Origin of the sequence: Marinicella sediminis (genome assembly GCF_002000055.1) — a bacterium.
GTDB lineage: Bacteria > Pseudomonadota > Gammaproteobacteria > Xanthomonadales > Marinicellaceae > Marinicella > Marinicella sediminis.
In genome coordinates this window covers 1-226,162 of record NZ_MVBD01000008.1, presented here as the reverse complement: position 1 = coordinate 226,162, position 226,162 = coordinate 1, and the positions used below count along the sequence as shown (strand labels likewise).

General features: G+C 47.7%; 179 protein-coding genes, 1 tRNA gene and 2 pseudogenes. 87 read left to right on the top strand and 95 right to left on the bottom strand.

Annotated features, from left to right (window positions below):
* The 5 genes from B0475_RS12560 to B0475_RS12540 form a co-directional block, all read right to left on the bottom strand.
* A partial coding sequence (locus B0475_RS12560) for an Ig-like domain-containing protein (RefSeq protein WP_157892933.1) occupies positions 1 to 4,430 on the bottom strand: 4,430 nt, incomplete at its 3' end.
* Positions 4,431 to 4,568: 138 nt separating this feature from the next.
* A complete protein-coding gene (hemF, locus tag B0475_RS12555; protein WP_077412221.1) occupies positions 4,569 to 5,489 on the bottom strand; it encodes an oxygen-dependent coproporphyrinogen oxidase in 921 nt (306 codons plus the stop codon).
* 79 nt (positions 5,490 to 5,568) lie between these two features.
* The gene (locus tag B0475_RS12550; protein ID WP_198538247.1) at positions 5,569 to 9,543 is read right to left on the bottom strand and encodes an ATP-binding protein; all 3,975 of its coding nucleotides are present in this window, start codon (positions 9,541 to 9,543) and stop codon (positions 5,569 to 5,571) included.
* 85 nt (positions 9,544 to 9,628) lie between these two features.
* Complete coding sequence (locus B0475_RS12545; protein ID WP_077412205.1) at positions 9,629 to 9,886, bottom strand: hypothetical protein; 258 nt, start codon at positions 9,884 to 9,886, stop codon at positions 9,629 to 9,631.
* 86 nt (positions 9,887 to 9,972) lie between these two features.
* On the bottom strand, positions 9,973 to 10,338 hold the full coding sequence (locus B0475_RS12540; protein ID WP_157892932.1) for a hypothetical protein: 366 nt from the start codon (positions 10,336 to 10,338) through the stop codon (positions 9,973 to 9,975).
* 279 nt (positions 10,339 to 10,617) lie between these two features.
* On the opposite strand from B0475_RS12540, the gene B0475_RS12535 reads away from it, so the two are divergent.
* The 7 genes from B0475_RS12535 (at position 10,618) to B0475_RS12505 (ending at position 19,885) form a co-directional block, all read left to right on the top strand.
* Complete coding sequence (locus B0475_RS12535) at positions 10,618 to 13,629, top strand: type 2 lanthipeptide synthetase LanM family protein (protein WP_157892931.1); 3,012 nt, start codon at positions 10,618 to 10,620, stop codon at positions 13,627 to 13,629.
* 80 nt (positions 13,630 to 13,709) lie between these two features.
* Positions 13,710 to 13,907, top strand: coding sequence for a mersacidin/lichenicidin family type 2 lantibiotic (locus B0475_RS12530; protein WP_077412202.1), 198 nt, complete (start codon positions 13,710 to 13,712; stop codon positions 13,905 to 13,907).
* Positions 13,908 to 13,948: 41 nt separating this feature from the next.
* On the top strand, positions 13,949 to 16,129 hold the full coding sequence (locus B0475_RS12525; protein ID WP_077412220.1) for a peptidase domain-containing ABC transporter: 2,181 nt from the start codon (positions 13,949 to 13,951) through the stop codon (positions 16,127 to 16,129).
* The gene (locus tag B0475_RS12520; protein ID WP_077412201.1) at positions 16,126 to 17,403 is read left to right on the top strand and encodes an HlyD family efflux transporter periplasmic adaptor subunit; all 1,278 of its coding nucleotides are present in this window, start codon (positions 16,126 to 16,128) and stop codon (positions 17,401 to 17,403) included. The genes B0475_RS12525 and B0475_RS12520 overlap by 4 nt, the downstream gene beginning before the upstream one ends.
* 167 nt (positions 17,404 to 17,570) lie before the next feature.
* Positions 17,571 to 18,335: a 5'/3'-nucleotidase SurE gene (surE, locus tag B0475_RS12515; RefSeq protein WP_077412200.1), complete on the top strand. Its 765-nt coding sequence runs from the start codon at positions 17,571 to 17,573 to the stop codon at positions 18,333 to 18,335.
* The gene (locus tag B0475_RS12510; protein ID WP_232781880.1) at positions 18,332 to 18,988 is read left to right on the top strand and encodes a protein-L-isoaspartate(D-aspartate) O-methyltransferase; all 657 of its coding nucleotides are present in this window, start codon (positions 18,332 to 18,334) and stop codon (positions 18,986 to 18,988) included. Before surE ends, B0475_RS12510 begins: the two co-directional genes overlap by 4 nt.
* Entirely contained in the window at positions 18,989 to 19,885 is an 897-nt protein-coding gene (locus tag B0475_RS12505; RefSeq protein WP_077412198.1) for a peptidoglycan DD-metalloendopeptidase family protein, read from the top strand.
* Here B0475_RS12505 and B0475_RS12500 read toward each other — a convergent pair whose 3' ends face one another.
* From B0475_RS12500 to B0475_RS12485, 4 genes are all read right to left on the bottom strand, one after another.
* Entirely contained in the window at positions 19,886 to 20,236 is a 351-nt protein-coding gene (locus B0475_RS12500) for a hypothetical protein (protein WP_077412197.1), read from the bottom strand.
* Complete coding sequence (locus tag B0475_RS12495; RefSeq protein WP_077412196.1) at positions 20,236 to 21,378, bottom strand: M14 family metallopeptidase; 1,143 nt, start codon at positions 21,376 to 21,378, stop codon at positions 20,236 to 20,238. Before B0475_RS12495 ends, B0475_RS12500 begins: the two co-directional genes overlap by 1 nt.
* Before the next feature lie 74 nt (positions 21,379 to 21,452).
* Positions 21,453 to 22,412: a M28 family peptidase gene (locus tag B0475_RS12490; protein WP_109862396.1), complete on the bottom strand. Its 960-nt coding sequence runs from the start codon at positions 22,410 to 22,412 to the stop codon at positions 21,453 to 21,455.
* Between the two features lie 85 nt (positions 22,413 to 22,497).
* Entirely contained in the window at positions 22,498 to 23,778 is a 1,281-nt protein-coding gene (locus B0475_RS12485) for an NAD(P)/FAD-dependent oxidoreductase (protein ID WP_077412195.1), read from the bottom strand.
* A 162-nt stretch (positions 23,779 to 23,940) separates the two neighbouring features.
* On the opposite strand from B0475_RS12485, the gene B0475_RS12480 reads away from it, so the two are divergent.
* The 3 genes from B0475_RS12480 (at position 23,941) to B0475_RS12465 (ending at position 27,281) form a co-directional block, all read left to right on the top strand.
* A complete protein-coding gene (locus B0475_RS12480) occupies positions 23,941 to 24,579 on the top strand; it encodes a peroxiredoxin-like family protein (RefSeq protein WP_157892930.1) in 639 nt (212 codons plus the stop codon).
* Positions 24,580 to 24,790: 211 nt separating this feature from the next.
* Entirely contained in the window at positions 24,791 to 26,158 is a 1,368-nt protein-coding gene (purB, locus tag B0475_RS12470) for an adenylosuccinate lyase (protein WP_077412192.1), read from the top strand.
* Positions 26,130 to 27,281, top strand: coding sequence for a cupin domain-containing protein (locus tag B0475_RS12465; protein ID WP_077412191.1), 1,152 nt, complete (start codon positions 26,130 to 26,132; stop codon positions 27,279 to 27,281). Before purB ends, B0475_RS12465 begins: the two co-directional genes overlap by 29 nt.
* A 24-nt stretch (positions 27,282 to 27,305) precedes the next feature.
* Here the strand turns inward: B0475_RS12465 and B0475_RS12460 are convergent, their stop codons facing one another.
* Positions 27,306 to 29,027 carry a GGDEF domain-containing protein gene (locus tag B0475_RS12460; RefSeq protein WP_157892929.1) on the bottom strand — a complete coding sequence of 574 codons (1,722 nt, stop codon included), beginning with the start codon at positions 29,025 to 29,027 and terminating at the stop codon, positions 27,306 to 27,308.
* A gap of 123 nt (positions 29,028 to 29,150) precedes the next feature.
* Here B0475_RS12460 and B0475_RS12455 point away from each other — a divergent pair, with 123 nt between their 5' ends.
* From B0475_RS12455 to B0475_RS17810, 8 genes are all read left to right on the top strand, one after another.
* The gene (locus B0475_RS12455) at positions 29,151 to 31,982 is read left to right on the top strand and encodes a 2-oxoglutarate dehydrogenase E1 component (RefSeq protein WP_077412189.1); all 2,832 of its coding nucleotides are present in this window, start codon (positions 29,151 to 29,153) and stop codon (positions 31,980 to 31,982) included.
* Between the two features lie 6 nt (positions 31,983 to 31,988).
* Positions 31,989 to 33,161, top strand: a complete 1,173-nt coding sequence (gene odhB, locus B0475_RS12450) for a 2-oxoglutarate dehydrogenase complex dihydrolipoyllysine-residue succinyltransferase (RefSeq protein ID WP_077412188.1) — start codon at positions 31,989 to 31,991, stop codon at positions 33,159 to 33,161.
* Positions 33,162 to 33,171: 10 nt separating this feature from the next.
* On the top strand, positions 33,172 to 34,593 hold the full coding sequence (gene lpdA / locus B0475_RS12445; RefSeq protein WP_077412187.1) for a dihydrolipoyl dehydrogenase: 1,422 nt from the start codon (positions 33,172 to 33,174) through the stop codon (positions 34,591 to 34,593).
* A 265-nt stretch (positions 34,594 to 34,858) separates the two neighbouring features.
* Positions 34,859 to 35,479: a hypothetical protein gene (locus B0475_RS12440; RefSeq protein WP_077412186.1), complete on the top strand. Its 621-nt coding sequence runs from the start codon at positions 34,859 to 34,861 to the stop codon at positions 35,477 to 35,479.
* A gap of 55 nt (positions 35,480 to 35,534) precedes the next feature.
* A complete protein-coding gene (locus B0475_RS12435; protein ID WP_077412185.1) occupies positions 35,535 to 36,080 on the top strand; it encodes a hypothetical protein in 546 nt (181 codons plus the stop codon).
* Positions 36,077 to 36,826 (top strand): hypothetical protein, encoded by a 750-nt coding sequence (locus tag B0475_RS12430; protein WP_077412184.1) that lies wholly within the window; start codon positions 36,077 to 36,079, stop codon positions 36,824 to 36,826. The genes B0475_RS12435 and B0475_RS12430 overlap by 4 nt, the downstream gene beginning before the upstream one ends.
* Complete coding sequence (locus B0475_RS12425; protein WP_077412183.1) at positions 36,786 to 37,220, top strand: hypothetical protein; 435 nt, start codon at positions 36,786 to 36,788, stop codon at positions 37,218 to 37,220. The genes B0475_RS12430 and B0475_RS12425 overlap by 41 nt, the downstream gene beginning before the upstream one ends.
* Positions 37,221 to 37,268: 48 nt before the next feature.
* Positions 37,269 to 37,526: a hypothetical protein gene (locus tag B0475_RS17810; protein ID WP_077412182.1), complete on the top strand. Its 258-nt coding sequence runs from the start codon at positions 37,269 to 37,271 to the stop codon at positions 37,524 to 37,526.
* A gap of 13 nt (positions 37,527 to 37,539) precedes the next feature.
* Here the strand turns inward: B0475_RS17810 and B0475_RS12415 are convergent, their stop codons facing one another.
* Positions 37,540 to 38,073: a CIA30 family protein gene (locus B0475_RS12415; protein WP_077412181.1), complete on the bottom strand. Its 534-nt coding sequence runs from the start codon at positions 38,071 to 38,073 to the stop codon at positions 37,540 to 37,542.
* Positions 38,074 to 38,420: 347 nt separating this feature from the next.
* Here B0475_RS12415 and B0475_RS12410 point away from each other — a divergent pair, with 347 nt between their 5' ends.
* A complete protein-coding gene (locus tag B0475_RS12410; RefSeq protein WP_077412218.1) occupies positions 38,421 to 38,927 on the top strand; it encodes a fasciclin domain-containing protein in 507 nt (168 codons plus the stop codon).
* Positions 38,928 to 38,999: 72 nt separating this feature from the next.
* Here the strand turns inward: B0475_RS12410 and B0475_RS12405 are convergent, their stop codons facing one another.
* Positions 39,000 to 39,701, bottom strand: coding sequence for a CsgG/HfaB family protein (locus tag B0475_RS12405; protein WP_077412180.1), 702 nt, complete (start codon positions 39,699 to 39,701; stop codon positions 39,000 to 39,002).
* Between the two features lie 80 nt (positions 39,702 to 39,781).
* Here B0475_RS12405 and B0475_RS12400 point away from each other — a divergent pair, with 80 nt between their 5' ends.
* The 4 genes from B0475_RS12400 to B0475_RS12385 all read left to right on the top strand — a co-directional run bounded on the left by B0475_RS12400 (position 39,782) and on the right by B0475_RS12385 (position 42,621).
* Positions 39,782 to 40,879, top strand: coding sequence for a bifunctional chorismate mutase/prephenate dehydrogenase (locus B0475_RS12400; protein ID WP_077412179.1), 1,098 nt, complete (start codon positions 39,782 to 39,784; stop codon positions 40,877 to 40,879).
* A 152-nt stretch (positions 40,880 to 41,031) separates the two neighbouring features.
* On the top strand, positions 41,032 to 41,808 hold the full coding sequence (locus B0475_RS12395; RefSeq protein ID WP_198538243.1) for a Bax inhibitor-1/YccA family protein: 777 nt from the start codon (positions 41,032 to 41,034) through the stop codon (positions 41,806 to 41,808).
* A 10-nt stretch (positions 41,809 to 41,818) separates the two neighbouring features.
* Positions 41,819 to 42,301, top strand: a complete 483-nt coding sequence (locus B0475_RS12390) for a GNAT family N-acetyltransferase (protein WP_077412178.1) — start codon at positions 41,819 to 41,821, stop codon at positions 42,299 to 42,301.
* Positions 42,298 to 42,621: a hypothetical protein gene (locus B0475_RS12385; protein ID WP_077412177.1), complete on the top strand. Its 324-nt coding sequence runs from the start codon at positions 42,298 to 42,300 to the stop codon at positions 42,619 to 42,621. The genes B0475_RS12390 and B0475_RS12385 overlap by 4 nt, the downstream gene beginning before the upstream one ends.
* On the opposite strand, the gene B0475_RS12380 is transcribed toward B0475_RS12385, so the two are convergent.
* Complete coding sequence (locus B0475_RS12380; protein WP_157892927.1) at positions 42,607 to 43,668, bottom strand: ribonuclease D; 1,062 nt, start codon at positions 43,666 to 43,668, stop codon at positions 42,607 to 42,609. The genes B0475_RS12385 and B0475_RS12380 overlap by 15 nt on opposite strands.
* Before the next feature lie 109 nt (positions 43,669 to 43,777).
* Between B0475_RS12380 and B0475_RS12375 the strand changes: the two genes are divergently transcribed.
* The 3 genes from B0475_RS12375 (at position 43,778) to B0475_RS12365 (ending at position 47,757) form a co-directional block, all read left to right on the top strand.
* Positions 43,778 to 45,274 carry a bifunctional metallophosphatase/5'-nucleotidase gene (locus tag B0475_RS12375; RefSeq protein WP_198538241.1) on the top strand — a complete coding sequence of 499 codons (1,497 nt, stop codon included), beginning with the start codon at positions 43,778 to 43,780 and terminating at the stop codon, positions 45,272 to 45,274.
* Positions 45,271 to 47,151: a formylglycine-generating enzyme family protein gene (locus B0475_RS12370; protein WP_077412174.1), complete on the top strand. Its 1,881-nt coding sequence runs from the start codon at positions 45,271 to 45,273 to the stop codon at positions 47,149 to 47,151. Before B0475_RS12375 ends, B0475_RS12370 begins: the two co-directional genes overlap by 4 nt.
* A 138-nt stretch (positions 47,152 to 47,289) precedes the next feature.
* Complete coding sequence (locus B0475_RS12365; protein WP_077412173.1) at positions 47,290 to 47,757, top strand: Dps family protein; 468 nt, start codon at positions 47,290 to 47,292, stop codon at positions 47,755 to 47,757.
* 60 nt (positions 47,758 to 47,817) lie between these two features.
* Here B0475_RS12365 and B0475_RS12360 read toward each other — a convergent pair whose 3' ends face one another.
* Positions 47,818 to 48,129, bottom strand: coding sequence for an HPF/RaiA family ribosome-associated protein (locus tag B0475_RS12360; protein ID WP_077412172.1), 312 nt, complete (start codon positions 48,127 to 48,129; stop codon positions 47,818 to 47,820).
* Positions 48,130 to 48,341: 212 nt separating this feature from the next.
* Here B0475_RS12360 and B0475_RS12355 point away from each other — a divergent pair.
* Positions 48,342 to 48,428: transfer RNA gene (locus B0475_RS12355), tRNA-Leu, on the top strand.
* Between the two features lie 355 nt (positions 48,429 to 48,783).
* Here the strand turns inward: B0475_RS12355 and B0475_RS12350 are convergent.
* Genes B0475_RS12350 through B0475_RS12330 form a run of 5 tightly spaced genes read right to left on the bottom strand, consistent with a single transcriptional unit; the run spans position 48,784 to position 54,240 of the window.
* A complete protein-coding gene (locus B0475_RS12350; protein WP_198538240.1) occupies positions 48,784 to 49,584 on the bottom strand; it encodes a DUF4097 family beta strand repeat-containing protein in 801 nt (266 codons plus the stop codon).
* Positions 49,585 to 49,619: 35 nt separating this feature from the next.
* Entirely contained in the window at positions 49,620 to 50,522 is a 903-nt protein-coding gene (locus B0475_RS12345) for a DUF4097 family beta strand repeat-containing protein (RefSeq protein WP_077412170.1), read from the bottom strand.
* 24 nt (positions 50,523 to 50,546) lie between these two features.
* The gene (locus B0475_RS12340) at positions 50,547 to 51,392 is read right to left on the bottom strand and encodes a HEAT repeat domain-containing protein (RefSeq protein ID WP_157892924.1); all 846 of its coding nucleotides are present in this window, start codon (positions 51,390 to 51,392) and stop codon (positions 50,547 to 50,549) included.
* A complete protein-coding gene (locus B0475_RS12335; protein WP_077412168.1) occupies positions 51,370 to 52,098 on the bottom strand; it encodes an RNA polymerase sigma factor in 729 nt (242 codons plus the stop codon). Before B0475_RS12335 ends, B0475_RS12340 begins: the two co-directional genes overlap by 23 nt.
* A 9-nt stretch (positions 52,099 to 52,107) precedes the next feature.
* On the bottom strand, positions 52,108 to 54,240 hold the full coding sequence (locus B0475_RS12330) for a pilin (RefSeq protein WP_077412167.1): 2,133 nt from the start codon (positions 54,238 to 54,240) through the stop codon (positions 52,108 to 52,110).
* 230 nt (positions 54,241 to 54,470) lie between these two features.
* Here B0475_RS12330 and B0475_RS12325 point away from each other — a divergent pair, with 230 nt between their 5' ends.
* From B0475_RS12325 to B0475_RS12310, 4 genes are all read left to right on the top strand, one after another.
* Entirely contained in the window at positions 54,471 to 55,013 is a 543-nt protein-coding gene (locus B0475_RS12325; RefSeq protein ID WP_077412166.1) for a hypothetical protein, read from the top strand.
* A 140-nt stretch (positions 55,014 to 55,153) separates the two neighbouring features.
* A complete protein-coding gene (locus B0475_RS12320; RefSeq protein WP_232781879.1) occupies positions 55,154 to 57,094 on the top strand; it encodes an acetoacetate--CoA ligase in 1,941 nt (646 codons plus the stop codon).
* Positions 57,094 to 58,041 carry a helix-turn-helix transcriptional regulator gene (locus tag B0475_RS12315; protein ID WP_077412164.1) on the top strand — a complete coding sequence of 316 codons (948 nt, stop codon included), beginning with the start codon at positions 57,094 to 57,096 and terminating at the stop codon, positions 58,039 to 58,041. The genes B0475_RS12320 and B0475_RS12315 overlap by 1 nt, the downstream gene beginning before the upstream one ends.
* 17 nt (positions 58,042 to 58,058) lie before the next feature.
* On the top strand, positions 58,059 to 60,779 hold the full coding sequence (locus B0475_RS12310; protein ID WP_077412163.1) for a DUF748 domain-containing protein: 2,721 nt from the start codon (positions 58,059 to 58,061) through the stop codon (positions 60,777 to 60,779).
* 76 nt (positions 60,780 to 60,855) lie between these two features.
* Here the strand turns inward: B0475_RS12310 and ppnN are convergent, their stop codons facing one another.
* The gene (ppnN, locus tag B0475_RS12305; protein ID WP_109862392.1) at positions 60,856 to 62,238 is read right to left on the bottom strand and encodes a nucleotide 5'-monophosphate nucleosidase PpnN; all 1,383 of its coding nucleotides are present in this window, start codon (positions 62,236 to 62,238) and stop codon (positions 60,856 to 60,858) included.
* A 426-nt stretch (positions 62,239 to 62,664) separates the two neighbouring features.
* On the opposite strand from ppnN, the gene B0475_RS12300 reads away from it, so the two are divergent.
* Both B0475_RS12300 and B0475_RS12295 read left to right on the top strand, forming a co-directional pair.
* Entirely contained in the window at positions 62,665 to 62,973 is a 309-nt protein-coding gene (locus tag B0475_RS12300; protein WP_198538239.1) for a DUF3301 domain-containing protein, read from the top strand.
* A gap of 9 nt (positions 62,974 to 62,982) precedes the next feature.
* The gene (locus tag B0475_RS12295; RefSeq protein ID WP_077412161.1) at positions 62,983 to 64,737 is read left to right on the top strand and encodes an ABC transporter ATP-binding protein; all 1,755 of its coding nucleotides are present in this window, start codon (positions 62,983 to 62,985) and stop codon (positions 64,735 to 64,737) included.
* A 5-nt stretch (positions 64,738 to 64,742) separates the two neighbouring features.
* Here B0475_RS12295 and B0475_RS12290 read toward each other — a convergent pair whose 3' ends face one another.
* The 6 genes from B0475_RS12290 to dksA all read right to left on the bottom strand — a co-directional run bounded on the left by B0475_RS12290 (position 64,743) and on the right by dksA (position 69,410).
* On the bottom strand, positions 64,743 to 65,345 hold the full coding sequence (locus B0475_RS12290; RefSeq protein WP_157892922.1) for a hypothetical protein: 603 nt from the start codon (positions 65,343 to 65,345) through the stop codon (positions 64,743 to 64,745).
* A 5-nt stretch (positions 65,346 to 65,350) separates the two neighbouring features.
* Positions 65,351 to 65,935, bottom strand: coding sequence for a LysE family translocator (locus B0475_RS12285; protein ID WP_157892921.1), 585 nt, complete (start codon positions 65,933 to 65,935; stop codon positions 65,351 to 65,353).
* A 49-nt stretch (positions 65,936 to 65,984) separates the two neighbouring features.
* On the bottom strand, positions 65,985 to 66,335 hold the full coding sequence (locus tag B0475_RS12280; RefSeq protein WP_077412158.1) for a hypothetical protein: 351 nt from the start codon (positions 66,333 to 66,335) through the stop codon (positions 65,985 to 65,987).
* Positions 66,336 to 66,341: 6 nt separating this feature from the next.
* On the bottom strand, positions 66,342 to 67,820 hold the full coding sequence (gene lysS, locus B0475_RS12275) for a lysine--tRNA ligase (protein ID WP_077412157.1): 1,479 nt from the start codon (positions 67,818 to 67,820) through the stop codon (positions 66,342 to 66,344).
* A 31-nt stretch (positions 67,821 to 67,851) separates the two neighbouring features.
* Positions 67,852 to 68,947, bottom strand: a protein-coding gene (gene prfB, locus B0475_RS12270) for a peptide chain release factor 2 (RefSeq protein WP_109862391.1) whose coding sequence is annotated in 2 segments (ribosomal slippage) — positions 67,852 to 68,874 and positions 68,876 to 68,947 — 1,095 coding nt in all. Because the reading frame shifts where the segments join, the coding sequence is not laid out codon by codon here.
* Positions 68,948 to 68,951: 4 nt separating this feature from the next.
* A complete protein-coding gene (gene dksA, locus B0475_RS12265; RefSeq protein ID WP_077412155.1) occupies positions 68,952 to 69,410 on the bottom strand; it encodes an RNA polymerase-binding protein DksA in 459 nt (152 codons plus the stop codon).
* Between the two features lie 152 nt (positions 69,411 to 69,562).
* Here dksA and yidD point away from each other — a divergent pair, with 152 nt between their 5' ends.
* Positions 69,563 to 69,826, top strand: coding sequence for a membrane protein insertion efficiency factor YidD (gene yidD / locus B0475_RS12260; RefSeq protein WP_077412154.1), 264 nt, complete (start codon positions 69,563 to 69,565; stop codon positions 69,824 to 69,826).
* A gap of 558 nt (positions 69,827 to 70,384) precedes the next feature.
* Here yidD and B0475_RS12250 read toward each other — a convergent pair.
* From B0475_RS12250 to B0475_RS12225, 6 genes are all read right to left on the bottom strand, one after another.
* Positions 70,385 to 70,924 carry a DUF7010 family protein gene (locus tag B0475_RS12250; protein WP_198538237.1) on the bottom strand — a complete coding sequence of 180 codons (540 nt, stop codon included), beginning with the start codon at positions 70,922 to 70,924 and terminating at the stop codon, positions 70,385 to 70,387.
* Positions 70,925 to 71,044: 120 nt separating this feature from the next.
* On the bottom strand, positions 71,045 to 71,707 hold the full coding sequence (locus B0475_RS12245) for a tetratricopeptide repeat protein (protein WP_077412151.1): 663 nt from the start codon (positions 71,705 to 71,707) through the stop codon (positions 71,045 to 71,047).
* Entirely contained in the window at positions 71,704 to 72,510 is an 807-nt protein-coding gene (locus B0475_RS12240; protein WP_077412150.1) for an SDR family oxidoreductase, read from the bottom strand. The genes B0475_RS12245 and B0475_RS12240 overlap by 4 nt, the downstream gene beginning before the upstream one ends.
* Positions 72,507 to 73,181, bottom strand: a complete 675-nt coding sequence (locus B0475_RS12235; RefSeq protein WP_077412149.1) for a TenA family transcriptional regulator — start codon at positions 73,179 to 73,181, stop codon at positions 72,507 to 72,509. Before B0475_RS12235 ends, B0475_RS12240 begins: the two co-directional genes overlap by 4 nt.
* Entirely contained in the window at positions 73,141 to 74,559 is a 1,419-nt protein-coding gene (locus tag B0475_RS12230) for an AMP-binding protein (RefSeq protein ID WP_157892920.1), read from the bottom strand. The genes B0475_RS12235 and B0475_RS12230 overlap by 41 nt, the downstream gene beginning before the upstream one ends.
* Positions 74,560 to 74,563: 4 nt before the next feature.
* Positions 74,564 to 75,247: a thermostable hemolysin gene (locus B0475_RS12225; protein ID WP_077412147.1), complete on the bottom strand. Its 684-nt coding sequence runs from the start codon at positions 75,245 to 75,247 to the stop codon at positions 74,564 to 74,566.
* Between the two features lie 205 nt (positions 75,248 to 75,452).
* Between B0475_RS12225 and B0475_RS12220 the strand changes: the two genes are divergently transcribed.
* The 3 genes from B0475_RS12220 to B0475_RS12210 are packed head-to-tail and all read left to right on the top strand — an operon-like array spanning position 75,453 to position 79,573.
* Positions 75,453 to 76,088, top strand: coding sequence for an RNA polymerase sigma factor (locus tag B0475_RS12220; protein WP_077412146.1), 636 nt, complete (start codon positions 75,453 to 75,455; stop codon positions 76,086 to 76,088).
* The gene (locus tag B0475_RS12215; RefSeq protein WP_077412145.1) at positions 76,081 to 77,076 is read left to right on the top strand and encodes a FecR family protein; all 996 of its coding nucleotides are present in this window, start codon (positions 76,081 to 76,083) and stop codon (positions 77,074 to 77,076) included. Before B0475_RS12220 ends, B0475_RS12215 begins: the two co-directional genes overlap by 8 nt.
* Before the next feature lie 31 nt (positions 77,077 to 77,107).
* Complete coding sequence (locus B0475_RS12210) at positions 77,108 to 79,573, top strand: TonB-dependent receptor plug domain-containing protein (protein ID WP_077412144.1); 2,466 nt, start codon at positions 77,108 to 77,110, stop codon at positions 79,571 to 79,573.
* Between the two features lie 16 nt (positions 79,574 to 79,589).
* Here B0475_RS12210 and gdhA read toward each other — a convergent pair whose 3' ends face one another.
* The 9 genes from gdhA to B0475_RS12165 form a co-directional block, all read right to left on the bottom strand.
* The gene (gene gdhA, locus B0475_RS12205; protein WP_077412143.1) at positions 79,590 to 80,927 is read right to left on the bottom strand and encodes an NADP-specific glutamate dehydrogenase; all 1,338 of its coding nucleotides are present in this window, start codon (positions 80,925 to 80,927) and stop codon (positions 79,590 to 79,592) included.
* A 74-nt stretch (positions 80,928 to 81,001) separates the two neighbouring features.
* Positions 81,002 to 81,394, bottom strand: a complete 393-nt coding sequence (locus B0475_RS12200) for a DUF3224 domain-containing protein (protein ID WP_077412142.1) — start codon at positions 81,392 to 81,394, stop codon at positions 81,002 to 81,004.
* Positions 81,395 to 81,419: 25 nt separating this feature from the next.
* Positions 81,420 to 83,069, bottom strand: coding sequence for an AMP-binding protein (locus tag B0475_RS12195; RefSeq protein ID WP_077412141.1), 1,650 nt, complete (start codon positions 83,067 to 83,069; stop codon positions 81,420 to 81,422).
* A gap of 37 nt (positions 83,070 to 83,106) precedes the next feature.
* Positions 83,107 to 84,336 (bottom strand): BaiN/RdsA family NAD(P)/FAD-dependent oxidoreductase, encoded by a 1,230-nt coding sequence (locus B0475_RS12190; RefSeq protein ID WP_077412215.1) that lies wholly within the window; start codon positions 84,334 to 84,336, stop codon positions 83,107 to 83,109.
* 36 nt (positions 84,337 to 84,372) lie between these two features.
* Positions 84,373 to 84,825 carry a GNAT family N-acetyltransferase gene (locus B0475_RS12185; RefSeq protein WP_157892919.1) on the bottom strand — a complete coding sequence of 151 codons (453 nt, stop codon included), beginning with the start codon at positions 84,823 to 84,825 and terminating at the stop codon, positions 84,373 to 84,375.
* Positions 84,818 to 85,462: a maleylacetoacetate isomerase gene (gene maiA / locus B0475_RS12180; RefSeq protein ID WP_077412139.1), complete on the bottom strand. Its 645-nt coding sequence runs from the start codon at positions 85,460 to 85,462 to the stop codon at positions 84,818 to 84,820. Before maiA ends, B0475_RS12185 begins: the two co-directional genes overlap by 8 nt.
* Positions 85,455 to 86,165 (bottom strand): hypothetical protein, encoded by a 711-nt coding sequence (locus tag B0475_RS12175; protein WP_157892918.1) that lies wholly within the window; start codon positions 86,163 to 86,165, stop codon positions 85,455 to 85,457. The genes maiA and B0475_RS12175 overlap by 8 nt, the downstream gene beginning before the upstream one ends.
* Positions 86,166 to 86,272: 107 nt before the next feature.
* Complete coding sequence (locus tag B0475_RS12170; RefSeq protein ID WP_077412137.1) at positions 86,273 to 86,938, bottom strand: sterol desaturase family protein; 666 nt, start codon at positions 86,936 to 86,938, stop codon at positions 86,273 to 86,275.
* Positions 86,939 to 86,955: 17 nt separating this feature from the next.
* A complete protein-coding gene (locus tag B0475_RS12165; RefSeq protein WP_077412136.1) occupies positions 86,956 to 90,186 on the bottom strand; it encodes an amidohydrolase family protein in 3,231 nt (1,076 codons plus the stop codon).
* A gap of 224 nt (positions 90,187 to 90,410) precedes the next feature.
* Here B0475_RS12165 and B0475_RS12160 point away from each other — a divergent pair, with 224 nt between their 5' ends.
* The 9 genes from B0475_RS12160 to B0475_RS12120 all read left to right on the top strand — a co-directional run bounded on the left by B0475_RS12160 (position 90,411) and on the right by B0475_RS12120 (position 104,551).
* Entirely contained in the window at positions 90,411 to 91,298 is an 888-nt protein-coding gene (locus B0475_RS12160; protein WP_077412135.1) for a DMT family transporter, read from the top strand.
* Positions 91,299 to 91,474: 176 nt separating this feature from the next.
* Entirely contained in the window at positions 91,475 to 92,257 is a 783-nt protein-coding gene (locus B0475_RS12155) for a hypothetical protein (protein ID WP_077412134.1), read from the top strand.
* A gap of 55 nt (positions 92,258 to 92,312) precedes the next feature.
* Positions 92,313 to 93,209, top strand: a complete 897-nt coding sequence (locus B0475_RS12150) for a TIGR01777 family oxidoreductase (protein ID WP_077412133.1) — start codon at positions 92,313 to 92,315, stop codon at positions 93,207 to 93,209.
* Positions 93,206 to 93,934, top strand: a complete 729-nt coding sequence (locus B0475_RS12145; protein WP_077412132.1) for an SDR family NAD(P)-dependent oxidoreductase — start codon at positions 93,206 to 93,208, stop codon at positions 93,932 to 93,934. Before B0475_RS12150 ends, B0475_RS12145 begins: the two co-directional genes overlap by 4 nt.
* 56 nt (positions 93,935 to 93,990) lie before the next feature.
* On the top strand, positions 93,991 to 95,628 hold the full coding sequence (locus B0475_RS17805; protein ID WP_198538235.1) for a DUF2891 domain-containing protein: 1,638 nt from the start codon (positions 93,991 to 93,993) through the stop codon (positions 95,626 to 95,628).
* Positions 95,629 to 95,735: 107 nt separating this feature from the next.
* The gene (locus B0475_RS12135) at positions 95,736 to 98,711 is read left to right on the top strand and encodes a ligand-binding sensor domain-containing diguanylate cyclase (protein ID WP_157892917.1); all 2,976 of its coding nucleotides are present in this window, start codon (positions 95,736 to 95,738) and stop codon (positions 98,709 to 98,711) included.
* A gap of 92 nt (positions 98,712 to 98,803) precedes the next feature.
* Positions 98,804 to 100,024 (top strand): pyridoxal phosphate-dependent aminotransferase, encoded by a 1,221-nt coding sequence (locus tag B0475_RS12130; RefSeq protein WP_077412130.1) that lies wholly within the window; start codon positions 98,804 to 98,806, stop codon positions 100,022 to 100,024.
* A gap of 459 nt (positions 100,025 to 100,483) precedes the next feature.
* Complete coding sequence (locus tag B0475_RS12125; protein WP_232781878.1) at positions 100,484 to 102,079, top strand: SulP family inorganic anion transporter; 1,596 nt, start codon at positions 100,484 to 100,486, stop codon at positions 102,077 to 102,079.
* A 408-nt stretch (positions 102,080 to 102,487) separates the two neighbouring features.
* A complete protein-coding gene (locus B0475_RS12120; protein ID WP_198538234.1) occupies positions 102,488 to 104,551 on the top strand; it encodes a S8 family serine peptidase in 2,064 nt (687 codons plus the stop codon).
* A gap of 68 nt (positions 104,552 to 104,619) precedes the next feature.
* On the opposite strand, the gene B0475_RS12115 is transcribed toward B0475_RS12120, so the two are convergent.
* Positions 104,620 to 105,474 carry an alpha/beta fold hydrolase gene (locus tag B0475_RS12115; protein ID WP_157892916.1) on the bottom strand — a complete coding sequence of 285 codons (855 nt, stop codon included), beginning with the start codon at positions 105,472 to 105,474 and terminating at the stop codon, positions 104,620 to 104,622.
* Between the two features lie 67 nt (positions 105,475 to 105,541).
* On the opposite strand from B0475_RS12115, the gene B0475_RS12110 reads away from it, so the two are divergent.
* Positions 105,542 to 106,447 (top strand): ATP-grasp domain-containing protein, encoded by a 906-nt coding sequence (locus tag B0475_RS12110; protein WP_077412128.1) that lies wholly within the window; start codon positions 105,542 to 105,544, stop codon positions 106,445 to 106,447.
* On the opposite strand, the gene B0475_RS12105 is transcribed toward B0475_RS12110, so the two are convergent.
* Positions 106,405 to 107,217, bottom strand: a complete 813-nt coding sequence (locus tag B0475_RS12105) for a DUF2189 domain-containing protein (protein ID WP_157892915.1) — start codon at positions 107,215 to 107,217, stop codon at positions 106,405 to 106,407. The two genes, B0475_RS12110 and B0475_RS12105, sit on opposite strands and share 43 nt — an antisense overlap.
* Before the next feature lie 204 nt (positions 107,218 to 107,421).
* Here B0475_RS12105 and B0475_RS12100 point away from each other — a divergent pair, with 204 nt between their 5' ends.
* Positions 107,422 to 109,260, top strand: coding sequence for a DUF4397 domain-containing protein (locus B0475_RS12100; protein ID WP_077412126.1), 1,839 nt, complete (start codon positions 107,422 to 107,424; stop codon positions 109,258 to 109,260).
* A 35-nt stretch (positions 109,261 to 109,295) separates the two neighbouring features.
* Here B0475_RS12100 and B0475_RS12095 read toward each other — a convergent pair whose 3' ends face one another.
* On the bottom strand, positions 109,296 to 109,613 hold the full coding sequence (locus B0475_RS12095; RefSeq protein ID WP_077412125.1) for a YciI family protein: 318 nt from the start codon (positions 109,611 to 109,613) through the stop codon (positions 109,296 to 109,298).
* Between the two features lie 57 nt (positions 109,614 to 109,670).
* Here B0475_RS12095 and B0475_RS12090 point away from each other — a divergent pair, with 57 nt between their 5' ends.
* Positions 109,671 to 109,865: a YwbE family protein gene (locus B0475_RS12090; protein ID WP_077412124.1), complete on the top strand. Its 195-nt coding sequence runs from the start codon at positions 109,671 to 109,673 to the stop codon at positions 109,863 to 109,865.
* The gene (locus B0475_RS12085; protein WP_077412123.1) at positions 109,858 to 110,520 is read left to right on the top strand and encodes a glutathione S-transferase; all 663 of its coding nucleotides are present in this window, start codon (positions 109,858 to 109,860) and stop codon (positions 110,518 to 110,520) included. Before B0475_RS12090 ends, B0475_RS12085 begins: the two co-directional genes overlap by 8 nt.
* On the opposite strand, the gene B0475_RS12080 is transcribed toward B0475_RS12085, so the two are convergent.
* Positions 110,511 to 113,459 carry a ligand-binding sensor domain-containing protein gene (locus B0475_RS12080; RefSeq protein ID WP_198538232.1) on the bottom strand — a complete coding sequence of 983 codons (2,949 nt, stop codon included), beginning with the start codon at positions 113,457 to 113,459 and terminating at the stop codon, positions 110,511 to 110,513. The two genes, B0475_RS12085 and B0475_RS12080, sit on opposite strands and share 10 nt — an antisense overlap.
* Before the next feature lie 245 nt (positions 113,460 to 113,704).
* Complete coding sequence (locus tag B0475_RS12075; RefSeq protein ID WP_077412121.1) at positions 113,705 to 113,935, bottom strand: hypothetical protein; 231 nt, start codon at positions 113,933 to 113,935, stop codon at positions 113,705 to 113,707.
* Between the two features lie 322 nt (positions 113,936 to 114,257).
* Between B0475_RS12075 and tmpT the strand changes: the two genes are divergently transcribed.
* Both tmpT and B0475_RS12065 read left to right on the top strand, forming a co-directional pair.
* Positions 114,258 to 114,911 carry a thiopurine S-methyltransferase gene (gene tmpT / locus B0475_RS12070; protein ID WP_077412211.1) on the top strand — a complete coding sequence of 218 codons (654 nt, stop codon included), beginning with the start codon at positions 114,258 to 114,260 and terminating at the stop codon, positions 114,909 to 114,911.
* Between the two features lie 96 nt (positions 114,912 to 115,007).
* Complete coding sequence (locus B0475_RS12065) at positions 115,008 to 115,970, top strand: Tll0287-like domain-containing protein (protein ID WP_077412120.1); 963 nt, start codon at positions 115,008 to 115,010, stop codon at positions 115,968 to 115,970.
* Here the strand turns inward: B0475_RS12065 and B0475_RS12060 are convergent.
* Positions 115,948 to 118,041, bottom strand: coding sequence for a TonB-dependent receptor (locus tag B0475_RS12060; RefSeq protein WP_198538230.1), 2,094 nt, complete (start codon positions 118,039 to 118,041; stop codon positions 115,948 to 115,950). The two genes, B0475_RS12065 and B0475_RS12060, sit on opposite strands and share 23 nt — an antisense overlap.
* 181 nt (positions 118,042 to 118,222) lie before the next feature.
* Here B0475_RS12060 and B0475_RS12055 point away from each other — a divergent pair, with 181 nt between their 5' ends.
* Together B0475_RS12055 and B0475_RS12050 are read left to right on the top strand one after the other, a co-directional pair.
* The gene (locus tag B0475_RS12055) at positions 118,223 to 120,406 is read left to right on the top strand and encodes an HzsA-related protein (RefSeq protein ID WP_077412118.1); all 2,184 of its coding nucleotides are present in this window, start codon (positions 118,223 to 118,225) and stop codon (positions 120,404 to 120,406) included.
* Between the two features lie 186 nt (positions 120,407 to 120,592).
* On the top strand, positions 120,593 to 121,171 hold the full coding sequence (locus tag B0475_RS12050; RefSeq protein WP_077412117.1) for a hypothetical protein: 579 nt from the start codon (positions 120,593 to 120,595) through the stop codon (positions 121,169 to 121,171).
* Positions 121,172 to 121,225: 54 nt separating this feature from the next.
* Here the strand turns inward: B0475_RS12050 and B0475_RS12045 are convergent, their stop codons facing one another.
* Positions 121,226 to 123,118 (bottom strand): cytochrome c3 family protein, encoded by a 1,893-nt coding sequence (locus B0475_RS12045; RefSeq protein WP_077412116.1) that lies wholly within the window; start codon positions 123,116 to 123,118, stop codon positions 121,226 to 121,228.
* A gap of 208 nt (positions 123,119 to 123,326) precedes the next feature.
* Here B0475_RS12045 and B0475_RS12040 point away from each other — a divergent pair, with 208 nt between their 5' ends.
* On the top strand, positions 123,327 to 126,404 hold the full coding sequence (locus B0475_RS12040; protein WP_077412115.1) for a hypothetical protein: 3,078 nt from the start codon (positions 123,327 to 123,329) through the stop codon (positions 126,402 to 126,404).
* A 156-nt stretch (positions 126,405 to 126,560) separates the two neighbouring features.
* Positions 126,561 to 127,628, top strand: a complete 1,068-nt coding sequence (locus B0475_RS12035; protein WP_077412114.1) for a hypothetical protein — start codon at positions 126,561 to 126,563, stop codon at positions 127,626 to 127,628.
* A 44-nt stretch (positions 127,629 to 127,672) separates the two neighbouring features.
* Here B0475_RS12035 and B0475_RS12030 read toward each other — a convergent pair whose 3' ends face one another.
* Together B0475_RS12030 and B0475_RS12025 are read right to left on the bottom strand one after the other, a co-directional pair.
* Positions 127,673 to 129,433, bottom strand: coding sequence for a M28 family metallopeptidase (locus B0475_RS12030; protein WP_077412113.1), 1,761 nt, complete (start codon positions 129,431 to 129,433; stop codon positions 127,673 to 127,675).
* Between the two features lie 77 nt (positions 129,434 to 129,510).
* Positions 129,511 to 130,008, bottom strand: coding sequence for a TspO/MBR family protein (locus B0475_RS12025; protein ID WP_077412112.1), 498 nt, complete (start codon positions 130,006 to 130,008; stop codon positions 129,511 to 129,513).
* Between the two features lie 130 nt (positions 130,009 to 130,138).
* Between B0475_RS12025 and B0475_RS12020 the strand changes: the two genes are divergently transcribed.
* The gene (locus B0475_RS12020; RefSeq protein WP_077412111.1) at positions 130,139 to 131,572 is read left to right on the top strand and encodes a right-handed parallel beta-helix repeat-containing protein; all 1,434 of its coding nucleotides are present in this window, start codon (positions 130,139 to 130,141) and stop codon (positions 131,570 to 131,572) included.
* A gap of 19 nt (positions 131,573 to 131,591) precedes the next feature.
* Here the strand turns inward: B0475_RS12020 and B0475_RS12015 are convergent, their stop codons facing one another.
* From B0475_RS12015 to B0475_RS12005, 3 genes are all read right to left on the bottom strand, one after another.
* The gene (locus B0475_RS12015; protein ID WP_157892913.1) at positions 131,592 to 131,888 is read right to left on the bottom strand and encodes a hypothetical protein; all 297 of its coding nucleotides are present in this window, start codon (positions 131,886 to 131,888) and stop codon (positions 131,592 to 131,594) included.
* A 10-nt stretch (positions 131,889 to 131,898) separates the two neighbouring features.
* Positions 131,899 to 132,384 (bottom strand): ribonuclease E activity regulator RraA, encoded by a 486-nt coding sequence (rraA, locus tag B0475_RS12010; protein ID WP_077412210.1) that lies wholly within the window; start codon positions 132,382 to 132,384, stop codon positions 131,899 to 131,901.
* Between the two features lie 143 nt (positions 132,385 to 132,527).
* Positions 132,528 to 137,006, bottom strand: a complete 4,479-nt coding sequence (locus tag B0475_RS12005; RefSeq protein WP_077412109.1) for a beta strand repeat-containing protein — start codon at positions 137,004 to 137,006, stop codon at positions 132,528 to 132,530.
* 245 nt (positions 137,007 to 137,251) lie between these two features.
* Between B0475_RS12005 and B0475_RS12000 the strand changes: the two genes are divergently transcribed.
* Positions 137,252 to 139,027: a fibronectin type III domain-containing protein gene (locus B0475_RS12000; protein WP_077412108.1), complete on the top strand. Its 1,776-nt coding sequence runs from the start codon at positions 137,252 to 137,254 to the stop codon at positions 139,025 to 139,027.
* Positions 139,028 to 139,131: 104 nt separating this feature from the next.
* On the opposite strand, the gene B0475_RS11995 is transcribed toward B0475_RS12000, so the two are convergent.
* Positions 139,132 to 139,653 carry a BLUF domain-containing protein gene (locus tag B0475_RS11995; RefSeq protein ID WP_077412107.1) on the bottom strand — a complete coding sequence of 174 codons (522 nt, stop codon included), beginning with the start codon at positions 139,651 to 139,653 and terminating at the stop codon, positions 139,132 to 139,134.
* 184 nt (positions 139,654 to 139,837) lie between these two features.
* On the opposite strand from B0475_RS11995, the gene B0475_RS11990 reads away from it, so the two are divergent.
* Positions 139,838 to 140,878 carry an acyltransferase family protein gene (locus B0475_RS11990; protein ID WP_077412106.1) on the top strand — a complete coding sequence of 347 codons (1,041 nt, stop codon included), beginning with the start codon at positions 139,838 to 139,840 and terminating at the stop codon, positions 140,876 to 140,878.
* Between the two features lie 255 nt (positions 140,879 to 141,133).
* Here the strand turns inward: B0475_RS11990 and B0475_RS11985 are convergent, their stop codons facing one another.
* The 4 genes from B0475_RS11985 to B0475_RS11970 all read right to left on the bottom strand — a co-directional run bounded on the left by B0475_RS11985 (position 141,134) and on the right by B0475_RS11970 (position 144,830).
* Positions 141,134 to 141,376, bottom strand: a complete 243-nt coding sequence (locus B0475_RS11985) for a hypothetical protein (RefSeq protein WP_077412105.1) — start codon at positions 141,374 to 141,376, stop codon at positions 141,134 to 141,136.
* Positions 141,377 to 141,379: 3 nt separating this feature from the next.
* Entirely contained in the window at positions 141,380 to 143,182 is a 1,803-nt protein-coding gene (locus B0475_RS11980) for a sulfatase-like hydrolase/transferase (protein ID WP_077412104.1), read from the bottom strand.
* A gap of 434 nt (positions 143,183 to 143,616) precedes the next feature.
* The gene (locus tag B0475_RS11975) at positions 143,617 to 144,204 is read right to left on the bottom strand and encodes a hypothetical protein (protein WP_077412103.1); all 588 of its coding nucleotides are present in this window, start codon (positions 144,202 to 144,204) and stop codon (positions 143,617 to 143,619) included.
* Between the two features lie 8 nt (positions 144,205 to 144,212).
* On the bottom strand, positions 144,213 to 144,830 hold the full coding sequence (locus tag B0475_RS11970) for a hypothetical protein (protein ID WP_077412102.1): 618 nt from the start codon (positions 144,828 to 144,830) through the stop codon (positions 144,213 to 144,215).
* 214 nt (positions 144,831 to 145,044) lie between these two features.
* Here B0475_RS11970 and B0475_RS11965 point away from each other — a divergent pair, with 214 nt between their 5' ends.
* A complete protein-coding gene (locus tag B0475_RS11965) occupies positions 145,045 to 146,103 on the top strand; it encodes a helix-turn-helix domain-containing protein (RefSeq protein WP_077412101.1) in 1,059 nt (352 codons plus the stop codon).
* Here B0475_RS11965 and B0475_RS11960 read toward each other — a convergent pair.
* From B0475_RS11960 to B0475_RS11940, 5 genes are all read right to left on the bottom strand, one after another.
* Positions 146,066 to 146,680, bottom strand: a complete 615-nt coding sequence (locus B0475_RS11960; RefSeq protein ID WP_077412100.1) for a DUF2306 domain-containing protein — start codon at positions 146,678 to 146,680, stop codon at positions 146,066 to 146,068. The two genes, B0475_RS11965 and B0475_RS11960, sit on opposite strands and share 38 nt — an antisense overlap.
* A gap of 136 nt (positions 146,681 to 146,816) precedes the next feature.
* Entirely contained in the window at positions 146,817 to 147,857 is a 1,041-nt protein-coding gene (gene pyrC / locus B0475_RS11955) for a dihydroorotase (RefSeq protein ID WP_077412099.1), read from the bottom strand.
* 142 nt (positions 147,858 to 147,999) lie between these two features.
* On the bottom strand, positions 148,000 to 148,905 hold the full coding sequence (locus B0475_RS11950) for a hypothetical protein (protein ID WP_077412098.1): 906 nt from the start codon (positions 148,903 to 148,905) through the stop codon (positions 148,000 to 148,002).
* A gap of 206 nt (positions 148,906 to 149,111) precedes the next feature.
* Positions 149,112 to 151,118, bottom strand: coding sequence for a tetratricopeptide repeat-containing sulfotransferase family protein (locus B0475_RS11945; protein ID WP_077412097.1), 2,007 nt, complete (start codon positions 151,116 to 151,118; stop codon positions 149,112 to 149,114).
* Positions 151,119 to 151,269: 151 nt separating this feature from the next.
* Positions 151,270 to 151,563: a hypothetical protein gene (locus B0475_RS11940; protein WP_157892912.1), complete on the bottom strand. Its 294-nt coding sequence runs from the start codon at positions 151,561 to 151,563 to the stop codon at positions 151,270 to 151,272.
* Between the two features lie 204 nt (positions 151,564 to 151,767).
* On the opposite strand from B0475_RS11940, the gene B0475_RS11935 reads away from it, so the two are divergent.
* The 5 genes from B0475_RS11935 (at position 151,768) to B0475_RS11910 (ending at position 156,822) form a co-directional block, all read left to right on the top strand.
* On the top strand, positions 151,768 to 153,042 hold the full coding sequence (locus B0475_RS11935; protein ID WP_077412095.1) for a DUF885 family protein: 1,275 nt from the start codon (positions 151,768 to 151,770) through the stop codon (positions 153,040 to 153,042).
* Positions 153,039 to 154,397 (top strand): alpha/beta fold hydrolase, encoded by a 1,359-nt coding sequence (locus B0475_RS11930; RefSeq protein WP_077412094.1) that lies wholly within the window; start codon positions 153,039 to 153,041, stop codon positions 154,395 to 154,397. The genes B0475_RS11935 and B0475_RS11930 overlap by 4 nt, the downstream gene beginning before the upstream one ends.
* A 166-nt stretch (positions 154,398 to 154,563) precedes the next feature.
* Complete coding sequence (locus tag B0475_RS11925) at positions 154,564 to 155,175, top strand: DUF6445 family protein (protein WP_077412093.1); 612 nt, start codon at positions 154,564 to 154,566, stop codon at positions 155,173 to 155,175.
* 513 nt (positions 155,176 to 155,688) lie between these two features.
* Positions 155,689 to 156,405 carry a TIGR04219 family outer membrane beta-barrel protein gene (locus tag B0475_RS11920; RefSeq protein WP_157892911.1) on the top strand — a complete coding sequence of 239 codons (717 nt, stop codon included), beginning with the start codon at positions 155,689 to 155,691 and terminating at the stop codon, positions 156,403 to 156,405.
* A 231-nt stretch (positions 156,406 to 156,636) separates the two neighbouring features.
* Positions 156,637 to 156,822, top strand: coding sequence for a hypothetical protein (locus B0475_RS11910; protein WP_077412090.1), 186 nt, complete (start codon positions 156,637 to 156,639; stop codon positions 156,820 to 156,822).
* A gap of 85 nt (positions 156,823 to 156,907) precedes the next feature.
* Here B0475_RS11910 and B0475_RS11905 read toward each other — a convergent pair whose 3' ends face one another.
* Positions 156,908 to 157,282: a hypothetical protein gene (locus tag B0475_RS11905; protein ID WP_077412089.1), complete on the bottom strand. Its 375-nt coding sequence runs from the start codon at positions 157,280 to 157,282 to the stop codon at positions 156,908 to 156,910.
* A gap of 225 nt (positions 157,283 to 157,507) precedes the next feature.
* On the opposite strand from B0475_RS11905, the gene B0475_RS11900 reads away from it, so the two are divergent.
* Positions 157,508 to 159,541, top strand: coding sequence for a protein-disulfide reductase DsbD family protein (locus B0475_RS11900; protein ID WP_157892907.1), 2,034 nt, complete (start codon positions 157,508 to 157,510; stop codon positions 159,539 to 159,541).
* Between the two features lie 14 nt (positions 159,542 to 159,555).
* Positions 159,556 to 160,164: a redoxin domain-containing protein gene (locus B0475_RS11895; protein ID WP_077412209.1), complete on the top strand. Its 609-nt coding sequence runs from the start codon at positions 159,556 to 159,558 to the stop codon at positions 160,162 to 160,164.
* 175 nt (positions 160,165 to 160,339) lie between these two features.
* On the opposite strand, the gene B0475_RS11890 is transcribed toward B0475_RS11895, so the two are convergent.
* The 3 genes from B0475_RS11890 to B0475_RS11880 form a co-directional block, all read right to left on the bottom strand.
* A complete protein-coding gene (locus tag B0475_RS11890) occupies positions 160,340 to 161,521 on the bottom strand; it encodes an energy transducer TonB (RefSeq protein WP_077412087.1) in 1,182 nt (393 codons plus the stop codon).
* Between the two features lie 179 nt (positions 161,522 to 161,700).
* Entirely contained in the window at positions 161,701 to 162,156 is a 456-nt protein-coding gene (locus B0475_RS11885; protein ID WP_157892906.1) for a hypothetical protein, read from the bottom strand.
* 124 nt (positions 162,157 to 162,280) lie between these two features.
* Positions 162,281 to 162,802 carry a DUF6265 family protein gene (locus B0475_RS11880; protein ID WP_077412085.1) on the bottom strand — a complete coding sequence of 174 codons (522 nt, stop codon included), beginning with the start codon at positions 162,800 to 162,802 and terminating at the stop codon, positions 162,281 to 162,283.
* A 77-nt stretch (positions 162,803 to 162,879) separates the two neighbouring features.
* Between B0475_RS11880 and B0475_RS17695 the strand changes: the two genes are divergently transcribed.
* Positions 162,880 to 163,056, top strand: a complete 177-nt coding sequence (locus B0475_RS17695) for a hypothetical protein (RefSeq protein ID WP_157892905.1) — start codon at positions 162,880 to 162,882, stop codon at positions 163,054 to 163,056.
* Positions 163,057 to 163,099: 43 nt separating this feature from the next.
* On the opposite strand, the gene B0475_RS11875 is transcribed toward B0475_RS17695, so the two are convergent.
* Complete coding sequence (locus tag B0475_RS11875; protein WP_198538229.1) at positions 163,100 to 163,762, bottom strand: SOUL family heme-binding protein; 663 nt, start codon at positions 163,760 to 163,762, stop codon at positions 163,100 to 163,102.
* Positions 163,763 to 163,856: 94 nt separating this feature from the next.
* Complete coding sequence (locus B0475_RS11870) at positions 163,857 to 164,729, bottom strand: SdiA-regulated domain-containing protein (RefSeq protein WP_232781881.1); 873 nt, start codon at positions 164,727 to 164,729, stop codon at positions 163,857 to 163,859.
* A 386-nt stretch (positions 164,730 to 165,115) separates the two neighbouring features.
* On the opposite strand from B0475_RS11870, the gene B0475_RS11865 reads away from it, so the two are divergent.
* Positions 165,116 to 165,772 carry a class I SAM-dependent methyltransferase gene (locus B0475_RS11865; protein ID WP_077412083.1) on the top strand — a complete coding sequence of 219 codons (657 nt, stop codon included), beginning with the start codon at positions 165,116 to 165,118 and terminating at the stop codon, positions 165,770 to 165,772.
* 117 nt (positions 165,773 to 165,889) lie between these two features.
* On the opposite strand, the gene B0475_RS11860 is transcribed toward B0475_RS11865, so the two are convergent.
* Together B0475_RS11860 and B0475_RS11855 are read right to left on the bottom strand one after the other, a co-directional pair.
* Positions 165,890 to 166,894 carry an acyltransferase family protein gene (locus B0475_RS11860; RefSeq protein ID WP_077412082.1) on the bottom strand — a complete coding sequence of 335 codons (1,005 nt, stop codon included), beginning with the start codon at positions 166,892 to 166,894 and terminating at the stop codon, positions 165,890 to 165,892.
* 354 nt (positions 166,895 to 167,248) lie between these two features.
* Positions 167,249 to 172,924 carry an RHS repeat-associated core domain-containing protein gene (locus B0475_RS11855; protein WP_198538227.1) on the bottom strand — a complete coding sequence of 1,892 codons (5,676 nt, stop codon included), beginning with the start codon at positions 172,922 to 172,924 and terminating at the stop codon, positions 167,249 to 167,251.
* 171 nt (positions 172,925 to 173,095) lie between these two features.
* Between B0475_RS11855 and B0475_RS11850 the strand changes: the two genes are divergently transcribed.
* From B0475_RS11850 to B0475_RS11835, 5 genes and pseudogenes are all read left to right on the top strand, one after another.
* Entirely contained in the window at positions 173,096 to 174,124 is a 1,029-nt protein-coding gene (locus B0475_RS11850) for a hypothetical protein (protein ID WP_077412080.1), read from the top strand.
* A gap of 136 nt (positions 174,125 to 174,260) precedes the next feature.
* Complete coding sequence (locus tag B0475_RS11845) at positions 174,261 to 174,554, top strand: integrin alpha (RefSeq protein ID WP_077412079.1); 294 nt, start codon at positions 174,261 to 174,263, stop codon at positions 174,552 to 174,554.
* Positions 174,551 to 175,405 carry an integrin alpha gene (locus B0475_RS11840; RefSeq protein WP_077412078.1) on the top strand — a complete coding sequence of 285 codons (855 nt, stop codon included), beginning with the start codon at positions 174,551 to 174,553 and terminating at the stop codon, positions 175,403 to 175,405. Before B0475_RS11845 ends, B0475_RS11840 begins: the two co-directional genes overlap by 4 nt.
* Positions 175,402 to 175,533, top strand: a pseudogene (locus B0475_RS18055) (integrin alpha); the annotation flags it as partial. The gene B0475_RS11840 and the pseudogene B0475_RS18055, both read left to right, overlap by 4 nt.
* Before the next feature lie 9 nt (positions 175,534 to 175,542).
* On the top strand, positions 175,543 to 175,800 hold the full coding sequence (locus B0475_RS11835; protein WP_157892903.1) for an integrin alpha: 258 nt from the start codon (positions 175,543 to 175,545) through the stop codon (positions 175,798 to 175,800).
* A 141-nt stretch (positions 175,801 to 175,941) separates the two neighbouring features.
* Here B0475_RS11835 and B0475_RS17690 read toward each other — a convergent pair whose 3' ends face one another.
* Entirely contained in the window at positions 175,942 to 176,106 is a 165-nt protein-coding gene (locus B0475_RS17690) for a hypothetical protein (RefSeq protein ID WP_157892902.1), read from the bottom strand.
* Positions 176,107 to 176,331: 225 nt separating this feature from the next.
* On the bottom strand, positions 176,332 to 176,838 hold the full coding sequence (locus tag B0475_RS11830) for a hypothetical protein (protein ID WP_198538225.1): 507 nt from the start codon (positions 176,836 to 176,838) through the stop codon (positions 176,332 to 176,334).
* A gap of 571 nt (positions 176,839 to 177,409) precedes the next feature.
* Between B0475_RS11830 and B0475_RS17685 the strand changes: the two genes are divergently transcribed.
* Both B0475_RS17685 and B0475_RS11820 read left to right on the top strand, forming a co-directional pair.
* A complete protein-coding gene (locus tag B0475_RS17685) occupies positions 177,410 to 177,736 on the top strand; it encodes a hypothetical protein (RefSeq protein ID WP_157892901.1) in 327 nt (108 codons plus the stop codon).
* Positions 177,737 to 177,893: 157 nt separating this feature from the next.
* Complete coding sequence (locus B0475_RS11820; RefSeq protein WP_077412074.1) at positions 177,894 to 178,379, top strand: hypothetical protein; 486 nt, start codon at positions 177,894 to 177,896, stop codon at positions 178,377 to 178,379.
* Positions 178,380 to 178,574: 195 nt separating this feature from the next.
* Here the strand turns inward: B0475_RS11820 and B0475_RS11815 are convergent, their stop codons facing one another.
* The 3 genes from B0475_RS11815 to B0475_RS11805 form a co-directional block, all read right to left on the bottom strand.
* Entirely contained in the window at positions 178,575 to 179,672 is a 1,098-nt protein-coding gene (locus B0475_RS11815) for a ligand-binding sensor domain-containing protein (protein WP_077412073.1), read from the bottom strand.
* A 274-nt stretch (positions 179,673 to 179,946) separates the two neighbouring features.
* Positions 179,947 to 181,461, bottom strand: coding sequence for a hypothetical protein (locus B0475_RS11810; RefSeq protein ID WP_077412072.1), 1,515 nt, complete (start codon positions 181,459 to 181,461; stop codon positions 179,947 to 179,949).
* Between the two features lie 209 nt (positions 181,462 to 181,670).
* On the bottom strand, positions 181,671 to 182,546 hold the full coding sequence (locus B0475_RS11805) for a hypothetical protein (RefSeq protein ID WP_077412071.1): 876 nt from the start codon (positions 182,544 to 182,546) through the stop codon (positions 181,671 to 181,673).
* 240 nt (positions 182,547 to 182,786) lie between these two features.
* Between B0475_RS11805 and B0475_RS11800 the strand changes: the two genes are divergently transcribed.
* The 5 genes from B0475_RS11800 to B0475_RS11780 all read left to right on the top strand — a co-directional run bounded on the left by B0475_RS11800 (position 182,787) and on the right by B0475_RS11780 (position 190,620).
* Entirely contained in the window at positions 182,787 to 185,828 is a 3,042-nt protein-coding gene (locus tag B0475_RS11800; RefSeq protein WP_077412070.1) for a S8 family peptidase, read from the top strand.
* 831 nt (positions 185,829 to 186,659) lie between these two features.
* Positions 186,660 to 187,400 carry a class I SAM-dependent methyltransferase gene (locus B0475_RS11795; RefSeq protein WP_157892900.1) on the top strand — a complete coding sequence of 247 codons (741 nt, stop codon included), beginning with the start codon at positions 186,660 to 186,662 and terminating at the stop codon, positions 187,398 to 187,400.
* 75 nt (positions 187,401 to 187,475) lie between these two features.
* The gene (locus B0475_RS11790; protein WP_157892899.1) at positions 187,476 to 188,186 is read left to right on the top strand and encodes a hypothetical protein; all 711 of its coding nucleotides are present in this window, start codon (positions 187,476 to 187,478) and stop codon (positions 188,184 to 188,186) included.
* 7 nt (positions 188,187 to 188,193) lie between these two features.
* Entirely contained in the window at positions 188,194 to 189,432 is a 1,239-nt protein-coding gene (locus tag B0475_RS11785; protein WP_077412067.1) for an aKG-HExxH-type peptide beta-hydroxylase, read from the top strand.
* A gap of 3 nt (positions 189,433 to 189,435) precedes the next feature.
* On the top strand, positions 189,436 to 190,620 hold the full coding sequence (locus B0475_RS11780; protein ID WP_077412066.1) for a YcaO-like family protein: 1,185 nt from the start codon (positions 189,436 to 189,438) through the stop codon (positions 190,618 to 190,620).
* An 8-nt stretch (positions 190,621 to 190,628) separates the two neighbouring features.
* Here the strand turns inward: B0475_RS11780 and B0475_RS11775 are convergent, their stop codons facing one another.
* From B0475_RS11775 to B0475_RS11760, 4 genes are all read right to left on the bottom strand, one after another.
* A complete protein-coding gene (locus B0475_RS11775) occupies positions 190,629 to 191,591 on the bottom strand; it encodes an aldo/keto reductase (protein ID WP_077412065.1) in 963 nt (320 codons plus the stop codon).
* A gap of 3 nt (positions 191,592 to 191,594) precedes the next feature.
* The gene (locus tag B0475_RS11770) at positions 191,595 to 192,353 is read right to left on the bottom strand and encodes a hypothetical protein (RefSeq protein WP_077412064.1); all 759 of its coding nucleotides are present in this window, start codon (positions 192,351 to 192,353) and stop codon (positions 191,595 to 191,597) included.
* 46 nt (positions 192,354 to 192,399) lie between these two features.
* A complete protein-coding gene (locus tag B0475_RS11765) occupies positions 192,400 to 192,990 on the bottom strand; it encodes a class I SAM-dependent methyltransferase (RefSeq protein WP_077412063.1) in 591 nt (196 codons plus the stop codon).
* Between the two features lie 282 nt (positions 192,991 to 193,272).
* A complete protein-coding gene (locus tag B0475_RS11760; RefSeq protein ID WP_077412062.1) occupies positions 193,273 to 193,743 on the bottom strand; it encodes a proprotein convertase P-domain-containing protein in 471 nt (156 codons plus the stop codon).
* A gap of 233 nt (positions 193,744 to 193,976) precedes the next feature.
* Here B0475_RS11760 and B0475_RS11755 point away from each other — a divergent pair, with 233 nt between their 5' ends.
* The 3 genes from B0475_RS11755 to B0475_RS11745 all read left to right on the top strand — a co-directional run bounded on the left by B0475_RS11755 (position 193,977) and on the right by B0475_RS11745 (position 202,476).
* Positions 193,977 to 196,475, top strand: coding sequence for a hypothetical protein (locus B0475_RS11755; protein WP_077412061.1), 2,499 nt, complete (start codon positions 193,977 to 193,979; stop codon positions 196,473 to 196,475).
* Positions 196,476 to 196,555: 80 nt separating this feature from the next.
* Entirely contained in the window at positions 196,556 to 201,451 is a 4,896-nt protein-coding gene (locus B0475_RS11750; RefSeq protein WP_157892896.1) for a hypothetical protein, read from the top strand.
* 395 nt (positions 201,452 to 201,846) lie between these two features.
* The gene (locus B0475_RS11745) at positions 201,847 to 202,476 is read left to right on the top strand and encodes a hypothetical protein (protein WP_077412059.1); all 630 of its coding nucleotides are present in this window, start codon (positions 201,847 to 201,849) and stop codon (positions 202,474 to 202,476) included.
* A 295-nt stretch (positions 202,477 to 202,771) separates the two neighbouring features.
* Here the strand turns inward: B0475_RS11745 and B0475_RS17680 are convergent, their stop codons facing one another.
* From B0475_RS17680 to B0475_RS11715, 6 genes are all read right to left on the bottom strand, one after another.
* A complete protein-coding gene (locus B0475_RS17680) occupies positions 202,772 to 202,963 on the bottom strand; it encodes a hypothetical protein (protein WP_157892895.1) in 192 nt (63 codons plus the stop codon).
* Between the two features lie 257 nt (positions 202,964 to 203,220).
* Positions 203,221 to 203,982: a hypothetical protein gene (locus tag B0475_RS11735; RefSeq protein ID WP_077412057.1), complete on the bottom strand. Its 762-nt coding sequence runs from the start codon at positions 203,980 to 203,982 to the stop codon at positions 203,221 to 203,223.
* Positions 203,972 to 205,342, bottom strand: a complete 1,371-nt coding sequence (locus tag B0475_RS11730; RefSeq protein WP_077412056.1) for a DUF3999 family protein — start codon at positions 205,340 to 205,342, stop codon at positions 203,972 to 203,974. The genes B0475_RS11735 and B0475_RS11730 overlap by 11 nt, the downstream gene beginning before the upstream one ends.
* Positions 205,335 to 209,048, bottom strand: coding sequence for a DUF2339 domain-containing protein (locus tag B0475_RS11725; protein ID WP_077412055.1), 3,714 nt, complete (start codon positions 209,046 to 209,048; stop codon positions 205,335 to 205,337). The genes B0475_RS11730 and B0475_RS11725 overlap by 8 nt, the downstream gene beginning before the upstream one ends.
* A 166-nt stretch (positions 209,049 to 209,214) precedes the next feature.
* Positions 209,215 to 209,823, bottom strand: coding sequence for a hypothetical protein (locus B0475_RS11720; protein WP_077412054.1), 609 nt, complete (start codon positions 209,821 to 209,823; stop codon positions 209,215 to 209,217).
* Positions 209,813 to 211,159 carry a hypothetical protein gene (locus B0475_RS11715; RefSeq protein ID WP_157892893.1) on the bottom strand — a complete coding sequence of 449 codons (1,347 nt, stop codon included), beginning with the start codon at positions 211,157 to 211,159 and terminating at the stop codon, positions 209,813 to 209,815. The genes B0475_RS11720 and B0475_RS11715 overlap by 11 nt, the downstream gene beginning before the upstream one ends.
* A gap of 70 nt (positions 211,160 to 211,229) precedes the next feature.
* Between B0475_RS11715 and B0475_RS11710 the strand changes: the two genes are divergently transcribed.
* Positions 211,230 to 213,008, top strand: a complete 1,779-nt coding sequence (locus B0475_RS11710) for a CPBP family glutamic-type intramembrane protease (protein WP_077412052.1) — start codon at positions 211,230 to 211,232, stop codon at positions 213,006 to 213,008.
* Positions 213,009 to 213,088: 80 nt separating this feature from the next.
* Here the strand turns inward: B0475_RS11710 and B0475_RS11705 are convergent, their stop codons facing one another.
* The 8 genes and pseudogenes from B0475_RS11705 to B0475_RS17675 form a co-directional block, all read right to left on the bottom strand.
* Positions 213,089 to 213,418 carry a hypothetical protein gene (locus B0475_RS11705; RefSeq protein WP_077412051.1) on the bottom strand — a complete coding sequence of 110 codons (330 nt, stop codon included), beginning with the start codon at positions 213,416 to 213,418 and terminating at the stop codon, positions 213,089 to 213,091.
* 44 nt (positions 213,419 to 213,462) lie between these two features.
* Entirely contained in the window at positions 213,463 to 215,883 is a 2,421-nt protein-coding gene (locus tag B0475_RS11700; protein WP_077412050.1) for a tetratricopeptide repeat protein, read from the bottom strand.
* 115 nt (positions 215,884 to 215,998) lie between these two features.
* On the bottom strand, positions 215,999 to 217,090 hold the full coding sequence (locus tag B0475_RS11695; RefSeq protein ID WP_077412049.1) for a hypothetical protein: 1,092 nt from the start codon (positions 217,088 to 217,090) through the stop codon (positions 215,999 to 216,001).
* On the bottom strand, positions 217,091 to 219,700 hold the full coding sequence (locus B0475_RS11690) for an FAD-binding protein (RefSeq protein WP_077412207.1): 2,610 nt from the start codon (positions 219,698 to 219,700) through the stop codon (positions 217,091 to 217,093). It lies immediately after the preceding gene.
* A gap of 441 nt (positions 219,701 to 220,141) precedes the next feature.
* Complete coding sequence (locus B0475_RS11680; protein WP_077412047.1) at positions 220,142 to 221,416, bottom strand: tetratricopeptide repeat protein; 1,275 nt, start codon at positions 221,414 to 221,416, stop codon at positions 220,142 to 220,144.
* A 590-nt stretch (positions 221,417 to 222,006) separates the two neighbouring features.
* Complete coding sequence (locus B0475_RS11670; RefSeq protein WP_077412045.1) at positions 222,007 to 222,963, bottom strand: ankyrin repeat domain-containing protein; 957 nt, start codon at positions 222,961 to 222,963, stop codon at positions 222,007 to 222,009.
* Between the two features lie 43 nt (positions 222,964 to 223,006).
* Positions 223,007 to 223,249: pseudogene (locus B0475_RS11665) on the bottom strand (transposase); the annotation flags it as partial.
* 519 nt (positions 223,250 to 223,768) lie between these two features.
* Complete coding sequence (locus B0475_RS17675; protein ID WP_157892892.1) at positions 223,769 to 224,020, bottom strand: hypothetical protein; 252 nt, start codon at positions 224,018 to 224,020, stop codon at positions 223,769 to 223,771.
* Between the two features lie 250 nt (positions 224,021 to 224,270).
* Between B0475_RS17675 and B0475_RS11655 the strand changes: the two genes are divergently transcribed.
* Positions 224,271 to 225,206, top strand: coding sequence for a transposase (locus B0475_RS11655; protein WP_077412042.1), 936 nt, complete (start codon positions 224,271 to 224,273; stop codon positions 225,204 to 225,206).
* A gap of 115 nt (positions 225,207 to 225,321) precedes the next feature.
* Here the strand turns inward: B0475_RS11655 and B0475_RS11650 are convergent, their stop codons facing one another.
* Positions 225,322 to 225,828, bottom strand: a complete 507-nt coding sequence (locus B0475_RS11650; RefSeq protein ID WP_077412041.1) for a hypothetical protein — start codon at positions 225,826 to 225,828, stop codon at positions 225,322 to 225,324.
* A gap of 145 nt (positions 225,829 to 225,973) precedes the next feature.
* Here B0475_RS11650 and B0475_RS18050 point away from each other — a divergent pair.
* A partial coding sequence (locus B0475_RS18050; RefSeq protein WP_157892934.1) for an FG-GAP repeat domain-containing protein occupies positions 225,974 to 226,162 on the top strand: 189 nt, incomplete at its 3' end.

The window sequence follows — 226,162 nt, the reverse complement described above, 5'->3', positions numbered from 1 at the left end:
CCTGGTTGAGTCACCGAATCAATGGTGATCGGCCCACCATCGGCATTGCTGTCATTGGCCAGCACATCCACCGTGGTTGCCGGATCATCTTCGGTTACCGTGGCCGCATCGTTGTTAGCCGTAGGCGCATCATCCACACAGTTGACCGTAACAGCCACGGTACCCACTGAACCACCGTTCAATGTGTAGGTGAAGTCATCAGTGGTCACCCCATCATTACAGTAGTCCGCCACCGGCGCATAAGTCAGATCAGCCCCACCGTTGGTGATCACCACCAGACCATTGCCTGGTTGAGTCACCGAATCAATGGTGATCGGCCCACCATCGGCATTGTTGTCATTGGCCAGCACATCAAAGGTGGTGGCCGGATCATCCTCTGTGATGGTGGCGGTGTCATTCACCGCGGTAGGTGTGTCATCGACGCACGTGACGGTAACAGCCACATTGCCCGCAGAACCACCGTTCAGGGTGTACGTAAAGTCATCTGTCGGTGTACCATCATTACAGTAATCAGCATCCGGCTGATAACTCAGGTCAGCACCGGCATTGGTGATCACCACGGTACCGTTGACAGGTTGAGTGACCGATTGAACGGTGTTGCTGCCACCATCCACATCGGTGTCATTACTGATCACATCAATGGTGGTCGCCGGATCGTCCTCGGTCACTGTGGCGGTGTCATCCACCGCGTTTGGATCATCATCCACACAGGTTACGGTCACGGCCACAGTGCCCACCGAACCGCCATTGAGGGTATAAGTGAAATCATCAGTCGGGGTACCGTCATTACAGAAATCGGCATCCGGCTGATAGGTCAGATCCGCACCGGCATTGGTGATCACCACGGTACCGTCAGCCGGTTGGGTGACCGATTGGATGGTGTTGCTGCCACCATCCACATCGGTGTCATTACTGATCACATCAATGGTGGTTGCCGGGTCATCTTCAGTTACAGTCACTGAATCATTCACAGCAACCGGGTCATCGTCCACACAATTGACAGTAACTGCCACCGTGCCCACCGAACCACCGTTGAGGGTATAAGTGAAATCATCAGTCGGGGTACCGTCATTACAGAAATCGGCATCCGGCTGATAGGTCAGATCCGCACCACCGTTGGTGATCACCACCGCCCCATTGGCCGGTTGAGTCACCGATTGTATGGTGTTAATTCCACCGTCAGGATCGGTGTCATTGGCCTGAACATCTATGGTGGTGGCAGGATCGTCTTCGTCAACCGTGGCACTGTCATCAACTGCCGTGGGGTCAATATTGGTGGCAGGACATTGATCACCCGGGTCACTGAAGGCCTGGAAGCTCAGCCCCCAACCGTCCAATGATCCACCATCTGAATTAAACGAATCAATGACTGTCAATGTCCAGGTACCATCGGCATCCTCGCCATCAAAAGCCGCCAAAGGGTTGGATGGTTGAAAAGTGCCTCCCTGACCAACAGGTGCCGGGTTGCAGGACCAGGTTCCGGGGGTTGCCTCATCGTCCAGTGTCACCAGTACGTCATCGCGATTGGTACAACCCACGTTCATAATACGCACTGTGGTACCTTGTGGGGAGGTCAGGTCAATGGTTAAATCACTGACCCAGGTGTGGGTAATGTCCAGGGTATTGACATTCACATCATTGATGACTCCCACCCCGGCAATGGTGAGGTCTGAAGTGATGGTGGCTATAACGGCCGGTATGGTTACCGGTACATCAGTACTGGGAAAGTTGGCCGTATTGAGGGTAGCTCCGGTATAAAAAGTGGAGGCCGAAGAACTGATACCGTTACCACACAAGTTATCTGGCGTGACCCTCCACCAATAACAGGTTGATTCATTGAGGGTGCTTGTGGTGGCGCTTAAACCACCGGTACCTGTAGAAAATACGATGTTGCTGAAATCATCAGAATCAGCCACTTCGAGCAAATAGTTCTGTTGGTCACTGACCGCTCCCCAGGACAATTCAGGCGTGAGCGTTGCCTGAAAAGCCCCGTCTGCAGGAGAAAACAGCACTGGAGTTCCCGGCGTACCGTCAAACAAAGTCAGCAGCAAATCTGCATCTGCAGTCTTACTGTTATCAACACTGTCGGTCGCGGTGACTGTGATGGGGTAAGTCCCGCCACCTGCACTGTTCAGTGAAGTCAGATTCAAAGTGGCGTCCTTCACCGGATCAACCACCGGGTTGGGGCTGAATGAACAATTGGCTCCTGCTGGACACCCCACCTGAGTCAGATTCGTGGTGGCATCGAAATCAGGCGTCAGGGTCAAATCGAAACTGGCCGAACCAACGGTTTTACATACTTGAATCTCGCTGTCATCTGGCAGCACATCATAATACTCACAGCTGGGTACCTTAAAAGACCCTATCTGGGTTTGCCAACTGGCACCACTGGTTACCGGTATATATTCATGGGTAAACCAGAAAGTACAACCATCAACAGGGTCTACATCCATGGATGCATAGTCGCCCCAACGACCGGCACTCCCAGTCTGCGAACCGGTACCTGCCACCATGGTTACTTCAGGTTCCATAAACCCGAGTGGATCCACCGCACTGTCATGAACTGTGTAGCGGATTGAAGGAAATGTGGTGGTTGAAGTGACGGTATACCCCAGTCCGATGTTACCAGAGGCATCCATCGAAATAGATGGCGAAAAGCGGTGATCCGTATCAGGGGTAAAGGTGCCTTCCTGACGATAAGTCCAGTTTGGATCGGCGGTGTTCTTTCTCAATTCAAACCAACGAATGGCTGATCGTTTGGCTGGCTGTGGCACGGCATTAACGCCCCAGGCACCCACCAGAGTCTGATACGTTCCAAAATTTCTGAATTGCAGGCGTTGTTGCGGCCACCAGGAGTTGCTGTCAATCAAAACAGCTGTACCTGGTTGTTCTAAACAATTGGACACAAAAAATCCACACACAGTCCAGTTAAAATCTGTCAATCCATCGGCATTGGTGATCACCTGTGCCAAGGTGAAAGTGGTGTTGGCCGGTGTATCCCAATCCACAACAAACTCATAGATATCGATGCTGTCATTGGGCGGTGATCCAAAGTATGGTTCACCACCATCGCGGATGGTATAAAAGTACCCAGGAGTATTCGCAGCCGGCGATGCCCCATCACTGTCAGCTGGCATCAACAAATTGGGATAGTTTTGAAAAAACTGCGATGGATTGGCTGGTAACCCCTGGCGCATGTTTTCATAATCGATGGCATACACATCGTATTGATTCTGCTGGCCTGAGTTGGTGCCCATAAAGATGGCGGTGTTACCAGGGACATTCCACAGTCCCAATTTGTAGTAATCCGGGAATCGTTGGGCAATCACTTCATAAAGATAATAATCACCAGTGGGGTCACCGGTTTGTGAAACTGCGAAACAGACAGAGCGAGGCAAGGTGCTGACCGAAAATTGAGTCAGAATCCACCGATCATGCATTTCGTCGTATAAAGCAATGGGGTCACCATCATTGTTATTTTGACAGCCTCCACCAAACCCACTCCATAAGGTGTTGTTGGTGAATGGACCAGCTACACTGGCGCCCGTGATCTTATCAAAAATCTGATAAGTTGAATTCACCATCTGCACATAATGATCAGGTCCCACTGCACCTTCAATATCAGGTGGATAAAAGCCAGAAATATTTGGCATTCCCGGGAAGTTAGCACTCGGTGATGGGGTCAGAAAACCTCCCGGATTCTGTGCTGATTTAGGGGCCAGTGGATCATCCTGCTGGGGCGAAACGGTACCAAATAAATTGCCTTCTTTGTCATAGAGCGATTCATGCCTCAGGCTATTGATTTCCTGCTCTTGAAAAGCTTTGGATACTGCCACTGGAAAGCTTTTCATTGGTTTTGACATTTTGGGGCCAATGACTTCAAGGGTGTATGGACTCCGGGCAATTATTTGCTCATTGCCTGTCAGTTTATCGATGCCAAGCGTAACTTGTTGCACAGTAGAGTGTGTTGATTTTGCCTGATAGCCTTTCCAGTGTAATTGATCCTCCGTTGATTTCACGCCTGCCAATATCGCCATAGACTCAATGGAATGCCCGGCAGGCTTGACTCCGACGTATGGTTTCAGTGCTTGTTTATCAATGGTAATGGCCACCCTGAATTCAGGGTGGTTCGCAGCCAGGGCCTGTACCGATGAATAATCGCCTTCGATGAAACGGCCCTTGCCCAGTTTGATGGCCAACTGATGATCATCCACCTGTACTGCGGTGAATAGTTCCCGATACAGCTGCCGGCTGGCGCTGGCGTCATAATAACTCAGCTCAACCAGTGACCCCTGCGGATTGATGTTCAGCTGTTCAGGTAGTGAGACGGAGAAGGGAATGTGCTCAGGAAATGAGTCTTGCTCAATGACTTCATTGCCGTAAACCGGCAACCAAACTGCCATCAATAGTAGCATCCAGCGAAATTTCATGCTTAACCTCTTTTTATTATATCAATTGGATATTCAGCCCCGAATCAGGACCAACCCCATTGACTTAATATATTAGCGGTTACTGATGGTTCACACAAGTGTTACAAGCACCAAGGAATGATCCAGAGGATCATTTAATTACCGACCTTTGCTTTTCAGCCAATCCTGCGGTTTCAGGTATTCATACAATCTGGCTTCCTGGGTCCCGGACTCTGGTTGATAGTTATAGCGGTAAGAAACTTCAGGTGGCAACGACATGAGGATCGATTCAGTGCGCCCACCGGATTGCAAACCAAACAAGGTACCCCGGTCATAAACCAGATTAAATTCCACATAGCGGCCACGACGGTATTTCTGGAATTGTTTGTGCTCATCATCGAACAAACTGTTTTTGTGTTTGTTGACGATGGGGATGTAAGCTTCACAATAGGCCTGCCCGATGGCTTTGATAAAAGCAAAGCAGGTATCGAAATCCCATCGATTAAGGTCATCAAAGAACAAGCCGCCAACGCCGCGGGTTTCCTGACGGTGACGCAAATAAAAATATTCATCACACCAGGCTTTGAATTCTTCATAAACACCGTCACCAAAAGGAGCACATGCATCATGTGCCACCTGATGCCAGTGAATGATGTCCTCGTCAAAGGGGTAATACGGAGTCAGATCAAAGCCTCCACCGAACCACCAGTGCGCCTGTTCGCCCTGTTTGGGGATGGTGCGAAACACCCGCACATTGGCATGTGATGTTGGCACAAATGGATTGTCAGGATGCACCACCAATGACACTCCTGAGGCTTCAAACCCCTGACCAGCCATTGCCGGCCTTTTGGCTGTTGCAGCGGCAGGCAAAGCATCGCCTTTGACATAAGAAAAATTAACCCCGGCCTGTTCAAAAACCTCACCTTTCATCACCCGGGTCCGGCCACCACCGCCATTGTCGTGCTGCCAGGCATCTTCTATGAACCTGCTGCCAGTATCTGCGCTTTCCAATCGTTCACAAATGTCGTCCTGCAAGAATTGCAGAAAAGTGATCACATCATTCATTTGCTCATCATTCATCAACATCACACCCGGATAAAATGTTCATTTTAACACCAAAAACCTCTGTCACAATGATCGCTTCACCGATCGGACCGGATTACTCATCAGCAGGCTTTGGTTTATTCAGTTGCTGATACTTTTTAGGGGTGACTCCATAACGTTTTTTGAAACAACTGGCAAAGTATGAAACCGTATTGAACCCGCAATTGTCACTGACAATACCCACCTGATTGCCATCTTTGAGTTGCATGGCGGCTTGTTGTAAGCGGTATTCGCGCAACATGTCCAAAGCACCCTGACCGGTTAATGCTTTGATTTTTCGCTGTAGCTGACTTTCACTCATTGCCATCAAGGAAGCCATTTCGGACCGGTTTAATGAGGGCGTGTTGTGATGTTGACTGATGAGTTGCTTGAATTTTTTCAAAAACCGGACGTCCTGTTTGGGCAAATCAAGGTTGTCCAGGGATTGCCGGCGATTAAACTGAATGGTGGTTTTATGCTGCAAAATGGCACGGATGTTAATCACTGATTGAATTTTATAACGCAACTCCAAGGCATCAAATGGCTTGGTTACGTAGTGATCAATGTTCTCCCGCCATCCTTTTATGCGACTTTCTTTACTGTCCAGGGCCGTCAGCAGAATAATGGGAATGTGTGAAGTACGCTCATCATGGCGTAAAACACGGCAAACCTGATAGCCATCCATTTCCGGCATCATCACATCACAAATGACAATGTCCGGAACAGCTTCCAAGGCCTGAGCCACACCAGTCTTGCCATCCCCTGCAAGCTGTGTATTGCAGACCCCAGACAACACCCTGCTGATGTGGGCCTGCATATCAAGGTTGTCTTCAATGATCAAAACATTCAAACCGTGAGCTGTTAAGTTTGCTGACCTGGTTACTTGCGGCGCGGTCAATTCCTGCGCCAGATTTGCTGACAGTTGATTTGCCAATTCACCTGAAGTCACTGCATTTCCGGCATCAATGACCAACGGAAAAGTCACAGTAAATGTCGTTCCCTGCCCCCACTGACTGCTTAAATTGACGGTTCCGCCATTGGCCTCAGTTAACTCTTTAACCACGGCCAGACCAATCCCGGTGCCCGGTACATGAGATTGATGACCGAGTCTTGTGAAGCGTTGAAAAACACGTGACTTATCCTGTTCTTTGATGCCACTGCCAGTGTCTTCAACGAAGATACTGACTTGTTGCCCGCTGACGGCCGAACCAATACTCACCTCATCACCTGATTGACTGAATTTGAGCGCATTGGACAGCAGATTGCCCACCACCATTTCCAGACAATCACTGGTTGCCAGCACAGTGGCCTGATCAACTTCAGTAACACGTAATGAGACGCCTTGTCTGTCGGCGATGGGTTTGAAGGCTTCAAACAACATCAAAACCATGGCCCGCACATCTTGTAATTCACGGTTATCAGCCGTTTGATTCTCTGCTTCAGACAGCTTAAGAATCTGCCCCACCATCATCAACAGCCGCTTGGCATTTTTTCTGATCAGCTGAACATGCTGTTGTTCTGTCTCGGTCTGCGCAGTTTGCGCCAGTTCCTCTACCGGACCAAGAATCAGTGACAAGGGAGTTTTGAATTCATGGGTCACATTAGCGAAGACTTCATTTTTGTGTTGTAACAAGGATTCAACCATTTGTTTCTGTGACTGAACCTCCCGTGTGCGTTCATCCACAGTGGCCTCCAACATCAACGCCCGCTTACGGGATCTGGCGGTATTAACCCTGACATATGCAAACACCATCACAATGAAAGTGAATAAATAAGTCGCGAAAGCCCATGCCGATAACCAGGGTGCGGGCACCACCGTTAATTTCAATGACTTTGGCCGGGTACTCCAAACCCCGTCTTTATCAGCTGCTTTGACCTGAAACGTATAATTGCCGGGCTTTAGATTGGTGTAACTGGCTTTCCGCTCAGTCGCCTCAACCAAATTCCATGCCGGGTCAAAGCCCAACAAGCGATAAGCATATTGATTGCGCGAAGCATCGGCAAAATTCATCGCGGCAAATTCAAACTCTATTGCCAGGTCCTGATGACCCAAACGCAGGTTGTGCAACTCATTCACTGGTTTGCTCAGCTGTTCACCACCCAGTGTCCTGTCGCCAGGCATCACTGGCTTGTTCAGCTGTGACAATTGAGTGATCACCACTTGTGGAGCCACCTGATTCAGTTGAATGTCAGCCGGATCAAATCCATTCAATCCCTGCCTGCCACCAAAATACAACCGCCCAGATTGTCCCAGGTGACTGGAAATTTTCAAAAAATCATTGCTTTGTAAGCCATCTGATTCTTTGAACAAATGGACATCTGCCTTGTGCAGGTTAACCCTGAACAAGCCCTGATCACTGGACATCCAATACCATCCATCATTGACATGGTGGATATCATAAATGGAGACTTGCGGATACAAGCGATGTATGATCAGGCTGTGATCGGTGACTTCAGCGCTGGCACTGCGGGATAACAAATATCGCTGATCTGCGGCAATCAACAAACCACCGCGACCATCAGTCGCCAGACCGGTGATATTGACGATGGGCGACTGCTCATCGCTTTTAATGGTTTCAGGTACCAGCGTTTCATTGTGCCAACGGAACATCCCCTGGGTTGAGCCAAACCAATGTTGACCTGATGCATCCCTGACATGATGGTAAAACATAGGTTGTTGCTGAAAGTCATCAGTCAGCCGGACCGCAGAACGCTGTTTGGTATCAGCCAGAAACAAGCCATCATTGGTTCCCAGGAAAAATTGGTCTGGCAGCACCTCCGCCATGAAAAACACCCCCATGGAAGGCAGAAAAGACTGACGTTCAAAAATTGGCCGATCAGCCGTCCAACGGTCCACACCCCGGGAAGTGGTAATCCAGCTTTGCTGCTGGCTGTCAACCAGAAAGGAATACACAAAATTAGCCGAAAGAGAGTTCGGTTCCTGCGCATTGTGCTGAAACAGATGGCAAACACCCGTATTGGCATCATTGAACACCAGGCCACGGTCAGTGCCCAGCCACAAAATCCCGGCATCCTGTTCATGTACATCAAACACCACATCGCCTGGCATGCATCCGGCGGGCAGATCAATGCCCCTCAGGCGACCAAACTGCAAGGCGGAAAGGGGCATGAAATTGACGCCTTTGTTAAAGGTGCCTGCCCAGAGAATGTCGTTTCTTCCAGTGTACAAACTGATGACACTGTTGTCATTGAGTCCATCTGGACGGTTTTTGGATTGACTGAACCGTTGCACAGTCCCGCTTTCCATTTCATATTGGATCAGCCCCTGTCTGGCAGTTCCCAGCCACAAGTAACGTTCATCAGATGCCAGGCTGTATATCTCAGTTCCTTTGATTTTATCAATGGCAGGCACAAAACAACCACATGATTCATTGAGTTGATAAACACCATCACTGCGGCCCAACCAAACAGAACCATCCAGACTTCGGTGCAGGACTTGCAGTTTCCGGTTTAGCTGTGCTGCATTGATTGGCACCTGCTCAACACTGTGATCATTCAGATTAAGCCGCAAAACGTCCTGTCCGGTGGCCAACCAAATGAAATCCTTTCCGGCACCAAGCACTGAAGTGATGGTTGCTTTGATTGGGTGATCAAAAGAATGCCTGATGCGGTCTTTGGCGATGGCCATGATTTGCTTGTCATACACCAGCCACACCAGGCCATTGTGAACCACCACACCACGCAGCTGACCGGTTTGTTCTACACCTGGCAAGTCCAGCCGGCTGACTTGCTCTGATTCAATGTAAAAAACTCCAGACTCAAGTGTGCCTACCCACAACACGCCATCAGTTGACCATAAATGCCTGACTCGCTGAAATGGTTTGTTGTCAGGGGTGAAAAATTCCTTCAACTGATATCCATCAAACCGTGACAATCCTTGATAGGTACCAATCCACACAAATCCTTCGCGGTCTTCAGCAAAGCTCCTGACAATCGGATGGGTCAACCCATCACTCGTTGTGAGGTGTTGGAAGCTGCCAGCCTGCACCAACGGACTGACAGCCAGAAACAGCATCCACCCCATGATCATGCGAAAAAACAACCCATGCATTACGCGACAACCAGCATCAATCAAAATCACCGTATCATGCCATGTTTATCACACACCTGACCAATCAATTAAACGGTTCAGAAGTGATGCAATCTTCGACACTGTGATCACTTTTGGATGAATAAGTTGGATTCGTGGTCAGGAAATGAGCCACACAGGACGCATGATCGGGCTGCAGCGCATAGGCACTGTTGTGGTGTTTGCACACCATCCCACCGGGGGTTGGTTCACCAGGTTCACCCGGACCCGAATGAGAACGGTAACTGAAGCCAATGGCCAAACATACAAACATCATCAGCAAGATCAATTTGGGGGGGTTCATACTTATCTCCAATGGTTGAAGGCTCATTTGTTTATGTGGGGTTGATTGCCGGACCTGACGACCGGCATATCAACAAACTCTGTGAGTCAATTCCAGGGTTCGGAAGTCACACAATCTTCTACACTGTGATCAGTCTGGGTCAAATATGTCGTGGCATAAACCAACTGACCGTTGGTGGAGGTCAAATCCAAATTTTGCCCCCCTTGCACAACGGCCGACGACGGCCCATGACCACCAATTCCCTGAACACCTGTGTTTGGATAACCCGGGTTATCCGCCAAAAATTTAGCCACGCAATACGCATGGGTTGCTCTGATGGCAAATATATCGTTGTGGTACCTACATACCACTCCGCTGGGTTCCGGCTCACCGGGTTCAGAATTGGCAGGTAAGCTGAAACCAGTGGCCAGGAAAGCCATTGTTGCTATTTTCATCATTCTTTGATGGTTCATATGTACTCCTTTAACTGTTATATCAATCTATATTACGCACTTCATCCTAACCGAATGCTCAGCTGGATTCCTGAATGTGCTTCACATCCCAGTGATGCTTGACTCAACAGCATATTTATTCACAAAGAGATTGCAACACAATGATCGGAAAATGATGTTTTTTTCCCGGAATGTGTGTTTTTTTTGACCATTTTTTAAGATTTTTTGCCCGATTTTTGATCACTGGCTTCTGACAACCGGCTCTACAATTTGCCTCACTGAATGAAACCAAGAAGGCTCATGCAAAAGGACAACATGGCTGAGAAGCAGCCGTTTAACACTTATCAATACAACAAATACAAAAGCCTGTACCCTTTTAATGATGAACAGGCGTTTGGTGAGTGGCTGAGCATCAACCAATTGTCCCTGACAGATTTTGAGTCGATGTTCCTCAATGACAATCACCAACACAGTCAAACTGCTCAGCACTGGTTGCGTTTTCTGCACAATGATTATCGGGCAGAAGACGCGCGTACATTTGACAACCCTTTTTGTCAGTTGGTTGACTTCATACTGGTCAACGCCCAAAGGCAATTGAGCAAAGCCTGTGAGCCGATCTTCTCTATGCCGGTTGATTGTGTTCAATTGACGGATTACCTGCCATTGTTTGAACAGGAATTAACCGAATTGCTGATTGATCTCATTACCCCCACCCTCACCCTTGAATTGAACGTGGCCAGGGTCAGTAACAAACTGCAGGGAACATGCAGTGAAGAACGATTTCAATGGTTCATTGAACAACTGAAAAACCCCGCCATCATACAGTCAGTTTTCGATGAATACCCTCTGTTACTGGAACAGTTGGTTTGCCTGACTGAACAATCTATTGAACAGCACACTGAGTTTCTGGCCCGCCTGAGCCGCGACCACAAAGCACTGTGTGTGCAGTTTGGCAAGCCAGGTCAATTCAGGCGCTTTGGCGCCCAACAAGGTGACGCACACAACCAGGGAAGATCAGTCAGAATTTGCCACTTTGAAAACCTGACACTGGTCTATAAACCAAGATCATTGTCGGTGGATCAATGGTTTGGCAAATTGCTCACGGACCTGAACGCCGCAAGCCATGTTCAGCTGAAGTCACCGCAACTGCTCAACCTTCACAGTCATGGCTGGACTGAATACATCACCGAAGTGGCCACTGAAAACGACCAGCAGGCAGGCCGCTATTACCACAGAATGGGACATTACCTGGCTTTACTGTATGTTTTGAATTCAGGGGATTTTCACCATGAAAACATCATAGCCCATGGTGAACACCCGGTGCTGGTGGATTTGGAGTCCATATTTCATGTCAACTTTAAACACGGAACTGAACAGCAATGTGACGACCCAAGCCTGGAACAATCATTTCACACGGTATTGGACTCCATGATGTTGCCACAAAAAACCATGTTTGCCGGTCAAAAACAGGGCATGGATGTCAGTGCCCTCGGCTTCAGGGCCAATCAGCGCATTGATCTACCAATGGGCCAACTGGTCAATCAACGCCGTGATGACATGCGATACACTGCCAGTGACATCACCACATCAGTCACTCATTTGCAGAGTCATGACTTGAGTGTCGGTGAGATCACAGCACATCTGATCAATGGATTTGATGTGCTGTATGATTTTTTTCTGACTCATCCAGACTGGTTGTCTGACAACCTGGCTTTTATGGAGCTGAGTCAAATGAAGTACCGCTGTATCTTGCGACCTACCGACACCTATCACCAATTGGTCAAATGCCTGCAACATCCTGATTTCCTCAGAAACCAGACTGAAAGAGACCTTTTTATTGAGGAAAAATTATGGGTCATGACACAAAGCATGGGTCACCTCAGGCAAGTCATCAGGTATGAGTCAGCTTGCCTCAAATCCGCCAACATTCCAATTTTCTACTTTCAGCCAAACAGTCAACAATTATTCACCGGTAACGGTCAGGTCATCAATCACTACTTCCATCACCCTGCCCTGGCAAGAATCGACCACACCTTGCACCGCCTGAGTGAGCAGGACCGCCGTGCCCAACACTGGTTAATACGGGCCAGTATGCACACCAGCGAAGCATTGCAACACAGTCAACCGATTGACTGTCCAGACATCCAGTCCGCCGATGACTTTTGTCACCACATTACCAGTGAACTGTTGGCCTGTGCCCACCAGTCCGGACACATTTTACATTGGAAAAACCTGGAAATGATCAATGAAACCCAGTGGACCATCAACAGTAAAAAGGAGTTTGAATTGTTCAATGGCAACCTCGGATCACTGCTGTATTTGCTGGCCTATGCACAGGTCTATCAGGATGCTGACCTGTTACGCAAAGTGCAGCTGACCGCTGAATACCTGGGCGATAAATTACCAGCCATTCGCTTTCAGCACATTGGCGGTTTTGTGGGTATGGGAGGCGTACTGTACAGTTTGTCTCAGATTCAGCATGCCACCGGCAGTCAACGTTTATTGAGACACCTCTCTGATTTTTCCAGAATCATTGAAATGCACATTGACCAGGACCCGCATTTTGATGTCATGCATGGTGCAGCTGGCTGCCTGTTGGCGGCATTGACCGCTCACAGGCTGACAAGCAATCCGGCTTTTTTATCGGTGGCAGGGCATTGTGCCCGGCACCTCAGAGCCCATGCAGTCATTCATACAAGTGGTGTAGGCTGGCCCAATCCGATTGCTGACGGAAACATGTTGGGTGGTTTTTCGCATGGCGTAACTGGCATTGCTTTTGCCCTGGGTCAATACGATCAGTATCTGCACTTGAATACCCACACCGACATCATCCGGCGGGCATGGTCATTTGAGTCCAGCCTGTTTGACCCTGAAACACTGCATTTCCGCGACCTGCGGGTCAGCCACGATTGTTGTGATGGGATGTTTGCCTGGTGTAATGGCGGTCTGGGCGTGGCCATGGCCAGTCATGACCTTCAGCAGCAAGCTTCTTTAAACGAGTTACCCCATGCACGCCTGGCTCAAAAGGCCGTTGATGCATTGGGTCACAACCAATCATTGTGCCACGGAGACGCCAGTATATTGCACTACCTGAATATGTTGACCAGCTGCCCTGAGGCTGATTTCAACAAGGCGCATTTACATCAACGATTGGACCAGGTTATTCAACAGATCAGCCGAACCGGACTCAAAAACGGCATGCCATTTAATCAATTCGATCCTGGCTTGATGGTTGGGTCACCCGGTCTGGCATATCAGATACTGCACATCAAAAATCCACAGTTGGTACCCAATGTACTGCTGTTGAACTGAATTCAGGTTGTTGCTGGTTACCTGAATGCATTTGTTAAAACCAGCCTGTTATTAATATTTTATTTATAGAGGAATTTATTATGAAAATCGATTTAATCAAAGCATGGAAAGACGAAGCCTACCGTTCTACACTGACTGCTGAGCAACTGGAAGCGGCCAAAAACCCAGCCGGTTCAATCAACTTGTCAGCGGAAGAAATGCAGAACGTCAATGGCGGCACTTTCAGCTCTTCTTTTCCTGATCAAAACACGTCAATGATTTGCTGTGTATTGAAATAAGGCACTCAAGGGTGCAGGTTCTGCCTGTACCCTTTTCTGACATGACACATTTCAAACTGATCAAACAAACTGACATGATGAGTTGTGGCCCGACCTGTCTGGCCATGATCAGTCAGCATTATGGACGCCATTTTCGGCAAGACTTCATTGAGACCTTGTGCGCCATTGGTAAACATGGTGTTTCCCTGTTTAATCTGAGCCAGGCGGCGGAAAAACTGGGTTTTCGCACGCTGGGTGTAAAACTCACCACCAAACAACTGGCAGAGCATGGGGACAAACCGTGCATCCTGCATTGGGACGATCAACATTTTGTTGTCGCCTATAAAACCAAAAAGAACACCTTCTCAATTGCTGATCCACAATACGGCAAATCCCGCATCAATCAACAACAACTTGAACAACATTGGGTGAAAAACCAGGATCGACAGGGATTTGCCCTTTTGCTTGAACCCACTGATCATTTTTACACCGCCGATTCTGAAACCGCAGAGGAATCAGTTGCAGCACAGCCTTTGGGTATCTGGGCCAAACTGAAACAACATAAAAAACTGTTGATTCAACTGGTGATTGGCGTGTTGGCCATCACCCTGATCAATCTGATCATTCCATTCCTGTCACAATCGCTGATCGATCAGGGCGTGGCCCTCAAAGATCATAAGTTCATCTATCTGATCCTCATAGCACAATTGGTTTTCATCATCAGCAGGACCAGCATCGAGTTCATCCGAAGCTGGATACTGCTACACATATCCACCCGCATCAACATCAGCATTCTTGCCGATTTCCTGTTGAAAATGATGCGTCTGTCGCTGTCCTATTTTGACCGCAAAAACACCGGCGACATCTTACAAAGAATCGCTGATCACGAACGGATTGAACAGCTGTTGACTTCACACAGCCTGAACACCTTTTTCTCCCTGATCAATCTTTTGGTATTCGGGGTGGTGTTGTGGATCTACAGTGGCCAGATTTTTCTGGCCTTTGTGATTGGCAGCACCTTGTCTTTGACTTGGCCACTGCTTTTTTTACATCGCCGAAAACACCTGGATAATGAGAAATTTGTGCACGCAAGCAAACACCAGAACCACATGTTGCACATCATCCATGGTATGCCGGAAATAAAAATCAATCAGGCTGAAACCAAAAAAAAATGGCAGTGGGAAAAAATTCAGGTCAACTTATTCAACATCAAAAGCCGCCTGTTGATGCTTGAGCAGGGTCAACAGGCGGGTACCATCCTGATCAACGAGATCAAGAACATTGTGATTATTTTTTTCAGTGCTCAACTGGTCATTTCAGGAGACATCACCCTGGGTATGCTGGTTGCAATCAGCTTCATCCTGGGTCAACTCAATGCCCCGATTGATCAGCTACTGAGCTTTATACCAATACTTCAGGATGCCAAGCTGAGTTTTCGCCGACTGACTGAAATCCAAAATGAACCTGATGAATCCACCCAGAACCCTTATCAGGTTAAACAGCTCACCGGTGACATCAGCATCAGCAACCTGACTTTTGCTTACCCCGGATTCTCGCCAGTCCTGAAAGACATCACGCTGCGCATCCCTGCCCAAAAAACCACCGCCATCGTTGGAGAAAGCGGCAGTGGTAAAACCACCCTGCTGAAATTGCTGTTGAAATTCTATGCTCCTGATTCAGGTGTCATTGAGTATGGGGGTATGGATGTTGAACACCTTCCGGCTGAATTGATCAGAAACCAGTCTGGCGTGGTGTTTCAGGACGGACATGTTTTTGATGATACCATTGCCGCCAACGTGGCCTTGTCTGGCGCCACCATTGATCAGCAAAAACTGATGCACGCCCTGACCATGGCAAACCTGTTGGATGACATCAACAAACTGCCCCTTAAATGGCAAACAGTGATTGGTCAGAATGGTCAGATCAACCTCAGCAAAGGTCAGCAGCAAAGGCTGATGATTGCCCGCTCCATTTATCAGGACCCGGCCTATTTGTTCTATGACGAAGCCACCTCGGCATTGGATGCCAACAATGAAAAAATGATTCAGAACAACCTTGATGTATTCGTCAAAAACCGCACAGCAGTGATCATCGCTCATCGCCTGAGCACCGTCAGGAATGCCGATCAGATCGTGGTACTGAAACACGGAGCGGTGGTTGAATCCGGGAACCACGACACCCTGATCAGCCAACGTGGTGACTATTATTACTTGGTCAAAAACCAATTGGAACTGGGCACATGAATCAGCAACCAGCAGACACTCCGGACTTCATTGACGAATACATTGGCCAACCGCCCAAAGCCCTGATTCGCTGGGGCATCAGTCTGATCATGGGGTTTGTGTTGATGATCCTAACGTTCAGCTGGTTCATTGATTATTCCGACACCATCAACACACGGGTGGTCATCAATTCCGTACATCCCGCGAGTTCCCGTAACGCTGATCAACTGGGTGTCGTTGACAAAGTGCTGGTGAGTGATGGGGAATCGGTGGAGAAAGGACAACCCATCATTGTCCTGCAATCAGATGTCGACCTGATAACCCTGCAGGCTTTAAAGTCGGTGCTGTTGAAGACTGAGCTGGACATCGCAGATTTGTCTCCCTTTCTGAATCAACACCTGGGTCCGATGCGGGTTGAATTTCAGACCCTCACAGAACACCTGCACAAGATCAGTCAGCACCTGTCCAGTGACAAAACAACCATTCAGACCAGGCAACAACACAATCACTTACAAACTGCCGAACAGCGGCTGTATGCACTGGACCAGCGGCTCATGTTGTTGCAACAAAAAGTGACCATGGAACAAGAAAACCACAAAAAGTCGAGGCAATTACATACCGAAGGTTTGCTGTCCAAAGGTGAAGTCGAACAGTTACATAAAAAACTGCTGGAAGCGAAGATTCTGATCAGACAATTGACTGATGAGCGGTTGCAGGTTAACAGCCAGATGAAGCATGCCAGAGAAGAATTGAACTGGCTGGAATCCAATGACCAGGAAGGACTCGCAGATTTGTTGCTGTATCAAAAATTAGCTCAGCAAAAGTTACTTGACCAGGTATTGGGCTGGGAAAAACAGCACATTTTCAAATCCACCATGGCAGGTACCATTGCCTTACCCAATGGCACTGCTGCCAATCAAAACATCACCGCAGGTCAGGAACTGTTTACCATCATCCCACATTCTGAGCATTTACGCGGACAGATTAAGGTCGCTGAAAACGGTACCGGCAAAGTCTCTGTGGGTCAACGGGCATTGATTCAATTGATGAGCTATCCGGCGACAGAGTTTGGCGAAATCAGTGCCAGGGTGGTGAATCAATCACCATCCGTACACCAGCAACAAATCAACATTGATGTGGAAATCGAAGGCTTCGATGCCAGCACCAATCAAATCACCACCAGTTATGGAAAAACCATCAGTTATATCCCTCACATGCAGGGCAGAATTGAAATCATTACGGGGAAAAAAAACTTACTCAATCGTATCTTTGAGCAATTGATTGGCCTGTTCTGATCTTCACAAATGAGTGACCAGGCTGATATACAGCAAGAGCCAAAGGGGTAATAAAAAGTTCATTGCGATGCCTGATGTGGGTTTTATTCACTGAATTTCACCCCCGGTATTTATTTTTAAAGTCACAACTCTTTATAATGGGGTATTACTCTGTAGATCCTTATCCCATGAAATTTTTGGTCAGCAATGACGACGGTGTCAATGCCAAAGGCATCAAAATTCTGGCAGACATGCTCAAAGAGCTTGGTGAAGTGGTGGTGTTTGCTCCCAACCGCGACCGTTCAGGAGCCAGCAATTCACTCACCCTGGACCGCCCAATTCGGGTGGAAAAAGTCACCGACGACGTTTTCAGTGTGTATGGCACACCCACCGATTGTGTACACCTTGCTGTCACCGGGGTTCTTGACGAAGAACCGGATATGGTGATATCCGGCATCAACAACGCCGCTAATCTGGGTGATGATGTCCTGTACTCTGGAACAGTGGCTGCGGCCATTGAGGGCCGCTATCTGGGTTTGCCAGCCATCGCGGTATCCATTGTGCTGGACTCAGTCAAAGAAAACCGCCGGCCGAGGGACTTTCATACCGTGACTCATTTTTTGAAAAAAATCATCCAGCATGTGATCTATCACCCCTTACCCACGGACACCATATTGAACGTCAATGTGCCCAATTTACCTATTGAGGAAATTAAGGGCGTCAAAATCACCCGACTCGGGTACCGTCACAAAGCAGAAAATGCCATTCCCATCCGTGATCCCAGGGGCTTCAAAATGTATTGGATCGGACCGGCGGGACCAGAGGCCGATGCCGGAGAAGGCACTGATTTTCATGCCGTTAAGAATGGCTATGTTTCAATTTCTCCACTGCAAACAGACATGACCAAACACGGCTTTATTGACGACCTGGATCAATGGGCCAGCCATCTATGAATTCACTGGGCATTGGCATGACCTCTGAACGCACCCGGCAGCGAATGATAGACCGCCTGCGAGTCAGGGGCATTGGCGATGAACGGGTGTTGATGGCCATGGCCAAGATTCCACGACATGTATTCGTGGATGAAGCCCTTTCTCACCGTGCCTATGAAGATGTGGCCCTGCCAATAAAATACGGCCAGACCATTTCACAACCCTTTGTGGTGGCCCGAATGACCGAAGAAGTCATCCGCCATGACCACCCGGTAAAGGTCTTGGAATTGGGCACAGGATCGGGGTACCAGGCTGCAGTACTTTCTCAACTGGTAGATGAAGTATTCAGCATCGAACGGATTGACAAACTCACCCGCCAGGCCCGCAGAAGATTCATTAAACTCGGCTATCGCAATGTGCGATGCAAAACCGGTGACGGATTCGCCGGCTGGGCCAGTGAAGCACCGTTTGACATCATCATAGTCACTGCAGCACCAGAACAAGTGCCCTATGCACTGCTCGATCAATTACGCGTAGGCGGGAAAATGATATTACCTGTTGGCGATCATCTGAAACAAAAGCTGATGGCCATTGTCAAAACCGAACATGGCCACCAGGAACAATACCTTGGAGATGTTATTTTCGTCCCTCTGCTTGAAGGAGTGGTGCGGTAAATGAAGCTTCTGCTGATCATTTCCCTTTTGGTCGGTTTAACCGCTTGTGCACCCAGGCGTCCGGCTCAGGTGGACGAAGTCAACCCCAAACCTCAGAGAAGTCATACCCGTTTGAATTCAAGGCACACTGAACGCAAGAATAAAACCACCCAACAATACAAAGTTAAAAAGGGCGATAGCCTGTATTCCATTGGTTTTCGCTATCAGGTGGATTACAAGAAGCTGGCCGCTCTCAACGACATCAAACCACCTTACCGGATTTACCCGGGACAAATCATTCGACTAAAAGGTTCCATACCTGCAGCAACACCCAAACAACCCGCCAAAACCCAGCCTCTGACTTCTGGACCCAAGGTTTCCTCCGGCAAAGAGAAAACCCAACCTCAGGTTACTCAAGCTCCGGCAACGAACCGACCCAAAACCAGTACAACAGCAAAAAGCAGCCAGCCAGAAAAGCCAAAACCAGAGGTTAAACCCGCTGTCAAACCGACCAGAAAACCAGTTGTGACGGCCACCCCAAACAACTCCAACCTCAAATGGCTGTGGCCAACCGATGGAAAAATCCGCTCTACGTTTCTGGCCAGCAACCCAGCCCGTAAAGGCATCTCCATAGGTGGCCGGGAAGGCCAGCCAGTCAAGGCAGCCGAAGCCGGCGTCGTGGTCTACAGCGGTAATGGCCTGCTGGGTTACGGTGAGCTGGTGATCATTAAACACAATGACCAATACCTCAGTGCCTATGGTCACAACAAAGCCCTGAAAGTCAAAGAAGGTGAAATGGTTAAACGGGGTCAGGTGATTGCCGAGTTAGGTTCTTCGGGTACCAACGTTAACAACCTCCATTTTGAAATCAGAAAAAACGGCAAACCTGTCAACCCACTGGATTACGTTAAACCCTGATCAGCCCAGTAAGCGATACTCAGTCATCAGCCAGTAACCTGCAACCGAACTGAGCAACACCCCCATCACCGGTAAATAGACACCGGCTTTGCGCCAGTGCCGCAGCCACACCCATATCATGAACACCAGGCACAGCACGCCTGCCAGGTATTTCAACCAGGTGGCAAAGACCAGCCATTGCGGAAAAGCGGCAATGAAAGCCACCAACAAACTGGCAAACACCCCCACCAAGGCGATGCGTTTGTCATCAAACACAGCTTTCAGTAACAAGATCGTCCAACTGATGACCCCAACACTCACTGCCAGGGCAATTAACCAGCCATTGGCCAACAGAAATTCAGTTTGATTCATCAGGCATTCTTGATCACCGGTACGGTGTTATTGATGGCAATGATCACATCTTCGCCAAACTTTTTACAACGCTCAGGAGACCAACCATAGTGCTCATCAGGTAAATCATGATTATCCTTGAACGGCATTTCCACTGTGTATGCCAAACAATTGAACGTTTGGCCAACGTAATTGGTACCGATCCGTAAATCACCTTTACCCGGTTCGTCATCATCATATTTATAAACGTCCTGAAAATCCGGACTGGCAGCAGCCCAGGCTGCCTTAAAAGTGTCTTCCAGATGTTTCAATCGCTCGTTGTAATTTGGATTACCTTCACAACCTGCGACGAAGTTATAGGGAATCGCTTCATCTCCATGAATGTCAAGAAACAGATCAACACCGCGGGCGTGCATTTGTTCCCGTACCAAATAAACCTCAGGGCTTCTGTCCATGTTTGGTTCCTGCCATTCGCGGTTTAGGTTGGCCCCTGCTGCGTTGGTTCTGAGGTTTCCACGATAGCTGCCGTCTGGGTTCATATTTGGCACCACATGAAATCGACAATGCTGCAACAACGATCGCGATGATGGATTGTCCTGATCCAGCAGTGACTCCAAAAAGCCTTCTACGAACCACTCAGCCATGGTCTCACCCGGGTGTTGTCGGGCAATCATCCAAACATTAAGCTTTTCTGCCAGGTCTACTTCCTGATCTTCGATGATCAGCATGTCAAAGTCCCGGCCATCGACCGTTTCACCCAAAGAATGCAGTTCACACAGATCAGATTGCTGAGCGAATGCCAGTAAATTCAGATGCCGCTCAAAAGAGTATGGGGCAAAATACGCCAGATAAATGTCATCGGTGTCGGTATTGAATTCGACGGTCAATTTTTTACCATCAAATTCAGTGGGTAGGCGAAACCATTCCTGACGGTCTGTTGATGCACACACATCATAGTCTTTCCAGCCTTCCACATACGAAGTCTCGCTGGCATTCAGAAAGGTCAGTACACAATCCTGGTTTTTGATGCCCTGAATTCTGAAATGGAACCACTGTCTGAATTCTGAATTGGAATCATGATCGATGTTGACCTGAATATCGGATACATCGTCTGCCTTGACCACTGCAATGCGGCCGCCGTCGAAATGACTGCTGATTTTCATGCTGTTTAACCGGTTTTGTTAATAGAGGAGGTATCTTGACACAACAGGTTATTTCAAATCAATGATCGGTTGATTCAATCCAGGCCATGTTGCAGAAAAATCAGCAACCCATCAATGACCTGTGCCATTTTCTGATAATTCAAACGTTCCCAGGTGTCATTTTCAGTGTGATAATAGTGATTGCGGTAAAACGCAGTGTCCGTGATCATCACCGCCGGTATGTTCTGCGCCCAATAATTGCGGTGATCAGAAAAGTCCACCCCTACCAATGAGGCCGGTGCATTGATTGAATGCGCCGCCAATGAGGTATGCTGGTTATAGACTTGCTTGATGCTTTGTGCCTCTGATGAAAACAACTGATCCACCACCGCAATGAAATCTCCGGTGGTGGGGTACAGCCAGCTGAGTACCGCCAGAGGATATTTTTGAGAGTCCGGCTGATCAGAAAAATAGCCGATCATCTCCAATGAAACCATTAATCGCACAGGCTCTTTCAGTGCCTGTGCATGATGGGCACTGCCCATGTTTTGACTGGCAAAATATGGCGGCTCCTCCAGGGTGAATGCCACCAGTTCTATGGGCATTTCCGGAGGATCTGCAGCCAGTAAACGTCCAAGCTCTAACAACCCGGCCACCCCACTGGCGTTGTCATCAGCTCCGGGCAGCAGATCAAATGTATCATAATGGGCACCGACCACCACCAGTTCGCCCTGTTGTGGACCCAAACGGGCGATGACATTGTGGTATTGAGTGCCATCAATCACGAATGATTGCCGACTGACCTGCAAGCCGTGAGATTGCCAGTTTTGGCTGATGTATTCAGCTGCCTGATTGAGGGTCGACAAATGAGAATGATTGCGGTTTGTCAGCTCTTCGCTGAGAAACCGGACGTGACTTTTGAGTACTTCTGAAGATGCACCTTCTGGTAAAAGCACCACTTCACCCCAGCTCAGCGATGGTCTTTTCACCAGGTATACAACAGCCAACATGGCCAGCAGAGTAAACAGCAAAAAGCGAATGATGGTTTTTTTCATGCCCCCTATTGTAACCTGACATCCAACAAAGCCATCACTCATCCATATCCTCTGCCAGAAAATCCAGCATCAATTCATCAATTCATCAATTGTCTGGTTTTTTCAAGCGTTCAACTCCAATTGATTTGAGAATGAATTTTTCCCAGAATGGTTCACTTTTGCCTTTCCTGACCTTGTATAAAAAGTATTTTTCAAAAGCCACCTTGGCCAGATGAACCCATTTGCCACTGCCTGACCAATTGAGGTTTCTCGGAGGTATTTGTGGTTTGGCGATGAACGCCACACCGCCATTCCCAAAATCAGCCAGACAAAATGCATTCAATGTCGGCTTACGGGACGGTTCTTCACCCATGATCAATGATTGAATGTTATGGGCAGTGGCTGTTACCATTGACTCAATCATGTATCCGGTTTTCGGAACCCCAACAGGCACAGGTGTTTTACCCAATGGTGGAATCGCCACACAGACACCGACAGAAAACACGTTGGGATATGTTGGATTCTGTTGGTATTCATTGGTCACAACAAACCCTCTGGGATTAACCAGTCCTTCAATACCCGCTATGGCATCAATCCCTTTAAAAGCAGGCAATACCATGGCATGTTTGAAAGGAATGGGGTCATGCACAGTTTCAGTTCCGTTGGCAAAACATTCAGTCACATTGATTTCATCAGGGCCGATGTCGTTGATTTTGGCATTGGTTATCCATTTGATGTTGGCATCACGTAATTTGGATTCCAAAAGACTTTTGGTATCACCCACACCATCCAGTCCCAGATGGCCGATGTATGGTTCTGACGTCACAAAGGTCATGGGCACCTGATCCCTGATTTTATGTTTACGCAAATCGCTGTCCAGAATCAAGGCGTATTCATATGCAGGGCCAAAACAAGAGGCACCTTGAGCAGCACCAACCACAATGGGTCCGGGGTTTTTCAGGAAATTTTGCCATTTTTCACCAGCAATGGCCGCATGGTTTGTCATACAAATCGATGCCGTATGCGCTTCCGGCCCAAGCCCTTTGATTTCATCAAAAGCCAGTTTGGGTCCGGTGGCAATCACCAGATAATCATAATCGATGACCTCTCCATCCACCGTAATCACTTGGTTTTCAGACGGTTTAACCTGTTCAGCTGCTGCAGCGACAAAACCTATGCCTTTCTTTCTGAACACAGGGGCTAACTCAACTTTGATTTGTTCAGGTTTACGCCAATTAACCGCCACCCAAGGGTTGGATGGGGTAAACTCAAACCAGTCTTTGTCACTGATGACCGTAACCTGATGATCTTTACCCAATAACTGTTTGGCTTCCAAAGCCATAGGAATGCCTCCAATACCCGCACCCAGCACCACCACTTTCGCCATTTGTTTTGTCCTCTTTTATTATTTAAGTTTTATCTAATTTAGATAATACTAATTCATATATCTTCACAATGCAACCAACTGAAATTGAAAAAATCAAAAAAAATGTAATTTATTGTTCTATTGCCTGTCTTTATGTATTCACATGAAAGAGCGACATTAACCATGAAATCATTACCCATATTGCTGGCAGGCTTGTTTTTGAGTACCAACCTCTATGGCAAAGACTATTTTGACCAACCAGATCAGGTCACTCCATTGCTACCTGGTATGAGTATTCCAGCCTTCACCGCCAAACGACCAAATGGCGAAACAGTGACCTTCAACCCGCAGCAATTAAACAAACCTTTTGTGCTCACCTTTTACCGGGGTGGCTGGTGTCCTTATTGCAACACCCACCTGGGTGAAATGCGGCTGGCAGAACAACAACTCACTGATATGGGCTTTGAGGTATTTTTCATCAGCCCTGATCAACCCTCGTTCCTGATTGAAAGCCTGAAAGACCAGGAGCTGAAGGACAACATCACCTATCAACTGCTTTCTGATGCCACTATGGAGGTAGCCAAAGCTTTTAACATTGCCTTTAAGGTACCGGCTGAAACCGTCGAAAAATACAAACAATGGAACATTGATCTGGAAAAAGCATCAGGCCATGATCATCATTTGTTACCGGCTCCAGCTACTTTTTTGGTTGGTAAAAACGGAATTATTCAGTTTCAATATGTCAATCCGGACTATAAAATCCGTCTGGCACCGGAAATATTACTCGCTGCAGCCAAAGATTATTTGAAAAGAACACAATGATGCCCATATAATAGAGCTATGGTCAGTGGCGCCTTCCCCCTTTATGTCACTGACCAGCGACGGAACTTCATTCGTGAATGGAGTTCCGTTTTTTTTTGGAAAGAAATTGATCTCTTCAACAACCTAAAGATTCAACGCCATTTCAAGGCAAAAGGCATGAACAGCCACACACATTCAGGTATAATGCCGGCTTTCAAATCAAGCTGACAGCATGCAACTTTCAGAATTGACTGCCATTACTTCCGTTGATGGCCGATACCACAGCAAAACCAAACACATGGGCCATATTTTCAGTGAATATGGTTTGATCAAAAACCGTTTATTGGTAGAACTCAAATGGCTGATCCACCTCAGTCAGACTCCTGGCGTCGATGAAGTCAGTCAACTGAGCGCCAAAGATGTGGACTGGGTAATGTCCATTTATGACAACTTCACCCCAGAAGAAGCCCAAAAAGTCAAAGACATTGAGGCCACCACTAACCACGATGTCAAAGCGGTTGAATACTACATCAAAGATAAATTGTCAGCCCATGCAGAATTAAACAAGATCAAAGAGTTTGTGCACTTTGCCTGTACCTCAGAAGACATCAACAACCTCAGTAATGCCCTGATGCTCAAAGAGGCCAGGGACACGGTGTTTATCCCCACCATTCAACACATCATCAACCAATTATCAGACATGGCCATGACTTATGCCGATGTCCCCATGATGGCTAAGACCCATGGCCAACCCGCCTCGCCCACCACCATGGGCAAAGAGATGGCCAATGTGGTTTACCGACTTAAATATCAGTTGGATCAACTCAGTCACATCACCTTATTCGGAAAGCTCAATGGTGCCGTAGGTAATTTCAATGCCCATTACAGTGCCTATCCGGAATTAGATTGGCCGGCCATTTCCAAAGACTTCATCACTGGCCTTGGACTGACTTTTCACCCGTTCACCACACAAATTGAACCCCATGATTTTGTCGCAGAACTGTGCCACAACATGATTCGCTTGAACACCATTCAGCTCGACCTGGCCCGTGATGTATGGGGTTACATCTCAAATGGTTACTTCACTCAAAAAACCGTGGCAGGTGAAATTGGTTCATCAACCATGCCCCACAAAGTCAACCCCATCGATTTTGAGAATGCCGAAGGCAACCTGGGACTTTCCAGCGCCACCTTGAATCACCTGGCTGAAAAATTACCTGTCTCCAGATGGCAGCGGGATCTGACTGACTCAACTGTCTTGCGGGCACTGGGAACTGCTTTTGGGCACTGTGCCATTGCCTGGGCTTCCCTGCAAAAAGGACTGGGCAAACTGGCCATCAATGAATCTGTGCTGACCGAAGACCTGGACAACAACTGGGAACTGCTGGCCGAACCCATTCAGACAGTGATGCGTCGATACGGAGTGGCTAACCCATATGAAAAACTGAAGGAGCTGACCAGGGGTCAAAAAGTAGATCAGCAACAAATGCAGTCCTTCATTCAATCGCTGGACATTCCCCAGGCCGCCAAAGAACGACTCATGAACATGACACCAGCCAACTACCTCGGCAATGCCAAAGACCAAGCCAAACGTCTTTGATGACCAGGACATCACTGCCAGTGAGTTTTTCAGCACTCACTGGCAAAGTTCGCCTTATTTATTCCGCAACACCTCAGTAAACCTGGACTGCTTACCTGATGCCACTGACCTGTTTGCCCTGGCCGAACAGGAAGGCGTTCAGTCACGCATTGTTTTCAGCGAAGACCAACACAGTTACCAGGCCATCTATGATGAACCTGAAGCCTGGAATGATGTGGCAGCCTGCCACCCCACCCTGTTGGTCTCGGACATAGAAAAATGGTTCCCTTCAGCCAGCCAGTTATTGCAATGGTTTCCCTTTATCAAAAGCTGGCGATTTGATGACCTGATGATGTCTTTTGCCCCCAAAGGAGCTTCAGTCGGTGCACATACTGATCACTATGATGTGTTCCTGGTGCAAGTCAAAGGTACCCGTCGATGGTCCTGGGATGACCGCCCACTGCCTGATTCAGAGCTGGTCAGCGACAGTGAACTGGCGGTTATTGCAGATTACCATCCGCAGCACACAGCGGAACTTAAACCAGGTGACATTCTGTACCTGCCACCAGAAATACCCCACCACGGGATTTCCACCTCTGATGACTGCCTGACCTGCTCCATTGGCCTGAGGGCGCCAGCAGATGAGGAAATGCTGAATGCAGTGGTTGAACTGATCACCCTGCACTCAGCGCCCAGTGAACGCTTCAAAGACGGTGTTCAGTCGCTGCAATCAAATGCCTCAATCGGACGTCATGAGGTCAACTATTTACGCCAGCATCTGACTGACATGAGCCAGATGGAAGACAGCGCATTGGCAGAACTATTTGGTCAGGTGGTAACCAGTTATCGGTTATTTGACGAACTCCCACAAGAAGAAGATTCTCCTCAGTCCCTGGATGGTTGCTGGCAAAAAAGTCCTTTTTCAATCTTCGCTTACCACATCCACGAGCCTGAAGCTGATGCGTTAACCGCTGAATTATTTGTCAATGGGGAGGTTTTTGTGGTTTCAGCATTTTTGCCACCCCTGATTTGTGACCAGCAGACATTTACCTTGCAAGCAGTCAAGCAGCAATCTCCCAAACCCATGAATGATTTGCGGGTGATTCGTGACTTGATTGATATGCAAGCGCTGATCAGAACCTAAAGATAAAAAACAAAGTCAGTATGATCAGGCTTTTAGCACTTGATTGCGGCCGTTTGTTTTGGCCTGATATAAGGCTTTATCTGCCAGATCAAACAACCCACTGAGGTCATGCTCAGGATGATGGGACCAACCAATACTGACCGTCATTTGATGCCCTTCAGGTAACATGCTCCATTCGTACTCACTGACCAACAGCAATAATTCATCGAGCTTGGCTGCCACTTGTTCAGGTTCGTGGTGAATGACAACCGCGGCAAACTCTTCACCGCCATAGCGGACCAAAACGGTGTCTTCACATGCCCAGCTGCGCATGATCCGGGCAATGTTTTTCAACACCTCATCTCCCCGGTCATGTCCATGGGAGTCATTGATGGTTTTGAAATGGTCAATGTCAATCACCGCCAATGATAAGCGCTCAGGCTGGTTCTTTTGGTGATACCTGATCAGCGAGTCAAAATACCGCCGGTTATATAATCCGGTCAGGGCATCTGAATTGGAAATTTTCTTCAATTTGCTCACCAATCGGCTTTTTTCTTTATTCACCGCTTGCAGTTGCCGGGTCCTTGCATCCACTTTTTCCTCCAGATTATCCTTGTATTCGGAGAGTTTCTCGAAAGTAATGGCGTAAGACAGGCCTGCCCGGTAGCGCTGGACAAACAAACGCAACAGATTGAGGTCACCGTGGGTGTATGGCACCTGATTAATGCGTACCAGCATCATTTGTGCAAACACCCCTTTGTGGTCACTGAATCTGGCCACCATGAAAAATACGGTATGGCCCTGAATCATTTGTGAACCACGTTCAACGGCATGATCCGTGATGAACCGAGCCGCAAAATGTTCCAGGTCCGGTAATTTTGTGGCGTTGTGTTTGAGGTAAAAATGTGTTTCGTTTGCAGGCTGATCCGTTTCCACCAGGAACATGGCCTGACAATCAAACAACTGATCACAACGAGATCTGATGGCAGTGGTGACATGCTCGACATTCAGATAACTGACTGGAAATTCTGTGCCCTGATGCAATGAACCTGAATCATCGGAGGGATGACGGTTATTCAGCGCATAAAAACTTAACAGCAAAACCACCATAAAAAAACCAAACAAATAAAACAAAGTCGGATCTGACTGCTGCCATAACAATGCTGACAAAACGCCTACCGGAACAAATACAAAATCAGCAAATAAATAGGCCGGCGTCAACAAGCGGGAAATCTTTTTTTTATCCACAGTGAAATACAAGACAATCATGCCTATATTGATCACCTGCATCACCACTGCTGCCAGGGCGATGATGGCGACAGCTTCCCAATTCAGGTCCATCAATGGCAATGACAGTCCGGCTTGCAGCACCAGATAGCCAGACAACATCATGATCGCATTCATCGCCAGGTTATTGGCTGCCCGTAACACAGCCACCCGATATGAATTCATTCGGTAAGCTTTGTTTATGAATGGCATGATCAAAGTGGCCACTGTGGTGATCAGTAGAATTTCCGAAATGGGCAAAGTCAACAACAAATGAAACTGCACCAGACGTTCCATCGAAATCATCCCCAGATAGGGCATTTTCAAACCACATTGCCAGACCAGCAACAAAGCCATCACTCCCAACGCCCAGGTCAGAGAACCCGGCCATGTCGCAGTGGCGTTCAGCACCCCATACATGTATAAGCCTGCCACCAATATCATGGCCATGACATACAGGTGAATGGGCTTGGTAAATAACTGCCTGATCTGATCGCTCATGACCTTGATTATAAACCAATGGGTCCCTGGCTCCATTTTTTTTCGCTTTATCGGGTATTCACCTTTTACCCTGCAATGGTTCAGGTATAATACGCGTTTTCAAAGAAAAATCAGAGAAATCCCTTGGGAAGCTGGATCAAAGAAAAACAGCAGTCAGCAGCCTTTTTTGGCAGCAATTCAAGCTGGCTGGAAGAATATTACGACCTCTATCTGGAGGACCCACAGTCAGTCACCCCGGAACTTCAGGCCCTGTTTAAGGAATTTGACCAGGACGAACCGGATGTCAGACACTTACCGATCATTGAAAAATTCGAAATGGCCGGTCGTTTACCAGCCAGTGGTGGTTCGGTCAGCGGTGATGCAGCACATGCACAAAAACAAGCTGCGGTCCTCAGGCTGATCAATTCCTACCGCCTGCGGGGACACCAGAAAGCTGACCTCGATCCGATCAAGTATTCCAAACGCCCGGATACCCCTGATCTGAACCTTGAATTTCATGGCCTGAGTGATGCCGATCTGGACACTTCTTTCAACACCGGATCTCTGGTGGCGTCAGATGAGTTAAAACTGCGCGAAATCATTGGTCTGTTGGAAAACATCTATTGTCAACACATCGGTGCTGAATACATGCACATCACCGACATTAAAAAACGTGAGTGGCTGCAACAACGCCTGGAAAAACCAGCCGGCCAGTTTCCGTTCAATGACGCTGACAAAAAACGCTTGCTCAAAGAGTTAACCCACGCTGAAGGCATGGAACGTTATTTGCACAACAAATACGTGGGTCAAAAGCGATTCTCACTGGAAGGTGGTGATGCCCTGATTCCTCAAATGTCATTCCTCATTCAACATCTGGGTGCTCAAAAAACCAAGGAACTGGTCATTGGTATGGCTCACCGTGGCCGGCTGAATATGCTGGTCAACATCCTCGGCAAATCACCTGCTGAACTGTTTGATGAATTTGATGGAGTGAAAGCCGACGAACTGGACAATGTCAATTCTGGCGACGTGAAATACCACAAGGGCTATTCATCAGATGTACCTACTCCGGGCGGAGATGTGCATTTGGCCATGGCATTCAATCCATCACACCTGGAAATCATCAACCCGGTGGTTCTGGGCTCTGTCCGGGCCCGTCAGGTCAGACGCAAAGACAGCAACAAAAATGTGGTGGTCCCGGTCTTGATCCATGGCGACGCGGCCTTTGAAGGCCAGGGTGTCAACATGGAATTGTTCAACATGGCCATGGTTGAAGGCTATGATGTGGGCGGCACCATTCACGTGGTGGTCAACAACCAAATTGGTTTCACCACCACTCATGCACTGGATAAGAAAGCCGGGCTATATTGTACGGAATTGGCCAAAATGGTTCAGGCGCCCATTTTCCATGTCAATGGTGATGACCCGGAGGCCGTGGTGTTTGCCACCCAGCTGGCTGCTGATTACCGCTTGCAATATGGCATGGACGTGGTCATTGACCTTGTGTGTTACCGCAAACATGGCCACAATGAAGCCGATGAACCTTCCGCGACCCAACCCCACATGTATAAACTGATCAAAGCTCACCGGTCTCCCCGGGAGATTTATGCTGAGCAATTGATCAGCCAGAATGTTATTACTGCTGATGATGCCAAGCAGTGGGTCGATGAGTACCGGGACCGACTGGACAATAAAGAAGACATCGTCGCGTTTGGTCCTACACACAACAACGATAAATTCGCGGTTGACTGGACCCCATACATTGAAGGTGAACTGACTGAACAGGTCACCACCAGCATCAGTGATGAGCGATTCAGCAAATATGCCAACATCATCACCACCCTGCCCTCAGACCTGAAACCCCACCCAAGGGTTAATAAAATCAATCAGGACCGCATTAAGATGATGAACGGCGACATCAAAATGGATTGGGGTTTTGCCGAAACCATGGCTTATGCCAGCATACTTGATGAAGGGTATCAGATCCGCATTGATGGCCAGGACTCTCAGCGAGGCACTTTTTTCCACCGCCATGCAGTGGTCCACAATGTGGATGTGAATGAAAATTTCACCCCATTGGATGAATTGGAAAGCGAAGACAACAAAATTGACATCATCAATTCAGTCCTGTCTGAAGAGGCCGTATTGGCCTTTGAATACGGTTATGCCACCACAGAACCCCGCTCACTGGTGATATGGGAAGCACAATTTGGTGATTTTGCCAACGGTGCTCAGGTGGTTATTGACCAATTCATTTCGTCGGGCGAGGCCAAATGGGGACGCCTGAGTGGACTGGTGATGTTTTTGCCTCATGGCTTTGAAGGCCAGGGTCCGGAACATTCATCTGCCCGGTTGGAACGCTACCTGCAATTATGTGCGGTGAACAACATGCAGGTCTGCATGCCGTCCACCCCGGCACAAACTTTCCATATGATCCGCCGTCAGATGTTGCGCAAGGCACGCAAGCCACTGATTGTGATGACCCCCAAAAGCCTGTTGCGCCACAAACTGGCCACATCGACCAAGGAACAACTGACGGAAGGTCGTTTCCAAACGGTGATCCCTGATCGCAGGGTGACCAAAAAAGACGTTAAACGCATCATTTTCTGTTCCGGCAAAGTCTATTATGACCTGCTGAAACAAGTCACTGATGAGGAAGTAAACACCGTGGCTTTGGTCCGGGTGGAACAGTTATACCCCTTCCCCCGCAAAGCCCTGACCAAACAAACCGACGTGTACCCCAACGCCAAAGAAGTCGTCTGGTGTCAGGAAGAACCCATCAATCAGGGTGCCTGGTTCCAGATCAGACATCACCTGCAGCATTGTATTGCTGACCGGTTCCCGCTGTATTTTGCAGGCCGTAAAGCCTCACCTTCACCAGCGGTTGGCGCCTTGAAGGTACACTTAAAAGAACAACAACAATTGACTAATGATGCCATTCATGGAGAGCATGGATCGGCCATAGACGCGGAGTAATGAACTATGAGCATTGATGTAAAAGTGCCCGTTTTACCAGAATCAGTCACCGACGCCACCGTCGCCACCTGGTACAAAAAGCCTGGCGATTTTGTCAAGCGTGACGAGAACCTGGTTGACCTGGAAACCGACAAAGTGGTGCTTGAAGTACCTGCACCTGCCGATGGTGTGCTGGAATCCATCACTGTAGAGAGTGGAGAAGTGGTCGAAGCCAATCAAATCCTTGGGGTGGTGAAAGAAGGTGAGATTCCAGCTGAAAAAGCCGAAGAATCCGTGGCCCCAAAAGCCGCAGCCCCTAAAGCTGACAAAACGACTGACCAAAGCAGTGCATCGGAACCTGTTGAATCGATTGACACCGGTTCTGCCGGTCCTGCTGCCCGCAAGATGATGCATGAAAACAACATTGATGCATCTCAGGTGACCGGTTCGGGACGCGGCGGTCGGATCACCAAACCCGACGTCCTGTCAGTGGCCAACACCCCAATGGAAGAACGGGTTCCCATGAGCAGACTCAGGCAGAAAATTGCCGATCGCATGGTTGAAGCACAATCCACTGCAGCCATGCTTACTTCATTCAATGAAGTTGACCTCAAGGCGGTGATGGATATCCGTAAAAAATACAAAGAGGAATTCATCAACAAACACGGCATCAAACTGGGCCTGATGTCATTTTTCGTAAAAGCCGCCACCGAAGCACTGAAACAATTCCCCGTTATCAATGCGTCGGTTGAAGGCAGTGACGTGGTTTATCATCGTCAACAAAACATTGGTATCGCCGTCGCCACAGAGCGTGGCCTGGTCGTTCCGGTATTGAAAAACACCGATGCCATGGGACTGGCTGACATTGATGGCAACATTCGTGATTTTGCGATTGCCGGCAATGAAGGCAAGCTGACCATGGATGACCTCACCGGAGGTACATTCACCATCACCAACGGTGGCACATTTGGGTCACTGATGTCTACACCGATTCTGAACATGCCACAAAGTGCCATTTTAGGCATGCACACCATTAAAGACCGTCCTGTGGTGGTCAATGGCGACATCGTGGTGCGGCCAATGATGTATCTGGCACTGACCTACGATCACCGCATCATTGATGGTAAAGATGCTGTGCAGTTCCTGGTGGCGGTCAAAGAAATGCTTGAAGACCCGGCCAGAATGTTGCTGAACCTGTAAGGAGTAATACATGACTGACAAATATGACGTGATTTTAATCGGCGGAGGTCCCGCTGGATATGTCGGAGCCATCAGAGCGGCTCAGATGGGCTTTAAAACCTTGTGTATTGACCGCTTTAAAGGAAAGAACGGCCAGTACTCATTGGGTGGCACTTGTCTGAATGTGGGTTGTATCCCATCCAAAGCTTTGCTGGACTCATCCAAACACTTTGAACAAATGACCAAGCACTATGATGTGCATGGCATCTCGTTTGAAAACCCGGCCATTGATGTACCTACCATGATTGGGCGCAAGGACAAAATTGTTAAGCAACTGACTGGTGGTATTGCACAGTTGTTCAAGGCCAATAAAGTCAACTACAAAGCCGGTAGCGGCAAACTATTAAAAGACCGGCAGGTTGAGATCACCACCGATGAAGGCACAGAGATTGTGCAGGGCGAGCACATCGTTTTGGCCACTGGTTCAGTGCCCATCAGCATTCCCAATGTTGACATCGACAATGAATACATTCTGGATAACGCCGGTGGCCTCGATGTTGCTGCTGTTCCGGAAAAACTGGGCGTTATTGGCGCCGGAGTGATTGGTCTCGAGCTGGGCAGTGTCTGGAGTCGCCTGGGGTCAGAAGTCACTGTGTTTGAAGCCATGGATACATTCCTGGCAGCCTGTGACCAAACCATTGCCAAAATGGCGGCACGAGAATTCAAAAAACAGGGCCTGGACATTCATTTATCCACCTTTGTTAAATCTGCCACGGTGAAAGATGGCAAGGTTGAAGTGGTTTATGAGAAAAACGGCGAACAAACCACTGCAGTTTATGACAAGTTACTGGTCGCTGTTGGCCGCAAAGCCGAAACTTCAGGTTTACTGAGCGATGACTGCGGAGTCACACTCACTGATCGTGGACAAATAGATGTCGATGATGAATGTCGCACCGCCGTCCCGAATGTCTGGGCCGTGGGTGACGTTGTCAGAGGCCCCATGCTGGCACACAAAGGTTCAGAAGAGTGTTCAGCAGTGATTGAGCGTATCGCTGGTCAACATGGACACATTGATTTCAACACCATCCCATGGGTGATATATACCGAACCGGAAATTGCCTGGGTTGGTCAAACCGAAGAACAATTGAAAGCAGCTGGTGTTGAGTACAAGGTCGGGACTTTTCCTTTTGCTGCCAATGGCCGCGCCCTGGCTATGAACGAGCCCACTGGAATGGTTAAACTGATCGCAGACAAAGAAACTGATGAATTGTTGGGGGCTCATATTTATGCAGCCAATGCCGCCGATCTGCTTTCTGAATGTGTGGTGGCCATGGAATTCAAAGGCTGTGCTGAAGACCTGGCACGCATTGTTCACGCCCATCCCACCCTGTCTGAAGCGGTATTTGAAGCGGCCATGAATGTCGACAAACGCGCGATTCACAAAGCCAATTGAAGCCTTTAAGCCCACCTGAAGACGTGATGTTTCAGGTGGGCTTGACTGGCATTAATTGCTACCTCCGACTCAAGAGAGCCGACAAAATCCAGATAATGCACTTTTTTTGTACCACCAATGGTGGCAAAAGCCTTCTTTTTGGGTTGAAAACACATTTTTTTATTCCCCTTGATCACCTGATGTGTCTGAATAATTAGGTAACTGCTTTAAATTGTTGTGTTTTTTTTAATTTATGGCTTTACTTTAAACCGAACCGGAGAAATACATGACAACCCAAAAATACCTGTCATCCCTGTTGGTGTTGCTGATGTTACCATTCATGGGTCAGGACCAGATTGATGTTGACGTCGACATCGATGTGGGTGCCATCACCATCCTTTACGCCTTCTCTGACATTGATATAGAAATCGATGCCACTGCCCTCGCTGTCTTGTACGCCACAGGCTGCGTGTCAGGTACCTTGTCTGAGGAATGTGACCTGGGGGGTGATGACCTCAATGCATCTGTCACTGCCGTAGAAAACGCCGGCGACCTGGAGGCCACTTTTGACATTGGCACAGAAATTGGTGCTTTGACGTTTGATCCCAGTTCAGTTGATTTGATTCTGGAAAATGTTTGGGCTGTCAGAGCCATTGGCGGCACCGCCACCACTGAAGTGACAGCGACACTGGTCGATGGAACACTGAGTGATGGTGCCACTTCAGTGATCACCATCAACACCGCAACCGCAACACCGGCTTCATTCACAGATCCAGGCCTGGGCACACCAGAAATTGGTGATGTGACCTTAAACCTGGACCTGACTGGTGTGGATGATGACAGCAATCACATCGATACCGGTGACACCACTGATGTGGTTTATAAAATTGAAGTCACTGCCAACTGATTAAGAATGACAACACAGGGTCTGTTCATCAGGCCCTGTACTCTGGAGGGGTGTGATGTCAGTGTTGGGGTTTATTTTGGCATATCTTGTTGTCTCACAGGTCAGCGAATTCAGCCATGACCTACTCAATACGCCCTCAACCAATTCCTCCAAACCCACCCTCACCTACCTGAATAAGGGCCAATGGCACACAGAGTTGCATTTGAGCCTGCAGGATCTGGTTGATTCTGATTCACTGCAATTAAGGCAAAACCAGGTATTACAAGCCCGCTATACTGGCTCTGGATTGAGGGCCCGTAATCAGGTCGCTTTCCCTGGTATCAGGCAACATATTTTCAAATCAATTCCTGATTTATGGCGGGTACATGTTCCACATGACTGGCCAGCTGGCACATCTCCGGTCACTGTGAATAGCTTGATACAACCTGTCATACTGCGAGATCTGCAACCTTGGGTACAGCGCTCAGAACAACTCAAAGATGGATCAACCATCATCGAAGGCGGTGTCAGGCTGAGCATAGACCCAGCCCTGATTCATACCGATGGCATATCAACACTACAAATCACTTTTGACCTGACAAACCACTTGGAATCCCAATGAAACGTACCTGCCTACACATTCTGTCACTGATCAGTCTGCTGCTTTTCTTCAGCGACTCACTTGCCCAAATTGGCATCTCTCCACGGTTACTCGAGTTGGATCAGGAACAAATCAATAAGGGACAGTCATTCAGGCTGTTTAATTTCACAGGTAAAGATGTGGAAGTTGAAGTTGAAATCAGTCACTGGACCATGAGTCAGGACAATACAATCAAACTGCTTCCATCAGAACCACATTCCCTTGATCAGTGTACGATCATTAACCCGTTGAATTTCCATTTGAAATCAAAATCTTCACAAACCATCAGGCTGGCATTCAGACCACCGGCTGATATTCAACAAGGTGAATACATGGCCATGGTTTATTTCAATCAGGTGATCACAGATGATCAACCAGAAAAAAAACAAGTCAGAGCTAAATTCAGAATGGGTGCCGGCACATCGGAGTTCATTGGGTTGAGCCGGGTAACCACCACACCCATTGCTGTTCACAACAGCAAAACCACAGCAGCGGATGACGTGGTCACAGAATCGATTGACTTGCTGACCGGTGAAACGGTTTTTGAATACATCGATTATACCGGTACCGGTGTGGTCACTGAATACCACAGAACCACCGGGACGCTGGGTGGCAGCACAGTGACCCGGATTGGCGGAGTGGTTCATGCCTATTTCTCAAGTACAGATGACCTGGTCAATAACAACAGTGATCAGAATTCTGAAATTTACCAAGCGAGGATCCAATGAAACCAGTGATCTTAATGGCCGCGACATCAGTTACACCAGCGACCCGTTTGGCTACCGGCCATCGGCCACATGTGCTGTGAACTACCTGAACATCGATGCCCAGGCCACCGTCTTGACATTGCAGGCTGCTGGCAGTGATGCCGCCAGTGATGAAGGTGCTGCATTGTTGCATTTGCCAATGCCATACACTTATTACAACCAACAACTGAATGATGTGGTGATTTCCAGCAATGGCTATTTGGCTTTCGCTGCAGATTTAAGCGTTGAAAATGGTGCCGACTTCAGCAATGACTGCCTGTTTCCTTCTATTCCTGACAATCAGCCACAATCTCAGACACGAATCATGCCATTTCATGATGACCTGCAGGCTGGTGATAACGGCCGGATTCAGTAGGCCCATTTCGCGACTTGTCCGTATTCAGCCAATCAGACGGCATGTACGGTGATTGAGTGGCAGAACTGGCGGCTGATTTCAGATCCTCAGGCATTCAGTTTTCAGGTCATCCTGATCTATCAGCCATCCTCTGTCGTGATCCAATTCGATCACCGCACCCCAACTCCCTCATCAGCAAGTGTTGGCTTCCAGAATACGGGTTTATTCAGCGGCCAGATTTTGGCCTGTAATCAACCAGCCAGACAATTGGCTGGTACGTCCCACTGTTTTACCAACTCATACCTGTTTGACATTGGTTTTGAATGACAAGATCGTTGGCTCATTGCACGCTGATGGCATGCAGTGTGATGTTGAATGATCCGGTTTGTTTATCAGCAATCAATAATCCCATCTGCTGAACATCATCCAGACTGAGCACTGGCATATCCTGCAGAACCCGACCCCTGAATGTGGGTACAAATTCAGCCACCGGTAAATAAATGGTTTGCCTGGTTTGATTCAGACTCGAAAATGACTGGGTATAAGCCGCTCCATCAAAACCCCTGTTCGTTCTGAGCCTGAATTGATAACTTGAGCCATCACCGGTAACCGTCAACACCACCATTTCTGCCTGCTGTGTTTGGACCTTATTGAATGGCCAGATCATTCGGGCACTGGCAAACCCACCGTTGTTCTCCAATGAAACAGAACCACTGAATTTCAAACCGTTCTGAACGCGGCTCAAGGTGCTCGATGAACGACCTCCCATCACACCGTCATTAACGATCATTGTTTGATTGTTCTGTAATGCGGTGAAATCGAAAGTGTTTGAGTCTTGTTGAGTCATGGCCAGTAAAAAAATGAGTAAACGCATGGTACGGTCCAATAATACATGAAGTTATTGAAACACCTGACATGGAAAATCACGTGAAATCCAGGGTGTGACCTTTTACAAAGCGACTTTGACGCTGATGAATTCAACTGGTCAGTGAACATACAAACACTTCCACACACAAAATGTTCTGCAATTGTTATTCCGCTATTCTGAACAAACAAACAATCACTGTGGTTTTGAATCGTGAATTTCCTGTGAACCATTTCAGGGCTTTTCATCACACAATCCAGACAAGACCGTGCTTATGATGGACACTGTTTTTAAGAAACAATTAAAAAAACAACGACTTTTTATCCACACATTTAATGAGAATACATATGAAAACCATGAACAAAGCAATGCAAACCCTGGCCGTACTGATCCTGGCCATGTTCACAGTCTCAGCCATGGCTGGTGGCAGTTACAAAAAGCAGAAAGACATCGTTGACACCGCCGTGTCTGCAGGATCTTTCAACACCCTGGTGGCCGCAGTTAAAGCAGCCGGTCTGGTAGATACCTTGAAAGGCGATGGTCCTTTTACTGTATTTGCACCGACTGATGAAGCGTTTGCCAAATTACCTGCTGGCACTGTAGAAAACCTGTTGAAACCTGAAAATAAAGATCAGCTGGCAGCCATCCTCACCTATCATGTCGTATCTGGTAAAGTAAAAGCCAAAGATGTGGTTAAGCTGAATTCAGCCACCACAGTACAAGGTGGTGACGTTAACATCATGATCAAAGACGGTGGTGTGGTACTCAACGGAAACAGCAACGTTGTGAAAACTGACATTGGAACCAGCAATGGTGTGATTCACGTGATTGACACTGTGATCCTGCCACCAGCTACTCCCTGATTAAAACGGCTACATAATTTTGACCAAAAAAAAGACCGGAATGTCCGGTCTTTTTTTGTCCAGGGTCGATCCTTAATCCAGGGACAAGGATGATTTGGATTTTTCGCGACGCTTGCGTTCTTTGTCACGGTATTCTTTCATGCAGCTGTCCTGATCATACATCACACAAGCCAGGTAATCTGTCGCTTCAATCAGAGCCGCACGTATGGCTTTGCCTGCTGGGGTCTTCTTGTGTCCGCCCAACGAACCTCCGAACCCACTTCTTGAAAAGCCCAGGCTCATCCCACCGCCCTTGGAATGACCTTCCACGGTTCGGACATATTCAACTTCGCCGGTATTGGCATTGACCACCCGCAGGTCAATGGCCAGATAAGCCTTGTTCTTCTTGCCACCCACTGAAATACCTTTGAAGCTGATACCACCACCACCGCCAGAGGTATTCTCTTCATAGGCAGCCACTTTACCAGTGATCAGGTATTGAGCACCTGTAACCTGGCCCATTTTAGCTGCTGTGGATTTGGAAACCCGCCCTGAAGCACCCAGGTCTTGTTCACCCAACACACTGTCCAGTCGCTCACGCTCCACCACTTTAAAAGCACCCGTTGAAACCAGTTCATTGGCCAGCATGCCGCCCAATTCCCGGCCCACATCGGTTTGCCACCAATGAGCACGCGTTTCATTGGTGAAATCCAGAACGGCTACCACAGCACGATCCTTCGCCATCACGCTCCCGGAAATGACCATTGCGACCACTATTAAACACACCTTTTTCATGATTTTTCTCCCATATAAATTGTTTGATTAATGTTGCATATACTGTAACAATCTACTCCTATTTTTGCTGACATTCAATCATGGATAATAAAAAACTTGACCAATTGCGCAGAAAACTGGATGAAATTGATGAGCACATTATATCGCTGATCGCTGAACGTCAGTTTAATGTGGAACAAATCGGAAATGTGAAGTTGAGCACGAATTCGCCCACCAGGGATTATCAGCGCGAAAAACAGGTCATTGATAAAATTCGTGATCATGCCACGGGCCAGGGGCTGGATCCAGAAGTTGCCCAACACATTTTTGAACTGATCATTGAAACGTCACTGAGTAAGCAGGAAATTCAGAAAGTCCGGCAGTCAGGATATGGCGCCAACAAGTCAGCACTGATCATAGGCGGAAACGGCAAAATGGGACAATGGTTTGCTCAATTCCTGTCATCTCAACATTTCGACGTCTTCATCAATGACCTTGAACCATTCAGCAATCAGGATAATTTTATCGCAGACATCAGTCAGATTGAACTGAGTCATGATTACATCATCGTTGCCACCCCCATTCAAAAAAGTGCCGAAATCCTGATTGAACTGTGTGACTTGCAGCCCAGTGGGATTGTACTCGACATCAGCTCCATCAAAAGTCCACTGCGTCTGCCACTGAGACAACTGGCCGATAGTGGCTGCCGCGTTGTTTCGATTCATCCTATGTTTGGCCCTGACATTCAATTGATGTCAGGCAAACATGTGGTGTTCATTGATATGGGCAATGAAGAAGCGGTCAATCAGGTCAAACAGCTGTTTCAACCGACCATGGCAGAACGGATTGACATGAAATTTGAAGATCATGACCGCCTCATTGCTTATGTGCTTGGCTTATCGCATGTGGTCAACATTGCATTTATGACGGTGTTGTCCGAATCCGGTGAAGCCGCCGATGCGTTGGCACAGCTTTCAAGTACCACCTTTGATGCCCAACTGAATATCGCCGGCAATGTATCTGCAGAGAACCCCAATTTGTATTTTGAGATTCAAAAACTGAACCATTACAGCCCTTCCACATTGAACGCTTTATCTGATGCCGTTCAGCGCATCATTCAGATGGTTCATCAAAACAACCAAACAGCCTTTGTCAACATCATGACTCAGGCCAGAAAGTACATGAATCAAAGGACTTAATACCTGATAAACGAAGCGTCCGGCAAACAGTTACAATCAACTTGAAAAAAAATCACGGACCCCCACTATTCATTCGTATCGGTTCAGTTTTCCTTGAGGGTCAAGCTGAATCATTGTTATAATCATTGAATCAATTAAACTGAGGAATACCCATGAATTTTAAGGACATGAAAACATCCAATCCGGCAATGAGTAAATTTGAATCACAGGCCATGAGCCTGGGACCGGTGGATGAATTTATTGTTGACGACTCACAACGCATGACGGTTAACGGCACGATCAACAAAACCGGCATCCTGCTGGCCATTGTGATCGCTGTCAGCGCTTTCTCCTGGAACACCATTTTAACCAACCCCTCATTGGGTTATGGTTTGGCCATCACGGGTGTGATCGGTGCTTTAATTGCCAGCCTGGTGGTTTCTTTTAAACCCACCACTGCCCCAATTGGCGCCCCCATAGTCGCCGGATTTGAAGGCTTGTTCGTCGGCGCCATTTCGGCTGTTTTTGAAATGCGTTATCCGGGTCTGGTTGTTCAGGCTTTGGGCCTGACTGTGGCGGTGATGTTTGCCATGTTATTTTGTTACCGCACCGGCATCATTAAAGTCACCGGCACCTTTAAGAAAATCATGACCTTTGCCATTATGGGTATCGGGGTGTTCTATCTGGTGAGTTTCATAGCCAGCTTTTTTGGTGCGGCTCCAAGTTACTTCGAAATGGGCAATAACAGTCTGTTTAACATTGGCCTGAATCTGGTCATCGTTGGTGTCGCGGCTCTGAGCCTGGTGATGGATTTTGATTTTATCGAACGTGCTGCAGAACAAAACACCCCTAAACACATGGAATGGTATGGTGCATTTGGCCTCATGGTGACTCTGGTATGGCTGTATATCGAGTTACTGCGCTTACTGGCCAGGTTCCAGCAAGACTGAGGATCCGCGGGTGTCAGTTGAAGTCATACAAATTGATTACCATGATGCTGAACATGCCAAGCACATGATCGAATTGCTTGATTGCTACGCCACCGACCCAATGGGCGGTGGTGTGGCTTTGAGCGACTTCACCGCACAAAACCTGGTCCCTGAGCTGGCCAAAAGAACTGATGCCTTCAGCCTGATTGCATATGTTGATGGCCAGCCTGCTGGATTGACCAATTGCTTTGAAGGCTTTTCTACTTTCGCCTGCAGACCATTGATCAACATCCATGATGTGGTTGTGGCCAGCGAATATCGCCGCATGGGTGTGAGCCGTAAAATGTTTGATCTGGTGGAAGACATCGCCAATCAAAGGGGTTGTTGCAAGCTGACCCTGGAAGTTTTGGAAGGCAACTCCATTGCCCAGTCGGCTTATGAACAATATGGCTTCAGGCAATATCAGCTGGATGATGCCAACGGGGCTGCCATGTTCTGGGAAAAATCACTGTGAAAACATGTCTGCTGTTGATTTTCTGCGGTCTCATCACAGCTTGTCAGCCAGTCAATCAGCACAATGAATCCGCTCAATCACAGTCTGAAACATGTGCCAACGATCTGAAAACCTGTGAAAACGGACAACAGGTTGGCAGAGATCCGGAAAACCAATGCGCATTTTACCCCTGTGATGGACCTGACCTTGAGTCCTCACAGGAACCCATGATGTGTACACAGGAAGTCAAGCGTTGTCCTGATGGCAGTTATGTTGGCCGGGATCCATACAACAACTGTGCTTTTAACGCCTGCCCTGAAGGCGATTCAGACACCCACTAAAGCCTGCCAGGTCGGCAATGACTCCAGATCTCCACCTGAGGCAGCCAGTTTTTTCAGGGCCTGGGTGTTGATGATGATGGCCGGGTCGATGTCTTTCCGCTCACAAACCTCCACAAGACGTTGCTTCATGTCTTTCATGTGACTGCCTTGCTGGCCGCTCAGCACCAATTTCTGTGGTAATGGATTTGCTGCCAGGGGCGAATCATCAGCCATGGCCTTGATCAGCGACTGACCATTGAGCTTAACGAATTTAGGATGCAGACCCAAATGATACAAGTCACTGTAATGGTTAACTTTACGAACCACTGCTGCTAGCTGCCTCGGATTGAGTATCCAGTTTCTGGGTTTGTTGCGTTGCTTGGCCAATTGATCACGCCACAGCAAAATCAACCACAACTTGTGAGCCTGTTCCTTGTTAAGACGCTCTGCCTTGACCAACTTCTGATACATCTTGTCATTGTGATGGTCCTGATCAATTTGAGCAATCAACTGATCCATCAGGACTGTGAATAAAGGCAGCATGCCTCGCTGCTCCATGGTTTGGCTCAATTGGTCTTTCAAAGCATCCAGATAGGCGATGTCTTCTACTGCATAGGTCAACTGAGCGTTGCTCAATGGTCTGGCCAGCCAATCTGATCTGCTTTGCCCTTTGTCCAGCTCCACATCCATCAAAGCTTTGACCAGGTTCAGATAAGAAGTGTGCAGGGAGAATCCACACAAAGCCGCAGCCACTTGGGTATCAAATACCCGCGCTGGCTTTTTACCAGTCACCTGATACCACAACTCCAGGTCTTCAGAACCGGAATGCAAGACCAACCCTTTGATCGCTGGCAACAACAATTCAGCCAGCTCAGCAATGGCGATGTCCACCAGATAACAGTTGTCAGCACAACTGATTTGCAACAATGCCGGATTAAGGTAGAACGTTCTGCTGCGTTCAAATTCTGTGTCAACAGCATAATCATTATCGGCTGATAACTGATCCAGTAAATTTAATACCGCATCTTTGTCATCTACCCAAATAAAATTTGATAAAATCTTGGTCATGAATCTTCGTTTTTTAAGCCTTGCTACCATAGCCCTTGTGTGTTCAGCCTGTCAACAGGCAAACACAATCAAATCATCCATCAAACAACCACAGTCAACGCTGGCCATCATGTCAATCAATGATGTCTACCGGATTGCCGGCATCGATGAAGGCCGCACGGGCGGCCTGGCCCGCGTCAGGGCCTTAAGGACTCAACTGATGGATCAGTATGACCACGTGTTGTTTTTGCATGCCGGGGACTTCCTGCATCCGTCATTCATCAGTAAACAAGACAACGGAACAGCCATGATTCAAACCCTCAACATGATGGATGGACTGGCGGATGTATTTGATGAACAAATGGTGGTGACCTGGGGCAATCATGAATTTGATAAAGGCGGCATGAAACATGTGCCCCTGATGAATCAATTACTGGACCAGTCAGAATTTGTCTGGCTGGGCAGCAACATCAACTGGAAACCCGGAAGCTTATCTTCAGCAAGAATGCGCAATCAACTGCTGCTTCAATTTGGTGACATTAAGGTGGGTATATTTTCTCACACCACAGGCATGGCGCACCCTGAATACATCGACTCATTCGGTGACTACCCAGCAACTGCCCGTCAATTTGTCCCGCAGCTGAGGTCACAAGGCGCAGACCTGGTCATCGGCTTGACCCATCAATGGCTGCAGGATGATCTGGCCATGATGAAGTTGCCTGATGAACACCGGCCTGACATGATATTTGGTGGGCACGAACACTACGTACAAACAGAACAGGTGGATGGCCATTGGGTACTGAAAGCCGATGCAGATGCCGCTTCAGCCATTGTCGCAGAAGTGGTCTTCAGTGAAGCTGGATTCAGTGTGACTCCCGCAGTTGTGGAATTGGGTGCAGCCTTTCCTGAAGATCCGCCAACAGCTCAATTAATCCAACAACTGGTCCGGCAGACTGACCGTTCATACTGCCAACAACGGCAGTTACCTGATGATTGTCTGTATCAGACCCTGGGGATGACCCAAACCCAATTGATTGCAGAAGAAACTGAAATCCGTCGCTTCGAAACCAATTTGGGCAACGTACTGGCTGATCTGGTCATGACAACATTCGCCAGCTGCCAGGCTGATGTGGTATTGCTGAATTCAGGATCAATCCGCCTGAACCAAAACATCCCGGCCGGAGCCAGCATCACGGTCAAGCACCTTGAAGAAATGTTCCCCTATCCCAGCGACCTGCGATTGATTGAATTTGACAGCGGCTTGTTTCAGAGCATTTTGAATCACAGCATCTCCAGCTGGACAGCCAATGGACATTGGTTGCAAATCGCAGGATTTGCCTATATTCACAATCCTGTTGAACAAACTGCCAGTCATGTGCATCTCAAAAAGCATGACTCAACCACCCTCCCGGACACCATCAGGGCGGTGGTACCTTACTACCTGATTGCTGAAGGTGGTGACCAGGATGGCTACACCATGCTCAATGAATCCATGCAACAGGCATGCTCATCAAATGGCACTGAACTGAAGCAACTGATGAGCGATTATTTGCCGCTGTTACCCAATGGCTTGAATGCCAGGCGTGATTTTCGTATCTGCAATACCAGCAGGGATGACTGCATGTGATCAGCTTTAAAGAATCATTTATGTTGTTGCTGGGTGGTTTGTTGATATACGGCCTGTATTACCTGAAAACCCATGACAACCTGTTTGTCCAACCAGGAGCAGACAACTCCAGTTCCAGTAATGTCACAGCTGTCATTTCCGAAACCACCATCGAAGAAAACCCAAAGACCTTACCTCAGGCTGTGATTGAACAGGTGAAAATACCTGACTGGCTGGACAACAAAGGCGATTTTGATGATGCCAATCTGACCCTGGATGATTTGCTGGAACTGGCCAGGTTGTCTCATGAGCAGGACCATGATTTTTTTCCGGATAATCAGAACACCTTATTCTATTTGCTCAAAGCCCGTGAACTGGGTGTTGAATCTGCAGAAATTGATGAATTGATGACCACCGTTCACGCCTCATTGTATGACCAGGCCGATCAGGCGATCCGTGATTATGATGCCCAGACCCTCACTGCATTGACCGCCAGACTCAAGTCCATCGATGCCGGTGACAGCAAAATCCCGGTTTATACCGATCAGATCAGTGTCATGTATACCCTACAACGATTACAGGATGAAATTGTTGCACACATCAGTAATAACCGCCTGTATGAGGATGATCAAAAAGATGCTTTGCACACCCTGATTGTGGCCAAAAACCTGGATCCATTTTACCCGCCACTCCAAGATTTGGAGTTACAGATTCTCAGCAACTTACAGGATCAGGCCTTGTTGGCTGCCAACGAGCAGGATTTCATCATTGCTGACCTGCAGTGGCAAAGAATGGCTGAGTTAAATGAGACCCACCCACTGACCATCAACGTCAGCCAGGAGATTCAACAACTCAAACAAAAACGCTTTGCTTACCTCGATGAACAGTTCTACCGGGCCATTAACAACCTCAACCTGCTGCGAGCCGCTGACATGATGGATGAGTTGAGTGAACTGGAAATTGCCAGGCCGCAAATGAATGGTTATCGCCTTGTTTTTGAGAGAACCAGGCTGTACGGTCCTTATCAGATCGCAGATGAGTTCAACGACTTATTGGGCAATGGAACCAGTGGTCCGACCATGGTGGTGATGCCCACCGGTTCTTTTAACATGGGCAGCCAAACCGGTCCCAAACACCAGCGCCCAAGACATCAGGTCAACATCAGTTATGGCCTGGCCATCAGTAAATTTGAAGTCACCGTTGAGGCATTTGGCAAATTCGTCGAAAACACGGGATATCAGACCACCGCAGAACGCAACAACCGGGCTAAGATTTACGATGAGAAAACCGGTCGTTTTAAGGACAAATTCAACATCAATTGGCGGCATGATTACCTGGGCAAAGCCGCTGACCCTGCTGCACCGGTGATTCATGTTTCCTGGGAAGATGCACAGGCCTATGCCAATTGGCTCAGCAGCAGTACCCAACAACCATATCGTTTGCTCAGTGAAAGCGAATTTGAATATGTGCTGGGAGCTGGCAATGAAACCCTTTATCCCTGGGGCAATGATGCGCCCAGTCAGGTTTTGGGCAACTATTCAGGGGCCAAAGATAAATTCAAGCGCAGCCGGATTCGGTGGCGCGAAGGTTTTCCTGATTACGAAGATGGGTTCTGGGGACCTGCACCGGTTGGTACATTCGTGGCTAACCTTTATGGCTTGCATGACCTCAGTGGGAATGTCATGGAATGGGTTGATGATTGCTGGCATGATTCTTATACCCGAGCCCCCACAGATGGCAGTGCATGGGTTAACCGCGGTTGTGAAAACCGGGTGATTAGGGGCGGCAACTGGGGCAGCTCACAAGAGGAATACCGCACCGTACATCGCATCAGCGCCAGCACCACCCTCACTGATCCACGGCTGGGTTTCAGGGTGGCAAAAACGATGCAATATTGACCGGCCATCAATCGATATTAATGATCACAATTAAACCTTCATTCTATTCTGTCGATTGATGTGATCAATTAACTCAAATGTACATCTGCCCCGCCTATGGTTAAAATATAAGCTCTTAATCAATATGAGTACATCATTATGAGCATCAACATAGGAATCAACACTGAAAATCGTTCAACCATCGTCGATGGATTGAGTCGTCTGCTGGCAGATACCTATACCCTCTATCTGAAAACCCATAATTACCATTGGAACGTCACCGGCCCCCAGTTCACCTCACTGCATGCGTTGTTCGAACAGCAATACACAGAACTGGCGACTGCTGTAGACATCATTGCTGAACGCATCCGTGCTTTGGGTGAATTCGCCCCGGGTTCGTATCAGGCATTTGCAAAACTGACTGAAATCAAAGAAGAGACAGACGTACCCAATGCAGAGAACATGCTTAAAAACCTGCTCGAATCACACGAAGTGATCATCAGACACGCCAGAGAATTGTTGCAGAGTGAAGCCATTGATACCGATGAAGTCAGTGGAGATTTGTTGACCCAACGCATGGAATTTCATGAAAAAAATGCCTGGATGATCAGATCTTTATTGGGCTAATCACCAACTCTAAGACCAAAAAAAACCAGCCCTGGTGGCTGGTTTTTTTGTTGCGTCGATTTAACCCCGCCGCTTTTCAACGGTTTTGCGTACCGACCTGATGATCCGTTCTGCAGCACCATCGATGGCGGTATGGATGTTGTCAGAATGGTGAGTCACTACCAACGGTTTCAATCCTCTGATGCGTGCTTCCATGGTGCAACGCAAATCATCATCACCACCTTTGTGGCCATTTTCATCGGCAATGAACACTTCAACCCGGGTCACTTCATCTTTGAAATTATTCAAAGCATCATTCAGCAGGGTTTCCACATGTTGGGTTAAGGCGTCTCCACCCTGGATGTGATGATCGGTATTGACTTGTATTTGCATATCTGAGCTCCTCAGGATTGGTTGTTTTGATGCGTATATTCTGTGGTCAATGATTCACTTTTCAAACAAAATCGAACGCTATTTACACAATCAGCAGGGTCATCTGTCCGTTCACTGTGCAATACTGGCCGCCTAAGGATACCCATCAGCCAGGATTATCTTAAAAAATCACTTGCCATCAAGCCAAAATCTTATATACTTGTCAACCCTGTGCCGGGGTGGCGGAACTGGTAGACGCGCCGGATTCAAAATCCGGTTCCTTTACGGGAGTGCGAGTTCGATTCTCGCCCTCGGCACCATCTTTTTTTTACCTGAACCCAATCTGAACAAAACCCAAAGAAAATCCTTATTGGGTGTTTTACTCTAGTCTTATCCTTAAAATATGTGGCATCTAAATAACCATCTGGTGATTTATGCATACAGAACAAAAACCAACCCATACCACCATTGACGAAAGCTTAGAAGCATTCACTCCTTACCCTGCTTACCACCCTTTGTCAGGTGATCGTCACAGCCATTGGTGCCAACAATTAATGAACTGGTTGAAGACCAGGCACTGACCGCAGGTTTCCGGGAACAGCTTTCCGGTTCGATAATCAAAAAAGCCGCTGATCGAAGCGGCTTTTTTATGCTTTCTTGACTCAACTGAAAACATCACTCATCGGTGCGGATGATCAGATCGCCAGAATGGCTTTTCAGTACAATCCCTGCCCCACCACCATTGGCTTGACCGGACACCCATTTCTCCAGTTTGACTTTATAACTGCCGCTGCCCTTTTCTCGTTTAATCTGCGGTGCTGTGGCTGAAAAATCAATGTCAAATCCTGTGTAAATTTCACCATACTCAGTCTGTAACTTGAAATCTGCCTTCACTTCAGCCGGCAAGGTAATGTCAACATCTTCATTGAAACTGGTGAATGCCAGTTGGTTGTCACTGCTGACTTCATTGAACACCGCCTTGATGGTGCCATTGATGCTGTCGACCACTGCTGATCCGGAAACATCCATCAAAATGATGTCATGATTGATGTTACTGATTTCCAAATCACCCCTGACTTGTTCAACATGGGTTGCTCCGTCATTGATGTTTTTCAATTTGAGGTTAAAGTTCCGTGGCACCTGCACTTCCAGATTAAGCACCGCGCGGCCATCGCTGCCCCAGTTTTTCGACACCACTTCGACATGGTTGTCAGCCTCTTCAACTTCCAATGCCATGCTGTTATTCTGAATTCGCCGCAGACCATTTTTCATGGGCTCAGTGCGATGCATTTTTTTCTGGCGGGCCACAATGATCACCTCATTGCCATCATACCCAGTCACGGTAATTCCACCATAAATCTGATTGACCTCCAAGATTCCTGGCTTACCAGGCTGACTCAATGGGATGACCAGCTCTTCAACCATCTCCTCGTCCAACTGGGCCCACAACTGCGGGCTCAATATCAATAAATACATTACATATCTCATTTTTTTCATCATTGGCTCCTTGTTCATTGTAATCTGATGTCACCATTGAGGGTTTTGAACCGGTATACAGCACCACCGGCCCCCAATTGCAGGCGACTGTCTGCGTTGAGTTGATATTTGATACCACGGTTGCGTTGTTTATTTTGCACCTCAACCTGTGGCTTCATGGGGGTTACGTCATAAGCCGTATACAAATCCCCATGCATGGTCTGATAGATGACTTCTGCATCCGGTGTGCCAGCGAAGCTGATGTTCAGATCACCATTGATGGTTTCAAAACTGGATTCTGCCGGGGGATTGCTGCGGTAAGCAATGTGGACGTCTTTGTTGATTGCATTCACGCGTGTTTGACCAGCCACATCCACCAACTCAATGGCTCCATTGATGTTTGACACATTCAAAAAATCCGCATCAATACCATTGACTGTAATGGCTCCGTCGTTGATCGCCGACAGCTTCAGACTGGTGTGCCTGGGAATTCTGATGGTAATGTCCAGCAGATGTCGATAACCCGTATGCCGGTGCTTGTCTCGTTGCCAGTAGCCCTCATAACTGATCTCGCCAGTGGTGGCATTGAATGATACCAGCGGCAAGTCAAGGAACACATAAAGTTGATTGCCCAGGTTTTCAACCCGCAATTCCACTTCTTCCATGCCCTGCTTTAGATCAGCACGGTTCTCCGCATAAATGGATTTGCTGGCCACTATCTGAATGTCATCACCGGCATGACCCTGCACATCAATGGCACCAAAAATATTGTGCACTATCAGTGTATTTTGTCCTTGCGGATCAGCAAATGAGTCTTGTCGTTTGATGACAGCACGCTCTGATAATGCGACTTCACCAGCATGGATGGAAGTGGTGCTGAACAGTGTCAGCACCGCCATCCCCAGCAAACTGGTGTAGATGGAATGGATGTAATTCATGTTAATTTCCTGTTGTTGGTTTGATTAAATCAATTGATCGACTGCAGCTGTGAGTTTTTCTCTCACTGGTTCGATCAACGGTTCTTGTTCAAGCAGTTTCTGTAAGGGTTTCACTGCCTGAGGCTCTCCAATTCTTTGCATCAGGTCAGCCATGGCGATTTGCACCATGGGCGACTGCTGATGATCAATGGCACTGACCAGTCCATTTCTGAGGAAGCTGTTGCTGTTATCATTGTTGATCCAGGTGGTCAGGGTATCCAATGCCTGCAGCCTCACGTTGACGTTGTTGTCTTGTTTCAGCGTGATCAACAAAGCCTCTATCAAGGACTCACCTGGTTGTTGTGTCATGGCCGCTAAATTGAGGGCCATCATACGTTTATTGGCAGAAGGCATATCCAACATGGCGAGCACAGTGAGGGCTTGAATCTGCTGTTGTTGCTGATCAACCTGGTTGGCCTGCCAGTGTTGCTGCTCTTCTTTTAATTGTCGGTTTTGCCCGATTAACACCCCGACTGCCAGCATGCTGAAAGCAAAGCCGATCGGTTTCAATGATTGCCAGCTGAACCATTGTCTAATTCGCTGGTGCCACTGTGAAACTGAAGTTGCAGGTTGGACTTGTTGCTGATGAATGTGCTCATGCAACATACCGTAAAACCGGTCATCCATCGCGCTTGAAGGCTTAGGTACCGGTTGTTGTTGATGCTGATCAAACACAAGCAACATGTGTTCTAATTCGAGCAATTCCTGGCTGTGTTCAGGATGTGATGCAAGCAAGCACTGAAACTGCTGTTGCTCACTGGCAGACATTTTGCCCGACAGGTAATCCATCATCAGCAACTCCAGCTGCTCACTGTTTTTTTGACGTGACATGTATGCCTCCGTTTTGTAACTCATTAAACCGATCCCGCAATTCAATCAAGGTGCGACGCATTTTCATTTTGACCGCACCCTCAGTACTGCCGGTGATGGTGGCTATTTCTTTGTATTTCAGGTGTTGAAAGCGGCTCATTACAAGTAATTCCTTTTTATCAACGCTCAACAAATCGATCGCTGAAAACAACTGGCTGATGGTTTGTTCACTGTCATATTTGGCAGCCACATCAGCACTTCCTGCCACCGAGTCTGGCCCTGATTCAAGTAATTCGAGGTGATTGTTTTTTTGTTTGCGGTAGTGATCATGCAAAGCATTTCTGGCGATGTGGAACATCCAGGTGATGAATTGGCCATGTCCCATAAAGCCTTCTTTTCCATGCAGTATCTTGATGAAAACTGTTTGCACCAAATCTTCACTGACAGTGGTCGAACGACACATTTTGTAGAAGAAACCAAACAACGCCTTTTTGTGCCTCTCATACAACAGCCCCAACATGGCTGTCTGCCCTGCTTTGACCTGCATCATGATTTGGTTGTCTGAAACGATGATTCTGCTCCGGTTGTTTGACTGTGTGTCAATCTCTATCTTATGGCCGGAAACGTGGACTGGCAAAAAAAGTAACGCCAGTGAAGTAAAAAAACTGCAATCGCTTAATAAAAAAGCACCCGGCCAAAAAATGATGACCAGGTGCAGTGATGTCATGAATAATCTTTAGCGGCAGGCAGCTGGTAGTAAATTTTGCTGAATGTCACTGTAACAAACCCACTCAATGACAAACGACTCAGTTCCATCGGCTTTCATGTAGATATAATCATCAGTTCCGAAACGTTCATCTAAATCAACCAGAGGTACCATCAAAACGGCTTGCTCTTCATCAAACAACAGTCCTTGTGCGGATAGGTTCAGTGATTCATTGACCCCTGTGAAGGATTGTCTGCTGATAAAGTGCTCATTAATGCTTGTTTTGGTGTCCGCCAATGCAGTCAGGCGATTGCCGATTTTCGCCCGCAACAGGTAGTCATTGTAAGCAGGGATCGCGGTGGCCGCCAGGATGCCAGCGGTGGCCAGTAAAACCGTTCCTTCGCCATAAAACAAGCCTTCAGCAAATGAATGCTCATAGGCAAATCGCAAACTGAGTTTTTCTGCATCTGAGGACACAGTCAGATTAATTCGTCCACTGTCCGGCAAATTCAGTTCACGGGCCGTAGGAAAGGCAAACAAATCAACCTCCACCTGTGCCAAATCAGCCAGGGCCTGAATCAACCTCAGGTAACGGTGGTAAATGTCTCTGGGCAATCCTTTGACATCCTTACCGAATGCCAGTATTGCTGCATTCCAGTTCGACCCTTGATTAGCCGTCAGCCAGGCAGACAAATTAACCTTATGCTTGCTCAATTTCTTTTCAGCCAATACCTGTGGGAGGTAACTCAGATAGACCACATCATCCGCTTCATACCAATAAATGTGGTCTTTGAATAAGCCAAGAAACTGACTGATTTGTTCAGCATTTTTATTGTTGGCAGCTGAGGTACTTCCGGCAAAGACTTTTTGCCATAACGAAAAATGGGCCTCGTTGATCATCACACCTGACAATGACCGCTGACTGGGTGAGATGCCCAAGGCCAGATTGGACTGGCTGTCCAGCTCTGCATACAGCGTACGATCACGGATCTTCACTGCCATCCATGACCCTGACTGATCGCTGACCACATAAAATTGCTGTTCATAGGCATCAAACATATCAGCAAACCCAAACCCCATCAGTTCTTCAAAGTCCCGGAAAAAAGCCAACTCGTCGTATGCGGCCTCTGACACATTCCATTGATCAGTTTTCAGGAACGTTTTGGCTTGTGCCACTTGCCCGGTGGTGGGCATGGTGATTTGTATCACCGAATCAGGTATTCCTGCCAATTCAATGTCATACCAGTCCTCCGCCCGGGGTAAAGCCAGACGGAAACCGGTCTCTGGCATCAGCAGATGCATCGCCAGGGCTGCCTGACCTCTGGCTGATTCACTGCCCACCCAAACATAATCAATTTGATCAAGCCCCAAGTATGCAATTTTTTGATGATCATCAGGGGGCACAAAAGCGCCAGCCAATTGATATATTCGAGCAGGTGCCCACCAGCTCCTGAAATTCAGGCCACTGGGATCAGATTGCATGTCCAGATTTTGAATGGCTTGCAGGCGATCTCCCGAAGGTTCGGTCCACAAGGCTGACAAACGCTGTGCGTTGGCTCCCATACCACTGAGTATCAACATTTGCCCAGTCGATTCATCGTAGCGCATCCAGCTTTGAATCGCATTGATTTTGAATGACCATATGGATTCACCATCAACCGCCTCTATGATGGTTCCCGGAGCCATCACGGCCAACAACTGTTCAACCTGAGTCAACAGCTGTGTTGCGCTGAGGTTTTTAAATCGGGTCCCCACAGCCACATTCGGTAACAAAGCAGCCTCTGCATAATTGATCAGCGCCAGCTCCAGAGAAGTATCCATCTTAACAAGTACCAACTCAATCAACTCCTGGTACTGAGCCGGTACCAGATGAAGGTAATTATCCCGATATCCCTGGATGATGTCTCTGGTTTGTTGTTGATGAACAGCCGTTGACTGAACCTGATGCAACACATCATTTTTGGCATCAAACAAATAATTCCACGGCGTAGGCACATTTAAATAGCCCAGGGTATGATCGGGTAAATGGTTTCTTAACCACGCTTGTTTAACCGGCTGGGTGTCACGATTGACGTCGGTTAAAACCTGTTCTTTGCTGATGTGTTCATCACAACCGGTGAGTGAGACCAACATCACCAGCAGAATCATTCCTTTGCTGTACATGACTGTTATTCCTGTTATTTAAAAATAAGCATTATAAACGCATTCTTTTTTTCAGCCAGTCATCAAGGACAAACCTTTGCCATGACTCAATCCATACAGATAATGTGAGGTACTTCTCAATTGGGCATGAAGGCCGTCTTAACGCGTCAGAAAATTGCAGGATCATACGAATGCTGACATAACTGACCCCTCTGGGTTGGTAAATTTTTTTAATCAAAGGAGTAAAGAAAATGAAATCAATTGGTATTAAATTATGGTTATTTGGTCTGCTGATGATCAGTTTTGCAGGGCACAGTCAATCCCTGAGAGTTGTCGGATATGAAGGTTTGGTGGTGTTACAGGATGGCAGCCGTCATCCGGTTTCAGGTCCAACCCAGGCAGCCTGTGACGCTGCTTTTGATGACAAAGTCATGGAAGTTGATCCACGCGGCACCATTGGTCTGTATCATGGCCGGGATGGCACGCAATCCTGTGTCCCCATGTTCATCTACCGCTCTCCCACAGCACCCTCATATGAATTGCATCCTGGGTTGGTACTGTGGCCTGAATTCCCGACTCCACCCGTCTGCCTGAGCTGCCCATGGCTTGAAGACCTGCGCATCATTGAGCAGCTGTATCCTGATCATGTTGCCGATGTCTCCGGCTATGTCAAAGCATTCGGCATCGACCAGTACAATAAGGAACTGCGTGATTTGCAACAAAGATACCAGTCAAACATCCAAGCTTTTGAATACAAAATGTTTCAACTGGATGAGTTAATCCATAAACAATAAGGAGATAGATACCCATTGGCCTGGCAACTGAAGTTGTCAGGCCCGGTATTTCAACAAGTAACTGATTTTCTTCGTCAGATGGTTTAAAAATTGTTAGAATCGGGGTCTTTCACAGACCTCATTAAAACATGACAGACCCCATGCTTTGGCAACCCGGTTCAGCTGATCTGGCAAACACCCAATTGTCTCAATTCATCCAACAACTCAAAGAACAAAGTGGACTAAACCTGACTGATTATAACCAACTGCATGACTGGTCAATCAATCAGCGGGGCGACTTTTGGCGGGCAGTGATGGATTTTTGTGGTGTCATCGTGCATCAGGACAGTGACACCAACCTGATTGATCAGGGGCACATGACAGCCGCTCAATGGTTTCCTGGCATGACCCTGAACTTTGCCGAAAACCTGCTGCGTCACCAGGGCAGTGACAATGCACTGATTTTTGAGTCAGAGTCGGCCAATACCCAATCAATCAGTCATGACCAACTGCGCAGTCAAGTCGCCAGGGTTCAACAAAAACTCAAGCAATGCGGGGTGCAGCAAGGTGACCGGGTGGCAGGTTTCATGCCCAATATTCCCGAAACCATTGTCTTCATGCTGGCCACAACTTCTTTGGGTGCTGTATGGTCATCAACCTCTCCTGATTTTGGCATCAATGGTGTGGTTGATCGTTTTGGTCAGATTGAGCCCAAGGTGCTGTTCACCGCCAATGCCTATGAATACAATGGTAAAACCCATGACTGCCTGAATAAAGTACAGCAGATAGCGGAGCAAATTGCCAGCATTGAACACACGGTGGTGGTAGACTTTGTAAACCATGACAGGGACTTGCCTGCGGGCACAACAGATTTCACCTCTTGGCTCGATGGCACCGATCCCGACCAGCCACTGACGTTCACCGCGGTACCATTTGATCATCCGCTGTATATCCTCTATTCATCAGGCACCACAGGCAAACCCAAATGCATCGTGCACCGCACAGGCGGTATTTTGTTACAACACCTCAAGGAACTGATGCTGCATGGCAATGTGGCCGAAGGCAAACGCTTATTTTATTTCACCACCTGCGGCTGGATGATGTGGAATTGGATGGCCTCTACCCTGGCCACCGGAGCCAGCCTCGTGCTGTACGATGGATCACCTTTTTACCCGGATGGAAACCGTCTGTTTGACCTGGTCGACAAACACAGAATCAGTCATTTCGGGACCTCTGCCAAATGGATTTCTGCGGTTGAAAAAGCCGGCATCAAACCGCGCAACAGTCACCGGCTTGAGCAACTGGAAACGATTTTTTCAACGGGTTCTCCATTGATGCCGGAAAGTTTTGATTTTGTCTACCGGGATGTCAAAGCCAATGTGTGTTTGTCATCGATTTCCGGTGGTACAGACATCTGTTCATGCTTTGCGCTGGGAAACAGCAATTTACCGGTTTACCGGGGGCAGTTACAGTGCCTGGGACTGGGCATGGCAGTTAAAATACTGGATAAAAATCAACTCAGTGTGATTGGCCAGCCCGGCGAACTGGCTTGTGACAAAGCCTTCCCCTCCATGCCGGTGAGCTTCTGGCAAGATCCTGGCCATAAAAAATACAAAGCAGCCTATTTCAATGTGTTTGACAACATCTGGTGCCACTCTGACCGGGCTGAAATCACCGCCCAGGGTGGCATGGTGATCTATGGACGCTCCGATACCACCCTCAATCCAGGCGGGGTACGCATTGGCACCGCAGAAATCTACCGCCAGGTGGAATCTCTGGATGAAATCACTGAATCCATTGTGGTTGGTCAGGAATGGCAAGATGACACCCGGGTGGTGTTGTTTGTGGTGATGCAACCCGGCCATCAACTGGATGATGACCTGCGACAAAAAATTTGTCAGACCATCCGCCAGAACACCACTCCCAGACATGTGCCCGCGAAAATCATTGCCGTTGATGAAATCCCCAAAACCATCAGTGGTAAAATTGTTGAAGTGGCGGTGCGTGATGTCATTCATGGCAAACAAGTCGCCAACACCGATGCTTTGGCCAATCCAGGTGCGCTGAAATTGTTCGCCAACCTCCCTGAATTACAGGACTGATGAAAAAAATAGACCGCATATATGTGCTGGATAAAATCCTTAAAGAACGCCGCACACCCATATCAGTGGACGCTCTGAAAGAACGTCTGGAATGCTCTCAGGCCACAGTTTACCGGGTCATAGCCACCTTGCGGGATGAATTCAACGCACCCATCAATTCAGATGAGAACGGGGTTTATTATGATCGCTCAGCGCAATTTGATTTGCCAGGTATTCGTCTGAATGCCGAAGAAACCCAGGGTCTGCTGATGGCCGCCCAATTACTGGAAGACCTGCAATCTGACTCACTGCAAAAACCCATGCAACGGATTCTGGATGGCATAGACAAGGTATTGCAACAAAAAGGCATCCGTAACCGCCGCATGATTCAAATCATTCCAGCCTTGTCGAGAAAGCCGGACCCCAATGTGTTTCAGCAGGTGATGACTGGCTTACAACAACAAAAAAAACTCAACATCAGCTATCAAAACCGGCAACAGCAAGAACACACCGAAAGATTGGTTTCTCCTTTGCGGCTGACCAGTTACCGCAACGCCTGGTATCTCGATGCCTGGTGCCATTTGCGCGATGACATCCGTTTGTTTGCGCTGGAGCAAATCCAACACATCAGTATCGACGTGGAACAAGCCAGGGAAGTGAGCACCGCTGAATTAAGGGCCCACTATGCCGACAGTTACGGTATTTTTTCAGGTCCGATGAAACACACAGCCGAAATCAAAATCAACACAGACATGGCACCATGGACAGTGTTTGAACACTGGCATTCACAGCAACACATGGAAAAACTGGATGGCTCACACATCCTGCTGCACATCCCTTACAATGACAACAGGGAACTGATTGCCGATGTGATGCGTTTGGGGCCAGCCGCACAAGTGTTGGCTCCGGAATCACTGAGGAAACAGTTTAAAACACAACTCAGGGACATACAGTCAGTTTATGACTGATCATTGAAACGGTACGCATGACGAAAAAAATACACCATCACAAACGTTTTTGGCTGGCATTGATGATTCTCAGCTACCTGCTGCTGGGTTTTTTTTATGTTCCCGGAATCATCTCTGAGCAATTCAGCCAGCAACTGAAACAACAACTGGGAATGACCGCAAAAGTGAATGAAGTGCATTTCAACCCTTTGACTTTTGTCACTGAACTGCACAACATAGAAGTGATTGATGGCCGCCAGAAAAACTGGTTTCAAGCCAGCAAACTGCGCATTAATTTTGACCCCTTATACTTGGTGAGTGGCCAGTGGCGCATTTCTGAACTGCTCCTTTCACAACCCAGACTGACCATCAAAACGGCGCCTGAAGGAGGGTTGTTGACACCATATTTCACTTTACCGGAGTCTGCTACTGAAGAATCATCAGCACCCAATTACGCCATCGCCAACATTCAAATCAACGGCGGATCAATGGCCCTTGAAGCCGGTCAGGTCAGACAGGATTTTGCCCTCAACATCAAACAGCTCGAATTGTCTCACGAACAACTCAACCCGAATGACATAGACACCGCTTTCAGTGCAACCATCATCACTCAACATGATGAAAAACTACAACTGACCGGTCTTTACAACCATCCCCAGGCCATCATCAACACAGCATTGGAGTTGACCAACTGGCAATCATCTACCCTGCTTCAATTGCTGCCTGAGTCATTGGAAATGACCACTGAACAAGGGTCACTCTCGGCTTCCGGCCAGTTACAATGGTCGCTTGATGCTTTACCAGTCCTGAGCATAGATAAGGCGCATTGGACTGACTGGCAAATTGCCTGGGCAGACAACGCAGCCGTCAACCAACTGCAGGCCAATTGGGAAGGCCTGCGAATTGATGCCAATGAACGAACCATTGAACTGCAACAGCTGCTCAGTGATCAGGCGGACTGGCAACTCTATTGGCCAATGATGTTGCCCACTGCCGAAAAAGCGTCAACTCAATCGACAGATCCATGGAAAGTGCACGTTGCTCACATCACCCTGGAAAACTGGCCAGTCAGTTTCACTGACCGTTCAGTGAATGGTCAGCTGCTTGGACAACTGAATCACCTCAAACTGACTAACCTCAACAACACCAATCAGGTCATCTCCACCAACAGCGAATGGCAACTGGCAGCTGGCGGCATACTCAGCGCTGAAGTGCAAACCCTGGACGATTCATTGGACTTCACCAGCGAACTGCAAACAGACCAACTGGCGCTGGCACCATTCAGTCCATGGCTGCAGCAACAAACGAATTTGTCGGTGGCAAACGGCACCCTGAGCAGCGCTCATCAACTGACCAGCCGTGCCACCGGACTGATGTTGGATGGACAATGGACCCTCCGTCAATTGCAGCTCAATAATGCCCAGGGGCAATCCATTGCAAACATCGGTACGCTTGACGTGGCTGCCAGCACCATCGACAGTGGGAAAAGGTCAATCCTGATTGATCAGATCACCCTGGATCAGGCCAGTGGCAGCCTGATCATAGACCCCAACCAAAACCTCAACATGCAAAACCTCAATCAGCCGCCAACAGAGACTGATAAGGCGGCAACCACGGATAACAGTGAACCACCATGGGTCATTGAAATTGGCACAATCAAAATCACAGACACTGAAACGGCATTGATCGATCAAAGCATCAATCCAGCAGTGACCACCAGTTTGTCGGGTCTGAACGGTGCCATCACCGGACTGTCCTCGGCCACTTTGAGTCGGGCTGATGTGGATTTGGCCGGCAGATTCAATCAGTTTTCACCGGTTCAAATTGCCGGACAAATTAATCCACTGAGTTCCGCAGCTTTCACCGATCTGACCATCCGGGTAGATGACCTTGATTTACTGGCTTTCTCTCCCTATGCCCAAAAACATGTGGCTTTTCCTATCTTGGGTGGCAAGCTGAATCTCGAATTGGCATATTCGCTCAATCAACATGAACTGAAAGGGGACAACAAAATGATCTTCCGGCAGTTTAAACTGGGCGACAAAACCGACTCACCCGATGCCATTGACCTGCCTTTGAAACTGGCTGTCAGTTTATTGACCAATGGACAGGGTGAAATGCACATTGATTTACCGGTTTCTGGCAACCTCAATGACCCGGAGTTCAGTTATGGCAGCCTGGTCGGCAAGGCCATCTTCAAACTGATCACCAACATCGTCGCCTCACCATTCAAAATTTTGGGTGCATTGATACCAAACCCGGACCCCAACCTCAGTGACATCCAGTTTCAGTCCGGCCAGGCAGAATTGCTCCCTGCCGAACTACATAAGCTGACTCAAATTGCAGCGATCATGCATCAAAAACCTGATTTGAATCTACAACTCAACCCAATGACGAATCTGGCATATGACGAACTGGGATTACAGCAGGTTTTATTATTGGAAAAAGCCCCATTCTCGACACTGGATCTGACTGATGAACTGACAAAGCAGTGGCTGGAAGCACAGCTGGTTCCTGAGGAATTGCAAACCCACCTTGAGGCCAACGGTACCATCGATCACCAAAGCATCTGGAAGGCCTTGCTGCAACGTCAGGGCATTCTTCCTGAACAGCATACTTCACTGAACGGGCAGCGGGTTCTGGCCATCAAAAACCAGTTGGTTCATCAGCACAACATTGCCGCTGAGCGAATTTTCACAGAACAGCTTGTACCCTCAGAACTGAGTATATCTCTGGTCAAACTGGGCGTCAGTCAATGAAACCGCTCCTGAGGCATCCTCAAAAAGCAAAAAAACCGCCATTAAGGCGGTTTTTTTTCGGACGGCAGACAGTCAATTACCTGACCACTTCAAATACCGGCACATATGTACTGCCAGGCAGTTTCATGCGTTTTTGTTCAATAAAGGACTGTAATAAATCATCCAGCTTTTCCATCAGGTCTTTATCACCTTTGATCTTATAGACCCCATGTTCTCTGATTTGCTGTACGCCATATTCCTTGACATTTCCAGCCACGATGCCTGAAAAAGCGCGTCGTAAAGATGCTGACAACTCTTCAACAGGGCGGTCTTTGTATAACGCCAAAGAGGCCATGTTTTCATGAGAAGGGATAAACGGAAACTGGAATGAACTGTCAATGTGCAATCCCCAGTTAAAGTAATAGCTGATTCTGTTTTTCGTTCGATACAGTTTAACCGCATCCATACCAGCCATCATTCTCACGGCCACTTCTTCCGGATCATCGATGATGATTTCGTACATATCAGCCACTTCATCACCCAGGGCGAAACGAATGAATTCATCAATCTTGTGAAAGTATTCAGCCGACTCTTTAGGCCCGGTCATGATGAACGGGAAAGGCACGCCTTTGTTTTTCTCGTGTGACAAGATACCAATCAGGTACAGAATTTCTTCGGCCGTACCCACACCACCAGGAAATACGATGATACCATGACCTAAACGGACAAAAGCCTCCAGGCGTTTCTCAATGTCCGGCATGATCACCAGGTGGTTGACGATTGGATTGGGTGCTTCAGCAGCAATGATACCCGGTTCAGTCAAGCCAATATAACGACCGTCTTTGATCCGTTGTTTGGAATGACCCACGGTGGCACCTTTCATTGGCCCTTTCATGGCCCCTGTACCACAACCGGTACAAATGTGAGCCCCACGTAACCCCAACTGATAGCCAATGTCCTTGGTGTATTGATATTCATCACGATTGATGGAATGCCCTCCCCAGCAAACCACCAGATTCGGTTCAGCACCATACTGGTGAACTTCGCCACGGCGCAATATTTCAAACACAAAGTTGGTGATGTCAAATGACTCTTCAAGGTTGTAATGACCTTCCCCTTTTTCGGTGCTTTGAAACACAATGTCACGCAACACGGAAAAGATCGAGTCACGGATACCTGAAATCATCTTGCCATCAACAAAAGCCTGTGCAGGGGCATTGACGAAGCGCAAGTGGATGCCCCTTTCACGTGGAATGAGGGTGACATCAAAATCCGGATAGCGCTCTAAAACAGCCATCGCGTCGTCTTCCTTGGCATCACAATTAAGTACAGCCAGACAGCATTTCCGGAACAGTTCATGAACGCCGCCTTTACCGACTTCCATCATCATGTTCACTTCTTCCTGCGACAACAGGGTCATACCGCCCCGGGCGGCAATGGTGCATTTTTCAATGACTTTTAAATTATTTTCGTTATTCATCTTGTTTTCCTTTTTTATTATTATTATCAATCTTTGAATTTTCCTGAGGGGTCAAAGCATCCTGACAGTAACCTGTGTGGTTTCTGCCTGACAATGAAGTCATCAAGAAATTCGCGACACGTCACGTGCCGCCATTTGCCACCTTTGAGCAGGTGGAAACGACTGACCAGCCATGTTAATCAGTGGCCATGTCATTTTGACTAAAAAGCCAGCATAGAAGCTGGCTCAGTGAATGCCTGATATTATACCTGTGCATGATTAAAAATGCCAGTCGGCAGGATCAGCGGGTTCTGACTGACAACATCTGGGACAATATTCTGATCATTGGTTGAATAATGACCGCCGGATCATCATATAATCACCTCTTTCAGATAATTGGTCACCTCACTTCCATTTTTAACAGCAATGACAGAACTGACCCTCCTCATGATCATGGGCCTGATCGGCTATTACTGGCACAACCAAACCAGTGCACTGGACATCTGCAGGCTGACCGGTAAAAAACTGACACAACAAAAAGGCTGGGCTTTTTTGGATGACTCGCTGATTCAGGTCCGCCTCAGGATCAAGTCCAGAAGAGGCAAGCTGTCACTGTTCAGAGAGTTTCAATTTGAGTTCTCCGACCCCGATGCCAGGCGCTATCGGGGCACCATCACTCATCATGGCGGGGTGGTCACTGAAATCAAATATTTTCGTGACAATGAAATTCAAACCTTCAATTTCATCAAATCATAACTGTCATCAATGACCCTATTCAAAGTACTCTCATACGGTAAAGGATTCAAGGGACAAGCCATTTGGGCCAGCATTTGCTCAGTGGTCAACAAGCTGTTTGACATAGCTCCTGAGATATTGATTGGCATTGCCATTGATGTGGTGATCAACCAGGAAGACTCCTTTGTTGCAGCCCTGGGTATCACCGACCCCAAACAACAGTTATACCTGTTGGGTGTGATGACCTTCCTGATCTGGGCAGGAGAATCCATCTTTCAATACCTCTACCTGCGCAACTGGCGTGAGCTGGCACAAAAAATCCAACACCGCTTCCGGGTTGATTGTTATGGCCACATCCAAAAAATGGACATGCGTTTTTTTGAAGATCAGTCCACAGGACGACTGACCGCAATCCTCAATGACGACGTCAATCAACTGGAACGCTTTCTGAACATTGGCGCCAATGACATTCTGCAGGTTGTCACGTCTGTGGTGGCAGTTGGGGCGGTGTTCTTTCTGATCTCTACCAAACTGGCCCTACTGGCTTTCACCCCCATTCCGGTGATCATCTTTGGTGCTTTTTATTTTCAGCGCAAAGCAGAGCCGCGATATGCCGAAGTGCGCGAAAAAGCCGGACAAATTGCCGCAGCGATCAACACCAACATCGCTGGTGTAGCAACCATCAAAAGCTTCACCAAAGAAGACCATGAACAACAACGCATCGCCGATATTTCTCAACAGTATGTGGCAGCCAACGAATCGGCCATTCGCATCAGCTCAGCCTTTACGCCGGTGATCAGGATGGCCATACTGACGGGTTTTCTGGCCACCTTCATTATTGGCGGTCTGGATACTTTGAATGGCGAACTGGCGGTCGGAGCCTATGGCGTATTGGTGTTCCTGACCCAACGTCTGCTGTGGCCATTCCGCGATCTGGCCAATACCATGGATTTGTACGAACGCGGTATGGCTTCGGCCAGGCGCATCCTGGGTTTGCTGGATGAACCGATCCGCATCAAAGACCATCATCAGGCAGCAGACACCGTACTTTCTGGCAGCATCAACCTCAGGGACATCACTTTTACCTATGAATCACAGTCAAAACCTGCCCTGCAAGACATCAACCTGACCATCAAAGCAGGTGAAACAGTGGCCTTTGTCGGGCAAACCGGTTCTGGCAAAAGCACCATCATCAAATTGCTGATGCGTTATTACCATGCTCAAAATGGCCAAATCAACCTGGATGGTCGGTCGATCGAAGACATCAGCATCACCACCCTACGCTCACAGATTGGACTGGTCTCACAAAGCACTTTCCTGTTCAATGCCAGCATTTATGACAACATCCGCTATGGCAATGACAATGCCTCTGAAACTCAGGTCAGAGAAGCCGCACAATTGGCTGAAGCCGATGACTTCATTGCCCGGCTGGACCAGGGTTATCAGACACTGGTGGGCGAGCAAGGGGTCAAACTGTCAGGCGGTCAGATTCAACGCATCGCTCTGGCCAGAGCGCTGCTGAAAAACCCGCCAATTCTGATCCTCGACGAAGCCACATCGGCCGTGGACAACGAGACCGAAGCGGCCATTCAAAAGTCATTGAAAAAAATTGCTGCCGGGCGAACCATCATCCTGATCGCTCATCGCCTGTCAACGGTGGTCCATGCCGATCAGATTCATGTGCTGGATCACGGTCAAATTGTTGAATCAGGCACCCATTCAAAGCTGTTACAACTGCAAGGGCGCTATCAGCAATTGTGGCACATTCAGACTGGTCAGGTTTGACAGATTCACCAATCGCGTTTTTGATAATCTTTGTTGGTCAGTTTTCTGTCACCATCCAGATCTGAATGGGTACCTTTCAGGTTCCTGAGGTAGTGCAACTCCTCTTCGGGCGCGCTTAACCGTTTGGCCACCTGTGTCTGGAAATGAATGGCTCGTGATTCAGCCTTGAAACCGGCCCACAGCTTATGCAATAACTGTCCCTTCTGCACATGTCGGTATTTTTGATACAGCCTGGAATGCATCGCATCATGGGCGATCGTGCTGGCACACCAGGTGATTGAGTAAAAGGCTGTTTTAGCGCTCATTTCATAACGGGGTGGATTGGCCCAGGCCACCATACCACTTTTCTTATGTTGTTTGATTACCCCAATGTATTGCTGGATAAATGCCAGGTCTTCTGGTGTTTTTTCTGCCAGCAAATCCAGGCACGATTGAACCTGCCCGGTAAAACGGGTGGTACCAATGAGCTGGATGCCCTGATGCTCAATGGTCTGATGATCATGAGCGAATGCGTCATCGGCAGCAGGCAGTGAATGATTCCATAAAAGCAACGACATCAACAACATCGGTCTAACCAATGAGCTGCTCACGCCGGGCTTAAAATGCACTACAGTCACCTCACCACCGAGTAAACCAACAGCCCTGCGAGCAGCACAAAGATACCCATGGTAATCCAGTCCATGGTGAGTTTGAAGCCTGGTTTTTGCATGATGTTTTGCGTGGTGCGGGCCATCACCCAGGCCAGGCCACCGAACACCATTAATGTGGCGAGGATGAACAAACCACCCAGGACTGCAATGCGCAGGTGATAACCCGGCTCATCCAAGACAGCAAATTGTGGGAATAAAGCCAGAAAAAACAACAACACTTTGGGGTTAGAAATGTTCATGATCACCCCACGCCAGTAATATGAACCAGGAAATGGGCGGTCTTCTGCCAGCTGTAGATGGTCATGACGATGCCGCCAGGTCAACCACGCCAGGTAAATCAGGTAACCAGCGCCAAAAAGCGCAATCAGCTTCATTGCCAATGGACTGGCAGAAATCATCGCAGAGAAACCCAGGATAATCAGCGTGGTGTGAACAATGACACCGCTGGCCAATCCCAGAGTCAGTTGCAGGGCTTTGGTAAAACCTTCTTTGGCGGCAATCGCAACCACCAGTAAAACGTCAGGACCGGGAGTCAGTGCCAGCAGCACGGATGTGATAAAAAAACTGAGGTAGCCGGTCAAAGCTTAAGCCGGCAAATCAGGTGTCGAAGACTTCCACTTCATGAACATGGTCACCGAGTAACTGCCACAGCGCCACTTGCTTTTCTTCCGGAATCTGAATGTAGTGCAAAGCAATCTGACCATCATCACCAATGCGGGTGACTTTGGAGGACACATGAAGATTGAATGTGTCATTGACCACGATTTCCAGAATACACACTGAGTCTACCATCAGGTCATCAATACACTCTTCATCCAGGGGCACGAGCAAAATTCCGGATGCAGAAATGTTCTTCACCTCTGTCAGACAGGAATTGCCCTTGTACAACAACAAACAAGAGGCTTCAATGCTTTTTCTGGCGTATCGGATACCTTGACTTTCACTCATATACTTTTACTCGGGTTTCATATACGGAAACAATAATACATCGCGGATGGACGCTGAGTCTGTGAATAACATCACCAAACGATCAATGCCAATTCCCTCACCGGCAGCCGGTGGCATACCATGCTCCAGTGCGCGAATGTAGTCTGCATCAAAATGCATGGCTTCATCATCCCCGGCTTCGAGATTAGCGACCTGTTGTCTGAAACGATCAGCCTGGTCCTCCGGATCATTGAGCTCCGAGAAACCATTGGCGATTTCGTTGCCACAAATGAATAATTCAAACCGGTCAGTGATCTCCGGATTGTCATCATTCCTGCGTGACAAAGGTGATATCTCTATGGGATATTCTGTCACAAAAGTCGGCTGTATGAGGTTTTCCTCCACATACAAATCGAACAATTCAGCCAATAACTCACCTTTTTTCCATTTTTTATCGTAAGAAACCCCTTTGTTGTCACAGTATTGCTGCATAAGTGACAAATTATTGCAGTCTTTTTCAGACAAACCATCACTGTATTCAGCCACCAGAGAAGCCATGGATTGTCTGCGGAAGGGCTGAGCAAAATCAAGGTCATGCCCCTGATATGAAAATTGTTCAGTGCCTTTGACTTCCTGAGCCAGTGATCTGAACAGCTGCTCAGTCAGGTCCATCAGGTCATTGTAATCGGCATATGCCCAGTAAAATTCCATCATGGTGAACTCAGGGTTGTGTTTGGTCGAGACCCCTTCGTTGCGGAAATTACGATTGATTTCAAAAACTTTTTCAAACCCTCCAACGGTCAGTCTTTTCAGAAACAGCTCAGGCGCCACCCTCAGGTACAGCTCCAAATCAAGGGCGTTGTGGTGGGTGGTAAATGGTTTGGCAGTGGCACCTCCGGGAATGACATGCATCATCGGTGTTTCCACTTCCAGAAACTCGAGGTCTTCCATGTACCGGCGAATGTGTGAGACCATTTTCGACCGGGTTTTAAAGACGTCAGCCGAATCCTGGTTAACAATCAAATCAACATAGCGTTGACGATAGCGGGTTTCCTGGTCAGACAGGCCATGGAATTTTTCCGGTAAAGGTCTGAGTGATTTGGTGACCATGCGTAACTCAGTGACTTTGACCGACAATTCATTGGTCTTGGTTTTGAACAAGGTGCCCTTACCATAAACAATGTCGCCCATGTCCCAGGTTTTGAAGTCTGAAAAAACATCTTCACCTATGGCATTGAGCTGAACAAATAATTGAATCGCACCGGACACATCGCTGAGTACGGCAAAGCCACCCTTACCAAACAGACGTTGACTCATCATTCGGCCCATCACCGCCACCTCGATGTTTTGCGGGTCCAGAGTTTCCTTGTCCATGGCATCGAACTTGTCATGCAGATCGGCGGCCAGGTGGCTGCGTCTGTATTGGTTGGGGTAGGCATTGCGCTGGGTGCGGATGGCATCCAGTTTGCTGCGTCTTTCTGCGATGAGTTTATTGTCTTCGGTCATGGTTTTGGGTGTTTCGGTTAATGGTTATGGCTTACAAGCCCTGCTTGAGGCTGGCTTCAATGAATTTATCCAGATCACCATCCAGTACAGCCTGGGTGTTGGTGTTTTCCACTCCGGTTCGGAGGTCTTTGATGCGGGATTGATCAAGCACATAAGAACGGATCTGACTACCCCAGCCAATGTCAGACTTGGTTTCTTCCATGGATTGTGATTGTTCATTGCGTTTTTGCATTTCCAGCTCATACAACTTGGCTTTCAGCTGTTGCATGGCCGTGGCTTTGTTTTGGTGCTGTGAGCGACCATTCTGACATTGGACCACGGTGTTGGTGGGTTCATGAGTGATCCGTACTGCAGATTCAGTTTTATTCACGTGCTGTCCGCCTGCCCCAGATGACCGATATACATCGATCCTCAGGTCAGCCGGATTGATGTCGATTTCAAAACTGTCATCAATTTCAGGTGAAACAAAAACCGCAGCGAAGCTGGTATGCCGTTTGTTACTGGAATCAAAAGGTGATTTCCTGACCAGGCGGTGTACGCCGATCTCGGTGCGCAACCAACCAAAAGCATAGTCACCTTCGACTTTGATGGTTGCAGATTTGATACCGGCCACATCTCCGGCTGAGACTTCGATCAGTTCTGATTTCCAGCCACGTGATTCAATCCAGCGCAAGTACATGCGCAGCAACATTTCTGCCCAATCCTGTGCTTCGGTACCACCGGAACCTGCCTGGATATCAACGAAAGCATTGTTGGGGTCCATTTCACCGGAAAACATTTTTTGGAATTCAAGTTGCTCGATCTTTTTCTCCAGATCAGCAATCATTTTCAAGACTTCCTGTAAACTGTCTTCATCATCTTCATCATTGGCCATTTGCAAAAATTCAGATGCATCGGTGATGCCGTCTTTGAGTTCGTCCAGGGTACTGACGACATGATCAAGTGAGGCGCGTTCCTTGCTCATTGCCTGGGCTTTTTCCTGATCATTCCAAATGTCAGGATCTTCCATTTCCAGATTGACTTCTTCTAAACGTTCTTTCTTAAGATCATAGTCAAAGATACCTCCACAGCGCTGTGGTGCGCTGCTGGAAGTCATCTAATTGGGCGATTTGTGGTGCGATTTCCATGGCTTCAACCTTCCCGGGTGATTTTTTGTTTCAGTTCCCAGCGTTCCTGTGCATCGATACACATGGTAGCAATGGGTCGGGCCAGCAACCGTGGCAAACCAATTTCTTCATCAGTCTCTTCACAATAACCATAGTCACCGGTATTGAACCGCTCCAGGGCTTTGTTGATTTTTTTCAACAATTTTCGGTAACGATCACGGGTTCGCAGTTCAAATGTATTCTCTGTTTCCCGCGATGCGCGCTCAGCTTCATCACTGATGTCTCTGGCTTCGGCTTGTAAATTGGCAATGGTTTCACTGGATTCAATCAATAAATCTTCCTTCCATTGCTCAATGCGTCTTCTGAAATATTCCAGGTGCTTATCGCACATGTATTCTTCTTTATCAGTTGGCACATAACCATCAGGTAATTCCAAAGATGGAATGTAATCCTCTGGTAAGTCATTGATACTTCTTTCTGCCATTATTTATCTCCTGTCATGCCACGCTTAAATTCAGCGCGTGCTAAAATATGGACTGAATTTATTATTTCAATGGTGTGATTCATTCACCCATGACAACTTAAATTTAAGGCGAACTTTATACCTGAAACTGTGCCAATGAGCAACCATTTTTAATGATTCGACGTGTATTCATATCAATATTGAGGGGCTATCAATACCTCATCAGTCCCATGCTGGGTAACCGCTGCCGGTTTCACCCCAGTTGTTCTGAATACATGATTCAGGCCGTTCAACGATTTGGCATCATCAAAGGCACTGGTTTGGGGCTGAAAAGACTGGGCCGCTGCCAACCCATGTGTGAAGGCGGTTTTGATCCCGTTCCTGAAGCACCAGAGGACAATGAAAAGCCTCAGCGAGACCAACAGAAAAGGCCTTGAAAAAAATAAATGAACTGGTCAGGTGAACACCAACAACCCAGCACGGTGAACCATCACCAGCTGAACCGCCATCTAAACAATTGAATGACAGCACCACACTGACCCGCGGTCAGGACCCGGGAAATCATCCACAAATGGTTGCTGCGAGCAAAGGCACAACGAAAACCTGCCCTTGATTCTGAATCTTAAATCAAACAATCACACAAGCGTAACCATGAGGTGAATCAGTCATTGCCGCCTTGTCTTCTTCATCTTTTGCCGTCTGTACTTTCGACCTGAAGGTTGCAAAGTGCACCACTTGGCAACCAGAAATTCAATCATAAACGGTGCGGTCAACAACAGCACTGCAAACACCCATACACGACTGAAATACAATCCCACGGCAATGGCAATACACACATTCAGCGCATAAATTAAATGGACCACCCATCTGATGACCGTTGGGTAAACATACTGGCTGAAACAAGCAGGGCACGCCATCCGGCTACTGTAATGTAACAGCCTGACCGGCATGATGGCCGATTTACAGTCAGGACAATGGCGATGCAAAAACTTCATTCACGACTGGCTGAAACGGACCTGGCTGAATATCAGCCAACTGCCAACGATTTCAATTCCGGCACCAACAAAGGCTCCTGTCACAAACGGTGTCTTGTACACCAGGCACAGCGCTCCAGCTGCCAGTAAAGCACCACCAATGAGCCAATACGCCTTCATGCCGTAAAGCGTCTGAAACAACAGATAGCGCCCACCGATGGTCAGTAGCATGATGGGATAAAACCAGGTGGGCTGAGATTGTACCGCCACAAAAGCAATGAACAGACCAATGAACAGCAACACAGTGCTCTCCAGCGCCAACGGTGCCAATGGATTGCCTTTTTGGTGCTGGCCTGCACGCTTCATCGCTTTGTCCAGCAGCACACCCAGCGGGTGTATCAGCATACCGCCAAAGAACAAGGTCAACACACTGGCTTTCACCGTTAGTTGCCAGCCAACCAGACCCGCGGTCAGCCACACCAGACCGGAAACCAACATCCCGGTGGCGCCACCCAAATAAGCGGTTCGCATGTCCTGCTGAGCATCCTTCATTGAAATCATGGTGATCCTGTTCAGTTAAAAAGCACAGCATAACAAATCCTCTGATTCAGAGACAATAATAACCACCGACCCCTTAAGACCAGTGGTTTTCAGATGCAATTTATTTTCGGAGGTTAGTGTTTAATCAGCCAGCTCTTTTTCAACCTGAGCCATCAGCTGACTGATTTCCTGTTGTCTGCCTGCATCGGCATTCGGACGGTCAGGACGGGGTGGCGCCATTCTGGCTGTTAGCAGGTATTGTTTGGCTGCCTGGTAATCCCCTTCTTCCTCAAACAGGAATGCAGCAAAAAAATAATTGGAATCAATACCGCGGGGATTGAGTTGCAGCCCTTTCTTCAGGTATTCCATGGCCTTTTTATCACTGCCAAACCCGATTGGCCAACCCGGCACTTTGCTGTACAGCACACCCAGGCTGGTATAGGCCGAACCATTGAGCACATCACCATCCATTTCAATGGCTGCCTCATAAGATTTCCGGGCATGTTTGGCCAGGCTCAGAGCGCCCAAACCACCTTTGGCACCGGCATAGCTGGAATAAACTATACCCTCCCAAACCAGGGCTTCGGGCAGATTGCTTTCTTTCAATGCCACCTGGGTGGCCATTTGTGCCAGTTTTTCAAAGGCCGCTTCTTTGGCCTCCTGTTGTTCATTGCTGGCTGTCGGCAGGTAGTTGACCATTGCCCACTGACTTTGGATCTGCCTGACTTCGTCGGTCAGTTCTGCCTGGGCAGCTAAACTGCCAAACAGCAGACAAGCGGTATATAAGATGTGATGTTGCTTCATGGTTTAACCTCGTTGTTTAATAAAGATTGAATGGTTGACTGGTCTTTCCTGATGGCTTTGCTGATCACAGTTGGCAACACAGCATTGAGTTTGACATACAGCTTCTCAGGCCAGCCAAAAAACTGTTCTTCACGTTGCTGACTGATGGCTTTGATGATTTGTCTGGCAATGTCCCGGGGGTCATCCACATGATTACCCAAATGTTCATTAAGTTTATCCACTGCCGTTGAGTTGATTGGTGTTGACATGGCCCTGGGGGCCAGGTAACTGGCTTGTATCGTTGAACCAACCAATTCCCGGTTCAGTGCCTGGGTAAAACCCCTCAGGCCAAATTTAGAAGCACAATAACCACTGAATCCAGGATAGCCAATGCCACCAAAACTGGAACCCACATTGATCACATACCCCTTCTTCGCTTGTTCCAGCCAGGGCATCAAAGCCTGAGTCCAGACCATCGGGGCCGTCAGATTGACGTTCATCATCTGCTGCAAATCCACAGCAGATTGTTGAATTAAAAACCCTGCATGGCTGAGGGCGGCATTGTTGATCAGCATGCGTTGCTGCCCCCCTGTTGTGGCCAGCAACGCAACCACTTCGGACAAAGTTTCTGCACTGGTGACATCACCCGCTATGCGCTGAGCTGGCTGATGCAACATCTGTTGCATTGCCATCAACTGTTCATCATCACGACCTACCAATATCAACCGGGCACCCAGCTGATCCAGCTCACCTGCCAATGCCCGGCCAAGTCCGCCATAGGCCCCGGTCAGCACCACCGTCAGCTGTTTCCAATGGATCCTCATGAGGTTGGTAAGCTCCTGAAGATATCAGCATAAAGTCGATAAAACCGCTTACAGGCCTTGATCACCACTGCCAGCTGTTGCTGCGTCATTTTATTGATCAACTCTTCAAAAAATTGGGTATGACCCTGATCCAGGTCACCATGTGAAATCAAATAGGAAAAGGCCTTGTTTGGTAAAGCCAGTGAGCTCTTGATGGCCTTGGCGGCCTGGGTGGCCAAGGCCACACTGGTGCCTTCCAACACATGTACCAAACCCAGAAAAGTCAGAGGACTGATGCGGTTGATGGCATCATAGGTGTAGGCAACCATCAGCTCGGTAGCGAACGCTGGCTCAGAAGCCGCCACTTGTTCAGGATCACCCCCGCAGGCTTTGATGTCATTGAGTATCCACTGTTCATGCCCCAGTTCCTCATCAATGTACTCGGCCATGGCGGTGCGCAACCATTCATCCTGGTGCGAAATCCGGCTACCGGTCAGCATCAACAATGGCACGGTGTGTTTCACATGGTGATAAGCCTGCGTCAGAAAGGCCACATAAGTGGTCAGTTTGATGTTTCCCTGAATGGCCTGGCTGATCACTGGAATGTCATACAAGGCCTGTTGCTCTGCTACAGTGGCAGCACACAGGGTTTCAAATGGCGTGGGCTTTTGCCGGGCAAGTGTTTGTTGCATAAATGGACTCCAATAAAGGTTGATGTTGGTTAAAAATCTGACTTCTGACGGGTTTTCCTGAAGCTGTCAAAAGCCCATTGCTGGGGGTAAAAGGAGGAACGATCACGGCCGCTTTGAGCTGCGCATAATCAGGTAACTGCTGGTTCAATACAGAGATGGCCTGATGCAATTCATGTTGCTTCATCTGGGTCACACACAGGGCCGTTAAAAAGGGTTCAGCTTCACCGTATATAATCGCCTGCAAGATGCCACCAATGGCCAGTAATTCACCCTCAATCCAATCTGGCAGGATGTTGCGTCCAAACGAGTTGATGATGAGGTGTTTCTTTCTGCCACTGATGTACAAATGACCCGATTCATCAAAATGACCGATGTCACCGGTAGCAAACGGAACTTGCGGGTCTGTGACAGTATCTTGCTGTGCTTCCAGATAACCCAGGTGTTGTGGACCCTGAACCAGAATTTCTCCATCAGCAGCCACCTCAAGCTGACAATGCGGCAATGGCCGGCCCACTGAACCGGGTGCACTGGCCTGATGGTCCAGGCAAATGACTGAACCACACTCACTGATGCCATAACCTTGAAAAACCGGCAAGCCCACGGACTGGGCCTGCTCAATCAATTGTGCGGAACAAACCGCTCCGCCAACAGCAATAAAATTGATGAATGACAGATCACGGGGGTGCTGATCCAGAATCATCACCAACTGCTTAAGCATTTGTGGCATCATGATCATACTGTCCGCACGATGCTGACAGATGGCATCCAGCATGGTGGTCATATTGAGTTGTCCGGAACCGGTCATCCCCACCTCTGCCAGGGGCAACGCGATCACTTCCAGACCGGCGAGCTGATTGGCATAGCTGACGGCCATATTTTCCAGCAACACACTGTAGGGCAACAGACTGATGTGTCTGCTTAAACCCAGATGGTCAATGGCCTGAGCCAATGATTGTCCGACGGTGTGTAAATGGGCCTGACTGAGACAAACCCCTTTGGGCTGACCTGTGGTGCCTGAGGTGAAGGTGATTTTATGCGTACCCTCAGGGATAACCGGAGCATGCTCCGCGGTGCGGTAAAGGCAAAAAACACGCGCCTTCTGACCGTTGTCACAGTGCACAATTTGAAACCCCTGAGCCTGCCACCATGGCAGCATTTGTTGGTCACAACACACCACATCGATACCACTTAGTTCCAGCATATGGGTTCGTTGTTCAATAGAAAAAAAAGCCGGTACCGGGATGATGACCCAATCCAGTTCGGTGGCACAGCGGTCGATCTCAAGCCAGGTCTGGCCATTGTCCAGATCTATGGCCAGGCGATGCGATTGCTCATCTGAAACGACCCGTAGAAGAGCTTGGATGAAGGACTCATTCATGACTTCAGGCATTCATGTTGTTCAGAATGCTGGAATAATAGACCGCTGGTTTGAAATCATAGTATGTACCCCAGTCTGACAAGCTGTTCTGCAATGCACCCGGATGGGCATGTTGTAAATGGGTCAACTGTATGCCCAGCCTGGCAAAAGCCGTTTTGATCGGCCTGGATAAGGTGTACACCGCCCAACTGACATCCAGGCTTTTCAAAAACCGGCCGATCATGGGAATCACGGTGTTCACATCGGCCGGCCGATCCACTGCAAAATGACCCAGTTCAATGATCGAGTTGCGGTTCACATTCACCGCTTCATGATTGGCGATCAGACTTTCTATGGATTGGTTCAGATACCGCTCCGAAAACAAGTTCTGATCATCAGCATAGCGCATGCCCACCGCTCCCATGATGCGTTGGCTTGTCATGTCTCTGACCGCCAGAATAACCGGGAAAAATTCAACCAGCCTGGCGGCGAAGTGCTTTTCATAACCTTGTTGAATGAATTGCTCAACCGCTGCCCGCTGATCATCGGCTGGTGACACCAGCAACAACTGGATACCCATCGAATACGGGGTGGGTTGATTCGGCTTTCGGTCTTGTTCTGCACTGAAAGCCCGCGGCTGCGGTTGATTGATCGGATTGCAGTTTGCAGGTGATTGGTTGGTTAATTCAGTCATCATATGGGTGGTCATAAAGCTTCCTTTGGTCTGGCTTTCAGTTAATAATGAATTTCAGACGCCTGACCTTCACAGTCAGTGCGTTTACTACTAGGAGCTGATGAAAAACGCAAATCAATCGTTGGTTGAAGAAAAAAAATGAAAAAAAGTCAAAAAAGCGAGATTGATTCTGCCCGCTGATCTGCTCTAAGCGTTAAACAATTGTTAAAACACGGACTGAATGAAAGCACATAAAGCTGATATAAAATTGGCCAAAGCGGTTCTGAAAGGTGACGAAACGGCATTCAACAGGTTGTTTGACGACAACCATCCGAAGCTGTTCAGGTTCATCATGAGCCGGGTTAACCAGGACTATGACCTGGCTCATGATCTGACACAAGACACCTTATGTAAGGCCATCGACAAAATTGATGGGTATCGTGGTGAAGCCGCTTTATTCACCTGGATGTGTCAGATCAGCCGCAGCCTGATTCATGCCCATTTTGTTAAACACAATCGCAGAAGTCAGGTGGTTATGCCATTGGCTGATTCACCTGAAATGAGAAACGAATTAGAAAACATCGCCATGAATGATCGAACACAACCGGAACAGGTCACGATGAACAGCCAACTCAGGCAGTTACTGGAAGAAATTCTTGACCACTTGCCCAACGACTATGGTGATGTGCTGACCTGGAAATACATTGATCAGCTGAGTGTCAATGAAATTGCCACCCAAATGAACACCACGCAGATTGCCGTCCAGTCAGTTCTGGCCCGGGCCAGAAAAGCCTTCCAGACAGTGATTCATAGCATGCTGCAACATGACACCCTGAGGGATTTGTTACAGGGTCAACAGGAGACAACACATGGCTGATAAACCCAATAAGGCAGTCAATATTGATCAGCTGTTAGGACAACTGAACTCCAGGACTGAACCTGAAGCCGATCGCAGTGCGACCAGCAAAGCAGCGGTGAGAAAACACTGGCAACAGACCGTAAAAAGACAACAAAGACAACGCAGGGTACGCTTTCAGTGGGCCATGGCTGCCAGTGTGATGTTGATGGTGACCTTTTCTTTGCTTAATATGAACCACCAACAAGGTCCTGCTGAGCCGATTGTTTGGGGTACCTTGCTGGCTGCCAGCGGTCAGGTCAACATACAGCCTCCCGGTCAACATTGGCAACCCTGGCAACCCGCTCAATCAATTGTCAGCGGCAGCCGGATTGAAACCGCGGATGACAGTCACCTGTCATTCAGGTTGGCAGACAACAGTCAAATCAGGCTGGCAGCCAAAACGCTGATTACCACCGCTGACCAAAGCATTTTTCTGCAACGTGGCCAGTTGTATCATGACACCGATGAGGCATTGACCGCAGCTCCGCTGATAATCAATACCTCACTGGGTGAGGTGCAGCACATTGGCACCCGCTATCTGGTCAGCAAGCAAAACAACCAGCTGACAGTCGCGGTCCGCTCCGGCGAGGTCAGTATCCACCCGGTTCATCAGACAACACCTGGCCAGCGCCTGATTGAAAATCAAGTCATGGCCATGACAGATCAAGGCACCTCCAACATCCGCCCCATCAGCAAACACGATGCCTTATGGGACTGGACCTTTCAGGCACAACCCGCATTTAATCTGCACAATAAATCACTGCATGAATTCATCCAATGGTATGCCCGTCAAACCGGGTTGCAGGTGGATTGGCAGGGACTGGAGAGCCCGAGCAAGCGGGTCCGGCTGCAAGGCAACATTGAAAACATGAATGCTGAGCAAGCCATTCAAACGGTTTTTCTCACCACCAGTTACCGCTACCAGATTGCAAATGGGAAGTTGCAAATCAGCCAGCAAAAAAAGTAAGATGAGGGTTGATTTTTAACCCAGTCATTGAATGAAAAACCCACCAGGCTGGTTGTGGTGCTTTGTGTTGTGCTGGCTGACCTGGCCGGTCCAGGCTGACATCAAAACCCTCAACCAATGGATCAGTCAGTTCAGGCAGGATGGCATCAGCCTGTTTTCTTCCAGTGAATTCCTGACGCCTGAAAAACTCAACCAACCCATTGAACTGTCCGGGTTTGAGCCACACCAGTTCAACCAGGTACTCAAGCGCCTGTCCTTGCAACTGGAAACCATCTATGACCGGGGGTCCGGTGAACCGGTTTACCTCATCAAATCCCATAAGACAACCCCCACCACCACTGTACTGATTCATGCCCTTGATTCAGCACAACAATCACCTGTCAAACAGTTCAGTTTGCAATGGCCAGCTACAACTCCGCAGCATAGTGAAGCAGGTACCATCCTGCTCACAGGTCTGACACGAACCTTTTTACAGGCCCGGCTGATTGCCCCGGGGTATTACCCTGCTGACATCGACGAACCCCTGATCCTGGGAAAAACCGTCAGCCTGACCATTGACATGCAACCCTTGCCTTTGGCCCTGTCAGACATTCGGGTCTCCACCAGCCTGATCAATTACAACTCCGGCACATACAGTCATCACAGTTTTTCCAGAGCAGAACTTGATCGCCAGGTCAGCATCAATCGGGATCCACTGCGTTCCCGGGAGCAATTACCTGGCAGTGCCAGCAATGGCATCAATGGCAAGGTCCATACCCGTGGTGGCAACCTCAACGAATCACTGGTATTGCTGGATGGCCGTGAGTTACGAAACCCCTATCATTTCAAAGATTTTTTCTCATTGTTTTCTACCATCAATGACACCGTGGTCGATTCAATTGACCATTACAGTGGCGTTTTTCCGGTGCAATACGGCGGTCGCCTCAGCTCGGTACTTGATGTGCAAACCAATCCCTGGTCACCAGTAAAAACCCATCAACTGAACTTTGGCTTATTGACCAGTTCTTACACCCTCCAGACACTGAATCCATCAGCTGACCGCTCTCTGATCCTTGCCCTCAGAACCGGTGGCCAGTTGTTCACCGGTCACCTGGCTGAAGATCTGTCCGTCAATCCGGAATATGACGATGCATACTTCAAAGCCGCTCAGGTGCTCAACGAGCACTGGCAAATGTCACAACACGTGTTGGTTTCCAGAGATGAATTATCCATTGATCAGGATGAAGAAACAGCCCGTGCAGCCTATCATGACCAAAATATCTGGATCAAATGGAACTATGATGACCTGCAACAACATCAACTGGACATCCAGCTGTATGGCAGCCGTCGCCATGACCGCAGGCAAGGCATGCTACAGGATAACAACAGCCAGTCCACGGTGGATGAAGACATCACCAGCCATTTCCAGGGCATTCAGTTCACCCATCAATGGCAATTGAATGATGCCACGATGTTGCACTACGGCTTTGATGTGGCGGTTGAAGACACCCGCATCCTGTCTTACCGCATGCTCAACCACAACAGCGAGCTGGTCAATGAACTGGGCCTTGGCCGACAATTGAACAGGCCGTTTGAATTTGATCAACATGGCGTATCTGCCAAATCATTTGCCAACCTCCGGTATCAATTCAACAGCCAATGGACCGCTGATTTCGGGGTACATTACCAACATCAACAATGGGTCAATGGCGGCAAACTGAGTCCCCGTTTCAATCTGGCGTACTTTATCAGCGAACAAACCACCTGGCGATTGGGAATCGGTCGCCATCAACAAAACCAGCACATCGATGAGTTATTGCTCGAAGACCCTGAACCAGGGTATTTCGAACCGGCTTCTGCTGATCTGGCGGTGTTGGAGCTGAACCACAGATTCAGCAATGACTGGTATCTGCGGGCTGAAATGTATCTGAAAAAATACAGTGCAACCCATCCATATTACGAAAACCTCTTCAATCACCTGCATGTATTACCCGACTTGTTTTATGACCGGATCCGACTGGATCCGGATGATGCCAGAGCCATGGGCATCGAATGGACCCTGAGTGGTCAGCAACGAAACATCAGCTGGGCCGCCAGTTATGCATATGCTGATGTCACAGACCAGATCGGTTCACTTGACATTGTCCGCAGCTGGAACCAACGCAATGCATTTAAACTGATGCTGGGTATACCTGTCGGCCAATGGAACTTCAACCTCAATGCCAGCTTTCACAACGGCTGGCCTTTGACACGGATCGTCCCCTTCGAAGGCGGTTACCAGGTAGAAACCAGAAACCAGCTCACTGAAAAGGATTTTTATCAGCTCAGTATTCGCTTCGAAAGGTCGTGGGAAGGGCGGCTTGGCTTGTGGCAAATTGATGGACAATTAAGCAATGCCCTCAACACCGACAACCCCTGCTGCCGGGAATACTTTCTGGATGAATCCGGTCTCGGTTTTGTCGAAAAATACGGTTTGCCATTGGTGCCTGATTTACGCATCAGCCTGAGTTGGGACTGAAGTGACTGGCAGCCACCTAGCCAATACCCTGAAACAACATGGCATCAGCCAGTTTAACAAAAGCGGCAATGTTGGCGCCTTTGATGTAATCAATGCGACCTTCCTCCTTGCCATGAGTCACACAAGCCTGATGAATGTCCTGCATGATGTTTTTTAACTGCTCATCCACTTTTTCAGATGACCAGCTTTGCAGCAGGGCGTTTTGCGTTCGTTCAAGCCCTGAAACTGCCACGCCGCCAGCATTGACCGCTTTGGATGGACCCAGCAGAACACCCTGTTCTTTCAAATATTCGGTCGCTTCAGAGGTCAAAGGCATGTTAGCGGCTTCGGCAATCACCTGTACACCGTTGCTTTTCAATTGTTTGGCATCTTGCAGTTCCAACTCATTTTGAGTGGCACATGGAATGGCCACATCACAGGTCTGACTCCAGGGTTTTTTGCCTTTGATGAAGTCGATTTCAGCAAACTCATCAGCCACAGCTGTCAGACTGCCTCGCTCGACTTCTTTGGTTTGTTTGATGACCTTCAGGTGGGCTTCAGTTAATCCATCTTTGGCCAGCAGCGTGCCACTGCTGTCGGACATGGTGATGACACGGGCTTGTTGTTGCAACAATTTTTCCACCGTGTAAATGGCCACGTTTCCAGCACCCGAAACCACAAAGGTCTGATCCTTTAATGAGAGGTCCTGCTGTTTAAGCATGGCTTGCAGAAAATACACGCAACCATATCCAGTGGCCTCTTTGCGGATGTGGCTGCCACCTGAGGCTGGGGGTTTTCCGGTCAGCACTCCATTGAACACGCCGGAAATTTGTTTGTAGGCACCAAACAAATAGCCAATTTCCCGCGAACCAACACCAATGTCTCCAGCTGGCACATCCTGTTCCGGGCCTATAAAACGATTCAGTTTCAACATAAAGGCCTGGCAAAAGCGCAACACATCGGCATCAGATTTACCTTTGGGATCAAAATCAGATCCGCCTTTACCACCTCCCATGGGTAAGCCCGTCAGGGCATTTTTAAAGGTTTGTTCAAAAGCCAGGAACTTGAAGGTATCAAGGTTGGCTGCGGGATGAAACCGCAATCCACCTTTGTAAGCCCCCAATGCGTTGTTGTGCTGTACCCGCCACCCACGGTTCACATGATAATCACCAGCACCGTCCTGCCAACTGACCCTGAACTCAATCACCCGGTCCGGCACCAGCAACTGGTCCAGCAACGCACAGGTCTGATATTTTTCTGTGGCGTTAACATAGGGGACGATGGATTGAAACACATCTGCCACCGCTTGCCTGAATTGCTGTTGTTCGGGGTATTGATCTTGCAGTTGTCGCAGAATATCTTCGGTGTTTTTCATGTGCTCAGTCTGGGTATTTAAAAAGCCGAGCATAACAGGTGATCTGTCAAGCCATTGTCAATGCAGCAGATGCGCTATCCCAGCTGGAAATCAAAGTCATAATAATGCTGGCCTTCTTCGATGCGGATGTTCATTTGGCCACGCAGACCCTTGAGTTGTCCAGTGCCTGAATCAGGCACCACTTCCAAGGTCAGGCCACTTACGCCTTGTCGCATGGTGCCATAATGTTGCAGCACAAAATCACCGCTGTATCCGGACAAACTTCCTTTGACGCGCTCAATGGCCACATATCCTGCAGAACCAGGTAGATCGGTCACCGCACTGAGCATTTCACCCTGGCTGCTGGCTTGCAATTCACCATGGTATTTTTTTTCCAGGCCCATGCGGGCCAGTTGAACACCCTGACATTCTGGCAGTGTCGTCTTCAATGGGCTCATCTGCACTTCAAACGTACCGGTGATCTTCATGCGCAATACCCCGCTGTGTGTGAATTCATAAAATGATGACCTGCTCAGCTGATGACTGCATGGATGACCTGGCCTTTTTATGATAGGCCTCCTCAATGACATTGCGCTTCATTTTCAGGGTGGGTGTCAACATGCCATTCTCAGTGGTCCAGGCATCACGGGTAATGAATGCATGGCTGACCCGCTCATGGGCCTCCAGGGTCGGGTTGATCGTAGCCACCACCCGTGCACACAGGGCCGCCAACTCCTGCAAATCGTCCTGGTATGCAGATTCAAATGCAGACACCACCAGGAACGGCTGAGTGAACCCTTCACCCATGAGGATGAGCTGCTCTATGCCCAGTGCAGACTGAAAGGCCTGCTCAATAGGCAATGGAGCGATGTATTTACCCTTGCTGCTTTTGAAAATGTCTTTGACCCTTCCTGTGATGTACAGGAACCCCTGTTCGTCAATCATTCCAAGGTCACCGGTGTGCAGCCAGCCGTCCTCGTCAATGGTCCGGGCGGTTAGCTCAGCTTGTTTATAATAACCATCCATCATTGCCGGATTTCGCAACAACACTTCTCCGGTGTCTGACAACCGGCATTCACACCCGTCAATCACCCGGCCGACACTGCCGATACAGGTGTCTGTTTGTTTGGTCATGTGCGACAGGCCACAGGTCTCTGACATCCCATAGGCTTCATTTAACTTCAAGCCCAGGTCAGCGAACCATTGCAGCACATCTTTGTTCACGGCAGCAGCGGCACACAATGCATAACGAACATCCTGAAAACCCAATTTCCTGACCAATGCTTTTTTCAGCCAATTACCCAACAAAGGCGTTTGCAATAACCAGCCAAGCACCCGGGGACCACCCAGCTTGCTTTCAATGGCTGATTTGATTTTGGTCCAGATCCTGGGCACACCAAAGAAGATGGTTGGTTGTGCGTTTTTCACATCGATGGTAAAGGTTTCCAGCGAACGAATGAAGGACACTGTTGAACCGTTGTATAAAGCGCCACATTCCACCGCCATACGCTCTGCAACATGGGCCAGCGGCAGGTACGACACAAACCGGTCCTGCTGATTGATGACAATGATGCTTTTCACCAGGTTCATGGCGGCCTGAACGGCCCGAAAAGAGATCATCACTCCTTTGGGGTCACCAGTCGTTCCAGATGTATAGATGATGCTCAACAATTCATCGGGTAGATTAGGGATGGGTTCAGTCACTGGTTTCTGATCATTCACCAGTTGTTGCCAATATGGCCACATGGGATAGGGTTGGTACATACCCAAACAATCATAACCATCCGGTATCAGTTCAGGGGCTTGCTCAGGGGCAAACATTTTGCCCACAAAAACCGCCTTGGACTCTGAGTGGCTTAAGATTTTTTCAATGGTGCCTGCAGAAGCAGTTGGATAAATTGGTATGGATACATGGCCTGCCATTTGTATGGCCAGATCAGCCATGATCCAGTGGGCACAATTCAGAGAAATGAGGGCAATGTGGCTGCCTTTGGGGTAGCGCATCAGATAATGAGCCACACATGAGACCTCACGCAACACCTGAGACCAGGTGTATTCAAGCACTTCATTGCCTATGGGTTGAATTAAATATACATCATCTGGCGTCTTTCGCGCCCAATGAGTCAAACGATCGACCGGAGATTGAAATTCTGCTGCACACATCACATGATTTTAACACAAAAGTTAAATCAGCTGATATTCAGTGTGCACCTTCAACGAGCTGGCCAATTGCCTTGGCAGCCGCAAACCCGGAAGCCCAGGCCCATTGAAAATTAAACCCACCCAGATGGCCAGTGACATCCAGCACTTCCCCAACAAAATACACATTTGATTGCTGCAAGCAAGCCATGGTTTGTGAAGAAACGGCATGGGTATCGACTCCACCAAGGGTCACTTCAGCCGTGCGATACCCTTCCGTTCCTGATGGTTTCAAACACCAACGATTCAAGGTGGAGGCCACCTGCTGCAATTGTTGTGCCGTGAGGTTTTGCAGGGGCAAATCATGCCATGCAGGGAACTCATGAGCCAAAATGGCATGTGCTGCTTTTTTGGGCAGGTAACCAGCCAACCACTGATGTAATAAACACGCTGGTGTGTTGCTTTTACAAATGGATAAGTCACTGGCGGCATCGACACCCGGCAACAGGTTTATCTCCAGCACCTGCCCACTGCTCCAGTAGCTGGAAATTTGGAGCATGGCCGGTCCACTCAACCCCCGATGGGTAAACAGCAATTGATGGTGAAAGCCCGGTGCTGTTTTGTTTTCAGGCACTTGTACTGAAACCGTGATCGCTGTGCCGGATAATTCAGCAAATAAACCTTTGTATTGATCGGTGAACACCAATGGAACCAAACCTGCCCGCCTGGGCAAAACCGTTAAGCCTAACTGCATGGCCAGCTGGTACCCAAAGTCAGAACCACCCATTTTTGGAATGGACAGCCCACCGGTGGCCACCACCAAATGTTTGGCCGTGAATGAGCCATGGTTGGTATCCAGCCGAATGGTTTGGCCGGTTTGTAGCTCAGATACATCCGTGTTCAACCGGATATCAACCTGCCCATCAGCGCATTCGTCAAGTAACAGGTTGAGAATGTCTTTCGAAGAGTGGTCACAAAACAGTTGCCCCAACTCTTTTTCATGATAGGCCACCTCATGCCGATTGATCAACTCGAGAAAGTGCCAGGGGGTATAACGGCTCAATGCTGACTTGCAAAAATGAGGGTTACTGGAAATAAAATGCCCCGGGCTGGTGTGCAAGTTGGTGAAATTACAACGCCCTCCTCCTGACATGAGGATTTTTTTGCCGGGTTTATTGGCCTTTTCAAGCACCAACACCCGACATCCACCCTGCCCGGCTGTCAGTGCACACATCAGTCCGGCTGCACCAGCCCCCAGCACAACAACATCAAACGCCTTAGCCTGACTCATGAACTCATTTCCCGTGGCTGAATTGAACAACCGCCATCAAAACAACCGCCATTCCCAGACCGGACCATCTTCAGGGTGATCAATCACATCATGAAATTGGAAACCCAGTTTTTGCAAGAGGTAATTGGAGGCATTGGTTTCTGGAAGGGTTTGTGCCACTATGCTCAACTCCTCATCGTGTTGAATGGCCAGATCAATCAGGGCTTGTGCTGTGGCCGTGGCATGTCCTTGATTTTCCATATCAGCCAAAGTGTAATATGCAATTTCCACCCGCCCCTGGTCTGGCACAGACTTAAAAGCCCCGCCACCAACAAAGTGGCCCTCATGCTCAGTCACATAGCCGATCCACGGTGGCTGAAAACCCGCTCCGGCATAAAAATCAGCCATCTGATCATTGACCTGCCTGATCATTTCAGGTAACTGTTCATGGGCGGATTCATCCAGACCCTCAATCATTCCTGATTCATCCACAAGCCTGAGCTTATGCATCCACTTCTCCCAATTGTGCCTCCGGGGCCGCTGCTTTGAAAGCCGGCAACTCCAAACACCTTTGGTTGATTTCCAGCAACCGGGGGTAATCTCCCAGCGGGACATTGAAACGATTGGCATTGTAAATCTGGGCAACCAGACAAATGTCAGAAACACAGGGAAACATTTGGTTCATGAAACTGAATTGCGAGCCCTTCAGCATTTGCTCCAGGGCTTTGAACCCTTCGTGAATCCAATGCGCGTACCACACATCCACCTGAGTCTGATTCCAACTTTTCTTCAATAGTTGTAACACCCGCAGGTTGTTCAGCGGATGTATGTCTGAGACAATCATCTGCGCCATGGACCTGCACCTGGCCTGTCCCAGTGTGTCCGTCGGCATTATGGCAATCTCCGGGTAAGTACTTTCCAGATACTCCATGATCGCCATCGATTGATTGATCACTTCTCCTCCCTCAGTGACCAGTGCCGGCACCAGTCCCTGAGGATTCAAAGCCCGGTATTCAGCTTTGTGCTGCTCACCGCCATCTTTCACCAAATGTACCGGTACGGACTCATAATCAAGTCCCTTGAGATTCAAAGCAATGCGCACCCGGTAAGCCGCGGTACTGCGCCAGTATGTATAAAGTTTAAGCATGGTACTCTTCAAAATTATGAATAAAAACGAAATCATGCAAATGAATCGCCCGTTCGTTGTCAGCATAGTCCTCGTCAGCCTCTGCCAGGGGAGCCAGCAAGTGCATCACATGATATGGAAAATTGCCAGGTTCAGGACTGCCAAAATGAAAGCTGTCAACCCTCAGCCTGATCCATGAATCAGTTGGCATATTCAGTGACAAAGTAAAATCATCATCAAAAGAATGTATCACAGGACAGCTGGTATTTACCGAAGCCTCCTCACAACTGACAGAAAAACCGAAATAAAGTAGTTGATTGCTTAGAAAAACATCCAAATAGGTATAAGCCAGATTTAAGTTTTTAAGGGTACTGATTTGACCTATTTCGGGAGTCACCGCCGACAGATAGTTTTCAGAAATATCTAAAGTTTCCAGGAAGCTAAGTTGGGTGATGTTGGCTGGAATCTGACCATTCAATCCATTGACAGGCAGGCTCAGCCCGATGATGTTGTCATCACCATCACACTGAACGCCGAACCATTCATCCATACAAGGGTCATTGTCCAGCCAGTTTTGCTGATTCAACCAGTTCGGACCGCCGGTGGCATTGTGTAGATCCACCAAAGCCTGACGTTGAGACTCAGGAACCAGAGCTGAGACTGTGGCACTGAACATCAATATAAATACAACGCCGGTATGGGGCATCCATGTCCGCTTATTCATGGGTTGCTCCTGTTGAAATTAAATTTACGTTCACCAAGGCCGTTGCCGGATCTGGTGACAGATGGGCTTATTTTTACCAAAGGACTGTCCTGAGTAAAGCAAACCCCTCATTCATTGGTTGAGTCTCTGCTTGAAAAATAAGTCCCGAACAGCCAGTCGCCGATGGGGTAAGTGATGTTGAAATTGTAGCGATTCATCAGTTCAGGCACATGATGCTGAAGATGAAGTTGCCGCATTCGCCTGAATCCAGGGATTTTCATGAGCCAGGAATCTTCGCGACAGTGATAAGCAAAATGTAACAATTCATAGTTCAGAAAGTAGGCCACCGCCACAATCACAAACAACCAGGTCATGTTGGCCCCCAGCAGGAAGTGAATCAAAAACCAAACCGGGGTACCAAAAACACCAAAAAAGAAAATCACCAGCAACAATGGGAACAGGGTCACTTTAAAATCCTGATGTCCTTCAAAGGGCATGTGTTGGTCAGTAAAAAACCGGTGATGTTGTTTGCTGTGCCGCAGATAAATTGCTTTCAGGCCTGTGCGCGGCACATGCATCACATATCGATGCCCCAGGTACTCCATCAGGTTGGCGTAAACGAACGCAGCCGGGATCATTGACCACTCATACCACCTGACATTCTCCAGCTGGATGATCCCCCAGGTGATGATGCTCACTGACATCAGCACCGTAAACCCCAGATGCAGGTAACCGACATACCAGTCAGGTATGTGTGCCTTCCGGTATGTTTTACGGTACTGTTTGTTATCCATTTTGGATCAGACTGGCCTCACTGTTGAAAATAAAACCTGGGTCGTTCTACCTGCTCAGGAAACACCTGATTCATGGTACCGGCTTCATACAGGCGACCATTGAGCATGACATGACTGACCTGATCAGAATTCTGGATGTCTGCCAGTGGATCGGCATCGAGGATCACCAGATCGGCCAGTTTACCGGCCTTGATGGAACCCAGCTCATGGTCCATACCAATGTACTTGGCACCGTCAATGGTGCTGGCTTTGATTACATTCCATGGTGACATACCACCTTGAGCAAACATCCACATTTCCCAATGTGATGCCAGCCCTTCACGCTGACCATGGGCACCCATTAAAACATCCACACCTTCATTTTGCAGTTCAGTAGCGACCCGGGCATTATTGAAGTGGTTGTAATCTTCCAGCGGCGCCTTGGTGCGTCGCACAGAAACCGGTTCCAGCACATTGGCAGGCACGAATTGGGTCAACAACGGGTGTTTCCAGACATCTGTGGTGTCATACCAGTATCGTTCTCCCCAGATGCCACCATAACCCACACCCAAAGTCGGTACGTAAGCTGTTTCGGTGCCGGCCCACAATTGTTTGACATCGTCATAAACTGCAGCCACCGGGATGGAGTGTTCAACACCGGTGTGACCATCGATGATCATGGTCATGTTGTGCATGAATAATGACCCGCCTTCTGGCACCACCATCAGACCGGTTTGCCGGGCGGCTTCCAGAACCTGTTGGCGCTGATCCCGTCTGGGTTGATTATAGCTTTTCACCGAAAACGCACCTGCAGCTTTCATTCGCTCCAGATGACCGATGGCATCTTCCAGCGAATTGACTTTGGCGGTGAAGTAATGAGTCGCTCCGTAAAGAATGGTACCGGTTGAATAAATCCTTGGGGCCACGATCTGACCAGCCTTTTGCATTTCGGCAGCTGAGAACACCGCTGCTGTATCAGCCGATGGATTGTGCGTGGTGGTCACACCAAATGCCAGAGAGGCATAGGCATTCCAGTTGTTTTGCGGAGTGATTTGCCCATTGGCATAAGGTCCGTGCCAATGCACATCCACCAGTCCAGGAATGATGGTTTTATCTTTCAAATCAATGACTTCGGCATTGGCTGGAGGTTTGATTTGATCAGCCGAACCCACTGCAGTGATGCGATTGTTGTTGATCATCACCACGCCATTGTCGATGATTAATGGCTCACCATCAACCGTCTCCATGGTGATGACTTTTGCCCCCACAAGCGCCACGGTCCCTTGTGGAATGTCGCTGTCAACCACCAAAGTAACGCGGGTTTTTTTGGCAGCAGGTTGTGTACCTTCGGATGCTTCAGCCACTTTTATTTCACCACCCAGAAAGTCAAACCGCTCACTCAGTTTTTGTTGATACAGGTTGGGACCCATTGACCAACTCAGGGTATTTGATGCTTGATTCCAGTTGATGTAATCTCCGGCATGCTCTGAGAAATTTTTCAACGGCAGGTTACTGGCACCTGAACCGGTGCTGATGTGTTTGCCATTACGCACGAATGGGGTCACATATACCTGGTAGTTTTGCACAAAAGCAAGCCACTGCTCATCAGGCGAAACTTTGAACTGAGTGATCCATTCCCCCTGGTAATGGTGTTGTACATCGTGGCCTTTCAGGTCCATGGATTGCAATTGACGGGTGATCACTTCTCCAGACACTGACTGGCCAATATAATAAACCCGTTGGTTGTCATTGGTGAAAAACGGTTGACTGCCATTGTCAGTCAATTTGTGAACTGTTCCGCTGTCCACATCCACTGCAAAAATACCGGTATCGTGAGAATACAATGGGGAAGTGAGGTAACCACCGGAGTCCGCCTGATAAACCACTGTGTTTCCATCGGTGGAAATGGCGGGATTGATGTAGTGCCCGGGTCGCGATGACAATACTTTTGATTTACCCCGCAGGTTGGCGATGCGCACAGAACCCAATTGCTCATCATGCCAGGTGGTATAGACAATTTGTTTGCCATCAGCACTGAAAACCGGATAAAGTTCAAAGTGTTCATTCTGACTGGTCAGGCGCTCGGGCTGATCTGCCATCTCTCCATTTTTGAGTGCCACTGTGTAGAGGTAACCCATGGCCTGAAAGACCGCGAGATCTCCTTGCGGAGAGACCTGAAGCCAACGCAACATTTTCGCCTCAAATTGTTCTGGTGCAACCTCATTTTTCACAGTGACAGCTTTGCGGATTTCCCGCTGGTCATTGACTTTGAATGGGATGTTTTTGACCGTTTCGGAGGCCACATCAATGTGGTGAATCCGGCCTTTGGCATAAAACACAATGCCTTCGCCATCTGGTGTCCAGGCCATGGTTGGGTACACCCCATGGATGGCCCAGGTTTCCTGCATGTCGCGTTCCAATCCTACGTAAATGGGCTTGATGGCACCACTATGGCGATCCTGAATGAATAAAGCACTGTCGTTTCTGATGCGCCTCACAAATGCCAATGAGTCACCATCGGGAGATGGGGTTGGTCTGACCGCTCCGCCCGGACCCGAAACCCAAGGTTTGATCTCACCAGTGGCCAGTTCAATCGCAAAGATTTCATAAATCTGATTATTGGCATCTTTTGAGTACTCAAAATACTGTCCTGGCGTCGAATCCCGTGAAAACAACACGTACTTTCCATCCGGTGTATATACCGGTTCACCCAGGTCTTTTTGTTCATTGGGTCGTTCATTCAACTGTACGCCTTTGCCACCAGACTTGTGGTACATCCAGATTTCTCCGGCTCCCAAAGAGCGCATGCCGGTGAAATGTTTTCTGGCGACGATGTAATTCCCATCTGGTGACCATGCAGGTGAATTCAATAACCGGAATGACTCATCAGTAACCTGTGTGGCTTGGCTGCCATCAATGTTCATGGTCCAGATGTTATCCCCCCCACCCTGGTCAGAAGTAAACGCCAGACGGGATCCATCCGGAGAAAACTGTGGCTGCATGTCCCAGGCCATGGAGTTGGTGATGTTTCTGGCTTCCCCTCCAGTGATAGGCATGGTGTAGATGTCTCCAAGCATATCAAATACGATCAGACGACCATCAGGACTGACATCCAGATTCATCCAGGTGCCGGTTTCGGTGTTGATGCTGACCATTTGTTTTTCGCCAGGTGGGTTATTGACATCCCACTTTTGATCTTCCTCCGTTTTGGCTGTCATGGTCATTGAACAGAAAATCAGTGTGATGATGGGCAGGTATTGGCTTTTCATTGATGTTCCCCAATTGCACAACCAGAACCGTTTATTCTGGCTGTTTGTGCGTTGTGATTCGTCAATCTGCAACCCTCAATTCCAGGGAGGTATGCGGACAGACTCCAGCTGTTTGACAGTCGCGCAACATGGCTGAACAACCACTCAAACAAAGTGGATAATTATACGTTCATCAGGATCAATTTCGCTTACAATTTGGGACTATTTTCTGAAGTTGAACTGCGATGACCATCGGTCTGGGTGAATTTTTGTCAATTCTGTGTGCTTTGTTGTGGGCATTTGCAGTGATTTGTTACCGCAAAGCCGGTGACCACATCAATGTCAGCGCGATGAATTTGTTCAAGATATTCCTGACCCTGATCTTGATGGTGCCCACTTTGTACTTCACCGATGGTTTTGACCTGCCAGAACTGACGGCAGAGGACTGGGGATTGTTGCTACTCAGTGGTTTTCTGGGCATCATGCTGGCCGATTTATTTTACCTCCGAGCCCTTCAACTGATCGGTGCCGGGCTGACCGGATTGACCGGCAGTTTGTACAGTCCTTTTGTGGTGGTGTTGTCTTTTTTCTTTCTCGCCGAACGACTCAACGGCTGGCAGATCATGGGCATGGCGCTGGTCTTGATAGGGGTGATATTCATCAGTTACCGTAAAAAATCATTGACCATTGAGCACCCACCCATCAAAGGGTTTGTATTTGCTGCACTGGGTGTGTTTTTTACAGCACTGGGCATCGTCATCATTAAACCAGTCACCGCAGAACTGCCATTTTTCTGGATCATTTTCATTCGCACCATTGGAGGGGTTCTGACCATGTTGCTGTTCAATGCCTTACTGCAACGCAGCCTGAATCCATTGGCCATCATGCGTTCCAAAGGCCGCTATTGGTTACTGGCTGGCGCACTACTGGGTCAATACCTGTCCACCATGGTTTGGGTCGCTGGCTACAAATACACCTCGGCGTCTGTGGCCTCCATCCTCAATGAAACTGCATCGATTTTCATTCTGATTCTGGGCTGGCTGATCCTCAAAGAACCCATGAATGCCCGCAAAGTGGTGGGCGCTGTGATCAGTATCTCTGGTGTCTTGGTGGTGATCCAGATGAGCCACTGATTGGTTTGTTTTTCACCATTCTGATGGGTTGAGCGCCATGCACCTGAAAGGCCTGAAATGAAGTCATAAAAAGTTTCATTCAGTGCGCCACTTCACAATAGTTCACAGAATAATTCATTACCATGTGGCGTTTTTAATTAAAATGCAGCGGTGTGTTAAACTGATGAGCCGAATCCGTGAAAAACCTGCTGAAATTCAACTGGGAACCTGACGAAGAATCCATGAAACAAAGTAACAAGATTTACTTCCGCGGTGTCAACCGGATTCATGTTAATCGCTTCAAAGCCTACAGCCAGATTTTATCCAACAAACTGAAGCAACAGTGGCACATCACCGATGACATCAGTCAGGCCGATGCAGTGGCCACCTATCAGGAGGCAGACAATGACCAGTCAGTCATCATCCTGAAGCTGTACGCCAGTGCACCCAACCTCAATCCGCCAGTGGTTGACCAGATGAACATCACTTTCGAAGAGCACTCACTGATCAAACAACTCAACCAGGCAGCCAGAAAACTGACCCTCGTTAAACAGCAAAAGCTGCAATCTGCCACCCCCTTAAAAACCAGAAAAATTAAACTCAGCGGATACCCCAGCGGTGCAGCAGAATCTCTCTGCCGCATGCTCAATCAACATAAATCAGCTGAACAAAACATGCACTTTAAATTCCTCAGTGATGTATTGAATGATGAGGACATCATTTTTCTTGATCACCTGTTATTTGTGGTTGATCCGGGTGATCAGACATCAGTTAACCGTTATTTTGAACTGGAAAAAAAACGTCAGGATGATGACCTCACGATCAATGAATTAACCGTTGTGCTGCTCAGGTTTCCTGATTGCACAGATTTTGAGCGTGTTTTTGATGACATTTATGACGCCTGCGATGAAACCACTCAGGTTTCGCTGCTGAACGTTAAAGAAGACACTGAAATTCAACAATTCATCAACTACCTTTGACGAGGCATTCACCAGCTGAGTACTAGGATGTGAGGTTTAAATACGCACATACATAGTGGACTCAACAAAACCCGTCATATTCATCACTGGCCACACCGGCATGGTTGGCACCCGCATCAAAGAACAACTTTCTGATGAGTTTCAAGTGGTGGCATTGCAAAGAGATAAAAGCGACCCAACCCAACCACGCTGGAACTATCAGCAGGCCTTGAGGGACTGCGGAATCAGCAAACCATTTGCCGTGATTCACCTCGCCGGAGCGGGCATCGCCGACAAACGCTGGAATGAAAAACACAAATCACTGCTTTACAACAGCCGCATTAATGGCACCAACTGGCTGATCAACACAATCAATCAACAACCTGACAAACCCGATCTGATGATCAGCGCTTCGGCCATCGGCTTTTACGGACACAGACCCGGTGAGAAACTGTCTGAGGATGCTGGATCAGGTGACAATTTTGTGGCCCGTATCTCCCGTGACTGGGAGGCTGCAGCTGACCGGTTGGATGCCACAGTGAGACTGATCAAATTCCGTTTCGGGATGATTTTGGATGCCTCAGGGGGTGCATTGAAGAACATGCTGTTGCCTTTTAAAATGGGGCTGGGTGGCCGAATGGGTTCCGGTCAGCAAATCTACAGCTGGATTGGACTGACAGATGTGATCAGGGCCATGCGCTTTGTGATCAACCACCCCGACTGTGAAGGGGTGTATAACCTCACCTCGCCACATCCGGTCAGCAACGCCGACTTCACCAAGGTACTGGCAGGGTTACTGAACAGACCGGCGTTTTTCCATCAACCAGCATTGCTGGTCAAACTGGTGTTTGGCGAAGTGGCTGATGAATTGTTGCTGGCTGATGCCAGGGTCATTCCTGAACGACTGACTGACGCCGGCTTTGGATTTCAGAACCCAGACCTCAAATCCGCATTGACCGATGCACTGGCATGAGCAGCGTTCTGGTGGCAGGCGGCCTTCGTGGCATCGGCAAAGCCCTGGTCAAACAATTACGGGCATCCGGACAACATCAAGTCATCGCCACCAGCAGAACCGCCAGGACATGGCATCAAAAAGACACCGGACTGATTGAAGCCAATCTGGATCTGGCGGCGGATCAATCCATTGAACATTTCGCCGCAAAATTGTTCGGTCAGGTGCAACAACTCGACTGGGTCATCAATTGTGCCGGGGTGTTGCACAATGAACAATTTCAGCCAGAAAAAACGTTCCAGCATTGGACAGCGGAACGTTTTGAGCAATCATTCAGAATCAATTGCACCGGCCATTTATTATTGATCAAAGCCCTGGCCCCGTTGCTGTTGAAATCTGCACATCCATTGGTGGCCTCCATTTCTGCCCGCATCGGCAGCATTGAGGACAATCAATTGGGTGGCTGGCATGCTTACCGGATGAGCAAGGCCGCCCTGAACCAGGGCATGAAAACACTGGGAATCGAATGGGCCAGAAAATACCCCAAAGCCCGGATCATGTTACTGCACCCTGGAACCACTGACACCGATCTGTCAAAACCATTTCAACGCAATCTTCCGGATGGTCAACTACAAAGCCCTGAGGAAACCGCCGGTATGTTGCTCAATCAAATCAACCAACACCTGAAGCAGGGTTCAGCAGGTACCGTATTCATCGATTATCGGGGTGATGTCATACCCTGGTGAATGGCAGGTCGGGTAGCACCTTGAGCTCTGCCATTTTTTATGCCATAGTGTGCGCCATGAATAAAGCCCCATTATTGCTGTTAATTGTGACCACGCTGCTCCAGGCAGAACCTGTCAATTCACCACAAAACTGGTTGATCAGTGCCTTGTATGACGACCAGAAACACCGGACTGCCATAAGTCAACTGAACCGCAGCGAATCCCGAAATCAGGATTTGATGACTCAGCTGCAAGCCAGTCAGCATGAACTGGACCAACACAATCAACAGGTGTTACAACTGGTGATTGACGAATTGGGACACTGGCCCGGCATTCAGGATGTTGGTGAGGGGGCAGCTAAAATCAGTTTGATTCTTTTTAAAAGGTCTTCCCTGGAGCAACAAGCCAAATACCTGCCGATGGTTTTGCAACAAGTTAAACAAAACAACCTGCCTGCCCAATGGTACGCAGAGCTGAGCGATCATTACCTGATGTCCGGGAACTCACCTCAACATTATGGTCATTTGATGGCCCGATCAACCAGCAACGGACAACAAATCCTGTATCCGATTGATGACCTGCAAACTGTCAATAATCGCAGACGCACCATAGGGCTTGATTCCTTGCAGAGTCAAATGGGCCAACGAAATTGGTTATTGCGTGTCAACAATCAGCAAACCAACAACGCCAAGCTGTCTTCTCCAGAACCAGTGATGAAAATGGCTCAACTGGCCCTGAAATGTCTTGACCAGATTTACCCCAATTCGGTAAAGCATGTTCTCAATTCTGCTGAGGATGCACGACCACCTGATGAACTGTATCCGGCTTTTTTTGGTTGTTTTGACTGGCATTCCTCGGTTCATGGTCATTGGTTACTGGCTCGCGTGGCCAGGTTGTTTCCCAATCACCCGGAAAGTGCGGCAATTATTCAACGCCTGGATAATCACTTTACCAGCGAACGAATGGCCGCTGAATTGCGGTACTTTCAGCAGCCTGGAAGACAAGGATTTGAACGACCTTACGGACTGGCCTGGTTCTTACAGCTCTACACAGAAATCAACAACTGGCAACATCCGCAGGCAAAACAATGGCTCGCCGCCATGCAGCCACTCAAGGACCATGTGGTACATCAATTATCAGACTGGATACCAAAACTGGCATACCCCATCCGTGGTGGTGAACACAGTCAAACTGCGTTTGCATTTGGCATGGCACATGATTATGCCAGTCAGACCGGGGATCAGGCATTGTTGTCATTAATTAATGAACACAGCCTCAGGCTGTATGCCGGTGACCGCCGGTGTCCAGTGAACTATGAGCCATCTGGCCATGATTTTTTGTCACCGTGCCTGGCCGAAGGTGATTTGATGCGACGGGTGATGACAGCCACTGAGTTCAAAATCTGGTTGAAACGTTTTTTACCAGGCATCAGGAAAGACAAGAACTGGTTACCTGTGGCACAAGTCACCGATCGGATTGATGGCAAACTGGCCCACTTGGATGGCTTAAACTTATCCAGAGCCTGGATGCTTGAAGGAATCGCATATGCCCTGCCTGACAATGACAAAAGACGTGAAAAACTACTGAAAATTGCTGACCAACATGCCTCTGCAGGACTGGCCGGAGTCACTGGCGAACATTACGCTGGTGGTCACTGGCTGGGATCGTTCGCCACATATTACCTGACCCAGCGAGGCTTACCGGTTCACCATTGAGCTTCCGCCAGGCATTGATGACCGGGCTACATGATGCTATGATGATTGGAGATATGATTGTGCGGTAAGTACGGGTGTTAAATCAACCAACATCAAACAAACAGGGATTGAACAGACAGTTACAGCAACTGTGGTTTGTGGTGATCTTATCATTCATGACCTGTTCTGTGGCGGCACAACAAATGCCATTCGCTCTGCTGAGCATCGCCGATGGTCTTGAAGACATGGTGATATTTGACATTGAGCAGGATGACACCGGTTTTTTGTGGATCACCACGCGCACTGGGGTTAATCGCTTCGATGGTAACCAATTCTGGACTTACAACCGCAAAGACGGATTGCCACACAACCTGGTAAGGGACTTACTCAAAGCCAGTGACGGCACTTTGTGGGCCGCTTCAGAAGCCGGCCTGGCAAAGTTCAATGGACAACGTTTTGAACAGGTGCTGGTTGATTCCTGGCCTGAAAATGTCTCAGGCAGAGCAATCAAAGAAGCGCCCGACGGGTCTTTGTGGATGGCCACCTACGGCATGGGACTGATTCAAATCGATATCAGCAGCAGTCCACGGATCATCAACCGCTTTGATCAGACCAATGGTTTGCGGTCCCAAAAAGTCAGAAGCCTGCTCATCACCGGAGATGGTACCGTATGGACTGGTGATTCTGAACACATTTATCGCATCCGTGAGAACATCATTGAAGTGATGCCCTGGCAAGCAGCATCTTCTGAAATCCGCGCCATCTTCGCACTGCCAGATGGCGACGTGTGGGTGGGCACCCGTCATGGCATTGCACATCTGCAGGATGGGGCTTTCCGGCCCAAACCATTGCCGGTGGATATGAGCAACCTGGCAATCAACTCCATCAGCCAGGATCACCAGCAAAACATCTGGATCAGCACCCGGGACAACGGGGCATATCAGTTCAGTCCCCAGGGTCAGCTATTACAACACTTTAACATGACCAACGGCCTTCCTGACAACAGCGTAAACCAAACCTTTCAGGACAACGAACACAACACCTGGTTTGGCACTTATGGTGGTGGCATTGCCCGGTTAAGCACCACCAATGTGCTGAACTGGAAAGCACAGGCAAAAATGCCCAACCCAAATGTGTATGCGATCAGTGAAGATGCGGAGGGCTGCATGTGGTTTGGCACCAACGGTGACGGCATCACCAGATTGTGTGAGACTCAAATGACCCACATCACCCAAAAGAATGGTTTGTCGCACAACAAGGTCCTGACCAGTCTGATCGATGATGATGGCAACCCCTGGTTTGGAACCTTACAGGGCATCAGCTATCTGGTCGATGGACAATTTAAACTGCTCCACTCAGCTGATGGCCTGATGGGGTCGGTGATCTATCACATGACCAAAGCCAGTGATGGCTCATTGTGGCTGGCCACCAACAATGGCCTCAGTCATTTTAAGAATGGCAGGTTCACCAATTACTTCACTGCCGATGGCTTACCAGATAACCGCATAAACCGGGTATTTGAAAGCCTGGATGGCAGCATTTGGCTGGGTACTTCCAATGGGCTTTCCAAATGGGATCATCAGCGTTTCACCAATTGGTCTGTCAGGGACGGCCTGGCCGCCAATTTCATCAATGACATTTATGAGGATGAACAGGGCTTGCTTTGGCTGGCCACCAACAATGGACTGAGCTCATTTGATGGTCAAAACTTCCGGGTCTGGACCACCGAAGACGGACTGCCACATAACAATGCCACCACTTTACTGCCCGGTCATAATGGTGACATATGGATTGGCACCAGCCGTGGAGTGGCCATCTTTGACGGCATTAATTTCACCATCATCACCTCCCGGGAGGGTTTGGTTTTTGATTTGGTCAACCGCAGTGCAGGATACCGGGATGCCGATGGCAACCTGTGGTTTGGCACCGGTGAAGGCGTGAGTCGGTTTGCTGCCCACTTTAAACCAGGTGCGGCTAACCCACCACCGGTGCAACTGCTGTCGGTCAACAATGAAACAGGGGCATTGTCCACCAGTAAACAAGCCGCCATCAATCAACAGGACAGCAACCTGACTTTCAGCTACACAGCCATCAGTTTTCAACGCGCGCCTGATGTTAATTACCGCTACCGTCTGGCCAGACATGACAGTACTCCATGGCGGGAAACCCGCCTGAATCAGATTCAAATCAACTCATTGGCACCTGGTGATTATCGCTTTGAAGTGACGGCACGCATCGGTAATGGCGCCTGGAACAATGAGCCTGCTGCTTTTACTTTTACCGTAACACCACCATTCTGGCGCACCCCGGCTTTCTTGTTGATGAGCCTGTTTGCTGCCTTGTTGGCCCTGTTTTACCGCGGCTACCGCAGCCGCAAACATGCCATGTATCTGGAGCAGTTGGTACAGGAGCGAACTCAACAGCTGGAAACCGTCAATGAGGGACTTGACTGGCTGGCCAATCACGACAACCTAACCCGCCTTTCAAATCGTCACCATATGCAACAAATCATCAAGGATTTTGCACTCGCCAAACACACTGCAAGCATGGGTGTCATTATCATCGATCTGGATCATTTTAAAAAAATCAATGACCAGTTTGGTCACGCCCTCGGTGATCAGGCATTGGTGGAGTTTTCTGCGATGCTCATAGGTCTGGTGGACAAGCATCACACCACCGCCAGATGGGGTGGCGAAGAGTTTGTTGTGCTCTGCCCCCAAACCTCATTACCAGCTTTGAAGGACCTGGTATTGCACCTGCTGAATGCCTGCCAAAAACTGAACCTGAAGACGGAAGAAAACCATCAAGTGGCCATCAGATGTTCTGTTGGATTCATCCATTGTTCAGATCTTCCCGCAGCTACTGAGACTCCTGACTTCATAGAAAAGTCCATTCAATTGGCAGATCAGGCATTGTATGAAGCCAAACAAAACGGTCGCAACCAAGCCCATGGTTATCTGATCAAACAACCCCACCAGCAAAGATCAATCAACCGATATCTACTGGACACCCAGCGGGCTCTGGCTGATGGGCATCTGGAACACATTTCATGGACACCTGGCAAACTGGCAGGAACAGAACACCGGGTCTCGTCAGACCAATGAACAACTGATTTATCCCTTATCAGGACTTTAAAATACCACCCAATGCGTTACAATCCCAGTCTGATCATGTCAGATAAACAGCTGGAACCAAAATGAAAAGAATCGCCAAATCCAACAAACTCAAAGGGGTTTGTTACGACATTCGGGGACCAGTCCTGAGTGCGGCCAAACAGATTGAAGATCAAGGTGGTAAAGTTCTCAAACTGAACATTGGCAATCCGGCCCCGTTTGGCTTTGATGCCCCAGATGAAATCGTCCGTGACGTGGTGCACAACATCACCCAGGCCGAAGGATATTGCGATTCCCAAGGCATCTACCCTGCCCGGGTCTCGATTCACCAGTATTATCAACAACGAAAAATCAAAAACCTCAACCTGGACCATATTTTCATTGGTAATGGTGTCAGTGAATTGATCGTCATGACCATGCAAGCCCTGCTCAATGACGGTGACGAAATGCTGATTCCGGCACCCGATTATCCACTGTGGACAGCTGCAGTCAATTTATCCGGTGGCCAGGCCGTTCATTACCGTTGTGATGAAAACAGCAACTGGGCACCTGATCTGGCTGACATGGAAGCCAAAATTTCATCCAGAACCCGTGGCCTGGTGCTGATTAACCCCAATAATCCAACTGGTTCGGTTTACACCAAAGATCAGCTCGAGGCCATCATAGAACTGGCCAGAAAACATGAGCTGATCATTTTCAGTGATGAGATTTATGAGCTGATTCGGTATGACAACACCCCGTACACATCAATCGCCTCGCTGACCGATGACGTCATGTTTGTCACCTTTAATGGCTTATCCAAAACCTATCGGGTGGCTGGTTACCGCACTGGCTGGATGGTGATCTCTGGCAACACCCACCTGGCATCTGATTACCTTGACGGCCTGAACATCCTGTCTTCCATGCGCCTGTGCGCCAATGTGCCCAGCCAGTTCGCCATACAGGCGGCTCTGGGCGGCAAACAAAGTATATTTGAGTTGACCTGTGACAGTGGCCGACTGAACCGCCAACGCCTGCTGGCTCATGACATGATCAACAACACCCCGGGCTTATCTACCACCTTACCGCAGGGAGCGCTGTACTGTTTTGTACGGATTGATACCGAGCGGTTCAACATCAAAGATGACGAACAATTCATCCTTGATCTGTTGATTGACAAACACATCCTGCTGGTTCATGGCACGGCATTTAACTGGCCGGAACCTGATCATTTCAGACTGGTATTTTTACCACAATATGAAGTTCTGGAAGACGCTCTTTCACGATTGGCAGACTTTCTCAAAAGCTATCGTCAAACCCAATGATGAATACCTGCTGACCTTTGCAGTGGCGTGTTGAAAATCCATTCGACCCACCGTCCTGGATAATCAAACCAAGTTGAATCAGAGGGTCCTGCCTTGATCACCCGACATGATCGCCGTGGCCAGTATTAATTTTTGACTGGAGCAAAGGTCAATGAAGTCACTGGATTATTTTTTCAAATGAGCACCCCTTGTGAGCATGAAATGGTTATACCTGCTTTACGCAACAACTGGTATTTGGTGGCATTCAATTCGCTTTACACATCCAGAATCCTGGTGATCTCCCGGATCATCATCTGCCATTGAAAATCCGGGCTGTGGGCACCACACGGCCTGAATAACACCGAGGCACATAGCGCCCTGATACGCACCTAAGCTGGCAGAAATTGGTTGATCGCAAGCTGGTGTGCTTATGCCACATTACGCCTTTAATCAATTGACTTTGCCTGCGGATGGTGTACCATGCGCGCCTTGTTCTGCAAACCACGTAATCCAACCATGTTCAATCTAATTTCCAAAAGGATGGGATACAGCATCAAGAATGATGTGCTCTCTGGCCTGACCGTTGCCCTGGCATTGGTACCCGAAGCAGTGGCATTTGCTTTTGTTGCCAAAGTTGATCCATTGGTTGGCTTGTACGCGGCCTTTATGGTGGGTTTGATCACTTCGGTATTTGGTGGTCGGCCAGGAATGATTTCCGGCGCCACAGGTGCCATGGCAGTGGTGATGGTTGCACTGGTTGCCGAACACGGTGTTCAGTATCTTTTTGCAGCAGTGGTTCTGACCGGGGTGCTACAAATGCTGGCTGGAGTCTTTAAACTGGGGATGTTCATCAGGATGGTGCCATATCCGGTTATGCTGGGCTTTGTGAATGGCCTGGCCATTGTGATTTTCCTGGCACAATTGGGTCAGTTCAAAGTGGTGGATGCCACAGGCTTACATCAATGGATGCAGGGACCCACATTGTACTGGATGCTGGGCATGGTGGTTCTGACCATGATGATCATTCATTTCCTGCCAAAACTGACGCGGGCGATTCCTGCTTCATTAGCGGCCATCCTGATCGTCACCGGACTGGTGATTGCCCTTGACATCCCCATCCCCAACGTCATTGACTATGTGCGTTCAGAATCAGGTAACCCACAAGCCACCATTGCCGGTGGATTGCCAACTTTTGCGATTCCATCGGTTCCATTGAACCTGGAAACCTTAAAAATCATCCTGCCTTATTCGCTGATCCTCGCCGCAGTCGGCCTGATTGAATCACTGTTGACCATGACATTGATCGATGAAATCACCGAAACCCGCGGTCAGGGCAACCGCGAATGCTTGGGACAGGGACTGGCCAATTTCACCAATGGGTTCTTTGGCGGCATGGGTGGTTGTGCCATGATTGGACAAAGCATGATCAACATCAAATCTGGTGGCCGGGGCCGGTTATCTGGCATCACTGCTGCCGTGGCTTTGTTGTTATTCATACTGATCGGATCATCATGGATTGAAATGGTGCCGCTGGCTGCATTGGTGGGCTTGATGTTCATGGTTGTTTTGGGCACATTTGAATGGGCCAGTCTGCGCATGATCAATAAAGTCCAGAAATCAGAAGTATTTATCATCGTGCTGGTTTCAGGCGTCACGGTGTTGGCGGACCTGGCCATCGCAGTGGTTATCGGGGTGATTGTCAGTGCCCTGGTATTTGCCTGGAAAGGCGCCAAACGTATTTTTGCAGAACAGCACATAGACGACAACGGTTCCAAAATTTATCTGCTCAATGGCCCGGTTTTCTTCGGTTCTATCCAAAATTTCCAGGACCTGTTTTCCCCCAGAACTGATCCCGATGATGTGATTGTGGACTTTGCCAATGCCAGGGTCTATGACCATTCAGCCATTGAAGCCCTTGACTCACTGGCTGAGCGCTATGAGCGAAATGGCAAGACTTTGCATTACCGGCACCTCAGTCCTGAGTGCAGGCAACTACTTAACAAGGCCGGTAACCTGGTGGAAGTCAATCTGATCGAAGACCCCGACTACAAAGTGGCGGACAGTGCCCTGGGATAAAAAAATGGCTCCTGGAAGCAGGAGCCAAAGTAGCGGGATAACTATCATAAAAGATAGGAATTGAACCTGCTCATGTATAACAAGTTCATTGTGAATCATACCGCCTGGATCGTTGAAGTGGCGTGAATAACTGTTCATACTGATTTCACATACATTTCACTGAAATTCAAAACACAAGCATTGCACTTAATCAAGAACTGATTATCTCTTTTAGGGCGACATTTAAGCCAAAGCGGCTGTTTTTGTGACGCTCATCACATTTTTCTATCCAAAATTGCGAATAATAATTTGTGGCTGACATATTTTTGTTATATATTTCAGTTACCACAATAAACATAATGATAAATGTGGGGAGCCAGATTGAGTCACTCAATCTGAAACAAACTAAATAGAGGAGAGAAATCTAATATGAAAAAATTAGATGATGGCACGCGTTCGCCAAAATTCCAATTAAGAAACGCAATTTCCAAGTCACTCACCGTGCTAACCCTGGCAGCCACATGCCAAATCGGTATGGCACAAATCTCAGACAATGCTGGTGGTTCAGGCATTTCACCAGGTATTGGTGATGTCAATCCAGCTGCTGTCATTCAGGGCTATCACATGCCTAACAGAATCGCCAATCAATACATCGTGGTCTTCAAAGATCAACAAGTAAACGCATTGGCCAGTAATTTTTCAAGAGGAGTGACTGCAGCTCAGGCCAGATCATTGGCGGTTCAGGAAATGGCCGTTGATATGGCTACCAAAGCCAAAGGGGACATCAACAGAACTTATTCATCTGCTTTATTTGGTGCAGTGATCAAAACAGCTTCTGAAAAAGACCTCGCCAAGTTGGCAAGCGATCCACGCGTTGAGTACATCGAAGCCGACCAAATGGTTTCTATTGGTGCCACGCAAACCGGAGCCACCTGGGGTCTGGACCGAATAGACCAATCCAATCTGCCGTTGAACAACACTTACAACTATGACTTCGATGGTTCAGGTGTTAATGCTTATGTGGTTGACACCGGTGTGCGCATCACGCATAACCAGTTTGGCAATCGTGGCCGTTCTGGTTACACCGCCATCAATGACGGCAATGGCACCAACGATTGTCAGGGTCATGGTACACACGTAGCGGGAACCATTGGTTCATCAACCTATGGTGTGGCAAAAAATGCCACCATTTATGCTGTTCGTGTACTGGGATGTGATGGTTCTGGTACCAATTCTGGTGTAATTGGTGGGGTTGACTGGGTAGCAGCCAACCACATCAAACCTGCAGTGGCCAACATGAGTTTAGGCGGCGGTGTCAGTACAGCTTTGGACAGCGCTGTTAACAGTGCAGTTTCACAAGGCATCACCATGGTGGTGGCAGCTGGTAATGACAACAGCAATGCCTGTAACTACTCTCCAGCCAGAGCCTCAAGCGCGATGACAGTGGGTTCAACCACCAGTTCAGATTCCAGATCTTCATTCTCGAATTATGGAACATGTCTGGACATCTACGCACCTGGTTCATCGATCACTTCAACCTGGTCAACCAGTAACACAGCCACCAACACCATCAGTGGCACGTCTATGGCCGCTCCTCATGTGGCTGGTGTAGCTGCTTTGTATCTGGATGAGTTCCCCAATGCTTCACCATCACAGGTTGAAGCTGCAATTGAAGGCGCTGCCATTCCAAACAAAGTTACTGATGCCAGAACAGGTTCACCCAATCTGCTGCTGAACAACTTCACCGACAGTAATGGCGGTGGCGGTGGCGGCGGCGGTGGCGGCGGCGGTGGCGGCGGCACCGGCGAGCTGACCAACGGCCAAACCGAAACTGGCTTATCAGGTGCTTCTGGATCACAAACATTCTTCACCCTGGACGTACCTGCTGGTGCGACTAACCTGAGCTTTGTAATGAGCGGTGGTTCTGGTGATGCTGATATGTATGTGAGATTTGGTGCTGCACCGACCACCTCAAGTTACGATTGTCGTCCATATAGAAATGGCAACAATGAAACTTGTGACATCAGCAATGTACAGGGTGGTACCTACCATGTCATGCTGCGTGGTTACAGCTCTTACTCCAACACCACTTTAACTGGTAGCTTCACTCCTCCATCTGGCGGTGGCGGCGGTGGCGGCGGTGGTAACTTCTTCGAGAACACCACCAACGTTACCATTTCAAGTGGCGCTCCAAGCACCGTGAGTTCCAGCATCAATGTAACCCGCTCCGGCGCATCTGGCAGCATCACTGTCAGAGCCAGCATTGTTCATACTTACCGTGGTGATTTATCTGCCAAGATTTTCGCTCCAAACGGTGCCAGTGGTACGGTTCATGCCAGAACCAATACCAGTGACAGCGGTGATGATTTGCTGATTGACATTGATCTGAATGCAGGCACCATTGAATCAAGTGGTGAATGGCGTTTGGAAGTAACAGACCATGCCAACCAGGATGGTGGTTACATTGACGAATGGAGCATCGAATTCAACTGATTCGACCATTCCAAAAAGTAATCAAAAAGGAGGTCTTCGGACCTCCTTTTTTTTATGTTAAAGACAACTCATGTCAACACAGCATCTACCCATCTCTCAGCGTCTTCCAACATGGGAAAATGGCCAAGTCCATCTAATTCAATCAATTCGCTGTTCATTATTTCTTTGTGAAGCACCCCGGCCATTGCAGCCACAGCCACCGGGTCATTCATTGCCCAGATGATTCTGACCGGCAATGGTGTTTTTTGCAATGCTCCGATCCAGCGGTGCCAGTACTGATGCCGCTCACGGATGTATCCCGTGATTTGGTGCAATACGCATCGTCCCTCATTGTGAACCATCAATTGCCATAAAGTATCCAACTCTGCTGCATCTACCTTGCCTGGAGCAAAATAGAGCTTGCGCATGTTGCGGTTGAAAACAGTCTGTGAAGTGCGCTTCGCCACCCAGGGCCCAATCAATTTGTTCAATAATAATTTTTGTATGAGTCTCAGCTGCGAGAGTTCAATATGCATACTGCCATTGCACAACACCACATGCTGCAAAGCAAAGCCCACATAAAGGTTTCTGTTATGGCGAGCCAGAATTTCTGTGGCAATACTGGTGCCGTAATCATGAGCCAGAATGGTGGCCTCTGTGATGTTCAGCGCCTGCCATAACTGAATGGCCTGATCGGTTTGCTCCATCAACGAATAGGAATAATTCAACGGCTTATCTGACAACCCAAACCCAAGATGGTCATGTATCACCACGCGATAATGACGACTGAGTAAGGGTAAAGCTTTGTGGTAATCAAATGAACAGGTTGGATAGCCGTGCAAAACCAGCAGGCATGGCAAAGTCCCGCCGGTGTCGAGATAAAAATGACGATGGCCATTGATGTGTATAAATTGACCCTGCGATTGCCATTGTGACTGATCCACTGAAAAGGCTCCTGATAAATGAATGATTCACTTATAATAACACCCTTGTTTAACACACAGCAAAATCATGAAACTGGCCATCGCAACCTGCCAATACTTTCCCACCGGAGTCGCCGATGATGCGCCCCTCTTTTCAGCACTCGATGAAATGGGATTTGAGATCAGTCACCACATTTGGAACCAACCGGTCAACTGGGCAGAATTTGATGCTTGTCTGATTCGTACCATTTGGGACTACCATGACCATCCACAACAGTTTGCTCAATGGCTGACCACTGTGAGTGAGCAAACCAGATTGATCAATGACTGCCAAGTGGTGCGGTGGAATCTCATTAAATCATATCTGCAAGACCTCTCTGATTTTGGTGTCACCATAGCACCTACATATTGGCTCAAAAACCAACATGACACCAATTGGCAGAGTTGGTGCCAGGATAACCCAGCCAGTATGTATTTTTTAAAACCTGCAGTTGGGGCAAATTCAGCCGGCACACTGCATTTTAAACTGACTGAAGATGGACTGGATAAGGTCAACAAACATTTACAAGAATGGCTACCAAAAGGCACCATGATGCTGCAACCCTATTTCCAGCAGGTTGAAACTTTTGGAGAAACTTCAGCCATATATTTTGCCGGCAATTTCTCACATGCTGTCAGAAAAATACCGGTCAAAGGAGACTACCGTGTACAGGACACCTTTGGCGCCACTGATGTCAATTATCAAATGACTCCGGGAGAAATGGCATTGAGTAAAGCCTGTTTGCAATATTTGGACATGACATTTGGCACCCCAGCCTATGCCCGCTTTGATTTTTTACATGACTCAACCGGTGGGATATACCTCAATGAAGCAGAATTGATTGAACCATCTTTGTTCTTCAACCATGGAGGTAAAAAGGCCGCCAGACTCATGGCCCGTGCAATCAGGAATCATTTGTTGCCGGAAGTGGATGCATCAGCAGATTCTGATTGACCAAGCCCGGGACCCAGCTCCCAGGCGTCGGCATCAATGGTGTCACGATAAGCATGCCAGGTGGCGTGACCAATGACCGGCAACAACACCACAAACCCAAGATAAAAAGTCACCATTCCCAGGACGGTAAGGAGAATGATGCTCAATGCCCATACAAACATGGCCTTCTTGTTTTTCAATACCGCATTGATGGAAGTAACCACTGCGGTCACGGTATCTACCTTACGGTCCATCAACATGGGAATGGAAAACGCCCCCACACAAAATATAATGGCTGCAAACACCGCTCCAACCGCTGTTCCAACACCCAAAAATGTCAACCAATCACCCAACTGCATGGCGGTGTAGGACGGGAAAAATATGTGCAACATACTGGCCGCTCTTGCCCAGATCAGAAAAACGATCAGGAACATGAATGACAACACCATTTCATTACCAAGGTTTTTCTTACCCTCCTTCAGACAACGCAAAAACTGTGGTTCCACCTGATTACTGAGTTGCCTGCTCAAGGAGTACAGTCCAATGGCAATGATTGGCCCCAGAAAGAAGAACCCAGCAGTCAGTGCGATGGCCAGCACCACCGAATGGGCCTGCCAGGCCACCCAGGTGATGAGCAAACTGATCAACATCATCACCAATCCATAAGTCATGCTGATTTTCATTACTTGCCTGAAGTCCTGCCAACCGGCTCTGAGCCAGCTAAATGCGATCCAGGTTGGCAAATCCCGACAAGGTGCAAGCAGGGGTTTCAAGGGTTCTTCTGTAGGCATGTTGAAGTCTTCCTCTGTCTTTATCTGAACAAACATGATAGCAAAAGATCTCAAGTTAAAAATTGATAATTATCATGGTTACCTCAAGGGAAAAGCGTTTTAGACGTCTAAAAACCGTGAACGATATTCTGTTTCAGGTTCACCACTCATTCACCGATCGATGCCTAAACTGTTTTTGAACTTAACCACAACGAAGAGGAATCCATGAAAAGTATCAAACTTCTTACCCAACTTGGGCTGCTGACCACAGCCTCCCTGGCATCGGCCACTCAGGTCAATGTTAACCACCTGGCACCCTTTGCAGATACCCTTGAAGGAACTGCAGTGTCCATTGATGTCAATGGAACTGAGGTACTCAGCGGTGTCCAGTACCTGCAATCATCAGGTTATCTGGAACTGGCTGGCCCGGGAGTCGCTCCCGGAGAGACCACCTTACAGGTTTTTGCACCTCCTGGGGCCGACACAGCTGCCATTGAAGCCACAGTTGAGCTCGCTGCAGACACCTTCTATTCTGTCACTGCCATCGGTGACGGGGTCAATCAACCCTTGTCTTTGTTACCTCTGGTCGACAACCAGATGACTCCATCTGATGGCAATTTCATGATCAGGGTCATTCATGCCGCTCCTTTTGCTGCTGATCTGAATGACACAGCTGCCTCTGTGCGCCTGGATGATGGCACCATAGTCAATGGCTTGAGCAGTGTATTGTTCGGTCAGGATTCTGGCTTTTTTGAATTGCCTGCAGGCACTTATGACCTGAATGTATCGACTGCTGATGGCAGTACCCGATTGATTGATCTGGCGCCACTCGACCTGCCAGCAGGCATCACTGTGAATGTGTTTGCCACCGGTGATGGTGTTAATCAGGATGTTGGCGCTTATGCTGTCTTTGGAGATGGTTCCAGTGCTGCACTTAACCTGGAAGAAAACGCACCTGCACCAACCCGGGTGAACGTGGCCCACCTGGCACCATTTGCCGCCAGTCTGGCTGACACTGCTGTGTCGATCGATGTCAACGGCAATGAAGTTCTTACCGGAGTTCAGTACAAACAAACTTCTGGTTATCTGGCCCTGGCTGATGGTGGCGTGGCTCCCGGAGATACATTGCTTGAAGTGTTCGCACCTCCAGGTGCAGACGCCGCAGCCATCATGGCTGAAGTTAATCTGGCAGCTGAAACTGATTACACGGTGGTCGCCATAGGCGATGGATTCAACCAGGATCTGAACTTGCTCGCTTTGGTGGACGACAACACGCCACCAGCTGACGGATTCTTTAAAGTCAGGGTGGTACACAGTGCACCTTTTGCTGCCAACCTGGCAGATACGGCCGTTTCCATCCGAACAGATGGCGGCGATCTGGTTGGTGGTTTGACAGGTGTTGAGTTTGGCCAGGCTTCTGGCTACCTTGAATTACCTGCCGGCACTTATGACCTGAATGTGGCAACCCCAGATGGATCAGTCCGGTTAATTGACCTGGCTCCTGTGACTTTGAACAATGGCGACATAGTCACTGTATTTGCCATTGGTGACGGCGTCAATCAACCATTGGGCTTTTTGGCCACTTTCGGTGATGGCAGCAGTGCGCCATTGGCTGTTGAGCCTGAGTTCACCACTTTAACCCCTGGATTGAATGGCTCATGGTTTAATCATGATACCGATGGTCAAGGATTCTTCATTGAAGTATTTCCGGAGCTGGGCACCATGTTCGTTGCCTGGTTTACCTATGACACCACTTTTGCAGATGGCAATGAAACTGCTGTGGTTGGAGAACCCAATCACCGTTGGTTGACAGCACAGGGGCCTTTTGACGGCACCACAGGAGAGCTGGAAGTCTACATCACATCCGGCGGCATCTTTAATCAGGACAACGCGGTACAACGCACACCTGATGGCACCTTAACCATTGATTTTGATGATTGCCGAAGTGCTGAGGCAACCTACAGTCTTGTCAGCAGCGGATTGGCAGGGACCATCCCACTGACCCGGATCTCTGGCAGTACAGTGGCATTTTGTGAGTCGTTACTGGCCACACCAGCACAGTAATAACAATTCACATGCCAAACATAAAAAGGCTTCGTTTACGGAGCCTTTTTGGTTGGCAGCACCGGTAAAAAAGGCTTCACAGTCACATCAGCATAAACCCCTGCGTCCACATATGGGTCAACTGCTGCCCATGCCTGAGCAGACTCCAGTGAAGCGAATGAGGCCACCACCAGAGAGCCGGTGAATGCCGGAGATTGCGGATCGTTTTCATCGGTCAGAGGATGGGGGCCTGCGATCAACAAGCGGCCCTGACGATCCAACTCATGTAGCCTTTCCAGGTGATCACCTCTGGCCGTTTTTCGTAGAGACAATGAGTCAGCAACATCGGTTGACATGATGGCAAAGTATTTCATATTTTGGGTTTCACAAAAAGCTCGATTATAATGTCCTTTTGAATTGAGTGAAAGCAGATGTCAGGCAACACCCGAAGTCAATTGTCCTCAGGCATGGATGTGTCTGTGGTTCAAAAACACCACCAACGCAGCGGCGAACTCACCCGGGGCATCATTGACCGCATCCTTACCAAATCGCCCAACCATCCACATGGTATCAAAGTCAGATTGACCACTGGTGTGGTGGGGCGGGTCAAGGCCATTCATGACTGATCCGGTGCTTTACAGCTTCCGGCGATGCCCATATGCCATCCGTGCACGCATGGCGCTGACTTATGCCAACATCCATTGTGAACTCAGGGAAATATGGCTGAGGGACAAACCCGGTCACATGCTGGAGGTTTCTCCAAAAGGTACGGTGCCGGTGCTGATCACCACCGATGGTCAGGTCATTGATGAAAGCCTGAATGTGATGCTGTGGGCGCTGCAACAACATGACCCCCACAATTGGCTGGACGATCTAACACCCGGTATGGATTGGATCAACCGCAATGATCAACAGTTCAAACCTTTGCTTGATGCCTACAAATATGCCGACAGATACCCTGAAAAAAGTCCTGAACAACACCGTAAATTCACCCTTGAATACCTGAATGATTTGGACAATCAGCTGACCACATGCAAATGGTTAGTGAGTCATCAGGTCACCCTGGCTGACATTGCACTGATGCCATTCATCAGACAGTACGCATTGGTCGATAAGCGCTGGTTTGATCAACAACCCTGGCCACATCTGCACAAGTGGCTCAATCGGCTGCTTAACAGCGACTGGTTCACCATCAGTATGACCAAATTCAAATTGTTCAATGACGGAAACCGTTATGCTTTTCCAACGGGTCTCCTTATCAGCGAAACCAGTCAGGATTGATTGACCACAACCTGATTGCGACCCGATTTTTTACCTTGATACAAGGCATCATCAGCAGCATTGATACAATCATTCAGGCTTTGTCCGGCTTTTTGCTGACAGACTCCAAATGTCAAAGTCACAGGAATCAAATGGCCTTCATAACGGATGTCCGACTGCTCAATCCTTTGTCTGATTCGCTCAATGAGTCGCTGGGTACTGACCGCATCCATGCGATCAAAATAAAAAATAAACTCTTCACCACCCCACCGGGCCATCAAATCTCCTTCACGGATCATGGCTTTCATGATCAGACTCACTTGCTTGAGCACCTCATCACCTGCTGCATGACCGTATTGGTCATTGATCAGTTTAAAGTGATCAATGTCAGCCATCACAATGGTGCTGTTTTTTCTGCTCTGACCCAATGCCTTACGCTTTTCTTCAAAACCACTGACAAAAGCCATGCGATTATTCAGCCCGGTCAAATAGTCAGAATGTGCCGCTGCTTTTAATTTGGCATTGGCTTCACTCAGTTCTGCTGTGCGCTTTTGCACCTCTGCCTCCAGTTTTTGGTTCTGCTGCCTGATTTTCAAAGTCCGGTAAAAATGGATTGCCCAGGCTAAGAGTAATACAGCCATAATCAGCAGTGCCCTTACCCAACTGCGTTCCCACCATACCGGCAACACCGCCATGGAAATGTTCTTCGTCAGATCCTGCCAACTGCCATCGTTGTTCACTGCCCTCAGGGCCAATTGATAATCACCGGGGTTTAACTGACTGAACTCAATTTGGCGGCTTTTTGAGACGTTCAACCAGTCATCATGCAATCCTTTCAACTGATATTGGTACTGAATTTGCCCGGCAGATTTATAATCAAGCGCTGCCATCGTAAAGGCAATTGTGCGCTGGGTATGATCAATTTTGAATTCAGTTGGCTGAACTGCCAGTGCAGAAAAAGGCAATGGCCGGTCATCAATGGCCACTTCCGTGAGTAAAAAGCCCGGCTGAAATGTGCGCCGCATACCAAGTTCATTGGGATTAAACGTATAATAGCCATTAACGCTGCCAAAATACAGGATGTCATTGTCATCTATGGTCACGGCTCTGGGAATGAAACCATCCGTCATAAAACCTTCATTCAATTGGTAATGGTTGACTGCCTGATTCACTAAATCCATACGACTGACACCAAACTGATGGGTCAGCCAGAGGTTTTTCCGGCTGTCCTCTGTAATGGCATAAATGGACTTTCCAATGACAGGATCTTCAGGCATCACCGCATGGAAGGATTGTGATTGATGATCAAACTGATTCAATCCACGTTCGGTAGCCACCCAAAGCCGGCCCGAAGAGTCTTCCAGTACGTCCCTAATCCGGTTTGACATCAGCCCTGTTGTTTCAGCAAAATCATAACTGAATAATTCCAGTTTATTGATACTCAAGCGATACCTGAACAATCCCACCAGACCACTGGCAACCCAGATGTCCTCATTGCTGTCCACAAACACATGGCTCAGGTTCAAATCATTCAGAGGTCCTCCATCGTAATGCTGAATCAACTCAGCATGGCTGGTATCAGGGTGCCAGCGAAGTACACCGATGTTATACAGTGCCAGCCACAATTCGCCCGCCTGGCTGACCGCCACTGAAAACACATCCGTTGGCTCCATCCCTACCAAATCAAAGGGATCTGTGATGTATTCAGCCTGCTGTGCGTTCAAAGGTTGCCAGAAAACCCCCTCACTGCCTACCAGCCAATTACCGTCTGCGGTCGTGGCGATGTCTCTGATGATTCCAGGTAAGGCCGGCTGACTAACGGCTCTGATGGTTTGTTTCAGCTGGTTATCCTGCAACTGGAATACGGCATCAGAGGTGCCCAACAACAATTGCTGATCATGGCTGATTTCCAATGCCCAAACCTGCTTACTTTTTTCATTCATATCTGTTTCGTTCAGGTACTCCAGATGATGACCAAACAGACCACCTTGGGGATCAAGTTGTAGAACCCCACTGTCTCTGGTTGCCAGCCACAACAACCCGGAAGGGTCAGCATAAAGCGCTCTGATATCAAGATGATTCATCGCCTGCCACAGTTGTCCGTTAAGGCGTGTATAAGCCTTGGCCTGTAAATCAAACTGATACAATCCACTCATACTGGCGATCAATAAATGATCTTCATGCACCAACAGGTCATTGATTTTAACGGTGTTTGGCCCTAGTTGATGGTGCCTGAAAGTTTGCTGCCTGATGTCAAATTCATACAATCCACTGGCGGACCCGATCCACAAGGTATTTTGATGCAGCTTAAGTACCCTGAATTGATTGGAAGTGATGTCAAAATTCAGCTCATCCGGAAGGGTGAAATGCTGGAATGATTTGTTCTGTTGATTCAATTGAATCAAACCCACCGAAGTGCCGGCCCATATGTGCCCTTGCGGATCGCCGGTGATATCCCATATCCGGCTGTGAGACAATTCATCATCACTGATCAACTCTTCCATGTGAATCGGCTGATCATTGTCCATTTTATATAAGCCCACTGAGGTTCCAACCCATATGTGGCCACTGATATCCTGGTAAAACGTCTGTACATTTTCGGCCAGCATCTGTTCAACCCGATGGCTGGTATAGGGAAAGCGGTGGATATGACCTGTGTTCAGATCTATTTTATTGGCCCCGCCACCAAAAGTACCAATCCACAACTGATTGTTACCGTCAATAAAGACATTACCCGCATTGTTATTGCTAATGGTGCCCTCATCGGCGCCATCATGCTGAAAAACCCTGAACGCATAACCATCGTATCTGGCCACCCCGTTGGTTGTTCCAAACCACATAAATCCTGCCTGATCCTGGGCCATTGAATAAACCGTGGTATCCGGTAATCCATCATTCACGCCCAGTTCATTGATGCGCCATTGACCAACATCCATGGCAACCACTGAACAGCAAGTCATCAGGCCCACCAGGTTTGTTAATAATCTGATCACATCCCATGCCCTTCGGCACACCGGATAGCCACACATATTCTTCTCCACACACTTAACCGCAGCTCAGGGGGTCCCCGAAAGCCGATATCACAGAATCATTGTATCACGTTGTCATTTGTTGACCTGAGTGAGAATGTAAATCATTGTACCAAATCACAAAAAAAAGCAACCTGAATGCATCAGGTTGCTTTTTTATTGTCAAAGTACCGTTTTCAGGCCAGTTCTTTACGTACCTGGTCACTGAAAGAAAGCTGTCGCCTCGCTTTGTTCAGCTGTGACATCAAAAACTGATGCAACTTCATATCAGGTTTTTCCTGAAATGAATTCTTCACTATTTCTGCCCGTAATTGTTTGACCCGGTCGTGCAATTCGTAACGCTTTTTGCTGTTGAATGATTCACGTCGTTGTTTGATGGAACTGATGAGTTCATGACTGTTAGACATTTTCCTTTTCCCACAAAGTTAATGATTTGTATACTCACTGTTCAGACATGACCATTGCTTGCCAACAGTCTGCTGATGCTCAAATTGTATTCATCCAAATACACGATCGACACCCATGATTTCTGAGTGAGATGTCTATATTTTCTTACTTTTTTTGCTGATCATCCATTGCTCTCTGACACCCAATCACCGAACACCATATCAAATCGAATGCCAATTGAACAAACGCAAACCGGATGAACCGGTCTTCACACGCTGAATCAGGTTGACTCACAGCGTAAATGTACCCACAATGGTTTTGATTTGCTTAGCTGAAAACCACATGGAACATCAATTCTGGCACGAAAAATGGAACAACAATGAGATTGGTTTTCACCAATCAGACACCAATCCCTGGTTGATAAAATACCTTAATAAGTTGAATTTAACACCCAATGGACGGCTTTTCCTGCCATTGTGTGGTAAAACCAGAGACATTGACTGGTTACTCCAGCAAGGGTATCAAGTGATTGGTTCAGAGCTCAATGAGTCAGCGGTTCAGCAATTATTTGATCGTCTCAAAGTAACACCTGATGTTCAGAATTCAGGCTTGCTGAAAATATACATGAGCGGGCCTTTGAAGGTCTTTACCGGTGATCTGTTTGCCTTGCAGGTCAATGACCTGGGTCATGTTGATGCCACATTTGATCGTGCCGCATTGGTGGCTTTACCCACAGAAATGCGTCAGCAATATGCAGTTCACATCACTTCCCTTACCGCCATGGCACCACAGTTGCTGATATGTTTTGCCTATAACCAGTTCGATATGGACGGACCTCCTTTCTCTGTGACTGAAGCTGAAATCAGGTCTTTGTACGCAAACCATTACACCATCCATCACCTGGATGAAGGACCGGTCAAGGGCGGATTAAAAGGTCATTGCCCAGCAATGGAAACCTGTTGGCTTCTTTCCAAAGAATCAGAGCCCATAGCATAAATTCGTCGTTCAGCTCATGAGCTGGGAAATCATTTGTTTTATATATTAGTAATATCTTATATAATAAGTGTTTTATCATTCCCGAATCAGGAGACCATGATGCAAGCCAGAATTGTTTTAATCAGTCTATTGGGCCTGTCCACAGACGCCATCAGCGACAACGTTTCATTACATGAAAATGGCAAGACTTTATACCAGACCCTTTGCCAGGTCTGTCACAGTCAACCCACAACAGGTACACAGCGGGTAGCCCCTCCCATGTTTGCTGTTCAAAAGCATTACCACCGACAACACAAATCAGCCACTGATTTCATCAATCACCTCAGTCAATTCATCACACAGCCCAGCAAAGAAAACAGTTTAATGCCCGGCGCCGTGCAAAAATTTGGCCTGATGCCACAGTTGAATATATCGCTTTCAGAAGCCAAAGCAGTGGCCACTTATTTATACCATAATCCGGAGCGTGCGCCGGGTCATCAACGGCAAGCCAATGTCAGCAACCCAGTGATTCATCAGCAAGATACCGCTGACCCACTCAAGACAAGTAAGACCCATGCCTTGGCTGCCAAAGCGGAGCTGGGTAAAAACCTGCTGACAGCCATCAATCAAAAAGGCACCATCGGGGCACTGGGATTTTGTCATGAAAACGCCATGAACCTGACTCAACAAGTGGCTGAACAACAAGGCGTTGAGATCAAACGGGTGTCTGACAAAAACCGCAACCCCAACAATGCGGCCAATCAATCAGAACTGACGTACATTCAGACCACAAAGCATCAGTTATCACAAGGCAAGTCACCGGAAGCCAAGTTGCTGCGTCAGGATAATCGGGACACAGTATACATTCCAATCACCACTCAAGCCATGTGTTTGCAATGTCATGGTCAGCCTGACATTCACATGACACCGCAGACCCTCAATGAATTAAAACGCCTGTACCCTGATGATCAGGCCATTGGCTATGATTTGAATCAACTCAGGGGAATCTGGGTCATCAGCCAAGCTACCACTGCTGCTGCCCAACCAGCCAATGACATTACCAGCGATGAAAATAATTAAGTTCAAGCATACGGCCTTGTCCGGGTAATCGGAAAGCCTGTAAATTGGAGCCATCAAAACCCACGTCCACATTCCGGTTGTTGCGGTTATAGCCATTGGTGTGCTGGTAATACAATTGATCAAACAGATTATTGACTGCCAAACGCACACGCCCGTGTTGCCCGAAGGTGCGATCAACAGACAGGTTCACCACCCCATAACCAGAGGTGGCCGATTCTGAATTGGCCGCAGAGACTCTGTTTTGCTGCCAGGCAGCCATCCATTCAGTTTCGAACTGCCAATTGTCAGATTGGTAGACCAGATTCAACCAACTATTGAGTGGTGCTATGCGGTACAAGTGATCATCAATGTCCCTTCGCTCACCCCTGACAAGACTGACAACCTGATTCATGGTCCATTGCTCACTGAAACGATAGGACCACTCAACATCGATGCCGTAAAGCCTTGCTGCGACGTTGTCGTATCGCAATGTTCCTGGAGGTGCCGGCATGGTTTCATTGGGTGTACCCTGAATGTAATCATTGATGTGATGATAAAACACCTGTGGCGCGATGGAAAAACGTTCACCACTGACCGACAATCCCCATTCAAACTGAATGGCCTGCTCAGACTGAAGATCCAAATTTCCCAGGTATTGTCTGCCGTCAGCCAATCCAGCAGTGGCTTCAAGTGGCAACCACAGGTATCTTTCCTGATGGGTTGGCGCCCGGTTTTTTACGGCAATCCCATATTTCATGTGCAAACCCGAACGGATGTTGTGTTGCCAGTTGATAACCAGGTCCAGGTGATGATCACGTTTGGAGCGATCTGCAGAGTTGAAGCGGTCCTGTAATGTTTGATGTAGTTGGCCCATTGGCGATGGCATACCAGCCACTGAACTGAATACATCTGCAGCATCCATTTGTATGTGTGTCCACCGCAATCCGGTAAGTAATTGATGGCTCTGACTGATCTGCCATTGGTGTTCAAAAAACACACTGTAGCGGTCCCGTTCTGTATCAAAGTTGGTGATTTGAAAGGCCTCATTGAATGGATTAAAAATTTCAGCTTTCTGGTGGGTCTGGTCCCATTCAATGCCCCAGGATAAAGTTTGTTGGCTGAGTGTGCGCAGGGCATTGACTGCAACCGCATCTCTTTTTACCCGGGTCATGGATTCACGGGAACCCGCCATGGTCTGACTTCGGTGACGATGGTTATCCATCAGGTGTTTGGTTGATTGATGATCCAATTGAGTGGTTAACTGCCATTCATCATTCAATGCGGTTGCCAGTTCCACTGAAGTGATACCACCTCGTGCATAAGTGATGTCCATCGGTAAGGAAGGCGTTCCGGTCTGACCGGTGTCATTGTAATTAACATCGATACTCACCTGGGTTCGATCGTGATTATATTGGTAACCCAAACTGTAATACTCACGTTCCAGGCCTGTGAAAACGATTGCTCCATCAGGGAATTCCTGATTCTCCGCCTGTTCAACATCCACGCCCAAAGAGAACCCGTGATTAAGGTACTGTTGTTGCATGTATACAGCTCCCAGAAGGCCTGCTCCCGGCGAACTCAATCCAAGTTTAAGATCACCTGAAAAACCATTGCCTGACTGATTCAAAGACCTGGGAACCACATTGATACTGCCTCCCAACGTTTCCATACCCAAACTGACCGGGCTGATGCCTCTTTGCAGCACCACTGCATCGACCAGACTGGCTGGGACATGACTCATTGGCGCATCCATGGCGTTGCTGCAAGCAGTCATCACGGGGGTTCCTGCTGCATTGACATTCACCCGGTTACCCGACAAGCCACGGTACTGAGCAATACCACTCAATGCGCCGTTTTGATTAACATAGGCGCCAGGCATTTTTTTCAATACGGTTGCGGTGTCCAGCATCACCGAATTGGCTTCTGGCAAGAGCTTTACCGTGTTGTGCCGGTAAACCTCTCCTTCCACAGTAATCGGTTCCAGTTGTTCATCGAACTCATCATCGCTCACGGATTCATCGGCCGCGAATGACAAAGCTGATACGCTCAGACTACTGAGCAGCCACACGATTTTTATGTGCAACGTCATCATTGATTCTCCATTAATTGTGACCGGCATTGTAATTACATCAACCCTCACTGAACATGTGACATATTGCCGCAGCCTGATGACAAGAAAGACGACTCCTTTGCATTGCCCGGAGTGAGGAGTTAATCACAAATGGCCTGGCTGCCTTCTGCTAAAATGAAGGATTGAAATCCTGGACACATATATGCGAATCGCATTTCTACTTTGTTGCCTGATGGCAATGATTTCCGGAAACAGCCAGGCAGGTCAGTTGAACCTGAATAACCCCATCATGTTCATCACCCAGTTTCCAATCGCTGCTGATTTTGCCACCATTGGCTCTACTTTTGCCAACCACTCCGCCAGCATGTCTTCTGCCGGACGTGGAGGCCACCTGTACATCAAGTATCCAGACGGCACTTTGCGTAACCTGACTGCAGAAGCCGGCTATGGCATGACTGGCTTTCAGGGCGATGATGCCATAGCAGTCCGTGATCCACAGGTACACTGGAGTGGTGAGCGGGCATTATTCAGTATGGTGATTGGTGCTCCACAACAGTTTGAATACAACAATTATTACTGGCAAATTTATGAAGTGAGTGGTCTGGGACAAAATGACCAGGTCAACATTCAACTGGTCGGCGGACAACCAGCAGATTACAACAACATCACCCCCATTTATGGTTCTGATGACAGCATCATTTTTACATCGGACATGCCGCGCAGCAAAGCCAGACACAACTACCCACAGTACGATGAATATGAATCCACCCCGACCAACACCGGCCTGTGGAAAATACAGGGAAATCAGGTTACCCTGATGCAACATTCGCCTTCCGGCTCATTCACGCCCTTCATCGACAGTTTCGGTAGGCTGGTTTTCACCCGCTGGGATCACTTGCAAAGGGATCAGCAAGCCTCACCCAACAATGTCAATGGCGCCTTCAATTACAGCAGTGAATTCCCCGGTGCGCAAGCTCTGCCCAATGTGGACGAGGTTTTTCCTGAACCCAGGCCAGCAGAGACAGCTTTGCTTGATGGCACCAACCTGGAAGGTCACCGGATCAATCATTTTTTTCCATGGCAACTGAACCAGGACGGTACCGAAGAAGAAACCCTTAACCACGTTGGCAGGCATGAATTTCACAGCTATTTCAACCGCAGCATCAATGACGATGGCAATGTGATTGAATTCATTGCCAATGGTTCAAGACCCAACCAGAACAGCATATTGAATGTTTTCCATATCACTGAAGATCCCAATCAGGCGGGTCGTTATGTGGGTATTGATGCGCCTGAATTTCAAACGCATTCTGGCGGCCAGCTGATTGCCTTTAACCTTCCACCAGGCGCCGATCCTGCACAGGTCACTGTGGAATACCTCAGTCACCCGGCCACCGCTGATGTCGTTGGTGAAGGTGATCCGGCACCTCCTGAACATGTGGGATTTTTTCGCAATCCTGTGATGCTTAATGACGGGCAAATACTTGCTGCACACACCTCGGAAACCCGTGGAGCCGGTAACGATGGGTCCCGGCCAAACCCTCAACCACGCTATGACTTCACCATCAAAACCCTTTCAACCAACGCCCAGAACCACCGGATACCCAACCAAAGACTCACCAATCTTGGCGATGCCAACATCAGTTATTATGACCCCGATGTACTGGTCACCTACAATGGGCCTTTATGGGAACTGTCACCAGTGGAAGTCGTCAGTCGCAGTGTACAACCCATAACCACAGAAACCCTACTCAGCCCGGAAGCGCAGATTTTTGCCGAAGAAAACATTGATGAATCATTGTTCCGCAGTTACCTGCGAACCCATGGACTGGCGGTGGCGGTTATGCGTGATGTTACCACCCGTGATGAACTGGACAAACAACAACCGTACAACATCAAAGTGGCCGGCAGTGCACATCAAACCATTGGCAGCCCGGGCACAATTTACGAGGTCTCCCACATGCAGTTCTTTCAGGGGGATCAAATCCGGGGTCAGGGAGGATTGACCAATCCAGATCCGGGTCAAAGGGTGCTAGCTCAATACCTGCATGACCCGGCAGCAGCAGCTAATAATGCCAACATACCAGGGTCACCACCTGGCAGTGCCGAAGTCTTTGCTGACGGTTCGGTGGCCTTTTTCCTGCCAGCCAGAAGAGCCATCAGCTGGCAATCTTTGGATCCACAGGGAACACCGGTGGTGAGAGAACGCTATTGGATCAGTTTCCAACCCGGTGAGATCCGTGCTTGTGGTGGTTGCCATGGTGTGAACCAGCTCGACCAGGCTGGTCAATTGCCCTCGACCATCAAAGCTGAGGCCTTCAGACAGTTGCTCAGAAACTGGGATTTGGCCTTTGATGACCTGATTTTTACTGATAATTTTGAGTGATGCAATACCTCTGTGGCTGTACCGAGTCTGAAGAGGTGAACATCCGGCTTGCCTTTATCAGTCAATGAAGATGTTATCTGGCCAGATCTTTATCAATTGAGTCACCCACGCAGCCACACGAAAATCATTTGTCAGTGAAATATTGCCTGAAGGGTTAATAGTTTGAGTACACTTACGGAATCCCTGATGAAAATGTCGATCTTAGCCTTAATCATCTGCCTGCTCAATCCGCGGGTCTTAGTGGCCAGTGATCACACCGACGAAGCCCAACACCTGAAAACCGCCTACCTGAAAAACAATCATTTTGTAGCGCAGTTACCAGACCCGAATTCAGGAAAAGCCAGCGGGATCGGCAAACAGCTTAGCAGTCACTTTTCCAGTCATTCAGAACCTGCTGTCACAGGTCGCGTTGTATTGGCAGAATTTCAAGGGTTGTTTCGTCTGAAGGTGGCCAGTACCGATAACCTGCTGTATCAGCAACAACCGTTCAGGGTCAACATTGATGCTTCTGTCAGCGATGGTGTGTTTCATATTTACAGCCCGGTTGAAATGGATTTCTGGCAAATGGCAAAGCTGTTCGTTGACCGACCAGACACTCAACGACCCACAGATGATCAGTGGCTGCTCAGGGGTTATGTGGTGACCACCGTTGATGCCGGTCAAACGGTCACCACCAGTGCAACCCTGTCACCCATGGCCAATGAATACCAGTTACTGATTTATACCAATCAAACCGCCAGCGATGTTCAGCTCATTTTTCGCTAGCCGTCACCTGTGGCAAGAGAAGGGTAAAGCCACTGAAAAATCTCCGAACCCACATCACTCGCCAATGTGAATCACTTTATCACTGCGCAGAGCCTCTGCTCGCAATGCATCGACCTGCGCAAAGTCAATGCGGTGACCTACCAATAACATTGATCCTTCAGGAGCGGTCGGCCAGTGCCTGAGGTCAGTGAGCGCCTGCCATTGCTTCATTTGACCCAGTAACTGCGCCCTTTGGTTCTGATCAGCGATGAAGTCAAACTTTTCGGCAATTGTTTTCAGCTGAATCAATTCCGGATAACGATCTTCATTGGCCTGTAAAATCACCATCAATGCTTTGTGCGCAAATCGCCTGATGGCTGGATAGGAATCTTCCAGCGCCAGCAGTAAATGTGGAATGAGAAACAGGCGTTGCTGAGCGGGTAAAGCATTCATTTGGTGAGCCATCTGATAGGCGGCCAGCGCCCGTTGCACCGGGTCACCGGAATGAAGTTCCACCAGGCTTTGAACCTGTCCCCGGCTGGTTGCCGGAATCGGCTGCTGCCACAATTCATGACTTTGCTCAAACAACCATTGGTCCGTTTGATCCAGGTGGCAGGCAACACACGCATTGGGCTTTTCTATGGCCATTTCCTGGTGACTGACCGGAGATTCAATGCGGTGATTACGATGAAAGGTCATGATGCCATAGGTCATTTTAGGCATGTGGCAGTCATAACACAATGAACCGGTACTTTCAGCTGCGTGACCGGTGTGTTCAGCCGGTGAAGCCACATAATCCTGATGACAGGAAACACAGGCCTGGTTGGTTCTCATTTCCGGTTCAATCATGCCTTTGGGATCTCCCCCGTGCATATCATGACAGCTCATACAGGTAAATGAACTGTCCTGTTGACAAGCTGACTGCATGATACCCTGATACTCATAAGCGGTTAAGCGGGGGGTGCCATCAGCCCAGAAACGGGCGGCAAAGACATCTTCAGGCTGACCTGCTACCTGACTGTGACGGTAAACCGGGTTAACATGACCCTCCAAATCATCTCCTGGACGGAAGGTGGGCCCTGATTCCATCCAGGTTCTGGCCAGAGACAGGTCTTTGGGTGTTCTCTGACCGTGGCACTGACCACATACACTCAACGACTCCTGTTGGCCGATTTCTTGCGGATGCACGATGCTGGGATCTGTCTGATCTGCAAAATGCAGGTAATATTTCCTGATCGGATTGAGGCTCACCTCTGTGTGGGTTTTGGCGGGAGCATGACAAGATTCACAACTGATGCCCAACTCCTTCACCTCCGACTGAAAGCGTGAATCATTGAACACATCTATCTGATGACCAGACTGACTGAGCGTCGTCAACTGGTCATAATTGGTCATGCCAGGACTGATGCCTGTGTTGTGGCAAAAAATACAGTTTTGGTTCCAAATGGCATTGTGCTGTGAAAAGCTTTGTTGATCGGAGTCAAGAAATGCACCGTTGAGGTGAATCCAACGTTGATCTTCAATGTGCCAAAGCAACTCAAGCCGATAAAAATTACCCTCGGTATATGGGGTTTGCGTGAGGTATTGCTGATACCGGCGGGAACCCACAGTGCGTAGGATTTCCACTTCATTGAGAAAGGCATCATTGTTGCCGTCATAATAAGCAAAATAGAACCGTCCGTTGCGTTTGACCGGACGAATCGTATAGCCCCAATATGTTTGTGGTTCTCCATTGAAGTCACCAGCCACTGTTTCTGCTGTGGCTTCCTGAGTCATGGTGCGGTGATACGTTTTCGACCAACTGCGGTGCCGGTCCTTATGACAATCCACACACGACTCTGAACCCACATAAGTTTCATGACTGAAATCAACCGGTTGCTGTGCGGCTTTGACCTGAGCCTGCCAGAACCAATAGAGATTGACTGACAACACCAAAAACAAAGACCAATAGATGATTTTTTTAACCATGAACGATTTATGAGTTGAATTCAATGAGCCCCGTATCTTAGCAAAAAAACCAGCATCGAGCTCATTATTCCTACCAACAGACACGACGCACAGCCTTGGTCATATTGCTGGTGTTGCAATTAAATCAGAATCAAATCATGTTTTGGTCACCATTGATTTGGATGTCATTGATACGCTGGTGACTCATTAACTGTACTGGGGAACCATCATGAAATCATACCTGTCATTACTCATCCTGATCACCACTGCTGTCAGTGCAAGCTGTCCAACAGACACCCCGGCCACCTGTGCCATAGACGAGCAACTGGCCAATGGACGCTGGGACATGAGCCAGGTGAATGGACAATACACCATCAATGGAAATGAAGTCTTTTGTGAATTCCTCAGCGATGGGTTTTGTGACCTGGCCGATGACTATGACCCGGTTAACGGCCAACTCTCTGTCAGTCGGCTTGGCGGAGAACCAGCGAACTACCTTGAAGTGGCTTGTGATGGCAGCATCACCGGCAAAGGGCACGAAATGATCAACGGTACAATCGACAAAACCGCCAACATTCAATATGACTGGATTAGCTGCAATGACACAGATCCACAGGACATGAGCTGGAACATCATCATCGAACGACAATACGACATCACAGGACAAGTGACAGGTACCGGATCGGCAGAGTTAACTTATACAAATGACATCAGTACCATCAGCATTGACGGGGTATTTGCCTATGGCGTAGATTGTTTCTGGTTTTCCTACCCCGGCAGCCTGTTGAATTTTGATGTTTCCGGCAACCCGGAAACAGTCACATTATCTGGCAGTTATGACCCTTCCAGTCACACCTGGAATCCCACATCAACAGTCATCGGTGGCACCAGCTGGGTGGATGATATATTACACCGGCTGGCTTTGAATGAAAGCACCCCAGATGATCCGGTTCTGCAACCGCAGGGTCACAGTCAGCCAGTTGACCAACTGTACAATACCTATGCTTTACAAAACACCGTTGAAGTCACTGAACAAGTGAGCCACGAGGCCAGTCCGTTGAGTCCAAAAATCACTGCTTTTACACTCAATGAGCCGGCTCAGTACCTGGCTGGCGTGCCGGTCGATACAGGTGTAACACTCAACATAGACTGGCGTGGGCAGCCGCCAGGACAGGTGGAATTCATATACGCAGGTCAGACAGAAACCGTCGCGGGCAGCGCGGTGACTCACTGGACATTTGACGCAGGTCAGCCTGGCCAAACCATTCAGGCTGTTGCCATTCAGGGCAACCATCGTTCAGTGCCTTATACATTGGCCACACCCAAAGTCAGCCTGGCACCCTGGGCCGGATCACCGGGTGACTGGACAGGCTCATCCGGGGTACAGTACCAGGGTAATCTGAACTGGCCGGTTTCAATGGAAACCAGCCGAAGCTTGGGTGCCCTGTCATTGTTCACTGGTCAATGGGGGCTCACAGGTGCTTCATCACAATACAACACCACAATTTATTCAGATGGCAGTAACGGCTCAGGTGACCTCTCTACACAGTTGACCTTTCAGTTTGCCGGCCAGTCTGTTGACTTTACTGTTCAGGGGCAAAACACCAGTCAATTAAGTTGTGAAGACATGAGTACCGATGGGGATGCCAGCATAGAAATACCAATTCCTGGCTGGCAAAAAACCCTTAATCCCATCACCGCCATCCCTGGTTTACAAAGTGCGGCCTGCAGCTTAAGTGGTTTTCTATGTGATGTCATTCAAAGCATCGGAATCAAAGCATCTGCCAATGCCAATGTCTCAGGCACTGGATTGTATGCTGGCGACAGCGGTGAAATGCAATGGACCGGAGGCACTGTCGGTGGCAGCATCAGTGCTCAGGCCGGCGCCGGAATCCTCTTGCCGAAACCACTTCATCAAGCCGCCGGCGTTCAAGTCACAGGTGGCGGTTCAGGTTGTATTGACTTTCAGGTAGCTCCTGACTTCAGTTTAAGTCAGCTGGGAGCAGAAATGGAATTCTCTGCCAATGCATTCTTTCTGGGCTTAAGTGCCAGTGCAGATCATACCTGGCCCATCGGTGATGGTTGCACTGGTCAGCCTGCGTCGATCACACAAATGGGCATTGATGGCTGGGTTCCCCTGGATGGACACCTGGCTATGGCCCAATACCGGGATGACCTTTTCATGCATGGCGTGGCGGTTTGGTCAGAATTGTCTGCAGGCCAGAGCCGGCCCGCTGGTCAATTAAAGCTGCGGTTTTTTGATGGCAGCACACAACGTTGGGGACCCATACAGGAGTTAACCCAAGCGGCTCTTGTCAATCATTCGCCCACTATACAGTTCGATGAATTGGGCCGGTTACTGATCGTCTTCCAAAGTAACCAGGAACCGATACCGGTATCGGTGACTGATTTATCCGCCTTTGCCGATGGCTATGAATTGCACTGGCTGTTACTTGACCCAGTTTCATCAAACCTCCTGAACCAAGGTCAGCTGACCTTCAACAATCAGCATGATTTTGGACCTCAACTGGTGACTGATGCAGATCAAACACTCAGTATCTTCTGGCAACAGGCAGAGGGCATCGAAATCACCGGCACGCCCGCTCTGCCTGTCAGTATCAGACAACTCAACTGGCATGCGTCAACCGACAGCTGGGGCGTAGAAACGGTGGTGGCGGACAACCTGAGTCAAACCTACGGTTGGTCTGTAGCCAGTCATTCATTGGACCAGCAGTTTATGGTTCTGACCCATGACACCGATGGCCAATACAACACCAGTGAGGATCGTGAATTGAGTTTCTATCAGCAAACCAATGGCCTTTGGACACTGACAACAGTGATCACTGACAATAACCTGAGTGATGACATGTCTTTCAGCGCTTTCGACCTGCTGGGCAATCAACTGCTGTTCTGGCGTCAGCAATCACAATTGTTATACAGTCTCAACTCAGCCATACCCGTCACCATTGAGCTACAACAAGAAGCCTATATGGATGGCATTGGTAACGGCCTGGCCCAGGCTCAACTGGCACAGGATGGTGAACTGAAAGTCCTTTTGTGGCCACAAAACACAGATTTGATGTTGACCACTCAAAACGCAACAGGAATTTGGGATGCGGCCCGTTCACTGAAGCCCCTGAATGATCGGGCCGAACAGTTGTTCACCACTGAATTACATTCCGGTGTGCTGTACTACGGTGCGGCCAGCCGCCCACTGAATGGCCAGGGCAACAGTAACTTGTTGTTGCCGGCATTCAGCAACACACTGATCTTTGATGACATTTTTGAACATGGATTCAATGAATGATGGCAAAAGATGGCATTGGCCGGATCAAACCTCTTGAGATGAGATCCGGTCGTCAGATGCTGAGAGGTTACCAGATTTAAGACACTTCAGCGTTTTCTTGTGTTGTTCTTGCAGTCAATGGCATTGACTTAACAACCACCATAGAAAGGAGTTGTCATGTCAATCAAATCAATCATTTTTATCCTCATCAGCCAATTGCCCACCAGTGTGTTGGCGGCCACGTTTTGTGTCCAGGATGCCACCGAACTGCGAACTGCCCTGAGCATTGCCGGAAGCAACAACAGTTTTGATACCATCAGGGTGTCTACCGGGCTTTACCAGACCAACGGCACGGCATTCTCCTTTTATGATGAGAACGGACTTGGACTGGACATATCAGGAGGCTGGTCACAGGTCACTTCAGCACCCTGTTCAGCACAATTGGGCCAGGGGCTCTATCACACAGTGCTGGATGGTGATGCCACGTCCGCAGTGATGGACATACTGCTCACAGACAGCGCCAGTATTCACATCAGTCAACTGACATTCATCAATGGTCTGAGCAGTGATGTTGCAGGACTGGAAATCAGTAAATATGAACCGGATAACATATTCACTGGCACCTACACCCTGGAACACAATGTATTTGCGAATAATGAAGGAGTCAGCACCAGCGCCCTTGAAGTCACCGGTTTCGAAAGACTGGATATACGCAACAACCTGTTCGTTGACAATCATTCAGATTTTGAAACCGTATTGCGGATTGGTGAAAATCTTGGCGCAGAAATGGTGTTGAACAACAACACCCTGGTCAACAATTTAGGCGCCATTAAAGTTTCATTGTATGGATCATCGCAACTGTTACTTGCCAATAACACCATGCGCAGTCTGTATGCGTATGATCTGGTGGTTTTTGGTGGCGAAGACTGGCACCTGTATAACAACAACATCGGACGTTACCTCAGCTCTGAAGAGCCATTGGCCCAATTCAATAATTATAAGCTACCCAATCGCTTCGCACCCGGTACAAATAACTATACCCCGGCTGCAGATTCACCACTCATTGATGCCGGCAGAACACCCTGTGCATTGTTCTGCCCATTTCCATTGCCTTTCACCAACGACTGGCAACTGGGCAATTATGCCCTGGAAGGCCAACTCAGAGAACAAGGTAATGCACCTGACACAGGGGCCTTTGAATCGGCCCACACACAAGACATTATTTTCATGCAAGTATTTGACTGAACACTGGTCGTCAATTCAATGATCCATTGGCAGGTCAGGCGCCGTCAGAGTGCCTGACAGGTCAACCCATCAATCGCGGTCAGCCTGGACAGATTCAGGGTGCCAGGTGAGTAGCCCGTACCTGCAACAGGTTCCCAACTGAGTTCAGCGGTCTCACAATCGAAAAATTCGATCGTCAAAGTTCCCCATAACTCTTTGATCACATTTGTATGATCGAATGCCGGAGGAAAAACCCCTTGAGAAGAGATAGCCACATTCACTGTCGCCCGCGCACCTTCAAACTCACCGGCACCTACCAGCCAGATTTGCTGACCGAACTGATCAAAAACAAACCAGGCCAGCATGATGCGGTTATCACCCAATACCTCGACTGTAAGCCCGTGTCCGGTTTGCTCTGGGTCATACCACATTCCGGAATGGCCAGCTGAAATCTGATGGGTTGAATCCAGCTGTACGCCTGCCAGCTCTATCAATGTCGCCAGCTGGGCCCTAACCACCCCAGCACCCTGTTGTCGGTCAATATATTCCGGCAGATCAGTGGACTGATGATAGCCGGGGTACCCAAAAACATTGGGGATGGTTGCAGAAATGGCCGGGATACCTACATCAGTAAAACTCTTAAAATCTGTACAACAGGCATTGGGCTCCACTTGCCAGTCTATATCTGTGTATAGGTTGCCATTACTGGCCAGCAGTTCTGCATGGGGGACATACTCAGCCACATCTGTGCCGGCGTTGACTTTTTGATCGATCCCCGGATGATAAGCAATCATGTCCAGGTTTTGCATGAATTTAATGTTGTCCTGCTCACCACGCAACCGAAAATACTGCAGCACATCTGCACTGCCCCACAGACCGATTTCTTCGGCGTTGAAGCAAACAAACAGTATCGATGCATCGGTTTGATATCCGGCCAGAACATTGGCCATTTCCAGCACCCCCGAACACCCTGATGCGTTGTCTTCAGCACCCGGAGATGGCAAGTTCGGATTCCAGAAAGCATTCCTGCTGTCCAGGTGGGCTCCCACCACATACCAGTCATCCGGTCTGACCAGTCCGGTTTTGAACCCCAAAACATTAAACCCAATATGACCATGTCGATCAATCCTCGATGTGGTCAGATCAAGTGCGGCAAAACGGCCTTCTAGCCATGTTCCGGCAGCCACCATACCTGCCTCCTCCATGCGATCATGTGAGGCCAGTTCCTGAACCTGTGCATACCAGCGGTCGGCATCAACCTGATTCAGTAATTGTTCAACGGCAGGATCTCTCGATTGGCGCTTACCCGGCCTGTTTTTCATCTGATAGACCAACACCTGGTCAGTTGTGAATGGCATCAGGCCTGGATCGTTGAGCAACTCAGCTTTCCCTGCCACACCAGACACATCAAGTATCCGGTAACCGCCACTGGAAAACACAGCGGGTAAATCCACATGATTCAGTTTATTGGTCACTGTTTTGGCAGGGTGGTCAGGATGACTGAATCCACCATGTGAACAGTGTCCGGTTTTTTCAAAAACCAGGTCAGCGGTATCGACGTCATACAGGTGCGCCACAACCTCAACAAAGGCCGGTAAAGCCTGTGTTGACTGACTTTGTTCGATGATCATTTTGTCGCCCATTTCGACCCACCACAGGACTTTCGGGTGCTGCTTAATGGTTGCTAACTGAGCATAACCAATGCCATCGATGTCAATGATGCTGAGGTCACTGCGCGCCTGAGCAGTGAACACCAACAACAGCAGAGGTATGGTTAAAACCGATCTCCGGAATTGCGCGATTGTCTTGATAGATTGATCTTTCATTTCTGCTGGAACACATCATCAGCTGTGTTTAAAAAAATTAATACTTCAAACATATTACCACCAATGGAGGAATGCCGTCATCCCAGGATCGTCGGATTCAACCGCCACATGGTGATGTTGAGCACCGCTGCAAAACTGACCCATAACAAATAAGGCACCATCAGCAGCACAGCAGGCAAACTGGTTGACTGAAAACAACGGATGGTCATCAGTATACTGACCCACAGCAGACCTATATTGATCACCGATAACAAACCTTGTTGCCAGGCAAAAAACAACCAACTCCACAGAGCATTCAGCACCAGCTGAATAACAAACCAAACCACAGCCTGTTGGTTGTGCCGCAAGCCACCTTGTCGCCAGACCAGCCAGACAGCCACCGCCATCATGCCATAGAGCATCGTCCATACCGGCCCGAACAGCCAGGCAGGTGGTGCCCACTGAGGTTGAGACAATTGAGCGTACATTGAGGGCGCCTGAAAGGAGGCCAGTGCGCCAATGAATGAAGCGGCAAAACACAGCAGTAACCATCCGGCAAGTCCCAATGATTGTTGTCCAACAGAATACCTTTTCATGTCATTGATTGAATGTCAAAACGACAGAATAGCAAATGCCCCGTCAAAGACACAACAACATATCATTTAAAAATAAATGTCAGTCATCCGGACATGCAGTTGTTATGGGGTATTTAGACAGGAATTACTCATGAAAACATGTCTTTTGCTTGGGACTTTATTGATCAGTTTCAACGCCCTCAGCGGATTGATCATCGTCGATCAGAATGATGACTTACAAAACGGACCAGATGGAGGCTGTGATTTACGGGAGGCTATTCAGGCAGCCAACACCAATCTGGCAGTTGATGGCTGTAGTGCAGGTGATCCCAACAACGGCGATTTGATCCTGTTGCAGATCAGTGGACCCGTTCAATTGACAGATCAATTGGAAATTCTCGCCGGGATGCGCATTTCGCCCCCCATCGGCTCAGGTGACCGGATAGAAATCAGGGCTGCCGCTAACCGGCGGATATTTTGGGTTCACCCTCCCAATGACGGTGATGATGTTTTTGAAATTAATCAGTTACACCTGACTGGAGGCAATGCCGGAACGGGCCATGGCGGTGCAATCCTGATTGAACAAGAAAACGGTAACCAACCAGGTACCCTGTGGATCACCAACAACTTGTTTACCAACAATCAAGCAGCTACAGGCGGCGCTGTGTCCATTCAGCAGACATGGGCATCAACCACATTGATTGAAGACAATGAATTCATCAACAACACAGCCACAAATGGTCCCGGTGGGGGGCTGTACTATGACCGAGGCAGCGACCAACTGACCCTCAGAACCAACCTGTTCAGATTGAACACTTCGGACAGCACGGGTGGTGGCGCTTTTCTCAGCCACAACACCAATGAAGCCTTGAACATCACCGCCAACCGCTTCAACCAAAACCATTCAGATGGCGATGGCGGGGGGCTGGCATTATTTGGTTTTGGCGCCACGCAGGATTTCATCCTCAACCGCAATGCATTCCTTGGAAACACAGCCAGCGATAACGCCGGTGCTTTGTACAGCGCACAGTCTGCCCGCCCCTGGATTTACAACAGCGTGATGGCTTTTAACCTGGCCAATCGCGGAGGTGCCATCAGCACTGTCAACGCATATGTTTACCTGCGCTATTCAACGTTGGTTCATAATGAAGCCAATCTAGGCGCACAGATATATGGCTATTCGGGTACCCTGGGCGGTTTATCTACCAGTATTCTGGCTTACCCCATTGGAGATGAAAATTGTGCCGGCGCAACCCAATCGCTGAGTTCCGCGTATACCATTGCTGATGATGGCAGCTGCCCGTTCAATGCATCTTCAGACCAACAAACGGATCCCAAGTTATCCGGTTTCCATCTGGATCATCATGGCTTCCCAGCGTTCATGCCCGCCGTCGGCTCAACTGCGATCGACCGCAGCAGCGTGGCGGTCTGTGTGGATTTTGACCAGCAAGTCCTGGATCATGACCTGCAAAACAATCCCAGACCCGTGGATGGCGATGGCAGCGGATCGGCTTTTTGTGATTTGGGCGCCAGTGAAGCAGAAGCCAGCACTGACTTGATGTTTGCTGACTCGCTGGGCGGTTAAACCAACAGAGAGCAACCGATCAGGCAAGCAACTGACTGTTTGACAACGTCCCCATGACCCAAAACAGAATGGTCAGCACCACACAGCAACCAAGGCGGATCAGGACTTCAGCCTGTGGTTGCTGGCTGATTTGGTCTGCCAATAAACAGGTCAGGTAAAACAACAGCATGGCCCCTAAAAGTTTACCAGCCATGGGCTGACCTGCATATGTGGCCAACCAGCTCCAGATACCCAGGAACATCAGCAGTGAAGCATAGCCAATCGCAATCACCTTCATTGAGACGCCTGTTCCTGCCAATTCCCTTGACAATGACATGTACTCACCGTCATTCTTCAGGCAACACCAGCTGTTTACGGGCAACCAAAACACCATCGGCATCAACATAAACCCAATGCCCCGGTGCGAAGGTCACACCACCAAATGACACTGGAATACCGACCTGACCATCTCCGGTTTTGGCACTTTTCTTCGGCGAAGTTCCCAGACAACGAACGGCCACTTCCATGGCATTGACTTCTTCGCTGTCGCGAATGGCTCCATTGATGATGATACCCGCCCAATGATTGTCATGCATGATGCCGGCGATGATGTCGCCTAAAATAGCCAGCCGGGTTGAACCACCACCATCAACCACCAATATGCGGCCATTACCGGGCTTGCTGAGTTCAGCTTTGAGCAACACGTTGTCTTCAAATGATTTGACCGTTTGGATCGGCCCATTGAAGCTTGAAATTTGACCAAATGACAAAAAAGGCAGGTGACAAAAGGCCACTTCAGCATCATGACTGTCTACCAGATCAGCAGTTTTCATGGTTGATTCTCCCGGAAGTTTGAATGACTGGCTGCCAGTATAAAACATCCCAGCCTGACGACCAATCCTTTTGCCGAACCTGCTGAAAAACACAAGCCAGTTCGTGGATGAACTGGCTTGTGAGGTATCAGGCAGGAGTCAGGTCAGCGCTGACTGCTGCGTCGCCATTGACTGACTGAAAACATGAACAACAGCATCAATGCAATCAGTGACCAGATGGAGAGGGTTGGCACCCTGATCAATTGTCCCCTGACCTGCAACGCACCTGAGCCGGAGCTCGCTGCACCGCCGTCAACGGGGTTACCACCCACATCGGCGGTGATGCTGCTGGTGACATTGAGGTAAGTACCAGTACCGGTGTTGGATGGAATATTAACCATCACACTGATCTGACAGCTGCCACCAGCAATGACCGTGCCATTGGACAGGCTGATCAAACTGGAGCCTGTAACCGAAGAACCGGCACCACACACATCATTCAGTGGCAGATTGGTTGCCGTGGCTCCGCTGACAAAAGCATCCAGATCATCTGAAAAACTGACATTGGTGGCATCAAATGAACCGGTATTGCTGATGATCAGTATCATTTCCACATCACCACCGGCCAAAACATCTCCAGTGACATTGAATGATTTACTCATGGTCAAACCCTGTTCAACAGTCAGGGTATCAGTCGCACTGCCGCTGTTGCCTAATGAGCTGGTCAGATCGCCTGAAAGGTTGACATAGTCTCCGGCTGCTGCTGCGGTCACGTTGACCTGTACGGTACAACTGGCACCAGCTGCTACAGAGCCACCAGTATAGGTTACTGTGTCGCTGCCATCGACCGCTGTCAGGGTGCCGCCGGTACATGTAGTGGCGGCACTGGCTGGTGTGGCCAGCAACAAACCGGCTGGGAACACATCAGTGAAATCCAGATTACTGGCCACCACTGTACTTGCTGTGTTATCAATGGTGAATGTCAAATTGACCGCCGCATTGATGGCTGCCGGATTTGGCGTAAACGCTTTACTGAATAAGGGTTGTGCATTGGCGGTCAGGGTATCTGAAGCCGTACCTGAATTACCTGAATTTGAAGTCAGGTCACCGGAGGTATTGGTAAATACACCGCCGGTATTGGTGGTCACATTTGCCTGTATGGTACAACTGGCTCCGGCAGCCACAGAACCTCCTGTATAGGTAATCACAGTTGCTCCCGGATTGGCCGTCAGGGTACCACCTGTACAACTGATACTGGCATTGGCTGGATTGGCCACTACCATACCAGCTGGCAGATTATCAGTGAAATCCAGGTTGTCAGCTGACAATGCACTGGCTGAGTTATCCACACTGAAAGTCAGGATTGAAGCCTGTCCTACACCGACCTGATCCGGGGCAAATACCTTGGCAAAAAGTGGTGCTGGCTCTACCTGCAAATCAGCCGTAGCTGGTGGTGCTACCACCACCCCACTGTCCAGTAAATCGCTGGTGATGTTGGGGAATGTCCCGGCCGTGGCGCTGACCGGCAACTGCACGGTGACATCAATGGTACATGTGCTTCCTGCTGGCAAATTCCCATTGGTAAATTGTAACAATGCGGTACCGCTGATTTGAGAGCCCAGACCACAAACATCATTCAAAGGCAAACCCACTGCCGTCATACCTGGCACCACCGCATCCAGATCATCGGTAAATGACAAATCAATGGTGTTGACTGAACCGGCCGCACTGTTGTCTATGTTAAAGCTCAGTACCGCTGTTCTTGTCGCTGTTGTGGGGCCATCAAAAGATTTGCTGAATTGCACCGCATTGATGACCTGTAACTCATCTGAAGCGGCAAATCCAATAACCGGAAGCCCTGCAGCTGAACCAGTCAGTGAGCTGGTGGTGTTCGGATAAATGGCTGGTGATGCGGCTGCCGGTACGGTCAGGGTGACAGTAAATGTACACACTTCTGATGGTGCCAGTGTACCGCCTGAAAAATCAATGGTGCCCGCATCAGGAATCCCGGCTACCGTGCCGCCACAGGCCGCTGTTGGTAATCCAGTGGCAACCAGGCCACTGAGGGACGCGCCCAGGTCATCGGTAAAAGCCACATTACTGATGGTTCGGGTTGCATCCAAATTGGTCAGGGTAAAGGCCAGAGTCACCGGATCACCGGCCGACACCGGATCGTCTGTGTAGTTGATACCCAATTGCAGCAGACTGGAGTTGACGGTCAGGTCATCAGAGGCAGGATTTATGACCACAGGTCCGCCTTGATCGGCGCTGAGTGATGAAGTCACATTCAGATAATTGCCATCAGCGGCTCCAGCAGGAATCTGCACACCCAGTTCAATGACACATGACGTACCGGCACTCACCGAACCACCGGTGTATATCAGGAAAGTGGTTCCTGACGGGGTACCGCCACAGGTATCGATGGTGGGTGGCAAGATCGCTGCCGTACCAGGCAGCATTCCTGCCAGGTTATCGGTGAATAACGCGATGGTCGCATCATCAGTTGGGTGGATGTTTTCAATGGTGAATCGCAGTGAAGTGGTTTCGCCGGCAATCACAGGATCCGTCAAAAACTCTTTGCTGAACATCAGACCAGCCACATCCAGATCATCACTGGCCGGAGCACTGGAGGTCATCAAACCATCCACTTCTGCGCTGACCGCACTGGTGGTATTGGAATAGGACCCTGGTGTTGCGGCAGCAGGCACATTCAGTGTCACAGCAAAGGTACAACTCTCTGCTGGTTGTAATGTGGCTCCACTGAGGGTCAGAAAAGTGTCACCGGCTGACCCGGTTAATGCTGAACCAGCACCACAGGGTGGATCTGGCGTCACCGGCAAGGTGGCAGTCAAACCGGCAAGGGTCGCACTCAAGTCATCGGTGAAAGTGATGTTGGTTGCAGCTGTGGCGGCATTTTCACTGTGACTCAAAGTGAATTCCAGGGTCACAACATTTCCAGGTGCCACCGGATCATCTGTAAACACTTTACCCAGCCCTGGGGCTGCAACCACCTGCAAGTCATCACTGGCAGGCAGATAATCTCCACCACTACCGGTTAGATTACTGGTGGTACTGGGATAGACGCCATTGGGAACATCACCAGCCACATTCAACACCAGATCAAAAGTGCACGAATCTCCTGCACCGCCTGCCGCTGCCAATGAACCATTGTTGAAAAAAAGCATGGTGGGCGAACCGGTCATCTGAGAACCTGCACCACAGGGGTCAGTCAGAGGCAAACCCGTGGCAGTCACTCCCGGTATGGCTGCTTCCAAATCGTCGTTAAAGGTCAAGCCGTTCAGTGGTGCCGTCGGATCCGTGTTGGTGATGGTATAACGCACAGTCACAGTACCTCCCGGAATCGCCGGATCATCGATGAATTCTTTGGTGAATACAGGGCCAAAATCGACAAATAAATCATCACTGGCTGTCGTTCCGGTGAATGGCGCTCCATCCACAATGGCAGTCACTGGACTGGTGGTATTGTTGTATATGCCTGGAGTTGTTCCAGCAGGGACCAACAATGACGCACGGATTGCACATGAACCTTCTGCTGCAATGTTACCACCACTGAAACTGATGTTTCCGGTACCCAATCCACTCACTGAGCCACCACAGTCATTTGACAGTAAAGCATCAAATGTCAAACCAGCTAATGTGGCGCTCAGGTCATCAGTGAAAGCCACAGAAGTGGCTGGAAAGTTACGGTTCAGATGATCAATGGTAAACAACAATTCAACTGCGCTGCCCGGTATCACAGGATCGTTCTCAAACGATTTCACCATCACCAATGCACTTCCGCTAACATCCAGTGAATCCACTGCATAACCCACTGAGCCAAACGCGAAACCGCTGCTCCCGGTCAACTCCCCTGAAACATAATTCAATGTCCCAATTCCATTTGAAAGCACATCAAGGCTGATCTGGCAAGTTGCACCACTGTTCAATGGTCCTGCGGCGGTGAAACTGATGTTGCCGGATCCAGGAGCAGCAGTCAACACCCCTCCCGCACAATCAGTGCTTGCATTGGCCGGATCAGCCACCACCATACCAACAGGCAGGTTATCAGATAAATTCATGTTGACAAAAAAATTGGCATTCAGTGCGTTATCAATCGTGTAGGTCACTGAACTGCGTTGTCCTACAGTGACTGCAGCAGGAGTCATGAGCATGCTGAATCCAGGTTTATCTGCATCCACAGTCAAGTCCACAGGTAAACTCATGCTGGACCCGGCTGATGAATTCAAGTTCACAGCCGGGTTGGTGTGCAACCCAGGAACAGAAGATGTCACCATCAGGGTAATGGTGCATGACGAAAAGGCCGGGATTTCTCCATCGATCAGCTCGATGGTACTGCCACCATCTGGTGCACTCAGGCTGCCAGTCAATTCCAATTCGCAGTCCGTTTGTAAATCTGATGGGTCCCCAATGGTAACCGCTGCTGGCAAAACGTCGGTAAAACTCAGGTTGGTAACCGGTGCACCGGCATTATTGGTGATGGTTAAAGTCGCGATGCTGTGCGAACCTGGGCCCATGTTATTGGGCGTAAATGTTTTACTGAGCGTTGGCTGAGCCAAGGCAGAAAATGATCCTGCCAGCAGCAACAGAACACAGAAGAATTGAACACGATTTTTGATTTGCATGATCCCCCCCGGGAATAAGGATATGATTATTTGAATGTAACGATTGTAACTTAATGAAAAATGACTTTTCAATGAGAAACTCACTTGTTATTCAGCAAGGTCCGATGGAGACTGACATGTTCCTGCCCATAAATGAAAATCCAGCAGTCCGCTGGCCATTCAAAAAGCTCCGGAATACTGTTTTCATAGCTGTCAAAGGTTCTGATATAATCGGTATTTTGCACCATTAGACAAGGAGGTTTTCCATGCGTATATTGATTTTTCTTTGGCTGATTCTCAGTCTTTCCCTGACCAATCCACTCCAGGCGGCTGTACCGCAGGCACAACGTGAAGCATTACTGGAATTGTATCAGCAGACCCAGGGGGATGACTGGCTGGAAAACAGCAATTGGTTATCAGGAGATCCTTGCGAGAACAACTGGTTTGGGGTTTTATGCAATGACGACCTCATCCGGGAATTGTCCTTATCTGACAACAACCTCACCGGTCACATTCCCGATTCAATTGGCGCACTCACTGATTTACAACGGCTGTCGCTGAGTCAGAATCACCTGACTGGAAAAATCCCCGCAGCCATTGGCAATCTGAGTCAATTGTTCAACTTATACTTGTATGACAACCAACTCAGTGGACCCATACCAACAAGCTTTGGCAACCTGACATCAGTGCTCTCCATGTATCTGAACGACAACCAATTGAGTGGGCCAATCCCCGATGAGCTGGGACAAATGACGGCATTGAATGTGCTGAGTCTGTTTACCAATCAACTCAGTGGCGCCATTCCTCAGTCCATGACCAATCTCTCTCAATTGCAGTTGTTTTTTTATGAAGGCAATGCCCTCTACCCGGCCAATGCCGATGTGGCGCAATACCTGTTTTTCAATTCGTGTTTTGATACTTTTGGCGAGCTGGAATGTTCTTCAGACTATCAAACCCTGGCACCGGGTGGTTTTGGTATCGACAGCAGCACGGCTGACAGCCTCACCCTGACCTGGGACGAAGTGCGCTACAGTCAAGCCGGCGGGTATGAATTGTGGATGGCTGATGCCGTCGAAGGCCCTTATCGACTGATCAGGGACACCGAAGACAAAACCGTCACCAGTCATACCATGGCGGGCGTGTCTCCCGATGATGAACTGTATATTCAACTGCGCTCATACACCAACCCACATCAAAATAACCCCAACCGGGTGGTCAGTCAGGCGATCAATCTGGCAGGCGAAATGACCAGCGAACTGTCATTCCCCATGCAGTCGCCTCATTCAGGCTCCTGGTACAATCCACAACAAGATGGTCACGGTCTGGTGGTTCAAGTGCTCTCTGACAATCTGGCAGTGGTATACTGGTATGTGTTTGACAACGACGGTAACCAACTGTGGTTGGTGGGTGCAGGTCCCTATGACGGACAGCAAATTCAGGCCAATATGGCCGTCTCAGAAGGCGCACTGTTCCCACCTGACTTTGACACCAATGATATCAACAAATCATTCTGGGGCACCATCACCATTAGTTTCACCGCAGATGACCGCATGAATTATGCCTGGATTCCCAGGCGCGATTCGGGGTTTCCGGCCGGCGCACTGAACATGCAACAGCTGACCCGCATGGGTGCTGGCGATGTTGCCGGCAGTGAAGCATTGAATGGCAGTTACAGTGGCTCCTGGTTTAATCCTGCTCAGGATGGCCATGGGCTGGCCGTTGAGGTTCTGCCCAACGGGGTGGGACTGATTTACTGGTATGTATTTGATTCAACCGGGAAACCCATTTGGCTGCTGGGCTCAGGGCAAGTCTCAGAAAATCGGCTTGATGTTTCATTCAGCACCGTCAATGGCGCTCAGTTTCCACCCAATTTTGACAGCAATGACCTGGTTCCACAATTCTGGGGAACCGCCAGCATCGAATTCAATGGCTGCAACAATGGCTTATTCAGCTGGCAACCAGATGAATCTCGGGTTGGATTCAGCACAGGTCAGATGACCGTACAGCGGCTGACTCAGTTGGCAGATCTGGTCTGTGAATAAGACCCCAAAGGATTCCTGCCGGGTTGTGAATAACAATCACAACCCGGTATCAGTCATTTTTTCCGCGTGAATGTGATTCTTTGGTGATCATCATTGATACTTTTTTAACGACGACCGAACAGCCGACTGAACAACCCTTTGCTTTGCCTGTCCGGGTTGGGTTGATGGGAGTAACTCTGATCCGGCTGTGACGTTTGATCGCTTGATTTATTGAACACTTTCAACAATTCATCAATCATGTAGTCATCAAACTGATAAGGATTGAATTCCTGCATCCCGAACTGCCTGATCAGTCGGTTAACCTGATCCTTGCTGGCTACATATTTCATCGACCAGTCAGAAAACTGCCGTTGATGAATGCGTTTGACAGAAAGGGTTTGAACCTGCTTGTGACGTGGGTCCGTGGCGATCTTCTGATACAGGTCATTGACCACATCCTGCTCACCTTCCAGGCATTGAAAAAAGTAGTTATTCCGGAAATACAACACCCCACCAACCTCAAGCTTTGGGTTATTCTTTCTAGACTGCATTAATATGCGGCCAATTTCAATGGGAACTTCCCCACCCAGACCCGATAAAGGTTGTGTGGATTCACTGACATATACCATTCTGAGTAACTGCTCCATACCAACATACCTGAAAATGAAAGCTGTGTAACTTAACTGTCAGGATGTCAACAACAGGTGATGATTAGGCCAATTTCATGTCGAGCAGTACATATAGGCAGTGATAGCTGTTATTCCAAAACCACAATTCATCCATTTCATATAGAATGAATGCCTGTATGACACTGGACAGACTGCTTTCAACATGATCATCAACATTCAAATTCTGCGCGGACTGGCCGCCCTATGGGTATTTTTGCATCATGCCCTGCCACAGTTTGAGTTCATGGGATTGTCATCGACCGTCTTCACCGCATTGGCCAATCATGGGTATATGGGCGTTGATGTGTTTTTTGTGATCAGTGGACTGGTGATCGCCAGTTCCATTGAACGCATCACCCCCGGACTGGCTGGCGCAGGCCGCTTCGCTTTGAAAAGGCTGAGCCGGATTTACCTTGGTTTTTGGCCGGTTCTACTGCTCACCTGGCTGGCTCTGAATCACTACGACCCAGCCCGCCTACCCTTATATGACCTGCCTAAATCACTGTTTTTACTTGGTATTTATGGCGGGGAACTATTGATTCCTCCTGCCTGGTCATTGCCTTATGAATTGTATTTTTATGGCCTGACAACTTTATTGGTGCTGGGTCTGATCAAGCGCCCCTTGTGGCTATTTGCACCACTGATGCTGCTGGTGCTTTTCAGAATCCTCTGGTTTGATCAAACCGGACATGAGTGGCTGGACCTCCTGCTCACACCTCACTTGATTGAATTTTTGCTGGGCTTTTACCTGTGGCATCATCGCCAACTGCTGATCAGTAAAAAACACGCCTTTAGCTGGGGGCTGTTGCTGTTGGGGTCTTTGTATCTGTCGGTGACCTATTACCTGGTTGACAGCCCCTGGCGGGAACCCGCCATTGGTCTTTTTTCAGTCAGTCTGGTGGCCCTGGCAATGACCTTTGAAAATCACACGCCAAAACCAGTGGCCGCTGTTTTAAAACCCATTGGTGACAGTTCGTATACCCTATATCTGTTGCATTTTTTCATGCTTATTCTGTTCACCGGTACCGGTTACCGAACCTGGCTGATCAACCAGGGCCATGAACTGACTGGCTTCGTGGCTTTCATTGTGCTGACCTTGCTGTTCAGTTATGGCTTTTATCGGCTGGTTGAAAAGCCCTTGTATCAACTGGCCAACCGCAAGTTTAAAAAACCAACCATACTCCCCCAAAGTCATGGTAAATAGACAAGCCTTGGAGAGCTGATGATCAGCTCGACCCGCCGACTTGGTTGGTGAGCGATAGCGAATCAGAGAGTCGAGCGCTTGATCACACGACATGATCGCCGAGGCCGCTTTCACTTTTGTCAGGAACAAAAGTGAATGAAGTCCCAAGGTCATTCCTATGATTCATGACGACAGGGATTATGATTGTAGAGCTATGTATGCTTAGCAAGCATGACAAATCCTGACTGGCACCAGGCCAGTCAGGTTGTTATCGTTTCAGTCCAAGTGACCTGCTGTCGGGTGTGCAGCCGGATACAAAGACAAACAATCTGCTTCTAAGCTGGCCAATTCTGCCCTTAATTTACGGGCCAGTAATTTGATCTCAGCGGTTTCCATGTTCAGCTGATCCGGTAACAATTCAGCATCGATAATGGTGGGAAATTCGGCATCATAAACCAGTAAATTACGTTCTTCATTACCATCAATTTCCAGGTTATACAGTTCCCATTGATCTGCCACCGGCTATTGACTCCACGGGTCACAGTAACGGACCAGCTTCCATTCACCCTGACGCACCGCCCGAACATGAGCAGGCTGGGTCACTGGTCCATCACACAATGCCTTAAACTCGGCTTGTTTCTTCAATTCAGCCAATGACGCTGCATAGACTTTATATTGTTCCCATGACTCCTGATTGTGCGGATCATTGTCCCTGGGCAATGGTTCGGTGATCATGTCATCGGTGACAAACAACAGCGACCGGTCAGCCAGTGTTTCTGCTGATTTTTTGGGATGTTGAATCATTGGCGACAAATCGATTCCCGGAAAAGGCGCCACATAGTGAGTTTTCGATAAGGATTGGGCAATTTCAGATTGGCGTGTTTCATCGATATTGGCCAGTCCCATCAGGGTCGGTAATAAGTCAATGTGACTGGTCAGTCCATCAACGCGTTCAGGATGACCTTTACTGGGATTGATCGAAGGCGATGAAATCAACACAGGAACATGCAGCACTTCCTGATAAGCGGCATGCCATTTTTCCATCATTTTTGCATGCGCGGCACCATATTCACCATGGTCAGAAGCAAAAACCAGAACGGTATTCTCACGCAGCCCTGAAGACTCCAGTGCTTCCAGCACCCTCAGAATATGGCGGTCAACCATGGCAATCATGTAGGCATAGTATTGCAGAAAACCAGTGGCAGCACCTTCTGGGTCATCTTGATTCTGAAAAGGAATTGCCACGCCCATGGTGGCTTTGACCGCAGCAGCCAGCAATTGATTGTCATTCATCCCATTGGGGTCATTGGCTGCCAGGCCTTTGGCCACTCCAAGGCCTGCCTTGGCGGCCAGTCCCAATCCAATTTTAACAGAATAATCAAATTGGCAATCAGGCTTGTTGTTGTTCAACAGGTCTTCATTTTGAGTCGGACTGGCAGTGGCGTTGTCTTGTGGCAATCCGGTCGGATTCAGGTTAACCCGATAAGTTCCTTCAGTGGGTTGTGTGCTGAGGGTGCCTTTGGCAGGCACCGGAACTGAATCACCAGGTCCATATCGATTGGGATCATCTTTGGGGTTTTTGATGTCAGGATTCTTTGGCACCAACATCCTTGGCAGTGTTGGGTAAGCGGCAATGTCATGTGGGTTGGTGAATGAACACACCGCAAAAAAGGGTTGAGTGTGAGGTGATTCCGGGTCTTTGGGATGCTGCTGTGCCTGTTGTGCACTTGCCCGGTTGAACGGCACGCCAAGTCCCCTGGCCTGCAAAAAAGAACAGGCCAGATCTGTGAATTGATAATCCCGGTAAGTTCCAAGATTATTGATCAACGAACCATGAGGCTCAGGCCAGGACAACTCCCAGTCATCAAAACCAAAACCCTGCAGGGTATGCTCCGGTGGGTTACTGGTGTGCCACTTGCCAAAATAATGGGTGGTATAGCCAGCTTCACGAAACCAGTCTCCCATGGTGGCAAAACCATCGGCTTTGAGCCATGGAAAATTCTGTGCATCGCCACTTTTGAACAAACCATCGGTCTGTGTGACACCGGTACGTGGACCATACTGTCCTGTCATAATACTTGCCCGACTCGGTATACAGGCTGATTCGGCAATGCTGTGATTGGTCAGGACGGTGGCATATTCGCGCAATTTCACAAAACCAGGGAAATGAGGCAAGTATGGATTGTCCTCATCCAGCTCATTAACAAAAGACAGGATGTCTTTGATGGGGTTTGCCAACCCCTGTTGATGATAGCTGAATCTTGGGTATCGCAGCTGATCGACCAGCAGCAATAGAATGTTGGGTGAAGATGATGGTTTATTCATTAGTTTTTCCCTCTTTTTTTGGTTATTGAAGATATACTTAGGAGAGCTGATGATCAGCTCGACCCGCCGACTTGGTTGGTGAGCGATAGCGAATCAGAGAGTCGAGCGCTTGATCACACGACATGATCGCCGAGGCCGCTTTCACTTTTGTCAGGAACAAAAGTGAATGAAGTCCCTAGGTCATTCCTAATACAGACCAGAGGGTTAAACTGACCATCACGCAGGCATACACCTGACTGTTGATTGAACCTGTTCTTATCCCCCTAACAGGGGTTCATCATAACCAGAAATATATTTACAACACAACATATATGTTTCTTTTGGTACATAATTAAAAAGGATTATGATACATCCAAAAAAAAAACCAGTCTGTGATGAGACTGGTTTAGCTTGATCAACTGACGGGCATATGTCAGTCCTCAATTTGCATGAAATCATTGATCCAAAGATTCAATCAATTCCTCATCAAAAACTATGTCCTCAATCAGCTTATCCACCGCCAACATCATCACTTCCTGCCAGGTCTTTTCACCACCTCCGGCTTTCTTATCAGAATATGTACCTGAATAATTGGACTGATAAATCACATCTCCACTGTTGCGATCAATGAAACTCAGCATAACCTGAACATCGCCGATGAATTCGACGGTCCAGAAATTGATGTCAGCTTCAAACCAGAAGTTGGTGACTTTACCCTCAATCAACACATCACCCTCGTCTGTCATTAATTGCTGATTGCTTTTAAAGGCCGTGACGATCGCGTTTTGGACAATCTCTGTGACTGGCTGTTCGGTCAGGATACCTGCCATTCGATGACCATAGCCATTTTTCTTCCAACCAATCCGCATTTTATCTTCACGGTCATCGGCCATCTCAGGCATCTGAAAGTTAACCCCCTGGAGTTGCTCCAATGGACCAACAAAATTTCCATCTGCATGGTGACTGACTTTCAATGTGCTGTCTTTAACAGTACAGCCTTGAATCATCACCACCGCCATCAATATAAATATTCCTTTTTTCATTGTAGTTCTCACTTTAAATAGATTAATTTATTGGCCAGTCTTTTGCCGGCTTTGGTTATCACTTGCTGAAACTCACTGGCAGTAAGCTCAGCATCATTCAGGTACTCATCAAAACTGTTTTGTTGTTTGGAACGAAGGTAGAATTTTTCTTCAAACAGTTTTTTACCTTTGGCCGTATTGAGTTTGACCAACAATGTCACAAATGCGGACAACTCACCAGAGTCACTGTTCACCAGTTTAAAGCCACAATCTTTGATCCTGATGTCGAGTTGTAAAGTGTTTCGGTCGGCTTCATCTTTACCCACAAGCCGATACTGATCTGCGGGCTCGAGCTTTTCGGTAAATGAGTCTATGAGTTGCTCATGACAGTTTTGTTCACCCAGTTTTTCGACAAGCCGGGCTTCAAGCTCCATGTCTTTTGATTTGGAAATTCCGGTTTCGATGCCGGCTCCAATCAAGCCACCTATGGCCGCACCTGTGGCATTGCTTTGAGATCGGTGAAAAAACACATCGAAGTCTCCTTTATTCTTCAATTGAACCAAAACAGACTGTGTTTCATCTTCCGCACAAACCGCGAAACAGAAAAACATAAAAACCCAAAACAGTGATATCTTCAATGACAACATGGCAATCCTTTACTGATGTGATGGCGGCATTATGACATAAATAAAAAGCCAAATCCAGTCCCTTTCAGCCAGCCATATCCGGCCTTTATTGATTCCAATCGCATGTGCGCAGCGTTGCAGTATGAACAAGACCCGACTGATTGATTGTTTCATTCAACAAGGCTTTACCCTAGAATAGTGGAATCGCATTCCCTGCCCTGAATTTCAACTGAACATGCAACATTGGTCATTCATTTATGTCATCGGAGCCGCCCAGGGGCTGGTCCTGGTGCTGGCTTTGATTCGCAAACAAGCCAACCTCCATAGCAACCGCATCCTGGCGGTATGGATCAGCCTGTTGGTCTTTGACCTGGCCATCAAAGCGGTCTACCTGAATAACCGCGACACGGCGTTGTTACCACTGTATACACTGGTTCATTTCTTTCCCTATTTCTATGGCAGCTGGTTTTATCTGTATACCCGCTCATTGATCCGCAATCAGTCATTGCGGTGGCATGATGTGGTGCATTTTGCCGGTTTTATGCTGATGTCCGGTATCAATCTGCCATGGATCATCAATCCATGGGAAAAAGGTCCCACCTGGTACGTCCTTTATGAACCAACCATGTATGTATACAGCGTCAGTTATGTGTTGGCCGGTCTGTGGGTGGTCAACCAATACCGCACTGAGCTGGTACAACAAGAGTCATCAACTGAAGGCATCGATTTACGTTGGTTACGGTTGATGGCATATGGCAACGTCGTCATTTGGCTGGTGGCTGTCAGTCAATGGGCATTACCAATTCCTGACTACAACCACTGGGTGATTTTTGCGGTGATTGCGGTATGGATCACAATGCTGGGTTATCTGGGACTGACACAACAGCCGATCACGCCAATAAGAACGTTTAAACCCCCACAACCAGTGGCCACCGATGACCGGCGGTTTGCTGCGGTGGATGACAAACTGACACAATTGATGGCTGACGATCAGCTGTATTTGAAACCAGCCTTAAATATTGGTCAGTTGGCCAAATCTTCCGGTTACCCGGAATACTTGATCTCGCTCGTCATCAACCACCGGTACCAGTGCAATTTCCGTGACTACATCAATGCCATGCGAATCAAAGAAGCCCAACAACAATTGACCCAAACCAGAGACAACATCCTTGATGTGGCTTATGCCTGTGGATTTGTTTCTAAATCCACATTCAACACCGCTTTCAAAAGACACACCGGACTGACCCCAAGCGCATTCAGGCAACAACACTCCGTCGCTGCTGCCACAAAATAAATTCACAGATCGCCAGGTTTAACATCCAGCTTAACCATGATGTGGGTACATAAACTGTTAAAAAAGGCAACTGGAACACCCCCAGACCCAGACCCAGGAAAAGGCGCAGTGTGATCGCCCCTGAGGTCAGCGCCATGCTGCGGTAAATCCATACCTGATGCCTGGTTATGTTTCGCTCTATGGCGCATTTAACCGCCAATGTTGTGGTGCCCAGCCACAACACGGCCAGTGAAGTAAATCCCAGCCTGGCCACCCAGCCGCCACTGGCATTGAAAGCCATCACCAGTCCCGCCACTCCACCTGTCAACACCGCCAGGGCATAGACCACCCCGAGATAACGATGAAAGCTCAGCCAGCGTTTTCTGATCAGTCGGCTTAACTGCAATGGAATCAACAACAAGGCCAGTCCGGAGGCGTAAAAATGCAATGGCACTTCCCAACCAGAGGCCAGTAATTTTTGTTGAAAATCGTTGTGTGGATTCACCGGCATTTGCAGAAAGTAAAACGCATAGCCAGCAACACCTATACACAACAAGGAATAAATACCAAAACCGGTTAACCGAACAGCCTTTTGCATGAATCAATCTCGTGTGAAAGACCTTCATGTTACCGATGGGTGAGACGGTTTCGTCCGAATCGGCTGTTCAGAACCTTTCAATGCAGAGTTTTTGACCTCAAGTTAAGTCAACTTCAGGGCCACTGGGGCCCGTCACTCATTGCTGGAGGCGCCACGACAAAATGTCACCAGCCCGGTAAGGCTGAACATTCAGCGGTTCTGTTCCGGCTGAATCTGGCACCGTTTGAATGACTTTTTCCAATGTAATGGTCTTTTTATTCACCGGCAAACCATAAAATGCCGGACCGTTCAATGACGCAAAAGCTTCAAACCGGTCCAGTGCCTGTTCTTCTTCGAACACCTGAAGATAGTTTTCCAACGCATGAGGAGCACTGAATATACCGGCACAGCCACAGGCACTTTCTTTGTCTCCCACAGCATGTGGCGCAGTGTCTGTGCCAAGAAAAAAACGATCAGACCCTGAAGTGGCCGCCAGTCGCAACGCCTGACGATGCCGTTCACGCTTGGCCACCGGCAGACAATAAAGGTGGGGCTTGATACCACCCACCAGCATGTCATTGCGATTGATTTGCAGGTGATGAACGGTGATGGTCGCCGCCAGGCGGCCATGGTGTGAAGCAACAAAGTCGGCTGCATCTTTGGTGGTAATGTGTTCAAACACCACTTTCAGTTCGGGAAAATCTTTCAACAAGGGATCCATGATGCGCTCAATAAAAACCGCTTCCCTATCAAACACGTCAATGTCTTCACTCACCACTTCCCCATGGACCAACAACGGCATCCCGATGCCCTGCATGGCTTCCAGCACACCATGGATGTGCCTGACATCGGTGACCCCAGCTGCCGAATTGGTGGTGGCATTGGCCGGATACAATTTGGCCGCAGTAAATATCCCCGCTTTATAGCCCTGAGTGATTTCCACGGGGTCAGTGGAGTCGGTCAGATAAGCCGTCATCAATGGCTCAAAATCCGGATAATCTGCAGTGGCCTGTTTGATACGCAGGCGGTATTCACTGGCCATCTGAGCCGTGATCACTGGTGGTGTAAGGTTGGGCATGATGATGGCCCGGCCAAATTGCCGAGCTGTATAAGCAGCCACTTGCTTGAGCATTTGACCATCACGCAGATGCACATGCCAGTCGTCAGGTTGAATGAGGGTGATTGAATCCACGGTCATGATGTCACTGATGGTTTAAAACGGCACCCATTATAAATGAAGGCAGCTGTTTGATGAGGTTCTTTTGCAATCAGGTCATTCATCATGCAATAAAAAAACCAGCACCTTTGCAGATACTGGTTTCAGGCCACATGGCAGTTAATCATTGGTTTTTCTTCTTCCGGGTCTTTGTGGTTTTTCTGACCGTGCTTTTATCACCGTTCTTTTTGACTTTCGTTTTTTGTTTACTTTTCTTGACCGTGGTTCTGCCATTGGCAGTGGTGGTTTTAGCCACGCCTTTCTGCTTTGTAACGGTGTTACCATTGGCCCGCGTCGTGGTTTTTTTCACTTCCACCCGTTGAGTGGTTCTGCCAGTGATGCCAGTGGTATGACTCACATTCAGGCTTTTGCTGACTTTTTTCGACGTACGTGGTTGATAAACCACCCTGTTGACTGGCTTCACAACTCGTTTTTTACTGACCACAAAGGTATTTCGCCCGGTGAATCTGACGGTTCGGGTGCGGTAGACATCCACATGTACTGGACGGAAAGGACGCCACCAACGCGGATAAACACCATACCTGAATACGGACCGGTAGGGGCGATAAATCGGACGGTAAATCCAGGCAATGATCGGCCAGGTATGGACGTGGACGTGTTGTGGAACCACGAAATAGTCTGGGCCGTAAATCACCTCATGGCCGTGAATTTGCAGGGTATACTGATCGGCTGAGGGCTCAACCTGGATGGTTGCCACATCCTGAAATTCATCAGCGCCCAAAGCCGCCTGTAGAATAATAACATGACTGTCACCAACCACTTCCTCAACCACCCTGATGAAATCCACCTCACCATTGGCGTCCAGATCCAGGTTGTTGATGCCAGTGTCCGGGTCATTGATGGTTTGTTCAAAAACCTCCAGGTTAGGAGTGTCTTTAAACACTTCGCTGACAGCCATCAGGTCCAGGCCATAAGCCATACCTGAAACCGGTGCAACCACAGTGGTTTCCGCCCGGCTAATGAAACTAAAGGCACTTAACAAAATACAGGTAAAGATGTAATTTTTCATGATTGTTCTCCTTGCTTAAACTCAATATACCCCATCAAACTGATCAGTACATACCAATCAACTTATCAGTTTTTGACAGGTCTTGCCAGGTAAAACGCCTGGCAATAGAAAGGGTTGACAGCCAGCCGGCAATCAGCATGCCAAATGAGTGATGGTTCACATTATGCCTCTGACATGAGCACAATTCCCAAACAAAGCTTGACCACTCAACCTGGATCAGGATAACCAAATAATTTGATGAATGGTTTGAGTTGTGACAAATGTGGGGCAAAATACTCCCGGTAATTTTCCCAGCGCATCACCGATTGCTGATGAATGTTCTGCGCCACCTGGGCATAACTGTTGGTGCTGATGCGGTTTTTCGCTTTCAGTCGCTGATCGGTGTCCAGCATCTCCTGACTGAACGGCACACCGAGAAAATCACAGACCGCGGGCACTGTTTGTTGTGGCTGATTAACCAGATCCTCGTAACGGACTTCCAGTAATTGCTGACCAAATACATCCCGTAGTTTTAACCACAGGTCCATGGTTTGTTGGTACATCTGCACACTTTCTGCCAGTTCATTGAAATGAACGAAAGCCTGATTGGGCATGTAATTCTGCATGAAATTACTCAGCACCACATCACAAGGGTGGCGCAACATAAAGAGTATTTTGGCTTGTGGCAACATGGCGTGAATCAGTTGCGCCTGGATGAACCGCAATGGCAGTTTATCGACCACCAACTGTGCATCTCCGCTCATGTATTCTGATAGGCTATGCCAGTAGTGCTGCCGCCATTGCGCCAACTGATCTGCTGACGGAGCCTGCTGGCTCCATGGCGCTGAGTCCATGTCCTCAATCACCCGCTCAAGGGTCGGTTTTTCTTCAACCGTCAGCAACTGTTGATGCACATTGAGTATGGTATCCATCAGGGTTGTTCCGGAACGCGGAAAACCCATCAAAAAGCACAATTGACTGCCCAACAATCGATCTGCCCTGGGTTTTTTTTGTAACAAGGACTTCAACCACCCATGAGGCTTTTCGATCTGTTCAGCGGCTTGATTCAGGTCCTTCAGGCGCCGTGCAAATGCCCCGGCATCAACCTGTTGAAACCGTGGACTGGTGGTGGCCAGCTGATTGCCTTGCTGATAGGCCTTGAATGCTTCATCATACTGCTTCAGGCGGTCCAGTACCGTCCCTGATTCAAAAAAGTATTCAATCTGTTTCCTCACTGGCAATTGCTTCACCGGTACCTGGCGCAAAGCATTCAGGGCATCCTGATGTTGTTTGTTGCGAGACAAAATCCTGGCCCGGTCAATCAGCGCCGTTGGGTGATGGGGATCGATGGCCAAAGCTTTGTCATTGGCCATTTGTGCGTTCTCCAGGTCATTGAGTTTTTCATGGATGTTGGTCAGTTCACACCAGGCGTCAACTTCCTGTGGATCCAGGCTGATGGCGTGTTGCAGGCACTTGATCGCCACCTCGGTTTGCTGTAACTCATTGAGCACCACGCCTTTGTAACTATAAGCAATGGCACATCCGGGATCCAGTTCCATGGCCTGGTCATAACACTTCATGGACTCATCAACTTCTCCCAGTACATGATGTGTGAGGCCAGTATTGACCCAGCCCAATACATGTTGTGGATTGACCTTCAGCAACTGCCTGAAGTGGCCCATCGCCTGGCTGTAATCTTCCAGCACCGATTGGGTCACCGCCAGGTTAAACAGCGCCGATTGATACCCAGCATGAAACTTCAGGGCTTCCAGGTAGTATTCTTCTGCCTCATGTAACAACCCCAATGCCCGACGGGTATGAGCCAGATTATGCCAGGCTTCTGCATAATCAGGTTGATACCTGACGGCAGATTTGAAAGCCTTGATGGCCCGACCAGACTGCCCGGCATTCTGCAGAGCCCGGCCCAGATGATTTTGCGCAGTGGCCGCATCCGGCGTGATGTTCAGCGCCGCTTCGGCCAGTCCAATGGCGCCAGTCCAATCCTGATTGAAAAAAGCCGTGATGGATTGATTCACCCATTGTTCTGTGTCATCAGTACCAGTCATCTGAGCAATGAGTGCTGCTGCCGCTTCATACTGTTGTTCACCCATGTAATATTCGCGTAAGCGAATCTGACAAGCGGGGTCATCGGATTGTTTTTTCAGTATCTCAAGTGCCTGCTCAGTTTGTCCCAGAGCCAACAGTCGGGCGGTTTCTTGAAGCGCTGTTTGCATGATGTTGGTGTTAAAAAAGCGGCCATTATACCAATCTGCTCAAGGCGTCTGGAAACAAAACACCACTGCGTCCAATCAGTAAACCAGACAGGACGGTGACAAGCGCTGTACAGAAGTAAAATATGGTGCGTTCAGCGGATCACTCAGCAGGTCAGCTTTTCAATGACTCAATGGCATCATACAGCACATCACAACCCGCCTGGAAATCTTCAGCCGTGGCATAAGGCGAATCAAGCCGGGACAGCCGGGGGTCATTTTCCAGATTTTGAAACACATCCAGGTCCTGAGCCACAGGCAAACTGATGTCACCATCCTGGAGGTTTATCACCATTTCCATCATTTGGGCAGCAAACGCCTCTCCGTTCTGGCAAACCGGTCTTGGGGGGGCTTTGAAGAACTGGATATATACAACAGCCGCGATGGCAATGACAATGATTGATTTCATGAAAACTCCCTGATTGATGATGAAAATGTCCTTGATGAATTCATCATACCCCATCAACCAACATACCACAAACAGTCGTTTGTGCAGCGTTGATGATTAGCCTCCGGCCGTTTCAGCGATACCTGAATGATAAACTTGTTCGGATTTATCAGCACAGCAAGTGAATGAGTTATGCTGGAATGAAGTTAACCAAAAAAACCGTCGATGATGATCAAAAAAATCCTGGTTTTAGCCTGTCTGCTGAGTCTCAGTTCCGGTGCAGAAACCAACAACAAAAGTAACTGGCACGAGGTGCTTGACGCCGTTGCCTTAGCCCATTTGCCTACACCTCAACTGGACTTTGCTCAGCTGTGGAACCACGGCCTGGGCCAGCCAGCATCAAACAGTCAATTGACAGCCATTGACCATGCCACTCAAACCCTGCAAAAACATTCACCTGCCAATGCCTGTCAACAGGTCTTTCATTCCGCCGCCAGCCTGGCTTTGCAGGCCCACAAGCTGCGGTTACAGCTGCTCAGTGAGCCGCAGTCTGGCGTCACTTATCAAGGTTCAGTGCATCAGCTGCCTGATGGCGACCAATGGTATCGCTATCTGACCATGTGGTGGTTAGGAGAAGATCTGTCAGCTGATCATTTGTACGCGGTGGGTGAGCAGACCTTCACCAAGGCCATCACACAATACAGACAAGTGTCTGATGAGTCTGCGATACCGCCCATGGCAGTAATCCGCAGTGCCGATGAACGAGCCATCCTGGAGCACTATCAGGACACCCAAGAACTGCTCATGAATCACCTTAAACTGATGTTCATCCCAACTGATCAGATCGCCCCATTACACACCGCACGATCAACCATGGGGGCAGATTTCCCGGCCCCGGGTTACTACAACAGTGCCCAACACACCATGTATTACCACCCTTTGACTGAAGACTATGAACTCCGCCAGGTGGACTGGCTGTTCTTACACGAAGGGATTCCTGGGCACCATTATCAAAGTCAGGTGGCTCAACACCACAGCCATTGTCAACTGCCCAATCTGAGCCAGGGCCAGATGGCTTTTGTTGAAGGCTGGGCGGCCTATGCAGAAACCCTCGGCCGTTCATTGGGACTTTATCGACATCCGGACAGTCAACGCTTTGCCCTCAAATGGGAAGCCCTCAGGGCCATGCGGGTCATGATTGATGTGGGCATCCATGCCAGAGGCTGGTCAATTGAACAGGCACAAATGCATTGGCGCAGTCATTTCCCAGAAGGCACGGATGTCATGAATCGTGAAATAGAGCGCATCAAACGATGGCCCATGCAGGTGAACACCTATGTATATGGCAAACACAGGATCGAACAATTAAAACAACAATTACAAAATAAGGCAGACTTTAATCTCAGAACATTTCATCAGAACATCCTGACCATCAGCCACTTACCGATCAGTACTTTGAACCATTACCAACAACTATTCACCTTTCAGGAGCAACCATGAATCCATTCAAACCCACCCTCATGATCATCTGCTGGCTGTTATTGGCCTGTCAGGCCACCGCCACTCAACTCAAAAGTCAACCCATGTTTGGGGTGATGGGCCAACCGGATGGCAGCGGTGTGGTGGTCCAGCGAGTGCTGCCCCGATCCACGGCGGCACAAATGGGCATCGAAGCAAATGATGTTATCCTCAGCTACAACCAGGAACCGGTCTCGACATTTGCGGAACTGGTGAGCCTGATCGCTGCTGATCAGGTGGGTGATGACATTCACATCGAAATCCGCAGAGACGGTCATCAAAAAACCCTCACTGGCATCCTGCTCAGACGTCCCAGGGAGCACCATGAAAACCATCAGGTGCTGTATGACGAAGTACAATCAGGCGACAACCGCCTGCGGTCCATTGTTTACAAACCCGCTGATCTCAAACCCGGCGAAAGCCGGCCGGCGTTGTACTTTATTCAAGGTTACACCTGTCAGTCGATTGATTATGGCATGGTTCCTCAAGCCACCATGCAGCAATTATTTAACCAGGTGGTGGACAGCGGCTTCGTGGTCTATAAACTGGAAAAATTCGGCGTTGGTGACAGCGCCGGAGCACTGGACTGTTCACAGGTTAACTTCACCCAGGAACTGTCGGGATTCAAAGCCGGCCTGAAAGCCCTTAAAGCCTATGATTTTGTGACCGCTGATGAAGTGTTTTTGTTTGGCCATTCATTGGGTGGTGTATATGCACCACTGATCGGTGAAGGCCAACAATTTAAAGGCATCGCGGTTTATGGCGCCGTACTCAAATCCTGGTATGACTATTTACAGGACATGTTCACCGTCCAGGCGGTGATGATGGGTACAGCAGAGGACACTGCACAAGCCAATGGGCAGTTGATTCAGCCATTGCTGCAGGCCTGGCTTAACACCAATTCGGACTGGCAAGACATCCGCTCAGACCCTCGTTTCCAGGAGGCATTTGCCGCCAACTTGCTGCCACATCAGGGCGATCAGGTTTTTCAGCGTCACTATGGTTTCTTCCGTGACCTGAATGCCTATGACCTCAGTGTTGCCTGGCGTAAAGTGGCATCACCAGTGCTGGTAATGCACGGTGCTTTTGACATCCAAACCATCAGTGACGACTGGGCCCGCAACCTCACTGAACTGTTGAATACGGAGGAAGATGACCAGGCAACTTTGCGCATTTTTGACAACACCGATCATGGTTTGATGACGTATCCTACTTTCCAGGCCCTCCGCCAGGCCATGAATGAAGGCTCATACAACCCAGGTCAGCCCGGAGAACATTACAATCATGAAGTGGCTACAGCCCTGATCAGCTGGATGGAGGACGTGCTTGAGCCATGAGGACATTTTCATCAGCAGGAAAAACAAGCTTTCAATATGAAATCAATATCAACATGGAGTCAGCACAAGCAGCTGTAGAATCGTGAACTCAGCGCTCAAAAATGCTATGATGAGCCGCACATGAATCTGTAACTGAAAACAGCCAAAGCGGGAGCAACGATAATTTATGCCGACATCATTAATCGTGGTCGATGATTTCCTTGATGACCCATATGCACTGCGTAACGCAGCCCTGAATTTGAGTTATCCTGAAGTTCAGGGCCCTTACCCCGGACGAAACTCCAAAGAACGCATTAACATCGAAGGTCTGCACAATGAAGTGTCAAGACTGGTTGGTGAGCCTCTGATGCCAATGAGTCATAATCAAGCCCACGGCAAGTGTCGCATCGCGCTGGCATCTGATGTGGGTACCGCCAAAGTGCATGTTGATGGCTCGCACTGGTCTGGCATCCTGTACCTCAGCGAACCTGAAGACTGCCGCGGTGGCACTGAGTTTTTCAGGCACATTGAAAGTGATTCAGAACGCGCCCCGTTCAGTGATCAGGAAGCCATGGAAAAATACGGCGCCCCCTCTGCCAAACAGTGGGTGGCCGATGTGCTGGAAAAAGACTCCACCGATGATGCCAAATGGGAAATGACCATGCGTGTTCCCATGCGCTTCAACCGGTTAATACTGCTTCGCCCATGGTTGTGGCACACCGCCGGAGAAAATTTTGGCAAACAACCCGAAAACGGCCGGTTGGTGTACCTGATGTTCTTTGCCTCTGCTGGCAGATAACCACCACAGCAAAAGAAGAAGACCACAACCCTCTGGTACTGACAATGCCACCCCAGTGTTCAGCGTGCTGATTCAACTGTGGAGAGCTGATGATCAGCTCGTCCCGCCGACTTGGTTAGGCAGATCATGCAGATATGGCGGTTTGATGAAGTCAAGAAGCCATAATGGAATGATCGATAAGCCGTGAGCGATAGCGAATCAGAGCGTCGAGCGCTTGATCACATGACATGATCGCCGAGGCCTCGGTCTCTGTTCCAGACGAGACCCTAACTCCTCCATCCGTAGAATCGGCTTTCACTTTTGTCAGGAACAAAAGTGAATGAAGTCCCAAGGTCATTCCTCATACAACCACAAATGAAACCACGGAGAGTTGATGACCGGCTCGACTGCTTGGATACTGGCGTCAGCGCTGAGTCAGGACCGGAGGGGAAAGTTCCAGGATCTTACATTACTGGTCTTGTTTTGTATGTCTGGCCGGTTAAAATGTCACCCTCATTAATCCACGGATTCATCATGAAAAAACTCACCTGGCTTTTTATTTGGGGTTGCTTGTTGCACAATTGGTCCGTGGTCTCTGCCGACACCATCCTGGGTTTCTATGCCGGTGCCAGCCACTGGCAACATGACCTGTCAGATGACATCAATTCAGAACTACCTCAGAAAGACTGCAGTGAAACAGGTCGGGTTGTCTATTTTGCCCTGGAACACCCGATTCCTGTTTTACCCAATTTCAAAATCCGGCACAACAACATCAAGGGTGAACGCCGGGAATCCATTGAAATTGCCGACTTTGGCGGAGCACTTTTGCAGAATGAATTCAGCAGTACTGCGGATTTGTCCCACACTGAAATCATGCTTTACTATGAAGTACTGGATAACTGGGTAAACCTCGATTTGGGAATGGCGGTGAAACAGTTCAATGGCAGTATCCGGTTAAACCACACCTCTGAATTCATACGTAATGAACTGGACGATGTGGTACCAATGTTGTATGGCAAAGGCCAGATCGATCTGCCTTTTACCGGGCTGTCTGCGTTTGGCAGCATTGAAGCGCTGAGCATGGGGAACGATGAAGTCACAGACATCGAACTGGGGCTGAATTATGAGGGCCGATCAGGCCTGGGTGGTGTACTGGGTTACAGAACGATGAACACCGACCTGGATCACAGTGGTTTCAATGCAGATTTCACTGTCAAAGGTTTTTTTCTGGGTCTCAACTACCACTTCTGATCACCACTTGGATCACCGCCGCTGAGCAATTCAAATGAACACCTGACGTCATGAGTCCAAATGGCCGCCAGTGGTTGATTTGATGACTGGATTGAAATCAACGACTTTCACTGAAATTGCCCGCCCTGTTCCCTTCAGAAACAAACTGGGGAAAGAGCTGGAGTCCGCTGGCATGAAAACAATCACCATTCCAAAAAACCAGTGGGTATATTGTTGATTGTGGGTGCCTTGATGCAAGGTGCTGATGGCCAGTACTGGATGTATCAAACTTTCAACCTGTCTTTCTCAGTGATTCAACTGACTGAAGACGGCCATGTCATGGGCCATTACGACCTCACTGGACTACATGATGCCCAGGTGCCTGATCTGCAAGCTTTCTTCGCAATCAAAAACAGCTACACTCACTACAATGAATAAGGCCGATTTGCTTTGTCAGTGACACTTGTTTTTACTGCTGCCCCTGATGGTCCTGGTCATTCGGCCTTCTGATATTGACGCCCAGTCAGGGTTGATGAATCACGACTTCATCGCCAATCACCACACCGTCTATGACATAGTCCTGATGGTCATTTGAATTCAGGGTGACTTTAATGGCTCTGGGCCCGGGGGCCAATCCGGTCAGGTGCATCCAGTTACCATACAAACGACCCAATTTAACCCCATCAATATAAACATGAGCATGGCCCTGACCGGGCACATGATTCTGATTGGTATTGGCGGGAGTGAACTCAAAATGTTCAGTCATCACTTCCAGGTTCCAACCTGACATGGCATCTTTGTGTAATTTAATGTTGATTGCAGGTGGATTTTCTGTTCCCGCCAATTCAATCTGATTGTGATGATGATGGTGGTGCTCTCCGGCCGCATGAGCGCCCATTGACAACAGGACTAAGCAGCTGATGAGAAAAGTATTCCTGAGAATTGGATCTTGCACAATAAAAACCCCTTGAACAAAAAAACAGTGAGTTTAGCAATTCACTTCAGCCACGTCCAGTTGGCAACCTGATGCCATTGATCATCAAAATCACAATTTTTGCACATTTAATCATGATAATGAGCATTGGTTACTCAGTTATGGCTACACATCGGCCAGGATGCTCTTTTGAAAAAACTGATCAAAAACACACTCCGTACAATGCTGCTGCTTCATTGTGCCATGACTTTTGCCCTGACTGAAGACAACTATGTGTCAATCAGTTTGATCACCAGTCAAACGCAGGTAGTGGCAGGTCAAACCATCACCGTTGGCGTTGTTCAGGACATCACCCCCAACTGGCATGTCTATTGGATCAACCCGGGAGACTCCGGTGAGGCCACAGCAATTGAATGGTCGGGACTGGATGACTTATCCGCATCAGCCATACAATGGCCAATACCTCATAAAATACCCTTTGGTCCGCTGACCAATTATGGTTATGAAAACCAGGTCATTCTGTTACAGCAACTGACTTTACCTGACACTTTGCCGGATGGCCCGCTGGCATTGGTCGCCGACATCAGTTTGTTGGTGTGTGAGGACATCTGCCTGCCTGAATTTCATCAGGCCACCCTGAACTTGAACAGCGGTCAAGCCAGTCACCCTGAGCTCATTGAACACGCCAGGCTGACCCTTCCGGTGCAACAAGACTGGGCAGCCAGCTATTCCACCCAAGGTGATCAGGTGGTGCTGGAAGTGGCTTACGATGCTGCATTGTTGCCGCTGGAACAAATGACTGATGTAGAGTTGTATTTCACTGAACGTGGGGTGCTTAATCATTCAGCCTCAGCAACCACTATGCATGATTCCAGGCTTTGGCACATCAGCCAGCCGATTGGTGATATTCCCGCCCAGGAAGTACCCATCAGTGATGTGGTCATTGTTTTTCAGGATCCCAGTGGACAACGCAACGGCATCAAGCTCACAGCCAGTCATCAGGTTGCCCGGACCGCCAGCCAGCAAACGTCTTTCCTGTATGCCATCGGGCTGGCCTTACTGGGCGGCATCATCCTCAATGTGATGCCATGTGTGTTTCCCGTGTTGGCTTTGAAAGCCATGAACCTGGCTCATATGCACAACCAGACAGCCCGTCAGGCCATACTGCATGGTTGGGCTTACACAGCCGGAATCTTGCTCAGTTTCCTGATCATTGCATTGCTATTAATGGTGCTGAAATCCTTTGGCGCCCAAATTGGCTGGGGATTTCAATTACAAAACCCTGTGTTTGTTATGTTCCTGATTTATTTACTGACTCTGGTGGGGTTGAACCTGGCTGGATTCTTTGAGGTGAACTCAGGATTGACTCATGTCGGCGCAGATCTGGCCAACAAAACCGGCTTGTCAGGTTCATTCTATACCGGTGTACTGGCCACCCTGGTGGCAACCCCATGTACCGCACCGTTCATGGGGGTTGCCATTGGTTATGCCCTTGTTCAACCGGTATATGAATCAATCGCCGTTTTCCTGACACTGGGATTTGGTCTCGCGCTGCCTTATCTGCTGCTGGCCATGTTCCCGGTTACCAGAAGCTGGATGCCCCGACCAGGTGAATGGATGATCAGATTCAAAGAATTTCTGGCCTTTCCCATGCTGGCCACTGCGGCATGGCTGGTTTGGGTGCTGAGCATTCAGGCCGACAGCTTTGGTGTGCTGGCGGTGCTGATGGGGCTGGTGGTAGTGACTTTGGGCATATGGTTCCTGAAATTGAACAGTTTCATTCGCTGGACTGGCTGGGCTTTTTTGCTGCTGGCAATGTGGCCTTTTTATGCCGTCTATGAAACACAAAAAGCCGACGGTGTGGCAGTCAACTGGCAACCATTCAGCAAGACAAGTTATACAGCTGCCCGGCAAAACGATGCAGCGCTGTTTGTCAACATGACTGCCGCCTGGTGCATCACCTGTCAGGTCAATGAACAAGTGGCACTGAATACCGACGACACCAAAGCACTGTTTGCCAAGCACAACATTCAGTATTTAAAAGGGGATTGGACTGATTTTGATGCCGAAATCACACAGTATCTGGAAAAATACCAGCGCAACGGCGTACCCATTTATGTTTACTATGGTCCTGTGGACCCACTCACTGGTAAAAGACCTGAACCACAGGTATTACCACAAATATTAACCCCGGCCATCATCAAACAATATGTGGCCAAATAACCGAGAGAATGACCATGTTCAGTACAAAACCTATGATGTTCTTCTTCACCCTGATCTCTGTATCAATCAGTTTACCCGCATGGGCCAACAAAGCCGGCGAAATAGCGCCTGATTTCACCTTGACAGATACCCATGGTAACAGCCATACGTTGTCTGACTTCAGGGGCAAAACAGTCGTCCTGGAGTGGACCAACCACGAATGTCCATATGTCAAAAAACACTATGAAAGTGGCAACATGCAACAGCTACAAGCTGACGCCACCGCTGAGGGTATTGTGTGGTTGACCATCCTGTCCTCAGCGCCCGGCAAACAAGGCCACACCACCGCTGATGAAGCCAATGAAATCATTCGCCAGCATGAAGCCAAAGCAACAGCCAGGTTACTGGATTATGACGGCACTGTTGGCAGAATGTATGATGCCAAGACCACACCTGAAATGTTCATCATCGATGCCAGTGGCATGATTCAATATGACGGTGCCATTGATGACAAACCCTCATTCAATCCCAAATCACTGAAAGGTGCGACCAATTACGTGACCGCCACACTGACCGCCATGGCCGAAGGCAGTGAAATTGCGGTTACATCCACCCCACCTTACGGTTGCTCAGTCAAATATTGATTCAACAAACCGTGCCACCCTGGTTTCGGGGTGGCACGCGTTATGTATCAACAATGATCCTGGTACTCCGGTCTCCGAACCAGTCTCGGCTCTCACACCTCTATCCAAACAGTCGTCATTCTGTTACAGGGTCTGACAGGTCTTCATAGGAAAGCTGATGATCAGCGCTCCACCGTCAGTTTTTTGGACTGAATTCCACCAACTCCAACATCTGCCAACCAGTTGCGGTTTTGCTGAAAAGCTGACTTTTGAGTCCCTTGACGGCCAAGGCTTCGAATTGATCATCAGATGAACCCATTACAGTTACGTCTGCCACTTTACCATCACGTTTGATGATGGCAGCCAATCTGACCCACGGATTACCCAAACCATAGTGACGGTTGTTGTGTTGAGCAACTTGAATCACCTCATCTTCAGTGACCAAAGCAGTTTTAAACATAATGGTTATTTTAGATTCGACAGGTTGGTATTTTTTCAAAGCAGGTAAAAACTCAAGTGTTTCCATGAATTCATCTACCAGGGTTACCATTGCTGGAGATTGATTGATTTCTTTGTTGTGCAGTGCCTGCCATTTGACGACATCCCCCTGGGCGTTGATGGTCAGCCTGTAAGACTCAAAAAAAACATTGTCCATGCGATTGAAATCGACTGAATCAACTGCATTGATTAACACTGGGGGATGGTTTTTGGCGCTGTATATCCGATGGAATCTTTGAAAAACACCTGGCTGACTGTCATACTGCTGTTGAACCAATTGTTGCCTGACCGCTAATTTTTCAGCAAAATCCGTCACTGCCACCTCAGCAGCTTCCAAACCATTCCAGATAAATGGTTGTGGTTTGAGCTGCAACAAATCATCATCAAACATGACATGCACCTCATTGACTTGTTTGGGCCTGATGCGAGACTTGATTTGCACAGACTCAGCCAGCACCACCACCTTGGGCTGAACCTGAATCACATCTAATTGTGGTTTTAACAACTCAAGCAATGTTTCATTCCTGGCTGCCCATTGATGTTCAGGTAATTCAAACACAAAGGTTATTTTGCCCTTACTTGGAACCCCTTTGCCATCGACAACCTTCGGCTTGAATTTAAACTTCATACCTGCATCGATCGCAGCTTCATCAAAGATACGAACTGGCTGCGCCTCAACAACCTCAACATGGTCAACAGACCCTTGGGCATTGATCGACATCACCACAGTCACCTTACCCTCAACTTTAGCCATCAGGGCTTTGCGTGGATACTGCGGAGCAATTTTTACAATTGGAATGATTTCATGAACCACCGGTTCTTTGGCCACAACCCAAAATGGTTGTAACAACAGAATCAACAACAGTTTATTTGTAGACATACGGTACTCCCTTAAGACATGCCACGTGGAAAAAATGAATATTAGCTCAATCCCACCTCATCCGCAAATTTGCCTGCTTTAATAACGGTGACCGACAATCAAGGAATGCATGAACCCGATTCACTTGGCTCTTGGCAAAGTATCTGACCAGCCACATCAAATGAAGGCCAAGAGTGCTTTCAATCATTGGCAAGCTGATGTTCAGTTGATGGCATGAAGGTAAAATGCACCTCATCAGTCAACATCAAATCGTGGACAAAATCTTTTTCAATTCGTTGCCAGACTGCCCGCACTTCAAACACAGACGTCCCATCAAAACTGCCATGCCAGGTGATCTGGTCACGGCAGCCAGGTTCAGCCGGCCCGGTGGCGGTGAAAAACAAGCGGCCGTCCTGAAATTGGCCTTGAAATGGCAGTTTCTCAACCTCGCTGTCATCGCCATCGGCGGTCCAATAGAATAAACCATCGGCAAAATGAATCTGACCTTTAACCCCAATCCGCAACCAGGTATTGGTGGCTTTCAGGGTGCCTGAAAAGGATCGTCCATCCAGATCCGAACCAATCCAACTCACAGCTGTTGGTTCGGCACAGACAGAACACACCGCACACAGAAGCAGTGTTTTTGTTAGCTTCAAAAGCATGTCATCGCATCCAAATCACCAACTCACACAATACCATATCCAACCACCTCATTGGACCTGTGAAAAATAAGTGGCTTGACCTGCACCACAGGTACAACCTGGTGCTGCTATTCAGACATTATGGACGTTGGCGATGGAACAGCATTTTCTCTTCCCTGACAGTTTCATCTTTCATCCGCATGGCCAGATAGACATCCATGGTATCGGCACCAGTTCGGTAAAAACTCAGCCCGGAAAAATGAATCGCCTGATCTTCAATGGCCACCAACTTAAAGTTAATGTGCTCTTCTTTGCTTTCCCAGCTGACAAAATCAGCAGAAAAATGCTTGACCAACAAAGACAGGCTCTCTTCCTGTTCTACCAACAGCATCAACTCGTAAAAATTCACCCCTTTGTTTTCATCATACAGTTTAAACATACCCACCATGCTGCCAGCACTTGGCGGGTTCCACACCTCTTCAAACTGTTGCCCAAATGCGGTACCTGACCATGAACCGGCCAGCCAGGCTACTTGCTGAATCTTTGCTGGTGGTCGTTTATTCGGGTCGTCCAGGCGGTAGGTGTGGGCTGTTTTCTTGCTCTGAGCCATCAAGCTGGTACTCAGTATCAAGAGCAGCCAGGTAAGCAAAATTTTCATCATTTTTCTCCGGTTTATGTCTATCTTAAACGAACAACTCAGGTTAAATTCGACAACCCAGTGGATATTTTTTTTAACGGATGAAACTGCACCGAGAACAACAAAGCCGGGATCTGGCAATGACCGGCCCATTGGTGGCACTGAGTGACGCCAGAAATGGGCCATGCATCGAGATCAGAAAGCACCCAAATCATTGGCGCCTGGGAAAACAGATTGCCGATTTAACACTGGTGGCTTTGGCGAGAAAATGTCATTGATGAAGTCCAATGCTGAAACGATGCCGGTTAATGACGAGCCAATTCACTGGTACCTGATCAACACCTCATTGCGACGAAAAAACGGTGGGGTGATGGGCGGGTTGTAGCGCGCCAATTCAGGTGTGCCCACTGGCTTCAGACCCTTTTGCTCCATCCAGTCCAGCAACTCTCGTGTTTTGCGATCAACTTTTTTGGCTCCGGAAAACCCGGAAAATCGAATTGCGGCATACTTGTGTGCTGGGATTTCGCGCAGTTTCACTTTCGGATTATTGGGTATCGGCAGGGTTTGCATGTTGTATTCGGCTGGCATGACAAAGTGCATGCGCCACTGTTCACCGGATTGAGCCATGGTTACCGGCGTGGTCATGGCAATTTTTTCTGACTGTTCAGCGACAGGCTGAACTTCCATGGTCACTGGCGCAGTCATGCTGATTTTCTCAGCATCACCCTGCGTGGTGGTGTTATTACCAAAAATATAGTCAGCAATCAGTCTGAATCCCCTCCCGGAAGCATCATCCATATCTCCGTCCACCGCCACTTCGGCAATGATCATCGGCTCATAAGTTCGCAATTCCAATTTACCTTGTTTCTCCAGTACCTGGAATTTGGGTTCTTCAATGGCCATCGCCATCCCAGTGACAAAAAACAGTGATAAAGCCAACAGCATTGCGGGCACGGTGGTGGGTTGTCTGATATGTGGATTCATGGTAGTTCACAGTGAAAAAGCCAATCATGACATCTTGACTGTCAATTTCGCATGAAGTCAACGGCCCGTCACCGACCAGATGAATTGGACGTATTCAGTCGAACCCCGCTTCAAAAATCAAATCAGCAGCGTGATAGACCTGGTACAAATTGGGTTCAGAAACCACAATGAGCTGACTGAAATCATGATTGAAGGTAAATCCCTCAAATTGACTGACCGGAAGCTCGATTTGGCCATGTAATACGCCTGAAAAGTCAATGTCACTGATGTTATGTGCCAGGTGAGACATCAGCCACAGGCGGCCGGTGAATTCATGAAAGTAACAACTGGACAAGTCGGCTCCTGCGCCCAAAACAGCACTCAACTGGGCGTGTGACAACACCTCTGTCACTGACAATGACCCATCAGCAAAACTCAGATCGTCATCATGGGCGGGACGGGCAAAACTCAGCACCTGCATTTGCGGATCTTCGATGCACACATAAAAAGTATCACTGACCCCATCAAATGCCACGCCTTCTCCCGAATCACCTCCCGCCGTGTTGGCATAAGTCAGCCATTGAACTGTCTCTTGATCCAAGCGAAGGTTGTGCGTGCTGATCGGCGCCTGAACGATGGCTACAGATCCTTCTGATCCGCCCTCTTCTACCAGGGCATATTCATACATACCATCTGCTGTTCCCAGAAAGAAAATATCCTCACAATCTCCACAGGCCAAAGACCCGCAAAACAACTCATTGAACTGCGCATCATATCGACAGTATTGATTTTGATGAACCGTGACGTATTGGTCAGCCACCCAGTTGTAGGTAATTCCTGACAAATTGGCCACTGATGACAACACCGTCAGATCACCTGGGGATTGGTAATCTTCGATGAACCCGGGTGCCGTTGGTTGAGCAGTACCGGACAGGTCTTGCAATGCCCTGTCAGCTGCAGATGCATACCATGAGACCAACAGCAACACGATGCTCAATGAGGCAAACCGGTTTGCTGCTGACTGTGTGATAGTGGTTGATTTGATTTCAGCTTCCAATGATTAAGCAGAATCACCATGGTATCCAAAATCCGCATCTGATTTTGTGATTCAGCCAACAAACAAGCGTAGCCATCGGTATTCATTGGTGAACAGCACATTCTCAACTGTTTCGTTGATCACACGGAATAAAACAGATACGCAAGGCGATGCTTCTGCCCTCTTAAAAATCGGTGTTTATCGGGGCCAACAACAACGATTAAATCATTCAGTCATGTCTTTGGTATATAATCATTCATACAGATTGTTTCATTCGATCAGTCGTGGCGAATCAGTGATGATGGCTTGTTGCGTTTCCTCAACTTCAGGAGCACAGCATGTCAACCTACCGAATCAAATACCAAACCATCGAATTCACCCACCAGGACATCCACATCAAAACCCTGCGTGACCGCCAGCAATATGCCGATCCCGATGGCGTGGCTGCGGCCTTTGGTATTTCATCAGCACAATGGCCATTGTTTGGCGTGGTGTGGGAATCCAGCCAGGTGCTGGCCCGGATACTGGACGACAAAGACACCCGGGGACTGAGAATTCTGGAAGTCGGTTGTGGTATCGGATTATCCAGTTTATTACTCAACGCCCGGCACGAGGACATCACGGCCACAGATCACCATCCCATGGCCGGTGAATTCCTGCTCAGCAACACCGCTCTGAATGATGGCGAAGTGATTCCTTTTCTGCGCACTGGATGGGACAATCAGCACACTGGATTGGGTCGTTTTAACCTGATCGTAGGCAGCGACCTGCTGTATGAAACTGAACACATTCATTTACTGTCACAATTCATCAAGCAACATGCCAAACCAAACTGCGAAGTCATCATAGTCGACCCGGGCCGTGGTCTGCACAGCAAATTCAGCAAAGCCATGACCACATTGGGATTCGCCCACAGCCAGACAAACGCCCCCAATGAAGACCCGGCCAGTGAACCATTCAAAGGTAAAATACTGCGCTACCTGTCTGGTGAGTGAAGGCAAACATTTTTTGTTTATTCAGCATTTTCTGAGCCATTATCCCACCGCCAAATTTACACCATGAATACTTATTGTTATCACACGAGGGGGTTCAAACTGATTGAGTCCGTCCAATTATGATCTTCTGCTGACCACCTGATACAACGGTTTCTCGACCAAACGATAGAACACATAACTGATGAGAACTACAGAAATAATCAGCATCAGATAACCAGTCAATGAATAACCATTCAACAACAACCAGCCCCTGAAGCCAGTGGCATGAAACAAGAAAAGCAGCAGGAAATGCAAGAGATACAAAGTGTATGAACTGTCGCCAACTGGCTTGAGAACTGCGGATAAAAACCCTGGTAGTTTGCTTTCAAAAATCAAAGCCAGAGCCACCAATGAAAATGCAAATAAACCCACAGAGACTGGCCGGAATGAAGTGGCTACCAGAAAATATTCCACAGAAATCCACAAGGCAAAAACCATGATGCCCACAAAAACGACCGCCCATTGAGGCTTTATGAGTATATGCCGGTATTTCCAAAGATAAAATCCCATCAGAAACTCCAGCAACATCGGGGTAAACACCAAATCCAATGCCTCATTAACACCATATTCAATCCAGTTGATTTTGATCACAGTTAAAATCATCAACAGGGCAAACATCAGGTGATGATTAAACCTTCCGGACAATAACATCAGCCCGGTCAACACATAAAAATACAATTCAAATGCCAGTGACCAAGCTGGAGGTATGAATAAGTCTTCGGCTATTATACCCAACAGAAAAAATGATTTGACGAGTTCATGAGACATGACTTTCGTGGCATCGAAATAATATACCAGTGCCAATGTCAAAATAAAAACCGGCCAAAACCCCAGATAAATTCTGCTGAATCTTTTTATGATAAATCGCCTTGATTGGTGGTATCCGAAGTCAGTATTTTCGATGCTTTTGGCAATCACCAGACCACTGATGACAAAAAACACATCAACACCCATGTAGCCATAACCGGCAATGGACTCAAACAACGGTGATGAGAGCTTTAAATAAGCAAAATGTGGCAGTGAATGATGCAGAAAAACCCACAATGCAGCCAGTCCCCTCAGTATTTGAATATTGATTAACATGGGTGGATTTTAAAACTTTTCCTGAAAATTACAAAAAGGCCCTTCATGGACCATCAGTATAAACAATCAACGCACCAATGGATTCAGTTTTTACGTTCAAATCATCACACAGGCAATGATACCAGAACAGTCAACCTCACCATCGATTCCCAACAAAATCCGATGGTTATGTGATGAGCTATATTCAGCAAATCCTTTCATTGAGTCACATCCCAGAAGGTTCAGGAACCACCATCATTATACTGACAAAAGCCACCCCATCCTGGCAAACTTCGCGTTTCTGTATCCAGAACAAACATCAAAACCCGGGCCAACCGTGTTGGCTCAGGCTCTTGTTATTTTCACCTTAACCGGTCATTTCTTGGCTGTTGAACCGGAACTGCTTGGAACCGGAGTACTCGGTACAGTACTGGATGGTTTCGAAGTAGAACCCGTGGCACCGGTACTGGAAGTCGAGGGCTCTACCGTGGTCGTGGTTGGCCCTGAAGTAGCCCGGCTGAAGGGTCTGGTGGGTTGAATCACCCCAGGCAAGCCACCGACATTGGGTTTTTTCCTGGGTTTACGCTTGGGCGGTTTGGTCTTGGTGCCTTTTTTGTGTTTTTCCAGTTCCTTGGCAATGAATTTAAATTGGGTCTGCGACCACCAGCGACAATTGCGGTTGAATAACCGGTAGTAATATTTACTGCCAATCAATTTTCTGAGAAGTTTTTTGATGCGGGTATCAACTTTCTTCGATGTTTTGTAATAAGAGTCTTCAATGATGTCACCACCCAGTTCTGTGTCCTGATACACCTCACCGGTCAACCCCCATTTCCAACTGGTACCACTGGCCCCAAAACTGAATGAGATGTAATGACCATTGGGATCACCGATACACAATGACTGATGCCCGGCTGGCTCTGAGCCTGAACTGCCCTCAATCCAGACGTCAGTTCCCATCGGATCCAGAGCTGATACCGGATTGTTACCAACAAACGTGTAAGCATTGCCCACATTGTTTGGATCCCATACCGGATCACGTTGCATGAAGCGTCCGGTGGCGGGGTTGTAATACCGGTTGCGGAAATAAAACAACCCGGTTTCAGGATCATAACGCCGACCCTGATAAAGCAGACGGTTATCGATTGACACGCTTTGTTCAAACTGACCAAAATCATCATATCTGGTTTGTTCGACCTGAGTTCCGGACTCATCACTCATGGCAACCACATTATTCCTGACATCACGGTGAAACCAGAATGTTCCAGGCACCGTGGCTGACACAGAAGTCTCCATTTGAGTGGGTTGGTCTATACCGGCTCCAAAAACATAAGAAGCTATGGGTCCATTGTTGTTGTAATCGGCATCACTGGCCCACTCTTCTATGACATGCCAGCCATCATACAAGTAGCGTCTTTCTTCATCCACCGTGGTGGTTGGCATTTGATAAGTGGTCCTTTGTACCCGACGGTTGAACGTGTCATATTCATAAAGCGCACGCAAAGCGTTGTCACTTTTGCGGCGCACTTCGATGAGTCGGTTACGATAGTCATAGAAATAGAGGAATCCAGCTGAATCAGTCAGGTTGCCATTGTCATCATGCAGTTGTGGACCAGCGCCACCTGCAGAGTCATATTCATTCATGTTATTGAGGGTGTAATTATCTGAAAACTGTATCGGCGGACCACCAAAATCCTGAGTGAAATCAACCGAATCACGATTGCCCACACCATCCAGCTGGTATTCAATCAACTGCGAAAAAGTCTCGCCACCGAAGTCATCAATGAACGTGCTTTCAGAACGATAGGCAGAATCCAGTTCATACAGGTTTTCAGGCCCACCAGGCAAGTCGGACATCAGCTCACTGATGCGCATGTAGTTGCGGTTGTAGCCGTAAGAACGGTCAATGAATGGTATGCCAGAATCCAGATGCACCATCCCAATCGGTTCACGCACGGCACTGTAACCCACGTTATTGGTCTGCCCGATGTCCAGAAAGCTCAGACTGGTGTCATTACCCATTGCCATGTGCAACGGCCTGGCATCACATGGACAGGCTTCACTACAAGCCTCTGGGCCCATCCAGTCAGTTGATAACACCGTCAGTGACGGCAAGGGTCCTCTGTTGCTGATGCCTGACGGATTGGGTTCAACCACCTGAACCACCCTGTTGAGTGCATCGTGGGTGTATTCAATGTTTCGGCTGCTTGGATAACTCAGACTCAATCTGCGATCATCTCCAGCCAACACATTCGAATAAGGTTCAAAATCCTGTTGTTCTTCAATCAGACGATTCAATGAGTCATAAATCCTGTCCACTTGATGATCACTGGCAGTGCCGTTGTTGTCCACCGTCCGGGTTACTCTTGAGAGGCCATCATATTGATGTGTTTCCTGGGTGGTACCAATCACCCCTTGACCTCGGTTGATATCCCGTTGTACCAGGCGATTGATCCCATCGAAGGTCTGGGTGATCACTGAGCCATTTGGATCAGTGATTGCAATCAGGTTGTTATCACGATCATACATCTGAGTCAGGACCGTACCATCGGCATTCAATTGCTGAACCTGCCGGTCTCGGGCATCATAAAAATATTGTGTGGTGTTACCATTGTCATCAATCACTGCTGACAGCAAGCCATTCAGGTTATACCAGTACAGCAAGTCAATGAAGCCATCCGGGTTCAGTGGGTTACTGGTGTCCAGGGCTCCACTGCCGTTGCCACCAACCCGTAATTCCTGCCGTTCAAGGAGTACCAGGTCCCGCCCATCATATGCGTAGTGACTGCGGTTGCCTGGCTGATTGATATTACCCGGATATACGGACCAGGGATCGACCACCAGATTGGGATTTTGGGCATCGGACTTCTCCCTGATGTTGTCACGGCTGTCATAGTGGTATCGCTTGGTACGACCCACTTGATCGGTTTCCCGGACCAGCCGGTTAAGCTGATCATAGACATAGCGGGTCACAAAGGTTTCATCAGCCACAGCAGTGGTATCACTGACATCGGTTTCGGTCAGGCTCAGCACATTGCTGTTGGCATCGTATGTGTAAGCCACGCTGTTGCCCAGGGGGTCCAGGCTAAATAAACTGCGACTGACGCCATCGTAAACGGTTTGTTTGGTGTCACCGTCGTCCTCACTGAGGTAAGTGACACGCGATAAAGCATCGTATTCCGTGAATTCGGTAACCATTCCATCATTGTTGTCATCACGCAAATCTTCAGGGCGCAATGGATTAAAACCATCGGCAAGAAACAACACCTGATCCCGCTGATACTGGCGGTTCAATTCATCATGCACATAAAACTCATCCTTCAGTAACACATTGCCGGCACCAGGTTGGTTGGCCCGGTGTCCAGAGACTTGCATGCGGATGCGGTTTGAAGCCACATCATAAAACCATTGCACCTGATTGCCGATGGCATCAATGACTTGGGTGTTGCGATCAAAACCGTCATACACACGGAGGGTTTCTTCGGGCCCCGCCACGGCATCATTGTCTTCGGCATCCAACCGCCTTGACACATTGCCATTCAGGTCATAATCGTACTGCACAATTGCCTCGTCAGCAGAGGCAAACCCACGGACCTCTTTGAACAGAAGATCTCGCTCATCATATTCATAAGACACCTGATTGCCCTGCGGATGAGTGACCCGCACCAGGTTCTCATTGCCATCGTATTGCCATTGGGTCACTGCCTGACTGGCCGCATCAATTTCCACCGCAGTACTCAACAGACCACCAAGGATGTCATAGGTGTGGATGAGTTCAACCCAATCACCCACGCCAGCCGTCACCGATACCGATGCCTCATTCTGCACCTCTTTAAGCACCACCCTGCCATTGTGGTCGTAATGATGTCTTTGTTGATAACCAAACGCCGTTTCACCGGTAACCAGTTCACCCTGCAACACAGCCTCATCAACGTTGGCACCACGGGTTTCAACCAATAACTCATTCAACGTGTTGTACTCATATGTTGTCACCACGCCCCGGGGATTTTGCAGACTGTTGACATTGCCACCCGGGTCATAGCCATAGAAGGTTTTCAGCTCAGCTGGTGGGACAGGGGCGGTACGCCGGTTGGATGCAGGCGCACTGTCTTTGATGTCACTTGCCAGATAACCTCGATTCAATGATGAAGGCTGTCCCGGAATGATGAGACCATCACCATCAGGATCATTTTCAGGGTGATAAACAAAACTGCTGATGTTGCCTTCAGCATCAATTTCGGCCACCTGTTGGCCCCGGTCATTCCACTGCGCCTCGGTGATGATGTTTTGCGTTGTGCTGCCGGTGGAGATGGCTTGATGCGCATCCACCCTCAGCAACACAGCAGGTTCCTCACGCCTCACCCACAGTCCAAGTAGCTGATCGGTTTGTCCATCCTGATTCAGGTCTCCCAGGTTTCTTGGTATGCTGCCCAAGTCAATACCGTACTTCACCACATCTGGGATTGTCAGGTTGTGTTCCTGATAATCAAAAAGATAATGCCTGGTATACCGTGCTGCTGTATGACTTCCCAATGGTGGAATGAATGATGCTGCATTGCCCCTGGGGCCCGTTTCACTGAACAATTGATTGAAAACAGGTTCATAGGTCATGGTGGTCACCAGGTCTTCACCTCCGCCTCGGTCGAGGTCGGCAATCTGTCTGATTTCAACTGCGTTTTTTTGCTGTGCCCGATTTCCCGTACTGTGGTATGCAAATTGATGAATGTTGCCTTCAGGCATGATTTTTTCGGTCATTTGCCCATCGGCATCATAACTGAACCTGGTAGCGTAGTGATCAGCGGGCTCCACCGGTCTGAGTCCCTGGGTCAATTCACGCAGTTCCTTCAGATGGTTCAATTCATTGATCAAGTACATTTTCTGCAGGCCATTGCGTTCCAGCAGCGAAACTTCCAGCCTGATCACCGAAGGATCACCCAGTGGAATACCACTGTTGATTGTCTGGTAATCAAATATCACAGTGCCTCCGGCAGGTGTGGCCGATGCATTGGTACCACCAACTGTCAATGCCACCACACGATCTGACTCAACACCGCTGCTGCCGTAACTGATGCTGATGCCAGCAGGCCCCATATCTGCCGCCTCCTGAGGAAAAGTCACTGATTCAAGGTTATGCAGAACAGGTGCTGTCTGGCCCTGATCATAATAACTGTAATGTTCGCTGCGACCAGCTGGAAAATCATTGCCAGTCGAAGTACCGGTCACCAGGGGTGTTCGCACGGTCACCAAATGACCAGCTGAATCATAACCATAGGTCCACTCCCGCAGACTGTAATCACGCAATGTCACCAGTCGGTCGCGCCCTGCGATGTACTTATAATCCAGTTCATAGCTGCGTCCAAAAACATCCATAATCCCGGTCAGGTTTCCTGACCCGTCGTAACTGAAAGCCATTGAATTACCAAAGCGATCCTGATATTGGACCAGCCTACCCTGCGCAGAATACGTTCGTTTAAAGCCATCCGGCTCACGCAACAGATAATGACCATCGAGTTCCAGGGTCAAGGTGCCGAAATATCCTTTCGGGGCAGTGTAACTGTCATCAGGATTCAACGTCCATGAGGCCACATGTCCTTTGCCATTGGATCGCTGCACATTCCCATTTGAGGTAATTTGCAAACGCTCGTTGTAAATAAAATCCCAGCCATGACCCAGAGGGCCGTCATACTCCAATTGACTGCGATGTCGGCGGGTAAAAGCAAAATTCAACTGTCCCCGTCCCGGTACGGTGAGGTCTGTGCGATCCAGCCTGGCCTCCCCGGAACTGAGCACCACACTCACCTGTTCTCCATAAACAGCTGCCCCATGGGCATCATCACCATCATTCACAGGTTCCTGAGCGGCAGATGATACCCTGGGAAAAAACAATGGCCGGTCTTCAAACCCATCCAAATAGATGACATCAGATGTGGCCGCATTTAACGGCAGTGAAAAAAACCCCAAAACCATCAGACAATACCACCTTAAATAACGGATGAATTGAGCGGGTAAAGAAATGCTGCTGTTGATTGGATCAGTGGCTGATTGTTCCATGATAACTCCTGGCTGTGATGGATGTCCCCTATTCATACATGCGTCGGCATTCACCCAAATGCGCCACTTTTTTGTTCACTGACCATAACCAGGAAATACACAAAAACCCAAAGCCAATGAAGGAGATATGCGATAGAATCACCAACAATCACCACAGACAATTAAAAAAACATGAAATACTGGTTCATTTTATGTCTGGCATTGACCGGCCCGGTCAAAGCTTTGGACCTGGACAGAAAATCAGCGAACGTGGCCTACATACAACTGCCCACAGATCCCATCACCCAATTGGGGAACAGAACAGTCAGCACTCAGGTCAGCGCCTTTTATGACACCTATGAAACCAGGCAAACCATTGAAAACACCTTCAGGTTACATGGCTTTAATCGGGTAGAAAAAGCCGGCTATTTACACATTGAGTTCCGGTTTGATACGCTTAAAATTCAGGAAACGCGGGTCAAAACCCACAAGAGGGAAGACAAAAACCGTGATGGCCAGACCAGGATCAAATACACCTACACACCTGAACTGGAATACTCAGTCGGTGCACGGATCATCATTCACTACCCCGATGGGAAACAACAATCCCATCGCTATGGATCGTCTTATATCAAACACAAGGGCGAAACCACTCCGTCACAAACATCAGCCTGGAACTACCTTAACCACAACATCAACGAGTTAAGGGCAGAGTTGTACCATGAGTTTTTATATGAAACCATGATTGAATTTAACGACAAACTCAATGCCATGCATGGCTACCAACCCATCTTCGGTGAAACCAGTTTTTTGATCATGGATTCAAAAAAATACCCGGAATATGCTGATTACAAAAAAGTCGAACAGGACCTCAAAGCCATCTTTGGGCAAATGGCCCCTCATGATGACGTCGCTGCTTTAAAACCCGCCTTGTTACCGATCATTCGATTCCTCGATGAAATCCCCAAACGCTACCCCAGTAACAAAAGGGCCCACAGAAAAATGCGCTATGCCAGTTACTACAACATCGCGCAAATTCACTATTGGTTGGATGAATTTAACCAGGCACGAAACTATTTTCAGAAAGTCATCGATAATGACTACCGCGAGGGAGAAAGCAAACGCATGCTTAAACGCATTGCCAATGACCTGCAATTATTACAAATCAACCAGGTCAAAAGCCGACACCTGAATCCCCAGGCCATGCCCAATCATCCTTAGGCAGCAACTGGGTTGATGCTGACCTTACCACCACAGATGGTCAATCATGGGAAGGTAAAATCGCCTTGATCGATGACAACCCTCATCCACTGCACACCCTGAGTCAAGTGAAGCATGTGGCCTTCAGGTACCTCGAATGAAAAAAATTCTGGTAATAACACTTTTAGCTTTCATTTTGGCATCAGAATGTAAAGCACAACTTAACTTGAATTTATATTTAAGCGAAATCAATCAAGATAATGGATTGGTAATCGATGGACTGAATGAAAATGATAGTTTGGGAGTTTCAGTCAGCTTTGCTGGTGATGTGAATGGTGACGGTATTGATGATTTTATCATTGGAGCAGATGATGCTGGGACAAGTGATGACAATCGAACTGGGATGGCTTATGTCATTTTGGGGATGCAAATGGATATCCAAACACATTGAATCCAGCTAACCTTGATGGTTCTAATGGAATTGTGATACAAGGTGAAAATCCTGGTGACCTGTTTGGATCTGTCAGTGGAGCAGGAGACTTTAATGGGGATGGAATAGGAGACTTGCTGGTTGGTGCGGGTGTTGCACGAAAAACTTATGTCATTTACGGAACTGAAAACTCACTACCACATCCACTTTTGGTATCAGAAATGGATGCAACACAAGGGTTTATCATCGATGGAACAGCATATAGTAGACGTGTTGGAACAAGTGTAAGATTTGCAGGTGACTTAAACGGTGATGGAATTTCTGATGTTGTAATTGGTGCTCCTGAGTTTAACACTCAAAGAGGATTTGCTTTTGTGGTTTTTGGGTCAAATAGTTTCACGCTAGGCTCGATAGATCTCACAACTCTTAATGGAGAAAATGGTTTTTACATCCCTGGAGGATTTGCCGGAGGTAACATAGGCGCATCTTTGAATAATGCTGGTGATTTTAATGGAGATGGTATTGATGATTTGATCATTGGTGGTCCCAACAGTACATTGCCTAGTGGTGCAAACAGGACCGGAGCTGCATTTGTGATATTTGGAAAAACAGATGGATTTCCAGGAGGAATATCATTGCATGACATGAGCTCAGATACAGGCTTTATTATGAGTGGAACCGAGGATGGTGATTGGTTAGGAGGTTCAGTTTCATTTGCGGGTGATTTTAATAAAGATGGTATTGATGACATCATAATTGGAGCATCAGGAGCAAATGATAATTTCGGATTTGCATACATAATTTTTGGCAGTCAATCTGAATTTCCACCAATTTTCTATGTAAATAGTCTGGATCAAAATACGGGTGAATAGTTAACGGTTTACGAAGCAGCCACACAGGAAATTCAGTTCGTCATGCCGGAGACTTTAATGGTGACGGTATCAGTGATGTCATCATTGGAGCACACAGAGCAAATGGCGAGTTTGGAAGATGGGGTGGTAAGAGTTATGTGATTTTTGGCAGTGAAGATACCGATTTATCACCAATCGAATTAGTTAATTTAACAGAAGAATTAGGATTCGTCATATGGGGCACAAGAATCGATGATTTTTCGGGTCGAAGTGTAAGTTCAGCTGGAGACATTAATGGTGATGGTATTGATGATGTGATTATTGGAGCTCCAAGAGCAGACCCAAATGGACTATCTGATGCTGGTCAAAGTTATGTTGTTTTTGGAAGTGACATTATCTTTAAAAGTGGATTTTAATCATCAACAACTTTTGATCTTATGGTCTGAAGCTGATCAGCATAGTAATACTCAAGATCCATTCTTTTAGTATTCAGATATTAAGGGAAAGTCATGCAAATCTCTTTAAAAGTTGGATCTTGATATTTCATTACATTCCATTCATATGCTTAATTTTTGTTTATCCATTAGGTCATCTTGTTCGGCTAAACGTTCTTGATAAATAGCCATGTTTCCTTTTGATTTTTGCCAAATATGAAATCTTATGTGTTTTTGAATCTCTTGAATGAAGGGAAGATATTTTTTTCTCCATTTCTTATATGCCATTTCATTTTGTTTTTGTGTTTCTGGATATTAGTCTGTGCATAACTCTTCGGTAAATTTCGTTCCATGAATGGCTCCATATACATGAAATAAATCCATTTCATAATCTCCAGCAGAGTCTGTTGATTGTTCGGCAGTTGAATTATTAACGGCTGAAATAATAACGACCATTCTCCAAATTACATGTTTTATCGACATAACCCACCACTTACTAGCTTGCTTCTTCGGTTAAAAAGCGTAGTACGCCCCGCACCCGAAACTCAAAATGTTCAGGTGGTGGTGGCTGTCGCTTGACTTGTTTTTGCAATAAAGGGTTTTGTGTTCGTCGTTAGGGTTGTTGCTTTTTGACGTGACGCTGCAATCTACATGACCGTTCTTGTCGAATTCAATAGACTTCGGCCCGTTTCCGGAACAGGCTGTCCCCGAACCCAGAGGTGGACATTTAAATTCCAGATAGACGGCCTCGTGGCCCGCCAGCTTGAATTGATAGCCATTTGACGTCTGTGGGGTCGACAGGTCCCCGCTGAGGATTTCAAATTGGAAGTCAGTAGCCGTGTCACCTGGCGGGCTGCACATCTGGTTTTTATAAGTGTCACAATAGTTATTGCAAAAATAGCTGTAGTTGCCGACGGTGGTGTACGACTCCTCAGTACTCTGCTGAGGGGTAGTAGTTGCGCGAAGGCACGAGGCAAAAGAGGCCAAGAGGAGAATAGCGGTAATGATGAGGATCTTCATTTTTAACTCGTTTGATTGATTGAGAATAGGAAGCATAATGCCCTATAAAATAATTGGAATGATTATACGGAACAAAGACCTCATTGTCCACATTAGCACACCCATGAGGACAGCTAAATGTTCAAAAATATTCTGCAGAAAAGTTTAGGACAGGCATTTCCTAAGAAATATCAGACGGCCACTTCATATATTTGCCACAGCTAATTCCAGCTGAATTTATGAAAATCATGGTTTTAAACGGAGAAAACCATGGGATTAGCACGGAAGTATCAGATTTGCGTCTCGGAAACCCCTTATTACCACATTGTATCGAGATGCCTACGCAGGGCCTTCTTATGTGGTGATGATCATGCTTCTGGGCGAACTTTCGAGCATCGACGGAAGTGGATCGTTGAACGCATGAAATACCTGGCTAAATTATTCAGCATTGACATCTGTGCTTATGTGGTGATGTCGAACCACTTTCAAGGTTAACAACAATGCTGATTGGTCAGACAAAAGGGTGTTGATGACATGGGCAGGATTATTCGATCTTCCTGGGCCCTGTGAACCCTATCTGAGGGGTGAGCAATTGAGCAAACCTCAATTGGATTTCGTGATTCAAAAAGCGGAAGTTTATCGCAAGCGGCTGAGATCCATTTCATGGTTTATGAAAAAATCGTCAGGAACGATTTTTCAAGCCAGCCCCGCAGGGGTGAGTCTCATGGATGAGACGAAAAAATGCTCAATGAGTACATTGCTCGAAGGGCTAATATTGAAGATGGCTGCACGGGCCATTTCTGGGAAAGCCGGTTTAAAAGCCAAGCCCTGCTGGCCAGAAAATGCTCCTACATTTCTATTATTCTCCACATCCATGTGGCTCGATGAGCAGGCTTTTTTGACTTGTATGGCAGCATAGGCTAAAAAGTGAGTGCGGTTTTTGTATAGCAAAAGAAGCGCTTGCTTTGTGCCGTCATGCGTGTGGACCTGAACCTAATCAGGGCAGCAGCACAATGAACAACTAAATGGCGGTTTTCACGCAGTGAAAGAAGCCTTTTGGTTGTGAGTGACCGTGCGTGGCAAAGACGCCAGAGCAATCTGATTACACCTCTATCCAAGAGAGAATCAAAGACAAAAACACCAGGCTGATCGGCTTTGGATATGACGAAAATGACCAGCCATTTTCACTGTCGGGTTACCTTGATCTGGTGGATTTTTCTGGAAGGGCAATCCTGGAAACCAAACGCGGATACATTCCAGAAAACCTGCCGCCAATCTTAGACCGACTGGGCCTCGATCCAGACACCTGGCTCGATGAGCTTAAGGGCATTAAGTCAGTCGGATTCACAGCAGTCGGCACAGTGGATCAGCTCAAAAGTTTCTGTCAGAAAGTTGGTAAAAGATTCGCTGTAGGTCACCGAAAAACCAGCCCGGGAGTAGCTAACCAACCATCAAACCCATCCAGCAGATCCTGTCTGCCACCGGCATACTCAGCTGAAATCGGGCCAATTCAGTCAACTTCATCGAAACTGAGCATTCAGGCCTCACATTCTGCTTCCTGACCAATCAAACCAACTATTTACCACATACAAACCAGCTTAAATACTCAAGCTGGTATATATAACTAGTGCCTGTCCCTCTATTTTCTCTATTTCTCACCCCTGACCTCAGACTATCAGCAATCAGCCTCACACATAAAAAAGCCAGACTGTCATTCAGCCTGGCTTATCAGTGTCCTCAGCAATCAGGTCGATTGATCAATTGGCCACATATGTCGCCGAACAATCTTCGGTACCCATGTTACAAACCATGAACACCTGAGCATATTTTTTGAAGAAAGCGTAAGTGGCTTCATTGACGCCACTGAAGGTATCCAGTAATTCACCATTCAAATACACATCCACGCCCTGAGCTTCAGTCGACCAGTTCAAAGTGGTGTAAATATTACGCCCGTGCCGGTAATGAGATCCCACAAGTACCGGAGGCTCAATTGGAGGTGTGAAGCGAACAGGTGATGCAAAAGCCACAAACACATTGGATGCTGGCATCGCAAATGACTGATAGGTTATTAATGACTCATCAGTCAGATAAAACGCACCATTCCAGCTCCCGATCAACAAAGCACCCTGGTCATTGATGTCTATGTCATGCAATCCACCACCAATATCCAATGTCTGCACCACATTACCCGATACATCGTATTTAGCCACATAACCATTCCAGCTGACCATGTATATTTCACCGGCGGCATTGGCAGTGACTGAACGTGATGATGATAAGTGGCCTAAGTCAACTGACCTGACCAACTCCAGGCTCAGTGGATCAAATACATCCACATCCCCATAAAAATTTCGCAGCGCATACAATTGGTTATCAGCACCTAAAGTGATGTCAATGTAATCACTGGTGTCAATGAATCGCTGATGGGTCAATGATTGTTCATTGAAAGCAATGAGCCCCTTGGCTTCGCCGCCAAAAGTGGACCCGTCGGTGAGGAAAACCACCTCACCTACATTGGCAATACCCCCATATGTCAGATTATTCGGGGTACTCCAACCATCGATCTGATAACTCTCCCAGTAGTTGCCATCATAAACATTCAGTTCAGGGGCAAATGTGCCATTAAAAACCGCAAGCCTTCCGTTTTCCAGGATGGTGATGTCCCTGACTTGTTCTGCATTGAAACCCATAGGCACTTCCAGGGTAGAAAGCACATCGCCATTCGTATTGTATTCATAGATGGTCTGATCATTGACAATGAGCAAGCTATTGGGATCAAAAAGCGGAACAGCAGCAACAGTTAAGCTGGTAGCCAGCATGGCACAGGCCACAGACGATTTAACGGAAATTTTCATAAACACTCCTTATTTAAAATAGATATTACGTTTGAAGATTCAAACTGTCCTTTCGTCCATTATAGACCACTTTTTCAAACAGGCCAAGCTCGGAAATAAATGGATGGTATTGACCCCATATCCAGGGGTGGTTTCAGTTTTTTGAACCACAAGAATGCCGGGGAATCATGGCTTTACCACTAAACAAATAACTCCCATGTCTTTTACGAATTCATAGGTCAATTTAAAAAACGGGACATTAATGAATGCCCCGACTCATTGATAACGATTTGTTTTAAGTGTCAGATTTGGCAAGATTTTGGTATTTGGCGTTGTTTGACTTATATGCCGCCACCCTGGCATCCAACTCTTGTTGCATCGACCTGCCATCACTGGCCGACTTCACTATGCGTCCATAAAAATAGTCTATATAAGTTTGTTTCAGGTTCACCAAGGCTGCATCAGCTTGCTGATTGGCTGTTGCCCGTTGTGAATTACCACAATAAGAAAACCATGTACTCCCAGTATACCCCCACTCACTGGGTGGAGAATATCGATTGAGCCTATTCAATGGGTCTTGTGCATCATGGATGGTGTCATGGATGATAAAAAAGGTGTGCCCATCCAAAGGTTGAGTATCTTCTACATCCCACCTTGCGGCTCTTTCGCTGACTTGTTGATTGATCGAGGGATAGATTGCTTCGACATACTCGGTGTAGTTTTGAGAAAGGAAAGCGACCTGGTTTTGAAGACTCTCTGTTGTTGAATCACTCACCCCATTCAGGGCTCTTGATGCAAGCCAGGCCTGTTTGCCCAAAGCCAAAACAAAACCTGAATAAAACATAAAATACGATAACTTAAGCATACCATCGGTTGGAAAGTCATATGTTTCGGCATTTTTATCTGGGTCGCCTCGCATCAGGTTAACTGCATCTAAGATACGTGGCGTGCCATTTAAATCGTTATTGATTTTGGTCACGAAACTACTTATACGATTTTTCGCGTCTATGTATGATTGTGAGGATGTATCAGGATTATCGGCATTTAAAATTTCCAAGTCTGACTCTTTAAAATGAGATCCTTCGTATTCTGACCAAGTTAAGATAACAGCATTGGCACTGTCCATTTCTAATTGAATACGATCATCCTGGAGCAGCATTTTTATTTGTGATAACAGTTCAGTCATTTGATCATCAGCTGTACTACTGAATGCTTTAAGCAAATCCATCAATACTGAAAAAACTGCACCCAATATTGGAGAACCTGCTTCCGCCAAGCCAGCACCGATGTAATCAAGAATATTCCAAATGGCCTTTTGCACATCTTCACCACCACCTGATTCTGCCAGTGTTTTCGGCCGTTCTGGCTCAATGACATGTCGAGGCGGTAATGGTGTCGGGGCTCCTTTTATCTCAAGTTGTCCAATTCGACTGATTGAAAAGTCTCTTAAAACAATGCTGATACTGTATTTTGTAGTAGTACGATAGTAAATGACTGTTCCTTTCGGATCATCATCCCATGGCAATGCAAGCACACTTAATAACTCATTGGTTTCCTTATTGTCATTAACCAATGGATATGTCTCAGCCAACATTTTTGAAAGTGTTTTTGATTGGATAGACCAGTACCTCAATAATTTCTCCATATCGTCAACCTGAGCCAAATCTGCCCACCTTGATGCTGCCAATATGTCAGGTTCATTATTGACAATGGTAACTGGAAGCTCAAATTCTTCCTGATATTTTTTAGCCAAAGATTTTAATTGATCCTCACCCAGTTCTGATGAATGAATGCGCACTTGTCTGTTCATTTGATTCCCCCTGTTATTTGATTTAATGACCAATCGGTCCGTTATACGACTGTACTTTTTTTACTTACTTTTTTTTACAGTTGAATGAGTGTACTACAAAATAAGGAATGCAGGGAGTGACTTACTTCATTAAGATGAGAGAACAGCAGTAACCTCAATCAATAACCTGAAACCATCAGTTCATGTAATCAGAGAGAACGCCGAAAGGTTCAGTCAAACTCATTCAATGGCTGCAAAGGAACACAACCCGCTGCCGGTTGATCGACTGGCCGTGGACGGCAATACAGTCCGACCGATTCACCAGAATGCTGATGTCGTTCATATGCCTGGGTCAGGTTAATGATGGACTGATGATCACTGGCCTTACCAAAAAAGACCTGATGGGCAAACATGATGTCATTGACGATTTCGACCGTACAGTCTTTCAGTGGTTTTTGGCTGGCGACATTTAGTGGAATAAACAATTGCCCATGGTCTTTTAACTCACCGGTTTTAGTCTTCACCCGGGCCAATTGACCAATGCCCTTTCCCAGTCCTTTCTTCTGACCGGTTATTTTTTGCCCGTACGCGGTGTATTCAAACTCAGGGCAACGGATATTGATCGGGATCTGATTGATACCCAAATCAAGGCAACTGGCCTCTCCGCGCTCACTGCTTTGGTAACTGACCGGGAGAAAGCCCAGTTGTACCGGCTTAAGTAACCGATAGTCCATAAAAACCTCAGCCATCTCCGGTCCGCCATCCAACCTGAAGTGGTCTTGTGACAACACCCCAAGGATCAGTGGTGTGCCTGAGACAAACTGGTTGGGCAGTGGCGGGGAAGCAATGTAGTATTTACTGATGAAGTAAGGCTGATCGCCAGCAAACTCCAAGCCAAAAGGCACTTCACGGATGTTATCTGTGCCCCATTGCATGTCCAATGACACGGCGGTGTTGTTGCAGGCAAACACGGTCAGCGGTTGCTGCTGTTTTTCATAAGCTTGTGGCGCCATGCCGGTGAAATTAACCCAGCCACGATCACCTGCCAGTGCAGAAGTGATGAAGCATCCTGATAATAAAATAATTGTGAGTAGATTGTGTGTCATGTCAGTTTCCCCGGCAGAATTAATTCAGTTTAAATCATTCATTAAATTGTACATTATAAGACATGCACTAATGAAGGTGACATACGAGCATTCTCATTTGCCTGTTACGGTTTCATTGCGAGAAAACTCAGTATCACGGTGCTGGTTTGGAAATTGAGACAATCTGTCCCAAATTTGAAAGTTGTTTTTTGGCACATCAGTAAGCTGGACAGTCCTTAAAAAAATTACCAATCAAAGCTCATGAAAGACAAAGCTCAAACACACCGAAGACGGCTCAATCGTGTCCTGCCACAAATCTCCTGGCTGATACTTTTGACGCTGTTCACCTTCACCTCACAGGCCCAAACTGACTCATTGTATGACCTTGACCCCAGGATGAAATATGCCAGACTGGTGTTACCAGATACAACCTCAGTCACTGCGATTACCATCAAATACATTGAAGGAAGTGGCATCGCCATTCAACAAAACCAAACCACGTTCCTGCCTGATCAATTCGCCACAAAGAAAGTCTCAGCTCAGCAGGTGAATGACAGCCTGAAAGTCGTTGATGGATTATTAAAAAAACACCAGCTGACCGCTCAGAGAACATTCGCAACTTTGGCAGAAGACTATCTGGATAACCGCCGAATCAATGCTGAACGAAACGTCCGGCAGGACTTAGTGGATTTGAATTTATTCCATTCTGCTCCATTGCCTGAAGGCAGCCATTACCAGGACGTGGCACAACTCATTGAGGCTTTGAACCAATTAAAAATCATTGAAGTGGCCTATGCAGAATCAATGGCACCACCACCATTGGTCAAGTCCAATACCCCGGACTTCGGCGCTTCACAAGGTTACTTGTTACCTGCGCCCAATGGCATCGATGCCCAGTTTGCCTGGAGCTTGCCAAATGGTCAGGGTGAAAACATCAAAATCATTGATGTTGAATACTCTTTCAACACCACCCATGAAGACCTGCCGGTCTTTGCTGACGATGCAGGTAACCATTATCCCGGCTATCGGGATCATGGCACAGCGGTACTCGGCATCATCGCCGCTGAGGACAATCAACTGGGAATCAAAGGCATTGCCGATCAGGCCATCATGGGTTTCCGCTCAGAGACTCAAGGCCGTGCCAGTGCCATCACCAGTGCCGCGGCATCGATGGCCAGCGGAGACATCATGCTGCTGGAAATGCAGTCATACGGACCTGAAACCGGCAACACCTGTGTGTGCACAAGCAACAATTGCAGATACGTTCCTGTGGAAAGTGAACCGGCGGTATTTGCAGCAATCAAACAAGCCACCGCCAATGGCATCATTGTCATCGAGGCAGGAGCCAATGGCAGCGTAAATCTGGATGACCCCATTTATCAGGGCGCCTTTAATCGCAAAGTCCAGGACTCTGGGGCCATCATCGTTGGTGCCAGTCTCTCAACCTCTCGCACACGGGCCTGTTTTTCCAATTATGGTAGCCGGGTGGATGTCCATGCATGGGGTGAAAACATCACCACAACCGGCTACGGAGACTTACAGAATGTGGGCTCAGAAGACAGTTTGTATACCGCTGTTTTTGGCGGCACGTCCGGCGCATCACCCATCGTGGTTGGCGCCGCAGCAACCATTCAGAGCATCGCTGACAATGCCGGTAAGCCAAAATATGATTCTTATGGTATGCGCAACCTGCTGAGTTCCACCGGCACCCCACAAGTGACAGGTGATACCGGTCACATCGGGCCTCAACCTGATCTGTACCAGGCCATCAGCAGCATCATTCCGGTGCTGGAAGATGCCTACCCGGTGTGTAACAACAACTACTGTATCCGCATGTTGGGGAACAATTTCGCAGCCGATGCTTCGGTTAAAGTCAGAGCAAATGCAGCCAACAGTCCCGTATTGGCCGAATTTGCTGGCAACGACATTTACGTTCGCTCAGATTACAACGGTCAGGAAAGGCTGCAATTTCCCATTCAGAATTTGTATCTACAAAATCTATTCAACAAAAATGGGCTGTGCTTCTGGGTTGTCAGCGACGGCATAGAAAGCAATGAACAATGCTTTACACGCCCGGCCACTGCAGCTCAGCCGCCTTTCATGGGTGAACCATTACTCAGCTATGGCAATGGCGAAGACCTCGAACACACCTCTTATGTGGTGGTGGGTACTAACAACAACCGGCTTAAATTCATGGGCAATTCATGGAAAAAAATAGCTTATGATTACCAGGTCACAACGGACACGGTGTTGGAATTTAAATTCAAATCCAACCGTCAGGAAAACGAAATATCCGGCATCGGCTTCATCATGGCAGGCAGCAACTCAGTAACACCGGCCAGGGTGTGGCAGGTTGATGGCACCGAAATCTACGGCAATCAAAGCCATCACAATTATTCTGGCACTGGCTGGGTCACTTACCGGATCCCCGTGGGACAATCATTCACCGGTCACATCTCGGACATGGTATTCATTGCGGATGAAGACCAGCATGTCGGCCAAAATGTGCTGTTTGAGGACCCTGCTCTGCTTGAAACATCATACCCAACACCTGTCAGGGGCTTCAGTTATGACACCTTAAGAAGTGGCCATGGCATACACATTTCACAAAGCGGTTCGACGTACTACCTGTACTTCTCATCATACGACCAAAACGGCCACCCGGAATGGTTTTATGGCAGCAGCACCTATGCCAACAACCAAATGTCCGGAACCCTCAACCAGGTCACTTATGATTTTAACAGCCAATCAACAACCCACACCACCGTGGGTAATTTCAGCCTGAATTACGGCGAGACCCAGGTTAACAGCAATGCCCACTGTGCAGGCAAAGACCGTCGCATGCAACTGGGTTCGTTCTACTGGAACATCAATGGTCAATCAGGCAACTGGTGTATTCAACCCATCTTTAAAAACAGCAATGATACACCCGCCCTGCCGGCACTCCACTCTGGCGTGTATTATGAGCCCACCCATTCTGGCAGCTGGGGAATCTCACTACAAACCCATGAAGCATCCAGTAAAGAATCATTTGCAGTGGTTTATTATTATGACAACAACGGCATCGGCAGATGGGTCTCTGATCATTCAGTACATTCATCCCTGGGTAACCTGACATACGGCATGCAACACCACACCGGCTACCCAAGAACCACCAGCGGCACCCTGTCCAGCCAATCTGCCGGACCATTCAGTATCGATTTTGGCATCGATACCACGGCCGATCTTGACATCACTTACCCATTAACCCCCGGCGGCGGGCTGTATAAAAACAATGCTTCCATTTCTCGGTTATTGCAGTAAACCAAAACGCCAAAAACCCAAAACCACAAGTCAGTTCATGCTGGCTTGTGGTTTATCCTTGTTCCCAATTCGCTGTATCAATAATAATTTGAAGAAAGAAGTCCAAAAGCCGTGCTCAGGCACGGGCAGATGAATTTAACTACATAGCAATGTTCTACAGCCCAAAACGCCGTCACACCAGTAATGGTCGTGTGACACCGACGGTTTATGAACAGAAGTTTTTTGAGAACCCAAAGAGTGTGTAGGAAACTCAGGCCTTACCAATCCATAAGAAATATCATACGTACACTTCATACATTTGCCACAGCTATTTCCAGCTGAATTTCTGAAAATCATGGTTTGAAACCGAGAAAACCATGGGACTGGCAAGGTTATACCAAGTTTGTCTGGAAGAAACGCCCTATTATCATGTCGTCTCAAGATGCGTCCGCAGGGCTTTCCTGTGTGGTGATGATCATGCTTCTGGGCGAACTTTCGAGCATCGACGGAAGTGGGTCGTTGAACGCATGAAATACCTGGCTAAATTATTCAGCATTGACATCTGTGCCTATGCAGTGATGTCAAACCACTTTCATATCGTCCTGAAGGTCAATAACAATGCCAATTAGTCTGACCAAAGGGTCTTGATGACCTGGGCAGGATTGTACGATTTACCAGGACCATGTGAACCTTATATAAAGTCGGTTAGGAATGGGGATTACAATATAACCAATTGAATGGCGCAATCATCATGTGATAAACACTGGAAAAGATCACGGGTTCTTGTGGCAAAATCACAGCAAGCGTTATGGGATACAAAATGGTCAAATCAATTTTTTCAAGGATAAGCACATGAAATGGTATGAAAATGAATCCTTTTGGCAAACCTTTGGTGTCGTTTTGTTTAATGACTCCAAAGTCGAAGATGCAAAAAACGAAGTGAAACAGTTACTTGATCTTGTCTCCATTCCGCACCATTCGAAAATTCTGGATTTAGGTTGTGGTGTTGGCAGGCACGCTATTGAACTCAGTCTCCTGGGGTTTGACGTCTATGGCTTAGATCAATCAAGATATTTGCTTCAAAAGGCAAAAGAAGCCGCTTTGAAGAAACAAGCAAACGTATCCTGGGTTCACAATGACATGCGAAATCTTTCTTTCAAGACACAATTTGAAACTGTTATGTCTTTGTGGACTTCATTCGGTTATTTTGAAGCTCCAGAAGATAACACGAAGGTGCTGGATAATGTATTTCTCAGTTTAAAAAACGGAGGAAAGTTCATTATGGAGCTGATAACCCTGGAGGCCTTTGAACGTAACCGGGAACCAGTAAGAGAATTCAATATGGGCGAATACACTTTGATCGAAACATCTTTATATAAAGCTGGCTCAAGGAAGAATCGCTTTACATGGACACTGTTAAAGAATGGCAAAGTACAGGCAACAGAAACGGTTTCACACTGGTTATATTCTTCTGATGAACTCGTTAACAGCCTAAAGTCATCGGGCTTTAAAAAGGTAAAGACCTATGGCAGTTTAAGTGGCGCTAAATATGATGATGATTCTCATTCATTGGTCTTGGTAAGTATTAAATAATTTTCATGCAATTTGTGCAAATATGTAGTATATTGATTTACGTGTGATTATTTTTTAATTGTTTAGGGAGGCAAAATGGGACAACTTAACGCTTTTAGAAGAAGAATAGAGGCCTTGGAAGACGCCGTTTTTGATGACAATCTGGGTCATTCTGGCAACCTTGGCGCACTTATTTATAACGCAGTAGACCAAGCGTTTTCAGCACAGAATACCAGAAGCCGTGCCATGATTCGCTATCGTCCGGATACGGACAGTCGGCCTACGGCTGCCATGATCCGATACCGCCCCGATGTCGACACCCGTCGACCTGGTGGCGCAATGATCCGCTACCGTCCTGATGTTGACTATCGTCGACCAGATGGTGCAATGATTCGATATCGCCCCGATGTTGACACCCGTCGACCCGATGCCGCCATGATCCGCTACCGCCCGGATGTTGACACCCGTCGACCCGATGCCGCCATGATCCGCTACCGCCCCGATGTTGACACCCGTCGACCCGATGCCGCCATGATCCGCTACCGCCCGGATGTTGACACCCGTCGACCTGATCGCGCTATGATCCGCTACCGCCCTGACAATGACAACAGATTGAATGCCCTCGATCCTGCAGATGGCGTCGATGGTGGCGTGAATTTACTGCAACCGATGCTCATTCAACTGGCATCCGTTTTGGGGCCTGAAAAGGCAATGAAAGCTTTGGAACAGGCGCAAAAGGCTGCCGGGTTGGAGGAAAACAATGACTCTGACACCAAATCAGCAAACCCCAAAGCCAAAAAGAAATAAATAATAGATGCATCCCATTATTTTTCCGTCCGCCAACATGGCGGAGCATTTGAGGCGATTGCTGGATTGCATTATTATCTCAGACATAGAGCGTATTTGCGCTCATTCTGAGGCTCATCATCGGTCTTTGGTCAATTGTTTTGATTATCTAAAAATGAATGCAGAGCAAGGGGATCGTTATGCAATTGGTGCCCCACTTTATTACTGGTTATCCAATGCCCCCCAACATTTCAAACATGATGCGTTAGTGCCTTATATTGATAAGTTAATTGAGTTAATGGTTGGGCAGCTCATCATTACAATCAAACCTGATGAGCAAATTAATCTGGCTATTCCTCATGCAATAAGCCATATTCCGCAAGCCGATTATGTCTTTTCTGTTCCTGTTTATGAACTCAGCATTGGTTATGAATTGTTGATTTTGCATTGTATTGATGGCAGGTCTTATCAAGTCAATACTGCTGACATCAGACAGCTGATAGATATTCGCAAAGCAAATACAAACAAAGTAGAAAAAACGGATATCATCATCCATTCTCATTCAAGTGTATTGAATGAATACCTGGCAGAACTTGATGGCATTGCATCAAAACCAATTAACAATGCCGAAAATTTACATATCAGAATGCCGCACGAACCCGAGGTGGATGTACTCAAGGATGGATTGAAAAACGGTGTGGAGTTAATCATAAAAAGCGGACAGGAACGCTTCGACGAAGTTAATGTCCTCATGGATGCCATAGCCTTATTAAGTGGTGACCGATTTGTGGGCGGTTCTGACATTGCCTACCATGGTGTTGCGTTCTTAAACTTGGACTTACAGTGGTCAAAGTACACTTTCGCAGACCATTTAATTCATGAGTCCGCACACATTTTGCTCCACACAGCAAATGAAGTTTCTCCTGTTTTGAAAAATCCGGATTTTTACGGCGCACCATCACCCATCAGAAAAGACCCCAGGCCAATGATTGGCATACTTCATTCGACATTTGTATTTATGAGGTTAGTCATGTTCTTCAAGCACCAGGTCCAATTTTCAAAAGAAGACGAAGTGTATTTTCGGCTGCATAGGCATTTGTTGGGCTTCATTGAGGGTATGGACTCCCTGTCTAAATACGCCTCATTTACTGAAGAAGGCCAAGCGCTCTATGCCGGGATGTGTCATGTGCTTGACTGGTTCAAAAGAACGCTTCCAGAACCCGACCCGGCCTACTACAAGCGTGTCGGAAACGATTACGTGGTTTAATCTTTGAAACTACAATTACCAGCATCGATCAGAACTGCTCAATATCAATCCATTGAAGACATACCGGTATATTGTGAAGGACAAACTCACAATATTTGGGGGGCTTTTTTTGAGCTTCAGGTGAAAACCCGTCAAGGTGGCAGAAAACACATTTTTGCAGGCATGTCGTCTAACCCAGAAATCGCAAGATTTAAGTGTTTTATGGAAGGGGTCGAACGCTGTGCTGGCCTGTCTCTTTGGGCAATGGAGACACTTGCCAAATCTGTGGAATCAAATCGTTCTCTCGCTGAATTCTTTCCTTATTCTGATGAACAGGTTAAATGGCTGGAAAAGCTCAGAAGTCGACAGCCAACAATGAGTGTTGCTGCCCAGGATCTGGTCGACGGCTCTATACATTTCATACCAGCAGAAGCTGTATTTCCCTGGTGGAAATCTTTCAGCGAATGTGTTTTACCGTTGCCTGAAACGGATGGGGTTGGATTTGCGGCCGGTTTTTCAGACCGAAAATCCGAAACCACAGACAGGGCATTGTGCGAAGTTTTGGAGCGGGATGCTTTGATGCTGTCCTGGAAAGTGCCAAATTACCCAAAAATCAATTTAGATCGAACATTATTACATCCTGACTTACAGGATGAGTTCGCAATTCAAAACCTCAGTTATCGTTTGCTGGACATTGGCAGCGAACATGGCATACGTGTTGTCATTACTTTACTTACAGATCATTTATATCGCACCACAATTGGCGTGGCTTGCGGTGGCAGTACAGAGCAGGACATTCAAAAATCGGCACTTGAGGCGCTCATGCTCAGAGGGTCAGCTTTATTAATGAGTCAGGAAAACAGGCAACTTACTCATCAAATCATGTCCAGCGAAGATCATGTCTTATGGGGATGGTTCAATGGTAAAAAAGTGTGGGATTGGTACAAACCAACTCACATGATGACTCAGCGAAATGTAAATCATGATCCACTGACTGCTTGTGTTAACTTAGGGCTGGGTAGACCCTTGCTGGTGGACACGACACCCCCAGATTTTCGGACAGAAGGATTTTATGTCTGTCGCGTGATCGTACCTCACGCCTTTAGAAAAGAATACAATCACGCATACCGTTATACAGGAGGTAAAAGATTAAAGGATCTTGGCTTGATGTCGGAACAACTCAACCACCTCCCTCACCCAATAGGATGAATTCATTCTCAGGATAGCCAATCATATCGACCACAAAACGCTCTCACATGATCATACATGTAAGGTTTCTGAGCGATATTGATGGTGTCGTACACCCGAAGTGGTGAGCGCATTCCTACCAGTACCGAGCTTAAGTAAGGGCTGGAAACGGCAAAATTCAAGGCAAAGTCAGCCAGTGCACCTGGCGGTAAATTGAAATCATGCTGAATTCGAGCGATTCTTTGATTAACTTCAGTCAGATGTTGATTTTCAAAAAAATGAGACCGCCAGTCCCCCTGTTTAAACTGTTGATTACTGGCATAGTTACCTGCCAGTGCTCCGGCATACAAGGGAGAACGGGCCAGAACAGCAACTCCATTTTTAGCTGCGATATCACCAATGTATCGATCTAGTCCCTGGTCAAATAAATTATATTGAATTTGTATTGAATCCACATATCCACTTTTGATCAAGTCAACAGCGCTGATGCAATCATGGTCGTGAAGGGACACGCCAATGGCCTGTATTTTACCTTCTTTTTTAAGTTCTAACAGCGTATGTAACCACTCTCCTTCAGTAAGCCACCTGGGTGTCCATGCATGGAGTTGTTGCAAAAAGATACACTCTAAACCTAGATTTTTTAAAGACTGTTCGGTCGCTTTTCTGATGTGGTTTTTGGGAAATGCCTCATCTGCGTGAATATGCGGCGATGGAATAGAAATTGGCATCATGGGGGACACTTTTGTCGCCACATAAAGTTCTTTTCGGTTCTGGAAAGACTTGATGACTTTTCCAATGATTTGTTCTGCCTGGCCATCTCCATAAACGAGAGCCGTGTCGACCAAATTCACTCCAAGCTCAACAGCTATATTGAGACTTTTGGCAAAATCGTGCACATTGCCATCCCGCCACAATTGTGTATCAAATCCCCAAGTACCAAAGCCAATTTCTGAAACTTTGGTGTTACACCGTTTAAATTCTCTGTAACGCATAATCTACTCTGTTGCGGTAAATATTGTTTGCAATCCTGGAGTCACTTCATTCCTGGACGACGAGCAATGATAAGTTCCATCAGACTTGCCCGTATCAAATCTGTGAATAGCAATGCTGTCAGGGTCGGCTTCTTTGATTTTTGTTGCATCTTTAATGAATGGAAAATCACAATGAAGCATTGCATTGACTTGATACGGGCGGTGATGCCAGTTTTCCCGATAGCTTATATTTTTGTCAAATACTTGACGGTCTAAAAGACTCAACAAAGGATGTTCACGGTTCATGTAAGCGGTGTGCATATCCAAATCAATGTTTTCAGTCGGTGTATACAAGGTTCCGTGGTCCCGGGCCAATGGCCAAATGACTCTGATGGCACGGCGCTTAGTTGAACGATCTACATGCCACACAAGATCCCCTGGGGCAAAAAAGTTTCTCACTGAAACCAATACCCGATTGATGCCGCTCAAGCCCTTCAAATCCTGAAACAGTTGCAGCACAGATTCGGAATAAGTACGGTAGTCTCTCTTTAAAATGTGAGACTCAAAAAGCATGGGAATCATTTGATGATCCAAGTCTGATTTTACTTTTTTGGCCTGAAGTCCGGTGTCACACATAAACGGTCTGGAGTTGTATAGGTATTGCCCCAGATGCTTTAAATACACAGATCGTGAACATTTGATTTCACACATTCTCATCACGTTGGAATCATGAAACACCTTTTCAATGTGAGCATTGGTAATAATCTGTCTGTTTATGGACATGTTTCTATTGCTTCATAGTTCACTGTTTTGGTGTGTATATCTTGGGTCAGTTATACCCCAGCCACCAGGATTGACAGGGGTTGGGGAAATTCAATGGCTCTCCTTTGAAACCTGCCTTGTCAAAAAAGGAATGAATAACTTCTTTTGTATAGCCCAAACAAACAGGGTATTCCCACCCCTCCTTGCTGTAAAAAGGCTGCTTATCCACTTCAATAAAAGTACAGACCAATAGACCACGTGGCGCAAGCACTTGCTTAACATTCTGTAAAGCATGAACAGCCAATTCGGGATAAGTATGTGTGAAAATGCTGTGAGCTATAACAAAATCGAATTGTGTTGCTAAACGCCACAGAGAAAAGTCTTCGACTGGCAAAAACTGTGGTTGCTTGATTTTAATGGCATCCCAACCCAGTTCGTTCTCTACTCCATCCATAATTAACTGGATATTGGGCTCAACACCAAAGTAACCATGCTTCAATAAATATGGGATGAGTATTCTACCTAACCTCAAAGATCCACAGCCCAAATCCAGTATTTTGTGGAACTCTCTCAGCCCCAAGTGGTTTAAAACTTCAAATTGGTTTGCAGCCAATATGTCATAGCCATCAGGTTTGCCGATATATGATCTGTAGTGCATAGGATTAAGACATTATGTTTTTATATTATTATACCTTTATGTTCATAATAAGCCACAAAAGACTTGGCCTATTACTGTGACATAAGGACAAGTGTTGTCGACACTTTAACAGCACAAATAAGCAGAACAGGCACTCCCAAAGAAATGTCCTCATTATTTTTCCGGTTTACTGCCCACCTTCGGCTTCCCGCAATAAAAAACCAGCAAGATCACTCAAGCTGGTTTTTTTAGATTGCTGAACAGCCGACCCGGCTGTTTCTTCTGTATGATGTAGCCAGTTTATCAGCTGTGGTATGTTCTCAAGCCCCAAAATGCACCAAACAACAGCATCAGAGTCAACAGGAACAGAGCCAATCTGTTGTTACCCGGAACAGGCAATGCCACCAGTGGCGCACCAGCACATGTGGTGACATCCAGTCCCCATGAGGCCAAAGTACCTGTGTCACCACCGGCATCATCAAACACATCAAAAGACCAGGTTCCATTCGGGTTTTCTCCGATAAAGGCACCCATGGCGCCTTCAACCACCAATGATGGAGCAGGCACACCATTGGTGTAAACAAAGACTTTGGCAGATGTTGTTGCAGAATCATCCCAAATTGTGCCATTGAAAGCATCATCACTGCCACCGCCATTGTCGGTACTGATGGTCACCACTGTACCTTCAGGTGAGGTAAGGGTCATGTCAAGGTCTCCCGGAAATGTATGGGTGATGGCGGTCGTGAGGTTCAAATAACACGGACAATTACCCACTAAGTAATGTCATACGGCCACATCAGACAATTGCCCTTATCAATCACCTGAATGATCCACAATCATGAATTTATACTGAGAAAACCTATGTACATTGTTCAGCAGGTAAGTTTCCATAAATGGCGGTTTTGTGAATTTATCCCAACTTGCAAAAAAACAAGAAAAACATTGATTACTCCCGGCTTAATTGAACATATTGGTATATGATTGTTATTAACGGGGGCGCAATAACAATGAATAAAACCAACCAAACGAATACATCCGAGCAATTTTATCAACTGGCTGATCAGGTGATTGCTCAGGAAAACTCCATATTAGCCAGGACTGATGAAGTAGAAATAAAATCGGATTTTAAATCCAAAACATTAACTCCTGAAGAGCTCAATAAAAACAAACCAAAGAAAGTGGGATTGGCGCTATCAGGTGGAGGGATCAGATCAGCATCGTTTGCCACTGGTGTTATACAGGCATTCCTGAACCATCAGGACAATCATCATGTTGGAGCTTTTGCACGCCTTTTCAAATACCTTTCAACTGTTTCAGGCGGTGGCTACCTTGGAGCAGCCCTGACCTGGTTAAAAAGCAATGGCCATGACTTGGATGAAGAACTAAGCACTTCCAGAGGAGCCAGAAACAGATTAAACAACAAAACCTGGCTGGATTATGTCAGACAACACGGCAGTTACCTCAAACCCAAGTCAATCAGTTCATTGAGTTTACTGAGTGTTGTGCTGAGGAATATGCTCACCAGCTTTCTGGTCTATTTCTCACTGTTGGTATTGCTGTTCTTTGTTTTCCGGGCGTCAGGACTGTTGTCATTTGAGGCTACTCAAGTTGAATCAGTTGATCAAGTGGGTCAGGTAGTGGCCATGACCCAAACCAAACTGTATTCCATACCATCCTTCTTTCTGATCAGCCTGGGCTTGTGTGGCTCCGTATTCTTATTGTATCCGGTGGCCACATACATCGGTAGTTTCAAGCCACTGAAATTTAACAACGGTTTGTTGGCGGTCATACAATCCCAATCTTTCCTGGGTTTGTTGTGGCTCATTGCCATGACCATCGTGACGATCTCATACACCAACAATACCTGGCCTCAATGGGGTTCATTGCTTGACGCTAAAACCAATCTTGAAACTTCAATGGTCGTGGTGTTTTGTCTGTTTTTCATCACATTTTTCAGTTTGATTGCTTTGATCACCACCATTTTCAATGAAGAGAGCAATAGAATTTCATCACATAACTACCGATCCAGACTGATAGGACAACAACGTGCCGGCTTGATCCTTGGCATCACACTGACTTTGGCTCTGATCACCGCATTACCTTATCTGTTCAACCTAACCCGGCTTCATTTGATTGAACCTGAAACCACTTCACTGATCGCCGGCCTGGCGGGATTAATGGGCAGTGTCCTCCAGTTCACCAGAGGTCGAAGCAAAGAAGTCGACAGGGGTATCAACACAAATTTACTCATCATAGTTTCATCTGCTTTGTTGATCTTCAGCTTGTTTCTGGGCGCGTACACCTTTGTGTTTTATCATCATGCCATGCTTGAAGCCCATTTGTTGTGGTTCATAACAATCGTGATCTTCATCAGCATTTTCATCAACCTGAATTATTTTGGCATTGGCCGCATGTACCGGGACCGGATCATGGAAACCTTTATGCCCAATAAAGAATCCATTGAGAAGGGACAGTGGGGCATGGCCAACCAGGCAGATAAAACCCCCATTACAGCCTTCAAAAATATCAGGCCTTTTCACATCATTAACACCAATGTGGTATTGGTCGACTCAGATGAAGAACGCTACAGAGGCCGCGGCGGCGATAATTTCATCATTTCACCAGCCTATTGTGGCAGCGAGGCCACCGGATACCTTAATTCTGAGATGTGGTTCAATGGCCGCATGAACCTACCCACTGCAGTGTCAATCTCCGGGGCTGCCATTAACCCAAATTCCGGAGTAAGCGGGAAAGGTGTGACCAAAAACAGACTGGTGTCATTCATCCTTGCCTTGTTACAAATCCGACTGGGCTACTGGGCACCCAATCCCGAAATGACCGAAGGTAAATTAACCAGTAAAATCAAGTTCTTCCTGACATCGATGTTCAGGGCTAATTTCATCATCCCAGGCATTCGCCAGGGATTATTTGGCCGTGGCTTACACAGCAAGGCATATTGGCTGGAACTTACCGATGGCGGTCACTTTGATAATACCGGGGCATATGAGTTGATCAGAAGAGAACTTGATGTCATAGTCATTTCATTGGCCAGCGCCGATCCAGATTATAAATTCGAAGACCTGGCTAACCTCATCCAAAAAGCCCGGGTAGACTTTGGCACCAGGATTCACTTCAAGGCTGCTGACTTCAATGCCTTGAAGCCAGATCCGAAAACCGGTTTGTCAGCAAAAAGCTACGCCATTGCCCAGGTTGTATACCCCAATAATAAAGAAGGTCAATTGGTGTTACTGTCCGCGAACAAAAACCCCAACATCTCTGCTGAAATCATTTCATACGCCAGTAATCACCCTGAATTTCCTCACCAAAGCACCAGCGATCAATTTTATGATGAACAACAATTCGAAGTCTACAGAGAACTGGGACAGCTGATTGGATCTGAGTTTCTGAACGGCCCTGAAGTTAACAATGGTTTGTTTTTTCAGGCACCCAAAACATCACCAGCTGCCACCACTCAATCTTCTAATGATGACCAGACTATTGAATAATTAATTCAGATGGCTCAATCCGATACAAGTTTTTAACCATTGCATTCAGGTTGGTTGGTGATATTGAAAATAAAAATCACATGCTAAAAAAGACAAGAAAAATCATACCATTTGGAAAAGTCATTGAAGGAGGACGGCAAACATTCCCACAAAATGAAGTTTACCTGGGCAGGGAGAAAAAACGTCAACAACTGATGCGCTGGCTCACCTCCCTGAAACCCAGTGGCTCCATCCTGATCACCGGTGCCCGGGGTGTTGGTAAATCCACCTTTGTCAAAAACGTCATTGGTTCAATGAACGTCAACCTGTACGAACGGCTAAAACTCAAAGGCTATTCGGTTAACTGGGGTGATAAGCTGATGATCCTGTTGGTGTTCATCATCATCAGTGTCATGCTGACTCTCTTCTATGAGTTATTATCCATAAATACCACAAATTTTTTACTCAACCACATCATTTGGACGATCGGAATGGTGCCCTTTTTATTGATGATTTATTGGGGTGGATTGTTAAAAAGAGCGGTGGTTCGTATCAATCAAATGACAGACTATGAGCACTATCCGCAAACTGATAACAATTCTGAACTTTCCAGACTCTACTTACATTTATGTTCGTTGAGCACATTCTTGACACTGGTCGGGGCTGCCATATCACTCAAATTTATCCACTACTATTTGTTATTTTATTGCCCACTGTTTTCAACCCCATCAGGCAACGCTGGGTTGAAAGTCAGCATTACGATGCTTTTTTTAACCGTGGTTTATTTCAACCGAAAATACATCAACAACAAATGTCATTTGAGAAAAAAACTGGAAAAAGAGCTTTCTTATGCAGTGAAACCACAGTTTACTTTTTTCGCCATCCTCATCACTGTGTTAACGGTGTTTTTCATATATTTTTTTGAAGAAACACTGCTTCATTGGTTCTTGACTGACTTTGATAAGAGCTGGTTTTTTCTTTTCATTATAATGTTCATACTGGTGCGCAGTTACTTCAATGAACGTCAATTAATTAAGAACATCATCAAATCATCCAATCCCATCAACAAATCAAAAGAACGGTACAACCGCCGGGCCAATTACCTCTCTCAGTGGACATTGAATTCGGTCATCCTGCGACATTATGCACCCACCATACACGTCAACATCAACCTGGGATTCAGTGACCTGAATCATTCAAACATCATTTTTTCAATGCTCATCGACCTGAGGAACAAATACAGAGAAATTTTTCAGAGCAATAATTATGGCTTTTTGTTCATCAGACATGCTTTTTTCTTCCTCGCAGCACTGCTCATTTGGATGTCGCTGGATACAATTAATTTGACTGGTTTCATGGCCACGCTGAATAACTATGAAACTAAAGTTCAGGCAGACTCAAGTGCCACATTGGTCAGTATGTTTACTGACAATAATAAAACCTCACTCAGCATACTGGACCTCGCTGGTGTGACCATCATATTTGTATTACTGAACTGGATATTCATCAAAGCAAAACTCTCCAGAAGCTCAGAAAACCTGAGAAGGATTGATACCCTGATCGAAGAATTAGCGACCAAAAGCATCAAAACCAAACAGGGTGGTATGGGCTTCAAGATTCGGGGCGCATCCCTGGAAAACAAAGTCATTGCATTGAATGAAAGGGAACCGCTTAACTCCAGGCTGGTAGAAACCAAGCTGATCTGGTTACTCAATCTGATGAAACAATCTGAGAAGGGTTGGTTTTTCTCACCCGGAAAAGTCATTTCCAAGCCCTCCCCGAACATTCTGTTTGTGTTTGATGAATTGGATAAATTGCATGACCATTCGGACAATCACAACAAATTACACCCCAATGACAAAAGAAGGAACTTCACCGAAAATGAAGCGGCCCGGGCTAAACAGATTTACCGCTTACTTTCCGATATGAAAAACTTAATCACCACCGCACCGGCTAAATTCATTTTTATCGCCGGGCGTGACATGCGTGACCAGTGGTTGGCTGACGCCAATGCCAGAGAACATTTTTTATCCAGCATTTTTGAACAGGAAATTTTCATACCATCGCTGCTGACTGATCACTCTGATCAGGATGGCGCCAGATTAAGCGACAACATACATAAATTTTTCAAAATAAACCACTTCAAAGCAATTAAGAAATTTGAAGGGCGTTTGGTCAGACATCAAAACCGAAACAGCTTGTTCTCAGAAAAAAATGAAGAACTGCTCTCTGAAGAATACCTGTTATTCAACCATACCCCGCTATATAAGGACTATCCCATACACGTAAGTACGTTATCAGATGAAAACCACATTACCAGATTAACTCCTCACAACGATGTTGATCAAAACCGGTACATCAACGACTACGTGTCTTTTTTAACCTATAAAAGCCGTGGTGTTCCCAAACAGTTGAAACGACTCATTCTCGAGAACATCGAATCAATGACTGGATTTGATGAATTTGATGACGCGCTGGTCTTCACTGAAAATGACATATGCAGAATTCAATTCGTGGCTGAAGTGTTTTATCTGATAGAAATTGAATTGGGTGATTACCTGATCAACGCCGATGACAAAATGGCCACTTCCATTTTCTATCTGTCTGACTTTGTCCTGAAGTTCAATGCCCATGCCTTTTCCTGGCGGCATTTGTTCCGACTCGATGAACTGGCACACATCCATAAATTACCCGAACTGCACAATATCTTTGAAAAACTGGTGAATCATTTCACCGGCTTTTACCTCAACAAAGTGCTCAATGGCCTGTATACATTCAGGTTCAGAAGCGACGTCAGTAAAGAAATTGCTTACTTGTCTAAAGTATCGGACGCAGACAGCGCCTCCTATAATTTCACCCTGGATGAATCAGGCGATCTGAAAGACATTTACCGCAGAAAACTGGATGACAACACCACATTGAATACCGATTACCGGGTTGGACTGGGAGAACTGTATGACCTCGACAGGGAGTTTGAAGACGCCAGAGAACACTACATCGCTGCGATCAAAATTCTGGATGACCATTTCATAGCCAAGCATCAGATTAATGGTCAAAGTCCGCTGAATGACGCCTTAATCAAACGCAACTGGAAAAGCAAGTTATTGAATTACAACATCAAGTGGGGAATCGAACGACTGGGCTTGATGTTACAAATTGGAATGACCTATGAAAGAGACAACAAACTGATCTATGCATTTACCAAATACAAAGATGCCCGATTGTTTTCCCGCCTGTTGTTCAAAAGCTATTTGGGTGAACTGTCAAATAACAACTCAGGTTCTACAAAGGGTACGCCTGCTGTTGATCAAACAAAACAAACTGACATCATAAAAAACAAACTGAATAAAAAAGGTCAGCGCCTGGTTGTGGTCAAACACGTTAACATCCTCTTTCAAGCTTTTTTTGCTGAAGTCTGGATCCTTGAAAAGCTTCACAATGGAGTAGATTCAAGCATCGATGTCCTGGAACAAGGCTTGCAGGAATTCCGCACAGCCATCTCTGGCAAAACATTGACCATTTCTTCAGGCGAAGGTTTTTCTGCACAATCTGAAACCAATTTTTTTATCCTGAAATCACAGTTTCACAACAAAGCAGGTGATTTGTACTTTTTTAAGGGCAAAAAAGGACTGCCAGATGAAAAACACTGCAATGACTACCTCCATCGGGGCATTCATCATTACCGGATATCCCTCCACGAAATCAGGCTGTATGAACAAAGCAGAGCACTGGCCAGCCAGAATTCATTGCCTGTACAAAGCGTTAGATTTCCAGATCATATATCACTGGCACTGTCATCCAATTTACTCGACCTGGGCGAATCTTTGGTGGCATCGGTTAATTTGGTTGATTTGTTGGCTCATGATGCTGCAAAGCCAAATGAGGTTCAATCTGTAGCTTTCGAAGTGTTTTCTGAAGATGTGAAAAAATGGATTTTCCTGGAGCAAGATGAGAAGCAGGATACGGATCTTGAATTGAACATTCAACTCAATGGCAGGTATGTTTCTATCTGTAAAGCATCTGAGTTATTCGGTAAAGTTGCTGACGGTAAAACCCATGACCTGATTGTTGAAAATCAGCTGCTCTCCGTTGAAAAAACCCTGCTGACCGGTCTATTGGCTTCATTTTCGGGCGTGAATACATTATCAGAAGCAGGATACAATGAATATGCTTCCAAAGAATACCATGAACAATTTCACCTGATATTGGTTATGCTCTACATCAAAGCCATGGAGAACCCCAAAACCAATCAGATCACCGAAATTCTCATTGGACTGGGATGGCGGCTTTTAGAATCCGGCATCAATTCAACATTGAAATCAAAATGTGGATTTAAACCACCATCAACCCTCAACAGCGGCATTGCCAAACCAAGACTGAGACCCGAAATACAGAGTTCTGCCCTGTCATTTTTGTTTATCATGGATTTCCTGATAAAAAGTAACGCACCCTCTGACTTTCTCTCTAAAACCAGACAAGAAACTGCAAACTTATACACTGATTATTTTGAATGCACAAAAGAAGAACTCAATCATGAGAACATCATAACGTCCATGGAGCGTTTACTGATGACCCATCATTACCCCATGGTCAATCATCTGAGGACCAAAAACTGGCTGATTTTCATGTATGAACTGAACCGTGATGCAGGCAATGCAAACACGTCCAACCGTCCATTCGAATATTTTTCTGACATCATGGCCAAATACAGAATCTACGACGCACCATTCATCTTTACCTTTGCCGAAGTGGCATTGAGTGCCAGAGTGGTTACAAAATCAAATGCCACTTTATTTGAGTCAGATAAAATTTGGTTACAAAAAGTCGAAGATAAAATGATCAGTAACTGTGAAAGTATGATAACCATGGGTAAAAAATATTATGAAGAAATCAGAAACCTTTACTATCTGTTCGATGATTTCAATGACAGACGCAATCACATGGGCCACACCATTCAGATGTTATTGATCAGCTACTTAAAAAATCAAAGACCTTAAAATTAGGGTAATCCACCAATTGTATCCCGTCAGCACCATTGTCGACGATACTTTTACTCATGAACTGGGCCACCTTTTAGGTGAAAACCATGTTGCAATAGAAGACCCAAACCCAGGTTCCCTATTACCGGTCGGGTGGATACCTGCAGTTATCAATAATGGATATCCTCAGGCATTCGGAACTATTGTGAACAACATTTTCGTCTCAATAATGTCAGTCGATTTTGATACAACCAGAAGATTGTATTTTCAAATCCCAATGTCACACTAATTGGTGTTCCAACTGGTGACGCTTTAACCAGGTATAATGCACAAGTAATAGATTTATTGGCTTCTGTTATGGAAGGTTATTTTGATAGGCCAGATTTTATCTTTTCAAGTAACTTTGACACACAATGATTTCAATATTAAAACATATTTTTATTTTATATCTTCTTAGCTTTTGGGATATAGCAATGTCTGCAGATGCTGATTTAGAACTGCAAACCTCACCAGAAAATTTTGCAAACCTACAAGTTGGAGATGAAGGTGAATTTGAAATTATGGTCATAAACAATGGTCCAGGGGATGCTGGTATCGGCGCTCCTACTGCAACACCAATTGTTGTATCAACTTCAATTCCACTCATTGATTCAAGCACAGTTGACTTTTCAATAAACTCAAATGTTTCCCAAGAATGTGGTTTTGGAACTTTGATTGGAGACCCAAGGCCTGGTGATCCGGTTGTCGTGATAAGGTTTTTCACTATATCTGAATTATTGGCAGGATCCTCAATTACTTGTTATGGGAATTTTGTAGTAACAAGACCGGGAAACATTAATGAAGTAGTCTGGGGTGTTAATAATGGAAATCCGGCTGATACGGATCCAGATAATTCAAATAATCAATTTGTTATGACATTTAGAGGGTTTGTTCCTCAGGTTCCTACACTTGCAAATTATTCACTACTGTTTATGGTTTTGATATTTCTTGCTTACACATATTTTAAAATCAACATTTTGCCGAAAAAATTAGTTTACCAGTAGACCACCAGACTACACCCATCACCTGACCAAAGTCGGTTCACCTGTAGTTTAGTTGGTTATAAGCGCGGACAGGCGCTCTCTAAGAATTATCATACAGCTATTTCAGACATTTACCACAGCAACAATCACCAGATTATTCCACAATCATGGTTTTAAATGGACAATCAATGACTCTGACCCCTTTGATTGATTCCATTGATTTGGCATCCCGTAATAAACGAAATATCAAACAGAACCTCTGATGGCTGATCAACAACTAACAACTCAGACATATTACGAACAAACTGTACCAGTATTATTTTGTTGTCTCTACTTCCCGCAACAACCGCACCGCCATCACCAACAACACCGTCAACACCAACAAACCCCAGAACACCAGGCGGCTGTGGTCGGCTGGTGGCTCTGCTTCGGGCTCCTCTTTCGGCGCTGTTTTGAGCTGGCTGATTTCACCCAGCCACACGGCTGAGGAAAACAGGCTGTGTTTCATCGGTTGGGTGAGGGTCTGGTACCACTTCACCGATGGCCAGGAACTGCACCTGGTGTGAGCGCCAGGCCATCTCGATGCCTGTGATCCATTGACTGTTGATCGCAGAATCGCTGGTCAGACGCCAGTAGATGCAAAAAGTAAAAAGTATAAAAAGAAGATGTGCTGTTTTCATTTAGGGCCCTGCAAAAAGTTAATGCATGTGATTACCCATATTATTACATATTATTCATTTTTGCATAACAACAAAGATCACCCCATCAGCCATTCCGTGAGAGGATAAACTTAAGCCCTGTCAAAAGCATCGCCAGCATTAAAAAACTTAAGGTGAAATAACCAATAGTTGGCACATTCTCTGGTGGAAAGCCAAAGGTAATGGATTGGACATTGTTGTTGTCATTTGGATCTGTATCTGCAAAGTTGCGAATCTCCCACCCCACTTCCCTGACACCTGACTCAAAACTCCTTGTATACCGGCCAAAACATTCAACAGTCTCATTCACTTCGACAGACTGAATGTTGATATCAAAGGCATAAACAGGGCCATGACCACCTGGCGGAGGAGACCCAATAACTGTGACAAAAAAACACTTTTGGTTGTCGTTGTGTGGAGCAGCTGTGAAGTTAATTTCAGGGCCTGTGCTGCCATTAAACTGAACGACATCTGATAAAAATGCAATAGGGTGTGGGAATGGTGCGTTCAGCCCCGCTGGATCTGGCCCAAGATTAGTGACACGCGCCACAAATTCGCCTTGAGCTTCAGTCACCACGCCTGCGATTTCATTAAATTCTAACTCGATGGCAAGGTCTGAGAAAGCGTTTGCTTTAAGTTGAAGAGGTATAACTAATAATAGGCACCATATCAATCTGACATTCATATCACTCAAACTTAACAATAGTAAATTAACCCTATCACAACGCATAAATCCTGATAATTTTAACACCCTAACTTTCTTTCCAAAAAAGTGAAAAATATTTCTTTCAGGCCAATTTGGCAGTGACACTAAAGCTTCACTGCTCATCACCCACTTCCCGCAACAACTGAACCGCCATCACCAGTAAAAATGTCAGCACCAGCACCAACAAGCCCCAGAACACCAGGCGACTGCTGTCGTCCGGTTGCTGTTCTTCAGGCTGCTCCACTGGAGCATGGACGAGCTGGCTGATTTCACCCAGCCACACCGCTGAGGAGAACAGGCTGTGTTTCATCGGTTGGGTGAGGGTCTGGTACCACTTGACTGAGGGCCATGAGTTGACTTTGGCTGAACCGAACCTCAGGGTGAATGGCGCCTCGCCCTGGGCCAGGAACTGCACCTGGTGTGAACGCCAGGCCATCTCAATGCCTGTGATCCACTGACTGTTGATTGCAGAATCACTGGTCAGGCGCCAGTAGCGGTGTTGGTTGGTCGGGAAGCTTAAATCATCATTGAACATGGATAATTCACCGTCCCCGACCTCATACACAGGCCCTTGAGTCACCAGTCGCCACGGGGCCTGAGGGTTTGCCCTGGAAAACAACCGCACATCAGCCATCAGATTCGGATAATCAAACACCAGTTTCACGGCCTCGGCAGGATAATAACCACCGGCATCCCACTCGATGGCATGCCCCATCGACTCCCGGTCCAGTTCTTCAAAGGCCTGGATGGTCCGCCACTTGATCGGACTGTTACGTGTCTCGCGGCTGATCCTGGCGGTCACCTGATTAATCGTTGGAATTTCCGGACCCTGAAATTCAAGTTTGTAATAAGCAAAATCAGCCCGCCCCACAGGAATGCGGTTTTCCAGCACCACCCGACCACCGGTGTCCAGTTCAATCAGCTTCTGCCGATTCTGTACCGAACGCCAGGCGGACAGATCATCACTGCCTGAGAGGCCCACATAAAATACCCGGTTACCCACAGCCTGAAATGACCAGTCCAGCACCAGTTCGCGCAGGCCCTGACCCTTGACCAGGCTGGCATCAATCAACACTGTGCGCCCATCATCTGCGACCTGCTGCCGGACAAAACGGCGCAGTTGTTCAGAAGTGGTGACGGTGAAACTTTCTTCATCTCCCTGCCAACTGGTGCGGGTTTGCTGACTGGTGACTGGTACTTCCTGCAAGCGGCGCAGGGAAAACACCGGCAAGCTGGTGTCAGACCAGCTGGTTAGCTTGCGGTCCTCGTTCAGGGTGATGCGCATCGGCACCTCATCGCCAGCCTGATTGGTGATCCGCAGATCGCGCAGGTCAGCATGATGCACCCGTTGATACACCTCACCGGGCACATTGAACCGGTACCCTGATGAGGCTTCATCCAGGATCATCGGCATGGCATAGCGAAACCCGGCATCAACCGCCAACGGGCACAACAACATCAAGAGCAAAGCATATTTATGCATTGGCAACAGCCTCCTGTTCTTCAGTGACCTTCTTCTGATCCGGCGGCAAGGGTGAGAAATACCCCACCAACGACAACAAAAACCCAACCGTCAAAAACGCCACGATCCGCTCAATGCTGCCCGAGGCCGACATGTCCACCAGGAACAGCTTGGCCACCACCACAATCATCAGTCCGAGGCCAACCAGCCACACCTGGCGCCAGTGTTTCTTCGCCGCCAGCACCATCAGCGTCACCGCTGCAGTGGCCCACAAGATGCTGAAGCCGGTTTGCACCATGCGCGAGGCCAACAGTTCATCCAACAGGTAATCAATGCCATACCAATAATGGAAACAGCGCAGCATGGTGGCATTGAGCATCAGAAATCCGGTCACCGCCGCAATGATGTATTTGTGCTTCATCTCTTTCAGGAAAAACACCTCAGCATCCCGGCGATGCATCATCACCGCCAGGCCAATGGCACCCAGGCCAACCAGATCAATGATGTTCAGCACCGGCATGTAGGTCAGCCCCAGTGATTCACCAGGCTCTGACAGGTTCAGTACCATCAACAACACCCACAACACCCACATCATCACCGGCAAAGCCAGTTGGGTGTATGCCGCTTGTTGGGCCACCAGCGGCCAGCGCAACCGATCACGTAATGCAAACACCACAAACGACACCAGTAACAACACCGCTGAGAATGAGGCATAAAACCAGATGTTATCAAAGCCCCAGTGGCTGTCGATCAACCGCGCGGCTTCAATCATCAGCACAAACGACAGAATCCAAAGACTGAACGCATGCCACTGCGGCAGATACCGCATGCGGTCCGGCTCATAAACTTTCAGGATCCAGTAGTTCACCCCAAAGGCCAGTAACCAGGCCAACCAGCCAAAGCCTTCATGGTAATGCTGTTCAGCCGGGAACCAGGCTGCAAACAACAACAGCACAGGCACCATCAGATACCTCACCCGGTGTAGATCGTTCCAGCGCAACCGATGCGCCAGCCACACAAACAACACCATGGACAATGCTAGGCAGGCCAGCACAGCTGGCAGCCAATACGGGTTGATGATGAAGCGGTTGATCTCCATCACGCCATTGATCACCCACAGGCCAAGCGATGACAGCAACAAAGTCCGGCTGACCAACAACCGCACCTCATCGGTGCCGGTATCGCCACTGATGTACTGATCCCAAATCCGGGCAAAACTGAACTGGGTGATAAAACAGATCAACAACGAGACAAAAGTGACATGCACCAGCGGCAGGTCGGCAGCGGCCACTGGCGGCACATACCACCTGCCGGTTATGAGTGAATTAAACAACGGAATCAGCATCGCCACCACCACAACCACCGCTGCGGTGACAAAATCAGCCAGCTGCCTGCGCCTGCCAAACACATGCAAGGCCACCGCGGTGAGGGCCATCAATAACATCATCCACAACAACTGATGGGTTTCCAGACGCAACTGAATCTCCACCGTCATCGCCACCAGCCACAACACCACCCCAGCTGCCAGGAAAAACCGGTGCAACAACCGCTGATTGATAGACTCACTGTACTCTGGCCATTCATACTTCAGCCAGAACACCGACATCACCAGCGAAAACAGCGCCGCCACCAACAGCCCTCCAAAACCGACATTCAGGAACAAGGACAACTCATTGAAGTCCACCTGGGTGGCTCCCAAGCCCACCAGCATCAGCACCTGAATCAACAGTGCATACAACACCACAAGACCATCGCGGACTTTGTGGCCCAGGGCGATCAGCCCCAGCACCGTGAACATCAACCACAGCTGTTGCAGCAGATACACCTGCTCCGGAAAATGCCGGTGCAGCTCAACCAGCGAACCTGTCACCCACCACAGCACCGCATTGATCAGCATCAACCGGGAAACCCACAGCCCCTCACCTGGCCACAATGTGTCCTGGTGTTGGCGGGTATACAAACCCATGAACAGACTGGCAGCCACCACAATCAACACACCGACGTAATCGGCATTCAAAAACGGTAACAAATCACCTGTCCCCGGTGGCTCGACAAAGAACGCCCCACAACCGAGCAGCGCCAGCGCATATCCACTGAGCCTCGGCAAGGAACGAGACTGTCGCACCCCTACCCACACCAGCGCACTGGCTTCGGCCACCCACATCGCTGAGGTCACCCTGCCATCGAAACCCAACGGAATGGCCAGCGTGGCAAAGCCCACACCCAAAGCCACAAAGGATTCGATCAGTTCCTTGAAAAACGGCCTGTGCAAACGCTTGATCAGCAAGGCCAGCAGCACATAAAACACGCCCAGGGCCAAGGCTGAATACGCCAGCCCATAATCCATGTCCCTGACCAGGCCGGCCTGCAAAGCAAACACCACAATCGGGGTGCCAAAGATCAGGGTACCGTCATTGATGCCTTTGAGCTTCGGTGGCTGTTTAAAGGCGAACAGCACCGCGATCACCACATACAACAAAAAGTGCGCGATCAGGAATGGTTCAACCGAATTGAAATACCCGGGCTGGTAATACTGATAACCCCACATTGAACCCACTGCAAAAGTGGCCACAAAGCCCAATACATTCAACAAGCGCCAGGACTTGAACCAGGCGATGCCAAAAATACTCAGGTTCAACAACAGGTAATAGGCAAACAACTGCACATGCGAACCGGAACCGGTGGAGGTCAGAATCGGCGCCGCAAACCCACCGAGCACACCAATGACCGCCAGGGCCATGGAGTTTTGTAACACCGCCAGCGCCGCCGACAACACCACGATGCCGATCAGGCACATCAGCACCACCGAAGGCGGAATCAATTGATGCAAACGCATCGCTGCAAACAGCGTCAGGTACAACAGACCCACCGCCCCGCCCTGTAAACTCAAAGCAAAGCCAGGACGCTTCACCCGCAAACGCCAGCCCAACACCAGCATCACCAGCGCACCACCGACCACACCGATGTAACGCAATTCAACCGGCACCACCGTACGCTCAGCAACGTATTTCAGCAAAAACGCCACCCCGACAAACAACACCAGCATCCCGGTGCGCACCAGCGAATTACCACCGGTAAAATACCCCACCACCAGGTCTTTGATCTTCTCAAAGCCCCTGGACATGGCCAGTTCAAAAGCCGTCGGCTCAGCCGAAACTTCTTCTGACAGCATCAACGGCTCTTCGGTCAGTTCATCTGCATCAGCTGACACCGCATCGCTTGTGGACTCAGCCACAGCAGCCTCATCCACCACAGACTCACTGACCAGCTCCGCTGCCTCCGGTGTTTCCACCACCTCTTCGAGCTGTTCAACTGCCGGCTCATGAATCTGCCTGGCTGCTTGCGTTACCGCATCATCAGCAACTTCATCAGCCACATCATCTGCAGGCTCCTCAGCAGGCTGCTGATAATCATAGACGTCCTTCCTGGCCTCACCAAATAATTTGATCTCCAACTCATCAATCCGCCGGCTCAAAGAACCGATCCAGGAAGCCAGAAACCCGGGAGAAGTATCGGCATCGGTCGATGCCCGTGTGGTCGCGCCCTGATCCGGATCCTGTTTAGACTCAGCATCCAGCAAGCGCTGTTCCAATTCATTGATCCGCTTCCCCTGCGAACTGATCCAGGCAATCAGAAAACCAATGATCCCACCGACCCAGACACCCCAGCCATCCCGACTGTACGCCCCAAAAATAAGCCCCGCTATCACAAAGCCAATGTATTTCATCGCTGAACAACCTCCCTATCCACGTTTAATATTAATGTATCAACAATCATACCCCAGATTGTCGCAATCATCCCCCCAACAATCCATCAATCATTTCTGACATCAACAAGGGGAGCAATAAATGACACCAAAGCGGTACCAGCAGGAACCTCAATCAGACCAGGACTTAGTTCAACATCACCACAAATCCATCATGCGCTGCAAAACCAACCGGGACATCTGGTTTCAGCCCATCAATGACTGACATCAAAACAGTAATGAGGTGAGCCCTGACGCACTCCGTGGCGATGGTTACCTCCAAATCGGATAACTCACCATCAGGGTCAAAATGGAATAAATGATGGACATTGGGCCCCTCAATAAAGCCGTTGTCCCCGAAATATGACCCCCAGCATTCAGTATCTTCATCAGGGTGCTTTTCACTGAGGAACAGATTCAGCTCCGTCGAGTCACCACCATCGTAATGATATTCCAGATAAATGGCTTTGATGTCCGGATCAACCGCACTTTGACTCAACGCATTGGTTAAAACAAACTGAAGATCTGAACCCAGAACTTTGAGGTCATCAGTGCTCAAGTGATCCACTTTTACAGCGCCAGCAACAAGCTCAAAGGCCTGCTCATAAAAATCCACCAGACTGTTCATATCCTTACGATCGACCAATCTTTGGCAGACCTGTTGATTCATTGACTCAAGGCCGGTCCAGTCTTGAGAATCTATTAACTGATTCACCTTAGCCACCCATTGCTGCGCTGACATGTTGTCATTCAACATCTGATCCTCCGGTGATTGAACCACCCGTCAGGATACTCAGACAAATGAGTTCTTCGTCAGCAGCCACCAACGAAATCGAGGTGAAACATTGGGTGCCATCTCCCACATAAGGCAAGCTGCCATCAAAGACATTTGTGTGCGGCACCTGACCTGATTCAAGACTCAAAACCATGGCCTCAACTGAACCCGAGGCAAAGAGGTTCTTCAACAACCGCATTTTATTGTGCAGACTGTGTATTCGTGCTGTGTATTGGTGATGCTGGATTTTATTGGGTTTCTTAAAGGCGCGCCAAACCAGAAAATTTCTGAACTTGTTTGTTCGCTTCTTCTCAGGTACATTTTTTACTTCCCGCCAGAAATCATCCGGATCGAGAACCGTCAGCTTTGCCGGGAATTCAATGTCTTCAACGACATAGTTTGTGGTCATGTTTGGCTTGTACAGGTATTTAAAGATCACTTTGCCAAGAAACTTATTAAAGAACGAAGTCTTTTTTTCTTTGAACAAATCATCGGCATTAAACCATTGACTGACCAACCAGACCCAATAATCATAGTCCCTGATAAAGGCTTCCGTTAAATCATGGTGTTGCTTATCCAGGCTTAATTCAGCTTCATAGCCAGAAAAATCAGTGCTTTGAAAATAACCCAGTTGAAACAGTTGATTCGCCAACTCCAGGTTTTCACTGATCAATACCACCACAATCATTTTATGAATCAGAATATCAGCCCGGCTAAGAACCACTTTGGTTTTGGAAAGCTCTTCTTCCAGTTTGTTCAACAACACATCCGGTTGATCATCAGCATATCGCTTTAACAATGCCATGTGGTACAACCTTTGAGCATAAATCAAAGATTTGTAAGCGGGTAGTGGCGATTCTTCGGATAACTCAAGCTGAAAACTGTAATGAGAAAAACCCAAATATTTTTGGTAACGATCCATCGCCCACTGATGATCATTCAGGTATTGATCAATGTGGTCACCCCCGACCTCCTCAAACACATCACAATCTGGCTCAAACTTGGCGCACAACAGATCTGTGTTACGAAACTCATATCGCTCAAAGTCATCCATGATGCCTTCCTCATTGAACACATCTGCGCTGATGGCCGAATTCATGTCTTCCAAGACTGTCAAGGCCGCCTGATACACATCATCAGTCTGGCACTTGAAACACCATAAATAGACCTCGCCATTATCCTCTTTGTGCATCGGCACCTGGTAATTCAGCACCCGCTCAGACAGGGGTGTCAATGAATCATCCAACCACAACACCAGCATCATCACCGGTGTGATCACGGCGATAAAAATCAGTCCTTTTTTATAAATTGGTCTCATTCCGTTTCTTTTTTTATTTTTGATGGCAAAATGGTGGTTTTCTGACAATTGACATTAAAAGGAATTATTTATGAAGTCTTATCCACTGTTGGCCTTTATGCTGCTGTGTACCACCTGTGCAGTATATGGTAACCAATTTGGTCACCAAAGCCATGAAAAATTTATCGAACAAGTCACCCAAGACTATGAATCGACCTTCTTGGATGTCTTGCAACAATACGATGATCACATCAGCAACAATCCTGATGATGTGTTGGCCAAAGCTGAAAAATGTTACTTCATTGACTCGTTTACCTACGCAGAATCAGAAGTCCTCTATTTTGACTCCATTGATGCAAGCATGGAGCTTTGTAAACAGGCCATCGAAGATCATCCGGAAGATCATCCTGAGCGCCTGCTGTATGATTCCAGAAATCTGTGGGGAGAAGACGCCACGGAAAAATATCAGCAAATCCTCGACTCTGGTTTGGAAAACTGGACACCCGGACAAATCACCAGGCTCTATCAATGGCGGGCCAACACCCTGCGCTGGTCAGGAGAAACTGACTCAACCATGCATCATCAAGCCTATTACGAAACCCGGGATCCACAATTTATATTGGGCGCTGCCATCCATGAATCAGAAACAGGGAACCCGGATATGGCGCTGGAGCTGCTGCGCCATTATCAGCCCAAGGACGATGATGACCGATTAAATCTGGCCAGGTTTCATATCAATCTGGGACACACAGATCAGGCCCAGGATTTACTCAACCAAATTGAGCTGGTTTATGGTAATCGCATAGACATCATCAAGCTGAAGGCCGAACTGGATGCTGATTATTCACCCAAAACCAGTCTGCTCAAGGAAATCAAAGACGCCTGGACCGGTAATGAACAACTGAAAGAACTGTTGGAGTATTTTATCGAATCCGGTCATCACAAATCCGCCGACACCACTTACCAGTTCCTGACCAATGACGACATCTGGCAAGACCCGTTTCTGTACCATAAATATAAGCTGTATCAAGCTTCAGGCAACTGGAACTGGGGCATACAAGACATCTACGGCTTACTGATCTGGCTGGCACTGGTGGTGATCTGTTTTTTGATACCCTTTGCACTGATTGGACCGGTGCACTACCGGGGTTTATACCGCAGGGTCCATGGCCAGCCACCCACAGGTTCACTGACGGGATGGAACCTAAAACATGCCCTGTACTTATCCTTCATGTTCTTTCTGGGAAGCACGGTGCTGTTCATTATGTTTCAGCATGACGCTTTTTACAGCATATTCTTTGGTGATGAATCTGTGCCCTTCTCCAGCGAACCAGGCCTGAACTCAACCATTTATTTTATTGATGCGGCCTTTATGATACTCGTGTCCCTGCTAATATTCCGACATGGGGCTTCATTGTTCAAAGTCAATTTCACCGGATTCCTCAAAGCACTGGTCATCACGGTGGCCGTGTTTGTCACCTTCAAATTCATCTTCGCTGCCTTCATGATTGGTATCAAACTGTCCACGGTTTCATCCACATTTGACATCGTGCGACTGACCATTCATGACTTGTTTGAACAATACGGCGTATGGATCACTCTGTTATCAATCGCGTTCATCACCCCGTTGATAGAAGAGTACCTGTTCCGTGGCGTTTTGCTCAACAGCTTCACCAAACACATCAGCTTTGCCTGGGCCAACATCCTCCAGGCGGCTGCCTTTTCAGCAATTCATGAGAGCAACTACATCCACCACTTCATCTTCGGACTGATCACTGGCTATTTCGTCAAAACCCAAAAACACCTATACGGTGCCATCATGTTTCATATGATCAACAACGCCTTGGCGGTATCAGTACTGGTCAGCTAAACAACCCCCAGAAGTTACAAGGCATCGGTCAGAACTCATTCAGAGCGATGCCTTACTCCAATGATCACAGTGGTGTTACATCAGTCTTCACTTAGATTGGGTCGCAGAAATTTATCCTCGCAAGCCTTGCGAACCTTTTCCAATCTGTTCATGAATGATTCATCAGGTTCTTCACCCTGTTCTAACTTCTCATAAAACGCCATCCATTCAAGCCAGGAAAACTCATCATAATTACCTTGCGCCATACAACCGCATAATTCCTTGGCTTTATTGAGGTTGTGTTCAGAGTCCTTGATACAGGTTTCGGTATACCCTTTGATGAACCCACCTTTAAACGGATTCAGAGAAAACTCAGCGAAAGCAGATCCGCTAATCACACAGAGTCCCGTCACAATTAAAAACTTAGACATTTCTCTCCATCATTCTTAACATCTTAAACGCCCTCTGACAGACTTCAAAACTCATCATCCAGAATATACTTCTTCAGCATCACCTCACCCAGCTTCCAGGCTTCCGTCCATTCTGCCTTCGGCGCTTCAAAGATCGCCATATACAAAGACCCGGTGGTGTCATTGGCTGCCAACACCTGATGAACAATGATAGGTATTTCACCAGGCTCATTGTTTTCATAACGAATCAAAGCACCTCTGAACAAGCCCTGTTTCAATGCGGTCTTGCGGATGAGCTGATGATGTTCGTGAGCTGATAATTCCTCCACCATACGCTGCACAAACAATGAAGGTTTGATGCCTGATTTGCTGGATAAATTGCTGATTCCAATTAAAGTGAACCCGGTTTCAAATATTCCACCGTCACTGACTTTTTCTTTGGAGATGGCATAGGTCACCCCATCATCGGTCTCGCCTTTGTGCACATGCCAGCCATCAGGTTTTTGCACCGCAGCCATAATCTCTGGCATGCGCTGCCAGCTGAAACCCTCATGAGGTGCCGGTAAATCCATGTCATTGGCTGGCACCCTTTGAGTGACCTGAGTTTCTGAGCCAGCAGATGAACTGACCTCAGCCAATGGCTTCAGCGGTGTCTGATCTTTCTCTACAATGCTGACACTGTCGAAAATCCGGTCCAGCACAACTTTGGATTCCGCATCGACGTTGACATCAATACTGTGCAGGTCCAAAGCAATCACTCCATCCACTGAACTGAGGTAGCGGTTTCTCACCGGAATTGAACCTCTCTGGTATTGGTGCACATAGGTAAACCCACGCGCTTTACCAGCCAAAGGCTGTAAGACAATGCGCGGTTCATCACTCTGAACCCTGATCAACTGTATCAGTCTTTGTTGCAATTGTCCGTCACTCCAGTCCTGATCCACTTTACCCACATCGATGGTCAAGAGTTCAGTGATGTCTTCCAGGCCACGCACCACGACTGTCATCTGATTGGATTGTTCTCCCTGTCGCTGGCGCTGCACCGAAGCCACCCATTGCTCAGGCAACTCCACCACCAGCTCACCCACACCCATCAATGGAATCCGGTGGGTCACCCACTGATCAGAACTGGCATCTTTCAATATACCCTGGCCGAACTGCTGAAACCGCTTCGGTAATTCAATGTAGCTGTATTCTGCTGCATGGCTGGGATAAACCGATTGATCTTCACTGATTTGATAAGTGAAATTTTTCACCACTTCATTCAATTCAGGGTCCGGTTCACTGATCTCACTGAGCACTTCCAACGCCTGTTCCTGCTTACCAGACAGGTATAAATAGTGAGCCAATTCCAGATAATAAGCTGTGGACTTCTGCCCGGTTTTAGCCCACAGCGCCAAGGCCTTACCTGATACAGACAGCTGTCCCGACAAAGAGGCCCTTTGAGTCAGTTCCATCAACAACTCTGAGATGTCTTCTTCCGGCTGTATACGCATCAGCTTTTCAGCTTGTGCAATGGCCTGATCAAACAACCTGGCACTGATCATTAAGCTCAGGTTATGTTTTTCATAAGCTGGCTCTTTGGGGTTAAGTGCATAGGCCCGGTCACAGGCAATCATGGCCGATTGTAGTCTTTTAACCTCACCCAACGCCAGACAGTAAGCCATCCAAACATCGGAATCTTCGGGTTGCTCAGTGGTGGCCTGCTCAAAGAGCATCACCGAGTCCAGTAATTTACCCTCTACAAACGCAGCCAATCCTGATTCGTAAGCTGTCAGATCCTGTGTGTCCTCTGCGGGAACACCCCGCTCTATGGTCATGCCCCGGGTCAGAAACACAAATGCATAACCATGGTTCTGTGCCATGTAGTTATTACTCAGTAAAGTAAATTTGATCAACAGACCATCACGCACCAAAAATCCGGCAGTGGTGTATAAGTACTCACCCGGAGGATAGTTTTTCACGCCCAGTAAATTCTTATCGGTATAACGTTGGTACATCCCGAAACCATCATCCAGCTTAATCTTTTGTGGATTGAAATGTTGTTCGGCTGAAGTGGGTCCATAATAACTGTGCCGCTCTTTGACCAGATCCCGGATCATGGCTTCATTCAATGCATCGGGTGATTGAGGCCGCATCACATCAATCAGCAGCGAAATGGGGGTATCTCCTTCGTCATCCCGTAGCTTGATGTGCAAAAAATCGTCACTGTGTTCCTTGCGAAACACGCGCCACCATTCAAATGCAGGAATGCTGACCAGAACATCCCCCATCCGCGCTTCCAGCACCTTAAGCGAATCCTGAAAACTCGCCTGATCCTCCACACCTTTTTGTTCAAGCATTGAATCACCCGCTTCCACACAAGGCGACTCCTGGTAACTGATCGCCCCACCAGGCTGAACACATTTATGAATGGACCGGGCTAAGACCGGCGGGAAATAAAAGACTGTACTGAATAAAATCAGCTTGATAAATGAACGAAACATATCGACTCCCTGTTACTTGAATCCTGAGAATCTGATTATGCCATAAGTGTAGCTTTTCCAACTCCTAAAATTACTGATAAGGTTATTAATGATTTCTTATTCGGTTCGTGAATAACTAAAAATCATACACATGCTCCAGCACAATGTCCTGCTCATTTAATGCCAGTAAAAGCTGATGCAAATGTGGCACCGGTGTCACCAGGGCCACCCGTTGTCGTTGATCATCGGCGGGGATGGGCTGGGTGAACACCCGTTGTACCAGTGGATCCTGCATCTGCCAACCGCGGTCGGTCAGCACACTGAGCAGGATTGCTGAATCATTTCCAGCTATTTCAGCAAACACCCCACCCTGCTTGGCCAGCGACATTGCCGCCTGTCGAAATGGGCGGTACCGTGGCAGGTATACCAGGTGTTTATCTGTTGAAAAACTCGCGTTGACCTGGAATGCAGACAATTGATCCAGGCTCAGACCCGTCACCACCACTGCGGTGGTTGGGGCTGCCACACCGTATAACTCCCGGGTACCCAGTCCAATCAGATAGCCATAAGCCGCTTTGACCATCAGCTCAGAAGTCAGCACATAACGCCGCTCCAGTTTTCTGAACATATGACCACCCCACCACGGAGTGTCTGACCACAACTTACCCAGTTGAGCTGTGAAGTCGAACAAGTACCAAGGTGATTCATGAATGAAATGCACATAGTCTTGCATGTATTGCTGATTGAACTGGTCCTCGGCGGTCACTGGCTTGACGGTATCAGTGATGCGACCGATCACCAGCTCATAAGCCTGCCTGAGCCAGTACTCAATGGTCGAACTGACACCGATGACTTTGATCATCATGTGATATTCGGCATTGTGGGGAAAATACTCTTTGATCTGCTCATTGATCACCGCGTAACTGCCCCAGATTTGACTGACGTGGTCAGTAAACGGAAATTGGGTTGCGGTGCGTCTCTTGAAGTCTTCAGCCTGTTCGGCCGGGCTGTGGACCAGAAACCATTCAGGAAAGGTCAGAAACGTCTGATCAGGCGGACGGCGATCCTCCTCAGGTGTCAACGGCTGCTCCAGATTCTGAAGCCAGTCCGGGTTGATCACCAATCCGGCACCATTGGCCACGGTCAGAGACTCATCTTTTTTTAACTGGTAAGTCACAACTGCCAGAATCAAAGCCACTACAGTCAACAATCTCAATCGGTTCATCATTCACTCCCTGATAAAAGCCATCAACACATTGTCAGAAGGGTCTTTGTGCTGTAAAAATCGATGCTTGTGGTCCCTGAAACCATGCGCCTCAAGCAGCCTCACCCAATAATCCACACCTTGAAAATTCCGGTATTCTGCGGCATTGAACGCCCAGTCCTCACCAGTCCCAAGATTAAACACGGTGTGTACCAGGGAGACAAAAGTCTTCATCTGTTCACTACCAGCATCGTGGTCTCTAAGGATGAACAGCCCACCAGGCCTGAGCGAACGATGAATCGATTGGACAAACTCATCAAGCTGCTCAAGCGGACAATGATGCAAGCCAATGTAACAACTGATCACATCCAATGACTGAGGTTGAATCACCGCAGGATCAATTGGCTGATAATCCAGCGGTATATGTGTTCCAAACTTCCTGATGCCACCACGCTCAAAAACCTCACCTGGGGAATGGTCCGGCACCTGATCGCTCATCAGATAAATCGGCTCATGAACCGTCACTGATTTCCTCAAGGCACTGACATATCGACCGGTGGAGCCGATCTCCAGATAACCATTAATGGCGGTGCGCTTATCCAGCAGATGCAGGGTTTGGTCTGCCATGACTTGCTTTTGTTTTTTCAGCGCCGGTAAACCATAAGTCAGATCAGCCAGAAATGGCTTGATCGATGGCAGTTGCTGGCGAAGTGCGTTATAGATGTCTTCATCGGTCTCATGCTGATTGACGTGTTGGTCGATCAGGTGGTGAAAACGGTCTTCCGGATAAAGCCGGAACACCACCTGCAGGAATCGATAAAAAGCATCCTTTTGTTCTGTGTCATTGAACACCGCCCTGAATTCAGATGGTCCCATGGCTTCACCTGTTGGTTGGTTATTGGGTTGATAATATTGATCCCACAACACATTTCGGAAGCGGTAATCAGGATCCAGCCTGTCTTTCAGGTGGAATAACTCCTGAGCGCGGGGATAAGCCCGATGAAACTGCTCATCAGTGGCATGTGGCTGGTAGGGCAAATAGTAACTGCCTCCACATGCAATCGCCGCATCGATCAGCTCACGGGTCCACACCGCCACCCGGGCCTTGGCATTCTCACGGGTGCGCTGTTTGTAATACACCACAAAAGCATACACCTCTCCAGGTGCCCAGGCCAACAGACTGCCAGAATCAGGCAGGGCATGACGGATTGAAATGTTCACCACATTGACCCGGTGTCGATGAAAAACCTCGCTCATTAATGGGTTGAATTCATCAAACCTGTCCACCGGCACAAAGTACTCCTGCAACACATACGTGCGGTGCCTGCGGCTTTCAGGCTCCAGCTCAAACACATCATAGCCGGCCTCGTAATTGCGCCAGTGCACCTTTTTGCGTGCATACAGCAAAGGATCGAGCAGGTACCGTCGGACACGATGACCGCTGTAGGTTTCGGTGAACAGCCAGAAGAAAGACCGCTCCAAAGGATACGCCCCCTGCAGCGGCATCAACCGGGAACTCACAGTGGGTTTTCGCCGCGTCTCAGACCATGTCACCGCATTGATCTGTTTAAATTCAGGTGGATACATGTCGCCATTGTGAAACACCGCAGTTTGATCATGCCTGACTTCGGACTTAAACATGGCATGATAATCATCGGTCGCCAATCGTTTTGAAGTGCGTTCCACACGCACATTGTCGGCCAGCTTTAACTCAGCCCCGATGATGATCCCGAGTGCATTGTAACCACCAATGACTCCGAAAAACACCTCACTGTTTTCATCCGGTGAAGCGTGCACCACCGAACCATCGGCCAGCATCACATCCACCGATTTGACCGACAAAATCAAAGGCCCCAGACCCACATAACGGCCATGCACATTGACACTCAGTGATCCACCAACGGTGAAATTGGCATAGGTCTGCATGATCATCACACTCAGATCATAGGCATCCACATGTCGTTGAATGTCACACCAGCGCACACCGGGTTCGACGCGAATGGTTTTGTCATCCGCTGAAAAATCCAGAATCCGGTTCATCGCCCGCATGTCCAAGTGAATGGTCCCGGCACTGGCGGTCTGACCACCCATGCTGAAATGCCCGCCTCCCACAGATATAGGCTGTTCAGTCGAGGTTAACAGCCCGCGGATTTGTGCCACAGAATTTGGTACCACCACCTGTGAGACCAGGACAGGATTCAGGCCTGTGACATCATTGACTATGCGCTCTCCTGATTTCAGGTGTTCGATCTCACTGACCGCATCCACCGTCAGGTATTCATCCACCGTGCCCGGCTGCAAGCCATAACGATTACGTACCGCCCGGCCTTTTTTCAACCCCAACACCAGCAACAACAACAATGGCCCCAACACAGGGATCACCACCAACAACAACCAGCGGCCGGATACATTCAGGTCATGAAATCGCTTGGCCCCGCTACAGAACAAAGCCCAGAACAACAACGGGTACAAAGTCCAGGTAAAGGCAAAACCAAACCAGGCATCAAAGGCATTGAACAAGACATAAAAAGACAGCCAGATAAAAAGCTGCAGGTTCCAGAAGGTCAGCCGATCAATCCGCCCCTTGCGGGTGAACAATAAATAACTGACAGGTAAACTTTTTTCAAAATCCATAACATCCCTCCGTGAATCCATTCTAACCCAAGCCAAACGCAAAACAACGGTTGGGCAACGCACTGATCACATCATTCGTCTTTGGTGCTGTATTTGTATACTGCCCAGTCTTGTTCTATGCACAGAGGCAGCTAGTAAATGACATTAACATCACCCATTCCCACAGCAAGAAACCATTTACTCACTTTCCATTAGGCTTATGCAACTTTTTGTTTTTGGCCCTTTCCCAAATTGTCGCGATTAACAAGGCAACGACAAGCAAACCTATCAGTACAGTAAGAAAAAAAAGAAATCCTAATTGCAGATAACCATTTCCCCCACCTGATGCAAATGATAAGCCGGAGAAGCGGGTTAGTAAGATGACAACAATTAACCTTATAAAGGGTCCTCTCTTAAGGACTTTGTCTGTTTCAATCAAAACCACTTTGTAATACCAGTACATTAATCGCGATTTAAATTATCCGTATAAACCCGATGCTTAATTTGCTTGGCCAAACTGTACATGTAGTCTTTCAGTTGGTATGAATTGAACCGATTTTGAACATTCTTGTATTCACCAATAACCATATTGGCCATTAACTCGGTTTCTTTGTTTTTGTCTTTGTTTCGTGACAGCCTGAGTAAGGCTATTTGCGGTTCATATGGAAAGTCCTGAGCCATTTCATTCAGCAAGGCTTCAAACTTTGCTTCGTCTTTTTCTGCCAATAACAAGCTGAGTGCATAGTTGGGTAGATGGTATTTTTTCCAGCCGAGCCGGTCAATTTCCCTGAGTTTGTCTTCATCAGTTTCAGAGTAGATAAATGCCAGGATGTCGAGGTTCTTGCTGTGTTCGTTCTCATTGAACACCCGCTCTCGCAGTTCACTTTCAAACCGGCTCAATAATTCATCTGTCTTAACGATCCCTTGTTTTGAGAGGTAAAAAATCAAGTGATACATCAATACATCAGATTTTGGCAGTGAAGATGATTCGTTCCAAAGATTGCTCTCATCCAAGAGCTGCAACATGTCTTCTTTGGACTTATCTAACTTTTCCAGATGGGTCATCACAACCAGCTTTTGATATTCATCATCACTCAGCATCTTGCTGGCCAAGGTCATGTCAGAGACCAGGTGTTTTTCATTGACATCGATGTTCCACCAATCACGCCGCCAATTTAAATCCATGCTGATCAGTTCAGGAAACAAGTCAGTTTCATTGCCTTTGATGATTTTATTCAGCAGCTTTAACCGAAGGGAAAAATAAGGCTCGCCTTCATACATTGAAAAAATGGCTTTCTCTATCGAGATATGATTATCACCATGATCTGCAGCAATCCAGGAATCAATCGCATCGCTGTATCTGCCGGTTTTCAGATAACACTCAGCGCCCCTGGCTCTGGCCGTGGCATGGGTGGCACCAAAATCAGACTCAAAAAAGCGATCATAGTATTTAACCGCATCAACACAATTGTCTCTGGCGTGTTCTTGAATGGCTCTTTCAAAGTGAATCGCAGGATTGTCTGGCAACAACTGCTCAGCTTTTTTCATGAAATGTACGGACAGCTCTGGATACCCACCGAAAAACATATTGCCCAGCACAAAGTAGTCCGTAGCGGTCTTGTCCTGTTCATCCACTGCATTTTTCAGTAGCTCATTCAATTCATCAATTCGCCCAGTATCCCCATAGTTCTTCCATACCTTTGGCAGAAATCGATTGATAAACCGCCGCTTTTTCATGAAAATCCGGAAAGTATTCAAGAATGTCAAAGGCTTGTGCTGTAGAGGACAGAAGAGCTGTAATTAAAAACAGTGTCCATTTGAAATGTATTGATTCCATTTTTTCTCCCTTATTTTGGTTTGGACCAATGTTTGTTTGAATTAACTCGAATTACTTCATAAAGGTCCATAAAGTAATCAACGCATGAATTAACCTGCCAGGTACTCCCTCATCGTTTTAAAAACCCAAATCCAAGATACTGAGTATGCAAAAATTAAATATAAATTAAATTTTGGCAGGTAGCTCGTAAACAATTGACAAGCCAATTCACAAATCAAAATAATCGGAAATATAAAATATAATGGAAAAACCACAATCATTAATATTCCAAAACCATAATCAAAATGTGCAGAATTTTTTAAGAAAATAGGCACCATCAAAAATACAATGATTGATATTCCCAATAATGCATTTCTCGTTTTTTGATAGCTACTTACTTTCATTTGTCCTTACCCAAAAGTACGAATAATTTTCCTTGTTAGCAACCACTCCAGTAAACTTTAATTGTATTGATAATGTGTGAATATTTTGATCTCTGATTTGGTGTAGCTTATTCGGTACATTTCGAATGATAGGCTTCAGCTAGGTATTGGTAGGTTTCTGATTTTCGATTTTGATCAACTAGCCTTTTATAATATTCAGGTCGTTCAGTTTGATCATGTACTCCAGCTCTTTGACGCTCCACATAAATTAATACAGAATCACCAGAATCGTCCAAATGACATATATCAGCACCCCAGTCCAATAATTGTTTCGTCGTATTCAGAGGGGTGCCTAGATAATGCACTGCCTGAAAAATGCTTCTCCCATCACTGTCTGTTGAATTGATGTCAAAGCCCTGACTCAGAAAGAATTCAAAACATTCAAGCTCATCGCAATAGAACATATAATTTGCACCTGATGGATTCAAATGGTGGATATCACCCCCATTTTCCACCAAATATTTTACTCTCACCAAATCATCGCTGAACAAGGCTCCCTCAATTGCTGTTTTTCCATATTTCGAAACTATACTGATATCAGCCCCAGCTTCAACCAACAATTGAGTCACCTTTAAACTTAATCTTTTTTTAAATTTATGAACGGTGTATGAAGCTGCAATTAATGGCGTTACTCCATAAGGATCTTGATAGTTTACTGAGGCACCGTACTTAATTAATATTGATACAATTTCAGGTCGTAATGTTCTTGCTGCGTGTAATAAAGGTGTCGAGAGCTCGTATTTAAAACTTAAATCTGGATCTAAATTAAACTCACCTAACAATATCTCCATAATATCAGGTCTGTTACTATCTATTATTGAATAGTAATTGTCTATTGTTACAAACGCTCCAGGTCGTCGAAGATACTCCCTGATATCATCTGGATAACCGGTATTAATTATCTTAGTCCTGTCAGATAATTTGGGAGTAACTAAATTATTTTTTGACTTAACCAGCTCTATATAAATAATTGCTATTGAAACAAGGATTAATATGACAAAACCATATTTATATTCAGTCTTCATTTTGAAACCTCTTCTGCACCAGGTTTGTTTTTATTTTCCTCAACTGTATCCGCTCGATTTTCTTCTCAAGTTCACGGATCTTTTGTTGTTCAGAAGTGATGGGCTTGGCTTTAGGGGTGAGTCTTTGCTGCTCACTTCTTAGCTGTTGGAGCCATCTAGCCAGGGTTGAACGCCCCACATTCATGGCCTGGCTGGCCTCCCTGACTGAATATCTTTGTTCAGTGATCAAACTGGCCGCTTCTAATTTAAGTTCTGCACTGAATGTGCGCCTGGTTGGCTTGTTCATTGTTCACCTTCTGTCCCGAAGTCATATCATATATCACCTCTAAGTCGGTGACCAATTTCACTGTACCACTACACCATTACAACACTGTCAGACCGGACAGTGCACTGGGGTATATCACGCCAGTGTCTTTTGAAGATCAAACAGCATAAAATGAAATTATCTCATCCAAGCTGTGGTATCAATTTCGTGGAAAGGTCAGAATGTTTAACTCAAGGTTAACTTATTCAACTTTGGATAATTTGATTGACTACAATTTGACCAATGAAACCTATTACACCAATAACTACAAAGAAGTAATTACTTCGTGATTTAGATTTTTTATTAAAACCAATTATATAAAAGTCCAATAATAAAAATATGAGAGTTAAAACAATTGTTGGAAAATAAATATACAGTAATATCAAAAATCCTATTCCAAAATGACTTCCTTTAGCATAAACATAACCAGAAACTATTAACAAGATAAGGTTAATTAAATATGTTCCATTTTTAATATTCTTTAAATTCATAGTTTTTTATTCATAACTTTGGTTTTATACCGATGCCAATTATATGTTTATTTTCCTCAATTAAAGCTCTTCTTTGTTCTCTCATTGATTGCCTTTCATCTTCAATTCTTTGCATATTAAAGTTTCTTGCATTCCTTGATGAATTTAAAGCTCTACGCTCGATGAAATAAACTAATAACTCTCTAGAAAATCTATTTCTGTTACTTGCAGGATTTGGCAACTCTAACAAATTCCTCAGTTGCTTTTCTGATAAAGTACTCAAGTACTCACTCCAATCATCACTAGCCGAATGACTTTCAGGCCTGAAACTTGAGTATTCAAAGTTTGAGTCGGCATCAAAAATTTCATGCAACCCCTCATAATGCAACTCCTCTTGATCTGGGTAAATATTTGAAAAAGAAAAAAAGCGTGGACAGGCACTTCCTCAGAAATATCATACGTACACTTCATACATTTGCCACAGCTATTTCCAGCTGAATTTCTGAAAATCATGGTTTTAATCGGAGAAAACCATGGGATTGGCAAGGAAATACCAGATTTATGTTGAGGAAACACCCTACTACCATGTGGTAAGTCGATGCGTCCGCAGGGCTTTTTTGTGTGGTGATGATCATGCTTCTGGGAGGTCGTTCGAGCACCGAAGAAAGTGGGTCGTTGAACGCATGAAATACCTGGCGAGATTATTCAGCATCGACATCTGTGCCTATGCGGTGATGTCGAACCATTTTCACATCGTCCTCAAGGTTAACAACAATGCTGATTGGTCAGACAAAAGGGTGTTGATGACCTGGGCTGGGTTGTTTGATTTACCAGGACCCTGCGAACCCTTTTTGAGAGGTGAACCCTTGAGCAAACCACAACTGGATTTCGTGTTTCAAAAAGCGGATGTCTACCGTCAGCGATTAAAATCCATCAGTTGGTTCATGAAGTGCTTGAATGAATACATTGCCAGGCGGGCAAACATCGAAGATGGCTGTACCGGTCACTTCTGGGAGTCCCGCTTCAAAAGCCAGGCATTGCTGGATGAGCGCGCTTTATTGACATGCATGGCTTACGTTGACCTTAACCCTATCAGAGCAGCCATGGCAAAGACTCCTGAGCAATCTGACTACACATCAATCCAGGAAAGAATCAAAGATAAAAACACCAGGCTTATCGGCTTTGGATATGACGAAAATGACCTGCCATTTTCACTGTCTGGTTACCTGGATCTGGTGGATTATTCCGGTCGCGCAATACTGGAAACCAAACGCGGATACATTTCAGAAAACCGGCCTCCAATACTCGACCGGCTGGGCCTTGATCCAGATACCTGGCTTGAAGAACTCAAAGGCTTTAAGTCAGTCGGATTTTCAGCTGTCGGCACAGTGGATCAGCTCAAAAAATTCTGCCAGAAGGTCGGCAAAAAATTCGCTGTGGGCCACCGACTAAAACCTGCTCTGGAATAGCCTAACATCCATAAAAAACCTGCAGATTCTGTCTGCCACCGTCCAACTCATCTGAAATCAGGCAATCTCAAGCAAATTCATCGAAACCGAGCATTCTGGCCTCACATTCGCCTTTTTAACCTATCAAACTCATTGTTTTGCATAAAAAACCAGAACAATTTCTCCAACTGGCTTCTCTAACTATTGCCTGTCCATGTATTTTGATAAATATAATTAATATCACAAAATAATTAGTTAACCTTTTTGTATCAGAAGCCTTTTCATAATATTCAATTGCTTTCTTTTTTTCTAGCGCTGTGTCTGAACTTGAAAAGTCGTCCTTAGTACCAAATTTTCCGTCAGCTCCCGCTGAAATAACCACTAACTCCCCCCCTAATAATTTTAGTTGGAAGTTTTTTTGGCTTACTAAATCAAATATTTCTGTATTTGAAGAATATGGTCCATTCCAGCATGACTCTATTGAATGAATTAACTCGGTTATTTTAAGTGGATATTTTTCACAATCCTCATAATAAAGCTCAGCTGAATAAATAACTTTTTCCATAGGTAAATAAAGTTTAATTTTCCAAGACTTCTCAACTGTGTAACTTAATATTATTGCTACAAGCGTTAATATTTTCATTTAAGACACCTATCTTTTATTTGATAAATATATATGACTTTCTGGTGAAAAAGAGAGTTCCTCTCGAGCTAGGAATGCATCATAATTTGGCCCAGCACACTGTCCATCATCCATAATATAACCCAAACACCCAATATCATGATCCATTCCAAATGCATGTCCTATTTCATGTGCCGGTAGTGGCAACTTCATCGATGTCACTGATGCCGCTGGCATCCGTCAGGGCTACTGGGGCTGGGGTGCCTGCCTGGCTGATTTTAACAATGATGGTCATCTGGACATTTACCATGAAAACGGCTTCAACAACGAAACCCTGGCCGGTGATTTTCATGAT

Coding starts and splice junctions, on each gene's coding strand:
- hemF (WP_077412221.1), bottom strand. CDS start 5,489: ATGAATGATGAGCAAATGAATGATGTGATCACTTTTCTGCAATTCTTG.
- B0475_RS12550 (WP_198538247.1), bottom strand. CDS start 9,543: ATGATCATGGGGTGGATGCTGTTTCTGGCTGTCAGTCCGTTGGTGCAG.
- B0475_RS12545 (WP_077412205.1), bottom strand. CDS start 9,886: ATGAACCCCCCCAAATTGATCTTGCTGATGATGTTTGTATGTTTGGCC.
- B0475_RS12540 (WP_157892932.1), bottom strand. CDS start 10,338: ATGAACCATCAAAGAATGATGAAAATAGCAACAATGGCTTTCCTGGCC.
- B0475_RS12535 (WP_157892931.1), top strand. CDS start 10,618: ATGCAAAAGGACAACATGGCTGAGAAGCAGCCGTTTAACACTTATCAA.
- B0475_RS12530 (WP_077412202.1), top strand. CDS start 13,710: ATGAAAATCGATTTAATCAAAGCATGGAAAGACGAAGCCTACCGTTCT.
- B0475_RS12525 (WP_077412220.1), top strand. CDS start 13,949: ATGACACATTTCAAACTGATCAAACAAACTGACATGATGAGTTGTGGC.
- B0475_RS12520 (WP_077412201.1), top strand. CDS start 16,126: ATGAATCAGCAACCAGCAGACACTCCGGACTTCATTGACGAATACATT.
- surE (WP_077412200.1), top strand. CDS start 17,571: ATGAAATTTTTGGTCAGCAATGACGACGGTGTCAATGCCAAAGGCATC.
- B0475_RS12510 (WP_232781880.1), top strand. CDS start 18,332: ATGAATTCACTGGGCATTGGCATGACCTCTGAACGCACCCGGCAGCGA.
- B0475_RS12505 (WP_077412198.1), top strand. CDS start 18,989: ATGAAGCTTCTGCTGATCATTTCCCTTTTGGTCGGTTTAACCGCTTGT.
- B0475_RS12500 (WP_077412197.1), bottom strand. CDS start 20,236: ATGAATCAAACTGAATTTCTGTTGGCCAATGGCTGGTTAATTGCCCTG.
- B0475_RS12495 (WP_077412196.1), bottom strand. CDS start 21,378: ATGAAAATCAGCAGTCATTTCGACGGCGGCCGCATTGCAGTGGTCAAG.
- B0475_RS12490 (WP_109862396.1), bottom strand. CDS start 22,412: ATGAAAAAAACCATCATTCGCTTTTTGCTGTTTACTCTGCTGGCCATG.
- B0475_RS12485 (WP_077412195.1), bottom strand. CDS start 23,778: ATGGCGAAAGTGGTGGTGCTGGGTGCGGGTATTGGAGGCATTCCTATG.
- B0475_RS12480 (WP_157892930.1), top strand. CDS start 23,941: ATGAAATCATTACCCATATTGCTGGCAGGCTTGTTTTTGAGTACCAAC.
- purB (WP_077412192.1), top strand. CDS start 24,791: ATGCAACTTTCAGAATTGACTGCCATTACTTCCGTTGATGGCCGATAC.
- B0475_RS12465 (WP_077412191.1), top strand. CDS start 26,130: ATGCCAAAGACCAAGCCAAACGTCTTTGATGACCAGGACATCACTGCC.
- B0475_RS12460 (WP_157892929.1), bottom strand. CDS start 29,027: ATGAGCGATCAGATCAGGCAGTTATTTACCAAGCCCATTCACCTGTAT.
- odhB (WP_077412188.1), top strand. CDS start 31,989: ATGAGCATTGATGTAAAAGTGCCCGTTTTACCAGAATCAGTCACCGAC.
- lpdA (WP_077412187.1), top strand. CDS start 33,172: ATGACTGACAAATATGACGTGATTTTAATCGGCGGAGGTCCCGCTGGA.
- B0475_RS12440 (WP_077412186.1), top strand. CDS start 34,859: ATGACAACCCAAAAATACCTGTCATCCCTGTTGGTGTTGCTGATGTTA.
- B0475_RS12435 (WP_077412185.1), top strand. CDS start 35,535: ATGTCAGTGTTGGGGTTTATTTTGGCATATCTTGTTGTCTCACAGGTC.
- B0475_RS12430 (WP_077412184.1), top strand. CDS start 36,077: ATGAAACGTACCTGCCTACACATTCTGTCACTGATCAGTCTGCTGCTT.
- B0475_RS12415 (WP_077412181.1), bottom strand. CDS start 38,073: ATGCGTTTACTCATTTTTTTACTGGCCATGACTCAACAAGACTCAAAC.
- B0475_RS12410 (WP_077412218.1), top strand. CDS start 38,421: ATGAACAAAGCAATGCAAACCCTGGCCGTACTGATCCTGGCCATGTTC.
- B0475_RS12405 (WP_077412180.1), bottom strand. CDS start 39,701: ATGAAAAAGGTGTGTTTAATAGTGGTCGCAATGGTCATTTCCGGGAGC.
- B0475_RS12400 (WP_077412179.1), top strand. CDS start 39,782: ATGGATAATAAAAAACTTGACCAATTGCGCAGAAAACTGGATGAAATT.
- B0475_RS12395 (WP_198538243.1), top strand. CDS start 41,032: ATGAATTTTAAGGACATGAAAACATCCAATCCGGCAATGAGTAAATTT.
- B0475_RS12380 (WP_157892927.1), bottom strand. CDS start 43,668: ATGACCAAGATTTTATCAAATTTTATTTGGGTAGATGACAAAGATGCG.
- B0475_RS12375 (WP_198538241.1), top strand. CDS start 43,778: ATGTCAATCAATGATGTCTACCGGATTGCCGGCATCGATGAAGGCCGC.
- B0475_RS12365 (WP_077412173.1), top strand. CDS start 47,290: ATGAGCATCAACATAGGAATCAACACTGAAAATCGTTCAACCATCGTC.
- B0475_RS12360 (WP_077412172.1), bottom strand. CDS start 48,129: ATGCAAATACAAGTCAATACCGATCATCACATCCAGGGTGGAGACGCC.
- B0475_RS12350 (WP_198538240.1), bottom strand. CDS start 49,584: ATGTATTTATTGATATTGAGCCCGCAGTTGTGGGCCCAGTTGGACGAG.
- B0475_RS12345 (WP_077412170.1), bottom strand. CDS start 50,522: ATGAATTACATCCATTCCATCTACACCAGTTTGCTGGGGATGGCGGTG.
- B0475_RS12340 (WP_157892924.1), bottom strand. CDS start 51,392: ATGTCACGTCAAAAAAACAGTGAGCAGCTGGAGTTGCTGATGATGGAT.
- B0475_RS12335 (WP_077412168.1), bottom strand. CDS start 52,098: ATGACATCACTGCACCTGGTCATCATTTTTTGGCCGGGTGCTTTTTTA.
- B0475_RS12330 (WP_077412167.1), bottom strand. CDS start 54,240: ATGTACAGCAAAGGAATGATTCTGCTGGTGATGTTGGTCTCACTCACC.
- B0475_RS12325 (WP_077412166.1), top strand. CDS start 54,471: ATGAAATCAATTGGTATTAAATTATGGTTATTTGGTCTGCTGATGATC.
- B0475_RS12320 (WP_232781879.1), top strand. CDS start 55,154: ATGCTTTGGCAACCCGGTTCAGCTGATCTGGCAAACACCCAATTGTCT.
- B0475_RS12315 (WP_077412164.1), top strand. CDS start 57,094: ATGAAAAAAATAGACCGCATATATGTGCTGGATAAAATCCTTAAAGAA.
- B0475_RS12310 (WP_077412163.1), top strand. CDS start 58,059: ATGACGAAAAAAATACACCATCACAAACGTTTTTGGCTGGCATTGATG.
- ppnN (WP_109862392.1), bottom strand. CDS start 62,238: ATGAATAACGAAAATAATTTAAAAGTCATTGAAAAATGCACCATTGCC.
- B0475_RS12300 (WP_198538239.1), top strand. CDS start 62,665: ATGATCATGGGCCTGATCGGCTATTACTGGCACAACCAAACCAGTGCA.
- B0475_RS12295 (WP_077412161.1), top strand. CDS start 62,983: ATGACCCTATTCAAAGTACTCTCATACGGTAAAGGATTCAAGGGACAA.
- B0475_RS12280 (WP_077412158.1), bottom strand. CDS start 66,335: ATGAGTGAAAGTCAAGGTATCCGATACGCCAGAAAAAGCATTGAAGCC.
- lysS (WP_077412157.1), bottom strand. CDS start 67,820: ATGACCGAAGACAATAAACTCATCGCAGAAAGACGCAGCAAACTGGAT.
- dksA (WP_077412155.1), bottom strand. CDS start 69,410: ATGGCAGAAAGAAGTATCAATGACTTACCAGAGGATTACATTCCATCT.
- yidD (WP_077412154.1), top strand. CDS start 69,563: ATGATTCGACGTGTATTCATATCAATATTGAGGGGCTATCAATACCTC.
- B0475_RS12250 (WP_198538237.1), bottom strand. CDS start 70,924: ATGATTTCAATGAAGGATGCTCAGCAGGACATGCGAACCGCTTATTTG.
- B0475_RS12245 (WP_077412151.1), bottom strand. CDS start 71,707: ATGAAGCAACATCACATCTTATATACCGCTTGTCTGCTGTTTGGCAGT.
- B0475_RS12240 (WP_077412150.1), bottom strand. CDS start 72,510: ATGAGGATCCATTGGAAACAGCTGACGGTGGTGCTGACCGGGGCCTAT.
- B0475_RS12235 (WP_077412149.1), bottom strand. CDS start 73,181: ATGCAACAAACACTTGCCCGGCAAAAGCCCACGCCATTTGAAACCCTG.
- B0475_RS12230 (WP_157892920.1), bottom strand. CDS start 74,559: ATGAATGAGTCCTTCATCCAAGCTCTTCTACGGGTCGTTTCAGATGAG.
- B0475_RS12225 (WP_077412147.1), bottom strand. CDS start 75,247: ATGACCACCCATATGATGACTGAATTAACCAACCAATCACCTGCAAAC.
- B0475_RS12220 (WP_077412146.1), top strand. CDS start 75,453: ATGAAAGCACATAAAGCTGATATAAAATTGGCCAAAGCGGTTCTGAAA.
- B0475_RS12215 (WP_077412145.1), top strand. CDS start 76,081: ATGGCTGATAAACCCAATAAGGCAGTCAATATTGATCAGCTGTTAGGA.
- B0475_RS12210 (WP_077412144.1), top strand. CDS start 77,108: ATGAAAAACCCACCAGGCTGGTTGTGGTGCTTTGTGTTGTGCTGGCTG.
- gdhA (WP_077412143.1), bottom strand. CDS start 80,927: ATGAAAAACACCGAAGATATTCTGCGACAACTGCAAGATCAATACCCC.
- B0475_RS12200 (WP_077412142.1), bottom strand. CDS start 81,394: ATGAAGATCACCGGTACGTTTGAAGTGCAGATGAGCCCATTGAAGACG.
- B0475_RS12195 (WP_077412141.1), bottom strand. CDS start 83,069: ATGTGTGCAGCAGAATTTCAATCTCCGGTCGATCGTTTGACTCATTGG.
- B0475_RS12190 (WP_077412215.1), bottom strand. CDS start 84,336: ATGAGTCAGGCTAAGGCGTTTGATGTTGTTGTGCTGGGGGCTGGTGCA.
- B0475_RS12185 (WP_157892919.1), bottom strand. CDS start 84,825: ATGCATAAGCTCAGGCTTGTGGATGAATCAGGAATGATTGAGGGTCTG.
- maiA (WP_077412139.1), bottom strand. CDS start 85,462: ATGCTTAAACTTTATACATACTGGCGCAGTACCGCGGCTTACCGGGTG.
- B0475_RS12175 (WP_157892918.1), bottom strand. CDS start 86,165: ATGAATAAGCGGACATGGATGCCCCATACCGGCGTTGTATTTATATTG.
- B0475_RS12170 (WP_077412137.1), bottom strand. CDS start 86,938: ATGGATAACAAACAGTACCGTAAAACATACCGGAAGGCACACATACCT.
- B0475_RS12165 (WP_077412136.1), bottom strand. CDS start 90,186: ATGAAAAGCCAATACCTGCCCATCATCACACTGATTTTCTGTTCAATG.
- B0475_RS12160 (WP_077412135.1), top strand. CDS start 90,411: ATGACCATCGGTCTGGGTGAATTTTTGTCAATTCTGTGTGCTTTGTTG.
- B0475_RS12145 (WP_077412132.1), top strand. CDS start 93,206: ATGAGCAGCGTTCTGGTGGCAGGCGGCCTTCGTGGCATCGGCAAAGCC.
- B0475_RS17805 (WP_198538235.1), top strand. CDS start 93,991: ATGAATAAAGCCCCATTATTGCTGTTAATTGTGACCACGCTGCTCCAG.
- B0475_RS12130 (WP_077412130.1), top strand. CDS start 98,804: ATGAAAAGAATCGCCAAATCCAACAAACTCAAAGGGGTTTGTTACGAC.
- B0475_RS12125 (WP_232781878.1), top strand. CDS start 100,484: ATGCGCGCCTTGTTCTGCAAACCACGTAATCCAACCATGTTCAATCTA.
- B0475_RS12120 (WP_198538234.1), top strand. CDS start 102,488: ATGAAAAAATTAGATGATGGCACGCGTTCGCCAAAATTCCAATTAAGA.
- B0475_RS12110 (WP_077412128.1), top strand. CDS start 105,542: ATGAAACTGGCCATCGCAACCTGCCAATACTTTCCCACCGGAGTCGCC.
- B0475_RS12105 (WP_157892915.1), bottom strand. CDS start 107,217: ATGCCTACAGAAGAACCCTTGAAACCCCTGCTTGCACCTTGTCGGGAT.
- B0475_RS12100 (WP_077412126.1), top strand. CDS start 107,422: ATGAAAAGTATCAAACTTCTTACCCAACTTGGGCTGCTGACCACAGCC.
- B0475_RS12095 (WP_077412125.1), bottom strand. CDS start 109,613: ATGAAATACTTTGCCATCATGTCAACCGATGTTGCTGACTCATTGTCT.
- B0475_RS12090 (WP_077412124.1), top strand. CDS start 109,671: ATGTCAGGCAACACCCGAAGTCAATTGTCCTCAGGCATGGATGTGTCT.
- B0475_RS12085 (WP_077412123.1), top strand. CDS start 109,858: ATGACTGATCCGGTGCTTTACAGCTTCCGGCGATGCCCATATGCCATC.
- B0475_RS12080 (WP_198538232.1), bottom strand. CDS start 113,459: ATGACTTGCTGTTCAGTGGTTGCCATGGATGTTGGTCAATGGCGCATC.
- B0475_RS12075 (WP_077412121.1), bottom strand. CDS start 113,935: ATGTCTAACAGTCATGAACTCATCAGTTCCATCAAACAACGACGTGAA.
- tmpT (WP_077412211.1), top strand. CDS start 114,258: ATGGAACATCAATTCTGGCACGAAAAATGGAACAACAATGAGATTGGT.
- B0475_RS12065 (WP_077412120.1), top strand. CDS start 115,008: ATGATGCAAGCCAGAATTGTTTTAATCAGTCTATTGGGCCTGTCCACA.
- B0475_RS12060 (WP_198538230.1), bottom strand. CDS start 118,041: ATGATGACGTTGCACATAAAAATCGTGTGGCTGCTCAGTAGTCTGAGC.
- B0475_RS12055 (WP_077412118.1), top strand. CDS start 118,223: ATGCGAATCGCATTTCTACTTTGTTGCCTGATGGCAATGATTTCCGGA.
- B0475_RS12050 (WP_077412117.1), top strand. CDS start 120,593: ATGAAAATGTCGATCTTAGCCTTAATCATCTGCCTGCTCAATCCGCGG.
- B0475_RS12045 (WP_077412116.1), bottom strand. CDS start 123,118: ATGGTTAAAAAAATCATCTATTGGTCTTTGTTTTTGGTGTTGTCAGTC.
- B0475_RS12040 (WP_077412115.1), top strand. CDS start 123,327: ATGAAATCATACCTGTCATTACTCATCCTGATCACCACTGCTGTCAGT.
- B0475_RS12035 (WP_077412114.1), top strand. CDS start 126,561: ATGTCAATCAAATCAATCATTTTTATCCTCATCAGCCAATTGCCCACC.
- B0475_RS12030 (WP_077412113.1), bottom strand. CDS start 129,433: ATGAAAGATCAATCTATCAAGACAATCGCGCAATTCCGGAGATCGGTT.
- B0475_RS12025 (WP_077412112.1), bottom strand. CDS start 130,008: ATGAAAAGGTATTCTGTTGGACAACAATCATTGGGACTTGCCGGATGG.
- B0475_RS12020 (WP_077412111.1), top strand. CDS start 130,139: ATGAAAACATGTCTTTTGCTTGGGACTTTATTGATCAGTTTCAACGCC.
- B0475_RS12015 (WP_157892913.1), bottom strand. CDS start 131,888: ATGTCATTGTCAAGGGAATTGGCAGGAACAGGCGTCTCAATGAAGGTG.
- rraA (WP_077412210.1), bottom strand. CDS start 132,384: ATGAAAACTGCTGATCTGGTAGACAGTCATGATGCTGAAGTGGCCTTT.
- B0475_RS12005 (WP_077412109.1), bottom strand. CDS start 137,006: ATGCAAATCAAAAATCGTGTTCAATTCTTCTGTGTTCTGTTGCTGCTG.
- B0475_RS12000 (WP_077412108.1), top strand. CDS start 137,252: ATGCGTATATTGATTTTTCTTTGGCTGATTCTCAGTCTTTCCCTGACC.
- B0475_RS11995 (WP_077412107.1), bottom strand. CDS start 139,653: ATGGAGCAGTTACTCAGAATGGTATATGTCAGTGAATCCACACAACCT.
- B0475_RS11990 (WP_077412106.1), top strand. CDS start 139,838: ATGATCATCAACATTCAAATTCTGCGCGGACTGGCCGCCCTATGGGTA.
- B0475_RS11980 (WP_077412104.1), bottom strand. CDS start 143,182: ATGAATAAACCATCATCTTCACCCAACATTCTATTGCTGCTGGTCGAT.
- B0475_RS11975 (WP_077412103.1), bottom strand. CDS start 144,204: ATGAAAAAAGGAATATTTATATTGATGGCGGTGGTGATGATTCAAGGC.
- B0475_RS11970 (WP_077412102.1), bottom strand. CDS start 144,830: ATGTTGTCATTGAAGATATCACTGTTTTGGGTTTTTATGTTTTTCTGT.
- B0475_RS11965 (WP_077412101.1), top strand. CDS start 145,045: ATGCAACATTGGTCATTCATTTATGTCATCGGAGCCGCCCAGGGGCTG.
- B0475_RS11960 (WP_077412100.1), bottom strand. CDS start 146,680: ATGCAAAAGGCTGTTCGGTTAACCGGTTTTGGTATTTATTCCTTGTTG.
- pyrC (WP_077412099.1), bottom strand. CDS start 147,857: ATGACCGTGGATTCAATCACCCTCATTCAACCTGACGACTGGCATGTG.
- B0475_RS11950 (WP_077412098.1), bottom strand. CDS start 148,905: ATGAAAAATTACATCTTTACCTGTATTTTGTTAAGTGCCTTTAGTTTC.
- B0475_RS11945 (WP_077412097.1), bottom strand. CDS start 151,118: ATGCAAACAGCGCTTCAAGAAACCGCCCGACTGTTGGCTCTGGGACAA.
- B0475_RS11940 (WP_157892912.1), bottom strand. CDS start 151,563: ATGAAATCAATCATTGTCATTGCCATCGCGGCTGTTGTATATATCCAG.
- B0475_RS11935 (WP_077412095.1), top strand. CDS start 151,768: ATGATGATCAAAAAAATCCTGGTTTTAGCCTGTCTGCTGAGTCTCAGT.
- B0475_RS11930 (WP_077412094.1), top strand. CDS start 153,039: ATGAATCCATTCAAACCCACCCTCATGATCATCTGCTGGCTGTTATTG.
- B0475_RS11925 (WP_077412093.1), top strand. CDS start 154,564: ATGCCGACATCATTAATCGTGGTCGATGATTTCCTTGATGACCCATAT.
- B0475_RS11920 (WP_157892911.1), top strand. CDS start 155,689: ATGAAAAAACTCACCTGGCTTTTTATTTGGGGTTGCTTGTTGCACAAT.
- B0475_RS11910 (WP_077412090.1), top strand. CDS start 156,637: ATGCAAGGTGCTGATGGCCAGTACTGGATGTATCAAACTTTCAACCTG.
- B0475_RS11905 (WP_077412089.1), bottom strand. CDS start 157,282: ATGGGCGCTCATGCGGCCGGAGAGCACCACCATCATCATCACAATCAG.
- B0475_RS11895 (WP_077412209.1), top strand. CDS start 159,556: ATGTTCAGTACAAAACCTATGATGTTCTTCTTCACCCTGATCTCTGTA.
- B0475_RS11890 (WP_077412087.1), bottom strand. CDS start 161,521: ATGTCTACAAATAAACTGTTGTTGATTCTGTTGTTACAACCATTTTGG.
- B0475_RS11880 (WP_077412085.1), bottom strand. CDS start 162,802: ATGATGAAAATTTTGCTTACCTGGCTGCTCTTGATACTGAGTACCAGC.
- B0475_RS17695 (WP_157892905.1), top strand. CDS start 162,880: ATGAAACTGCACCGAGAACAACAAAGCCGGGATCTGGCAATGACCGGC.
- B0475_RS11875 (WP_198538229.1), bottom strand. CDS start 163,762: ATGAATCCACATATCAGACAACCCACCACCGTGCCCGCAATGCTGTTG.
- B0475_RS11865 (WP_077412083.1), top strand. CDS start 165,116: ATGTCAACCTACCGAATCAAATACCAAACCATCGAATTCACCCACCAG.
- B0475_RS11860 (WP_077412082.1), bottom strand. CDS start 166,894: ATGTTAATCAATATTCAAATACTGAGGGGACTGGCTGCATTGTGGGTT.
- B0475_RS11855 (WP_198538227.1), bottom strand. CDS start 172,924: ATGGAACAATCAGCCACTGATCCAATCAACAGCAGCATTTCTTTACCC.
- B0475_RS11850 (WP_077412080.1), top strand. CDS start 173,096: ATGAAATACTGGTTCATTTTATGTCTGGCATTGACCGGCCCGGTCAAA.
- B0475_RS11845 (WP_077412079.1), top strand. CDS start 174,261: ATGAAAAAAATTCTGGTAATAACACTTTTAGCTTTCATTTTGGCATCA.
- B0475_RS17690 (WP_157892902.1), bottom strand. CDS start 176,106: ATGGCATATAAGAAATGGAGAAAAAAATATCTTCCCTTCATTCAAGAG.
- B0475_RS11830 (WP_198538225.1), bottom strand. CDS start 176,838: ATGAAGATCCTCATCATTACCGCTATTCTCCTCTTGGCCTCTTTTGCC.
- B0475_RS11815 (WP_077412073.1), bottom strand. CDS start 179,672: ATGAAAATTTCCGTTAAATCGTCTGTGGCCTGTGCCATGCTGGCTACC.
- B0475_RS11810 (WP_077412072.1), bottom strand. CDS start 181,461: ATGAACAGACAAGTGCGCATTCATTCATCAGAACTGGGTGAGGATCAA.
- B0475_RS11805 (WP_077412071.1), bottom strand. CDS start 182,546: ATGACACACAATCTACTCACAATTATTTTATTATCAGGATGCTTCATC.
- B0475_RS11800 (WP_077412070.1), top strand. CDS start 182,787: ATGAAAGACAAAGCTCAAACACACCGAAGACGGCTCAATCGTGTCCTG.
- B0475_RS11795 (WP_157892900.1), top strand. CDS start 186,660: ATGAAATGGTATGAAAATGAATCCTTTTGGCAAACCTTTGGTGTCGTT.
- B0475_RS11790 (WP_157892899.1), top strand. CDS start 187,476: ATGGGACAACTTAACGCTTTTAGAAGAAGAATAGAGGCCTTGGAAGAC.
- B0475_RS11785 (WP_077412067.1), top strand. CDS start 188,194: ATGCATCCCATTATTTTTCCGTCCGCCAACATGGCGGAGCATTTGAGG.
- B0475_RS11775 (WP_077412065.1), bottom strand. CDS start 191,591: ATGCGTTACAGAGAATTTAAACGGTGTAACACCAAAGTTTCAGAAATT.
- B0475_RS11770 (WP_077412064.1), bottom strand. CDS start 192,353: ATGTCCATAAACAGACAGATTATTACCAATGCTCACATTGAAAAGGTG.
- B0475_RS11765 (WP_077412063.1), bottom strand. CDS start 192,990: ATGCACTACAGATCATATATCGGCAAACCTGATGGCTATGACATATTG.
- B0475_RS11755 (WP_077412061.1), top strand. CDS start 193,977: ATGAATAAAACCAACCAAACGAATACATCCGAGCAATTTTATCAACTG.
- B0475_RS11750 (WP_157892896.1), top strand. CDS start 196,556: ATGCTAAAAAAGACAAGAAAAATCATACCATTTGGAAAAGTCATTGAA.
- B0475_RS11745 (WP_077412059.1), top strand. CDS start 201,847: ATGATTTCAATATTAAAACATATTTTTATTTTATATCTTCTTAGCTTT.
- B0475_RS17680 (WP_157892895.1), bottom strand. CDS start 202,963: ATGAAACACAGCCTGTTTTCCTCAGCCGTGTGGCTGGGTGAAATCAGC.
- B0475_RS11735 (WP_077412057.1), bottom strand. CDS start 203,982: ATGAGCAGTGAAGCTTTAGTGTCACTGCCAAATTGGCCTGAAAGAAAT.
- B0475_RS11730 (WP_077412056.1), bottom strand. CDS start 205,342: ATGCATAAATATGCTTTGCTCTTGATGTTGTTGTGCCCGTTGGCGGTT.
- B0475_RS11725 (WP_077412055.1), bottom strand. CDS start 209,048: ATGAAATACATTGGCTTTGTGATAGCGGGGCTTATTTTTGGGGCGTAC.
- B0475_RS11720 (WP_077412054.1), bottom strand. CDS start 209,823: ATGTTGAATGACAACATGTCAGCGCAGCAATGGGTGGCTAAGGTGAAT.
- B0475_RS11715 (WP_157892893.1), bottom strand. CDS start 211,159: ATGAGACCAATTTATAAAAAAGGACTGATTTTTATCGCCGTGATCACA.
- B0475_RS11710 (WP_077412052.1), top strand. CDS start 211,230: ATGAAGTCTTATCCACTGTTGGCCTTTATGCTGCTGTGTACCACCTGT.
- B0475_RS11705 (WP_077412051.1), bottom strand. CDS start 213,418: ATGTCTAAGTTTTTAATTGTGACGGGACTCTGTGTGATTAGCGGATCT.
- B0475_RS11700 (WP_077412050.1), bottom strand. CDS start 215,883: ATGTTTCGTTCATTTATCAAGCTGATTTTATTCAGTACAGTCTTTTAT.
- B0475_RS11695 (WP_077412049.1), bottom strand. CDS start 217,090: ATGATGAACCGATTGAGATTGTTGACTGTAGTGGCTTTGATTCTGGCA.
- B0475_RS11690 (WP_077412207.1), bottom strand. CDS start 219,700: ATGGATTTTGAAAAAAGTTTACCTGTCAGTTATTTATTGTTCACCCGC.
- B0475_RS11680 (WP_077412047.1), bottom strand. CDS start 221,416: ATGAAAAAGCGGCGGTTTATCAATCGATTTCTGCCAAAGGTATGGAAG.
- B0475_RS11670 (WP_077412045.1), bottom strand. CDS start 222,963: ATGAAGACTGAATATAAATATGGTTTTGTCATATTAATCCTTGTTTCA.
- B0475_RS11655 (WP_077412042.1), top strand. CDS start 224,271: ATGGGATTGGCAAGGAAATACCAGATTTATGTTGAGGAAACACCCTAC.
- B0475_RS11650 (WP_077412041.1), bottom strand. CDS start 225,828: ATGAAAATATTAACGCTTGTAGCAATAATATTAAGTTACACAGTTGAG.